The organism is Aureicoccus marinus, from assembly GCF_002954325.1.
GTDB classification, from domain to species: Bacteria; Bacteroidota; Bacteroidia; order Flavobacteriales; family Flavobacteriaceae; genus Aureicoccus; species Aureicoccus marinus.
The window spans coordinates 1,270,196-1,466,841 of record NZ_MQVX01000001.1; the positions used below are offsets into that span (position 1 = coordinate 1,270,196).

The following is a 196,646-nucleotide window of genomic DNA, read 5'->3' on the forward strand; positions in this document are numbered from 1 at the left end:
AAATGGCTCTTTACCAAATACGATGCCTTTGGCAGAATTACTTACAGAGGGATTAAAGTCTCGACAAGCAACAGACAAACTCTTCAAGATGGTGCCGATGCGCATGGGACCACCTTTGAAGAAAGAGGACCTGCATTAGATAAAGGCGGGATTACGATCTACTATACCGATAACACCTACCCTAGTATTGATCTAACTGGTGGCGGATCTGATGAGATTCTAACTGTTAGCTATTACGATTCTTATGTGGATCAGGACGGTTTAAGTATACCTGCCTCAAATAGGTTTTCTGAAAATATCACAAATGCTACACAAGGCCTAGCAACGGTTAGTAAGACAAGGGTTCTTGATCATGATGATTGGATTACCACAGTCAATGGGTATGACCAAGAAGGAAGAGTGGTTTACTCAGCTTCCAAGAATAATTACCTCAATACTACCGACATCTCTGAGTCCAATATAGACTTTACAGGGAAAGTACTGGAGTCCAAAAGTTCGCACACTAGAGCCAGTAATGCGCCAGTAATTACCAATGAGTACTTCACTTATGATCATATGGCCAGGCCTCTAACTCATCAACAGGCCATCAATGCCAATCCGTGGACAACCCTTTCTTCCTTGGAATATGATAAACTTGGGCAAAATACTGTCAAATATGTTGGGGACTCCATACAAACGGTAAATTACACATACAATATCAGGGGATGGTTAAAATCAATCAATGATCCTAACAATCTAGGGAATGATTTATTCGCCTTTCAAATTAATTACAACGATCCTCAGAACTTTGGAGCTGGTGAAAACCCCCAAGCCCTCTTTAATGGAAACATCTCCCAAACACTCTGGAACTCGGCCAGCGTCAACAATACAGGGAATCCAGTGAGTAACCGCTACTCCTATACTTATGATGCCTTAAACCGTATTAAGACTGCGACTGACAATACCTCGAACTATAATGTCTCCAATATCACTTATGATAAAATGGGGAATATCGAAACTCTGTCTCGTAATGGATTCCAAGATGGAACATTTGCCAATATGGATGTACTCACTTATGGATACGACAGTGGCAATAAACTCCTCAGTGTAAACGATACTGGTCATAAAGACTACGGTTTTATTGACAAAACAAATTCCAGCAATGAATACACCTATGATCTAAATGGGAACATGATTACCGATTCCAATAAAGGAATTACTGGTATTACTTACAATCACCTAAACCTGCCAACCTCTGTGAATATCAATGGAGGAACCATCAACTACGTCTATGATGCTACCGGTATTAAACTAAAAAAGACAGTAAGCACTGGTACATCAACTGACTATGCCGGAATATATATCTATGAAGATGAAAACCTCTCTTTTTTCTCACATCCAGAAGGATATGTGGATGCTCAAGACAACTTCCTACTTGTTTATCAAAACAGAGATCATCTAGGAAGTAATAGACTCAGCTTCTCAGACTCAGATAATAATGGAACACCTGAAATTGTAGAAGAAAATAACTACTACCCCTTTGGACATAAACATCAAGGATATAACAGTCAATCATATCCGAATGGTAATAACTCAGCACTGAAATTCAGTTACAATGGCAAGGAAGAACAAACTGAACTCAATTTAGATTGGTATGATTATGGAGCTAGAAACTACGATGCCGCAATAGGTAGATGGATGAATATTGATGCTGCAGCACAAGAGGCCTTTGACTTGACTCCATTTAGATATGCTGCAAATAATCCAGTTTACTTTGTAGACCCTGATGGATTATTTGAATTTAAATTTAAAGTAAATGACAATGGAGAAAGAAGGCTCTATTTAGAAAAATCTACAGATGAAAAGGCTCCTGAGCAAAACTTAGAAACGCTTATGAAGGAAACCGGATTATCCAAATCTCAATTAAAGAGAATGCTTGGAGGTAAAAAGGGACTAAGTTCCTTTCTTGAGAGTAACAATGGTATCGCTGTAACTGAATTAAAGGGTAGATTTGGTAAAATAGCTCAAGAAGCCGAAAGGGTTGACGCTTTAAATTACGGAAGTGATCTAACGGAAGGTGGTAATTGCATGAGTTGCAGTCATAGCTTAGCATCAACCCGGAAAGTTCAAACAAAGGATGCAGATCCTCTAGGATTTTTTCCTGGCCTCCCAAACTTTGACTTTAAAACTATTCTTAAAAATGAATACAAAAACATTGAAAATGGAAAAGAAAGGACTGGTGATATTGTAAGATATGCTAATAATTCAGACATTAGAGTGACCACTCACACGGCAACTCTATTATTAACTAATTCCACCAAAGGTAGACAAGTTTTTTACAAGAAAGACGGATCTTCATCTGGAACATATAATATAAATTTCGAGTCTACGATGCTTTCAAAGAACCCAGGATATGGTAAAACTCAAGGCGCTCCCGGAGACAAAAGTGCTTTTTATAGATATGTCCCACCCTCTGAACCTAATGAAGAAAAAGAGTAAATAATGAAATGTTTAATAGTTCTAATTATTTGTTTTTACACAGCAAATATTTTTAGTCAAAGAAAGCTTCTCTATTTTGATTCTACAACCCAAGAACCAAATCCAATAACCGTTTGGGATAAAAAGAGAATACGTAAAGGAGATACAATATATTTTCCAAGTCTGCAACTAACTCAATTTTATTCCGTTGAGAATGGAAAAGAAATATTCTATGAGGACAAGAAAATATTTTCTCAAGCCCAATTTCAACTTTCCCCTAATGAAAAAATTTTCACCGAATTATTTAATTATCAATACCTTATAATCAGCCTTTATCGAAATCAACACTTCATTCAAAGTTCGACTATCAAACGAGATAAATGTTACATTATAGATTATAAAAATGACCCCTCAAGTGTTTATATACTTGATTTAGATAATAATATTTTAGCCATTTCAAAAGAAAACGCGGCCTCATTTAAGAACAAAAGTGTTTTTTTCATTCAAGAAATAAACATTACTAAAGAGTACGTAGTCATAATGAACTCAAACAGTCGATTACTTAAGTTCCCATTAGAAAAAAAAGACAACTTTCTTGTTAATTAAGTCATATTAAGAGGTGAAAAATCATTAAAATATATCTAGTTACTGAACTAATATCTGATCACAGACCTAATCAATTAAAATTGTGATTGTTGCAGCAAGATTGAGGTAATATCTATTAGTCATTTTCTTTTCATCGAAAACCCTATAATCTTCAACACTTTCTAACGTTATAATAACACCAATTCTAACGCATGAAACGCCCCATTTCTGCACTGTTGGTGTTAACCCTACTATCCTGTTCCGAGATCATTGGAATTGAGGATATTTCGGACGAAACAGTGCTCTTACAATCTCCGGTCGAAGGTGCCGAGGTAACGGACTCGATTACCTCCCTTTCCTGGTCCAAAATCGATCAGGTCAACACCTATTTGGTCCAATTGAGTAAGCCCAATTTTACGGCTTCCTCCAAGGTACTTTTAGACAGTCTGGTTACCCTGGATTCCACCAATACCCAAGGCTTCATTGAAATCCCGTTGGACTCTTCAGCCTATGAGTGGCGAGTCAAGGGCATGAACGATGGGTATGAAACCGCATACAGCAGCGCCCGTTTTGCCGTTAGTTATGTCGGCGTCTCGGACTCGACGCCGGACATCAGCCAATCGACCTTAGAACTCTTGGCACCCCAAAGTGATGCTGTGGTTTCGACCACCACTCTCGAATTCAATTGGAACGCCGTGGCCAATGCCACCTCCTACCAGTTACAAGTGGCTACACCTAGCTTTGATAATGCCAGCCAGATTGTACTGGATCAAATCATTGAGGTCAGCGATGAAGGAGACCCCACCAAAGTCGCTGCAGAGCTTTCGGACGCCTCCTATGAATGGAGAATCAGAGCCTTTAACAGCAGCTCTGAAGTCTATTCCGAAGTCATCGCCTTTAGTGTTTCTACCCAATAAGTAACCCATGAAAAAATCAGTAAAAACCTATGTTTTACTGGCCCTGGTGATTGGCATCTGGGGTATTTTTCTGGTGCGCTTAATCAAGACCTTATACCCCGAGCAAAAACCTTTGCCTAGCTCCAAAGCTATCGCATACAGGTCCGCTTCTTCCGAACAAAAAGAAACCGCCGAATTAAAACTCAATTACCGCGATCCTTTTCTGGGTAAGACCATCAGCACCCAGACCCAAAAAGCGAAAAAACAAGCGGTGCAAAAAGCCAAAGTGGTTGTAAACACCTTGCTCGATAAAGTCAGCTACCAAGGCTTTATTGGAGGAAAAAAGACCAAAGACCACCACTTCTTTATTTCGATCGAAGGCACCCAAGAACTGTTTCAGGTTGGGGATGTCATTAAGGGAATCAAACTCATCTCAGGGAATGCCTCCCAAGTCATCCTGCGGCAAAACGGAGTTTCCAAGACCATAAAAATCACCCAATAAATGCGACTCAAGGCCGGGGCATTACAGTTGGTATTGTTCATCGGAGTGCTCGTCTGTGTTCTCCTGATGGCTTTCGTCTTGCTGATCAGTACCAAGAGTCAGTTCCAGGCCAAACAAAACGTCTTGATCACCCTTATTAAACAAGGGCAAAACCTCCCCTCTACTCCCCCATCCCATCACTGGGGACTCTTCGAAAAAAGCACCCAAAACCCTTCTTTTAAAAAGGTAAAATGGAAAGGCCTTTCCCTAGTGGGAAGTACTGCCGAACCCAAGACTGCGCTCTATTTAAAAGACCAGGGATTTCCTGTAGTATTAGCCGGAAATGCCCGAATTGAGGGCAATGCCTTCCTACCAGAGCGAGGCATTAAAAGAGGGAACATTCGTGGTCTGGGCTACCTAGGCGATTACCTGGTCTACGGCGATCAAAAACAAAGTCGAAAATCCCTTCCCCAACTGTCTCCTGGGAGCAGAGATCAATTGGAAGACCTTTATGGAGATTATTCCAGGGGTATCCGATTGACCAACATACCGGCAGAACTAAGTGCTTCTTATACCGAAGAAACCCAGCGAATAGAAGGCGATATGATCCTTCTAAACAACCAAAAGCTAAAAGGGAACATCCTGGTTCAGGCATCCAATAAGATCATTGTGGGCAAAAGATCCGAGCTCTTTGGAGTGGTGCTCATCGCCCCAAAAATCGAAATTCAAAGCGATGTCTACGGGGCTTTCCAAGCCTTCGCCACTGAGCAAATCCAAGTGGGTAATAGAGTGGAATTGGCCTTCCCTTCGGTACTGTGTGTTTACCAACAGTCGGCTCCTCCCGAAGAGACCGTACCCCCAATTAAATTGGCCTTGGGCGAGGGATCGAATATCCGAGGAAGTCTATTGTACATCGAAAGAACCGGTGTTGAAAAGATTGACCACAATCCCGACATCCAAATCCCTGAAAACAGCCGAGTAGACGGCCAGGTATATTGCCAAGGCAGTTTGGACCTACAAGGTCAGGTCAATGGAATAGTTTACACCTCCCTGTTTCAAACCTTTCAAAACGGTTCCAATTATATCAACCACCTGTTCAATGGGCAAATCAATCGAGCTGCCCTGCCCGAAGAATACGCGGGAATTTCCATCGGGAATCAGAACCAAAAAGCAAGAGCGCAATGGTTGGATTAAAAAGAAAACTCCCCGCCTCTACCCTGATGGAAACCATGGTTTCCACGGTTTTGCTGGTGGTGATTTTTATGGTCTCCAGTATGATCCTGAATAACCTTTTTCAGAACCAACTGGACGTACAAAAAGAAAAAGTCCAGCACCGTTTAGAAGTATTGGCCTACCAATACCGCCACAACGAATTACCTAAAAACTATACCGAAGAACTTGGCGACTGGCAGATCAGGCTTGAACCCAAGGGTTCTGCCCCTCAGCTGATTGCCCAGAGCACCAAGAACCAAGAACAAATCACGATTGAACTCCAATGAGTAAAGCGAAAAAAATACCGGCTTTTAGCATACAGGAATCCCTGGTCGTCCTGGTGATCACCGTCGTTGTGGTTGGACTGGCTTTTTCGGTATTGCGCCTAATTAATGGACAAATGATCGGGATGCAATCGGCTTTAAATGAAGGAATGCAGACCGACAAAGTCGAGGAGCTTCTTTGGATACGCTTTAACAAGGCAGACCGGGTTTACTTCCAGGACAACAAGTTGGAGTTAGAGGGAGTGACTCGGAACCATACCCTGCTACTTAACCGAACCCATTTGGTTATGGAACAAGATTCCCTGCCTATAGAATTGGACAGTGTTCGAGCTTACTTTAAAGGAAAACCTACCCAAAGTGGAGAAATCGATGCCCTGGAGCTCTTTTGCAACAATGGGTTAAGGCAAATTTTCGTTAATAAAGCAAACGCAGCCACCAGCTACCTGAACTAGATGGGAATTCGTATTGAACATACCAAAGCAGTCGTCAAAGAGACCGGCCCGTCAGGAATTGAAGAGTTCCTGAAAAGGGACATCAAGCTGTTTGGAGGCGGAGTCAATTCAAAGAAGAAAGAGCTTTTTACGCCCAACTTTCGACCCTCCTGGAAGCCGGCATACAACTCCGAGATGCCCTAGTGATCATGGAGCAAAATGCCAAGGCCAAAGAAAAGGAATCCTTCTTAGAACTTATTGAGCAACTGGATACGGGCTATTCCCTGGCTGAAGCATTTGAAAACGGAAAGAACTTTGGCAACTACGAGCGTTTAGCCATTGAGATCGGTGAAAAAACCGGTCACCTGCCAAGTGGCCCAGCAATTAGCCGACTACTACCAAAAACGCAACGGACGTAAACGCCAGATCATTGGTGCCCTCACCTACCCCCTCATCATTCTGTGTACAGCGGTATTGGTGGTGGTCTTTATGCTCCGGATGGTGGTGCCTATGTTTGAAGATATATTTCGTCAAAACGGGGTGGATTTACCCTGGATCACCCAACTGATTGTCGGGCTTTCGCAATTTCTGGAATCCTACGGCAGCCTTTTAGTCCTTGTTGGTATTGGCGGCTTTTTCGGGATTCGTTTCGCTTTAAAAAGACGGGAAGTATTAGAAATCTGGCAAAAAACCTTGCTCAAACTACCTGTATTAGGGCCTTTTGTACGCCTCTTGCACATCTCTAAATTCACCCAAACACTCAGTCTTTTAACCAGCTCTAAAATCCCTTTTTTAACGGCGATTCAGATGGTCAAGGACACCAGTGAATTCTTGCCTTTAAAATTGGCTTTGGAAAAGATGGAACTCGCCATCACTAAAGGGGACGGACTGTATAAAGGAATTATCGCCTCTGGATTTTTTGACCAAAAAATGAGTTCCATGGTCAAGGTGGCTGAAGAAACCAACAAAACCGAGTACGTCTTCGAAAAACTCAGTACTCAGTACAATGCCGATATTCAGCAAAAGTCCAAGATGCTTTCGACTCTCCTGGAGCCCTTTATCATCATCCTGGTCGGACTCTTTGTGGGGGTTATCCTTATTGCGATGTACTTGCCGATGTTTAAGTTGAGTACTGTTTTGGGGTAAATCAGACAGATCGGTCTAATTGTACAGAAATCTACCCCTCAAAAAACATCTGTTTTCTTATTTTCCCAGGATTTTGTTCTTGGATGGGTTAAGTAAATAAGCTGTTCAGGAAGATAATTGAACCAAACACCACTCATTATGAATACCATCCCAGAGGATATCCTGGCGTGGCTAGAAGCCAATGCCTTTTTAATGTCAACAATAGCGGTTCTAATCGCTATCATCTCTACCAGTAATTCTATTTGGAAGACTAGAAAGCTTCGAAGAATGAAGGACTATCGAATAGCGAATCTGTGGAATTTATACTTCTCTCTTAGAGGAAAATACAACCTAGGGATGCAAAAGAAGCAGTTTATTGAAACTTGGGAACTATTAGCGCTTAAGGATGTAGCTCGGGATGTAATTTCAGAGCTAGCCAATCTCACGAAATGCGATCATGTTGAATTTACCCGATGGGCGGATGCTGGCAGGTTGAACTCTTTCTGGGAAATCGAGGAAATTGGATTACATGTAAAAAAGAAACCCGTTTACAAGTTAGCCCGGTCCAATTATTTCTATTACAACTATGCAAAGGACGAGAATAAGAGTTTCTTAAAATCACTTTTACCCCTTTTAAGAAGGCCAAAAGACTATGATGGAAAAATTTTTAATATTGTTCATATTAAGGACATTCTTATCGATCAAAAGGCAAATGAAGAAAGGTTACTGGAATTGATAAAAGAAGCTCAGAAAAAGAATGAGCTCACACTTGCAAACCCAATAGATACAAATAAAAAAGACGGAAAAAAAGGAGACTATAGATCGGATAAATAGTCTAAAGGTTAAAGAATTGTAGGATCATTATTCCCCCTTAACCGCAATCACATCGATCTCGATCATGGCTCCCGCCGCCAAGCCAGCCGCTGCATAGGTCGTTCTGGCCGGTTTCTTCTTAAAGTACTTCACGTAGACTTCATTGAAGGCCTTAAAATCATTGATATCGCTGAGGATAACGGTACACTTGACCACATTGTCCAGGGTCATTCCGTGGTACTTCAGCACCGCTTCTATATTCTTGATCACTTGCTCGGTTTCGCCTTGGATTCCACCGGGGGCCATACGCCCCGCAGCGCGATCCATCCCGATCTGACCTGCTAGGTAAAAGGTATTCCCCGCTTGTACCGCTTCGCTAAAGGGCGCTGAAGCCTTGCTGGGTTCTCTGGCTTGTGGAAGATGATGGTGGATTTTTCTTGAGCCGATAGAGTAAAGGTCATGGCCAGAAGTGTTAGGCACAAAAAAAAGCGAGAGATAGTGGATTTCATAAGGCAAAGTCTAGAAATGAATATTCCCTAATGTACTAAGCTGTTCAAAAATTCTGAAATTCAAAGGGTAAAAAAGTAGAACCAAAAGAAAACCCCAGCTATAGAGCTTGGGTTTTCTTTTTACCGTATTGCTTGGTTATTTCACCGTAAAGTTGAAAACCACAGGCTTAATTCCCCCTTTGGCTCCAATAGGTCTCACCGAGAGCTCTATACTATAAGTGCCCGGTATAATCCTACTAATTCCTCCCTTTTTAAGCATTTGCATTTCTTCTTCTTCCATGGGATTCTCCGCTAATGTGCCAACAAAATCAAAGGCTTCCGCAGAAAGACTATACTCTCCCGGGAAGTAAGGAATGGGATTTTTGCGAATGACGTTCTTTACCAGGCGACCATTCCGTTTTACAACCGTTTTAAACTCGTAAAAAACGACTTTGCGTTTACCTGATTCATCTTGGTAGAACCCAACCAGATTATCGGCTTCAAACTCAAAATTGAGTCTGTACTTTCCTTCCTTAAACTCACTTAACAGATGTACCGCAGAGGCATTTTTAAGCTCTAAAGTGGTTTTAGATTTTCCATTCAGGCTGAGTCTTCCCTCTACCGATTGAGCTTGTAGATTTAAAGCCAATAAAAACACAATAGCAAATAGTATTCTTTTCATTTCTAAATAATTAAAACTGATTCCAATTGTTTATCACCCCTTTGTTGAAAGAATACTTAAATGGTTAACAAGGTGATCTAATTTCTACTTGAGACAGGTAAATCAATCTAATATACCAGAACTCCGGTATTGTTCTCCCTTGCTTTTAAGTCTTGATTTGTACACATCAAGAAATCTAAGCACATGAAAAAATCAATTCTGTTTCTATTTGTAATTCTGGCGCATACCATGGGCCTTGGACAAAGTAAAACCGTTAAATACAAAAGAGCGGATGGCTATGAAGTCACGGTAAGCAAAGACAAAGTGGTCGCCACAAAAACCAATAAAGACGGCTCCTCAGAAACCATCACCCTTTCCACCGATGGCCTTTCCGCCAATCATGTCTTTGAAGTGGTTTATAAGGATAAATACAGCAGAGAAATCCGAAAAGAGACCTACAAAGAAGACCTGAAATTCAATGTCAAAGGAGAGATCACCCATTTGGGTAGTAAAAGAATGCGAAAAGGCAAAAAGAACAGGAAGATCTCCATAAATCCCAAGGGGCAACTCACCCGCTTAGAAGAGCACCTAGGCGGGAAGAAATGGCGCAAATACAAACGCAATAGCAAAGGACAGCTAGTGGATGATAACGATAAAACCATCGAGAGCTCCGATGTGAAATGTCTAGAAAGTGAGTATGTGGGTGGTAAGCTAAAGACCTTCCGGTCCATCCTTTCAGAAGGCAAAAGTAAATGGGACGAAGCGAATAAACCAAAGGATGAGGACGCCAGCACACAGGATGATGGCCCAATTCAATTTGGTTTAAGCCCCGAAAAGCTCGCTAAATACAGAGAAGCAACGAAAGAACTTTACGAAACGGTTTGTAGCGATGCCCCGCGTTTTGCCGAAGAGGGAGTAAGCGAAGATGATTTTTTCTTTCGTGGTCGTATCGGTTTAGCCCTGGGGGCAGAAGGAGACTTTTTTGCGTTCACCTATACCGCTGCCGTTGGCTATGATGACGAAGTCGCCGAAGGCATCCGTTTTGGAGGCGAATTAGGGTACACCCATTACGTCGGTAAAGAGACGGATTTCGGGAAAGTTGATGGTGTAGGGTTCGTACCAATAAAGGCCCGAGCTACGATCGACCTTTCGGAATACCTCAATTTGGATGGCCTCAGTGCTTCCGGTGGTTTAGGCTACGCGTTTGGAACAACCGAAGGGATTGATGGCGGGATCAATTACGACATTGGAATCGGATACCGAATCAAAGAAGCGAACCTCAAAAGTGCCTGCCAGTGGGACTTGACCTTTGATTACGACTCGATCAATATTCAAAATGGCGCCTTTAATTCGGTGGCCTTTGGCATACGCGTTAGCAAGTAAGTCGTGAATGAAGAACCTGTCACTGATCAGTCATCCTTCCAATTGACTTTTCAGGAAAGAGCCCCGCAGAGACGGGGCTTTTTTTGGTTCTATATGGTTACAATGCCGTAATTTTATTCAACGCCTGCCTATGAATCGATTTCCTTTCATCTACTTGTTCATCTGTACTTTCCTATTCGTAGCGGACCAGGAAGAAGTGAGTATTCAAGGGCATTGGAGGCTTTATAAAACTGATCAGGGTTTTCCCAATGGCTATCAAGAACTTCTTCTAACCGATACCGGTGTCTATGGCATTATCGAAGGAATAATGCGCAGTCCAATTGAATACTATACCGTCGGTGAGAACAGTCTGTCTTTCAAGGACCCAGTAAATCCTGCTGGAACAGAAACACAGGTAGAATTCGAACTGAAAAAAGACACACTTACCCTCTATTTTGAGCATCAGGAAGCGATATACCTGGCCTTAAAGGACAGCCTTAATCTGCAACAATTCATTAGTGACGAAATCACAGAAGAGCAGTTCATGAAGGCTTACTTTGCAAGACGAACGAAGTTCTTTAATGGTCTGAAAGAGGGCAATAAATAGTAAGATTCCTTGCAAGCCAAAATCACTTATCAATTCTCCGGTAAAGTCTGGAAAAGCGGCGAAAACGCAGGTTGGGTTTTTGTTTCCTTACCCAAGGATATCGCCAAAGAAATCCGCAAAACCCTGCAATGGCAGGAAGAAGGCTGGGGACGTATGAAGGCCACTGCAATCACCAAACACAAAGAGTGGGAAACTGCCATTTGGTTTGATAAAAAACAAGACACCTACCTCCTGCCCCTCAAGGCCGAAATCCGCAAAAAAGCCCAAATTGAATTAGGCGACATCATTGAGGTGGAGGTAAAACTCTAAGGCTTCACTTGCCCAGACCGGGTCAAGAACCTTAATTTAGAACTGCCTTATTCAATCACCATGAGCAGACTTGTTCTTATTCTTTTCGGAGTCCTTCTTTTGTCTAGTAATGTCCATTCCCAAAATTCGGTTGCCATTACCATTGATGACGTCCCGAATACCCGCCTTTTCCAAAAAGATGGTTACCAGTCTCGATTTCTGCAAAAGCTCGATTCGCTGCAAATCCCAGTCGCCATTTTCATCAATGAACACTTGGTGTATAAAGGAGATTCACTTTCAAAGAACTTTCGGCTTCTGAGTCAATGGGCCGAAAAAGAGCTAGTGACCTTAGGGAATCACTCCTACAGTCACCAACGTTATTCCGATACCGACTTCACAGAATACTCGACGGAAATTGACAAGGGCGAGAAAATGAGTAAGTCCTTAGCCAAAAAGTACAACAAGACCCTCAAATACTTTCGATTTCCCTACAACGACTTGGGCAAAGACTCTCTGCAGCATCACCAAGGAAGGAGTCTTCTAAAGGTTAAAGGCTATAAGATTGCACCGTTTACGATCGAAAGCTCGGATTGGATGTACAACCGGGTCTATAAGGAATTTTTAGATCAAGGAGAGTTTGAAAAAGCGCGAGAAATCGGAGAAGCCTATGTCTCCAAGACCTTAGAGTACTTTGACTTCTTTGAAGATTTCGCACGAAAGGAATACGGTCGTACAGTTAAGCACATTTACCTCTGCCACGACAATGCCCTCAACACGGACTATTTGCCCCTACTGATCCAAAAACTAAAGGAAAGGGACTATGCCTTTATTTCGATGGAGGAAGCCATGACTGATTCCATTTACCAACAAGAGGATCGCTACTACAAGAAGTGGGGAGTTTCCTGGTTTTACCGCTGGCAGAAAACCCAGAAAGAGCGGATGACTTATATGCGTCAGGAGCCCTCCACCAAGCAGATTATGGAGCTATACGAGAGTATAACCTCCCAGAAATAACAGCCCGCAGATGCTAAAAGAATACTTTAAGCTCAACTTAGCCATGCTCTGCATCAGCTCTTCGGGAGTCTTGGTGCGCTCTATTGGCCTGCCTGCAGAAACCATCATCGTAATAAGATCGATCATTGGAGGTTTACTACTGTGGATTATTCTGCGCACGACAACCAAAGGACCTAGACCCAAAATGCGTTTCCGAAAAGGTGTGGTGGCTACAGGGGTCTTTCTTTGTCTACATTGGCTGTTCTACTTCTTATCTCTCAAGGCATCGAATGTGGCCACCGCGATGATTTCGCTCTATACCTTCCCCATCCTCACGGTCTTTTTGGAGCCTTTCTTCAGAAAGTCAAAAATCAATATCCGACATGTGCTCCTTGGTGTTTTGGTATTGGTTGGCATCTTGTTTTTGGTGCCCGACCGAGAAAGCTTCGAAACCTCCCTGTGGGGAGTGATTTTCGGCTTGCTTTCTGCCGTATTTTATGCGCTCCGGAATCTCTTGCTCTCGAATCAGGTACAGCGGGAAGACTCCATGAGCCTGATGGTCCAACAACTGGTTATTACGGGACTGGTCCTAAGTCCAAGCCTGTTTTATCTAGAGAACCCCATCCGTATTCAGGACTTCTGGATGGAACTACTCATCCTCAGCGTCGTTACCACGGCATTGGGGCACACTTTATTTGTCAAAAGTCTGGAAAAGATCCGCGTTTCTACGGCCAGTATTATTAGTTCGATTCAGCCTATTTATGGGATCATTTTGGCCATTTTAATCCTTCAAGAAAACCCGCCTCTTAAAACCCTGATTGGGGGAGTACTCATTCTGGCTACAGTGATTATTGAAAGCTATAGTTCGGCGAGGGAGTAATCCTAAGACTTCTATTGGAACTTCTTTCTTCGATAATATTAATTCTGCTATCTTCTACCTTCAAGGCCCCCTTTAATCATTTTAAAATGATTTATTCTTCAATGAAAATTCTGGTATTTAATCTAGGCTTGAGTCTTCTTGGCATGACCACTCTATTGGCCCAAAGAGTTGGTTTTATCAACGACGCTGACGGATACACCAATCTAAGAGCTGCTGCAAGCAGCCAATCGGAGATTATTTCCGTGATAAGACAGGGGGAAGAATTCACTTATTATCCTAAGAACAACGCCAATTGGTATCAAGTAGACTTCAAGGGGAAGTCCGGTTTTATGCATAAATCCCGAATCAAGAGTTTAGGCCAGCTCAAAGCAGAGCTCAACAATTTTTTTAAGAAAAGTGCCTCAGCAACAAAGGATGCGGTTGAATTAGGCGAGATCGACAACGAGAAACTATTCCAGTTCACCCAGGATTACCCAAAGGCGGTTATGCAAACCTTTTGTCAACAACCCAAAAGGATTCAGGATTTTTTGCTCCAGGAATTCGAATCACCAATCCACGACTTGATCGATCTGCAATTGATCTACTCCAGGTTGGAGGCAATAGGGCCCTCCTGTTCGGATGCTAGCAAACTCAAGTCGGCATTGAAAAAAGCCGCTGGTAAAATGAGAATGAAATTGGATGAATTTAGGCCGAATGCAGTAATTCATCACGACTACCTAAAAGAAATTCCTCTGTATGATTCCAAAGGAAAAAAACTCGGGTTCCTAAAAAACGACGACAAAAACGAAGACTACATTTATTTAGAGATCGTAAGAGACAGCCTTGATTTCTTCTATGTTAAATCAAAGATGGAGATGGAATTAGAAGTAAAAGAAGGATGGATTAAAAAGAATAGGCAAATAGGAACCTACGCCAGAAACTATTCCAGGCCCTCTTTGAAGTTATACTCTCACCCGACAAAGAAATCAAAACCACAGAGCCAGATTTTAGACCGGATTCCGGAAATGTATACAGTCCAAAAAGTGTATCAAGACTGGGTGTACGTTCAAATTGAACATGATGGAGTGACCTATTCTGGCTGGTTGCAACCCAATATGCAATGTCCAAATTCCTATATGACGTGTAATTAGACTTAATCGTTAAAGCTAAGGATGAATAAAAGAGGAATCATAAAAGTTCTAATTGTAGCAGTAATGGTCGTGCCCGTTTGGCTGTTCTTTTCACCCAATAACTCGGTACCTTCTCAGGAGTATTTTACGAATACCCCTCCTCAAAAATTATTTTTTCACTTTAAAAGTGGAGGGAATCTTAATTACAATTCGGCAGAGATCAAAAACCCAGTACTCGTCGATGATTCAAATGGGCTAGATCTTATTCTGGAACAGTTTAAACTCCTGGAATACGACTATTACGCACCTCACCGTGGGAAAGTAGATTATTCAGTCTACATCAACTTTGAGGTATATGAAAAATCAAAATTCAATATTAAAATGTCGAGGATCGATGATGACTATGTTTTCTTTTTTAAAAAGGGTAAGTTCAGAAATAAAACACTTGCAGAAGAAATCATACGTATGTTGAACATTAGCTATACTGAAAGTGATAAGGATACTGCAAGTTCATCCCACTAATTGTTAGTTGGTTTAAAACGGCAGCATGACCTAGATCTTAAATTCAATAACTGCATTTGATAAAATGAAACACATACCAAGCCTCCTCTTACTTCTCGTTTGCCAACTACTTTCTGCACAGCAGTTCAGGTATGTACAAGCCGAGAGTGGCCTCGTCGTTCGGGATAAGCCCTCTCTTTCCAGCACCCGCCTTGGCAAGCTAGCTTACGGAGAAAAGGTGATGGTTTTGAATTTTACGGGAATTCAGCTCAGTATTCTGGACGAAGGGAAGACCATAAAAGGAGAGTGGTATCAAGTCAGTGGTAAATCCCAAAAAGGATATGTTTTTAGTGGCTTTCTAACAGAAGATTGTGTCTTTTCTCTGGCTACCGCAGAGAAACCTAGATGGGGTTCACTGCATGAAGAAAGGCCATTTTTAAACTACCTCTCCAACCATTTTAAAACGGTCGGAAAACAATACGATCTTAAATACGGAGAATTTAATCCGAATAACATTTGCGGTTACACTCAAGAGTACGAACAAAACATTACTTATACGATCAGTGAAACTTGTACGGAAGGAGGAGGACTAATTGAAGAAATCATCTTTCCTAAGCTGAGGCGAAAGCACATAATGGAATGGGTAGAAAAAATCCATAGTTTTAGTCCCGAAAACCCCCATAACATATGGAAAGAGGGCGATTCTAAATTCGAACCCAAGGAAGCCATTCCAGGCTGTTATTATGAAATCGATGAGCAGAAAGACGCTACCACGGTTCGCAAATACTGCGGCTGTTAGACTTTGAAAATCTATGAGTAAAAAGCTTCTACCAGTTTTAGGTTCCGGACTTCTCGTTTTGCTAGCGTTAACCGGTTTTACGCCTCAAGACAGCATAAATTGGAAAGAGGTTGTTATCGGAGATTGGTATGAGATAGGGCATACTTACATTGTGGAAGACGGTAATGAACCAATTCAAATCTCTACCCGTTTTGAGATCGCCTTCACCCCGGACAATATGTACGTTTACAATGCATATCTAGGTCAATTCACCAGAATAGGCAAATACAATGTGCAAGGAAATCAAATGTTCTTTATCGACAGCAGTACAAATGACACGCTTAGTCGTTTTCGAATTTTGGGCAACGAATTAAAATTCAAGATCCGTAATTCCAACTCTATCTACAGCTTCACCAGGTATAAGGGGCCAAACGGACTAAGTGAGTTTATCAAGGGTGATATTGACTCCCTCACCTATCGTAAAGCCCTTCAAAAACGGATAGTAGAAGAATAAAAAGCATATTTCAACTTGAAATCAATTAAAGTAAACAAGGGTGGTTTATTAATGACTTGCATTGCCAGCCTTTCCTTAATCGCCTGTATTAACGAGAAGAGGAAAACCACCAAGGATTACTTTTTGCCTCAGTATTATAGTGGAGTAGTCACCAACAAGTTTATTGACTCAAGCCAGCATTTGTACAAAAAGGTTTTTATTAAGGAGAAGTACGGCACTAAAGTCGTTCTATTTAATGGAGAAGTTGGTGGAATGTTTGACCTTATAAAAATCGGGGATTCTATAAGCAAGAAGGAAGGGACTAATGAGGTCCGGGTCAGAAGAAAGAAATTAGACACGGTCATTAGCCTACGCTTCTATGAGACGGAATAAATCACAAACTCTATAAATTCGAGTCATGAAACGATTTTATCTTATCGCTGTCCTTTGCTTATTCCTGACGGCTTGCTTCTGGGATGAACCCATTGAAGTGACGCACCTTACCAAGGATTTTAATCTGGCGTGGTGGTCTGATAGCAGACATCAAAACTTATTCTTAAACACCAATCACAACGAATATGGTGGAGTTGCCATAATCCCAGAAACGGTATATGCTCTTGGCTATAATGACGACTTTATTATTGCCAAGCAATACCCGAATTTGCAGAAGGACTTACAGAAGAGGTTATTCGCAGAGGGTAAAGAAGGCGAAGGGTTTCGTATACTCAATCCCGCAGATACCATTTATCTTTCTAAAGACGATCGGATTTACCAGAAAAATGGAGAGTGGTACCACACCAGCAATGGATGGAATCCTCCGCCCCATTTGTTTCCGTATAAAGACTCGACCTATTTCTATATTGTAGACATTCGAAGCTACGAGAACATCAAGGCCTGGGATATAAAAGAAAATATTTACCGCTTTGATGATCAGGAGGCATTTAGAAGCAAACGTGCCCAATTGGGGGTGTCTCCCGATTTGGAATTCACTATTTTCAACGAGGAACCGGATTAATCGATAAACGATTAAAGAGATGAACAGAAAAGAGTTTTTAATCACTTCCTGGCAAAAAGGGCTGAAACCCCTGCTCTTAGTTGGAGTGCTTGTTTTCTGCATAAAGTTTCTTAACGAAGTGATTGCCGAAAGCGGAACGGAAAGAATGATCCTCATTGTTCTGCTGGGGTATGGATTATTCTTGTTGAGCATTCAATTGCTAAGCTCACTATTTCAATCGGTAACTGATTGTATGTCTTCAAGTGGAACTGAACTAATGCTTAGTGAAAGTTAGGCACTATTTTTTAGTTTTCTTTTTTGATGATTTTTCCTTCTAATCTGGATTGTTTTCTGTTTGATTTTCTCTCTTCGTTTTAGGATTCTATGATGCCTTCCTATAAACACATCTTCAGGGGTCACATTGCCGATTGATTCATGGTATCTATCACTATTGTAGAAGTGTACAAATTCATCAATAGCCTGTTTTAAATGTTCAGGACTGTAGTAATTATCGAGTTTAATCACATTCTTCATGGTTCTGTGATAGCGTTCAATCTTGCCTTGCGTTTGTGGGTGAGCTGGCGCTCCTCTGACATGCTTAATGCCTTTGCTTTGGACAAAGGCTTGCAGATCGTGGGAGATGTAACAGGAGCCATTGTCTGAGAGTAACTTGGGAGCTTGGTCCTTGGTTAGCCCTGTTCTTTTTAAAGCCATCTCGAGTGTTCTACTGGCATCTGAGGCTTTCATGGAAGAACAGAGTTCCCAGGCGATGATATAACGGCTGTAATCATCCATGATGGTGGAGAGGTAATACCATCCCCATCCAATTACTCGGAAGTAGGTAAAATCAGTTTGCCACATCTGATTAACTCGAACTGTTGGGTCTTTAAAGCGATCTGACGCGCTGATCACTTGCATGGCTGGACCAGTGATCAGACCTGCTCTTTTCAGGATTCTATATACACTGGACTCCGAGATAAAGTATCCTTTGTTATCCGTGTAAAGACAAGCCAATTCCCTTGCGGATCTCTCGGGCTGCTCCAGGGCCAGGTCAAGAATGTCCTCCTGGATTTGTTCCGGGATTCTATTCCAAACCACTCGCTCGGGATTGTACTGATTCTTCAGACCTTCAAAGCCCTCTTCCTGATAACGCCTATACCAATTGTAGAAAGTGCTCTTATTGATTTTAAGCTCTGCCAGGGTTCTGTTGACTCCCAGCTCTGATCCTTCCACAATGCGGATGATCTCCATCTTCTCTGATTGTGAGTAACGCATATACGGATGGTACTTTACAAGCTTTTTTTAAGACCACGGATCTCCAGGGTTTGCTCTGCTACTGTAAGCTTTAGATCGTGATTCTCTTTCTTGAGTTCTTCTACCTCTGTGCTGTTTGCTTCCCGAAGGGTATCGCCTTGAAGTCTTTTCTTCCCCGCTTCCATAAAGTCTTTACACCACTTGTAATAAAGACCAGAGGCTATTCCTTCCTTTCTGCAAATACTGGCTACTGATTCTTCTCCCCGAAGACCTTCAAGAACAATTCTGATCTTCTCTTCTGCGGAGAACTGTCTGCGGGTTATACGCTTAATTTCTCTTACCGTTTGGCTGGCTGATTTCTTTTGTTGTTTGGCCATAATTGAATTGATTTTAAGTGATCTCCTCCCAACTCTTGGAAGGTAGAAAAGTGTCACTTAACTTTCAATCAATTCAGTCCACTTTTGGCTGACGGTTTACAATAGGCTATTATCCACAACTTCAATATAAGCCTGGCTATAATCCGAGAGCGCCATATGCCCATTGGAATGTCAAAGGAAATGCATTTCCTGATTTTTCTCCTGAATTAGAATTAGAGATTCACGGAAATGCAATTCCAACTAATTTTCTGGATAGAATGAGCATATGCACTTTTGGGATAATTATTGATAAAAAGTTAAAGGAAATAATTGAACAGCATAAGCTCCCTCCGCATCACTTTTATCCAATCAAGGTATACCATAAAAAAACACAATTACAATACTATTGGCTCCATTGGATCGTCAATGATTTTTGGGATATCATTGATTATGAAAATACCCTAGTCAAAAGATATAGTATTATCAATCCTGCTAATTTTGATATTGAACCACTTGTTTCAAAGCAGAACTTAGAAGCCTTTTTGAAAAAGGAGGAGATTGGCTTTGAATTCGGTTATGAAAAGTTGGTTTTTCGTCCTGATTTTGATTATGACATTTACGAAACCCAAGGAGCTGATTGGAATAACCTAATCAGTGAAAAATTAAAAGATGCTATGGAAGAGCAAGGCATGACCGGTTTTGAAGCCCATCCGTATAAGCCGTTGAACGTGGATGAAGATTTGGTTTAAAGGGCAACAGTGGTATCCCCTTTTGATTTCAGCACCTCAAAGCCAAAGGGACCTATTTATTGGCCATTGTATCCATTAAGCACTTCACCACGCTTAAAGAGCATTCGATTTTCTAGCCTCTCCCAATTACACATCTCTCTAAAACAAGCCACTGGATTTTACTATCTTGGGTTCAAACCGAGATAAAGACTCCCTCCACTTTATCTGCTTTAGTAGAAATAACTGAAACCATCAAGCATGAAAAAAGCACTTAAAGTTTTAAAGTGGATAGGGATAACCGCACTAGGTGTACTGCTTATCGCTGCCATTTATTTGGGAATTACTGGGGTACCCAAACCGGGGACCATGACCACCGAAAATGTTCCAAGAATTCCACTAAAATATGCAACTGAAGTGGCTAGTACCGCTAGTGGTATAGATAACTACATGCGCTTGATCGGGTGGTTTCCTGGAGACGAACCGGGCCTCTTGGTGAGGTCCTACACCCCCGCTGGAATTAAACTGGCTGTTATTGATGAATCTCAAAACCAAACAAAAGAACTAAAGGGTTGGCCCAATCTAGGGTACACCGGTAGAATGCGATTTCCAGAGGATTCCGAAAAAGGGTACTTCTTATATACAAGACAATTCAGGGGGCAACGAAACTTTTCAGATTTATAAATTCGATTTGAACAGCCAAGAAAGCACACTCCTGACCAATGGAAAAGATGCTCATTACAATTTCGCGTTCATCCCCAACAGCGATAGAATCATTTATATCAAACGCGTTATTGGAGAAACCAACAAAAGACTGTTTATCAAGGATTTGAACACCCCTGAAAAAGAAGAATTGATATTCGAATACGATGAAGAACAATACGATGGAACAGGAACCATTTATTTGGATGAATTCTCTCCGGATGGAAAAAAAATGGCTGTTCGATTGGGGTATTATAATGTTGTTCCGGCCATACTGGACCTAGAAAGTGGCGAACTTGACAAACTCCAAAACGATTCCTTACCCAATGCAACCTACACCTACCACAACTGGAGTAAAGACGGTAAAAGAATCTATTATGCGTCCTCTGCGGGAGCAGATTTCAGCGAACTGCGATTTAGGGATTTAGAATCCAACAAAGACAGTGTATTGACCGAAGATCTTCTTTGGGACGTCAGTAATATTGATGAATCTCCGGATGGTAATTGGATCGTTTTTGCTACTAATGAAGATGGCACATATAAACAGAATATTCACCATGTTCCATCAGGAACCACCAAAAAGTTCGATAAGGTAGCTGAAGGTTCTATTCCTTACGGGGTTTTTGATCCCAATCAAGATGCTACCATGGCCTTTCATGTGGAATATTTTGGCGGTGCCATGGATATTTTTAGTTACAATCTGGAAACAGAGGAGTTAAAAAAATGGACCGACAATAAATCCGAAGTAGAATCGCCTCCCAGGGTTATTCGCTACCCCAGTTTCGATATCGATACCCTCACGAATAAGAAAAGAGAAATCGCCGCTGTCTATTACCCTGTCACTAAAGAAATAGAAGGCCCGGCTCCCGTAATCATTGAGTTGCACGGAGGCCCTAATATGCAAAGTAAAACGGTTTGGGACCCCATGGTCGAGGTTCAACGAGCGCAGGGCATTGCGGTAATCGCACCCAATTTCAGAGGGTCGAGAGGATATGGTTATAATTTTATGAGCATGGATTACGGGGAAGGCAGAACAGGTGCCATTAAAGATATTGGTTCCCTCATCGACTGGATCGAAGAGCAACCTGAACTGGATTCAAATAAGATTATACTGTCTGGCGCATCCTACGGAGGTTTCTTGACTTTAGCCTGCACAGCGACTTACTCCGATCGAATACTAGGAGCTCTTGATTTATTCGGTATGACCGATTTGGTTCCGTTTTTAGAGGAAGGCGAGAAAAACGCAGACAGAAGAGCCGAATACGGTGACCCCAGCGACCCAGAAATGCGAAAGTATTTGGAAGAACTCTCTCCCATCAACAATGTGGACAAATTCGATGTGCCCCTCTTTATATTCCAAGGTGAAAAAGACTCAAGAGTCAGAGCTGACCAGTCCCGTCGCTTAGTTGAAGTCTTGAAAGCGCAAAACAAAGAATACTGGTACCTGGAATCGGCCGAAGCCGGTCACGATTTAGGTGGACCATTGACACAAGCCTATGTCATTTCCGCTCAATTGACCTTTATCAATGAACTCTTGAATAAGGAAGAGTGAAATTCTCAAGAAAGATGAATGAGGCAGGATTGCAATCATTATAATCAGTAATCTCTACTGTTTTCGAATATCCTTTTTACATAATTATTGCATAAAAGTGTCACTTAACTTTCAATCAATTCAGTCCACTTTTGGCTGACGGTTTGCATACTGAAAAGAAGGACTAAAGATCATGTAGTCGCTGTGGACTTTTTGGATTATTTGGGACTTGATTTTATTGAAAAGCATATCGATGCGATTGATCTAGTTTTTCTCAGTGGCAAAGAAGAAATGTTAGCTGACCTACAAGCACTTTCTACCTCTAAGCACACCCTACTTGTTCCCACTTTAGGGGCCCAGGGCAGTCTAGCCTTTTATGAAAATAAGATGTACAAACAAGAAGCCCTTGAGGTTGAAACCATTGTTGATTCCACTGGCTGTGGTGACGCCTTCCAGGCGGCATTTTGTTTAGAATGGATCGGCTCAAAAGACATTCAAAATTCCCTTTATGCAGGTGCTTTAGCCGCTCAAAAAGTCTTAGGCTATATGGGAGGTGTCAATACTGACTTTTAGCAGGAAGGTTATTTCGGAAGGAATTGACCAATTCCCCTGGGCAACTTTAGAAGAAAACGGTCAACTCGGTGTCAAACAATGCGCCAAAGGAAATCTGAGATGCCAGTACCGAGCATTGAGCAAAAAGTGGTAAATTTAAAAGACCTATTTGATTGTCAGCCTTTTGACATCATTAAAAACACATACCATGAGACTTAAATTCCTCTCTGCTTATCTCCTTCTAATAGCAGTTAACCTTTCCTGCGGAAATATAGACGAAAAATCAGTTTCGCAAGATGATGATGGACCTAAACTATATTTTGGAGGTGATATTCTAACCATGCAAGGAGACACTCCAAATTATGTAGAAAGCTTGGTAACTCAAAGTGGAAAAATTGTTTTTACCGGCTCTTACAAGAAAGCTTTAGAATTATATAAATCTGGCTATCAAGAGGTTGACCTTAAAGGACAAACTCTTTTACCGGGTTTCATTGATGGACACGCTCATTTTGCATCTTTTTCTGGTCAAGCTGTAGGAGCAAAAATATTACCTCCACCTGATGCAGGTGCTAAAAATATTTCTGAACTCATCAGAATTCTTAAAGAATGGAATACACCCGAAAATCGTCAACTAACTGGCTGGATATTTGGAATGGGATTCGATGACAGTGTGCTGGAAGAAAAAAGGTTCCCTAACAAGCATGATCTGGATAAGGTTACTACGGAGTTTCCTGTTATGATTATCCACATTTCAGGTCATTTCGCCGTGGTTAATTCCAAAGGGCTGGAGATGCTCAACATCAACTCCGAAACCCTAAATCCGGAGGGTGGATTAATACGAAGAGAAAATGGCAATGAACCAAATGGAGTATTGGAAGAATTAGCGGCAATACCCTACTACGCTAAGGTACTTTCACCTTCTTCGATAGAAGCAGCAAATTTGTTCTTCGAAAAAGGCCAGGAAATGGCTATTTCATACGGATATACGACGGCACATGAAGGAAGAGCCATGCTCGAAAACCATACCATGCTAGCCGAAGCAGCCCGAAATGGAAAACTTAAAATCGATGCCGTAAGCTATATCGACTATATGTTTGTTGATACCCTTATGAATACGGAGTGGTACAGCAAAGCCTATGACAATCATTATAGAATCGCAGGCATGAAACTTACTTTGGATGGATCCCCACAGGGAAGAACTGCTTGGAGAACAGAACCCTACCTAATCCCTCCGGATGGCGCCCAAATGGGATATCAAGGCTATCCTGCAATTCCACAAGACAGTGTTGTACAAGCACTCTACGAAAAAGCCTTCAGAAATAACTGGCAAGTCATTACACACGCCAATGGAGATGCTGCCATGGATCAGATGATACGAACCATGCAATTAGCTCAAGAAAAATATGGCAATTCCAACAGGCGGAGTGTTTTAATCCATGGACAATACGTTAGGGACGACCAATTAGATAAATTCAAAAAGCTACAGGTTATTGCCTCTCTATTCCCTTTACATACTTTTTATTGGGGTGATTGGCACAAACAAATTATTGGAGATAGTCTTGGTAACCGCATCAGCCCCACACGAACGGCACTTGACAAAGGATTAAAAATAAGCATACACACAGACGCTCCGGTAGCTTTACCTAACCTGATGAGAATGATCGGCATTTCGGTCGAACGCAAATCACGTTCAGGTCAAGTAATAGGACCAGAAGAAAAACTGACACCCTATGAAGCCCTGCAGGCCACAACGATATGGTCAGCTTATCAACACTTTGAAGAAGAGCACAAAGGAAGTCTCGAGGAAGGAAAATTAGCCGATATGGTCATTTTAAATAAGAATCCTCTAAAGGTTGCCGAAACCGAAATAAAAGACATTCTAGTAACGGAAACAATTAAAGAAGGTACTACCATCTTTAAACTTTAAACAGCAGTGATTACTGGTCCTTTGTTAAGCAATATACTCGATTGCGGTTTGACCATGGTTGCGGAGAAAAAAGGTTCCGTCAGAATAGGATCGAAAGACAAAGCTATAGAAGATTTTAGCACAAGAAATATGAAAAAAATACCGCTGTTTTTAATTCTATTGTCTTTTCTGGTTTGCGGTTGCCAAAAAGAATCCAGAGAACCCTTCGCAGTAATTGATATAACAATTACAAACCACCGCTTCCTCGATAGTCTAATTATTTATGACAAAGAGCGTTCATGGAGTATTATCTCTACTTTTCGATTTAATCAGGCCAATAAGCAAATAGACACCTTGGTCGTAGACAAGACCAAAAGGTATCCCTTTTATTCATTTACCCAGGGAGTCCAGAAAGATATAGGAGAAATAATGATTGCTCCAAAGGGCAAAATATCGATTAGTATAGACGAAAAAGCTCCTATGGAGTCTATCTTCTACAAAGGCAGATTCGAGCGATCCAATAACTTTTTAGCCTATTCCAATTATTACCAAAACCAGCTCGCTGAAACTGTTCGGGATGGAATCGATCAAAAAAACCTTGAAAATCTCATTCAAGACAGGAGTTCTCAGATTAAAAAGAAAGGAAAATCCTTGAATATAGCAGATAGTCTATTGGCTTATGTAAACGAGGATTTCAATAGATTCTCAGAAACTCTTCAGAAGAAGAATGAAAAATACCTTTACAAAAGATCCTTGGTCAACAAAATAGGTAACCAGTTTTCTTTTAAAGACAGGAACAAGGCCAATGTTTCGCTGGAAAAATACAGAGGAAAGTATCTTTATATTGACGTTTGGGCCACCTGGTGTAAGCCATGTATAGTAGAATATCCTTATTTAAAGGAATTAGAAAAGCAGTTTTCAGCCAATAGTGATCTGCAAATCATATCAGTTAGTACCGACAAAGACTTCCAAAAATGGCAGGATCATCTCGAAAAAAAATCAATCGATGGGGTTCAACTGTATTCAGGCCCTGAGTCTGATTTCGTTACATTCTACGATATTGGTGCTTTACCGCGGTTCATCTTTTTAGATCAAACAGGAAGGATTATAACCCCTGATGAACTACGGCCCTCTGATGCCAATCTTGCGAAAAAAATAAACGCTGTCATGAATGACTCGTTGAAAGAGTAAAATACGGGTGTTGGCCATGCCATTCATGCTTTTGAAAATAATTTTGAATAATAGAACAGCGCGCACAGCCACAAAACAGAGAATTAAACGATTTACTAATTAATCAAAGCTAGAACTATAATGAAAACACTAACAATACTTAAAAGTTACTTGCTCAATTTGTTCCTCCTAGCTGTTCTTTCTATCGGGCTTTCGTGTTCATCGAAGAGCAAGAGTACCCTTGTATGGGTGAACAGCATGAAATCAGTATGCACTGATAAAGAGGGTGAATTAAATTGTTTATCCATACACCGAGGAGATTCTATCGTAGATCCCAACTGGGAAATAATAGCATCAGAAATAGAAGGTTTTGATTTTGAACCCGGTTACTTTCAAAAAATTGAAATAAAGGAAGAGCTCGTTGCTAATGATTCGTCCTCAGAGGAATCAGCCGTCAAATACACCTTCGTAAACCGGCTAGAAAAGATATTTGATAAGCGATTCACACTGAATGACATTTGGGTTCCCAATCGAATTTTAGGGAATGATATAAATGATTCCGTTCCCTTGCCTCGCATGGAGATCAATCTCTCCAAAATGCAACTATTAGGAACCAATGGATGCAACAATTATCGGGGTAAGATAGAACAAATCACATCAACAGAAATAGAATTTGGGAGGATAATGAGCACTAAAAAAATGTGCCTTCACCTGGAAATTACAAACCAATATGACAAAGCTCTAAACTCTTCTAAATCCTATAAACAGAAAGAAGGGGAGTTAACTTTCTTCGATTCTGATGGAGTAGAAACGTTGAACTTCAAAAAAGTTGATTGAAAATTAGGTGGTGAGAAATTTCTAAAAATCATGCGGAGCCAAACAGACGGTTGGTGTGATTGAAGATTTGCCCTTTTGAAGGCTACATTTTTAGGGAAGGCTACAGCTGAAAATCACACAGGAGAATTATAATTGAACTTTCCCTATTGTTGTCAATAAGCAGGTGCCTAAAATTAACAATGGGATTCGGATTTAATTTATTCTTCATTTTCATTCTTCTCCCATTGACAGGGATTCTTTTGATAGCCTGGCTTCTTTCAAAAAAAGTGTTTTATGGAAAAGCACTTGGACTCATTTGGCTAGGATTCATTGGACTAGTTCTTCTATCGGGCATTGCTGGGTGGTTGACTTCAAAAACACAATTGGACAAGGACGATTACTACGGCGAATATGTTATTAATAGGGACTATTTCAAAGGCGAACAGACTGATTGGCAATACAATCATTATCGATTTGAAATAACAGAAGAAGATTCTATTTTCTTCTACGTGACTGACAAGGAGAAAATATTGGAAACATTTCGGGGGAAAATTACAACGACGACACCATATGATTCCGCACGCCTAATTATTGAAATGGAACAATCGACTCACCATATTTTGACAAGTAATCCGACAACTTACAGAAGTACTTGGGATTTCTATTTGGTGTTTAAATCGCCCAAATTTCACAATGTATTCTTCAAGCAAGGAAAATGGAGACCGATAGAATGAAATCGTAAATGCTGAGTGCACTATTATTCAACATAGGATTGCCTTCTGCATCCTTAACCCTCCCCTTTGCAAATACAAACCCCAGCGCCTAGCGCGCTGACGGTTTATTTTCTCGGAAATACCAAAGCAAGCTTCGCATTTCCGCAAAAAATAGCCCCGCATCTTTCGATGCGGGGTTTGTGCTTGTAGTGATCGCGGCAGGATTCGAACCTGCGACCGTCTGCTTAGAAGGCAGATGCTCTATCCAGCTGAGCTACGCGACCAGATGCCCTAAAAGGGATGCAAATGTACAAAGTTTTGCCGTTTTTTAAAGCGGAATATTTCGAGCTCTTCCCCTTAACTTTGAAGAAAGCGGTAAAGAGATTTCTGCCCGCCCTAACAAATCCACTTCCAGATGAAAATTACCTTTCTAGGCCACGCCTCTCTACAAATAGAACTCAGTGATAAGATCCTTTTGGTCGATCCCTTTATCAGCGGTAACGAGCTGGCCAAAGACATTGATCTCAATAGCCTGAAGGCCGATTACATTCTTTTGACCCACGGGCATATGGACCACGTTTTGGATGTGGAAGCCATTGCAGCAAACAATCCAGGGGTGACTATTATTTCGAACTATGAGGTAACCCAGTGGTTTGGGGCCAAAGGGCTCAATGGGCATCCACTGAACCACGGCGGAAAGCAGACTTTTGACTTTGGGGTGGTCAAGTACGTGACGGCTATCCACTCCAGTGTACTACCTGATGGTTCCTACGGAGGGAATCCGGGTGGCTTTGTGATCGAAGCCGATGGCAAGACCCTCTATATTGCAGGAGACACCGCCTTGACCTACGATATGAAGTTGATTCCGGAGCTGGGGTATAAACTTGACCTGGCCATCCTCCCGATTGGCGATAATTTCACCATGGGGATTGAAGAAGCGGCTATGGCAGCGCAATTCGTGCAATGCAAAACAGCCATGGGCTACCACTACGACACCTTCCCTCCCATCGCTCTGGATAAGGACAAGGCGAAAAGCCATTTTGCCTCCCAAGGCATCGAACTGCTCTTACCAGCTATAGGGGAATACCATGAAATTTAGGGGGATTTAACGCTTTCCTTACATCAAAACCCTTGCTGAGAACGCAAAACCCTTAATTTAGAAGGCAGCTTTTGCGCTATGAAACCATTTACACGCTCTTTTCGACACCTGGCAGTTCTCCTTGCTTTTTGCAGCCTCAGTTTTCTTTCGGCCCAAGAAAACACCTACCGCCTGTTGGTCTTTGAAGGTTCCGACTGGTGCGCGAATTGTCGCCGTCTTGAAAAGAAAGTCCTCTCCAAAGAACTGACCCAAGCCTTCTTTGAAGAAAAAGGCATTGCCGTACAAAAAGTGGATTTTCCTCAGCGCAAAAAACTTGATGCCGAGGTGCTGGCTCAAAACAAAGCCCTGGCAGAACGCTACGGCTTTAGAGGAGTGTTTCCGACCGTCCTACTGGTCAAAACCAGCTCCGATGAATCCCAGACCATCCCTTACCGCAACCAAAACCCGGAGGAATTCATAGAACTCGTCACCTCTGCAATACAGAGGAAGCCGTGATCGAATACCAGGAGCAACACAAACTCATGGGGTGCCAGTTCACCCTCGGTGTGGTCGCTCCGGATCACCAGCAAGCCAAGTCCTGGATTGCCCTCGGGGTACAAGAAATACAGCGGATTGAAGCCTTGCTTTCTGAATTTCAGGAAGGCTCCGAAATCTCTAAAATTAACCAAGCTTCCCCGGGTACTCCTGTGGCGATCAGTGAAGAGACCTACGGCCTCTTGCGCCGCTCTGAAGGGCTTTCGCGCCTGACCAAAGGGGACTTTGATATTAGCGTAGGCCCCTTAAAAGGCCTCTATCAATTCAAAAACAAAGACTTTTGCCCGCCTTCCGATAGCGACCGCCTAAAAGCACTAAAAGCCGTGGGCTGGAATAAGCTCAATTTGAGTCGCCCCGGACAGATCACCAAGAACCAAAAGAATATGCGCCTTAGCCTGGCCTCCATCGGCAAGGGCTATGCCGCGGACAAAGTCAAACACCTTTGGCAAGAACGGGGTGTTCCTGGAGGGTTTATCAATTCCAGTGGAGACCTCAGTGCTTTTGGAACGCGGCCATCCAAAGAACCTTGGAAGATCGGAATCAGCCATCCGGACCAGCCGGAGCAATTGCTTTTGCATCTACCTGAACAATCAGGCCCTGGCTACTTCCGGCGATTACCACCAGCATTTTATGCACCAAGCAAACGCTACTCCCACACCCTCAACCCCAAAACGGGCAAGCCCACCACCGGGCTGAAGAGTGTGAGTGTCATTGCCCCGAGTGCGGAGCTGGCCGATGCCCTGGCGACGGCTCTCTTTGTCAAAGGCGTCAAAAACGGCCTGGCCCTGGTGAACCAATTGCCCCAGACCCACGCCCTCTTTATTGACGATAACAACAACCTGCATTTTTCTAAACACCTGCACTATGAAGCCATTGAAGCTGTTGCTTAGTCTTGTATTGCTCTTGGGGTTCGCCTCCTGCGCCAGTGTAAAGCCCTACGAAAGGCAGTACCTGGACGATGCGGCTATGAAGCTCAAAAGCGACACCTGCGGCCTTTATAAAGGCTATGTTTTTTCGATTCGGGAAGGCTCCACGCCGGCTTCCGGAGCAAAAGGCAGTGGGGGCTGCGGATGTAACTAACAGCAGATGAAAAAGAACAGTTTTCTTGTGGGAACGCTGGCCTTTGTGCACTTCTTTGCGCAAGGGCAAAATTCTGATATCCCCAAAGAAAACAAAGTCAACCGGACCGATGTTGAGCTGGTCTACAACAACTACATCCAAGACGGCAACAATTCAGCCGTCACCGGTGGTCTGGGAACGGAAGAACTCTATGTCTACGGCCCTTCCCTCACCCTGACCAAGACCAAAGGGCGCACGGTCTTTTCGACCAATGTGGGAGCCGACATCATCTCTTCCGCCTCCACCGACAATATTGATTTCGTGGTTTCTTCCGCCTCTATTCTGGACGCGCGCTCTTACCTGAATTACGGAGTGAGCCACCTCATGAAAGATGAGCAAACCACCTGGTATACGGGAGGAGGTTTGTCGATCGAAAGTGATTACCTCTCGCTCAGTCTAAAGGCCGGGATGCTCTTCGAAAACAAAGACAAAACCCGGACCTACTCGGTCCAGTTTCAGCGTTTCTGGGACGACCTTCGCTGGGGTCGCCTGCAGGATGGGCTGAACCTCTTTAAACCCCGTCGTTTGATTTACCCAGAGGAACTTCGGTTTCGGGAATGGCACGAAAACACCAAGCGGCACTCCTACAACTTTCAGTTCGGCTTGGATCAGGTGATTAATAAACGCTTACTGCTGGGGATCTATCCGGAGTTCACCTACCAGGACGGCTTGCTTTCGACCCCCTTTCACCGCGTCTATTTTGACGACGGCACCCTCGCCGTTGAAGCCCTGCCCTCCTACCGCTACAAAGGCTCCCTCGGCCTAAAACTCAACGCCTTTTTGGGCGGACGCTACATCTTGCGCAACACCATCAACGGCTATGCCGATAGCTTTGGAGTTCGCGGTATCAGCATCGAAAACGAAACCGTCATCAAGCTCGATCCCAGCTGGTCTGTAGCCCCCTCGGTTCGCTACTACACCCAGCAAGGGTCCCGCTACTTTGCTCCCATTGGACAGCACAACCCCGGTGCCGACTACGCCACCTCGGATTGGGACCTGGCCGACTTTCATACTTGGACCCTGGGCACCCAATTACGCTACAGTCCCCAGGCCTATGTCTCGAAGCGCATGAAGTTCAACGCCATGAACCTGCGCTACAGCTACTACAACCGGTCCAACGGCCTTTACGGGCACTTAATTTCGTTGAGTATCGAAACCTCCTTGGACAAGAAACAGCGCTAGCTCCGACCCCTCTTGTAACATTTTTCATCCTTTTCCTACACATAAATAAACGAACAATTATGAGCTGGGGAGGATTTGCACAGTATGCGAATCAGATGATGCGTGCCAACCGGGAACAACTCAAAAAGCGCAAATCACGAAATCGCGAAATTCTAGATGAACTCCATGAGGGGACAGTCGTCAATACGCCTTTGGAGTTTAAAGAAGTGAGTGCAGAAGAGCTTTACCTCATTAAGGAGGAAATTCGCGAAAGAGCCCAAAAAAGCCAAAACCGCGAAATGCTGCTCTATGCCATTTTCAGCATCATTGTACTGGTCATTGTCGTCAGAATCATGCTAGCAACTTTCAGTTAGACCAATTATTCATCAATCAAATTTATCATCATGGGAGGAGGAGGACATATGCTTTCGGCGAACAAATCGCTGAAAGAAAACAGAGCATTACTTAAAAAACGCCGCGACAAACGCTTTAAGGAGGAACTTCGGGAGTCTAAGCGCGGGATTGAACTGGAGTTTAAACAGGTGGCCGAAACCGAGCTGCAACTCATCAAAGAGCGCATTCGCGAAAAGGCGGAGCGGGATCACCGATCCAGTATGCGGCTACTCGGGATTGTCGCCTTTATTCTGATTGCTATTGCAGCCTGGATCACCCTACTGAGCTACGGTATGGAAAGGCTGAATTTTTAAGCCAATTAATCGCTGACTATCAATGAGTTAAAATTTTCTCTTAACGTTAATGTAACATTGTAAGACTTTTCGCTACCTATAAATAAACGAACAATTATGGGTAACGCTTCTGGATCAAATGCCCTGAATATTTTCAAAGGGCTTACGCTGTTTAAAAAGAATGAAAATGATTCCATGTCTTCATCACACGGGGAATCTGAATTTAACTTTAACGAAGCCGATCCGCAGGAAATGCGGAGGATTCGACGAGTCATGAAAAGTCGATCGCGTTTGCACAAACGCAAAGAGAGGACCATGCTGCAGATCATTATTCTGCTCGCCCTGTTTGTGGCTTTTTGGATGATGATGGTGAAGGTGTGAAGCACCAAAGATCTGGCAGCTCCTTAATCCCGAAATGCTTGAACTTTCTTCAAGCTGGGCTCCAATAATCAGTACATCGAAATTTTGTTCCTTGAGGTAAAGAGAGGTACCCATAATTCTTCCCGTAGTTCCCATGGCCAGTACATAATGCGTGACAAGGCCTTCGGTATCGCGCCAAATTTCAAGGCCCCGCGTTTGTAATGTGCGGTACTGCGGTGCTCTCAGCATGGTCGCTCCTTCTAGAAAATATGACAATTTAGAGGAGAAGGTAAGCCGAAATTTTGTCGTACTTTTTACTCTGAATCAATTCCACACCGATGAAAAATATACGCTTACTCCCCTATCTATTCTTGTTCTTTCTCCTCCCCCTGCAAGCCCAAGAAGACGTTTGGGCTGAACTGGAAGAACTGGCCGTAATCGAAGAAAAAGTGATGATCCCCATGCGTGACGGTGTTCGTTTGGCTACCGATATTTACCGCCCCAATACAGACAAACCTGTCCCGGTTGTCTTCTCTCGCACCCCCTATAACTTTAATACCTGGCGCGACGGGAAGAAGACCAACCGCACCGCCCAAAGAGCCCTCCCTTGGATTAAGCGGGGGTATGCTTACGTCGTTCAAAACGAACGGGGTCGTTATTTTTCGGAAGGCGAATGGGACATCCTGGGGATGCCCCTCAGCGATGGCTACGATGCCTTTACCTGGCTGGCCGATCAAAGCTGGAGTAACGGAAAAATTGGAACCATTGGTTGTTCTTCTACAGCCGAATGGCAAATGGCAGTAGCCAGTATGAATCACCCTGCCCACGCCGCCCTGATTGCTCAAGGCTATGGAGCCGGTGTCGGGGACGTCGGACGCTTTAGAGAACAAGGCAACTGGTACCGCGGGGGAGCACACCAAATGCTCTTTTCGGCTTGGTTGTACGGCGTGGAACACGACAAATTCAAGCCCCGTATTCCGGCAGGTGCAAGCCAGGAAGACCTCATACGTATCTCCCGTTTTTACGATCTGGCTCCAGAGAACCCCAGAGTGGATATGAAGGAGGCTTTGAGCCACCTTCCTTTGACGGAACTTCTCTCGAATATCAACGGTAAACGCGAAATCTTTGACAAGATGATCGTTCGCAAACCCAATGATCCGGACTGGTACAGCGGGGGACTTTACCACGAAACCATGCCTTTTGAGAAACCCTCCTTTTGGTTTGTCTCCTGGTTTGACGTTTCCACCGGTCCGAACATTGAGCTCTTCAACCATTTAAGAAAAAATTCCTCCAAAGCCGTAGCCGATAACCAATACCTGGTCATCGCTCCTACCCTGCACTGTGGCTTTACCCGTGCTACCGAAAACACCGTTGTCGGGGAGTTGCCTGTTGGTGATGCCCGTTTAGACTACCAGCAGCTTTACGATGACTGGTACGATCACTGGCTCAAAGGGGAAGATGACACCGCTTTACGTAAAATGCCGCGGGTTCGTTACTACACCATGGGGCTGAATAAGTGGCAAACAGCAGAAGAATGGCCACCTGCCGGGACCAAGATAAAGGCTTTCTACCTCAGCAGTGCCGGAAAGGCCAATACCCGCAACGGAGATGGCACCTTGGCCAATCGCCCTCCGAAAAGAGATCAGGCAGATACCTTTGTCTACGATCCCATGAATCCGGTGGAGTCCTATGGCGGAAATGTCTGCTGTACAGGAAATGCGGTCAAGGGCGGATCCTACGACCAAAGCGTCATGGAGTTGAGAGATGATATTCTGGTCTACACCTCTGAGGTTCTCGAAAAGGACACCGAAGTGAGTGGATTTATCGAAAGCGTACTCTACGTTTCTTCCGATGCCAAAGACACGGACTTCACCATCAAACTTATTGATGTACATCCTGATGGGAGCGCCTACAACCTGGATGAAACCATTCAACGCGTACGTTACCGAGAGGGCTATGACAAGGAAGTCTTTATGGAAAAAGACAAGGTCTACAAACTAGACATGAGTCCGATGAGCACCTCCAACCTCTTTAAGAAAGGACACCGTATTCGTATCGAGGTCTCGAGCAGTAATTTTCCGCGTTTTGCACGAAACCTGAATACTGGCGGAAACAATTACGACGAAACAGAAGCCGTCATCGCGACCAACAAAATTCACCACTCCAAGACTTATCCTTCGCGGGTAATGCTGCCCATTCAGTATTAAAATTATTAGAGAATATAATTATAGGACAAAAAGGTTCTGAGCCAGGAAGAATACGTATCTTGAGGGAATCACTACAAGAATCCCTATAGAATGAACATGCGATTTATCCTGGCCTTACTAGCCTTGGCCAGCTTGGGTGTACACGCTCAAGAAAAAACCAAAGACTCAACCAAAAAGAAAAAGGCCACCAAGGAACTTCCCTTGGAGCCGACTCGTAAAGTCGAATTCTCGACCAACGAAGGAACCTGGATCTCACTCGACGTCAGTCCCGATGGAAAAACCATCGTTTTTGACCTGATGGGAGATCTCTACACCCTGCCGATTGGCGGCGGAAAAGCGACGGCCCTGACCTCGGGTATGGCCTACGATGTGCATCCGCGCTTTAGCCCGGACGGAAAGACCATCCTTTTTATTTCGGACAAGAGCGGAAACGACAACATTTGGACCATGGAGCTGGCCACCAAAAAGGACAAGCAGCTCACCAAAGACAAAAAGGGGAATCACTTCTCGGCCGAATGGACCGCAGACGGAGACTACATCATCGGAACCAAGGGCGGCCTGAGCATCAAGCCGCATATCTACCACAAAGATGGCGGCGCCGGAAGCAAACTGGTGGCTAAACCCGACAACCTAAAACTCACTGATCCAGCAGTATCTCCAGACGGTAAGCTGGCCTATTTCTCTCAACGCCGCGGGGCTTGGAACTACAACGCACAGCTGCCGCAGTACCAGATCGGCACTTATGATATGGAAGATGGAGACCGGGCCACCATAACCTCTAAATACGGATCGGCGTTTACTCCGACCCTTTCACCCAACGGCAAGTGGTTGGTGTACGGGACGCGTTTTGAAGACCAAACCGGCTTAATCCTGCGTGACCTAAAGAGCGGAAAGGAAGAGTGGTTGGCCTACCCTATTCAGCGGGATGAACAAGAGTCCATCGCCCCTCTAGGGGTTCTACCGGCCATGAGCTTTACGCCAGACAGCAAGGAACTGATCGTTTCTTACGGCGGAAAAATCCACAGCATCAATATCGCTAACAAAACCTCCAGAAACATTCCGTTTGAAGTGGATGTAAAACTGGATATGGGGCCACGTTTGGAATTCAAATACCCTATTGAAGACAACAAGACGGCTTTCGCAACCCAAATTCGCGATGCCCGCCCTTCACCGGATGGCAAGAAACTCGCTTTTACTGCCCTGAACCGTCTGTACATCATGGATTACCCAAACGGCACTCCAAAGCGTTTGACCAAAAATGATTTTGTGGAGGCGCACCCTTCTTGGTCGCCTGACGGCAAATATCTGGTCTTTGCGACCTGGAATAAAAACGAAGGGCACTTGTACAAGGTCAATACCACAGGACGGGCCAGACCGCAACGCCTAACCCAAGAAAGCGGGCTCTATATGAACCCCGAATGGTCCTACAACAGCAATCGAATTGCCTTTACCCGTGGAAGTTCCCAGACCTTCTCCGATATGGTCGGTCCCTTTAGCGGAAGACTGCAAGAAGACCTGGTTTGGATCAATGCTGACGGAGGTCCTGTGGTCATGATCGACAAATCCAAAGGGCGAGGCCGTCCGCATTTCAGTAAGAAAGACGACCGCATATACCTTTCGGCCGGTCGTAAACTGATCTCTATCCGCTGGGATGGAACAGATCAAAAAGAGCACTTGAACCTCAAAGGAATAGTCACTTTTGGGTTCGGAGATTTTATTCACGATGAGTACGGCGGCCACTCCATCATTCACTTCCATGGAGGCAAGGAGCCGAGAGACCGCTCTTCCATTCCGAACGAGATTCGCATCTCGCCGGATGGAAAATCCGCCCTGGCCAAGATCAACAACGATATCTATTCCATGTTGATCCCCAAATACGGGCAAACACCGACCCTCTCGCTTGCCAATGCAGCGAATGCAGCCTTTCCGGCCAAGAAGCTCACCACCATGGGAGGTGAATTCCCCAGCTGGTCTTCAGATAACAAGAGAATCCACTGGTCCTTAGGGGCAAGCCACTTCCAATACGATTTGGCCGCTTCCGAGCAATTCGCCGACAGCCTAGCGGCAGCCAAGAAAAAGGAAAAGGAGCTCGAGAAGAAAAAGGACAGTACTCAAAAGAAGGATGACAAGAAAAAGGAAAAGAAGAAAGATCCGAAATACCTGGCCAAAGAGTATGAGGTCAAGGTGCCTTACACCAAGTACGCGCCGGAAGGGGACCTCTTGCTTCAAGGAGGACGCCTGATCACCATGAAAGGCAAGGAAGTCATCGAAAACGGTGATATCTGGGTTCAGAACAACCGCATCAAAGCCATTGGGCTCAGCGGAAGTCTGTCCGTTCCACGTGGGACTAAGGTGATTGACGTCTCGGGCAAGACCTTGGTTCCAGGTTTTGTCGATACCCACGCCCATATGTGGCCTGCCTGGGGTATTCATAAAAATCAAGTGTGGCCCTACACCGCCAACCTGGCCTATGGGGTAACCACCACCCGGGATCCGCAGACCGCGACGACGGATGTATTGACCTATGGTGATATGGTGGAAGCTGGTATGATGGACGGACCTCGTATTTACAGCACCGGTCCTGGTGTTGGGTTCTGGGGGTACAACCTGACCAGTCTGGACCACACCAAAGAGGTCTTGAAGCAATACAGCAAGTACTTCAACACCAAAACCATCAAAATGTATTTGGTGGGGAACCGTCAACAACGTCAATGGGTGGTTGAAGCTTGTCGTGAGTTGAAGCTGATGCCAACCACAGAAGGTGGCTTGGACTTCAAACTCAACATGACCCAGCTGCTCGATGGTTATCCAGGACATGAACACGCGCTGCCGATTTATCCGCTCTACAAAGATGTGATTCAATCTGTGGCCGAGTCGAAAATGGCCGTGACTCCTACCCTGTTGGTTTCTTACGGAGGCCCTTGGGCAGAGAACTACTTCTACTCCCGTGAAGATGTTTGGGGAGACAAAAAGATCCAACACTTCACGCCTTACAGCGAGTTGGCTTCTAAATCCAGAAGAAGACCGGGTTGGTTTATGGACGAAGAGCACGTATTCCAAAAACACGCTGAATTCATCAAGGATTTGGTAGAAGCGGGTGGTTTGGCCGGAATCGGTAGTCACGGACAATTGCAAGGCCTGGGTTACCACTGGGAACTGTGGTCAGTGGCTAGTGGAGGCTTAAACAACCACGACGCTCTGCGGGTAGCGACCATTATCGGTGCAGAAGACATCGGATTGGATGGCGACCTGGGTAGTTTGGAAGACGGCAAGTTGGCCGATATCGTCATTCTCGAAAAGAACCCCCTAGATGATTTGCGCAACACCAATACAGTGGCTTACGTGATCAAGAACGGGAAGGTTTACAATGCCGATACCCTGGACGAGGTTTGGCCTGAGGAGGCGAAGGCAGCCCCTTTCTCCTGGCAGACACCCAAGCCCGAAGGCTTACCGGGAATCAAAAAATAAGCACGCAAAAAGCGGGCCTCTTGGGGCCCGCTTTTCATTAGTGGTCAATGGTTTAGTATAGACTACTTAATCTTGTCTTTATTGATATACCCTGGCATATCCAAGTACCAATCCTGGTTCACCTGGCCGCCTGAAAGAGCCCAGGCCTGGAAGTAGTTGAACACGCTATCGATTCCTACTTTCTCACGAGGCACATAAACTGATCCCTGAAGGAGCATGGCCCAAGGCAATCCGTTTTCGGTTTTGTAGTTTCCTTCGGTATCTTGAGAAGTGGCGTCCTTTGCGAATTGAGCATCTCCCAGAGCCGTTGGCATTTTAAAAGGTAAGTGCACTTCTCTTTCTCTTTGTTTGTTGACGATCAAGAAAGGATCGATTTCGAAGTTCTGGTATACAGCAGCATCCAAAGGCGCCGTAAACTCGATGGACAATTCTTTAATCTTGTGGCCCATACGACTGTGATCATCGGTCAGAATCAAGACCGCATCTTGCTGATTGGCCTCGACACCATTACTAGCCAGGTTTATGTAGTTGTGGAAGAGACGATTTCCGTTTACCTGAGCTATTTGGTTACTCGCAAAGTTTCTCATCGCTAATCCAAAGCCATTGGTCATCCCAGCACCATCATTCACTACTCGGAATAACACGTTTGTTTTGACCAATTGGTTTTGAGCATTCAAAAAGTACTCGTAGTGGTACTCCATGGTGGTATCGTTGAAGTCGTAGTCACCCAAATAAGGCCACAGATCTTCTGACATAAAGGTCATCCATCCATTCTTCGAAGGAATAAACCGTCGGTACGCCAAGCTAGGGTCCGCTGGAAACTCATCGTTGCTGTCAGCCACTCCGTCACCATCAGTATCGGTCATATCGATATCAATTGACCAGTCTCCGTAGCACAGGTCAGTTATCGCAAATCCAAGGTTATTCCAAGCGGTATTCCACTCCCCAGTAGTCGGGTTCAACTGAATCAAACTGGCAGAAACTTCGCTGTCAGAAATCCACAGCATCCCGTCTTCATCCATTGCAATTCCGGTTGGCTCAAAAGGCAATTCCTCCGTGTTAATTTTAGTAGCATCAAAGCTGTTTCCATTCATTTTCAAAGCGTACACTCCGCTCGCAGTAGCCATAAAGAGCTCTCCGTTCGGTGTCATCGTCATATCGCCACCCTGGCTTTCTGGCATTCCCTGAATACGGAAATTCCCAGTCAGGCGAGCATCAATTTTAGACAGTACCCGTATACGATTACCATTAGAAACATAAAGTGATTTGGCATCAGGACCCTTGGTCATCCTCTGAGCCTCAAGAGACCCCGCATTGCCCTCAAAAGACCAAAAGCCCTCTGCAATATCAAACTTGCGTAAAATGCTGAAATTACGGTCCTGTGCTAAAGCGTAAATAACCTGTTCTTCGGCTGAATAAGTAGTAGCATTGGTTCCTTCAGGAAGGATATCCAAAAGCACGGTCTCTCCTGTAGTTGGATCGATCAAGTTCAGCTCAGCTGTCCCATTGATGGCGATCAAATAGGTATTGTGTCCAGTCTTGCTCGTCGTCAAATTCATTCCCTTTCCAACTGCTGAAGTATTCAAAGACAATACTCCTTCTTCCGCCCGAAAGAAGGTTCCTTGGTAAGTCTTGCCCACTCGGCGCCGAACATAAATCTGATTGGTATAGGTTGGAATAGCAGCTCGAATTTGCAAAACCCCATTTTGGGCAGCTCCGCTAAAGATTTCATCCAAAAGATTAATACTATCTAAGCCATACTTTTGGTTAGCAGTCTTCACCTCCTGATTAGCCATAGCATACTGCTCAGGATTCAAAAGATCTCTGTGATATAGGTATACATTATAGTGGGCATCGGTGTCATTGTCCTGAATATCCAATGCGAATTTGGCACTGGTTTCGTAATCGAAGTCTTCAGGAAAATCCACATCGCTTATCTTAGACTCGGTTTCTTCCGCCTGCTTTACTTCCTCTGCAACGGGTTGGTCAATACCCCCTAGGGAACATGATAAGGAAGCACTAATAATCAGTATCGTAACAAACGTCTTATTCATGACTCGTACTTTTGATTCTGGTATTTCAATATCTAAAGACACCACCCCCGTCCTCCTGCATTAGCTCTGAATTTGGGTTTTGACAAGTTGGATCGACAAGGACTATCGACGAATGGTAAATTTTCTTGAAGGTCAATTCTTACAGTGCTGGCTATTCACCCGTATTTTTTGCAATTTGTAGGACGAATTCAATCATCAATCATGAAACGTATCTTGCTTTTGGGCCTCCTTTTTGGCCTTTGCTTCTCTTGCCAAAATCAAAATGAACTTACCCCTGAAAATGTGTCCCAAATTCAAGCAGAATTGCAGACGATTCTTGAAGTGGATCAGGCCTATGCGGGAATCCCTCCAAAGGAATTAAGGGATCAATGGGGTCATAAGAAGGCTTGGGACATCTTTATGGAAAAGCGAGACAGTGTTAGTTTGCAACACCAAGCGCAAGTAAAAGAGTGGTACGATACCTACGGCTACCTCGGATTTGATCAAGTAGGCGAAGAGGCCAGCAGTAACTTTTGGATTGTGATTCAACACGCAGACAACGACCTGCCTTTTCAGCAAAAAATGCTGGAAGTTATGCAGGAAGAGTTGAAAAAGAACAATGTACGTCCCAGTGAGTACGCCCTGCTGGAAGACCGGGTCAATGTGGCCCTGAAAAAGAAACAGCGCTTTGGCACGCAGGTGACCTACAACGACAAAGGGCAAGCCATACCCATAAACGGCTTGGTCGATTCCCTAAACATCGAGACCCTCAGAGCAGAATACAAATTGCAGTCTTTCAAAGAGTACTGCAACCAAATGACCGAGGCCCATTTCTTTATGAACAAAGACTATTTAGCCGAAAAGGGAATTACAGAACCTCAGCTGTACGAATAGGGAGCCTGTGCACCTTTGATCGACCTACTTGTGCTCAGAAAGTAAATCTTCCGCTATAGTTTTATTCTTTTTATTTATACCAAATCTAAATTAGGTCGTATTTTTGTGTTCGATGCTTTAGCAAAAAGAACACATGAAGAAAATCGTTTTATCCCTACTGCCTGTACTCGCTTTCCTCTCTTTTGCTTCTATAAATGCGCAAGAGAATATATTCCTCAACAGAGACTACTGGAAGGCGAATCCCAGTATTGCTCAAATAGAAAAAGACAGAGCAACTCCCGGTAACGATCTGACCGAACTCAACTCCAATGCATTTGATGCGGTCTGTTACGCCATCCTGGAAAAAGCCAATAACAAAACAATTCAACACCTCTTAAAGGCCGAAGGAAACGGTGTCAACAAAATCACCCATGACAGCCGAACCTATTTGTTCTGGGCTGCCCTTCGAAACAACCTGGACCTGATGAAGTACCTGGTCGCTCAGGGAGCCCGATTGGATTTAAAAGACAGCCACGGAAATACGGTCATGACCTTCGCCGCCAATGCCGGTCAAGCCAATCCCGCCCTCTACGATTTCTTGATCCAAAAAGGCACGGATATCACCGAGCAAAAAAGCCTTGCTGGGGCCAATGTGCTGCACCTCCTCGCTCCTTATACCTCTGATCTGTGTGCTTTTGACTTCTTTTTGGACAAGGGGTTGAGTCTCCAGGATACCGACAAAAACGGCAACGGCTTGGTGGAGTACGCTGCCAAAGGCGGTCAAAAAACACTGATTGAGCAGCTTCTTGCCAAAAAGGTGCCTTATGTAAAAGACGGAAAAGGCTCGGCTAACGCCATGATCATGGCCAGTCAAGGCATGCGCAATAAGCCCAATTCAGTGGAATTCTTCCACTACTTGGAAGGCTTGGGAATCAGTCCCAAAGTCACCGATGCCGAAGGAAGAAACCCCCTCCATATCCTGGCTTACCGTGGAAAAGACCAAGCAGTCTTCAATTACTTCCTGAATAAAGGGGTAGATGTAAATGAAAAAGACAAGGAAGGGAGAACGGCTTTTATGAATGCGGCCTACCTGAACTCTTTAGAGATGATCAAATTCCTTGCTCCCAGGGTATTTGGAATCAACGACTGGGATAAAGAAGGTCGTTCTGCTCTGGCCTACGCCATCCAGAGAAACAGTCCAGAAGTGGTCAACTTTTTGCTCGAAAAAGGAGCTGATGCCAAGTTTATTGATGCTAAAGGGAATACAGCCGCCTACTACCTCACTCGCAGTTTTAGCCCGCGGAATACCGAAGCCTTCGAAGCGAAGCTGGCCATGCTCGAAAGCAAAGGGGTATCGTTAAAAGAGATGCAGCACGGGGGAAACACCTTGGCTCACCTCGCTGCCAAGGAGAACAATCTGGCACTGCTCAAGCGCCTGGAGGAATATCAACTCGCCTTAAACAGCCGCAATATGGACGGTAATACCGCCCTGCACTTGGCCGCTATGTCCGCCAAAAATGAAGATATCCTCAAATACCTAATCGCCCAAGGGGCAGACAAAACCGCGAAAACAGAATTTGAAGAAAGTGTACTGGATCTGGCCAAAGAGAACGAACTCCTCTCGGCCGCCGGAACCTCCCTTGACTTCCTCAAATAAGCTTAGAAGATGAAAAGAAAGATCACTCTCTTTACCGGATTATTCAGTCTACTACTGATCTCCAGCCTTTTGGTAAGCTTCAATCCTGGCCCGACCAAAGTCAGCTACAAATGCATGATCCAATTGACCAATTACAACGGGCACGGGGCTTATGTCGTTGTCTCTTTACTGGACAAAGACGGGAAATACGTCGAAACCCTCTATGTGCAGGGAGATGACGAAGAATGGTACCACGATATCCCGGAATGGTGGTCCTTTTACGAGAAAGACCAAAGCGACATTGATGCCATCACCGGGGCAACGGTTGGCGGAGGCCAAAGAACCATTCAAGTCATCCAACTCCCGGCCGATAAAATCAATGCGGGATACCAACTGCGTTTTGAAACGGCGGTGGAAGATCAGAAGTACTACGCCGATGACTTGCAGTTTGAGCTCACTACCGAAAATCTCAAAACCAAAAAAGAAGGCAAGGGTTACATTCGCTATGTGCGAATGATTCCCGCTTCTTCCTAAGCTCCTATGACCCTATCCGTATGGAGGTTTAGTCATCAATTGCTGGCACTGGCCAGCTCCCTGTTTCTTTTACTGGCCTCTGTAACGGGTATTATCCTGGCTTTTGAACCCCTGGTAGAAGGATCAAAGCCGTATTCCGCCTCTTTCAATGAACAGACCATTGGGCAAACCCTGGAGATCCTTGAGGCCCAGTACCCCGAAATCCTCTCTTTGGAAGTCGATCGCTACAACCGGGTACTCCTGGAAGGAATTGATGCAGAAGGCGCAAGCTTTCGGTATTATGTGGATCCCGAAAGCGGCAAAAAACTCGGAGAACCGGAAGAAAAGAGCGCCCTCTTTCGCTTTACCACCAACCTGCACCGCTCCCTCTTTTTAAAAAGTGTCGGTCGCTTTTTTGTAGGCTTGTTTTCTTTTTTGATGTGTCTGATCACCATCACCGGCTTTTTACTGCTGCTCCAGCGCCAAGGTGGCTGGAAGAAACTCTATTCCAAAATCCCCAAAGAAGACAAGTCTTCCTATTACCATGTTATTCTGGGGCGGTGGTTCATCCTGCCTATCCTGATTGTTGGAGCGACTGGAGTTTACCTTTCTCTAGAGAAGTTCTCTTTGCTGCCTCCCCTAGCCTTGGAACACCGCTTACCTGAACAGATCGACGAGACCATGGATGGAACAGCTTCTTACGAATTGGAGCTCTTTAAAAACACGCCCTTGGAAGAGTTGCGAAAGCTCAGCTATCCCTTTTCTGAATTTCCGGAGGATTATTTTGAAGTTGCTTTGCAAGACCGAGAACTGTGGTTGCACCAATATACCGGGGAAGCACTAAGTGAACTCTCCTACCCGTTCACCACTTTAGCGCAACGCTGGAGCATGCTGTTGCATACTGGTCAAGGCTCTCTATTGTGGGCCATCGTGCTCTTGCTAGTGGGCATCAGTTTGGTCTATTTTTTATACAGCGGTATCCGTATCTGGGGGGTTAGAACTCGAAAAACGAAGAAGTCCAGTGTCGTTGTGGTCCCTGCTGAAGAAGCTGACACCATACTGCTGGTGGGCTCGGAAACCGGAAACACCTTTGCTTTTGCCGCCCTATTACAAAAAGCGCTTTTGGATCTGGGCAAACAAACCCATGTGGCTGAACTCAACTCCTACCAAATGTACCCCAAAGCAGAGGAGCTCATCATTCTAACTGCGACTTATGGCGAAGGGGAACACACCACCAACGGACGCCACTTTTTAAAACTTCTGGACGAAGTCTCCCAACAGCAGACCTTGAACTACTCCGTAGTAGGATTTGGGTCCTTGCAATACCCCGACTTTTGCGCTTTCGCCATCGATATTGATAAAAAACTGGCTGAGCTTCCTGGGTTCGAAGAGAACAATCCCCTTTTTAAAATCAACAACCAGGATTTCAGGGCTTTCGAAACCTGGGCTCAAGGGTGGAGTGCTAAGAGTGGGCAAGTCCTCAAGCTTGAACCCCTCAAAAAGAAAAAGAAGAAACGCCGTTATATTCCCTTTGAAGTGATCGAAAAAAGTGCCTTGAATCTCGACGATACCTTCACCTTAAAGCTAAGGCCGCAAAAGAAAGCCAAGTTTACCTCCGGAGATTTGGCCGGAATCTTGGCGGAAGATGGAAACATCCGTCAATACTCCATTGCTAAAGTCGCTGGTGATTTGGTCCTCAGCGTGAAAAAACACGAACACGGACTCTGTTCCACTTTATTGAGCCAATTAGCCCCCGGAGACTCCCTGATGATCAACCTCCAAAAGAATCATGAGTTCCATTTACCTGGATTTGCCCAACACGTGCTGCTCATCGGAAACGGTACCGGGATCGCCCCTTACTTGGGTATGCTGGAGCAACATCATTCGGATAAAGAAATCCATCTGCTTGCCGGCCTGAGAACAAAGGAATCCTACGAACTTTATAAACCCTATCTGGAGGCTTATCCTCCACAGACGTTGGAGCTCGCTTTTTCTCAAGAAAAAGAGGGACAGTACGTGCAGGATATTCTTCAGCAGAAAGCTTCCTGGGTTGCCAAAGGGCTCGAAAACGAAATGGTGATCATGATCTGCGGCTCCTTAAAAATGCAAAATGGGGTCCTCGAAGTACTCGAAAACATCTGTCAGACTGAGTTGGGTGTACCCCTCAGCGATTTCGAGAACATGGAGCAGATCCGCATGGATTGCTATTGACTTACAGCTACTTACTAGAAGTTCAAAGGGTTCAATTCACGAGTTGACCCGGCAAAAAGGTCTCATTTCCTGAATTGAGTCGAACCGCTTGCTTGCATTTTGCAGCTTTGTCTGGAATCCAAAAAGCAACAGACATGAAAAAAGCACTTTTATTGGCCCTCACCCTCGGACTCTTCTCAAACCTTTCAGCTCAAAACTTTAAAACCAAAAAAGCGCGGACCCTAACCTGGATTGGGAAGGCGGCTTATGGCTCCTACGAACCCCGTGGAGAAATCAAGTTGAAATCGGCCCAAATGAATATCGAAGAGAATACCCTGACCTCCCTGGAGCTCATCATCGATATGCAAAGCCTGAGCCACGATAACAGCCGATTAGAAAAGCACCTGAAAAATGCGGATTTCTTTGAAGTGGACAAATACCCCCAAGCCCGCTTCACCTTAAAAGAAGCGGTTAGCCTAGAGGAGCAAACCCTCAAGCTGCGCGGAATGTTGACAGTAAAAGACAAGACCCAGTTCGAAGAATTCGAGGTGGCCATCACCCAACTCGAAGACGAAGTGGTCCTGCAATTCAAGGTCAATGTTAACCGCATCGACTATGGGGTTACCTACAATTCCCCCACTCTATTTCAAACGATGAAAAACGATGCCATTGACGACAACTTCCAGCTGAAAGGCCGCGTACAGCTCTTTGCTCTTTAGAGCGTTATAAACATAAAAAAGCCCGACAGTAGCAATACCGCCGGGCTTTTCACTTCACTGATTAGCGCCTTACTTAGCAGCCATATAGCCTTTAAAAGCGTTGATGCGTTCAACGATCGTCTGATCGTAGTTGCTTCCCTTATACTTTTCGAAAGTCTTGCGCGAGATTCCTTTAAACCAAACGGTTTCGTTTAGCGTAGCCACTTCTTTTCCTTCCAAAGAACGCTTGATGTAGAGGTTTCCGGAAGAAAGCTTCGTTCTTAGGGTGTAGGATTGACCAGGAACCCATTCGGTAATCTCAACTTCAAATACTTTTCCGTCTGCAGCGATCGCTTGACAGACTAAGTTCTCAGACAATTCTTCTTGGCAGCGAACGTCCACGATACCGGAGTCCCACTCCTTAAACATTTTAAAATCGATCAGGTTGTTCCAAGCTTGCTCGACATTAGTACTTAAGCGAACAGATTGGCTAAAACTCTTCCCGTTTCCGGCCTGTGCAAACAGGGCTACGGGAGCAACAAACAATAGAAATGCGATGACATTTTTCATAGTGGAGAATAGTATATTGATGAATAACTTTTACGAGAATAAAAGTCCTACTCTCTTCCCTGAAAAACTGTGTCAAATGACACACTAACACTTTTTTAAGAATTCTTTAAGAAGTCACCAGTTTACGGCGAATGCGGTGGAGGGTTTCGCGCGAAATACCCAGAAAAGAGGCCAGGGCTTGAACCGGTACAATTTTGACGACATCTGGCTGGTTTTCGACCATATCCAGGTAACGTTCTTCCGCGGTCATGGACGAGTATTTCATGGTCGCTATCAACTTTTCTGAAAGCAGGCGTTCTGTGATACGGCTGATGAGGCCATTGAGCTCTTCGTTCTCGGCTTTGATCGCATCGTAGCCCTTTCTACTGAGCTCAAAGTATTTGACAGGACTCAAGGCGATACATTCGACCGGAGAGGGTTCCAGATCGTAAAAGCTCTCGAGTACAGTCCAGCAGCTGATGGGACCTTCGATCCGGCGGGTAAGCTTTTCCCCTTCTTCGTTTAAGGCGAAACAATGCACATACCCTTCCTCAATACAATACATGGAATTAACCGGCTGCCCCAAATCAATTAAGTGATCCCCTTTCTTCAAGGTCTTCTCTTCAATATGGCGAACCAAAAAGTCCATATTCGCCTTGGAAACAGAACCAAATTGATTGAGGTAATCGATTAGTGCTTGCATAGAATAAAGGTACGCCATAATGGCAATAAAGAGGTAATAAGGTAATCAGAAAAGAGGGGTTTTAACTATTTGATTATCGCCACTCCACTTTCTGAAAACGGGTATTCTTTTTAAAGTGCTCTGGGGTATTGGCCAGGATGGATTTGCGCATTTCTGTGATGAGCTTTTCTTTGGTGAAATGCTTGTGGACCACAATACTTACCTCACGCACCGGCTGGGGTTCATCGAAGTAACGCACATTGTGCTGGTCGTTTTTGGAATTGTAAGAGAGCTCTGGAATAAGGGTATAGCCAGAAACCTTCCGAACCATCTCTTTTAAGGTTTCGATGGTCCCCCCTTCCATAACCAAATTGCGGTGCTGCTCAGAAACATCGAATTCACAGATGTTAAGGGTCTGGTTGCGAAAGCAGTGGCCTTGTTTCAGAATCCATAAACCTTCCGGCTTGAGTTGACTACTGTTCACCGTATACTCCTTGAGTAAGGGATTCTTTTGATCCGTAAAAATTAAGAAGGGCTCGTAAAAAAGGGGGATCTCGCGCAGATTACTCTCGTGCAGAGGCGTCGCCATCAGGCCCATATCGAGCTGCTTGTTTTCGAGTTGTTCCATGATCCGGTGACTCTGCAACTCTTCAATAATCAGACGGGTAGTCGGATGGCTCTCCATAAAATCCGAAATAAATAAAGGCAACAGACTTGGCGCTAGTGTAGGAATGACACCAACTCTAAACTCCCCAACCATCTGATTGCGGTCTTGCTTAACCAGGGTTTTGAGTTCCTCCATTTCGCCTAAAACGCGAGACGCTTTTTGAATAAAGGATTCCCCAAAAGGTGTTGGCTTTAAGGGTTGGGTGCTGCGGTCAAAGAGAACCATCCCCACTTCCTCTTCCAGTTTTTTGACCTGCAAGGTCAGCGTGGGTTGGGCTACATGACAACTCTCTGCCGCCTTCACAAAATGCCGGTGCTTATCGAGTGCGAGGATGTATTTTAACTGCTGGAGAGTCATATTTATTTTATAAATACAAATCTACCCATTATCTATTTGATAAATGGATAAAAGTAAGTGATCTTTGCAAGCGAATTACTTTTAGAACTGAATAAATCCCTAGATAAACCCAAGAAAATGAAAGAAATGGACAACGGAAGTGGAAAATGCCCCTTCATGCATGGAGGCAACACTTCGACCGGCACAACCGACAAACACTGGTGGCCCAACTCTTTGAATTTGGACATTCTACACCAACACGATTCCAAATCCAACCCCATGGACGAGGATTTCGACTACCACGAGGCACTCAAAAGCCTGGATGTAGATGCCCTGACAAAAGACATGCACGCCCTGATGACCGACAGCCAGGACTGGTGGCCGGCTGACTGGGGACACTATGGAGGATTTATGATCCGCATGGCTTGGCACGCTGCCGGAACCTACCGCACCGCTGATGGACGTGGAGGTGGTGGAACCGGTGACCAGCGTTTCGCTCCGCTAAATTCCTGGCCCGATAACGCCAGCTTGGACAAAGCCAGAAGATTGCTTTGGCCGATCAAAAAGAAATACGGAAACAGCATCAGCTGGGCCGATTTATTCATTTTAGCCGGGAACATCGCTTACGAGAGCATGGGCCTAAAGACCTTTGGATTCTCTTTCGGGCGTACCGACATCTGGCACCCGCTAAAGGATGTTTACTGGGGAGACGAGAAGAAATGGCTAGAGCCGAGTGAAAGCCGCTACGCCAACCTGGAAGATCCTTCTACCCTGGAAAATCCGTTGGCCGCAACCCACATGGGACTGATCTATGTAAACCCAGAAGGAGTTAACGGAAAGCCTGATCCGCTAAAAACCGCAGCTCAGGTACGTGAGACCTTTGGGCGTATGGCGATGAACGATGAAGAAACCGCTGCCCTTACCTGTGGTGGACACACGGTCGGAAAAGCACACGGTAACGGAAACGCTGACATTCTTGGCCCAGAGCCAGAAGGAGCGGCAATCGAAGAACAAGGTTTCGGTTGGGCCAACAACCAAAATACAGGACACGGTCAATTCGCGGTAACCAGTGGTATTGAAGGTGCATGGACCAAGGAGCCTACCAAGTGGGACAACGGTTACCTCGACATGTTGTTCAACCACGAATGGGAGCTTCGCAAGAGTCCTGCTGGAGCTTGGCAATGGGAGCCAACGGACATCGCTGAAGAAGACAAGCCGGTTGATGTTTTGGATCCTTCCGTACGCCACAACCCCATCATGACGGATGCCGATATGGCCATGAAAATGGATCCGGCTTACCGCGAAATCTGCTTGAAGTTCAAAGAAGATCACGCTTACTTTTCGGACACCTTTGCCCGCGCCTGGTTCAAATTGACCCACCGCGATATGGGACCGAAAACCCGTTACATCGGACCGGATGTTCCTGCGGAAGACCTGATCTGGCAAGATCCTATTCCTGCAGGAAACGCGAGCTACGATGTGGACGCTGTTAAAGCGAAAATCGAAGCGGCTGGTCTAAGTATTTCGGAGATGGTGTCTACCGCTTGGGATAGTGCCCGTACTTACCGCGGATCAGATATGCGTGGAGGAGCCAATGGTTCCCGTATTCGCTTGGCCCCTCAGAACAGCTGGGTTGCCAATGAGCCAGAGCGCCTATCCAAGGTCCTTGCCGTCTACGAGGCCATCGCCGCTGAATTCGGAATCAGTGTAGCAGACGTCATTGTTTTGGCTGGAAATATCGGTGTTGAAAAGGCGGCTCAGGCCGGTGGCATTAACATCAGTGTTCCTTTCTCTCCAGGACGAGGAGATGCTACGGCGGAGATGACCGACGTTGATTCCTTTGAGCCCTTGGAGCCATTCGCTGATGGATTCAGAAACTTCCAAAAGCAAGACTACTCTTCTACTCCAGAAGAAATGCTATTGGATCGTGCGCAGCTTATGGGCTTGACTGCACCAGAAATGACCGTACTTCTTGGAGGTATGCGTGTGATTGGAACCAACTACGGAGGAACCAAGCACGGGGTATTTACCGATAAGGAAGGAGCCTTGAGCAACGATTTCTTTGTGAACTTGACGGACATGGCCTACAAGTGGGTCCCGGCCGGAGAGAACCTGTACGAAATCCGTGAGCGCAGCACAGACGAGTTCGTCTGGACGGCAACACGTGCTGACCTGGTCTTTGGATCAAATTCAATTTTACGTGCTTACGCGGAGCTTTACGCGCAAGACGACAACAACGAAAAGTTTGTTCGGGATTTTGTAAGTGCCTGGACAAAAGTGATGAATGCTGATCGTTTTGATCTGAACTAGTCCTCTTTTTATGCTATATGAAAAAGGCTGCCTGGCGACAGGTGGCCTTTTTTATGCCCTAGAAATACTGGCCAATCCCAAAAACAAAGCCTTGGGTGGAGTCCGGAGTAAGCCCATACCCGTAGTCGATGCGGAAGATGGCAAGAAGTGATTTTTTAGGTCTTATGGGCTGGGCTCCAGGTTCTTCTCAGAAAAGCTTTCCTGCTTGTTTAAGTCCACAATATTAACCTTCACCATTTTGTCAGCTTTAATCAAGAGCTTGTGGCTACTACTCGAGAGGTTCGAGATGTAGACTTTCTTCCCCACCTTCTGGTAGCGCTCAGTTAGGCGATTGACCGCTTCAATGGCTGACATATCCACGATACGTCCTTCTTTGAAATCGATAATCACTTCTTCCGGATCGCCTTGCACATCAAACTTCTCATTAAAGGTTTTGATGGAGCCAAAGAATAGTGGTCCGTAGATTTCGTAGTGCTTTACACCTTTTTCATCCACCCGCTTTCTTGCCCGAATGCGTTTGGCGTTATCCCAAGCAAAGACCAAGGCCGAGATGATGACCCCAATCAATACGGCGAGTGCCAAATTGTGGAGGAAGATGGTAATCAGCGTTACCGCAACCATCACCAAAATATCGGAAGGCGGGTATTTATTGAAAATACGGATACTAACCCATTCAAAGGTTCCGATAGAAACCATGATCATCAGTCCCGTGAGAGCCGCCATGGGCATTTGCTCAATCAGCGGAGCCCCAAACATGATAAAGAGTAAAAGGGCCACAGAGGCAACGATTCCTGATAGTCGGGCCCGAGCCCCGTTTGAAATATTGATCAAAGACTGCCCAATCATGCGCAGCCTCCCATCCCAGAAAAGAAACCAGAAAGAACATTCGCCATCCCTTGCGCAACAGCCTCTTTATTGGTGCGTCCGCGGCTTTCGGTAATCTCGTCAATCAACTCCAAGGTCAACAAACTCTCAATCAATCCAACGGCGGCAACGATGGCTGCGTAAGGAAAAATCACCTGCAAGGTTTCTAGCGTAAATGGAACGTCAGGAATATGGAAGGGAGGAAAACCTCCATCAATAGACGCGATATCTCCCACTGTTCGGGTATCAATCCCAAAGACGAGTACGATCCCAAAGACCAACAGAATCGCCGCCAAGGAAGCCGGAAAGGCTTTGGTCAGCTTGGGAAGCCCCCAAATAATAAACATAGTAAAAAGGACCAAGCCCAGCATAATCCAGAGCGGCGCTCCCCCGAGCCAGTTGCCAGCGGTGTCTTTGAATTGATCCAGCTGTGCCATAAAAATCACAATAGCCAAACCATTCACAAATCCATAGACCACAGGAAGAGGAACCAAACGCATCAGTTTCCTAAACGCAGGAAGCCCGCTATGAGCTGTATAAGTCCTGCCAAAACAACGGTGGCAAAAATGTACTCCGTTCCGTGACTCTTTGCCAAGGCAACAATAACAACTGCTACAGCACCCGTTGCCCCAGAGATCATCCCGGGTCGTCCTCCAAAGATGGAGGTCACCAATCCCATCACAAAAGCCGCATAAAGACCAATCAAGGGAGAAAGTCCGGCGATCATAGCAAAAGCAACCGCTTCGGGAACCAAAGCAATGGCCACGGTTAAGCCAGAAAGAACTTCCGTTCGGTAGTCCACCTTGGCACTAAAATCAAAAAGACGTAGATATTGTTTCACAGCCTGGATTTTTGAAGCCGCGAAGGTAAACATATTCCCCAGCCCTAATGCGTCTAGAGCGCAGTTCTATCGATTTCGCAAAATAGCCCCAGATTCTTTGAGAATCTGACTCCATATCTTCCAGAATACGAGAGAGTTGCAAGGAGCTCAGGCCTCAAAATAAGATCGGGACCATCGGTGAGATTCTCCTTAAATCCACCTCTACCTTATTTTGTTTAACACTTCCCACTTTCACATAAACTTTCTCTTTTCCCTGCAATAGGGACTTACGAATTGCCATTGTGAGCATGATATAGGCGAAAAACATTATTTAGAATGAGTAGAAAAGCAGCCAGAAAACTTGTTAATGTTCTTACAAAATAGCTCTCTGTTGTTTAACTTTTAAATAAGTTTGTTGAACAACTAAAGAGCAAATATTGACATGAAATTATTTTTATCCACACTGAGTATTCTTACCTTAATCTTACTTTACCCAGTAGACACCCCTACCCAAGAATTCTACGGGAAGGCGGTGTACCAAACCAAGACCAAAATGGAATTGGGCAACTGGGGAGCCCGTATGAGTGAGGCTCAGAAAAAACAAATCGAGGCTCGCCTCAAAAACCGTCTTGAAAAAACCTACACCCTAAGTTTTAACAAAACGGAGTCGATATTCAAGGAAGAAGAGGTCCTCGATGCCATCTCAGGCGCTACGGACAGCTGGGGAAAGAACTTCACCCCGGGTGAATCCTACAAAAACATTGCAGACAACGAACTGGTTCAAACCCAAGAGTTCTACGGTAAAAAATTCTTGGTTAAAGATAAGATTCTAGAAATTGACTGGAAGATGGGTACTGAGTCCAAACAAGTTGGACAATACATGTGCTTTAAGGCAACGGCTTCTGTTCCATCCAAAGCTCTGACTTGGTATGAATTCTCCTGGGGTGAACTGCGCTCCGCTGAGAAACCTGAAGGTGAGGCGGGAGTAGCCATGACCGAAATCGAAGCCTGGTATACTCCTCAAGTCCCTGTGGGTCACGGACCAGCGGAATTTGCTGGACTGCCCGGACTGATCATGGAAGTGAGCTTCGGTGGAACTACCATGTTGTGTTCCAAAATCGTTATCAACCCAAAGGAAAAGGTGAAAATTCAAGCACCGGACAAAGGGAAGGAAATAGGTAAAATTAGCTACAAAGAGACTGTTGTTAAAAAGATGACAGAGATGAGAAACAACCGCGGACGTCGCCGCAGCCGTTAATCCATTCGCTGACAATCCAAACGGTCCACCCATGAAATCATTTTTAGGAGCAGTGCTACTAATGCTGCTCAGTACTTCTGTATTCTCTCAAATTACCTTGGAGGGAAAAGTAAAAGACAGCCTCAATCAACCCTTAGAACTCGTCAATGTCTTTGCGGTTGAGATCGAAAGCAAAGCGCTGGCAGGCTATGGCATCACGAGCAAGGATGGTGTATTTAAGATCGATCTGCGCAAAAACACCACCTACAATGTCCAAATCAGCTACGTTGGACTAAAATCCATCAGCGATACAATTTCGACCAAAGAAGAGGATTTAGTAAGGGATTATATTATGCAGCCCGATAATGTGCTGGATGAAGTGGAATTGGTCTACGAAATTCCTGTAAAAATCCAAGGTGACACCATCATCTACAATGCCGACTCCTACAAGAACGGGACGGAACGAAAATTAGAAGACGTACTGGAAAAACTGCCTGGCGTCGAAATCAACGAAGATGGTCAGGTCGAAGTCGAAGGTAAAGTGGTGAATAAACTGATGGTCAACGGAAAGGACTTTTTTGACGGAGATACCAAACTGGCCACCAAAAACATCCCTTCCAAAGCCGTCGACAAGATTCAGGTACTCCGAAACTACGCTGAAGTTGGTCAGCTAAGGAGTGTAGCTAACAACCAGGACAATGTGGCTTTGAACATCAAGCTCAAAGAAGGAAAGGAGAGCTTTTGGTTTGGAGACATCACTGCCGGTGGTGGAAAATCTCCTGATGATGACCTTTATCTACTGCAGCCAAAACTCTTTTTCTACAGCCCGGAATACAGCATCAACTTTATCGGAGATATCAACAACACCGGGGAAGTCGCTTTAACCCGCCGCGATATTCGAAACTTTGGAGGAGGTTTTCGATCCCCTAGCCGCAGCAGTGGTACACAGCTCAATCTGGGTGACAATAGTCTAAACTTCCTGACTAATCAGAACAATGCCTTGGAGATCGAGAACAAATTGGGATCCATGAATTTCAGTTACTCTCCTTCGAAAAAACTTGACCTCAGCGGTTTTATGATATTCAATTCGAGTCGTATACTCTCTCGGGAAACCAGTTCAATTCAGTATACCGACCCAGAACTGGGCATTCCCGACGAGGATACTGAACAAACCAGTCGCGAGAGCTCCAATCAGGCATTAGTGAAATTAAGTGCTTCATTTCAGCCGAACATCAATAACCAGATGGACTATGATGTGCTGGCCAGAATGTCCAAGGATTCTCAGGACCAGCGCCTCTTCTCCTCTGTGATCGGAAACACCGATCAGCGGGACGAGGTGAACCCCTACAGCATCAACCAAAACCTGAATTACTATTTTACCTTGGACGAAAACAACATTTTCGCCCTGGAAGCCCAGCACCTATTGCGCGATGAAGATCCGTTTTACAACGCCTTACTGATCAATGATCCCAACGGAGAAGACGCCTTTGACAATACCGCTGAGGCGCTAGGACTGGATACTTCTTTAAACAATTACGACTTGCGTCAAAACAGAAATATCTTTTCTAATCAACTGGATGCCAAACTGGACTACTACCATATTCTGAACGCCAAAACCAACATCAACCTGACCTTGGGTACCATCCTGAGTCGCCAAGAATTCGATTCCAATATATTCCAATTCTTAGAAGATGGATCGCGAATTCAGCCGACCCCAACCTTCAATGATGGTCGGGCGAGCAACGATACCGAGTACAGCTTTAGCGATGTATATTTAGGGGCTCACATGCGGTGGAGAACGGGTAAGTTTACCTTTACTCCAGGGTTCTCACTACACTACTATGGCAATAGCAACACCCAATTTGGGGAGACCATTGATATGAACTTCTGGCGCTTTTTACCTGACTTTGAAACGCGTATACAACTGAAGAATAGTGAGTCGCTCACCTTGCGCTACACCATGCGTAATCAGTTTACGGACGTCACCCGTCTGGCTGAAGGGTTGGTGTTTAACAACTTCAACAGCCTACAATTCGGAGAAGCAGAATTGATGAACGCCCTCTCAAACAACGTGAGTTTGATTTACAACAGCTTTAACCTTTTCAACAACACCAACGTTTTTGCCCGGGCGGCTTATTCGAACAACATCGATCAGATCCGTGGCTTGACCAATTTCGAGAGCGTTATCCGCACAAGTACCTTCTTTAACTCGAACTTCGCCGACGAAAGCCTAAGCTTCTTTGGCCGAATTCAGAAGACCTTCGGAAAGGTTCGGACCAGCTTGAACACGAGCTTTAACTATAGTAAAATAAACCAGTTCATTCAAGGGCAACAGTCTTTGAATGAAGGCTTTACCCAGTCCTATACCCCAGGTATTCGGACAAACTTCCTGGTGGCTCCCAATGTAAGCCTTCGCTATCGCTACAGTGTGACCAATAACAATCAGGGAGGGAATGATACGCGTTTTGTAATCAACGCTCCTTCCCTCGATTTTGATGCTTACATCTGGAAGTCCCTCACGGTGAGAACAGACTACACCTTTACCAACCAAGCCGTTGATGGTGGAGAGTCTCGCTCCTTCCAGACCTGGAACGCCAGTCTGGCGTACCGCAAGGATCGGGATGCGAAATGGGAATACGAGATTCGAGCGACCAACCTGTTGGATATAGACTCGCAAGTGCGAAACAGTGCGAATAACCTTTCGGCTTTTACAAGAGAGACCTTTATTCAGCCTCGTTTTGTCACTTTCCGCCTGATTTACACCCTTTAGGAGGCAGGTGAATCGTTTTTGACTTCATCAAAGAATTTGTTGCCCTCTTTAATCGAATTATCAATCTTATCGGCCACACCGTTGAGGTGTTTGAGAGCACAAGGGCTTGTTTTGCTTTTTTACCAGAACACCAAGGAAAAGGGCTGACATTTGATGCGAGTACTGCATTTTTAGAAGGCCTTAAAAAAGAGGCTCCTTTGTACAACTTCTGGGCATTACGTTGGCCGACAATACAAATTCCATCAATTTACTCCAGCGACTCGGATTTGGTTTTTTGCGTGAGGTCAAACAGCACGAGAAGGATTAAAATGAGGTCATCCATTTTCTTGCTCGCCTTAGCTTTGATTCAAGGGATTCTTAAGATTTGATTATTTTACGAGAATGAGTTTATGCCAAATGGCATCCTCACTATACTCATCCAAATAAAAACATATATGGAAACTGGGATTAGTTCGATTGACTTAGTCGTAATAGGAATCTATTTTGTCACTGTTCTTCTTATAGGATTGCTTGTTGCACGAAAAACCAAAACAGGCGAAGATTTATTTTTGGGAGGGCGTTCTTTTGGTTGGGGGCTTATCGGTCTCTCCTTATTCGCATCCAATATATCCACCTCAACCATTATAGGTCTTTCGGGTGCCGCCTATAGCACAGGTATCGTTCAATCCGTCTACGAATGGATGACAGGGATTCCCTTAATTATAGCCGCTTTAATTTTTATCCCTCTCTATCTAAAATCCAGAATTACTACCATTCCAGAATTCTTAGAACTGCGTTACGATCGACGCTCGCGTCAATTCTTTTCGGTGGTGACCATATTCACCAGTATTGTTGTGGATACAGCCGGTGGATTGTACGCTGGAGCCATCGTGCTGAAAGCCTTTTTTCCGGATTTGGTGATTTGGCAAACTACTTTGGTTCTGGCACTAGTCGCTGGATTTTACACCGCTGTTGGAGGATTAAAAGCCGTGGTCTACACCGATGCTATTCAAGCGATTGTTTTGATTATTGGTTGTTCTGTTTTGAGCTTTATGATGTTCGGTCAATTTGACTATTCCTGGAGCAAGGTGGTTGAAACTGCCCCTCAGGACTTTCTCTCCATCGTCAAGCCCGCAGATGATGATACCCTTCCCTGGCCCGGTATGATCATGGCAGTGCCCATTTTGGGCTTTTGGTATTGGACGACCAATCAATACATCGTACAACGCATCTTGGGTGCCAAAAACATCCAGAATGCCCGCTGGGGAGTCATCTTAGCCAGCTTTCTAAAAATCATCCCCCTCTTCATTATGGTGATTCCCGGGACCATGGCGATCGGACTTTTCCCTGGATTAGAGAATGCAGATCAGGTATTCCCTACAGCCGTCATGAAGGTATTACCTGTAGGGCTCGTCGGGCTCGTCTTGGCCGGATTAATTTCGGCGATCATGAGCAGCGTAGATTCAACTCTTAATTCGGCTTCTACCCTGCTGGTAGTCGATTTCATCAAAACCAAAAACAGTGAAATAACCGATAAGCAAACGGTGAAATATGGTCGAATAGCAACCCTTATTCTTATGGCCATAGCCGCGTTTTGGGCTCCGATGATTGCCAATTTCGGAGGGATCTGGTCCTACCTGCAGCAGATGTTCTCTATTATCGTACCACCCATCGCGGTGATTTTCCTTGTGGGTGTTTTCTTTAAAAGAGGAAACAAACACGGTGCATTTTGGACCTTGATCCTGGGAACCCTCGCGGGTGTAGTGCTGTTTGTTCTTGGCCAATACGGATACTGGCCTTTGCACTTTACCTATAACGTAGGGATAATGTCTCTGGTCAGTGCATTGATCTTTATCGGTATCAGTTTGGCTTCTGCCGCCCCTGATCCTAAACAAATCGAACTTTATACCTACCGGAAAGAGCTTATTTCAATGGATAATGCTGGACTTCCTTGGCACAAAAACTACCTGAATTGGATTGGCCTTTTGGTGATCGCTATTGGTGTTTTGGTTTATGTGTTCTGGTAATTATCGCCTAGAAAAATGAGCTCTTGATTTGTTGTTATCTTTCTACCCAGATAACCAATGATATGGAACAAAAGCTGAAAGTCCTTCGTATTATTCACCTCGCCCTGATTGGCCAAGCCTTATTCGCTTATTTCTTTTTAGGTGAAATTGATAAGCTGGGATTCCTGGATTTTAAAGAGGTTGAAGGGCCCGCTTATATGATGCTCTTTATTCCTATAGGTGCTGTCTTCGCCAGTGATTTCCTGTACAAAAACTTGTTGAAGAAAGTTGATCGTAATTCTACTACAGATCATAAGGTACAGCACTATATGGTTGCCTGCATCCTACGCTGGGCCGTAATCGAGGGTCCTATTTTCTTCCTGCTTTTTTTGGAGGATTTCATTCTGGTTGGTTTGATGCTGATTGGTTACCTAGCTTTTATCGGACCTTCCAAAGATAAGATGGAACAGGATATTGAATCGGTGAACTTTTAAGAGTAGAAAGCTTGGATTTTTTACCTGCTCTCTCCGTCTGGAAATTCTTGAGTAATCTCAGTATTCACTAGCTTTAACTCATAACCAAACCCTGCTCCATGAAAAAGCAACTCCTTCTTTTCGCCTTATTACTCTCTGGCAGCCTACTTCTCGGACAAGAAAGTGGCAACTACATTCTCATCATTAACGGAGATTCCATTCCCTTAGACCTGGACAAAGAATACATCCGCAACCCCGATTCAAAGAAAAAGAGAATGACCCTGAAGCTGGTGCAACCCAGTATTCTAACTTATTCCGATGAGATGGTCGCTTTCAATTACGACAGAGGACTAAGCGTATCGGATACCAAGCTCGATTTGGGTATTGAGCAGTGCATGGTCATGAAATCAACCGGGAGTGGGTTTTTGGTGCAGAAGTACAAGAGCATCAATCCGAGTGCTCTGGCTGGTTTTATGATGGACGAAATCACCAAAGAAAGCGTTGGTTATGGGTACGAAAAGGTCGAAGAACCCTACGAAAAAACCTTGGCCAGCGGGCACACCATCAAAGGCATTCGGGCGGTTCTTACCTATCAAGGCGAAAAAGAAGTCTACACGGTGGCTACCTACGGATCGGGCAATCGCGGGGTTGTTATGGTGACCATGCTTCTTTACAATGATTTTGAGGACAAACGCATGATTGATCGGATGGTCAATAGTTTGCGGATTTTAGAGTAAGTGCAATGAGGAACCGAGTTTCCATACTCTTTATCCCCCTCCTTTTCCTTTCTTGTATAAAAGAGGTTACCGTCAATGGCCTTATCATAACGAAGGTCAACGTGGTTGACGTTAAAACGGGTGCCATTCTTGAAGACCAGGACATCTACATCTTTGAGGATAAAATAAGTGATATCCTGCCCCATGATCCCTTAACTGTTTTTAAATCCAAGACCATAGACGGGAGTGGAAAGTACGCTATACCGGGCTTATGGGACATGCACCACCACATATTCAGCTGGGATTGGCAAAAAAACCTCAATACCAGCATGGGAATTACCGGCCTTAGAAATATGCATGGCGGGGAAATGGTTTCTGAGGTAAGAAAGGAAAGAAAGGACGGCTTTTTTAGAGGCTTTGAATTTTTGTATTCAGGTCCAATCACGGATGGGCCGGGTGAAAATTGGCCTGGCACTGTAGTCGTTTCAACCCCCGATGAAGGGCGGAAGGCAGTACAAGAACAATTTCAAAAGGGATATGATTTTGTCAAAGTTTATAATTTCTTAGACCGGGCGACCTATCTGGCTATTTCCGATGAATGTAAGAAACTCGGGGTCGACTTCGCCGGACACATTCCGAGTGATGTAAGTGCTATAGAAGCAATGGCAGCCGGTCAAAAGAGTATTGAACATATGGTGCCTCTTGAACTGGCGCATGAGAATCCGGATATCACAAAGACGTTTAATTCAGAATCGAGTAAGTCATTAACCTATGGCGAACTAGCCACAGCATTTCTCAAAGGATACGACCCCAATAAATTTCAACGAGTACTGGATGCAACAAAAAATTCTGAAACCTGGTTTTGTCCTACTCTGATCTGCTTAGAAAAAATGGCCTACAAAAACGATTCAACACTTAAGGTTGATCCGAGGCTTAAATATGTACCCAAAGAAGAATTAGACTACTGGTTCGGCGAGGTAACAGAATTCGGCACTCCTGAATACCTCCAAACAAAGGAGGAGCACCTAATGGCCGAGCAGGAACTGCACAAATTGACCAAATCCGCTCTTAAACCCATGCTGGATAACGGTACACGCTTCCTCGCTGGTACGGATGTTGGCAACCCTCATGTATTTCCAGGATACGGCGTACACGAAGAACTGCAACTCTTCGTAGAAGCAGGGTTCACAGAACTAGAAGCTCTACAAACTGCCACGCTCAACCCAGCCATTTATGCCGAAAGAGAAGACCAACTTGGTACTTTAGAAAAGTGGAAAATTGCCAATATCCTTTTACTCGACGCCAATCCCTTGGATGACATTACGAACACCCAGAAAATACATGGCCTAGTAAGACGTGGCGAGTATCTGGATCGCACCTCCTTGGACAGTTTAAAAATCGATTACTCTAAGGAACAATGAAAATCGAACACCTCGCCATTTGGGTCAAAGACTTAGAAAAGATGAAAAGCTTCTACGAGAAGTACTTTCAGGCCGAGGCGGGTGAGATGTACCACAATCCAAAAAAGAACTTTCACTCCTACTTCCTTTCCTTCAGCAAAGGCTGTCGATTAGAACTCATGCAGCGTCCGGATATTCCTGAAAACAAACACCCACAGGGCTCCGAGTATACCGGTCTTATCCATTTTGCCATTTCGGTAGGAAGTGAATCCAAGGTTGACGAACTTACAGCGCAGATGCGATCTGCTGGGTATACCATAGCAGGGAATCCCCCGCAGAACAGGGGACGGCTACTACGAAAGTGTGGTGCTGGATCCGGAAGGCAATCGAATTGAAATAACTGTATAAACATGCATAAACACAGCACCCGTATCGCTTTACCCGAAGACGCCCCTTTTATTTCGCTATTGGGACGCGTGACCTTCAGTGAAACCTTCGGGCATTTGTTCAGGGATCCTCAGGACTTGAAATCCTACCTGGACGCGACCTTCTCTGTTCCCAAAATTGAATCGAGCTTAAGCAAAGCCAACAATGTGTTTTGGATTTCATTTGTTGACCGTCTTCCTGTCGGATACGCCAAACTAAAATTGGAATCCCCTTCCGACTTTATCGAATCAACTAAGATCTGCCAATTGCAAAAAATCTATGTGCTTCAGGATTTCCTCTCCTTAAAGATTGGTCTGGAACTTCAGAGTCAATTGCTGGAGAAGGCGAAAGCCCTGGGTTACCAAGACATCTGGCTCTCTGTACTGGACGAAAATGAAAGAGCCAAGCAGTTCTATCTCAAAAATGGATTTGAAAAGATAGGAGAACACGAGTTCCGTATTGGTAAGGAACGCTTTGATTTTATCGCCATGCACAACACCCTTTAGTACCGATCCAGAGGCACTAAGTGAAAGACGGCTCCAAAAGGGTCCGATACCAAGGCAAACGTGGATAAGTCGGCAAAAACAAAATGGTTATCTCTCAAAAGAACAGCTCAAGGTTCCGAAGAGAAATAACCATTTCGATGAAATAATCACAAATACCAGGGACACCCCTTCCCTAGCCTAAGATCATATAGGTCACAATGATGCCTAAATTGATCAGGGTACTCGCGATCAGTAAACGAAGGATTACTATCGGTTTTTGAACGGTCAGTATAGCCGCGTTGTGAAAACTACAGATCAGAACCGTGGTCATGACCACGGCCATTGAAAATAAACCATTAAAATTACTCAAGGCCAATAGAACAGCGATACTACCAAGACAAGTCGATAGAATAATTCCAAGTGCAGAATATCCGCTTACATTTTGTATAAAATCGTTTTTGATGTTTGTTAGGGTTGCCATAATTACTGCTTTAATTATGACCCAAAAGTAGGCGGGGCTTCACGTGCCTGAAATGATAAATGTCAGGTTTTGAATTTTTCGAAAAGAAAGTGGGAAAGGATTAAGCTTCCCCACTGATCTTCCTTAATCGATTTCCTCCAGCAGGGTGTTCGAAAGCTCTTTCCCGTGCTTATCAATGGTCACATACCACACATTGACTTTATACGACTTGGGGTTGTTGGTCGCGTAGGTTTCGAAATCCTGTTTGGTGCCTTTGATGATGTAGCCTTGATCGGTTTCCTCAGCACTGTAACCGTATTCGTTAGCAAACTCTCCGTAGGTTTCTTGCCACAGCTTGTTGCCCTTCAAATCCGTTTTGATCACGAACATATCGTAGTTTCCATTCCCAAAAGAACTGGTTGATCCGACGATCAAATACCCGTCTTTCAAGCTAAGGATAGAGCTGGCCTTGTCGTAGCTCTTTCCTCCAAAGCGCTTGTTCCAAATTTCGTTTCCGTTGGGTTTGTTTTTGGTCAGCAAAATCTGGGAAGGATCGTTTTTGGCTCCTCCAATGGTCGTTACCTGAATGGAACCATCCGCAAGTTGTGCTTTGGGCTGGAACTGCAGCTTGGTCTTTTTCACAAAGAGGTTGTTTTGTACACGGCTAATAGTCAAGCGGAGGCCAACCACCCGGTCAAAGGCATCTCTTTGCACTTTAAGGATGTAGTCCTGAGCCAGGATTTCTTCCCGATTGACAATGTCCATTTCTTCGGTATCGTCTTTCCCCTCGATGTAAAGGAGTTTTCCGTCTTTGTATTCAATGCGGAAAGTAAAGTCCAACTCCGAGCTGTAGTACTTCCCAGTATAGCTTTCGAGCTCCGCTGCAGTCGGCTTGGGTATATGGAGGCGGTTGTATTCTGACACCTTGCCATTGGGGTAAAAGTAGAGCATCTGATCAGCGGTGAAGCCCAGTTTCTCTCCGGAGCCATCGGTAAAGGCCAAGACGCTTTCGGATTCCTTTACCAATTCTAAGGGGCGGTTATTGGCGTTGTGCCAGGTGTATTTGCCGTCCTTTTCTTCAATGCGCATGGTATAGTTGCCTCGAGAAAGGTACTGCCCGACCACTGGAGCCGACCCGGAGTTTTCAATCGTGGATAAACGGGCATCGTAGTTCAGCTCCATCTCCTTTTTCGGTAGAATCATTTTGGCCACGGCCTCCGTAAAGGAACCACTCCACTGATTTCCGTTATTCCCCATCACAAAGACAGTCAGATTTTGCTCCGGAAAGCGCAGACTTTCGGAATGATAGGCTCCTGTGCTCCCATCGTGGTGTCTGGCACTGTAGTTCAAGCGGTCAAAGAGCTTAAGGCCGTAACCATAGGTTTGCACCTCACTGTTGGGAATGGCCTGCTGGCTTTGAAGAAGCAACTGGTTGTTGTTCTGCTTGGCCTTTTGAATAACCGCCTCAAAGGTGAGCATGTCCGGCAAGGTGGTGAACAAAAAGCCATCTCCGTACAGGCTGGTCAGCATCGGATACTCCTTCCACGGACTGTTCTGCCCCCACTTCACATAGGGAACCGCCTTGTTGGGTATAACCAGCATATAGTTCTTCAGAAACTCCGTGTTGTTCATGCCCATTTTCTGGAAGAAAGCCTTGGAATAATCGTGAAAGTCCTGTCCGCTGATCTTTTCGATCACCTGGGTTAGAAGCAGGTAACCCGTGTTGCTGTAGGTGTATTTGAAACCTGGTGTAAAGGCAAGCTCTTCCTGTTTTTCGACCAATTCCATCGCATCTTCCACATCAAAGCCCACTTGCTTCCACCAGGGTTTATTTTGAATACTGAGGAGATCGTAAATATCTCGGATGCCACTGGTGTGATTGAGTAAGTGGCGGAGCTTGATCGTTTCTTTGACTTTGGGGTAGATGGACGGTAAGAACTTGCGAACATCCTCCTCCAAACTCACCTGCTTTCATGCTCATCTCTAAGAGCATCAGAGCGACAAACTGCTTAGAAGTGGATGCGATATTCGAACGTGTTAAGGGTCCGACAGGAACTTGGTGCTCTAAATTCGCCAAGCCGCGGTAGCCTTCATAAATGATTTCACCGTTTTGTACTACTCCAATAAAAAGGCCGGCATCGGACTCCTCAATATTAGCTTTTAAAAGACCATCGATGCGTTCTTTTAGGGTTTTATCCTGGGCCGAAATAAAGGTGATGGCGCCCAAGAAAATGATTAGAAGTGATTGTAATGATTTCATGACTGCTTGTTTTTGAATGACCCAAAAGTCCGGTGAATTCACGCGCTATGCGCTTCAAATCCTGATTTGAGACCTAATTTTCTTGCAATTGGGTCAGGTATTCCTTGGGGGAAAGGGTGGTGTATTTTTTGAAAGCCCGGTTAAAGGTGGCCTTGCTGTTAAAGCCCGCATCGTATGCAATTCCCAACAGAGTCGTGCGCAGATGTTCACCGTCTTCCAGTTTCTTTTTGATGGCTTCGATGCGGTAGTGATTGACAAAATCGTTAAAATTCATCTCGTATCCCGAATTCACGATGGCCGAAATGTTCTTGGTCGTGGTTTCGAGCTCTTGGGCCACATCCCGTAAAGTCAAGCGGGGATTTTTGAACAACTCTTTCTTCGTCATGGTATGTTCAAGCGAAGACTTCCATTGCAGGATTTCGGTCTCTCCCATTGAGGGCTTCACTTCCTCTTCTTCGGTGACGGTCTCTTCTTCAAAGACATTGATGGGATTTAATTTTTCGGCACCCAAAGCGGCTTGCTTGATCGCATTGGCATAACCCGATACTGAGATATACAGAAAGACCCAGGAGAAGTATTTGTAGTACCAGTACTGGCTACCAAAGTCCCCCCAGCCCGAATTAACAATAAAGAGAGTCAGTCGAAGTAATAACAGCAAGAGGAAAGCAATCAAAAAGTTGCGAATCCACTTAAAGAGGATGGTATCGGCATAACTCAGTTGATCGTAAATCAATTTTCTGTAGGAAGCGTAATAACGCAGGCTCAAGACCAAATAAACGCCCATCGAAATCAGTCCCGCTGCCTGGTACCAATCCGCCAAATCCTTGTCTCGCTGATCAGCATAGAAATAGTATTCATCCAGAATCAATTTGTCGGTCACAAAGACAATCAGGCTGTAAATGCCATAGAGTATTGCAGGTATAAAGTGGAAGTATTCCTTCTTGCTGATTTTATAATCCCGATTCAGCAGGCTCTTGGTGTAGAAATACACCACCGGGCCGATCAAGAGTACCTGCATAAAAGGCACAAAAAAGAGGGTTTCTCGGGTCCAGCAGCAGCCATACCAACCCGCATACCCCAGCATATAAGGCATGATGTACAGGGTGCAGAGAAAGAGCAATAAGGCTAAGAGGTAACTGGCTCTGCTCTTATAGAGGATTCCGTTGCGTAAAACAAGCAGGGTAAAGAGAAGCCCGTGAAAAAAGAAAATCAGGAGATTGGAGCTGTAGTCTCCATACCCAAAAGGAATTTCCATTCAGATGCATTTATTGGTCGGTTCTTAAAGTTAGGGATTCCTTCAAGTCCTATCCATGATCTTAAAGAAAATTTATAGGTCCGATCATTCTATTGATCCCCCTTCTCCAGCACGCGTCCATAGTAAGCATCCACTGGCCGGCCTTGACTTACCGCAATCTTGCCATTGATGATGCTAAAATCCAGGCCTGTTGCGTACCTGAAGGCATCCGTATAAGTGGCTTCTTCTCTAAAGCCCTCAGGGTCAAAAACGATCACATCTGCATAATATCCTTCCTGGATCACGCCCCTCTTTTCCATACGGAAAATCTTAGCAGTTCGGGAGGTACTACCGTTGATAAAGTCAGCCAAAGAAATTAGCTCTTTGCGTTTAACGTATTGGGCGTACTTCCGCGGAAAGGAGCCGTACTTCCTCGGGTGACCGGAATTTCCGTCGGAACCTGTCACCACCCAATCCAGTCCCATAAAGCGGTTCACATCCTCTTCGATCATATTGAAAGATACCACCTTGGCATGACCAATTTTGAGCATTTCGAAGACTGCTTCTTCTGCGGGAATACTGAGCATGGCGGAGATTTCTTCCAGGTTCTTCCCAACATAAGTGGTATCGGGCAGCTTTACGATGAGCAGTTTAGAAGGGCCTCCACGGCGCTTCATATTGGTCACGGTTTCATTCAGTACCCTTTCCCGTGTGGCGGGAGCTTCCAGTCGGTAAAAGAGAGAGTCCAGGCCTCCACTCTCGGCCCATCGCGGCACAACGGCCGCCTTTAGACTAGTGGAAGAAGCATCGTAAGGGTATTGATTTGCTGTGACTTCTACCCCACGGCCTCTGGCCTTTTCGATCAGGTCGATGACTTCCGTACTCTTGCCCCATACATCCAATCCTAAACACTTGATGTGCGATATGTGAATCGGAATTCCGGAAACCTCTCCGATTTCAATGGCTTCTTCAATGGCTTTGACCAGTCCGATATTGAAACTGCTTTCGTCCCGTAAATGAGTATCGTAAATACCGCCATTTTCTACCACCACCCGGGAGAGTTCAATGACTTCTTCGGTTTCCGAATAACTACCAGGTGCGTAGTACAGGCCGGTAGAAATCCCGAAAGCACCCTGCCGCATTTCTTCCTTGGCCAAAGCTTTCATCTTATCCAATTCGGCTGCCGAAGGAACGCGATCACTTTTCCCGATTACCTGCTCCCTTATAGTACCATGCCCGAAAAGCATGGCCACATTGGTACCAACACCCTGTTTTCGGTAAGATTCTTTGTATTCAGAAATCGGATAAAAACTACTGCCATCGTTACCGACCACCACCGTAGTTACCCCTTGCATTAAAAAAGGATGGTTGTGAGCGGTTTCTGTTTTGTTGAGATCGCGATCAGCATGGGTATGCGGATCGATAAACCCGGGCGAAACAATTTTTCCTTGGGCTTCAATGGTCTTTTTGGCTTCAATTCTAATGGTATCAGCACAGCCCACAAAGACAATCTTGTCCTCCTTGATCGCTATATCCATCTGCTGACCTTCCATGGACACACCATCAAAAACGAGGCCTCCCCGAATCCAAATATCGGCCTCCACCTTTGGCTTGGTACAGCTGGCGAAAAAGACAAGCAGACTGGTAAATAGCAGGAATTTTTGGAGGGTTCTCATGTAACTAATATACAGAAGGGTCTCGTTATGTAATCGCTAGGCCCAAAAACAAAGTATATACACTATTCCCCGACGATCATTTGAATAGCCACCTCCAAGACCTCATCCTTTCCTGCTTTAACCCCTTCAATGGTTCGTTCCACCACCTGGTCAATGTGCACTCCTGAACGCTGGGTAATACTTCCATCAGGATAGAAGATTCCGATCCCGGAAAAGGCGGTTTTGTAGTTATCGCCCAACTGAATGCGGCAGATGTTTCCGTCCGCCCCGGCGGTCTGTCGTCCAATGGTGGTAACCTGTTCCGCTGCTTGCAAAGACATCACACTGAACTCAGCGTGGCTTTGGGTTTGTTCATTTACCAGCACGACTATGGGTTTTTCGTAGGCCTTTCCCCTTTTCTTATACCCCGTTTTAAGTCCGGAATCCCAATAGAACTTCCCCGGGTAGCTGTAGTCGGGTCGAAGCACTTTACAGAAGTCCTTCTTTTGGTGAACGAGTCTTCCAGACAGGGCGTACATAGATCCTTTTGGGTAATTCCGAACATCAATGATAAGACCATCGGTGTCTTTGAATTCTTTCATGGCCGTAAAGACCTCTTTGGGTGTAATAATCCCCATATTGATAAAGCCAATGTTGTTGTCCAGGAGTTTCCATTTCTTGACCTCTTTCTTTGTACCGATTCCAATTTCTTTTGTGGTGTAAACCGGGACTTCGAGTGTTTGTATCTGGCCATCTCGCTCCACAGTGTATTGAATACTACTCTTGTCCATGGACTGCCCGAAAATATAGCTCATGTTCCGGTACTTGCTGAGTAAATTAGACCCAGGCTGGCGGGCCATTTCTTCCTGCTTCAACTCCTCAATGGACCGGCCATTGATGGCTTTAATGACATCCCCTTTTTCAAGAGAAGAAAATTGTGCAATCGAGTCATTCCAGGGTTTGACCACCACAAATTGATCCTCGACATAAGAAATCCGGTTTGGAATCCACAAAGGGCGTTGATCATCGAAGTTAATGTAGCCATGGCCGTCGTCAATCTTAATGATCAGGTGCCTTAGGGCCAGCTCGTACTCTTTTTTTGATTGCACCTGGAGGATTTCCTCAATGGTTTCTGAAAGCACCTTAGACCAAGGGGTGTCGGTCTGGTATTTATACGGAAAGAAGTACTCCACCATATTCCAGTACTTAAAAGCCAGTACCATTTGGTGCTCCTTGTTCGACCAATCAAAACCGGCAAACTCCTCGTGTTGTGGATTGAAATTGCCGACATTTTTGTGGGTAGGGATGGCATAGTGATTAGGACCCAAAAAGCGGTTCTTTTCTATAAACCTCAACCGTCCTGAAAGCGAGGGATGAAAGAGCTGTTTATCATCCATCCAACTCAGGTCAAAATTCTTACCGAAGTAATCCTTATCACTCGCTTTTTGGCACTTCTTACATTCCTCAACCTCCCCGAGCTCATCAATCCAAGTGTTGAGCACTTGCGAGAAGCCATCTCGGCTCATCGGGCTCTCAACAAGGGGCAGAATATTAATCAGTTCCAAATCCCAATCAAACTTCCCTTGGGCCACCTCGGGATGGTAGTACTTTAAAAAGCCCCAAATTTTAGCAGTGGCGGCGAGTTTTTGTTCTTTCGAAAGGGTGTTGGATTGCCCTTGAAGGTTGAAAGCCAAAAAAAGCAGGGCCATCAAAACGAGTGTTTTCTTCATGGTTGAGTTTTTGGGAAAATTAGCTCAAGCCACTCCAAAGGAATTATTAGTGTTTTCTTAATTGGGGAAAGATTAACGAATTCTCCACCTTAGTTACAAACACTGCTCCCTCCTATAGCCCACTTATCTCCATTGATGTAGTAATAGCCCTCGTCGGTATAGCTTTCGATCGGCATATAATTCACCTCTCCAGCCAGAGAAACCAGACGGATAACCATATAATTATTGACGACCATCAGGCTCCAAAGCCCTACCCCTTCAGTGTTGCTGCTTGAGACTTGTCCATCGAAGGCACCTCCTCCGGCGCTAAAATCCGAGTATCCATCAAAGATGAACTTTCCGCTAGAGCAAAAGTTGATCGTGGTCTTACTGCTGGACCCCACGCTAACCGTATTGGCCCAATCTGAGGTGTAGTAGGAACTGTATCGAATGAGCTTTCGGCCCTTGAACATATTGGCCTTTTGCTGGGCTTCCTTACTCATAAAGCTGCGGTAGCGAATGGTATTACTGACCTCCACCGCCATATTTTGAAAATTGTCGTTGAACTGTTCGGCCGTTACCAGAATCAAGGTCATGACCCCACCGATTTGCCAGAGTTTACTCTGAGAAACCACCGCGACGATGATCACTTCTTGCTGACCGGCATAGCCTTGATAGAGGGCGATATAATTTCCGTTTTCCAACTGCATCACATCCGAGGCCAAGGCAGCCTGAAAGCCTTCTTCCTGTATATTTTGCTGCATATTTTGCAGAATCATCTGCTCATTGTACCATCCGTGCTCTACAAACATCAGCGCACCTTGGACATTGGGATTAGACATCAAAATTTGCCCGTAGTTTTCTTCTTGTATTTGCCATCCTGAAGGAACGGAAGCACTCATCGCTATTCCGGTAAACTTAGTTTGAGCTGAGCTCCAGCTAAGAAGGCATAATGCTAAAAGGGGAAGGAACAGTGATTTGAGGTCTTTCATCAAATTCAATTTTATTGATTACAAACTGATAGCAAGGTATTTTCAGACTACTGCAAAACTTTAAGGGCATTTCCCCATTTGATAAAAATCAGGGAATGCCCTTAGAAGTGTGTTTTGAAATAACAGAGGATTAAAAGAGCAATTCTAGTTCTTTTACATCAATTTAGAAACTCCGGTAAAAACAGCCCAAGAGGCCAAAGTACTTAAGAAGGCAATGGTTCCTAATCGACCACCAAAACCCGCAAAGACATCCAAAGAGAATAGGTAGATCAGTCCAGCGACCAGACCGCCCAATCCCACCAGCGGATAACTTCCCAGTCCAGTGCTGGTCATTCCCACGAAAGAGCCCGCAAAAATGATCAGAGCCAAATGCTCATTCTTCAGGAAGTGCCCGAGCATTGCACCGACAAGTCCGACAATGCAAGAAGCAACCACGGCCGAAAGCTCGAATTTTTGAAGTACAAAAGTGGCCAAAGCCCCAAGGGTGCCACCGAGAAGTATGAGGAGTGTTTGGTACATGCAGCAAAGGTATAGGTTTGAAGGAATCGGTTTTCAAAGAATGGAAAAGAATACCCATGGAGCCTAGTCCATATTCCTCAAACCCTGTCACTTTAAAAGAGCGCCGATTACGAGAAAGAGATCGACATCTCCGCGGAAACCAACCTGTTACATAGAGGTAAAGACCCTGTCTAATTATTATAGGGGTCCATAAAACCCATCGGTTTATGTCCCTGTTCTTTTCTCAATTGCCTTTTATTAAAACTGCCTTCGAATTCATTCGAATAAATAGTCAAATTCTCGTTTACATAAAGCTGAAATCTGAATTTCGCTTCGATTTTACCTTTTAGACAAGGTGCCGTAAATTCCCAATAATCATTAGGGTCAATATAGACATTATGGTAACTGTTACCACACCAGCTACTAGGCAAATACTCCACGTCTCTCCATTCATTTTTGTAAAATACCTGGCGTATTAAATACAGGCGACTGTCTTGAGCAGGGAGCTCCATTATGGAGTCTGTTTTATTGATTAAAAACACCTTAAAGCCAGCAATACCTTCCATATACTCCGCTGCCATCTCTGGTTTTACTAAGAGCTCCATGTCCTTAGAATTTGAATACTTCCCAATTTCAGCATTGAGCTTTTTAGGAACATTCTTATCTACGTAGAACCCTCCCAAGGCCGTTGAATCGATCTGGCTACTTCCAGCGTAAAAATATCCTCGAATTTTAAATTTCACGTTCATGCATTCCTGCCCAAAAGAAAGTTGTGCGATAAGAAAAAACAGAATGAAGATAGATTTGTTCATAAGGCTTTGATTTTACTCAAATCTAGATTCTTCTTCTCTCTGGTCATAATGAGAATGAGTGTAGCCCTTAGTCAAATGAGTAAAGCAGTTTATTGCCTCCCTTATTAAATCCATAGGATTTATATTAGCACACTTAACCCATTAGCCAATCGGCTTTTCAAATGCTCATGAATCTCCTAACCCAAGTAGATGTCCGCCAATAGCCACCCTAAAAAGAGCATTTTTGAACGTATTCCGCATGCCATAACCATGCTCTTCTCCATCATCGTATTGGTGACGGTCCTGACCTATATTCTACCGGCGGGAAGCTACGAAAGAGTAATGATCGAGGGACGCAGCACAGTGGTTCCGGGCTCCTACAGCACCATCCCCTCTACTCCCGTCAGTCTTTTAGATATGTTTACGGCAATTCCTCTGGGATTTAAAACCGCCGTCGAAATTATCTTTATCGTCTTATCGGGCGGGATTATGTTCGGCTTTATGGAAAGATCTCAGGCAGTCGAAAATGCCGTCGGGACCCTGATTAAAAACCTGGGACTTGAGCGCAAGTACCTCATTATCGTTATCATGACCTTCATCTACGGTTTCCTGGGCGTTGCTGTAGGATACGAAAACAACATCGCTATGGTGCCCATTGCCGCAGTCGTGAGTTTGGCCCTTGGGGGCGACCTCATTTTGGCTGCTGGCATTTCGGTAGGCGCCATGACCATCGGGTTCGGTCTTTCCCCCATTAACCCGTATACTGTAGGGACAGGGCATCGCTTGGCCGAACTGCCCATGTTCTCTGGAGCGCTTTTACGCAGTTTGCTTTGCTTCTTAGGGCTCAGTGTAATGGCCTATTATAATGTGCGGTACTTCAAAAAAATCAGCCAGGACCCCAGCAAAAGCATGGGCATTGGTTTGAATACCGACGACCTATCGCTTTCAAAACCCATTGAACAGTACTTTTTAACGCCCAATAACTGGTCGGTCATCGGGATTTTTATCCTGGGGCTGGGGGCTATTCTGTACGGTGTATTCAATCTCGACTGGCACATCAATGAGCTCTCTGCGGTCTTCTTAATCATTGCCTTATTGAGCGGCCTTGTTTCGCGCATGAGTGCCACGGAGATGAGTGAGACCGTCCTGAAGTCAGTGGCCCTTGCCGCACCTGGAGCCTTTATGGTAGGCTTTGCGACTACCATCAAAGTCTTGATGGAAATGGGCAATATTGGCGATACGATCTCACACCAAATGGCCAGTGTACTGGAAGGCTTGCCTTTGTATGCTTCCGCCATAGGGATGTCGATTTCGCAATCGATTATCAACTTTTTTATACCCTCTGGGAGTGGTCAGGCCTTGGCTACCCTTCCCGTCATGCTGCCCTTGGGAGAATCCCTGGCTTATCCAGACAAATCACGATTCTGGCCTTTCAAATTGGGGATGGGCTTTCTAATCTAATCAATCCCACTCTGGGTGGTCTGGTCGCCATGCTCAGCATGTGCCGGGTACCTATTGACCGCTGGATCCGGTTTATTTTTCCGGTTTTAATCACCCTTTTTGCCTTGGCCTTTGTGATGATTATAATCGCGGTCGCAACAAACTACAGTTAGACTATGACGAATGTTGAAAAACTACTAGCCAAATTAGTATCCTTTCCGGTTTTAGGAGGACAGAGCAATTTGAGCATTTTGGATTGGATCAAAGAGTACATCGAATCCTATGGGGTAGAAACCCACTTGGTCCCCAACGAAGACCAGACCAAGGCTTCCCTTCACTGCCGAATAGGCCCTGCCGTTGATGGCGGAGTAATATTATCGGGCCACATGGACGTGGTACCGGTAGAAGGACAGGATTGGACCACCGATCCCTTTCTGCTGACGGACAAGGGAGATGGAAAACTCTATGGCCGCGGATCTTGCGATATGAAAGGCTTCCTCGCCTGTTGCCTAGCCGCCCTGCCCAAGATGGTTGAAGCGGATCTCAAGAAACCCATCTACTTTGCCTTTTCTTACGATGAAGAAATCGGCTGTCTAGCGGCTCCGGAACTGGCCCAGCACATCAATACCCACTACAGCGAAACACCGAAATACGCCATCATCGGAGAGCCTTCTATGATGGAACCCATCATTGGCCAAAAAGGAATCTACATCATGGAAACCTATGTCAATGGATCGGCTGGACACAGTAGCCGGATTAAGCAGGAAGTGAGCGCCATCCACGAAGCCATGCGTCTTATTCTGTGGCTGGAACAAAAGATGGACGGACTGATTAAGGCCAAGCGTTTGGATGATCGTTTTCATCCGCCCCACTCCACCATCCATATCGGTCTGGTTGAAGGGGGAATTGCACCCAATGTCATTGCAGACAAGGCCAAGTTTTACTGGGATTTAAGGACCATTCCCAAAGACAATATGGACGATATTATTGCGGAGTTCGAGGCCTATTGCCGAGAAAGAGAAACGGAACTCCGTAACATCTATCCGGGCTTTAGCATTGAGAATGTCGAAAACCACCCGCCGGTTCCCCATCTGGATACCCAGATCGATGATGAGGTGGTTGAGCTGATCAAGCGTCTTTCGGGGAATTCGGAGTGGACCACGGTTTCTTATGCCGCTGAAGCTGGGCAATTCGCCAACGAGGGCTTCCAATCCGCGATTTGCGGACCAGGCTCCATTGCGCAGGCCCATCGAGCGAATGAATTCATCAGTAAGGATCAACTGGCCCAGGGGGAAGAAATGATGTACCGACTGATTGAAGAGCTTGAGGGGGCGGAATAATCCTTCCTATCCTGCTAGTCTACTATTCACGAGAGACCTTGAAACAAGGTTTCCGTCTCGAGGGAATTGTTAGACGGCAGGATTTCATCACTTCACTGCGCTCAGGCCGACATCCTGGTAGGGAAGCGTTGCTCAAGACAAATCCAGAGACCGAGCTACGCTCGTCTAAGGCTTTTTTGTTTCTCGAAGGCCAGGAAACTGCGTTTCCGCCTTCTGGAAACAAAAATCCAGACTTCCTTTCGGACGTCTGGATTTTCTTGGTCGGGGTGGCAGGATTCGAACCTGCGACCTCCTGCTCCCAAAGCAGGCGCGATAACCGGGCTACGCTACACCCCGTACACTATTTTGAACTTTGCGGAGAGACCGGGACTCGAACCCGGGCAGCACATACGCGCTGACAGATTAGCAATCTGCTCCGTTACCACTCCGGCACCTCTCCAGGTTTCCGCTCTTCGTGTACTCAAAATTGCGGACGCAAAAATAGTTTTTCAGTTTGTAGAAAACAACTGTTTTGTTCAAATTAATTTAAGGGATTCAGAAGTGCTTCTAAACGAGGGGGTTCTACTCCGGATACTCCACCCTTAAGTGGTAGATATTGATGAGTTTTTGCTTGAGTACCTTCTTCACGGCTTCGATTTCTTTGAAGGTGATGTTGGCATTCAAAAACTGATCAGCTCCATTTGCCCCTTGACAATCTTTTCGACAAAGTCATCGATGATACTAAAGGTAGGCGACTTCAAACTCTTGGAAGCGGCTTCTACGGCATCACTCATCATCAGGATGGCGGTTTCTTTAGAGAACGGAATAGGCCCCGGATAGCGGAAGTCTGCCTCCTCGGTATCGGGATCTAAGTCTTTCTGCTTCTTGTAAAAATAGTAGACCAGAGAAGTTCCGTGGTGGGTTCGAATAAAATCGATTACACGATCCGGCAGGTTGTTCTTCCGGGCGATCTCGATGCCGTTCAAGACGTGGTCCAATATGATCTTGGCGCTTTCTTTCGGTGGCAAATCATCGTGAGGGTTCACATTAGTCACCTGATTCTCGGTGTAGAAGGTCGGGCGGGTCATCTTCCCGATATCGTGGTACAAGGCCCCTACCCTGACCAAAAGAGAATTGGCTCCGATTTCGTTAGCGGCCGCCTCCGCCAGATTCGCTACCTGCAAAGAGTGGTGGAAGGTTCCCGGCGCTTTATCAGAAAGCTGCTTCAACAGGGTCGAATTGGTATCTGAAAGCTCCAGCAAAGAAATATCCGAAACCAACCCAAAGATCTTCTCGTACAAGTAGATCAGCGGCTGAGCAAACAAGGTGATCATCCCATTCAGCAGGAAGATGGCAAACACCTGCCACTTAAGGCCCTCTAAAGAAGCCTCGTGAATACTGTGGAAGGCAAAGTAGCCAATAAAGTAGATCAGGGTGATCTGTCCTACTGCAATGAAGAGGTTGGTTCGTTTATAGAGTTGGCTAACCCCGAGTATAGTGACAATCCCCGCTGTGATTTGCAAGAAGATGTACTCAAAGCTATTGGGTACGACAAAGCCCAAAATCAATAAGGTGATGACGTGGGTGAACAGCCCTAAACGTGCATCAAAAAAGTTCTTGAGAATCAGCGGCAGTATACAAAGAGGCACCGCGTATACCCAAGCCTCGTTCGAGGTGAAATTCTTCACGACCATGGTGGTAATAAACACCATGAGCAGGATGTTGAAGAGAATAAAGCTGATCTTGTTGTTGTCGGCAAAGACCTCCTGGCGGTACCTTTGCAGAAATAAAAACAGCATCATCAGAGCCAAGGCCACCAGGATACTGTATCCCAATAAAATCAGGTAAGAATTATCTCCTTCAAAAAGCTCTGATTCGTATTCGTCCTTCAGAGACTGCAGGATGCGGAATTCTCGGTCTTCGACCACCGTTCCCTTTGCGATGATAAACTCCCCATCGTAAATCGTCCCCCGGGTGTAAGAGAACTGATCCATGGCCTCTTTAAAGGAGTTGTCGGTCAATTCATCGTCCAGGCTGGCATTAGGCTGCAGAAGGCCTAAAATGAACTGAGAGAGCTTCTGCTTGACCTGGTTCGAAGGCAGCTCGGCCAAATAACGGTCCAAAGCCAAGGGCAGGTCCTCTTCCGTGATTAGGTATTCCGGATCGAGCGGACGCGAGGTGTTTTCGCGAAGCAAGCTGATGTTACGACCCCGTGCCCTGTCCGGAAAGATTCCGTTGGTGTACAGGCGGTGAATCGCGTCGTCTCCGGTTTCGAATAATTTCTTGGTTTGGCTCAGGCTTAAATCCTCAAACTGAAATTGCCCTTCAAACTGAATGCTGTAGTTCGAAATGACCTCTTCGTAAATCTCTTCGTTGAAGCGGTAGTAGTAGACACGCGCAGAATCGATTTCGGAAAGCTCTGCATCGATTTCGGCCTGGCTCTTCTTAAGCGAAAAGTCGAAGGGGGCGTAGAGGTTTTCGTACTGCCAGGGCCTCCCCTTACTGAAATCGTACTTGAATTTACCCCCACCTGGAAACATCCATACAATGAGGATCACTGCTATCAAATACAAGAAGATCTTGTAGAGCAGGGATTGGTGCCGGTAAATGAAATCAAGTGGTCTAGCCATGGGCAAACAAGGGCTAAAATTAGTAATTTCGCGACATAACTGAGATTAAGCATGAAGGAAGTCGTAATCGTTTCTGCCGTACGTACCCCAATCGGCAGTTTTATGGGAGCTCTATCCAGCGTTCCTGCCCCAAAATTGGGTGCAACCGCCATCAAGGGAGCACTCGAAAAAATCAACCTTTCTCCGGAAGAAGTTCAAGAAGTTCTGATGGGTCATGTGGTGCAAGCCGGAACCGGCCAAGCCCCTGCCCGACAGGCTGCTCTTTACGCCGGAATTCCAGATACCGTTCCCTGCACAACCGTGAACAAGGTGTGCTCTTCGGGAATGAAAACCATCATGCAGGCCGCTCAGTCCATCGCCTTGGGTGATACCGACATCGTGGTTGCCGGAGGGATGGAAAACATGAGCCAGATTCCACACTATATGCATATGCGCCAAGGCCTTAAATTCGGCCCGGCTACCGCACAAGATGGAATGCAGCGCGACGGACTGGTCGATGTCTATGACGGTAACGCCATGGGCGTTTGTGCAGACCTCTGTGCCACCGAGCACGGGTTTAGCCGAGAAGACCAGGATGCCTTTGCTGTTCAGTCTTACGAGCGCTCAGCCGCCGCTTGGAGCGGAGGAAACTTTGCAGGCGAAGTTGTTCCTGTAGAAGTCCCTCAGCGCCGAGGAGAGCCGGTTGTGGTTTCTGAAGACGAAGAGTTCAAGAATGTTCGCATGGAAAAAATTCCTGCCCTTCGACCGGCCTTTACCAAGGACGGTACGGTTACCGCAGCGAACGCTTCCACCATCAACGATGGGGCTGCTGCCCTTGTACTGATGAGCTCAGAGAAAGCTGCTGAAAAAGGACTCACTCCTATCGCAAAGATTCGCGCATACGCCGATGCAGCCCAAGAGCCTAAGTGGTTCACCACCGCTCCAGCCAAGGCCCTGCCTAAGGCCCTTGAAAAAGCCGGCGTTAGTCTGGACGATATTGACTACTTTGAATTCAACGAGGCCTTTTCAGTCGTTGGTTTGGCCAACATGAAAATTCTCGGGCTGAGCGATGACAAGGTCAATATCAACGGAGGAGCTGTTTCTTTGGGTCACCCCCTTGGATGCTCTGGTGCCCGTATCGTAGTCACCTTGCTTCACGTACTACAGCAAAAGAATGCCAAACTGGGTGCCGCTGCAATTTGCAACGGTGGTGGAGGTGCTTCTGCGCTGGTTGTTGAACGAATTCAAGGATAATTGGCAGCGAGTCAGAAAGGGTATGGTCTGGCGCTGCTGAGTAGTATCCCCCTTCGGGAAAATCCTGACCCACAAGCCCCTCTGCAGACACAAGTGCTGTTTGGGGAACATTTCGAAATCAAAGAAGAACGCAAGTTTTGGGTGCGCGTCAAACTCGCCGATGACGGCGAGGGTGGTTGGATGTACCGGCCCCAGTATCACCCTATAACGGAGGAGGAATACCAGAGCTGCACCCAAAAAGGCCAACGCACCTATAGCGGGCAATTGGTGGCCCATGTGGTCTGCGAACGCAACCGCTTGACTCCTGTTCTCCTTGGATCTCGAATCGATCACCTGAAGGACTTTAAAAAGGAATTCGAAGGAGAAGGCCTGGTGCCTGAGCAGAAAAAGGAAGACCTCATCGACCTGGCCCTGCTCTACCTCAATGCCCCGGAACAAGCCGGAGGCAAATCTCCTTTTGGCATTGATGCCGCTGGTTTTACTCAAATGGTGTACAAACTTGGGGGTCACAACATACCCCGACAAGTCAGTGACCAAGCGAAACTCGGAGAAGCCCTAAGCTTTATCGAGGAGAGCGAACCGGGAGACCTGGCCTTTTTTGACAACAAAGACGGAGAGATCAACCACGTGGGCATCATTCTGCCGAACAACTACCTGATCCATGTGCACGGGCAGGTACGCATTGATCGCCTGGACCACACCGGGGTCTTTAATCCCGAACTGCGGAGCTACACCCACTCCCTGAGGGTCATCAAAAAAATTCTCTAAAATAAAAAAGCCCGACTTGATGAGCCGGGCTTTTTTATTCGGTTAAGAAGAGATTATTCTCCTAGTAGGCCTTTGATTCGCTTGAAGTTTGCAGCGTCTCCCAAAGCACCGTAGATATTCTTCAATTGTGAAAGGATACTGGTGTTCTCTGGCTGCGTTTTCAATGCTGTTTCCAAGACAGAAGCACCTTCTCTAAAGAGGTTGTCTTTCTTCTCTTTCAACTCGTCGTACTTCGCGATATCTGCTTTTTTGTAAGAAGAAGCCAACTCATTCATCTTATCGATTAAGTCGTTTCCTTCGTTTACGTAAGTCGTAGAAAGGTTCAAAAGAGCGTTGGTGTAGTTAGGATCGATCGCAAGCGCTTTCTTGTACGCCCCGCGAGCACCTTCGTAATCCCCTTGCTCCATATTAATTACTCCTATGTTGTACAACAAGTCTGGGTTATCAGGAGCCATTTCAGAGGCTTCTGCCATCAACTCTTTGAACTTGTCTTTATCACCCATTCCATAGTACAAGTTGGCCTTGTTCAGGATCAGGTTAACATCCTTAGGGTTCTGTGCAATCGCATCTTCGTAAGCCTTGAGAGCCTCTTCGTTTTTCCCTTGTTGTTGGTAAATCAAGGCAACGTTCTTTACGATTTCGGCCTTTTTAGAAGGAGTTCTCTCGTCTTTTGGATCAGAGTGAGTTTGTGCTTTGATGTATAGATCACGAGTATCCTTTGGCAATTCTTCTCTTTCCCCTGTTTCATTGTTCACAGCCGTATACTTTAGAGTACTACCATCGTAGTTGAGTTCCTTGAGGATACTGTAGTACTCCAGAGCCATGTCATAATCCGGAGCATTTACCGCACTACCAGCAGCGTAATACAAGTAAATGGTGTCCTTTGGGCTCAAAGTATACCCGAGGTACAACTTCTTGGCTGCATCGGTAAAGGCTTTGTTCTTTTGATCATCCACAGCACCGTTGACCAAATCAGCAACCATTTGCTGAAGCTTCAATTGGATATCAGTCGTGTACTTCTCTTTCCCCATTTGCTCTTCTAGAGAAATAGTTTTGTTGTAGGAGCTAGCTGCTTTATCAAAAAGAGCCGCATCGTTCTTAGCCAAAGCCGCCTGAACATCACCCAACAAATAGTAGTACTGCGCCTGAACTTTGGAGTCAGCACCATCTATGGTTCCAGAAGCCCCTTCCAAAGCGGCCTTTGCTGCAGCAAAGTCTCCCTTCTTGATGGCTTTTGTCGCTGTTTTAATTTCGTCCTTCTGAGCAAAAGCTCCTAAGCTAACGCCTAGTGCAAGAACGAATAATACAAACTGTTTTTTCATCGTCGTTGAATTAAGATTAAGTGTGTTTATTTTGCAAATTTAGGATTCTTCTTGAGTATTGTTATCAAGTGCTGTGCCATCTTCGGTATCTACCTCAATATCAAGCACATCCGCATCCTCGACAGCCGAATCATCTTTCATCACCTTGGCAACAGCCGCAATAGAGTCCTTATCTTTAAGGTTGATCAGGCGAACCCCTTGAGTGGCCCGTCCCATCACGCGAAGATCCTCCACGCCCATTCGGATGGCGATCCCTGACTTGTTGATAATCATCAAATCATCGGAGTCGCTAACGCTCTTAATCGCAACCAAGCCACCGGTTTTGTCTGTGATCGAAATGGTCTTTACTCCTTTTCCACCACGGTTGGTGATTCGGTAATCGTCGATGGAAGAACGTTTACCATAGCCGTTTTCTGATACGACCAGGATATCTTCTTCCATATTGTGGATCGAAACCATGCCCACCACTTCATCTTTGTCGTCCGCGAGGGTGATTCCTCTCACCCCGGAAGCGTTACGCCCCATCGGACGGGTCTTGCCTTCTTCAAAGCGGATCGCTTTCCCGGATTTCAGTCCCAGTAAAATCTGACTGGTTCCGGTGGTCAGTTTGGCCTCGAGCAGTTCATCACCATCGCGCACCGTGATCGCATTGATCCCGTTTTGACGCGGACGGCTGTACTGTTCCAAAGAGGTCTTCTTCACCACCCCTTTCTTGGTCGCCATGATCACGTAATGGTTGTTCACGTATTCCTCGTCTTTGAGGTCACGGGTACAGATAAAGGCCTTTACGTTATCGTCATTTTCGATATTGATCAGGTTTTGAATCGCACGCCCTTTAGAGGTACGACTGCCCTCTGGAATTTCGTAAACCCTCATCCAGAAACACTTTCCTTTTTCGGTAAAGAACAGCATGTACTGGTGGTTGGTACTGACAAACAAGTGCTCCAAAAAGTCCTCGTTTCGAGTGGAAGAAGCTTTCTGCCCCACCCCTCCACGATTTTGGGTCTTGTATTCGTTAAGCGAGGTGCGCTTGATGTAGCCAGCATGCGAAATGGTAATCACCACTTGCTCATCCGGAATCATATCCTCAATACTGAGACTTCCTCCGGCCAGGTTAATTTCTGAACGACGCTCATCTCCGTATTTGTCTTTGATCTCCAGGAGTTCGTCCTTGATGATCTGCATTCTGCGATCGCGGTTGTCCAAAATATCCTTCAGGTCAGCGATCAATTTGGTAAGCTCCTCGTACTCCTCGCGAAGTTTGTCTTGCTCCAGTCCTGTCAATTGACGCAGTCTCATTTCGACGATCGCCTTGGCTTGGATTTCGGTCAGTTTGAACTTGTCCATCAAACCCTGTCGCGCGGCTTCTACATTCTCGGAAGCACGAATCAAAGCAATCACCTCATCGATATTATCTGAGGCAATAATCAGTCCTTCCAAAATATGAGCGCGCTCTTCCGCCTTACGCAATTCGAATTTGGTGCGGCGAACAACAACCTCATGGCGGTGATCCACAAAGTGCAGGATCATTTGCTTGAGGTTGAGCAACTGTGGACGCCCTTTCACCAGTGCAATATTGTTTACACTAAAAGAGGTCTGTAGCGCCGTGTATTTATAGAGCATGTTCAGGACGATGTTCGGAATAGCATCTCGCTTGAGTCCATAAACAATGCGCATACCTTTTCTGTCCGATTCGTCCCGAATAAATGATATGCCTTCAATCTTTTTGTCTCCTACCAGATCAGCCGTCTTTTTGATCATATCGGCTTTGTTCACCTGGTAAGGGATTTCGGTAACCACAATGGCCTCTTTCCCCTGAACTTCCTCGAAGCTGGCCTTGGCGCGCATGACAATTCGTCCGCGACCTGTCTCAAAGGCATCTTTTACACCATCGTAACCGTAGATGATTCCTCCGGTTGGGAAGTCAGGTGCCTTGATGTATTGCATCAATTCACTGATCTCAATCTCGGGGTTATCGATATAAGCCACCGTTCCATCCACCACTTCCGAAAGGTTATGGGGAGGCATATTGGTCGCCATACCCACGGCAATACCCGCTGACCCATTCACCAAGAGGTTGGGCACTCGCGCAGGAAGTACGGTTGGTTCTTTTAAGGTATCGTCAAAGTTGAGGCTGTGATCAACCGTGTCCTTATCAATATCAGCCAACATCTCATCCGCGATCTTCCGCATACGGGCTTCCGTATAACGCATCGCTGCCGGGCTGTCGCCATCAATCGAACCGAAGTTACCCTGTCCGTCGACCAGCATGTAACGCAAACTCCACTCCTGGGCCATACGCACCATGGTGTCGTAAACCGAGGTGTCACCGTGTGGGTGGTACTTACCGAGTACCTCCCCCACAATTCTCGCCGACTTCTTGTGGGCGCTTGTGGACCTGACACCCAATTCATGCATTCCATAAAGTACACGACGGTGTACGGGTTTTAATCCATCCCGTACGTCTGGGAGAGCCCGCGATACAATAACTGACATCGAATAATCGATATAAGCGGACTTCATTTCATCCTCAATGTTGATGGGGATCAACTTTTCTCCTTCTGCCATAAATTGATTGAAAATTTGTGATCAAAAAATCAAGCCAATATACGCAAAATGGGGCCTGAAGAGGGATTGAACTTATTCTTTATTAAAAGATTTATCAACAGCACTTCTTACCTCTATTCGGCAGTTTTCGCTTCAACTCTTGTAGGAATTCTTACTTTTTTCGTCTAAAACAATGTCTTTATCGAGAATGGGTACGGTTATTGGACTCCGTTGCTATACTTTTATTAATTTTAGTTGCTGAAAAGAAAATTTATGGATGATAATTTTTCACCTAGGGTAAAAGACGTCATTGCGTACAGCAAGGAGGAGGCGCTCAGGTTGGGTCACGATTTTATCGGGACCGAGCACCTGATGCTCGGTTTGCTGCGTGACGGGAACGGTAAGGCCATCAACATCCTGGATGCCCTTGATGTGGATTTGGATCACTTGAGAAGAAAGGTGGAAATCCTCAGCCCGGCCAATCCCAACCCGGGTAACATACAAAAAGACAAGAAGAATCTTCACCTGACCCGTCAGGCAGAGCGTGCACTAAAAACAACTTTTTTAGAGGCAAAGCTCTTTCAGAGTTCTTCTATCAATACAGCTCACCTCTTACTTTGTATTTTGCGCAATGAAAATGACCCAACGACCAAATTGCTGCATAAGCTGAAGGTCGATTACGATAATGTAAAAGAACAATTCAAGTCGATGATCACCAGTGACGACGACTACATGGACGATACACCCTCCGCTGAAGGCTCTTTTCCGAGCGATCCGGACGAAGGGGCAGAATCTCGTGAAGGAACCTTTGGATCAAGCGGAAGCCAAAAAGGCAAAGGCAAGTCCAAGACCCCTGTACTCGACAACTTTGGGCGCGACCTTACCCGTCTGGCGGAAGAAGAAAAGCTGGATCCGGTCGTTGGCCGCGAAAAAGAAATCGAGCGTGTTTCTCAGATTCTTTCTCGTCGTAAAAAGAACAACCCCTTATTGATCGGGGAACCTGGTGTCGGTAAGAGTGCCATCGCTGAAGGCTTGGCCCTACGCATCATCAATAAAAAGGTATCTCGTATTCTTTACAACAAGCGCGTTGTAACTTTGGATTTGGCTTCCCTTGTAGCGGGAACCAAGTACCGTGGACAGTTCGAAGAGCGGATGAAAGCCGTGATGAACGAGCTGGAGAAGAACGACGACATTATTCTGTTCATTGACGAAATCCACACCATTGTTGGTGCAGGTGGAGCAACAGGAAGCCTGGACGCCTCCAATATGTTCAAACCGGCATTAGCCCGGGGCGAAATTCAATGTATTGGTGCCACCACTTTGGACGAGTACCGTCAATACATCGAAAAGGATGGGGCATTGGAACGCCGTTTCCAAAAGGTGATGGTGGAACCAACTTCGGTTGAAGAGACCATCGAAATCCTGATGAACATCAAAGAAAAGTACGAAGACCACCACAACGTGACTTACACGGAGGATGCGGTCGTAGCTTGTGTCAAATTGACCAACCGCTACATGACAGATCGCTTCTTACCGGACAAGGCGATTGACGCTTTGGACGAGGCCGGATCACGAGTGCACATTGTCAATATGGATGTGCCTCAGCAGATCTTGGAGTTGGAATCCCAGTTGGAGGCCACCCGCGATCTCAAATCCAGCGTGGTTAAAAAACAGAAATACGAAGAAGCGGCGAAATTGCGCGACGACGAAAAGCGCCTCGAGAAGGAGCTGGCCACCGCTCAAGAGCAGTGGGAAGAAGAAAGTCGTCTGCACCGCGAAACCGTTTCTGCTGAAAACGTGGCCGATGTGGTCTCGATGATGAGCGGAATTCCGGTGAACCGAATCGCCCAGACCGAAAGCAACAAGCTCGCCGAACTCCCGGCCTTGATCAAAGATCATGTGATCGGACAAGACGAGGCTGTTGTTAAAGTCGCCAAAGCGATTCAGCGTAACCGCGCTGGTCTTAAAGAACCGAATAAGCCTATTGGATCCTTTATCTTCCTCGGACAAACCGGTGTTGGAAAAACCCAATTGGCCAAAGTATTGGCTCGAGAGCTCTTCGATTCAGAAGACGCCTTGATTCGCATCGATATGAGCGAATACATGGAGAAGTTTGCGATCTCTCGATTAGTGGGAGCACCTCCGGGATACGTCGGATACGAAGAAGGTGGTCAGCTGACCGAAAAGGTACGTCGCAAGCCTTACTCTGTTATCTTATTGGACGAGGTCGAGAAGGCCCACCCGGATGTTTTCAACATGCTTCTGCAAGTATTGGACGATGGGTACCTGACCGACAGCTTGGGTCGTAAAATCGATTTCCGCAACACCATTATCATCATGACTTCCAATATTGGAGCCCGTCAATTGAAGGATTTTGGCCAGGGAGTTGGATTTGGAACCAGTGCGAAGAAAGCCCAGGCCGAATCTCACCAGAAGAGTGTGATCGAGAATGCTTTGAAAAAAGCTTTTGCACCTGAATTCTTAAACCGTATCGATGACGTGATCGTTTTCAACAGCTTAGAGAAGGAGCACATTTTCGAAATCATCGAAATCGAGCTTGCCAAGCTATTTAAGCGCATCAAAGAGATCGGATACAACCTGGTCCTTTCGGATACTGCACGGGATTATATTGCCGAGAAAGGCTTTGATAAGCAATACGGTGCCCGTCCGCTGAAGAGAGCGATTCAGAAGTACATTGAAGACGCTCTTGCCGAGGAAATTGTGAATGCCAACCTGGAAGAGGGTGACAGCATTTTCATGGACCTGGATGAAGAAAAACAAGAGCTGACGGTTCGGATTGAGAAAGCCGAGAAATCGAAGCAGGAATAGCCTGAACCTCAGAGATAATGCAGAAAGGGAAGCGATTGGCTTCCCTTTTTTTGTGCCTTGCAACAAGGATCAGGCCAAAAGCTGACATTTGTCATACATACGATAAACGTGCAGATAATCTAGTTTTTTTCACCCACCCCCTCCACTCTCCTACTTTCGTTTCAGGACACTATAGATATGGGAAAAAACCTGGGATACCACTTAAAAAGCCCGGTCATTAAAGAATACATCTTGGACATCGGGACCATTATGGTCTATGAAGATTTCATGGTGGCTATGTTTAATGAAGGCACTACACTGACGCTAGAAAGAGCGTATCAAATCATCGGCATTTCAGAGATCCACTATCGCAACAAACCTTTTGGCTATATCAGTTACCGCAAGCATTCTTATGCTATTGATCCCATTATCTACACCTACTTGCGAGAACTCGATAATTTAATTGCCTTCGCGGTTGTGACGAAGAAGGAGATCGATATGCACAACTTCAAAATCGAGAAGATGTTCTACAAGAATATGATGGAGATCTTTATCGAATTTGACAATGCGGCTCAATGGACCCGTCGCCGGGTCAAGCGCATGCGCAACAAAAAGGCCATTAGTTAGCCCTCTTGTTGACCTTCTGCAGGGGCTGGTGGTTGAAGCCACTGGCGAAAAGCAACCCCTAAATACTGAATCAAATGACTGGCACGCAATGCTTCATAGCCCATATCGCGTACCGCCAGGTCACCCGATAAGCCGTGGAGGAAAACGCCCACCAAGGCCGCGTCTAAGGGTGAATAGCCTTGTGCGATCAATCCCGCGACGATTCCAGCCAGAACGTCTCCGCTACCTGCTGTAGCCATCCCTGGATTTCCTGAACTATTGAAATAGCCCAATTCGCGATAAAGGGTTAAGGTATGGGCTCCTTTAATCACCAATACACAGTCGTATTGCTTAACAAAGGCTCTGGCCTTTTCTAATTTGTCAAAATCATCAGTCCACTCCCCAATTAAGATCTTGAGCTCACCCGGGTGTGGTAAGAGCACTGTTGAGGGAGGCAAGAGATCAAGCAGTTCCCGGTTCTGCCCTAAAATATTGAGTCCGTCTGCATCGATAACCAAAGGCATTTGGGGCTTTTCTTCCAGGAAGGTGGTAAAAGCTTGGACCGTAGCAGCAGCGGTCCCCATCCCCATCCCAAGGGCCACCACCTGGGGTTTGACACTTAGGGCAAAAGATTCCAAGGCATCCTTGCCTTTATCGACCTCCACCATGGCTTCAGGCAAGCCCACTTGCAGTGGCACAAGACCGCTTCGCGGTGTACGCGCTGTGACCTTTCCGGCTCCAGCCGTCAGTACCGCTTCAGCCGCTAGACGTACAGCTCCTATTTTTCCAGTACTTCCACCGAGTACAGCGGCGTGGCCCATCTGCCCCTTGTGAGCAAATCGCCCTCGGCCGCGGTAGGCTGGTTTTAAAAGGTCTCCGTATATCCAATGAAACTCTGCAGGGGTTTCGGCTAACACCGCTGGATCCAGACCGATATCCAGTACTTCCCATCCGTGTACAGAAGAGCCCGTTTCAGGCAAGAAGAATGGCAGCTTCGGGAATTGAAAACTCAAGACCACTTCTGCTTCAACAGACTGCCCGGGTTCTGTATGTCGGTCTAAAAAGAGTCCTGAAGCAATGTCCAGGGAGACCACAAAGCTCGGAGCGGCATTGATGTATTGAAAGAGTTCCAAAATCCATGGATCCGGTACCCGGTTCAGTCCTATACCAAAGATCGCATCCACCACGATATGCTGCTGGCCCAATTCAGGTCTAGGACCCTTTTCTTCCAGAAGTTCCGGCCAGCACTTTCGCTCCCGAAGTCGCTCCAGATTTTGCAAAAATTCAGGCGATCGTTCTTTGCGCACCTGCACCATATACACCTCGACATGGTAACCGTGCTCCATCAAGTGGCGTGCCAGGGCCAATCCGTCTCCACCGTTGTTGCCCGTTCCGGCCAGAACCACAATAGGCGTTGGACTCCCCTGCAATCGGCTGTGGATGTAGTTGAAGGACGCCTCAGCCGCTCTTTCCATCAATTCACCTGCTGCTAAGCCTTGACGCTCAATGGTCAACCGATCGGCATTATATATCTGATCGCGCGAAAAAATCTTCATTTTTCAAAAATTAGGGGTCTAAAATCCAAATACAGCAAAAATAATTGGGGGATTAGGTCAGGGTGTCAAAAGTAGTACTTTTACTTCTTGTTCAATTTTTAAATACAGCCAGAAACAAGCGTTAATCATTCATGAAAGTCCTAAAATTCGGCGGTACTTCCGTTGCCAATGCCGACGCCATCTCCCAACTCAAAAACATTGTTGCCTCTCTGAATTCGACCGAGCTCATTATTGTGGTTTCGGCCTTGGGTGGGGTGACCGATCGATTGGAAGAAGCTCTAGCACTCGCTTCGACCAAGCAAGAAGGCTACAAGGATATTTTGGAGGCTCTGGAGGAGCGCCATATCGAGTTGACCCGCCAGCTGTATCCAGTCAAGGAACAAGGGGGTATCTTAGCGCGTTTGAAAGGAGAATTCAACACCCTGGAAACCCTTTTAGAAGGCTCCTATTTAATCGGAGAAGAGACTCCTCGTCTACATGACCTGGTCACGGGGTACGGAGAATTGCTTTCTTCTGAACTCATCGCTGGCTATTTGGTCAGTCAAGGACTCAAAGCACATTGGGCCGATAGCCGTCAACTCATCAAAACCAATGATCAGTTCGGACGTGCCCGTGTTCATAAAAAAGAAACCTACGCCAAGCTGCAAGCCTTTGCCAAAGAGCAAAAAGGCAACATCCTGCTTGCCCCGGGTTTTATCGCATCCTGCGATCGTGGAGACACCACAACCTTAGGACGTGGAGGATCGGATTACACTGCCGCCCTATGGGCTGCTGCGGTAGGGGCAGAAGAATTACAAATTTGGACGGATGTGAGCGGAATGTACACCTCTCACCCTGCCCTGGTCAAACAGGCCAAAAGCATTGCTCAATTGAGCTATGAGGAAGCCATGGAGCTTTCTCACTTTGGAGCCAAAGTCTTATACCCGCCGACCATTTGGCCGGTACTCGAAAAAGGCTGCCCGATTCGCATCAAAAACACCTTTGCTCCGGAGGATGCCGGCACCCTCATTCAGGCGGCCGATAACCCAGACGCCAAAACCGTTCGCGGTATCAGCCACATCCAGGGCATCAGCTTACTGACCTTGGAAGGGCCCGATATGGTGGGCATTCCCGGTGTTTCTAAGCGCTTCTTTGAAGCCCTCGGCCAGGCCGACGTCAATGTAGTCCTGATTACACAGGCTTCTTCGGAGCACTCCATCTGCGTGGGCTTGATGAGTGAGCAACTCTCCCAGGCAAAACAAGCCGTCAAGACCGAATTCGAACGAGAAATCGAAACCGGTCGACTCAAAGAATTACTGATCGAAACCGAACTGGCCGTGGTTGCCTTGGTTGGAGATAACCTCAAGAGCCACCAAGGGGTCAGCGGTCGTATGTTTAGCGCTCTTGGAAAAAACAACGTGAATATTCACGCCATCGCCCAGGGTGGATCCGAAAGAAACATCTCGGCCGTAATCGCCGAAAAGGACGTCAAAAAGGCCCTCAACACCCTGCACGAGACCTTCTTTGAAGTTCAAACGCGTCAGCTGAACCTCTTCATCCTAGGAGTGGGGAACGTCGGAGCCCGCTTCCTCAAACAAGTGGAACAGCAACAGGAGTACCTCAGAGAAAACCTGCGTCTGCAGTTGCGCATCATTGGACTGTCCAACTCCCGTACCATGGTCTTCGATGAAGAAGGCATCGCTCTTTCGGACTGGGAACAGCGACTAGCCGATGGGCAAAAGGCCAATATCAATGGTTTTAAGGAACAACTACAAAGCCTGAACCTGCGCAATAGCATTCTGGTAGACAATACGGCCAGCGAGGCCATTGCACGTCAGTACCCGGATTTCTTAAAGCGGAATGTGGCGGTCGTGACCTGCAATAAAATTGCCTGTTCCTCTGAACTGGAGTACTATACAGAACTCAAGGGTCTTAGCTCGCGTTATCTTTCGCCCTTCCTTTTCGAAACGAACGTAGGCGCTGGATTACCTATCATCGACACCCTTCGCAACCTGATTATTTCGGGCGACAAGGTGCGTAAAATCCAAGCGGTACTCTCGGGGAGCTTGAATTTCGTGTTCAACACCTTCCAGGAAGGCGACTCCTTCCAGGCCATTGTGGAGGAAGCCAAAAATCAGGCTTTACCGAGCCGGATCCACGAATTGATTTATCCGGGGTCGATGTGATGCGTAAAATTTTGATCCTGGCCCGTGAAAGTGGTCACGCCCTCGAAATGGAAGAGATCACTTCGGATTCGTTCTTACCTGCCTCCAGTCTTGCGGCCGATAGCGTTGACGATTTCATGGCTACTTTGGGGAAAGAAGAAGAACACTTTCAGCAATTATTACAAGCCAAGCCATCACCGGAACACCGTTTAAAATACGTGGCTTCCTTTGAGAAAGGCAAGGCCTCGACCGGCCTGCAGTATATCGCACCCAACCATCCTTTTTACGAGCTCAACGGCAGCGATAATATCGTGCTTTTCTTTACGGACCGGTACCCGGAACAACCCCTCATCATCAAAGGGGCTGGAGCTGGAGCCGATGTTACGGCCTCGGGGATATTTGCAGATATCATCCGAATTGGCAATTTTTAATTCTGGAAGACCAACCGACCATGGAAAGAATTGAAGTGTTTTGCCCGGCGACTATCGCCAACCTGAACTGCGGCTTTGATGTTCTCGGCCTGGCCCTCGAAGGCGTAGGAGATGTCATGCACATCGCTAAAACGGCTCAGTCTGGAATAGTAATCAAACAACTCAGCGGACCGAGTCTTCCGCTGGAAGCCGAGAAAAACGTAGCCGGGGTTGCCGCGCTGTCTCTTTTAAAAGCGCTGGACATCAAGCAGGGTTTTGAAATCTCTATCGAAAAATTCATCAAACCGGGAAGTGGAATTGGCAGCAGTGCCGCCAGTGCCGCCGGAGCGGTTTGGGGGATTAACGAGCTTTTGGGGCGACCGCTTAGCAGAAAACAACTCATTCCCTTCGCCATGGAAGGAGAGCGATTGGCCAGCGATGTGGCCCATGCCGACAATGTGGCTCCTGCCCTACTCGGCGGCTTTACCCTGGTCAGAAGCTACGACCCACTGGATGTACTCCGATTGCCTTCGCCCGAAAAACTGGTGGCTACGGTCATCCACCCGCAGTTGGAACTTAAAACTTCCGATGCGCGCAAACTTCTGAAATCACAAGTGGAACTCACCAAAGCCATTCAGCAGTGGGGCAACCTGGGCGGACTGGTTTCTGGTCTCTACGAAGAGGATTACGAACTCATTGGCCGCAGTCTACAAGATGTTATCGTAGAGCCCAACCGCTCCCTCTTGATTCCTGGCTTTGACGATTTGCGAAAAGCCATAACCGATGCAGGGGCCTTGGGCTGTGGTATTTCCGGATCAGGACCCTCGGTCTTTGCCTTATCCAAAGGAAAAAAGATGGCTCTAGCCGTAGCCGAGGCCATGCGCTACACCTATGAACCCTTGGGCATCCCTTACGATGTTCACGTCTCTAAAATCAACCGAGAAGGCATACACTTATGCAGTACAACAGCTTAAATAAGCAAAGTCTCGCCGTGGGCTTTCAGGAAGCCCTTTTCCGAGGGCTAGCCCCCGATAAAGGCCTCTATTTTCCGGGGAACCTACCGCATTTTTCTGAAGATTTCTGGAGAAGTCTTCCCGAGCAGGATCCGCAAGACATCGCTTTTCAAGTCATGAAAAACTTCGTTCAGGAAGACCTGAGTGGGGAGCAGCTGAGGGCGATTTTGGCCGAAGTGCTGCATTTTGATCTGCCCTTAAAGGAAATCGACAAAGACCTTTTTGTACTCGAGCTCTTTCACGGACCGACCTTGGCCTTTAAAGATGTCGGCGCCTTGTTCATGGCCCGTTGTCTTTCGGCCCTAACCCCTAACCCCGATAACCGACTGACCATTTTGGTCGCTACTTCGGGCGATACCGGAGGTGCGGTAGCCAATGGTTTTTTGGGAGTACCCGGTGTGGAAGTGGTCATCCTCTACCCCAGCGGAAAAGTCAGTACTTTACAGGAACAACAGCTGACAACACTAGGGCAAAATATTACTGCTTTGGAGGTTCAGGGGAGTTTTGACGACTGCCAGCGCATGGTAAAAACCGCGTTTTTGGACGAAGAAATCAAGTCGCAACGCTTGCTCTCTTCAGCCAACAGTATCAACGTGGGGCGCTGGCTACCTCAGATGCTTTACTACATCCTGGCCGTAGCCCAATTCCAAAAGAAACACTCCTTTGAGAAGGCCCAGGAGCTTATTTTCTCGGTTCCTTCAGGAAACTACGGAAACATCTGTGCCGGGATGCTGGCCCACCGCATGGGTATGCCTGCTAGGCACTTTGTCGCAGCAACTAATGCTAACGATGTGGTGCCCCGCTACCTGTCTGGAGAGGAATACCAGCCCAAGGCCTCTGTACAAACCTATTCCAACGCTATGGACGTTGGTGATCCAAGCAACTTTATTCGCATTGAAGAGCTTTGGGGGTACGAAAGAAACGAACTGAGTCAGAAGCTTTCTTCCTACGCCTACAGCGATGCCCAAACCCTGGCAGCCATGCAACACCTGCACAAGGAATTCAATTACCTAGCCGATCCGCATGGCGCTATCGGTTACCTGGGTGCACGAAAGCAACAAAGGAAAACCCCTGGAAAACCAGCAGTCTTTATAGAAACAGCCCACGCGGTCAAGTTTTTACCGGTTGTCAAAAAAGCATTGGGATTTGAACCTGAACTGAGTCCAGCCTTGCAGGACCTGATGGCTCGACCCAAAGTCTCTACCGAGATTTCGACTTACGAAGAACTCAAAGCTCTTCTGCTCGCCTAGAAGTTCCCGATTCCTCTTTTTGAAGGCTGGAGTTTTCTCTACTTTTGAAGGAAATTTATATCCTTTATGAAGACGACTGCCTTAAACGCTGTACACCAGGCCCTTGGAGCCAAAATGGTTCCTTTTGCTGGGTTTGAAATGCCGGTAAGCTATGCCGGAGTGAACGAAGAACACCTCTGTGTTCGCGAAAAGCTCGGTGTTTTTGACGTTTCTCATATGGGGGAATTTTTGATAGAGGGTCCAAAAGCACTCGACCTCATCCAATGGGTCAGTACCAACGATGCCTCGAAACTTGAAGTGGGTAAAGCCCAATACAGCTGCCTGCCCAAAGACGAAGGTGGAATTGTGGATGACCTCATCATCTACCGTGTCAAGGAAGAGACTTATTTGTTGGTGGTCAACGCTTCGAATATCGATAAAGACTGGGCACACATCGAACGCCACAACGAAAAGTTTGGGGCTGAGATGCGTAACCTTTCTGATGAGTACTCCCTTCTGGCTATTCAGGGTCCCAAAGCTGTGGAAGCCATGCAACCCTTGAGTTCCATAGATTTGACCGAGATTCCTTTCTACAATTTTAAGGTGGCGGATTTTGCGGGGATTGACCACGTGATCATATCGGCTACGGGCTATACCGGTTCTGGTGGATTCGAAATCTACTGCAAAAACAGCGAAGTGGAACAGGTATGGAACAAGGTCATGGAGGCCGGGGAAGCTTTCGGAATCCAACCCATCGGTTTGGCTGCTCGCGATACCCTCCGTCTCGAAATGGGCTACTGCCTCTACGGAAACGATATTGACGAAACCACCTCTCCTATCGAAGCGGGATTGGGATGGATCACCAAGTTCACCAAGGATTTTGTGAATTCAGAAGCTCTTAAAAACGAAAAAGAAAACAAACCGAGCCGCCGCTTGGTCGCCTTTGAACTCAAAGACAAAGGGATTCCGCGCCAAGGCTATGAATTGCTAACCGAAGAGGGAACGGTTATCGGAAAAGTAACCTCCGGAACCCAATCACCTTGCTTAGGAAAAGGGATTGGCTTGGGTTATGTGGAAAGGGCTCACGCGGCTAAAGGCGGAACCATTCAGGTGCAAATCCGCAAAAAACAGGTTCCGGCCGAAGTGGTTGGACTTCCTTTTTACAAAGCTTAAAAATCACCAACGACTTTGTGTCAATTTAGAGTGCTACTTGCCTCTGGAATAATATAGTAAGTGGCACTACAGGTTTGTTTTAGAGATTCCTGTAAGGGTGAAACGATCCCTGCATGGACAAAATGGAGTTCTCTCAACTACCAGGCTACTCCTATGATGTGGACTTGAACAAGACACCAATGTAAAGGTAAAAGAAAAGGCTAAAGAGCTTAGGAGAAGTAAAACCTCATATTCTTTTCAATTCCACCATCAGAAGCAGTGAGGCTGGAAGCAAATGGATTTATTTATTTACGGACTAAGCACTCCGTAAAAATGTTTTACAATTCAGTTTCCTTTAAAATTAGAAGGCCTAAATCATAACAGTGTAGATAAAGAAGCTGAGAAAGTAATAACAAGTGTGTTACGAAAACTAGAAGGGACTAGGCCAAAAGAGATTCATGAAATAAAATTCCTAAATCCAATAACCTTTCACTAACATCTAAAAATGCATTAAAATGCATTTTGCTCATCCAAAGCCTTTACCATTCTTCTCATAATTCGTCTCGCAATTTGGTCTGCAGTGGTGTCTGGACTTCCATTTGTTGCTCTTCCTTCAATCACCCCTAGAGGCTTATTGAAGCCATCTTTCTTGGAAAAAATAGTTAAGCGCAAACTCATTTCGGTGATATAATTAACATTTTTTGTAGTGCTCACAGCGGTTGCTGTAGAGGTTGCCTTTCCTTTTATTGTTGTCGTACTTTTTGAATCAGAACTAGATCTTGATTTCTCTTTTTTCTGGTTGATCGAAGCATAAGCAGTGGAGGTGGTTCTGCTCATCATGGCACTTGAAGAATCAATAATGTCAACTAAAATCAGCGTTTCGATATTATTCTTCTTGAGCATATCTGTAAAATCATCTTCCGAAACTTCAGTACCAGGAAGAAAAACAGAATTCAGCGATTTTATATTCGCTCCAGCATCAGAAAAATATTCAAGAGTCTTACTCATCAATTTTGCATTCGCCGATTCAAATGAAATTAACGTAGCACCTTCTATAGAATGGTAAATTTCACCGTATTTATAGATTTTATTTCCAATTTTTTCTTGGGCGAATATGCACGCAGGCATTAGAAAGAGGACCCATAATAAATTTTTCATAGCAATTAGTTTAAAAAGCAAATATAATCCACGCTATTCTTTCTAAACCCAAATGGATTAGAAAAATTATGTATTCGCTCTTATCTAACAGATAAATAAACCAGGCTTAACACTTCCTTAAATTTGATACATCTGTAAACCTGTAAACCGTCAGCCAAAAGTAAACTGAACCGATTGAAAGTTCAGTTACACTTTTCTACCCTCTGAGAATTAGGAGGAAAAGAATCCTTAGCCAGGGGAGAAAAAGCCTCTTCCATTGCGAAAGAGAGCGAAAACAAAGTCTAAGCCGTAAACCAACGAGCTTGGTTGATTTCTATGCTTCCGGGAAGTTTTATAGTTGCTTTTTAAAGGAGAAAGGAAAGCTTAAAACCAACTGATGTGGAGAATGAAAGCAGATGTAAAAATACTCGACGTATTTTTATCTTTTGATTTTTATCGCACCTAAATAACATCTAAAGTCTTCCGTCCAGATGATTAAACTTTTCAAAAACACCCGTAGAAAACTACTCTCCAAAAATAAATTCAGTAAGTACCTCGCCTACGCAATCGGTGAAATTTTCTTAGTTGTAGTCGGAATCCTCATTGCACTTTGGATTAATAACAAGAATCAAGAAAGAATTTACGAGGCAAAAGCAAAGACTATTTTAAGAGAAATTCAAAAGGATTTGAAAAAAGATATTAAGGAATCTAAAGGCGTTGTGGATAGATTTATCACCCATGACTCAATTGCTAGGTTACTATTATGGGATAAGCTTACTACCCATGAAATGTTCAATGGTACTAACGGGTCACCTTACGAAATTGTATATCAAGGTATATCTTTCGAAACCTCTGATAATGGCTATCTTAATTTTAAAGGAAACCTTAATAACATACCAACTAAATACAATTCTATTACAAATAAATTAAAAGAATTATACGATTCTCGAGCGGTAGAACTGGAAGTTTCTAATGAGAGAATACGATCAATTGTTTTCGAAAATCTTGATAAGATCAATAGGTTTGATTGGCATGTAGAGAGCATAAAAAATGGGTTACCAGAGGAAGCAAAGAACTATTACATGAGAGATTTAGAGTTTAAAAAAACAGTTTTAAAGTATATGAATGGTATTGAGAATGTTTTTCTTTCGACGGAAGTATTTAAATCAACAGCTATTCAATTGCATAATAAAATTTCGGATATTCTAGATATTGATGATCATATACCTTACTCGCCTACTTTCAGCTCCAATCTTGGTTCTTTAGAGGGAAAGAATATTCTTGGGAAATACAAATTAAAGGAAACGGTGAGTCAGAGGTTTCCCCCAATTATAGAACTCAGGGAAGTAGACAACAAATTGCAACTTTATGCTGAAGGCTTGCCCGAGGTTCAATATTATTGGAACGATAAAACTACTTTTTTATATACGATGGATCATGGAGAACGCCTTTTAACTTATATCACCTTTAATAGATCAAAAAATAGCGAATTTTTTATATCAGTAAGTAAAAGCGAGTATGCTTATTATACCAAAGTAAAGGACTAATTAAACTATGGAAAATACTTTTTTGGAGTTTTGCCTTAATCCATTTTAAAGTTTAGTACAACAGTTTAAGCTCAGTGTATTCTTGATGCTTCATCATCATACTACCTCCTACTTACCACCTACCCAACATGGGTTACAACAACATAGTTTATCTAAGACTTTCGTTTAAAATGATTAAATTCTATACGAAATAAATGTCCGGCAAAAAGAAAACTATATCAGTAAGAGTAGGCAAGACGGTGGATGTCCATTATTTTAGCTTTAAGTCATGGTATTGTCTATGCGCTCTTCTAGCTATACTTGCGCTTTTAGGATGTAAGCAAGACCATAAAGAGTCTGAACTTGCAGGCAAACAGCAAACCATTGAGCTTAATAGAGTCTCACCCGATACCATTCTCTTAGCCAATCTGCCGGACAGTCTTCGGCCCAAACCAATATGGCTGGAAAACAGGACAGCACCATTGAAAACTAAAATTCCAAAAACGGGTTCATCCAGCCGTCCTGAGTTTCACCCATTGTTTAAAAAAGTCCGGCTAAAGCCTCCTGTTGAGGTTAAGGCAGAATTCTCGACAGTATTTCGAAATTATTCTACAGAAGATGGTGTGGCCGTAGACGTAACCTCTTGTTCCTTTGCAGATTCAAAAGGCAACCTTTGGTTTGGCACATTTGTTGCCGGTTTGAGCAAATACAATGGAAAAGTTTTTACCAGATACACAACAGCACAAGGATTAAATAGTAACGAAATTGCCAATATTACGGAAGATAGGCAAGGAAATATATGGGTTGCCACCTCAAAAGGTGTTTCCAAATTCGATGGGGTAGGTTTTACAACTGTATATAACCAAAGTAAAGTAAATTACATTTTCCAAGATAGGGATGGGACATTTTGGTTTTCCACTAATAAGGGGCTTATTCATCACACAAATAATGGCAACACCCTTTATTCAAAAAATAACGGTCTTTTGATTGATCGCACCTATAAATTGGTCCAGAATGAAGAGGGTAAATTATTCATAGGTGCTGAAAATGGAATAAGCATTTTCGATGGTCAGAAGTTTACTCATATAACTGATGAGATCGATCCCCTGTACAAGCCCATCAGACAAATAGCTATTGACCGTGATCAAAATATCTGGATAGGATCTCCTGTTGGCCTTGCAAAAATCACAAAAGGGAATATCAGTTATTATCCTGTGACCAAAAAATTCAAGAAATCTTCGAACACTTATACGTTTATTGATAGTCAGGATAATATTTGGCTTGTAATCCGAGGCGAAGGAATCCTTCGGTTTGATGGTTCAAATTTTACTTCAATCAATCCTTCAAGCGAAACAAAAACTAATGAAAGAGCAAATATTGTAGAAGATTTGAACGGCAATATTTGGATGGGAACAAATTCAGGCATAATCAAATATGCAGGAGATGCAATTCTCAATATCAAACGAGAACAAGGAATCATTGACAGGAGTATCAGAAGTATTGTTCAAGATGATGAAGGTAACCTCTGGTTTGCCGGAAACTCGAAAGGCATAAGCCGATTTGATGGTATTCATTTTTTGAATTTCACCATAGAACAAGGATTGCCTACATCTCTTTATTGGGCAATCGAAACAGACCATAAAGGCAATATTTGGTTAGGAACTATTGGCAATGGTGGTCTCACAAAATTTGATGGACAATCTTTTACAACATATTCAAAGGATCAAGGATTGGCAGACTCTAGGGTCTATTTCATTTATCATGACCAAAATGACTCCTTATATATCGCGACGTCTAAAGGAATAAGCCTATTCGACGGAAAGTCTTTTACTAATTTTTCAGAAAGAAATGGACTAGTAAACAATGAAGTATTTTGTATAACAAAAGATAAAAATGGAGATTTCTGGTTCGGTACAAGTGATGGTATCAGCAGATTTAATGGCCAATCCTTTATCAATTACTCTGGCGAAAACGGACCTGGTGACGCAGACATTAAATCAATCCTTGCAGATAAAGAAGGGAATCTCTGGTTGGGCAGCTACGGGAAGGGCTTGTACCGATTTGATGGAGATACTTTCCATCAATTTACCACTCAGGACGGATTACCTGACAATGTCATTACACAGCTGGCACTATCTGAAGAGGGTGACATCGTTATAGGGACCAATAACGGCATTGCCAAATTAAAGGGATTTGACAGAAAGAGGAAAATAAATGACTTTCAAAATAACTTAGATAGTCTTCATAGTAAAGTGAATAATACACTTTCAAATAATGAATTAACCCAGTACACACCTGTATTTGAAATTTACAACACCAGTACTGGTTATCAGATCAAAGATGTTAACCGGGGACAACATGGCATCTATCTAGATAAAAAAGGTGTGCTATGGATAGCTACAGGATCAGAAAAAAGTGGTTTAGTTCGTATGGATTATAAAGAAATATCGAAAAATAAACGCCCGCTTAATAATACGCTTACAGCCATTAAGGTCAATAACGAAAATATTTCCTGGCGTAGTTTAACGTTGGAAAAGGACAAGCAAGAAAACACCATCGATTCAACTTATGCAGTAGATGAGTACATTTCTGAAGAAATTACAACTTATGGAAAAGTATTAAGCGATGAAGAAAGATCAGAATTAAGTTTGAAATATAGAGACCTGTCATTTGACAGCGTAAGCCCTTTCCATTCCATTCCGCAAAATTTGATTTTACCCCATTCCCATAACAATTTAACCATCGAGTTTTGCGCCATAGAGCCTGCAGACCCAAAACTTGTTAAATATCAATTCAAATTGGAAGGATACAGTGACTCTTGGAGTCCTCCGTCAAATCAAACCTCGACAACTTTTGGAAATATTTTTGAAGGGGATTATACCTTTTACTTGCGTTCTCAAAGCCCGAGTGGAGTTTGGTCGGAACCTTTAATGTACTCGTTTAGGGTTCTTCCGCCTTGGTATAGAACCTTCTGGGCCTATGCGACCTATATTATTATATTTCTTTTTGGCTTGAGAATATATGGTAAATACAGAGAACGAAAACTCATCGCTGAAAAAGAAAAGTTGGAAGAAATCGTTCTTGAACGGACCAATGAATTGATACTAGAGAAAAAGAAGTCAGACAATCTGTTACTTAACATCCTACCCAAAGAAATTGCTCAGGAACTGAAAGAAACGGGTAGCGTTGTTCCCAAAAGACATAAGAATGTCACTATTCTTATGACAGATTTTAAAGGCTTTACTGAGTTGGTAGCCTCTGTCCCAGCCATTACTCTAGTTGATGAACTCAATGACATTTTTGGACAATTCGATGAAATCGTTGAGGAAACAGGCATTCAAAAAATTGAAACGATTGGTGATGCCTATGTTGCTGCCTACGGTCTCGAGGAGGAAACTTCAGAGTATGCTATTAATTGTATCCTAGCCGCGCAAAAGATGTTATCCTACCTTGAGAAGAGAAATAAAGAACATGAGATAAAATGGAATATGAGGGTTGGTATACATTCCGGCCCTATAGTGGCTGGAGTCGTTGGAAAGAAAAAATTTAATTATGACCTATTTGGGGATACCATAAATACTGCTAGCAGGATGGAATCCTTGGGAGAGCCTGGTAGAATAAACATTTCAGATTCTACATATCAGCTGGTAAAGCATGCCATCAGTTGCGAGTATAGAGGAAAAATCCACGCCAAGGGCAAAGGTAAATTAGACATGTATTTTGTCTCATAAAATATGGCTAATGTAGCCTACTCACAAGGCCCTGCGCAGCGCGATTACTAGTAGCCGAAACGAGAAATTCAAATTCATCTGTAGCAGACCCCAATTGCATACAGGAAAACCTCCTTTCCTCTCATCTGGAAAATTGAAATAAGACAACGCTCAATCAAATTGCTACTTAATCCAACAAGAATACAAGCTCTTAGCTGCTTAAAAGATCAAACATCTAGCCAGGCCTATTGGTACCATACAAACGGGAACAACTTAAAACAGGTTTGCGGAGAAATAGCAGCTTTATGCAACCTCAATACCCTTTTTAATACCACAGAAAGTTTCTTAAAAAAAGAAAAATAAGCTCCTTAAAACCAAATACTTAAACTAATTTATCTGTGAAAAGCAATAAAACGGTAAAAATGGGAAACAAGATGAAAGTACATTATTTGATAATGTTGGCTGTTTTTTTAGCCATTGGCTGTAAAGACAAAACAAAAAAGATGGAAGATATGTCTACGACCAAAGATGCTAAAGAGATCAATGCAATAGGCACCTATGTAACTGAAGGATATAGCAATAGAAACGAAGGCTTTGATTGGGTTTCTGTATCTGTTACTGAGTATAAGGATGATCAATTAAATATTTCAATTCGCTCACGCGCCGATATAAAAAAACCCACCTGTACATTTGATGCTCGTGTCAAAAAAATGACCCATCCTATTTACGAAACTGTAATCAATGGACAAACCATTCAGTTTGAATTTACAAATTCTCAACTCAGAATCTCGACAAAAGATGAAGAGGATGAATTACTCTATTTTTATTGTAATGGCGGTGGCAGTATCGGGGGTATATATGCGAAAATCAACGAAGCTTTGGATCAAAATCAAATAGACAAAACAAAGTTTAGTAAGACATTACATCTTCAGGGGGTCGGCTTTAACATATCTTCTATAAACCAAAACGATAAAAACACCTTATCCATTTTCACCTTTGGTTTAAAAGAGAGGGAGTACAATGAAACTTTACCCATTGAAGGTGAAGAAGTCATAGATGCTGAAGTAGGAGATCTAAATTCTGATGGTTCCCCAGAACTTTATATTTACACGCGGTCAGTCGGTAGCGGTAGTTATGGTCATGTTTATGCTTTTTCTGTTAACAACAAGAAATCAATGAGTCAGGTATATTTTCAACCCATAGCAGAAAATTCTGAGGTTAACCAGGGTTATATGGGGCATGATCACTTTTCACTTGTTGAGAATTACTTGGGACACCGTTTCCCCATTTATGAAAAGGGAGATTCTAATGCCAATCCAACTGGGGGAACACGCCAGATAATGTACAAATTGGTCGAAGGGGAAGCCATGAGAAAACTAGAAATTCATAAAATATCTGAATATTAAAACCAATAAGAACTGATCATAGCTCACTAACAAAAAGGAACCGCCATGTCTGGAAGGCAGTGGCAGCGCAAATTCCAATAGACTGTATCTTCTGTGAAAATTGCATTCCTTAAGTTAGTCTACATAAATAGGCTTTTGCTCACACTTTTAAATGTGCATATAATCAAACGTAATCAAGTCATTTTTTAAGAATGAACAGGGAAATAATTGACATCAATGACTACACTATTTTATTGGAAGAAGCTACTTCCCACAACCACTTAATTGATTCCTGTTTATTTGACGAACCGGTTATTGCCCTAGCGTTTTATGGTGCAGGCAATGTTGGTCTGAAGGTGAAGTTCAATGGCGAGACAAAAGAATTCCAGCACACCAAGGGTATGGTACTTTCGTTTTACGCAGATCATCAAGTCGAGTTTGAGCATCATGTATCCAAACTAAAACCTTTACAATGTTTAGTAATAGCCACAACGGTTAGAAACCTCGATAAATTACCAAGAGATGAAAGTCAATTTCTAGAGAATTTTTGCACCATTTAGTACATCCAAAAGATCATTATGTTGAAGGTCCGGTCTTCCATATGAGTCCAGAAATGTTTCAAATAGTTGGTCAATTTTTCAGTAATACGTACCAAGGTGCCCTGAAGATGATGTTTTATAAAAGTCATATTTCAGCATTACTATCCCATTATTTTGGACAACTTTCTAGCCAACAAAATCAGAAACTAAATACTTCCCAGCTTCACAAAATTAATCTTGCTCAAGAAATTCTAACCTCCAATTTGGATGACCCTCCTTCCTTGACAGAACTAGCTCAGGCTATAGGAATTAACACCAATAAACTTAAACTCGATTTTAAAGCACAATTTGGTGTTCCCGTTTTCAAGTACTTACAAAATGAACGGTTAAATAAGGCCTATGATCTTATTAAAAATGAACAAAAGACAATTCAAGAAGCAGCATGGGCAGTCGGATATGATAGTTTAGGTTCATTTTCAAATGCTTTTGAAAAAAAGTTTGGATACAGGCCTAGCCAAGTATAAAATTCTTCCCGAATAAATCATAATTCTTTTTGAATAAGCTCCTGGTAAAGAGCTGCGATAGATTTGTATCATTATTCAATACAATAATGATCAATAAAATTCTATTCAGTATAGCTTGTGCTGCATTAACATGGATCCTTGGGGTTTGTTCCTACCTCTTATCATCTTCTATTACGATTCTAGAGAATTCTGGTCTGCAATCCAATATTGTGCTAGCCCTCGCGATTATACCCTGTACCTGCCTTGAAACGTATCTGTTTTTATGATAAGACCTTTATGCGACCATCAACACTGGCTCTAACATTCATAGTCGTTTCAATTGTACTGGATAGTCTTATCACAGTTCCTTTGTTTATTATTCCAAATGGCGGGAGTTATTCTCAGTTTTTTGGAGATCCCATTTTCTACACTTCGGTCGTTGAATTCTACTTCATCGTGGTCTACTACAGAAGCTTTATAAACAGGACTAGTAGGAAATAACAGCAGTTGGTACCAGCACCTATACTCCTGGTGCTTAAAGTCAACCTGCCAAGGACATACAATTAAATAACATAATACCAAATGGTGACACTGATTAAGGTTTTGATAGGACTCGCAGGAACACTTACTGTGAATACCATTCAGTCTTCTGGATCAATCGAGCCCACAGAGAGAACCACCTTCTGTACCTCTAATTGTAGAGACGATTATTGCTATTCAAAAGCGGTTGAAGATATAGACCCTTTCAACAAAGTCTGCCTTCTCACAGCAAAAGAAGGGCCATTTTCAGAAAAGATAAAATGATACTGCAGAAAGACCTTTACACTCAACTAGCTGTAAAAACCGAAAGTCAAATCAAAAAAATGATCCCTGATCTCTGCAGAGGATCAAAATGTATTCAACTACCCTAAATGCAAAAAAAGAACCTTTATGGACTACAACATTAAAATCATCATTTTGGCGCTGAGCGTCTTACTTACAGGACTAACTGCAGGTCTTTGTTTTACCTGGTCTAATGCCGTTACACCTGGCATTGCTCGTCTAGATACTTATAGCTTTCTTAAAGCATTTCAATCCATGAACAGGGTTATCATCAATGGCAAATTCATCATTGTTTTTTTTGGACCTGTCTTTCTGCTCTTTTTAAATGCTTATCTGCACAAAACCGATGGGCTTAGTTTTTGGCTTTTTTCAATGGCGTTCATACTCTTTTTTGTAGGTGTTGGATTGGTAACGGTCTTTGGAAATGTGCCTCTTAATAATCTATTAGAACAAACGAATCTCGATTCAATTGCAAAAACAGAATTACAAGAACTGAGAATAAAATTTGAGCAACCCTGGAACTATTGGCACACAATAAGAACACTTTGCTCTTTTAGTTCTTTTATTCTCTTAATTCTAGGATTAATCCCCACAAAATAAAGCTTGATTCATTTCAAGTTCAAACGAAACAAGACACACCAAAAAAAAGGACTTATGCCATTCTTTACACATTTGAACGAACTATCAGATATTACCGATATTACTTGGTACGATCGAAAGAGATTAGGCCCTCTAGACAAGGCCGCCGAACGAATAATGCGGGGTAAATCCAACTTCACTTATGCCCAGAAAGAACTTTTTGCGGCATACGTCTCGGGCCTTAATACTTGCAGCTTTTGTTTTGGCTCTCATGTTGCTGTAGCTAAGAACTTTGGAGTGTCTCCTAAAGTGGTAGAGGCACTTTTGGAAGAGATAGCGTCAGCACCAGTAGAAGAAAATGAGAAACCACTATTCAATTACCTTAAAAAACTGACCTTATCCGCTAGTAAATTGACTCAAAAAGACGCAGATGAGGTATACTATGCAGGTTGGAGTGAGGCTGACCTGCAGGAAGTCATTCTCGTAGGATGTCTGTTCAATTTTTATAATCGTTTACTCGATGGGCATGGAGTTAAGGGAAATAAAGCCCTTTACAACCTTGGAGCCAATCATCTGTATAAAAAGGGATATAGCGTGCCTTGGTTCATTGGGCTTATTAAAAAATTTATCAAAAAAAGTAAGCTGAAAAAATTGAGGGAATTTCAGGCATAAAGACAACTAAGTTGAATAAAATGATTTCGGAAAATAATTTAGTGTTAGGAGGAACAGGAAAAACCGGTCGTCGGGTAGTAGAACAGCTAAAAACGAAAGGCATAAAAGCCAGAATTGGTTCCAGACAGGCATCACCCAATTTTGACTGGAATGATAAAGAAACATGGATTAATTCCTTGAATGGTATCGCTATCTGGAAAAGGTGAAATAGAAGCAGAAAATTGTGAGCTTATAGCGAATGATATTGAACAGATTCTCGGTAAAAAAGCAAAGTCATTTTCACAATATGCTCTTGAAACCAGTGAAACCGAAATTTGGAATTAGATAATTGGTAAAATAATGCAACCATACTCACAAGCAAAAGTGGTTTGAGTGTTCACTTAAATCACTTTTTAGCATCGGGGCGGATACCCCATAGAAAAGGCTCTTAAAAAATGGAATAAACTTGAAAAACCACTATTTTATGAAAGAATTTGAACCAAAGAATGCGAGTACGAGGATTTTCTACCTAATTCGTTTCAAAACAGCTTAGTGTAGTTTAGTAAAATCCAAGGGGCGAAGTGAATTTAACTTGAAAATCGCAGAACCTAGTCAGAATCTAAAGCAGAACAATGTGAGGTCTGTAAAGACAACAAGCCCGCCGTGATTTCAAAAGTTAAAATTCTATTATTTACCATAAAGGCCCGGATTACAACCCTAAAAAAATACGGCTTGACAGGACAATGAAAACTAAAAATAGAGTGATGTGATGGAGCAAAAAAGACTTACAGCAATAGTAATTTTAGCTTGTTTACTTGGTTGCAAGCAGACGGATCCTTCAGGCACCAAAAATGATCTAGCTCTTGATGCAGAACAAATTAAAGCAATTGCGAAAGAAACGTACATTGCTCTATTCCCGCTTGTCTATAATTATGGAACGATGTACAATCAAGTCATAAACAAAGAAGCGGAGGAGTACATAGGAGGATTTGGTGTATACAAACACTACGGATTGTCAACTCCGAAAAATAGAGACATCCCAACACCAAATAATAATACTCCCTATTCCTGGGCATGGATTGATTTGCGGTCTGAACCTTGGATATTAACCATGCCCCCAAGTGATGGTAACCGATATTATGTCAGTCAATGGGACGACATGTGGGGCTATGTTATTGATGCTCCAGGTTCAATTTTAGATGGTCAAAATGGAGGGGATTATCTGTTGACAACCGTGGGGTATGAAGGGCAAATTCCAAAAGGTATCAAGCGTGCTATTTATTCCGAATCCCAATTTGCAGGAACCCTAACAAGAACAGAGGTAAATGGGTTGCAGGATATACCGGCAATGAAAGCAATACAAAAAGGCTATGAATTGCAACCTCTGAGTACCTACCTTGGAATTCAGACTAAAAAAAAGGCAGAAAAAATCAATTGGATTCACTACGACAAGAGTGAATTGAATAACATCCAGTTTTTCAAATATGCCAATTTTATGCTCAATTTCACCGTATCCAACCCAGCCGATCAAAAAATGCTGGAAAATGCTCAAAAAATAGGCGTTGAAGCAGGTAAAAAATGGCAACCGGAGAAAATGGAGCGTTATGTTGTCAATGCCATTAACTTGGGGATAAAAGAAGCTTTACAAGAAATCGAACAACAGGTAGCAATGACCTCTGATGGAAAAAAGCTCTACAATACCAGAAAAATAATAGGTGAAGACTATCTAAACAGGACAGTAGGTGTGGTGGTCGGGCAATTTGGCAATTATCCTTCACAGGCAATGTATCCAGGTTTTCAAAAGGATAGTGATGGAGTTTTACTCGATGGCAGCAAAAAAAATTATCAAATAACTTTTCCTGCAGGGGGGTTACCAAAAGCAGATTACTTCTGGTCCTTCACCATGTATGATCTTCCTGATCGTTTTCTTGTTGAAAATCCAATAAATAGATACAGTATTGGTAGTCAAACAGAATCATTAAAAAAAGATAAAGACGGTTCATTAACTATTTACTTTCAAACAGATTCTCCTGGGAAGGATAAAGAAGATAACTGGCTTCCAACACCCAATGGTCCATTCTATATTGTTCTGCGTATTTATGGTCCTGATAAGGAGCTGTTAAATAGCAACAATGATTTGCCAAAAATAATCGCAAGACCTTTAAAATAAAAGTCTTACCACCTGACAAACGCCTTAATAGGCAAATGAAACCTCCACAATACCTTTACCTTTTTCAGAACTTAGGTAATTCGATAATTTAAAGGCCGATTTTTTAAAAGAAGAGCTAATTTTAGGTTATACAGCAACCTCCGTATCAAATCGATTCTGATCCTAAGGTTGCTAAGAGCAATCTTCATCATAAAAAACAATTATGAAACCCTTTATCGCTTTGGTGCTATCAGTCTTTATTTTGTACTCATGTAGTCGTGCAACAAAGAAGAGAAAGACTCTTGATGAAAAGAATGCCTCTTTAACAATCTCAAGAGCGAAATACGAAGATCAACTGTATGGCTTTTGGTTAGGTCAATGTATAGCTAATTGGACAGGACTTATAACGGAAATGGACAAAATTGGCAATATTGGAGAAATAAAAACCGGAAAGTTTTACACCCGATCTGATTGGGGAAAACCAGATCAACCTAGTATATGGGCAGAGGGTATTCCGAGCAACCTATCACCCACAATTGATTTTGTTTTTAAAGACCCAGGTGAAGTATGGGGTGCAGATGATGATACGGATATCGAATATATGTATCAGCATCTTCACTATATAAACAAAACCAGTCTTTTAACCCCTGTACAGATACGAGAGGGATGGTTAAAACACATAAAATCGGAAGAAGAGAATTATCTATGGGTTTCTAATCAAAAAGCCTTTGATTTGATGCAGCAAGGTATTTTGCCACCCGAAACAGGGAGTCCAGATAAGAATGAACATTTCGAAATGATCGACGCCCAATTAACAACAGAGATATTTGGTTTATTCTCACCTGGAAGACCAGATATTGCTATCCGAATCGCGGAATTGCCAATTAAAACAACTGCTAGAAATGAAGCGGAAGACATCGCGAAGTTCTACGTAATCATGCATGCCCTGGCTTCGATAAACACAGAGAAATCAATGACTCAAAGAATCCACTGGATGGCAAGGGAAGCGAGACAAGTGCTACCCGACAACACTTACCCTGCCCTAATGTTTGATTATTCTCTAAAGTTGTACAAATCAGGAATACCTTGGGAGCAGGCCAGAGATTCAATTTATCAAAGATATCAGGTTGAACAAAAAGACGGATATACGATAACGGATAAGAATTTGTATTGCAATGGCTGCTTTGCAGCAGGAATAAATTATGCCGCAAGTTTAGTGAGCTTATTTTACGGTGAAGGGGACCTGAAAGAAACAATAAAGATTGGCTCCTTAGCGGGTTGGGATGCTGACAACCCCACAGCAACCTGGGGTGGTTTACTTGGTTTTATGATGGGAAAAGAGGGTATAGAAAAGTCTTTTAACAGACAATTTTCAAATACATTCAATATTCATAGAACCAGACAAAACTTTCCAGACAAGGGAGTAGATACTTTCGAAAAAATGGCACAAAAAGGTCTTCTTGTCTCTGATCGAATTATAAGAGAAGAAATTGAAGGAATTGTTGATTTAGAAAGCAATAGATGGATTATACCTCTAAAAGCATCTGATGGAATCAAGAGCCTGTAAATGAGTACCCTATACGATTTTTCACTATATTGAAATATTGTTGGAATGCTCGCTTATTTCATGTATTTATTATTCAATTGGATTATGCATAAACTAGTGAAAAAATACAATTACTCAATTCTATGAATACAAAAAGACATGTGCTCTACATAGCATTTTTATTCCTTTTCTGGGCGTGCATGAATGAAGAGAAAAAAAACACAGCCGCTGGTGAGCCTAGCCCAGCAACCATTTATTACAATGGAGACATCATCACAATGGAGGGCTCAAAACCCACCTATGCACAAGCTGTAGTAGAACAAAATGGAAAAATTGTTTATGTCGGCCAAAAAGAGAAAGCAGTACGGCAGTTTAAGAAAGCAAATCTCTTTGATCTGGACGGAAAAATATTAATTCCCGGGCTAATTGAACCCCATTTACATCCTTCTTTGGCAGCCATTATGCTTCAAAATGAAATCATTGCCCCTTATGATTGGAAATTACCCTCCAAAACCAAAACCGGAGTTCAAGGGCAAGACGCCTATCGCAAGAGAATTAGCGAGTCTATTCAGTCTAATGCCAAAAAAGATGAGCTCTATTTTATCTGGGGTTATCATCAACTTTGGCACGGTGAGATTTCAAGGGACGTTTTAAATGAGATCGCCGGAGACCAACCTGTTGGGATCATACACCGTTCCTTTCATGAAATTTATTTGAATGACGCAGGAATTACAAAACTGGGAATTCAAGAAGCCGATTTTGCAAATAATCCTCAAGTAGAATGGGCCAAAGGTCATTTTTATGAAGGGGGATGGCTCGCACTAGTCCCAAAGATGGCACCCATTTTACTTGAGCCAACAAGCTATCTCGAAGGACTTAATTCCATGAGTCAATTATTACTAAAAAACGGAATTACGACAATTGCTGAGCCGGGATTTCCAAGCTCAGACTTTGACGGAGAGTTACAACTGCTTATGAAAGAGATGGATAAAAATCCACCTTATGATGTGTATTTAATTCCAAGTGGCACTCAATTATACGGAATGAAAGGAGGAAATAAAGAAGCGATGTCTTTTATGGAAACTCTGGACACCACACAATCATACAACCGGCCTAATGTTGTTTTCTTACCTAAGCAGGTTAAACTCTTTTCCGATGGCGCTATTTATTCTCAATTGATGCAAATGAAAGAGGGCTATACCGACGGACATAAAGGAGAGTGGATGACACCGCTCAACCTATTTGAAGAACAATTCATGATGTATTGGAATAATGGCTATAAAATTCATATTCATGCAAATGGTGACTTAGGACAACAGATGGTTATTGATTTGGTAGAAAAAGCACAAAAAAATAATCCAAGAGAAAATCATCGACTTACGCTACACCATATGGGCTATTTCGATGAAGGGATGACCGAACAAATGAAAGGGCTAGGAATGGAAGCATCAGTAAATCCTTATTATTTGTGGGCACTTGCCGATAAGTACTCGGAACATGGGTTGGGTTCAGAGAGAGCTAAAAACCTGGTAGCGCTCAAACTTCTGACCGACAGAAATATTCCGTTATCTTTTCATTCTGATTTCTCAATGGCCCCTGTTGAGCCTTTGACCCTTGTTTGGACCGCGGTCAATAGGGAGACTTCGGAAGGAAATCGGTACTCACAAGACCAAAGAATTTCAGTTTACAACGCCATGAAGGCTGTTACAATTGATGCAGCAAGAGCATTGAACTTGGAAAACGAAATCGGTTCTCTGAGACCTAACAAAACTGCTAACTTTACGATCTTAGAAGAAAATCCTTTTACGGTTGAATCCACAAGAATTAAGGATATCAAGGTTGACGGGGTAGTATATAAAGGTAAGTACGTATCTAATAGCAAAAGCTAAGAAAGAGCTTGACCCCAACCCTATTTTGCAAATGAAAATAGGCCAAAAGCTTTATGCTTCAACCAAGTTAATGGTAACTTTTCTGCTCTCGACTGTTTATTACTGAATGATGTTCTGTCCTCGCCCGGCTGTTTAGTGAATATGATTACAGTATCCGTTCTAGGGAGAATGTTAAACCTTTGCCGATTTAATAGCCAATTTTATGAAAAAACGTGCACTACTGCCTCTTCTTTTCCTTATTGTGATCGCTTGCCAAATTTATGAAGAAGAAGAACCCTCAGCGGTAGAATTCAGGTCAAATAGCTACAAGGATTTAGTCTCTCTGTTTGAGAAGTGGAGAGCTTTTGAAAAGCCGCCTACACGGGAAGGAGCCCCCGACTACACGGCGGAAACCTTCGAAAAAAGGATCCCTCGTTTTCAAGAATTACAGGAAAGCCTAAAGCAGATCGACACCGCCAATTGGCCCATCGAAAACAAGATCGATTGGATGATCGTCTGGGCCGAAATGAATGGCTACGATTTTAATCAGCGTATTCTCCAGCCCTGGACCCGTGATCCCGCTTACTACAAAACCGTTTGGACTTATAAGAGTGATGTACCTGCGCATGAGGGACCTACGCACCACGCGACCACTGAGCTGTGGACCTATGATTTTCCGTTGAGTCCGGAAGAAAGAGAGCGTCTAATTTCAGACCTCCAGGTCATTTCGCCACTCAACTCCCAGGCCAAAAAGAACCTGACCGGAAATGCCAAGGAACTCTGGGTAGCGGGTATCCGAGATATTCGAACCCAGGCAGAAGTCCTCAAAGGCCTTAAAAAGGAAGCTTCACTCGTCAATGATTCAGAACTGCAAAGCCTGATCGATTCCTGTATACGTTCAACCGAAGACTTTGTGAGCTGGCTCGAAAATAAAGCTAAGTCCAAAACCGGTCCTTCGGGAATCGGAAAAGACAACTACAGCTGGTATATGCAAAACGTCCACCTCGTTCCCCTGACCTGGGAAGACGAGGTGATGATTCTTAAAAGAGAACTGGCTCGCGCCTGGTCTTCGCTCAAACTAGAAGAACACCGCAACCGGGCTTTGCCCGAATTGGAAGATGCCAACTCTCCAGAAGCCTATGATCAAATGGCTGATGAAGCGGCGAAAAGCCTAATGGACTTCCTCGAAAAAGAAGAAATCGTAACCGTTAAACCTTACTTTGACCCCGCCCTACGGGAACAGTTAGGAGAATTTATTCCGCGAGAAAAGCGCAACTTTTTCCGCATAGGCCAGCACTACGATCCTAGGCCTTTGTTTTCGCATTTCTACCACTGGTTTGAACTCGCCCGGATGGAAAATGAACCCCACCAAAGCGAAATCAGACGCGGCCCCCTACTCTACAACATCTTTGATTCGAGAAACGAAGGCGTTGCCACAGCCGTTGAAGAAACCTTTATGCAAGCGGGTTTATACGATGACAGTCCTAGGACCAAAGAGATCGTCTACATCATGATCGCACAACGCGCCGCCCGTGGCTTGGGCTCTTTGTACGCCCATGCCAACGAGATGACCATGGAGGAAGCCGGAGGTATTCACAGTGAATACACACCTCGGGGATGGATGAAAACAGAAAAGGAACTCCTCATCTTTGAGCAGCACCTGTACCTGCGCCAACCGGGTTATGGAACCAGCTATATCACTGGAAAGTACCTTATGGAGGACGCCATGGCGGAATACGCGAGGATTCAGGAGTCTCAGAACAAAGACTTTGTTCTTAAAGACTTTTTCGACTCTCTAAACAGCATTGGGAATATCCCCATGTCTCTCGGGCATTGGGAGCTGACGGGATCGGATACTCCTTTAAGAGTTATAACGGACTAGAGAGGCCTTAGTTAGTACAACCGAAATTGACATAAAAAACCGTGAGTTTAAAAAGAATAGACCGGAAATACATCCTTACCGAAATCGGGAGTGTCTTCAATTTCGATAAAGGGATACTGCGAACCATCAAACATATGTTTAGCAGACCCGGGGCTTCGGTTCAAGAGTACTTGCACGAAAACAGAAGCAGACTGACCAAACCGATCTCCTTTGTGATTTTCTGTTCTTTACTCTATTCGCTATTCAGTCATTACTTTCCGATTGAGGGCTTTTTTAACCAATTCGAGCGAGGCTATGCCGAAGCTTTAGGAATAGAAAAAACGACCCTATTTAACCTTTTTCAATGGACGGAGAACAACTATGGTTTTGCTAATATTTTACTCTCGATGTTTGTTGCCCCCTGGGTGCGGCTTTTCTTCCGAAAGTCGGGCTACAACTACTTCGAAGTTCTTGTGCTACTCCTTTACGTTATGGGAATTTATACCCTGATCTACGCCGCCTTCAATCTCTTGGAAATCTTAAGCGGTTACGCCTTCCACTATTGGGGAGTGCTGATTGGCTTGATATACTTTGTCTGGGCGGTCGCCCAGTTCTATGGGAAATCGAAAAAACGAAATTATATAAAGGCGGCTTTGGCTTATTTCTTAGGCTTTTTCCTCTTTTACTTTTCTATCAGTGTTTTGGGAGCCTTCATTGATTTAGCGAATAACCCTGTTACAAAAGCCTGATGAGAGATTTGGAAATAAAATTAGATGGATTAGACCACGTGGCTATTCGGGTAGCCGATTTAGAACGCTCTGCCGAATGGTATTCCAAAGTGCTTGGCCTTAAACGCTACCAACTGCCTGAATGGGGAGACTTCCCCCTCTTTTTGCTAGCAGGCAAATCAGGAGTTGCCCTCTTTCCGGCGAATTTAGAAGACCCTGAACTTCCTCCTTCGACCAAAAACATCGGGATGGATCATTTCGCTTTCCACCTGAGTCAAGAGAACTTCAAAAAGGCCATCCAACACTATGACGATTTAAACCTTGAGTACACCATCAAGGATCATCATTACTTTGATTCGATTTATACTCAGGATCCTGATGGGCATACCGTCGAACTCACCAGCATCAAAGTCAACCCCAATGATTTCTATAAATAAAGTACATGCCTAAAACAGAATACCACATTTACGTTGTCGAATTATCGAAACGGGTCTATACAGAGAACTGGAAGTTTCGGGCGGCCAATCCTCAGTTCAATGGGGTACTTCAGTGCTTATATGTGGGTATGACCAGCAAAACCCCCAAGGAGCGTTTTGAACAACATAAAACGGGTTACCGAAACAAAAAGGGGCATAAACTTTCCTCTAATCTGGTTCAGAAATACGGCATGTATTTAAGGCCAAGCCTGTACAATCATATTGAGCCTCTTTCCTCTAGGGCCGAGGCTTTAAAGATGGAAGAAAAGGTCGCTTTGAACCTGCGAAGACAACGCTATGCCGTCTGGTTCAACTGATTAAATTCAGACTCCATTGAAATTTTAAGACTGAGAGACCGACTAGATACTCACACAACTTAAATAAGTATCCTAGCCATGAAAAAATACGGTCTACTGATTCTGAGAATCGCAGTTGCCTTCTTACTGATCCAAACCCTTTATTTTAAACTAAGTGCTCATCCCGAAAGCGTTTACATCTTTACCAAAGTAGGTTTAGAGCCCTACGGACGTATTGGTATCGCCATTGTGGAGCTGATTGCGGGTATTCTGCTCTTGGTCAAAAGAACGACCTGGGCAGGAGCGGGAATCTCCGTAGGAGTCATTAGCGGTGCGGTCTTTATGCACTTAACCAAGCTGGGAATCGAGGTGCAAGGAGATGGGGGAACACTCTTTTACACCGCGGTTTTTATTTTGATCGCTTCTCTGATCATCCTTTTTGCCAACCGAAAGAGCATTCCAATTATTGGAGATAAACTGAATTAGTCAAGCAGCCCTCTTAAATACTTGTTGGCTTAGTAAAAATTGCGACCTTGAAAGCAAGTTTTACTTTATGAAAAAATTTCCGAACGCAATGGTCATTATACTCGTCGCTATCGCAGTGGCTTGGGTGATGACCTTTTTAATTTCTCAAGGCACCTACGAGAGAGAAGTCGATTCGATTACCGGCATAACCTCCGTGGTAGCCGATTCCTACGAGCTCAACGAAGCCCCTCACCTTTCCGCCTTTGATGTTCTTCTGGCGGTCCCGAAAGGTATTGCAGGAAGAGCCGATCTGATTGTTTTAATTTTCATTTTGGGCGGATGCTTTTACCTCATTGAGCAAACCGGGACACTCAATCAAGGATTAAATCAGGTAATTGTTCTCTTAAAGGGTAAGGAATCACTGGCCTTGGTCGTCATTTCATTATTCTTTATTTCGGGAGGGATGACCATCAACCTCTATGAAGAAATTATTGCTATGACCCCTGTCTTACTGATTTTCGGTCGCAATATTGGCTACAACAATGCGGCCATTGTGATGAGCAGTATGGGCTCTGCTGTGGTTGGGGCCGCCTTTAGTCCCTTTAATCCTTTTGCCGTTATTATCGCTCAAAAAGAGGCCAGTCTGGAATTACTTTCTGGGTATGAATTTAGACTCATCGTCATGATAATTGCAGCTCTCGCCTGGATCCTTTTTGTGCTCTATTACGCCAATAAAAACAGAACTGAGCGCACCCAGCAAGAGCTTCAGGTTGAGCAACTAACAGGACGAAATAAGCTGATCTTAGGATTACTCGTTCTTACACTTGGCGGCGTAGCCTATGGACTCATTGCAATGGATTGGGGTTTCAATGAAATGTCGGCATGTTTCTTTCTTCTCGCTCTGGTCAGCGGACTCATAGCCCGCTTTGGATTCAATAAAACAACCGAAGTCTACGTCGATGGGATAAAAGAGATGGTCTATGCCGCCATGATTATCGGACTAGCTAATAGCATTACCATCGTCTTAAAAGAAGGAGGAATCATCGATTCCATTATTTACGGACTCTTTGAACCCTTAAAATTGGTGCCACCATCTGTTTCGGCTGTGCTCATGATGTTTTCTCACTCCCTTTTGCATATTCCGGTAGCGAGCAATTCTGGTCAAGCCATCCTGACCATGCCCATTTTATCTCCTCTTTCGGATTTAATTGGCCTTTCTCGCCAAACCACCGTTCTTGCCTATCAATATGGTGGGGCAATGATGGATATGGTAGCTCCAACGGCTGGTCCAATGATGGCCATTATCGCCTTGGCCAAAATCAAGTATGTCGATTGGTTAAAAATTGTTGCCAAGCCCTTTATCTTGATGTTCATTATTGCCATAGCCGCCATTTTGATTTCCATACAAATCGGATACAACTAAAATGCGCAAAATTCTAACTTGGATCATGCTTATCCTGGTGCTCATCGGCGCTCTTTTCGGATATTATCAGTACTCCCGTATACTGGCACCGAATGTACCGGCGGAGCTACAAAATGAATATGTTCACATTCCATCAGGTGCAAGCTTTCAAGAGGTGGTCGATCTACTTGCTGAAAATGGGCAAATTAAGGATCAGGCCTCCTTTATCGCGGTAGCCGAAATGATGAATTACAAGAAGAAAGAAATGCGCTCAGGGCGCTATAAAATTGAGCCCTCTTGGAGTAATCGAAGCCTTATCAGCCACCTGCGTGGAGGTGCCCAAGCGCCTATGAATCTGGTCCTCACCCATGGCTGGCATATAGAAGATGTCGCCGTTAAGGCCTCCCAATTCATCGAGGCAGATTCCACAGAATTGGCTGATCTCTTTTATAAAGATGAGAAAATTGCAACGTCTGGATTTACTACTGAAACCCTGATGAGCGCCTTTATTCCGAACACCTACCAGGTATATTGGGATACGGATGCCGAGGCATTTTTGGAGCGGATGATTAAAGAACATAAACGCTTTTGGGACAGCAATAACCGCCGAGAAAAGGCCAAACAATTGGGGATGACCCCCAGCGAAGTCTACACTTTAGCTTCCATAGTCGAACGGGAGATTTCAAAAGATTCCGAAAAGAAGCGAGTAGCCGGCTTGTACCTGAACCGCATTAAAATTGGGATGAAACTGGATGCCGACCCCACCGCGAAGTTTGCCACCAGAGACTTTAAAGCTACCCGAATCCTCTACAAGCACATCCGCTTTGAATCGCCTTATAACACTTACCTGCATCACGGCCTTCCACCGGGCCCCATTAGTATGGCCTCCATTAAGAGTATTGATGCTGTCTTGGAATCGGAGGAGCACAACTACTTCTATATGTGTGTTGACCCTGAAAAACCGGGCTATCACCTCTTCGCCGAGTCCATAGAAGAACACAACCGAAATGCGCGGCGCTACCACCGATACCTGGATGCTTTAGAACAAAAATAAAATGATCCATTTCTGAGTTTTCTTAAGTAGAGAACACCTTATGAACTCAAAATTCGAACGCTATCCGGGTCTGACCCTTGCCTTAAAATTCATTGGGCACATACTCCTCTTTGTCTTTCTGACCCTCCTTACCCAAATCGGCGGAGTTGTTTACTTGCTCTCCCTTTTACTAGCAAAAAGGTTGGGGTTAAAAGCAAGACGTAAAAAAGTACTCGCCTTTAGTGCCCTCTATCTTTTAGCCAACTTGCTCATCGTCCCCCTTATAGCCCCCCTATTCGGACGAGAAAAAATGAAAGAATTCAAGGTCGTTAGAGCTCATTCCGTCTTCTATAAACTGGCCAATAGAAACTACGTTAGGCCAGAACTGAATAAAGCAATCACGGCCATCGCAGAAGATTTTGAAAAGAGGAATGAGGGAATCCAGCTGGTCTATTTAGACGCCAATTTCCCCTTTATCGACGGTTTTCCTTTGCTGCCTCATTTAAGCCATAACGATGGTAAAAAAGTCGATGTGAGTTTGGTCTACGAGAAGGAAGGAAAGATTTCTAATAAAAAGCCTTCCTTTAGTGGCTATGGCGTTTTTGAAGGGCCCACTGACCGAGAATACGATCAGATTGCTGTTTGTAAAAAAGCGGGTAAATGGCAGTACGACTTTCCCAAGTACCTCACCTTCGGCCGTATCAACCGAAAGATTGAGTTTTCGGCAAAGGGAACCCGTGATCTGGCTCGGCGAATTACCCGGCAAAAGGAAGTAGGCAAGCTCTTTATTGAACCCCATCTGAAGACCCGTCTTGGCCTAAAGAGTCAAAAAGTGCGTTACCATGGGTGTCAAGCGGTACGACATGATGATCACATTCATTTTCAATTGAGGTAGGTGGTCGGTTTTCACTAAGTTTTGAATAATAAAGTCAATTGGAGGGCAACCTCCATTACGATAATCGCTATGATTGTGATTCTGTTGGTCGACAGCAAGGCCAAAGCCCGGATTGAAACCTATCAAGACCAGCTAAAAGCAGTCGAGACTTAAAGAGCAACTCTCTCTTTCTGACATTGATTTATAATGGATACTTTTAGGCTTTCAAGTGAAGGATTGACCTAAAAACGGTGGCCTTATGAAGTCGCTTATTGAGAAAGAATTCGGTATCCCTGTCGACCAGGTCAAGTCTCTGGCGGGTTACGACAACAAGAACTACCGCATAACTTCCGGGCCAAACAAGTTTGTCTTCAAAACCTACTCCCTGACGGAGGACCTTTTTTACACCGTAAATGCCGAGAACGATACCCTTCGCCAACTGGCTAAAACAAGGAGTACGGAAGTGCCTGCCGTACAGCCTTTCCTCGACCAGTCTACCCTCAAAGTCATTGAGATCGAGGAGCAGCCAAGGATTTGCCGAATGCTCTCTTTTATGGAAGGAAAGTTTCTTGGCGAGGTGGAACACAATCCACCACTGCTTGCCTCTTTCGGGACCTTTTTGGCACAACTGGATAAAAGTTTGCAGGATTTCAGGCACCCGAGCATACAAGCCCGGCAGTGGGAATGGGACCTGCAGTACTTTGATCTGAACAAGAAGTACATCGTTGATGTTCCCGAGGCTTCCCATCGAAAACTCCTGCTCTACTTCTTTAATCAATTCGAAGAGAACGTACGTCCCTACTTCGGGGAACTACGCAAACAAATCATTCACAACGATGCCAACGAGTGGAATGTCTTGATCGAAAACAACCAAGTCTCTGGCATCATTGACTTTGGCGACTTAGCGCATTCTTTTGTTATCAATGAGGTGGCCATTGCCCTGACCTACCTTTGTTACAATAAGGAAGAACCCTTAAAATGGGTGAGTCCTTTTCTAAAAACCTACCACGAGGTTTTTCCACTGGAAGAAAAAGAAATCGAGGTCCTTTATTACCTCATCGCCGCGCGACTGTGCACCAGTGTATGCAATTCGGCCCATGCCAAGAAAACGGACCCAGAGAATACCTATGCATCCTCCAGTGAAGCCAATGCCTGGAAGATGCTGAAAAAGTGGCTTACAATTAATCCTATTCTGGCCGAAAACACCTTTAGGAAGGCCATTGGGCTATCTCCAAATTCAGCCTCTACCCAAAAAGCACTTGAAGATCGAAAAGCCTATTTTGGAAAGAACCTGTCTTTGAGCTACAAGGCTCCGATACACATGAGCCGATCTGTATTTCAGTACATGTATGACGCCGAAGGCAATACCTTTTTAGATGCCTACAACAACATACCACATGTAGGGCATTCACATCCTAAAGTGGTAAGGGCGGGGCAAAAACAAATGGCCCGACTCAATACCAATACCCGCTATGTTTATGATGAACTGGCAGAATATGCCGAAAGACTCTTGAAGTACTTTCCAGCCAAGCTCAATAAAGTCTTCTTTGTGAATTCAGGAAGCGCCGCGAGTGATCTGGCGATGAGACTGGCGCGGGCCCACACCAAGGCCCGTCATTTCCTGGTCATGGAAGACGGTTACCACGGCAATACCCAGACTTCGATCGATATTAGTGATTACAAATTCAACAACCCCAAAGGCGAGGGTCAAAAAGAGCATATCTATAAAACCGCTCTTCCAAACACCTATAAAGGCAAATTTGCAGGAGAAACGGAGGCCGGAAAACGCTACGGAGAAGAGGCGGTCGCTCAGATTCAAAATAGCCCACACCCGATCGGAGCCTTTATCTGTGAGCCTGTGGTAGGATGTGCCGGGCAAATCCCTTTAGCGAAAGGCTACCTCAAGGAAGTCTATCCGGCCATACGAGCCCAAGGCGGGGTCTGTATAAGCGACGAAGTTCAAACCGGTTTTGGACGTTTGGGAGACCACTTTTGGGGCTATGAAGCCCAGGAGGTCGTTCCGGACATGGTTGTTTTGGGTAAGCCCATTGCCAATGGTCATCCCATGGGAGCGGTGGTCTGCACAACCGAAATTGCCGAGTCCTTCGAAAAAGGGGTAGAGTTCTTCAGCTCCTTCGGAGGGAATCCGGTTTCCTGTGCCATTGCTAAGGCCGTGCTCGAAGTCATTGAAGAAGAAGGCTTACAAGAAAATGCACGCGAGGTCGGCAATTACTACCAGCAGCTTCTAAAAGCTTTGGCCAAGGATCATGCTTGTATAGGAGATGTTCGGGGAATGGGGCTCTTTATTGGAGTAGAAATCGTCAAAGCCGGGACCCAAGAGCCCGATACGGAGCTCGCCCAGCATTTAAAGAACGAAATGAGACAGAGGCACATCCTTCTGAGTACAGATGGGCCTTTTGATAATGTCATTAAGACCAAACCCCCCTTGTGTTTTAGTAAAGCCAATGCAGAAGAGGTCGTTAAAAACCTCGAAACCATTTTAAACAGGATCTAAATCTACTGCTATGAAACCAGAAGAACTGGTCTTTTTACTAACTTTCTTCCCCTAAAAGAACCCGAATGAAAAAGCTCTTTACCTTTTTTCTACTCACTGGTCTATTGACGCTCAACGCGCAAACGACTAGTGAACCCAATGTCGATCTAAAAGCCCTCGACAAGTACTACGCCAAGATGGTCAAGGACTGGGATGTACCCGGTGTTTCCATTGGAATCGTGAAGGACGGTAAGCTCGTATTTACCGGAAATTTCGGGGTTTTGGAAACAGGTAAAAAAGGGAAGCCAGATCAGAACACCCTCTACGCCATCGCCTCCAATTCCAAGGCCTTTACTTCGGCCTTGATCGGCATCCTGGTACAAGAAGGAAAATTGGACTGGAACGATAAAGTGAAGGACTACCTCCCCTATTTTGCGGTCTACGATGAGTGGGTGAGCAACCACATGACGATTCGGGATTTACTCAGCCACCGCAGTGGTTTGGGTACCTTTAGCGGAGATAATATCTGGTACAAATCCAATGCATCGGCAGAACAGATCATCAAAGGAATCAAACACGTTCCGCAGGCCTACGAGTTTCGTTCGGGTTACGGCTACTCCAACCTCATGTACATCACCGCCGGAGAAGTGATCAAAACAGTCACCGGTAAATCCTGGGCTCAAAATGTAAGGGAGCGTTTACTTCAACCCCTTGGGATGGATCGCACCATCGCCTCCCTGGAGGAACTGGAAGGCATGGGCAATTTTTCTACTCCTCATGCGCGTAAAGAGGGCAAGAACTACAGTATTCCTTGGGTGAGTTGGGATAATGTGGCCGCTACAGGGGGACTGATTTCTAGCGTGGAAGACATCTCTAAATGGATGATTTTTAACCTCAACAACGGTATCATCGGAAAGGACACCATTCTTTCGCGGAATACGCGGAATATGGTGTGGACACCGCACAACAACCATGTCGTAAACCAAGCCGACAAGGAATTTAATCGCCACTTTTCGGCCTATGGACTGGGCTGGGGCCTTAGCGACTATCACGGGCGGATGCGTGTAGCGCATACCGGAGGTTACGACGGTTTTATTACCATGGTTTCTTTGGTACCTGACGAAAACCTGGGGGTCGTGGTTTTGACCAACGGCGCAAAAAGCCCCATCCGAGCAGCGACTAATTATGCCATCGATGCCTTCTTGGGCATTGAGACCAAGGACTGGTCTTCCGAACTTCTGGAAGGCTATAACAATTGGAAAAAGAGAGACACACGCGTTCAGTATAGAAAAGACAACCGCGTCCTGAACACCTCTCCATCCCTGCAGCCCGCAGCTTTTATTGGGGAGTATACCTCTGATATGTACGGCACCATCAGTATCGTCGAGGACGGAAAAGACCTTAAACTCACCTTTGAGCATTCTCCCTTATTGAACGCCACCTTGACCCACTGGCATTACGATGTATGGGAAATTCACTGGGATCACCCCCAGGCCTGGTTTGACTTTGGTACCATTCAAATCAAAACCGACAATAACCAAAAAGTGGTAGGCTTTGATTTTGACGTACCCAATGACGATTTCTTCTTTGAAGAATTAAAACCTCATAAATAAAACCTTTCTATGAAAAAGTTTCTATCGCTACTGGTTCTCTTGATCAGTGCCAACTCCTTCGGTCAAACCATTCTCGGTCAGTGGGAAACCACGGACGACAAAACAGGTGAAAAAAAGGCCTTGATCGAAATCTACCAAAAAGGAGATCAGTACTTCGCGAAGATTTTGGACTCCTATATCAGTGAAGAAGGAAAGCTCTGTGACCGTTGCAAGGGATCCAAAAAGAACCAACCCATTCAAGGCCTGGTGATTATTGAAGGGTTAGAGAAAGACGGCGATGAATTCAATGGAGGCACCATCTTGGATCCGGAGAACGGCAAGACCTACAAGTGCTACCTGGAACTCGTGGACAAATCAAAACTCAAAGTAAGAGGCTATCTGGGAGTTTCACTCCTGGGAAGAACCCAATACTGGACCCGAAAGTAAAGAGCCGTCATGCAGAACAGCAGTCCCTCTATTAAAACCATCTCCTTGGCTTTCTTCTCTCTAATTGCTCTGATTATTTTAGCGGATTATGCCTTGCCCGGTTCGTCCAAAACTTCGGAAGTTCAAGAAGTACAAAAGCACAGACAGAATTACTACAACGCGGCCCAGGGCTACCACTACTCCTATCGGGTAATTACCCCTGAACAATCTATTTCGGTAGCCGAGAATTTTGCCAAGCTCATCCATGATGAACCACAGATTGAATATTCCGTATCTCCTATTTTTGGTCAAGTAAACTGGTACAGTCTGCCTTCAGATAGTCAGCATTACACCTACTCCCTCAGGATTGTCTCGGGTTTGGCTTTTCCCCTTGCTTTTTTAGCACTGGTATTCTTCTCGTACCGTCTGGGTAAAAAATGGAGTTTTCCGCTGCTTGTAGCGCGCATTCTCATGATCGCGAACCTGTGGCTGGTGATCGGAAGTTAAAGCCCGACTCCTGTTTATTTCCTTTCCGCCCTAAACCCACTAACTTTGCCGTATGAGCATCATTTCGGATGACATTGAACAGGCAGCTGCCCTTCTTTCTGAAGGCAAGCTCGTGGCCATTCCCACAGAGACCGTTTACGGACTTGCTGCCAATATCTTTGATCAGGAAGCGGTGAAGAGCATTTTCGCAGTGAAGCAAAGGCCGCTCTTTAACCCTTTGATTGTACACTTGCACTCTTTGGCTCAGGTTGATGAGATCGCAGCTGAGTTTCCTGAAAAAGCCCGTCAATTAGCCGATCACTTTTGGCCCGGACCCCTGACCCTCATCCTGAAGAAAAAAGCAGTTGTTCCAGATTTAATCACTGCCGGAAAAGACACCGTTGCTCTTCGTATTCCCAATCATCCCATCACCCAAGAACTACTGCAGGCCCTTGACTTTCCGATAGCGGCGCCCAGCGCGAATCCTTTTAATCGAATCAGCCCTACACGGGCGGAACATGTGGAAGCCTATTTTGGCGATCAAATCCCGATGGTCTTGGAAGGTGGCGAATGTCAACGAGGGATTGAGTCTACTATTGTTGGATTTGAAGAGGGAGAGGTGATTGTATACCGTCTGGGTTCATTGGCTTTGGAAGATATTGAAAAGGTGGTCGGAAAAGTGAGTTTAAGGAACAAAAAAGAAAAGGCTCCCAACGCTCCCGGAATGCTTTCTAAACACTATTCACCAAAGACCGAAATGGTCCTGGTTGATGATTTAGCAGTTGCCCTTCGAAACTACCCGGGCTCCTCTATTGGCGTTCTCCAATTCAGAGCAGATTCCGATCTCGAGGGCTCAATTTATCAAGAGGTTCTTTCGGCAAAGGGAAGTCTGAAAGAAGCAGCCGCCAATTTGTACCAAAGCCTGCACAAACTCGATAGCCTGGAACTGGACATCATCCTTGCTGAACGCTTCCCGGAAGAAGGACTGGGTAAAACCATCAACGATCGTTTGGAACGAGCGGCTAAGTGATGCCTCAATTCTTTAATCGAAAACCCACTTCCCTGCTTTTAAAAGTGCAGTTTAACCCCTAGCTTTACCTAAGAATTAGAAAGCAGTGACGGGCCAATACGCTAACCTTCCACAAGCCCGCGCTTAACCCCCTATATTCTAAGGATTGAAGAAAGCGAAGAAAAAGAAAATTGTCATTCTCGGTGGCAGCGGTTTTATTGGTGGAAGTCTCTATAAAGAACTTTCCCCCTACTACGATACCCGTGCCTCTTATTGCCACACCACACAACGAGAAAGCAATCAGCATTTCTTCCAGTACGATATGCGAGATGACGATATCGTCGCTCACCTCGAGCTCTACAAACCCGACATCATCATTTCTACTTTAAGAGGAGAATTTGCAGCACAGGTTCAGGCGCATATTCACCTGATCGAATACGTACAGGCCAACCCGGTCCGCTTAATTTTTATGAGCTCAGCCAACGTCTTTGATGCCTACAGCAAATTTCCCTCGTACGAATTCGATAAAACCTTATCGATGAGTGTTTATGGGCGATTGAAGATTAAAATAGAAAACGCCTTGCTTCGCTTGCCTCCCGAAAAGAGCGCCATCCTCCGATTGCCCATGGTCTTCGGGAAAGGATCACCCCGGATAAAAGAAATCAAAAAGGCGCTCCATGAAAAGGAACCCATAGAGGTCTTCCCGAACCTCATTGTCAATGTGACCCATGATGACCGATTAAGCCAACAGGTACATTACATCATTAACCGCGACCTGAGCGGGATTTTTCATTTGGGCAGCAAGGACCTGGTACTCCACGAAGAGTTCATCAAGGACCTCATTCAAAAACTCGGGAATTATCACCCTCGCCTCAAAAGGGTATTCACCACAAACGATGACCGCTACTTAGCGGCCCTGCCCAAGTTCAATCCACTGCCCGATTATTTACAAGCCGAAGTACAGGACGTGGTGGAGCACCACCAGTTGCTCTAAGTGTTTTGCCTTCGTAATTTTATCAAAACGCATTACTATGACCGCATTAAACGAATCCCAGATCCTCGAAAAACTGCAGGACCTACCCCATTGGACATTTGAAGATGGACGTCTACATCGCAAACTCGAATTCAAGGATTTTAAAAGCTGTTTTGCCTTTATGACCCTTATCGCGTTTGAAGCCGAGGCCCAAAAGCACCACCCGGATTGGTACAACGTATACAACCGTTTGCTCATCCAACTGAGCACTCATGATGCAGGGGGCATCACCGAGAATGATTTTACCCTGGCACACACCATCGAAAAGCTTTACGGTTAGTCGGGTTTCTTTAAATTTGTTACTGTTCGAATTGAATTGAATTATGGGAAGAGCATTTGAATTCCGCAAAGCCAGAAAAATGAAACGTTGGGCAGCCATGTCCAAAGCCTTTACCCGTATCGGGAAGGATATTGTCATGGCCGTAAAAGAGGGTGGTCCTGATCCAGATGCCAACTCCCGACTGCGTGCTGTAATTCAAAATGCCAAGGCGGTAAACATGCCCAAAGACAATATCGAAAGGGCCATCAAACGCGCTTCCGATAAGAATCAGGGCGACTACAAAGAACTGCTTTATGAAGGATACGCGCCTCACGGTATTGCCATTCTGGTCGAAACGGCAACCGACAACAACACCCGGACCGTGGCGAACATCCGCAGTTACTTCAACAAGTGCAACGGAAGTCTCGGCACCTCCGGTTCAGTGGAATTCATGTTCGACCACACCTGCAATTTCCGTATCAATGGCGAGGGTATCGACCCCGAAGAGCTGGAACTCGAAATGATTGATTACGGGGCTGAGGAGGTTTTTGTGGATGAAGATGGAATTCTGATTTACGCACCCTTCGAGCAATTTGGAGCTATTCAAAAAGAACTGGAAAGCCGCGAAATTGAGATTCTTTCATCCGGTTTTGAACGCATTCCTCAGGTGACTAAACAACTCAATGAAGAACAGGTGGCCGATGTAGAAAAGCTTCTCGAAAAAATTGAGGAAGATGATGACGTACAAAACGTCTACCACACCATGCAGGAATAGTGTTAGGATTTCCTTTCACTTTCGTCCAAGCAAGAGATAAGCTATACTACACCCATTCCATGAGATTTCTCCTTTTGCTTTTTTTCTTGCCCTTTGCGCTCCAGGCGCAAAACATGACTCCTGAACGATTGGAGGAGCTCATTCGTCAAGAAGCCGACTCCGTTCAGACTCAAAACAACATGATTCAATTTAAGGTGAACCAGTCCGTGCTTTTGTGCATCTACGACGCCAATGCGAACCGTATGCGCATCATCTCACCGATTGTGGAGCGGAGTGCTTTGGAAGAAAAAGATCTTTTGAATGCTTTGGTAGCCAACTTTCATTCGGCCCTGGATGTTCGTTATGCCTTATCCGACGAAATCATTTGGTCGGTCTATACCCACCCCCTGCAACAGCTCTCTGATGCCCAAGTGGTTGATGCCATCCAGCAGGTTTACGCTGCGGCCCTCACTTTTGGCAATACCTTTTCCAGTACGGGTATGATTTTTCCGAGAAGCGTAAACAGCCGGAGAATAAAAAAAGAAAGAGATTCGGTGCGGAAGTTCTAGTGCTTCAGATAAGACAGTATATCCCGAAGAGAATCCAATTTTAAATAGTCTTTGCGTAGTTGTTCTTCGTCCTTGACTTCCTCATGCGCCCAGGTGGTATGGAAAGGTACGTGCGCCGCCTGAGCCCCCAATTCAATAAGAGGCAGTACATCCGATTTTAGGGAGTTCCCAATCATCAAAAACTCTTCTACCGGGATTTGCAAGTGTTCTAAGAGGTGGGCGTAGTTCGAGGATTGCTTATCGCTCAGCACCTCGACGTGGTGGAAGTAATCGATTAAGCCCGACTTTTCGAGCTTCCGCTCCTGATCCAAAAGATCTCCTTTGGTTAGAACTATCAGGCGGTAATGGGGTTGCAGGGCTTGAAGTACCTCCTCCACGCCTTCCAACAGTTCGACCGGATGCGAAATCATGGTCTTCCCCATTTCCAGTATTTTCCACAGGGTTTCTGGCGGCACCTCTCCGTTCGAAAGGTCCAAAGCAGACTCTATCATAGACAGCATAAAACCTTTGATCCCATAACCGTAAATGCCCAGGTTTTGCATTTCGACCTTAAACAATTCCTGATCGATCTTATTCTTGGTCTCGTAGCCTTCTAAAAGCGCCGCAAAGCCCTCTTCGGTTTCTCTGAAATAGGACTCGTTTACCCACAGGGTATCGTCGGCATCAAAGCCAACCACTTTAATGTGGGAGTAATCAGGTGAATTCATGTGTTGTTTTGGTTCCATTTAGCATTGGCCTCCTCCAGGTCTTCCGGCGTATCGATACCGATACTGGGGCGGCTGGTTTCGAGCATTCGAAGTCGACGTCCGTACTCCAAAAAACGAATGGCTTCGATTTTTTCGCTCGCCTCTAAGGGTGCAATTGGGAGTTCTTTAAAATCCAACAATGCCTGGCGACGGAAGGCATAGACCCCGATATGCTGGTAATAAGGTGCCTTGGCCTCTTGATCTCTTGGATAGGGAATCGGAGAGCGAGAAAAATAGAGGGCGAAGCCCGCCTGGTCTGTCACGACCTTGACCACATTGGGATTGACGATTCTTTCCTCCTCCTCAATGCGCACCATCAAGGAAGCCAAATCAATTTCTTTTTGTTCATCCGCTTCAAAAAGGCGAATAAGTTGGGCCAAGGATTCCCGATCGATGAAGGGTTCGTCTCCTTGTACATTAATAGCTACATCTGTGTCGATATAGTCGATGGCTTCTGCAAGACGATCACTTCCGGTATCGTGCTCTTGCTGACTGCGCAGTACTTTTCCACCCAAACCGGTAATACACCTTTGTATACGGTCATCATCGGTGACCACATAGACCTCATCAAATAGTTGGCTGTTGACCACCGCTTCATAAGTGCGGGCCAGGACCGGTTTACCGCCCAGGTCTTTGAGTAGTTTTCCGGGAAAACGGCTGGCCTGATACCGAGCGGGTATCAGAGCAACCACATGTAGTTTCTTCGGCATTTAAGCAGTTTTGCGTCGAGGACGGAGCTTGCGGTAAATAAAAAAGACAAAAAACAGGATAAATACCACCAGAATCCCAGCGATGACGGGCATAAAAAGAGAGGCCAAGGAAACGGTTGCTGCGGCTCCAGTCTCGACCGCGCCCACCACGGGATTCGCGAGTCCCCCGGTTGTCGCTGTTGAAGTAAGACGACCGGCGGCGTTGGCGCCTTTTATCGCGGTGGCGGTTCCTCCCCCTGCTATAATAGCCAGGGACCAGGTAATAACGGGATCCAGATCCGAAACCGTTGCAACCATTACGGCTGTTCCGGCAATTGCGGCCAAGGGTATGGCAATACTGTCTAAAGCGTTATCGACCCAAGGAATCAGGTAGGCAAATACCTCCGCTACGGTAGCGATCCCCAGGGTGGTAATTGCAGCCGTACTGCCAATCCAATCCCAGCTTTCATTGAGTTCCAATATTCCGTAGTTAGAAGCCAGACTCAAAGCAAAAAGAGGTAAAAAGACTCGGAAACCTGCCGAGGCGGCCAGGCCAATTCCTAAAAAAAGACTTGCGATTAATTCTTGTGACATAATGTATTCTCTTCTTCTAATATAGTTATTCTGCAAAAAACGAGCCAGGAAAACCAATGAGGTACAGCTTCTCTCTGGCCCGGGTAACGGCTGTATAAAGCCAGCGCAAATAATCCCGGTTTACGCCATCAGGCAGATAAGGCTGTTCCACAAATACCCTGGACCACTGTCCCCCCTGGGACTTATGACAAGTCAAGGCATAGGCAAACTTCACTTGCAAGGCATTGAAGTACTTGTTGTTTTTGACGGCCAAAAAGCGCTTATAGTTCGACTTTTCATCCGCGTAATCTTCACGAACAGACTGGTAAAGGCGGTTGCTTTCTTCGTAAGAAAGTGAAGGCCCTTCCCCATTAAGGGTGTCCAAAAGCAAAACGGTTTCGAAGGGTTTCTGATCCGGATAATCCACCAATTTGACTTTGGCTTCTGCAAAACGGAAACCGTAGAGTTCCTTAATACCAAAGAGTTCCAACAATTCGACGATGTCTCCATTGGCAACAAAGCCTGCCTCAGATTTTGGATCGAGCCAGAAATAATTGTTGCGTACCACCATGAGGTAGTCCCCGATGGCCACTTCCTGATCCAGGAACAGGATTTTTTGGCGAATGGTCTGGTTGTAGCGTATCGCCCGCTTGTTAGAGCGAACAATGAGGGCGGTTTCTTCACGACCCACTTCCGAATAGGATTCGTCAATGGCTTCCTGAATCTCGTAGCCATCCACCAAGCGTACAATATCAGGGTAACCCACAAGTTCAAACTGAAACTGTTCAAAAAACTCTTCCTGAAGCTGTTCCCGAATACGCGTCGCATTTACCAGTATGCCGGACTCCGCAGCCTGACGAACCACGTCGGTTAACTCGGCCGGTTGCACTTCCTTCGAAAAAGAAAGGCTGAGGGTATGCTCATCCAGAGCCGGGCTCAAGTCAGATCGAACAGGAGGCAATTGAGCCGTATCCCCAATAAGGATAAGTTTACAACGCACTCCTGAGTCTACGTACTTAATCAAATCCTGCAATAGAGAACCGTTTTCGAACATTTTTTGATCGGAAGGTTGATCGGGAATCATGGAGGCCTCATCGACCAAAAAGAGCGTGTCTCGGTGGGTATTCCGCGCCAAAACAAATTTGACACCCCCGCCGGGTTCAGACTTGGGATTGTAAATCTTGCGGTGAATGGTACTGGCCTCTTTACCGGAGTACAGGCGGATGACTTTGGCTGCCCTTCCGGTGGGCGCTAGCTGTACCGCTTTCATTTTCAGGTGCCAGAGTTGACTATTCAAGACACTGAGCAAGGTTGTTTTACCGGTTCCCGCGTATCCTTTGAGCAAAAACACCTGGCCTTTTTTACCATCGACACAAAAGCTGGCGAGCATACGCAATACTTCTTCCTGCTCCGATGTAAGATCGAAGGGAAATTTGCGTTTAAGGAAAGTGAAGAATTCAGTGGCTGTCAATCGCCTGCTTTAGCCCTCTAAGATAGGGCTGAAATTGGCATTTAAAGTTTATCGATTAAAAAAAAATGATAGATTTGTTGCTAACCACTTTAACAAAATAACTCCGTAAAATGAAAACCATTCTGCAAATTGTCTTATGGCTCGTTTGTATCGTTTTGGGCTACATGATCTTTCAGTCCGTAAACGCTCCAATCAAATTCAACAAAGTACGACAAGAGCGCTTCTCTGCCGTCATTGTAAAGCTTAAGGATATCCGCGATGCGCAGGAGGCTCATAAATCAGTCACCGGACAATACGCTAAGAATTTCGATAACCTCATTGCTTTTGTTGACACAGCACAATACACGATCACGCAACAAAGAGATTCTTCTTTCATGCGTTACGACAAGATCTACCGAATCGACTTGCAGGTTGACACGGTAGTCGTTGACACGCTAGGTTTCGTTAAAGTACGTGACTCACTCTTCAGAAACAGTGATCGCTACAAGAATCTAGCTTCTGTACCTGGGGCACAAGGAGATGAGAAATTCTCTATGGAAGCTGGCACAGTGGATAAAGGAGGATTTACTGCTCCAGTGTTTGTCGCTAGTGTTAAGAAAGACGTGATCCTTTACGATCAACCACAAGATTTAAGAATCAAGGAAAATGCTCATGAAAGTATCGAGGAAGTCGATGGTGATGAAATCCGTGTTGGTTCTATGGACGAAGTAAGTACCAGTGGAAACTGGCCTTCTATCTATGACAGAAAGAAATAGTTCGCATAACGTAACGACGGTTACAAAGAAATTGTCCATTCAGGCTAGCTTGAATGGACTTTCTTTTTCCATCCTAAATCAGGAGAACCAAACCATTGAGGCCAGCAAGAGAATGGCCTTACCCGAAGGCACCAAAGCCAGCACCATTGGTGAAGAGCTCAAGGCCTTCTTCCATCTCTTTGATTTGGGCAGAGAGCCCTTTGCAGAGGTGGTGATCATACACAGTTCTCCTCAATTCAGCCTGGTTCCTAAGAGTTTATTTGACCCGACGGAGTTGGCCCATTACCTCAAACTCAACACCCGTATTCAGCGCTCAGACGAAATCGACTACGACGAGATGTTGCACACCGATTTGGTGAATGTCTATGTTCCTTTTGATGGAGTCAATGCCTACATCAAGGATTTATTTCCTTCTGTGGAAGTGCTACACAGCGGGAGCATTCTTATTCAAAGTCTATTACAGATGCCCGGTTGGGACGACCAGCCCCAAGCCTTTGTCAATGTTGGAGATCGCTCCCTAGAGTTGGTCGTTCTCAAAGGAAAGAATCTCTTGTTGTACAACCATTTCGAATACACCACCCAAGAAGACTTCCTGTATTTCCTTTTGTTCGCCCTTGAACAGCTCGGACTGGACAAGGATCAGGTCGAGGTCAAAATGCTAGGCGATATCGCTGAAGGAGATCCACTCTACGCGCTGTGCGATCGTTATCTGAAAAAGATGTCGATCTTCTTTCCGAAAAACCCCTATCAACTGAATCAGAACACGGCGGAAGACTATATTGACTTCGCCGTTTTAAGCAGCTTCTAATGCGAATCATTTCGGGGGTCCACAAAGGCAGAAGACTACAGGCTCCAAAAAAGTTGCCCATTCGTCCAACCACCGATATGGCCAAGGAAGGGCTCTTCAATTTTTTGCAGCATCGCTACCACATTCAAGAAGCCCGGGTTCTGGATCTCTTTGCCGGCAGTGGAAATATCGCTTATGAATTCGCCTCTCGCGGGGCTGAACTTGTTACCGCAGTTGACCAACACAATGGCTGTATTCAGTACATCCACAAAACCACCAAGGAGCTCGATCTTCCCATCACTCCTATCCGCTCCTCGGCCATGGTCTATTTGCAAAAAAACCGCTACCCGATGGACTTTGTCTTCGCAGATCCTCCTTATGATTTTGACAAAGACATCCTACTACAATTGGTAGAATCCGTGATGAATACCGAAAATCCAGTTTTAGCAGAAGAGGGTTGCTTTATTTTGGAACACCGGCCACAAATTGATTTTGAGGACGCTCCTGGTTTTTTTGAAAGCCGCAAATACGGGAGTAGCGTCTTTAGCTTTTTTACGCACCCGTAATGGTGTGCTCCTAAAAAAGAAAAGCAGGCCATAAGCCGGATTCTGTCGAGCCTTATCATTTATCTGGACTTCCGGTTACCCGAAAGCTCTAGCCGCCTACCCCCCAATTCGGGCGTGCCGCCCTCAAACACTGGTGTACATGGCGTTTCACCGCATAGAGTTTACCTGATTTCACTACAGCCGAACTGTACTTGCTTTCTGTTGCACTGGTCCTCACCTCTCGGCGGACGGGCGTTACCCGCTATGCTGCACTGTGGTGTCCGGACTTTCCTCCCGTCCACGAAGGACGAGCGATAAGGTGGCCTGCTCGCGGCAAAGGTACAGGTATTGTTAATAAGTATTTCCTTCGAAGCCAGACATCCAAACCAATATGAAAAGGCGATTTTTATCTTTGTATGAAAGCCCAATGGCATGGAACATTTTATCGTATCGGCGCTGAAATACCGACCGCAGCAATTTGCTGATGTTGTCGGGCAACAGGCCATTACCGATACCTTAGAAAATGCCATCACGACCAATCACCTGGCTCAGGCCCTTTTATTCTGTGGCCCCCGTGGTGTAGGTAAGACCAGCTGTGCGCGTATCCTGGCAAAGCGCATCAACGAGGCTGAACAAGCCCGTACCGAAGTAGCCGCTCCCATTGAAGACACGGATTACTCTTTTAATATTTTTGAGTTGGATGCGGCTTCAAACAATTCTGTTGACGACATCCGTTCCCTGATTGATCAGGTCCGTATTCCACCCCAGGTAGGAAGCTATAAGGTGTATATCATTGACGAGGTGCACATGCTCTCGCAGGCCGCCTTCAACGCCTTCTTGAAAACCTTGGAGGAACCACCAGCTCACGCCATTTTTATCTTGGCTACAACCGAGAAACACAAAATCCTGCCCACCATCCTTTCGCGTTGTCAGATCTTTGATTTCAGAAGGATTTCTGTAAAAGATGCAGCCGAATACCTCAAAAAAATAGCCGCTGAACAAGGTGTTCAGGCCGAAGACGAGGCCTTGCACATCATCGCTCAAAAAGCGGACGGTGCGATGCGAGATGCCCTATCGATCTTCGATCGCGTAGTGAGTTTTTCTGGCAAAAATCTCAATAGACAAGCGGTTGCTCATAGTTTGAGTATTCTGGACCACGAAACCTATTTTAAGGCGACTCAGGCCATGTATGAAGGGCAAATCCCCAACTTACTTCTGCTTTTTGAAGAAGTGCTGAACAAGGGCTTCGATGGACAAATTTTCATTGCAGGACTGGCTGCTCACTTCCGCGACCTCCAAGTGGCGAAACAACCCGAAACCTTCCCCTTATTGGAAGTGACCGAAGGAATGAAACAACAGTACCAAGAGCAAAGCGCTCTTTGGTCTTCTGCCCAACTGCTACAAGCGATTGACTTGGCCAACCAGTGCGATCTGCAATACAAGGCCAGCAAGAACCAACGTCTGTTGGTAGAATTGTGCCTGATGAAACTCGCTTCCATCAGAGTAGAGGCCGAAAAAAAAAACACTAGTGGGCTCCTAGCAGCCGCTGTAGTCAGAGAACAGAAAGCAGCCCCTGCCCCTACCGAAGTCCCTAAACCCAGTGTACAACCCGCCGTAGTTGCCTCTTCTGAGCCTGTAGCTAAGGTTTCACAAACAGAAGCTAAACCAGAAGACCAAGCACCCCAAACAGCCATAGGAACTACTCCAACAGCTCCAACATCACTGGAAAACGCGCAGGCCCCAGCGACTCCAAAACCTATCGAGCCGACACCTACTGCTCCGGAGGTCATGACAAGCAAAGCAAAAAGTGAAGTTACAATCCAAGCTCCTGTAGCAGAACCAACTCAGGCGAAGAGCTCAACGCCCGAGACCACTATTACCGCAGTCGAGGAAAAACCCAAAGCCCAAGTAGCCCCTCAACGCAAAGCATCGGCTTTATCGCTCTCGAGCATACAGAAGAAAAAAGATTGGGAAGCACAAAAGCAGCAACAAAGTTCGAATCCAGAGGACCTTCCCCACGAAGCCTACACCACAGAGGCCTTTATGGAAAAGTGGCAGGCCTATCTAAAGCAATTGGAAGAGAATGGCCAGAAGATTTTGGCCGCTAATTTGGCCTCCGATAGCCCTCGATTAACACCAACCCATGGGATCCAATTGCAATTGGCCAATGATACCATGAAAAAAGAAATTGAGCGCGAACAAGGTCCCCTACTCACTTATTTGCGGGAGGGCTTAAAGAATTACAGCCTTCACCTCAAACTAGAGGTCAGTACAGAGGTGGCCGAAAAGTACGCTTTCACTCCTCAAGAGAAGTACGAAAAACTTCGCAAGAAGAATCCAGCGATCGACCTTTTACGTAAAGAATTTGATTTAGACTTTTAGTCCTCTTTTGGCCCTGTAATCCAAGCCCCTAAGGCGTACAAGAGCATGGCGACAGCTGCAATGGCTGTTCCAAGAGCTTCTCTGCCCATCTCAACATTGATGTTGTCGGTTCCCATTTTAAGGAAATCTCCATCAACACCACCAACACCTTCAAAGCTTGCTGGCCAGTTGTTGTAGGTCGTATAAGCAAAGAAAATAAAGGCAATCAGGCCCATAATCGGACGAAAACGACCGAAGAGAAACAAAAGAGACGCGAAGGCCGCGAATCCGTACATCAAGTACCATTTCAAGGGGTCAGGATCGTTTCCTTGTACATAAGCTGCGTAAACAAACATCAGCATTAAGACAAAGGCCAGGAGTTTAAAAAGTGCTTTCATATTCAAGTTTTGGTAGGGTTACTCTTTGATAACGTGCTGTTTAATCAAATCATATACCTCGGTGGCCTCTACTTGCTTTGGCGTATCAACCTCAGGCATATTGCTTAAAAATACAGGAAAATCCTTTTCATCCTCCGGCATACGCCCATGGGATCCACCTACCAGCTCCGCCTTTAAAGGAATAACATTCATAACCGTGCGGAATCCCAGCTTCTTAGCGATTAATTTTTTTATCACCTTGGCGGTAACTAAGGGATCATTGGGATCAGTAAACATCTCAACCGGATCATAGCCCGGTTTTTTGTGAATATCCACCATTCGAGCATAATCGGGAGCCTTGCGATCGTCTTCCCAGAAATAGTAAGTAAACCAACTGTCTTGATCGGCCATAACCACAAAATCTCCGCTTCTGGCATGGTTCATTCCGACCTCATTGCGCTGCTCCCCTTCCCATATCTTTTCAACACCCGGCGTGCTCTGCAGGATTTCACGAACCTGCTCACGACAAGCTTCATCATTGAGGTAGATATGAGCCCATTGGTGATCAGCAACTGCAAAAGCTTTGCTGGCACCTGGATCCAACAGTTCTAATCCGCGTTCGACCCGAATACCGAGTAAATTCGCTTTGCGAAGCTCGCGATTCAGATGCACCGGTCGGCTTACTGGTGTAATACCGTACTCCGAAAGCAAAATAATCCTTGAACCTTCAAAATGATCCAGCAACTGCCCCACGACCGCGTCGATCTCTTGTAAGTCTTTGTGAACCCGTGCATCCTCTACTCCATAACGCTGCAGATTGTAGTCCATATGAGGCAGATACACCAAGCTCAGGGTCGGGTTGTATTTTTTGTCTGTATAAATCGCCGCATCCGCAATCCATTGGCTCGACTCAATCGAGGTGCGAGGTCCCCAGAATTTAAAGAGCGGGAAGTCTCCAAATTGCGCTTGTAACTCATCTCGCAAACCCGCCGGGAAACTATAGCAATCCGGGATTTTACGCCCATCCGCTAAGTAATTAGGTCGCGGAGTAACCGAATAATCGGCCGTCGAATACATATTGTACCACCAAAACAGATTGGCACAACTAAAGTCGGGATCCATTGCTTTGAGCTCATCCCAGATCTTAGAAGCCTCCACCAGTTTATTGGATTGGCGCCAAAACTTGACCTCACATTCGTCCTTAAAATACCAGCCATTAGCCACTATTCCATGTTCTTGCGGGCTTTTCCCTGTCAGGTAGGTACTTTGAGTAGTACAGGTCACTGCAGGTAAAACGGGCTTAATCACCCGGTTCTGCCCCTCCTTCTGAAAGGCCGCTATACGGGGAGTGTGTTCACCGATATGCCTGTTACTCAGGCCTACCACATTAATAACAACCGTTTTCTTCATTGAATCTTCCTTTTAGGGCTTGGGCCAATGGGTTTGCACCCACTTGAGCTCCCGTATGATAGACTCCTCCAAAGGGGCCTTCAGGTCCTGGGGCAAAACATCCCAGGTATAGGTTTCCACCTCAAAGTGCCTGCTGATATTTTGGCTACGCATCAATTCAAACAAGTCCAGCAATTGGTCTTGGGTGGATTGCAAGACACCATAGTCCTCCAAAAATACAGGAACATGAAAATGAGCTCTTAACTCCTCAAATTCAGGATTCTCCTCTAAAAGGACAGGGATATCGCTATAGGTTTTCACCCCCTTACTACTGTTCTGGGTAACTTGATGCAGATAGGTGGGTTCTTGAAACTGTTTGAGCGCAGTAAGCAGCTTCTCTTTCGTCTCATTTTCCGTCGACAGTTTGAGGGCGGAACTGAGCTGCACTTTACCAATGAGGACCCCGGCTTCTTGAATCTTCTTCCAAGTCAGTTCTGGGGCTTCGTAGGCCAAAGAGAAATGACAAACATCATAACAGAGGGTGAAGTACCGCCGCACTCGGGCCTCCGCCTCTCGCTGGTTTAAACCTTGCGATTCAAAACGGGCCTTTCCGCTGGGTAGAACGTAATCCTGAAAAAAGGCGAGGAATTCGTCACTATTCTCCAAAAGTCCATCGGGTTCCGGTTCCATGTCTAAATGGATATAGGTCCCGGTTTGCTCTTCCAAAATAGCCGCTTCCTCAATCCAGATGGCAATCGCATCGGCTGCAGTTTGCTGAATTCCTTGAAGATCCTCTTTTTGATGCCAATGCCGATAGGTGATGGGAGAGGTCGAAATACTGCCCTCACTTCCGCGGGGAACTAAGGCTCCCATAACATAAAGCAATCGGAGACTGTAATCCAATCGTTCAGGAGTAGTCCAGTCCGGCTCGTGCACCTTGTCTTTGACCTCCTGCCCGTGAAAATCTCCGTAAGGGAAGCCATTACAAGTAAAAACATAGAGGTCTTCCTGCTTGAGCCAAGCTTTAAACTCTGCCAGTTGCTCTCCTTGAAGGAGTTCTTCGCTAGCGGTATTGGAAAGCCTTAAACCAACGCCAAAAGACTCCTCAGGAGAAACCTCGGCCTTAATTGTCGGTAGATAATGCTGTAAATGATGAAAACTTTCTACCCAGTCCTGTCCCGGATGGGTGTTGCTGCAATAACTCAGATGGGCCTCCTGGTTTATTTTCATGAAGTCCGGTGTAGTGAAGGAGCTTTCATTTCTTCTATAGATAAGGCCATCAGGTCTTCGTCAATCTCGTGGACATCGTATTGATGACCCACTCCTTTGATCAGGGTGATGGTAAGTTGTCCACCCAGGTGTTCACGGAACTCCTCCAATCCTTTTAGAAGCTCTTGGCTATCGATGTTCTCGGGAATAGTCATTGGGAAACCCAGTGACTCAAATACCCCTTTAACACGGCTAAAGACCTCCTCTTCAATAAAGCCTTTCTGTCTTGCGTAGGCCAAATCCAAGCAAATCCCTAGGGCAACCGCCTCTCCATGACGTAAGTCGTACTGAGTGAGTTGCTCCATTTTATGAGCGGACCAATGGCCAAAGTCCAGCGGTCGGGAAGATCCCGATTCGAAGGGGTCTCCTCCCTGGCTGATGTGATTGGTATGCAGTAAAGCGCAGCGGTAAATGAGTTCATTCATTTCTTCCTCTGACCGCTCTCTCAAGGCTTGGGTATGGTTTTCTATCCAATAATAGAAATCGGCATCCTGTAATAGAGATACCTTAACGGCTTCCGCAATTCCAGCAATCCAGTCGCGCTGCTCCAGAGAAGTAAGGAGTTGAGAATCATTGATGATGGCGATTGGGAGGGCAAAGCTGCCGATAAAATTCTTTTTTCCGAAGGCGTTGATTCCGTTCTTAACCCCGACAGCGGCATCGTTCTGTGCCAAAACAGTAGTCGGAATGCGAATGAGTTTTACCCCTCGGTGTGCAATAGCCGCGGCAAAACCGGCCATATCGATGACGGCTCCTCCACCGACAGCCAAGACCACCGAGTGACGGCAAATATGGTAATCGTCAATGGCTTTTAAAACCTTGTTGGATTGGGTATCATCAGCCTTGCTCGCCTCTCCTCCGGGCACTTCCAAAATGTGCTGCAGTTGCATGGCATCGGAATGGAATTCAAAATAGGCCTCAACCTGCTTTTTGAAATCAGGCCAATGACGCAAAAAACCTTCATCCACTACCACCAAAGTTTTGACAGGGCCGCGAAGACCGCTGTAAACCTGCTTTAGCAATTCATTTTTAGGATCAAACAAATGACGGGTAAACAAGACCTGGTACCGAAAGGGTACGACAAACTCCTGTTCTATGTTGGGCGGTGTTTTCACGTTGCTCAAAATTAAGTAACGGCAAAGACTTTCGAAAGCGTACGTGAAAGAGGAAAAAGTGCTAAAATGATGAGGGTAATCCAAGGTGTGGCGTAACCGGAAGCGATAGCGGCATCCAGAACAATTAAAGACATTACGCCCCATTTTACGGCTTTACGGATATTCTCTGCTTTCGGCTCTTTCCAAGCTTTGTATAGGGGTTTCCCCACGAGATAATAAAACAATACCAATACTCCTACCGTCAACTGCCAGTTTCCCTGGGCTTCGTAGGCCAAATAGAGTATAAGTATGCCCACCACCGCATAGAGAAATGCCGCAAAAGCCTGAGTACCCTTTCGTCCTCCATGCACCTCTCCCTGACTAATTGAAGTTACAGCTCCAATGTACAGAAGGGGTATTAGCAAATAGATCGGTTTGATACCATAGCTAGTGTAATAACTCATTCCCAACATTAAATTAAGGGCTCGGCAACTCCCCATGGCTATTGGGCCAGCGATAGTATGGTGTTTGGCCTTCCAATTGTAAAGCACAATCATTCCAGCAAGTAAGAAAGCTATATATCCACTTCTCGGGGACATAAGGAAAGATAGAATAACTCCAAAGAACAGCAGAAATGATCCGAACCACAAGACCGAAAATCGTCCTACTTTACCCGAGGGAATAGGCCGTTCAGGTCTTTCCTTGGCATCCAAATCGGAATCAAAAAAATCATTCAACACCACTCCTCCAGCATAGAGCAAGATGGATGAAAATACGATGGCAAGGAAATGACCAAACGGTGGGATATGCATTAAACTGACTCTTTCCCCCAAATCCGTAAAATAATGAGGTTGAGTTGCAGGTACTCCAGCCATAATCGCCGCACCCGCCAAAATATCAGCAGCAGCCGTCGGCAAGTTCGCCGGACGACACAATTGGATGTACGCTTTAAGCGTGGGGTTCATTAGCTGATGGTATCGCTATCTACACGAGGCTCTTGTCCGCGCAAGACGCTGTTGTCTTCAAAGAGTTGACGCTGATCAATGCCCGGGGCATCCAACCAGTGTTCTTCTTTCATCTTTCCGGACATACCAAAAACATCCAAGGCATTTTGGTAACAGGTCTTGACGACATCTTCCTTTGGCACGCCTTCACGCAGCATCAAGGAAGCTGTTTTTGGTACAGCCAGAGGATCACTGACCCCCCAATCGGCAGAACTGTCAACGATAATGTTGGTGCTACCAAAACGCTTGACCACTTCCACCATACGCTTGTTCCCCATCTTGGTTTTGGGATAAATGGTAAAGGCAGCGATAAAGCCTTTGTCGAGGACCTCCTGAACGGTCTCTTCATTGTTGTGGTCGATGACCACCCGCCCTGGATCCAAACCGTGCTCCAGACAGACTTCCATACTGCGGTGAGTCCCGGCTTTCTTATCGCGGTGAGGCGTGTGAATCTGCACCAGCAAATCCAACTCCTTGGCCAACTCCAATTGAGCTCTGAAGTATTTGTCCTCTGCGGGAGTCTGGTCGTCGTAACCAATCTCACCCACAGCCACCACATTTTCTTTGTGCAAGTAAAGAGGCAATAATTCCATGACCTCTTCGGCCAAGGCTTCGTTATTCGCTTCTTTGGAGTTGAGACCAATAGTGCAGTAATGTTTGATTCCAAACTGACTGGCTCTAAAAGGTTCCCAGCCCACAAGACTGGAAAAGTAATCCTGAAAAGAACCCACTTGTGTTCGGGGTTGCCCCAGCCAAAAAGAAGGCTCGATCACCGCCACAACACCAGCAGCAGCCATGGCTTCGTAATCGTCTGTGGTTCGGGCACTCATGTGCACGTGAGGGTCAATCCAACGTAGTTTTTCTTCCATAGTATTTTTAAACAACAATTAGTTCAATTCGCTAGTCCAGAGGTCCCGAACAGCCTCCCATGGGTTTCCTTCGGGAATCTCAGTCTCTAGGGCTGCGTTGTGTTTTATTTCTTCTTGTAAATCCGCTGACCCAGCCTTCTTTGCGACCAAATACCCCGCTAGGCGTTCGGCCTTGTAATCACTTCCAAAAAGGCGCTTCATATCGGTAAGCAGAACGGCATCCAAAAAAGGACTCACAGGCCTCCATATACAAGGGTCAATTTGCCTTGAGGCCGCCCATCGTTCGTGTGCATAATCCGAGATGATACGGGTAAGGTTGTTATTGGCTCTCTCTTCTACCCCATCAATTTGCGTTAGATCCAATTGCATAAAGGCAGCCTTTAGGTACATCTGGTTCCATTGCTGTTCATTGAAGAAAGCCTTGGGATAAGGGTTGTTTAGCGCAATGGCTTCAAACACATCGGCGATATTGGTGCGCAGAGCTTCTACCGCAGCAAAGACAAATTGCTTGTGCTCCGGCAAGACAACCAAGTAGCGCAAAAAGGTGATCAGCTCACCGGTATCGGCCACCTGAATCAACTTCAATACCTTGGGTGTGTAAAAAGCAGCACGATCTTCCAGAGCTGCGTGAAGCAAGCTCAAACGGGCATATTCCTTCTCGCTGGGAGGATGAATCCCAAACAAAGAGTGGGTCTGTTCAGCCCCCTTCATCGGGGTATCAGCAAAGTGCTGAGCACATAAAGTGTAAGCCATGTACAGATCGCGAGCTGAATCGGCATCCTTAAGTCCTTGCAGACGTCCCTGCAACCAGTCGTAACCGGGCAGGGCTTCCAATAATGCAACCATATTTTGGGTCGTAGGCATAGGGATCACATGCGTATATCTACAAAGATAACTATCCGCAAAAGGCTTTCGTATATGGGCAAGTGGCGTATTTTTGCAGAATCACGTTAAACTTGCAGAAATGGCTGAAGAAAAAGTAATGTTAGGACTCAAATTACCCACCGATCCCCGCTGGGTCAATATCGTAGAGAAAAACATCGAAGAGATCCTAACCGACCACGCCTACTGCGAGCAAAAGGCGGCCAGCACGGCGATTTCTTTAATCATTGGATTTCCGGAAAAATCAGAACTGGTGGAAGAGATGGTTGCTTTGGCGCAGGAAGAAATGGGGCACTTCCGCATGGTACACGACCACATCCTCAAAAGAGGTTGGGTCTTAGGACGTGAGCGCAAAGATGAATACGTTATCGAATTGATGAAATTCTTCCCCAAGGGAGGAAGCCGCGAAACCCACCTGATCCACAAATTGCTCTACGCCGCTCTTATCGAAGCGAGAAGCTGTGAACGTTTCCGCCTACTATCAGAGCACATTCAGGACGAGGATCTCGCTGAATTTTACCGCAAACTCATGATCAGCGAAGCCAACCACTACACCATGTTCTTAGGCTTTGCTCGAAAATTTGGCAAGCGAGAAGAAGTCGACCAAAAATGGCAAGACCTCCTGGCTTATGAAGCCCAACTCATGAAAGATCTGGGCAAAAAAGAGACCATGCACGGTTAGGCTTTTGCTAACCCTCTAATTTATTCTGGTAATAAGCGTAAGTCGCGAATTGGGACCGCACCTCTGGTTTTCCGGTTTTGCGGTAGGCGTTGTCGTGTTTTTCGGAGAAAATCCGGGCCTTCACGTTATCTCGCCAGCAGATCTCAAAGGTCTCTAGAAGTTCCTGCTGCACTTCAGGATCGTAGATCGGACAACCGACCTCAACCCTATTGTCCAGATTACGCGTCATCCAATCCGCCGAAGAAAGATACATACGGGTATCTCCACCGTTGCCAAAGATGAACAAACGCGGGTGCTCCAAGAACTTATCGACCACCGATATGGCTTCGATGTTCTCACTCATCCCCTTCACTCCCGGAACAAGGCAGCAAATTCCTCTGACAATCAGCTGAACCTTTACTCCTGCGCGGCTCGCTTCATACAGCTTATCGACCATTTTATAAGAAGTCAGGCTGTTCATCTTGAGTTTGACCGAAGCTTCCTTTCCTTCTTGCGCCAGGGCAATTTCGTTATCGATCAAACGCAAGAATGCATTCTTGGTATAGTGAGGCGAAACGATTAAGTGTCGGTACTTATTGATCTTATAACTGGTCTCAAAAAAGTCAAAGACCTTGTCGAGCTCTCTTAGAATTTCTTCATGGGCCGTAAACAGGGTATAATCCGTGTAGATACGGGCTGTTTTTTCGTTGAAGTTCCCTGTGCTGATAAATCCATAGCGGCTGATCTGGCCCGGAGTTTCTTCACGCTCAACCAAGCAAATCTTGCTGTGCACCTTCAATCCGGGAACCCCGAAAATCAAGCGAATCCCCTCCTCCTTAAACTGGTTGGCGTATTTGATATTCGCACGTTCGTCAAAACGGGCTTGCAGTTCAATTTGTACTGTGACCTTCTTTCCGTTCTTGGCCGCGTTAATCAAGGCCGCCGCGATTTGTGAATTCTTGGCCAGTCGGTAAACGGTAATCTTAATTTCGGTCACCTTGGGATCCAGCGCAGCCTCTTTTAAGAAGTTAACGGTGTAGGCGTAAGTGTGGTAGGGCACATACTGGAGGTAGTCTCTTTTGGCCACCTGAGCGAACAAGCTCTTCTTCAAATCAAAGCCTTTGATGGGCAGGGGTTCAATCTTCCCGTATTGGAGGTCAGTACGACCCAAATGCGGAAAGCCCATATAATCACGTCGGTTGTGGTAGCGGCCTCCGGGAATTACACTATCGGTCTCTTCGATATCCATCTTGTCTTTCAAGAAGCGAAGGGTATCAATCTTGATGCGCTTATCGTAGACAAAGCGCACCGGATTCGAAATCTTTCGGTGAGCCACACTACTCGAAATCTTCTCGATAAAACTCTTAGACAAATCCTCATCAATATCGAGCTCCGCATCTCGGGTGATCTTAATCATATGTGCCGAAATCTCGGAATACTCAAACATGGTGAAGATTTCGCCTAGACAAAAGCGAATCAAATCGTCGAGGATAATAATGTGTTGCTTACCGTCTTTTTCGGGTAAGACCACAAAGCGATCAATACTGCTGGGTATTTCGATCAGGGCATATTGGAAGTTCTTGCTCTCCTCCTTCTTATCCTTGGATTTTAGAACCAATCGTACAGCCAGGTAGGCCGCCGTGTCTTTTAATCGCGGAAAGTCAACATCCTTATTGAGTATAATTGTGATGAGCTCCGGATTGACCTTTTCATAGAAGTATTCCAGAATGAAATCTTCTTGATCAGATTCCACTTGGGTCTCATCAATAATATAGATGCCTTGTTCCTTTAGTTCCTCCTGAATCTCACCGAGAATCTGCGAGCTTTTGGATTGAAGCTGGATCACATTGGTGGTAATTTCTTCCAGAAGGTCCTTGGCCTTTTCTCCTCCCAAAACACTCTTACCGGATTTACCGGCATCCACAATACGCTTTACTGTGGCATAGCGCACCTTAAAAAACTCGTCCAGGTTGTTACTGAAAATACCCAGAAAGCGCAGGCGCTCAATCAGGGGTACTTTGGGATCTGCACATTCCTGCAAAACCCGGTCGTTAAAATGCAACCAGCTTATTTCTCTATTGATGTAGTCGTTCTTGGGACGGGCCATTGGCGCTCTTGTTTATTTTAGGTGTTTAGGGAATAATTGAAAAGCGGTTTTTCCTTCGGAAATCGCATTCCACTGCAAGATGTCGAATTGAATCTCAACCAGACCCGCTGTGGGCACATTTTCGATGTAGAGATCCCCCAGGCTGTTTACCAGAGAGGTCAGGGCGTAATTGTGCCCAAAAATAAAAAGGTTGTTTACAGCATCGGCTTGTTGCTTGATCAGTCGCAAGACTTCTTCTCCGGAAAAATCATAACAGGCACTATTGATCTGCAATTGCTCCACCGGAAATTTCAGTACACGCCCAAAAATCACTGCTGTGTGGAGGGCTCTGTTCGCTGGACTACTGATCATCTGGCAATCCTCAGGATAATGAAGTTTATAGGCGTCGGCGACCAAATAGGCGTCGCGTACCCCCCTCTCTTTTAAAGGGCGGTCCTTGTCTCCTACCTCGTATTCCCAGGAGGATTTACCGTGTCGTACAAACACCAATCTCTTCATCGTATCGCTAATTAAAGACTTAGGGAGCTAATCGCTCCACCGTCCAATCGTAGTTTTCTTCCAGACGAAACCGAATTCTATCGTGAAGCCGGTTGGGTCTTCCCTGCCAAAATTCAATCGAAACAGGCCGGACGAGGTAACCTCCCCAATGAGGGGGTTTAGGCACCTCCTGCCCTTCGTATTCTTGTTCAAATTGCTGAAGTCTTTCTTCCAGAAATTCCCGTGAAGGAACCGCTTGGGATTGATCCGATGCCCAGGCGCCTAACTGACTCCCACGCGGACGGGATTCAAAATAGCCCTCCGAGAGGTTTACAGCCAATTGCTCGGCTTTGCCCTTGATGATCACCTGTCGCTCTAAAACAGGCCAGAAAAAAGACAAACAAACTTCGGGATGCGCCGCTATGGACTTTCCCTTTTCACTTTGGTAATTCGAAAAGAAGACAAAGCCTTCCGCGTTGAATCGTTTTAGTAGTACAACCCGGGTTTTCGGAAAGCCATCCTCCCCTAAAGTGGAAAGGGACATGGCGTTGGGTTCATCGGTGCTTTCAGAAGCTTCTACTTCATGAAACCACTGCTGAAACAGGGCCATAGGATTATCACCAACTTCCGATTCAAGAAGAGCCTTTTTCTCGTAAGACTTGCGGTAATTTCCGAGATCTTTTTGCATGGGTCAATTTGTCTATAAAGATCGCGAAAAAAGAGGGGAAACTCAAAAGTCAAACACCTTTCCGTCTTCAGCCAAATGCGTTTGCCCAAAGTACTCAGAAGCCTCTTCTTGAAACAATTCCAAACTCTTGTATCGGGTGGAATAATGCCCCAGAATCAAATGATTCACCTCGGCTGCTTTAGCAATCGATGCCGCTTGTCGAGCACTGGAGTGTTTTGTTGGTTCACAGAGATGCTCCTCACTTTTCAAAAAGGTAGATTCGTGGTAAAGAACATCCACTCCTTTAATCTGAGGAATAAGGGCCTCCATATAAGCGGTATCACTGCAATAGGCATAACTCTTGGTCGGTGGCGGATCCAGAGTAACCTCTCGGTGATCTACCTCCTTGCCCTCCCTGTCAGGAACATTTAGCCCTTGTTTGAGCTTTCGAAAATAGGCCCGGTCTATGCCTCTGGCCCTGGCCGCTTCGACATCAAGACTCCGCTCCTTGGGTTTTTCTTTGAATAGAAAACCATTGGTGTATATACGATGATCCAGCGGCAAAGTGCTTACTTCTAATTCGGGGAGCTTCAGAAGAGTTTCGGGATCTTTGGAGGTGAGCTCATGGAAATGCAAAGGATAGTTCGTCCAAGAGTCCCCCAGCTTTAACAAGAGGGTTATGGCCTCCTTGATGCCTTTGGGGCCGTGAATATGCAATGGATTTTCTCTTCCCAGTAAACGAAAAGTACTCACCAGGCCAGGCAAGCCGAAAAAATGATCTCCGTGCAAATGAGAAATAAAAATGTGGTTGATTCGGCTGAATTTGATTTTGTTGCGACGGAGCTCTACTTGGGTTCCCTCGCCACAATCAATCAAAAAAAGATGGCCTCGCATTTCCAGTACCTGTGCACTGGGATTGGTCATGGTACGCGGTGTAGCAGAATAACAGCCGAGAATAGTGAGTCTCATTAGAATCCCAGATCTCTTTCGATATCCTCCATTTCAATTAGGTCATGGGCCTCTTGCACTGTAGGCACCACAGGAAGGGTCTCTGGCAAATCATCGTAGGTGTATTGATCGTGAACCAAGACAAAGGAATGGCCAGCTTCCCGGTGGGCTTCGATGATTTCAGCATAGGCTTCCAGGTTTTCCAGACTACACTCTTTACCCAACAAGTTTAAGATCAGGTGCTTTTTAGTCCATTCTTCCTTTTTCTGTTGGAGTTCGCTTTGAACCAGCTCAAATTCAGCGGAGTCCGGTAAGAGCAGAGCAACGCTTTCTTCAATTTCCCAAGCCATAGACGTTATTTCTTGATTTTCGAGGCCAAGAGGTAGATGACGGCCATTCGAACTGCCACTCCATTTTCGACCTGATCCAAGATAATACTTTGATCAGAATCAGCCACTTCACTGCTGATCTCTACCCCGCGGTTAATGGGTCCCGGGTGCATGATCACCAATTCCTTGTCCATTTCTCGGAGCAATTCCCCCGTTAGTCCAAATTGCTGAGCGTATTCTCTGGTGGATGGAAAGTAACTTCGGTCTAGTCGTTCATTCTGCACCCGAAGCATATTGGCGACCTCACACCAATCCAAAGCTTTGCGCAAATCGGTCTCGACTTCAACTCCTAAATCACCCAAGTGTTTTGGCATTAAACTTAAAGGGCCGCATACCTTGACTTCGGCTCCCAATCGCTGCAAGGCAAAGATGTTGGACAGAGCGACTCGGGAGTGTAAAATATCTCCGACGATTACCACTTTTCTTCCCTCGACCTTTCCAAATTTTTCTCGAATGGAATAGGTGTCTAGAAGTGCTTGCGTCGGATGCTCATGAGCCCCATCTCCGGCATTCACAATACTCACGTCAACATGCTTCGATAAGAAGTGCGGTGCACCCGGGTTAGGGTGTCGCATGACCACCATGTCAACCTTCATCGAGAGGATGTTGTTGACCGTGTCTAAGAGGGTTTCTCCTTTCTTGACAGAAGACTGGGAAGCAGAGAAATTAATCACGTCAGCTGAGAGTCTTTTTTGTGCCAACTCAAAGGAAAGTTTGGTCCGAGTACTGTTCTCAAAAAAGATATTGGCAATGGTGATGTCTCTTAGGGAAGGAACTTTTTTGATCGGGCGGTTAATCACCTCCTTAAAGTTGTCCGCAGTATCAAAAATTAGGTGGATATCCTGAGCTGTTAAGTCTTTAATACCCAGTAAATGACGTGTGCTTAATTCACTCATAACTTTTACAATGTCTACGTCTGCGATTCCACCACATAAACGGCGTCTTTTCCGTCCTTTTCTTTCCATTTCACCTCGACTCTTTCGCGATTTATCGCATCGACTTGCCGTCCCCGATAGGTCGGTTGGATGGGCAAATGTCGGCTGAATCGACGATCGATCAGGGTGAGTAATTCTACTGTTGTAGGCCGGCCAAAAGACTGTATAGCCGTCAGTGCTGCACGGATACTTCGACCGGTATAAAGGACGTCGTCAATGAAGACCACGCGCTTGTCTTCTACCAGAAAATCAATTTGGGTTTGGTTGGCCACAAGGGGCTTATCTCCTCTCCTAAAATCGTCTCTATAAAAGGTGATATCCAAGGCACCCAGGGGCACATTTTCTACCTTGTATTCATCGACTAAAATTTGTTGGAGACGTTGTGCCAAATAGATTCCTCTCGGCTGTAAACCGATCAAAACACTCTCGCTAAAATCCAAGTGGTTTTCCAAAAGCTGGCAAGCCAATCGATGAAGCAAAATGTCGATTTCTTTGGCGTTTAAGAGTAGCTTCGGACGCATAGACCTCATTCTCAAATTTGGACAAAAGTACGCAATTCTAAATAGCGTTTAGAAACAAAAAACCCCGGCTGCAAATGCAACCGGGGGTTTCACTTCTATCTCGAAGGAAGATTACTTTTTGGAATCCGCTTCCATTTTGTCTTTCAGAGCCTGCAACTGAGCGTTAGCATCTCCGAAGGTCGTCTTCTTCTCTTCGTGTTGAGCAGCTGCTTTGCGGCGCTGCGTCTTCACATTGCGTTCTTCTTGCTCACGGAAAATAGCCGTGTGACTGGCAACAACTCGTTTGAAGTCTTTATTGAACTCAATGATCTTGAATTCCGTTTCTTCTCCTTTAGCAAGTTTCTTACCATCTTCTTTTTCCATGTGACGAGAAGGTACAAATCCAACGATATCCTCATTGAACCTAACCGTAGCACCTTTGTCAACGATCTCGTCTATCGCCGCCTTGTGTACTGTCCCTTCAGCGAACTCATCTTCGTACTTATCCCATGGATTCTCTTGTGTCTGTTTGTGACCCAAGCTCAGCTTGCGACCATCGACATCCAATTCAAGAACTTCCACTTCAAGAACATCTCCTACGTTTACAAATTCTGATGGGTGCTTGACCTTTTTAGTCCAAGATAAATCAGAGATGTAAATCAAACCGTCGATTCCCTCTTCCATCTCAACGAACACGCCGAAGTTGGTGTAATTGCGAACCACTCCTTTGTGGCGAGATCCAACAGGGTACTTAGAAGTGATATCAGTCCATGGGTCCGGAGTCAATTGCTTGATACCAAGAGACATTTTGCGCTCATCGCGATCCAACGTCAAGACAACGGCCTCAACCTGATCTCCAACTTTTACAAAATCCTGAGCAGAACGCAAGTGCGTAGACCAGCTCATTTCTGAAACGTGGATCAATCCTTCAACACCGTCAGCTACTTCAATAAAGGCACCGTAATCGGCGATTACAACAACTTTACCTTTGACTTTGTCTCCAACTTTGAACTCATCGCCCAAAGCATCCCATGGGTGCTTCTCAAGCTGCTTGAGGCCCAACTGAATTCTGGACTTGTTGTCGTCGAAGTCCAAAATAACCACATTGAGTTTCTGATCCAGCTCGACCACTTCGTTCGGGTGGTTGATACGGCTCCAAGAAAGGTCGGTAATGTGGATCAAACCATCTACACCTCCCAAGTCGATAAAGACCCCGTAAGAAGTGATGTTCTTGACCACACCTTCCAGAACCTGTCCTTTTTCCAGCTGGCTGATGATTTCTTTCTTTTGCTCCTCGATATCGGCCTCGATAAGGGCTTTGTGAGAAACCACAACGTTTTTGAATTCGTGGTTGATCTTTACCACCTTGAATTCCATATTCTTTCCGACATACTGATCGTAATCACGGATCGGCTTGACATCGATCTGAGAACCGGGCAAGAACGCCTCGATTCCGAATACATCGACAATCATACCACCCTTGGTACGACACTTCACGAAACCTTGAACGATTTCTTCTTTGTCGTGGGCGTCGTTAACACGGTCCCAAGCCATGATCGTACGGGCTTTTCTGTGCGAAAGAACCAACTGGCCCGTCTTGTCTTCACGGATATCGATCAATACCTCGACCTTGTCTCCAACTTTCAAATCCGGGTTGTAACGAAATTCATTCAGAGAAATAACTCCCTCCGACTTGGCATTGATATCAATGATGGCCTCGCGGTCCGTCATGTGAATCACCTTTCCTTCTACAACCTCTTCATCGGCCGTATCGACAAAGTTCTCCTCCACTAGAGTTTCAAACTCTTGGAGTTTAGAATCTTCAACACGCTCGATTCCTTCTTCGTACTTGTCCCAATCGAAATTGTCCAAGAACTCTTGAGGATCTACTTGAGGTTCTTCTGTTTTTACTTCTTTGCTTTCTACTGCGGTGGTTTCCGGAGTAGCTTCAGGAGCTGCAGTGTTTTGCTCCTCTTTAGGGTTTTGCTCAGCCATTGCTGAAAAACTTTGTATTCTACCTGCCTACAGGAATGCGCTACACAGACAGAAGCCTTTTTACATCATTCATCCCTTTTTCCTTCCTGTAAATTGCTAGAAAAAGGTCTGCAAAAGTACTGTTTTTCTAACGCTTACCAAAATTATGGCGAAATGATGTGACCCCCCTTCTTTTTGGTGTCTCTATTGCAGGAATAATAGGTAACTTCCTAAACAAATTTTAACCATTAAACGTATTTAGATGAGTGCAAAAGACAAATATTCAGCAGTTCTTGCATTAGGAGAATCTTTGGGAATTCAAAATGGAGATGTCTCTGAAAACGGAGGAGTGTTAAAGGTAAAAGGTGAAGCCAAAACACCTTATGAAAAGAACTTGATCTGGGATAAGATCAAAGAAATTGGTGGAGAACAACCGGGAGATATCAAAGCCAACATTACTGTTGCTGATGACTCGGTCTATCACCGACATACGGTTAAAAGTGGCGAGTCTTTGAGTTTGATCGCCAAGCACTACTACGGAGACCCAATGAAATACAAGGCAATTTTTGAAGCCAACACCTCAATTTTGAGCAACCCGGATGTGATCCATCCTGACCAAGAATTGGTTATTCCTAACTTGTAAGAAGGACCTTCCGCAAGAGCGGGAAAAGACAATAGGCCGCATTGAACGGATTAAAGAAGATAAGCCGCCCCTACCAATGGGCGGCTGTTTTTTGTTTAGGAATTTCATATTCGTAATTAAAGCAATGTTTTTTTATTATATTCGTAGATTCAACCGAAAATACATGAATATGAAAAAAGTATTTCTATTAGCTAGCTTTTTATTTGTTGGAGTTTTGGCCTACGGTCAATCTGCTAACAAGGGATTTAGTGCCAGTGCCTGGGGGGGTGTCGTCGTTGGAGACGAAGACTTTTCGGATAGCTTTGGAGCGGCCTTTGGTGGTAACCTCCACTACACCTTAACCGATTCAGAATCTACCGATTTCGCAATTTCCGTTGGAGGTTTCTCCTTGAGCCCAAGTAGTGAATTCAAAGATTTCGGAGGTTCAAGTGAATTCTTCTGGAGAATTTATGGTAATGTTATTTTCGAAGATGCTCTATCAGAAGGTCAAAACCTATCTCTAGGTTTGGGATATGCCACGGCTGCAGACAGCGATGCCGATTACAATGGTATCTATGCAGAAGCGTTCTACCACTTCGAACTAAGCGACAACTTTTCTATAGCCCCTGGTGGTTTCTATGTTGCTGGAAGTGACGATGCCGGAAATATCACTGTTCTCTCTGTTCGTCTGACCTACGGATTCTAGAATCTTCTCTAACAAAAGAAAAGCCGCTCATTTGAGCGGCTTTTTTATTTTACTTCAACCTCGGTCCGGCGAAGCACCTCCTGGTAAATCAGCTGGTACTGTTCTTCTAAGGTGAGGTTATCATTATCGTAGGCCAACGCATCTTCCGCTTTTCTCAAAGGCCCGACGGCTCTGGAAGAATCGATACGGTCTCTTTCGACTATATTATTGTATACCTCTTCGTAAGTTACTTCCTGCCCCTTCCCTTGTAATTCTTCTAAGCGTCTCCTCGTACGTTTTTCGGCAGAAGCCGTCATAAAAATCTTGAGTTCGGCATCCGGAAACACAACGGTACCGATATCCCGGCCATCCATTACTACGCCTTTTTCGACCCCCATCTGCTGCTGTTGGCGAACCAAAAGCTCCCGAACTTCTCCGATAGCGGCCACCGGACTAACAATGGAAGAAACTTCCAGATTGCGTATGTGCTGCTCAACGGATTCACCATTTAAGGCAATTTCAAAAACCCCAGGCTTATCAGAGGGTACAAAACGAAGACTGATTTGTGGTAAAGCGTCGACCAAAGCGGGACCATCGAGCTCCCCCTCTTCATCTAACAAATTATTGCGAAGAGCAAACAGAGCTACTGCTCTGTACATGGCACCAGTATCGACATACAGGTATCCCAGCTCTTTTGCCAGGCGCCGAGCAACAGTGCTTTTGCCGGTGGAAGAGTACCCATCTATGGCTATGTTGATTTTGGTCATGCCCAAAGATAATCAGAGTTTCTTGGCGCCTTTCACCTTTTTTTCGGTAATAGCCAATTGAATCACTTGGCTCATATCCGTTACGTAATGAAATTGCAGGCCTTTGAGGTAATCCGCCTTGATCTCTTCAATGTCTTTGCGGTTATCTTCGCAAAGAATGATTTCTTTGATTTTAGCACGTTTGGCGGCCAGTATTTTCTCCTTAATTCCGCCAACAGGCAACACCTTCCCTCTTAACGTAATTTCGCCAGTCATGGCCAGGTTCTTCTTCACCCTCTTTTGGGTAAAGACAGAAACCAAGGAAGTCAACATGGTAATACCGGCACTCGGCCCGTCTTTTGGTGTTGCCCCTTCAGGGACGTGAATGTGTACGTTATAACCATTAAATACTTCCGGGTCAATACCAAAATCCTCCGCATTGCTTTTGATGTACTCCATAGCAATGGTTGCTGATTCTTTCATCACCTTCCCAAGATTCCCGGTAATACTGAGCTGTCCTTTTCCTTTAGATAGGATGGATTCAATAAAGAGGATATCGCCTCCTACACTGGTCCAGGCCAATCCAGTCACTACCCCAGCAACTTCGTTATTCTCGTACTTATCTCTCTCTAGCCGTGCTGGCCCCAATATCGTTTCGACATCTTCGGTTGTAATCTTCGGACTGTAGGCCTCCTCCATTGCGATGGACTTGGCGATATAGCGAATGAGCTTGGCAATTTTCTTTTCTAAACCGCGCACTCCCGATTCGCGGGTATAGCCCTCAATAACCTTTTCGATTTCACGCTTACCCAGACGAATGGCATTCTTGGGAAGCCCGTGCTCTTTGAGCTGCTTCGGGATTAAGTGCTTGCGTGCGATCTCCACTTTTTCTTCGGTGGTGTATCCGCTGACATTGATGATCTCCATACGATCCCGCAGGGCCGGTTGAATCGTCCCTAAATTGTTCGCAGTGGCCACAAACATCACTTTAGACAGATCGTACCCCATTTCGAGGAAGTTATCGTAGAACTCTGCATTTTGCTCTGGATCCAATACTTCCAACAAGGCCGAAGAGGGATCGCCTTGGTAGCTGCTGCTCAATTTGTCAATTTCGTCCAGTATAAATACCGGATTGGAGGTGCCTGCTTTCTTTATGCTTTGTAAAATTCGGCCTGGCATTGCCCCTATGTAGGTCTTCCGGTGCCCTCGGATTTCTGCTTCATCACGCAATCCTCCCAAAGACATACGAACGTATTCCCGTCCCAAAGCCTCTGCTATCGATTTACCCAATGAGGTCTTTCCTACTCCAGGAGGTCCATAAAGACAAAGGATGGGAGATTTCATATCGTTTCGCAACTTGAGTACCGCCAGGTATTCTATGATGCGCTTCTTGACTTCTTCCAAACCATGGTGATCCCGATCCAAGATCTTTTGTGCTTTCTTCAGATCAAAGCGGTCTTTAGAAAACTCATCCCAGGGCAATTCCAAAAACAAATCGAGGTAGTTTCTCTGAATGGAGTATTCCGCGACCTGAGGATTCATGCGTTGCATCTTGGAGAGTTCCTTATCGAAGTGTTCAGCGACCGCATCCGACCATTTTTTACCCTCTGCTCTTTCCCTCAACTCATCGACCTCCTCTTCATAGGACAAGCCACCGAGTTCCTCTTGAATGGTCTTCATCTGCTGATGAAGGAAGTATTCCCGCTGCTGCTGATCCATATCATGGCGAACTTTGGACTGAATATCGTTTTTGAGTTCCAGTTTTTGCAACTCCATATTCATGTACTTCAAGGTCGCCAAAGCTCTCTCTTGTAAATCAGAAATCTCAAGAAGCTTCTGCTTCTCCACCACCGTTAAAGGCAGGTTGGAAGAAACAAAGTTGATCAGAAAAGAGTTGCTCTGAATATTCTGAATGGCAAAGGTGGCTTCGCTAGGAATATTTGGATTGTCCTTGATAATCTTTTGCGCCAATTCCTTAATCGAATCAATAATGGCCAAAAACTCCTGGTCTCCCTGTTCCGGACGCACCTCAGCAGTTTCTTGAACCCGAGCGGTCATATAGGGCTCCTCCGTCAGCATTTCGGCAATTTCGAAACGCTTTTTCCCTTGGATGATCACCGTTGTATTGCCATCAGGCATTTGCAATACCCGCAGAATACGGGCCACAGTGCCCAAACTATGGATATCGCCCGCCCCAGGATTTTCTACCGACTCGTCATTCTGGGCAACGACTCCTATGGTCTTACTGCCGTTGTTGGCATCCTTAATAAGGTGAATGGATTTGTCCCGTCCGGCCGTGATCGGAATGACAACCCCCGGAAAGAGAACGGTATTTCGCAAGGGCAAAATAGGCAGGGTCTCCGGGATTACCTCATTATTCATCTCCTGCTCATCCTCCGGAGTAAGCAGTGGAATAAGTTCGGCATCCTGGTCGATTCCCTGGAAGTTCAAACTGTCAAAATTGGCGAAATCAATATATTTCATGTGTCGGATATCAGTCATTCTGTCACCCACTTTTTCTTTCTCCCTCCTGCTCTCTCTGCATCGAGTCCCGCTAAACCCTCTAAATACAAGGGTTTTTACAGTGGGGTGACTTTTCTATACCTACCTATTTACAATTGTTATGCCAGCAAAATACAAGCAAATCACAATTAACTGTAACAATCCCTAACTTGGATACTCTATAAGACAAACAACATCCTTTTTGAGCCAACCAAATGGAAATACTGATGCACTGATTCAGCAGTGCCGCCAGGGAGATCCCAGAGCGCAAATGGAAGTGTACAAACGCTATTACAAAGCCATGTACAACACCGCACTCAGGATTGTAAAGCACACTGCGGAAGCGGAGGATGTGATGCAGGAGTCGTTTTTAAACGCGTTTACGAAGCTGCACACTTTTAAAGGAGAAGTCACCTTTGGCGCCTGGTTAAAGCGCATTGTTATCAACAACAGTATTTACCATTACAAACGGTTGCAAAAACAAGCAGCCGTAGACTGGGAAGATGTAAAGCACAAGGTCGAAGACAATGAGGAATACTCCGATGATCTAAGTGGTATAACTGAACTGAAGGCTCAAAAAGTGATGGAGACCATGAAAGGTCTGAAAGAGAATTACCGAATTTCTTTGACCTTACATCTTGTTGAAGGTTATGATTATGAAGAGGTAAGTGAGATACTGGGAATAAGCTACGCCAATTGCCGAACCACGATTTCACGCGCCAAAGAAAGTTTAAGAAAAAAGTTAGTAACCCATACGCTATGAAAGAGAAAGATACCTGGAAAGAGCTGTTTGAACCCCTGCAAGGACAGTGGGACACAGAAGAGCCTCTGGAAGGTCACCTGAATCGGTTTGAAGCCCGATTGATGGCCGCGGCAGAGCTCAAAAAGCAGGAAGAGGAAGAAGCGGAAGAAGAACCCCGAGTTCGGCCCTTGTGGTCCAAGAATACAGGATGGAAGCCCCTAGCGGTTGCCGCCTCCTTGGCCCTACTCATCGGATTTGGAATTAAATGGGGAAGCGGTCCAGCTCCTATTCAAGAGCAAATCGTAGAATTTGCCCCGGAGGTACAGGAAACCGACTTCCATTTTGCCAGCTTGTTGGAACAACAAGTAGAAACGATGCAGGGCATGGCGAGCGAAGACAACCAAGAGTTGATCGAATCGACTCTTATCCAACTCAATCGCCTGGATGCTGACTACCGAAAACTGCAACAAGAATTGGTCGACGGAGGAAACTCTAAACTACTTCTTCAGGCCATGATTATCAACTTTCAAACCCGAATCGATCTGGTACAACAGGTCATCGAACAAATAGAACAATATCAACTTACAAAAACATTAAATGATGAGAACTTTACTATTTAGTCTAGTATTCCTACTTACCCTTGCCGCCCCCACTGAGGTTTTGGCTGACGGAGGTAAATGGAAAGGCAAATACACCAAAGAGAAGACCATTAAAAAGGACTTTGATGTAAACGCCACAGCACTGATGCAAGTGCGCAACAGCTATGGGAACCTCAACATCACCTCCTGGAATGAAAACCGCGTTGTGATTGAGGTGCACATCAAAACGAACGGAAACAACGAAGAGAAGGTCCAGAAGAGACTGAATGAAATCTCCGTTGATTTCAGCAACAGCAGCGACAAGGTTTCGGCAATCACCCGATTCGGTCAAAAAAATCGCTGGGGCTGGGGAAACAACAACAACCGCGTTAACGTACAAGTTGACTACACCATCAAGCTTCCACGCAAAAACAGTGTGGACTTGAGCAACGACTACGGCAGCATTTACCTTGACCGTGTAGACGGGCACGCTAAATTGAGCTGTGACTACGGTAAAATGGAAATCGGGGAACTGAGAGGCCGCAACAACGAGATTCGTTTTGACTACACCTCCAGAACCACTTTTGACTACATCAACTCGGCAACCATCTACGCAGACTACAGCGGGTTTACTGTGACGGAAGCCAAATCAATCAATCTACGAGCAGACTACACCAAATCCGTAATCAACACGGTTGGCAACCTGGAATACTCCAGCGACTACGGTTCCCTTGAAGTGGGACGTATTGACAACCTGAGCGGTAACGGTGATTATATCGGTGTTAAGCTGAGAGAAGTACACGGAAATGTGGATATCTCAGCGGACTACGGATCGGTAAAAATTGGCCAAATGGCAGCCGATGCGGGGAACATCAGCATCAAAACAGAGTACACAGGCATTAAGATCGGATACGATCCAGGCTACAACTTCGACTTCGAAATTGTTACCGAGTATGCCGGAGTCAGTGGGAAGGATGATTTTGACATCAGCATTTCCAAGGAAAAATCTTCAGAACGCTACTACAAAGGCTACCGCGGAGAGTCGAATTCGGGGAACAAGGTCTACATCAATAGCGAATACGGAGGAGTAACATTTTACAAAAATTAATAACCACAATAAGGATGAAAAAGAGTGTATTAATTGCATTAGTTATGTGCATGTCCCTGGGAGTTCAAGCCCAATGGGGAAAGAAAATTAGAGGAAACGGAAACTATACCACCGTTGAGAGAAATGTTGGAGATTACGATCACGTGGCCATGGCCGGATGGTTTGACCTCGACATCGTCGCAGGGAAAGAAGGAACCATCACCCTGGAAGGAGAATCCAACTTGTTGGAGTACATCAAAACAGAAGTCAAAGACGGCAAACTGACCGTAAAGGTGAAAAAAGGAGTAAACCTGAAGCCTTCTGATTGGAACAAGGGAATTCAAATCACGGTCCCCGTCAAAGAAATCAGTGGGGTTACCATGTCAGGATCGGGTGATATCGTTGGACGCACCACCCTGAAGTCAGACACCTTCAAGACCACTATGTCAGGTTCTGGTGATATCACATTGGATGTCGATGCAGACAACGTCAAAGCGACTTTGGCAGGTTCAGGAGATATCAACTTGAGCGGAAATGCAAAGGATTTTACCGCTACTATTTCAGGATCAGGTGATATCAAGGCCTACGACCTAAAGGCGGCTTATGTTACCGCACAGGTCTCTGGTTCCGCTGATGTTCGGGTATACGCTACCGAAAAGCTCACCGCTCGAGTATCGGGATCAGGTGACGTACGTTACAAAGGAAATCCAGCAAAGGTCGACAGCAAAGTATCGGGCTCAGGAGATGTCTCCGGCTACCGATAGCAATCAACCTAAATAAACATCAGGCAAGCCCTTGTTCGTCAGAACGGGGGCTTTCTTTTTTAGGAACCCGCATGAGTAAAAAGGCTCCAACCAAAAAGAAGACACCGAGAAAGATAGCGGCATTGCGCATGCTTCCGGTTAGCTGTGCGACCAAACCATACAGGAAGGTACCGATGATGATACCAATCTTTTCGGCCACATCATAAAAACTAAAGTAAGAAGCCGAATCTTCTGTTGGAGGCATAAACTTGGAATAGGTAGATCTCGATAAGGCCTGTATTCCTCCCATCACCATCCCCACCAAACCAGCAGCGATATAAAAGTCCATAGGGGTCTGTAAAAAATAGGCGTAGACGCAGAGGGCCATCCAAATAAAATTGACGACGATGAGGGTGCGGATATTGCCGTTTCTGTTAGAAGTTCGTGCCGTCAGTGTGGCTCCAAGGATGGCCACGATTTGGATAACGAGAATACTAATGATCAACCCCATGGTACGTTTGTCATCTGAACCCCAATCAATTTCTTGTTCCCCAAAATAAGTCGCGATCAACATAATGGTTTGCACCGCCATACTGTAGACAAAAAAGGCCCCCAAGTACCTCTTCAAACGGACTTGGCCCTGAAGTTCCTTCCAAACCTTTCTGAGCTCAGTAAAACCGTTCATGATAACATTCTTTCGCTCCCCTTCCTTCTTGAAACCTTTGGCAGGTAAAAGAAGGTAATCTGACTGAACAACATCCACCAGATCCCCACAGTTACAAAAGAGTAGCGCATGGCCTTCATAGCCGCAGGATCGCTCTCGGTGTCTGTGATCCCAAAGAAGGCGGGCTCCATCACCATGGCCAGGTTCAAGACCAAAAGCAAAACACTACCGATATACCCCAATGAAAAGCCCAAGGCGCTTACCCGGTCCTGTTGTTCAGGATAAGCGATATCCGGCAAATAGGAATTGTTGATCGCAAAACTGACCCAAAAGCCCACCAAACCGAGAAGGTAGAGCAGTAAGCTTAGGTATATGTTCTCGAGAGTAAACCAGTACAGACCGATGCATGAAAGTCCTCCCATATAGCAGAAGAACTTGAGAAAAAGCCGCTTATTTCCGATATAATCTGCTATTCCAGATACAATAGGCGTAATGATGGCAATAAAAACAAAAGCCAAGGAGGTGACGTAAGAAATCAGCGGTGCGCGCTCGATGGCATAGCCAAAAAGTTCAACTTGTTCAACCTCGGCCATGCGAAATAAGGCCCCGTAGTAAATGGGGAAAATGGCCGATGAGATGACCAGACTGTATACGGAATTCGCCCAGTCGTAGAATGCCCAGGCGTTCAGTAATTTTTTGGACCCTTTAAGAACGAGTACACTCACCGGAAAGAGGTTATTCCAAACTTGGCTGCCTCTGCCTTGGCTTCAGGAGCCCAGGCGGCTAGATTAGCGATACGGGTATCATTGGAAGGGTGAGTACTCAAAAATTCTGGTGGTGCGTTACCTCCACTATTGGCCTTCATCCGTTTCCACAGCTCTGCTGCCTCGTCTGGATTATAACCCGCAATAGCCATAATTTGTAAACCAATGCGATCGGCTTCGGTCTCGTGGCTTCGACTGAAAGGAAGAACTCCTAAAACGGTAGAGCCGATACCATAGGCTTGATTGAAGGTATTTCTTTTTTGAGGATCCGTTATCGCAACATTTCCGGCTACCGCCCCTATTTGCTGCACCATACCTGCGCTCATACGCTGAGCTCCGTGATCTGCCAGCGCGTGAGCCACTTCGTGCCCCATCACAACGGCAATACCTGTCTCGGTTTGAGTAATCGGCAGGATACCCGTGTAAAATACGATCTTTCCCCCTGGCATACACCAGGCATTCACCGTCTTGTCCTGGACCAAGTTGTATTCCCATTGGTAATCCTTGAGATATCCCGGGTAACCATTCGCGTTTAACCAACGTTCTGCCGCAGAAGCAATACGTTGACCCACCCGCTTGATGGTTTCGGCTTCAGCCCCCTGCTTAATGACCTTGTTTGCGCCAAGAAATTGGTCATACTGGGCAAAAGCCATCGGAAATATTTGGCTATTGGGATAAAAGTTGAGTGTTTTCTTCCCGGTGAAGGGATTCGTTTTGCAAGCGGCGACCGCAAAAAACAAAACGAAAATGAGACCTAATTTTCTCATCTTCTCTTGTGTTTGTTGGCGGTAAATTACAAAAATTTAGATGCCAACCAGATGCAACTCGGTGAAATCCTTGTGTACCACAATGGTGTTGTCATCTGAATACTGCACCTTATTGTAATTCACTTTTTCATTGTCCAGCTCTATCATTCCGATCTTAAAGGGAAGACCGTGGAAGGTCATACGGATGTTTTCGTAAGGTGTCATGAAGGAACCATCCTTAAACTGTTGGATAATAAGTTCACCATCCTTTCCACGAAGGCGGAACTTACGGAGACTAAATCGTCCCTTCTTGTAATCGTATCCGTCTTGTTGATCTTCATAAACTGTTGAGTTTTCTTGGCCTTCCACATAGTAAACATCGATGCGAAGTTCTTCCAATTTCTTCTCTCCAACATACTGCTGAACCGGGTATTTCGGTATCATGGACCCCGCTTTAATGAACATGGGGATGGTATCTAACGGGCATTCCACATACTTCTCGGTTCCTCCGTGATGAAACTCATCCGTCCAATAATTGTACCACTCCCCTCTTGGCAAATACAATCTTCTGCCCAAGACATTTGATTCTTGTACGGGAACAATGAGAATCTGCTCACCAAAGAGAAATTCATCTGTACGGAAGTGCGTCTGAGGATCCGCTTGATCATAGAAGACCAACGACTGCAGCATGGGCAAACCGTCCTGAATGTATTTGTAGAACATAGTGTACAAATACGGAAGTAATTCGTACCTCAGCTCCAAGTACTTGCGGACGATATCGGTGATTTCGTCCCCAAAGGACCAGGGTTCCTGATCTCCGTGGTCACCACTGGAATGAACTCGACAAAAAGGGTGGAAAATTCCCAGTTGTACCCAACGTGCAAAAAGCTCTCCATTGGGCTGTTCTGCAAATCCACCGATATCTGTTCCTATAAAAGAGTACCCACTCATACACATACGCTGAGCTTGTACATTGGCGATCCAGAGGTGTTCCCAAGTCGCCACATTATCTCCGGTCCAGGTCGCACAGTAGCGCTGAGTCCCCGCATACGCTGCCCTGGTTAAAACAAAAGGACGCTTCGGGAAACTGAATTTCTTGAGGCCATCGTAGGTCGCACGGACCATTTGCATACCATAAACATTATGGGCCTTTCGGTGACTGCAGGGATGTCCATCGTAGTCGTGGCGCATATCCAGGTTGGCCGTTTTAGTCGGCACATCCATAATGGCGGGTTCATTCATGTCATTCCAGACCCCGTGCACCCCAATGTCTGCAATCATCTCTTTGTAGAGGCCTGCCCACCATTCGCGTACCTCGGGATTGGTAAAGTCAGGGAACTTACACTCCCCTGGCCAAACTTTCCCTTTAAAATGTGGACCATCGGCTCGTTTACAGAAGAAGTCATTTTCCATCGCCTGTTGGTAGACCCAGTAATCCCGATCTATTTTAATTCCAGGATCAATCATGGTTACCGTTTTCATTCCCATGGCTTCCAGCTTTTCGACCATTTTCTTGGGGTTCGGAAAGCGGCGATTATTCCAGGTAAAACAACGGAAGCCTTCCATATAATCGATGTCGAGGTAAATCGCATCGCAAGGCAGTTTGAGATCACGGAACTTTTTGGCAATTTCCATAACCTGCTTTTCCGGATAATAACTCCACTTGGATTGGTGAAAGCCCAAAGCCCACAAAGGAGGTAACTCGGGCACTCCGGTCAAATCGGTATAAGCTTCTACGACCTGAGACATTTTAGGTCCATAGAAGAAATAGTAGTTCATTTCGCCTCCATCTGCCCAGAAGCTGGTGACGTTTCGCTTTTCCTGGGCGAAGTCGAAATACGTACTGAAAGAGTTGTCAAAGAAAATTCCGTAGGCCAAATCGTTGTGAAGGCCCAGATAAAAAGGAATTGACTTGTAGAGTGGCTCCTGGTCCTTGTGGTAAGCGTACTGATCAGTAACCCAGTTGTTTACTCGCTTGCCCTTGAGGTTGATGTGAGACGCTTTATCCCCCATACCGTAGAAGCTTTCGGCTTGTTGAGTGACTTTACTCATCTTCACCACATTTCCACCGTAAGCAAAGTTTTCTTCCCAATGAAAACCGTTTTCCTCCTCACTGATCATATTGCCATCCAGGTCTGTAATTTCGACCTTGAGATTGTCTTTCTTGACATAGACGATCAGCTTAGCGGTTGTGAGTACATATTCCGGTGGTCCTTCAGTCACTTCTAAGACATTATAGCCCAAGGAAACATCATCCGCAATAGCATAAGAAAAATCAGGTTCAAAAACGTGTTCCGTAGCGTATCGAAAACGCAGAGCACTATCACGTAAGACGGTAATCTCCAGGATTACCCCATTTTGAGTAGTGAAGTACACGCGATCGTTCTCTCTGTGAAAGTCGACAATTTGATTTGGAAATTGATTGCCTCTGTGGGCTATTTCGGTATTGGTAATCATAGTGAATAGGCGCCTGGAAATTGAATTTCCACAGGCTTTTTATCAATATTCTGTTGATGAATAAGTACTCAACGAGGACACGTCCGCATTATTGAGCAAGCTAACCAATTTGAGGGCAAATTCTTACTTCAAAACCACCATACCCAGAGGTGGGAGTTTCAACTGCACGGACTGAGCACATCCGTGCCAGCCCACTTTTTCTACCTTAATTTTTTCGTTGAGTTGACCGGTACCGGCGAATCGCTTGTCGTCGGAGTTAAACACTTCTTTGACTCGGCTGGCCTTAGTCACTCCTACGCGATAATTCTCGCGAACCACTGGAGTAAAGTTGCAGACCACAACAATATCGTCCTTGGGGTCATCGGTTTTACGAACAAAGGAAATCACGGAATTTTCGTTATCGTTGTACTCCAACCACTCAAATCCGTCATAACTGAACTGCTTCTTGTGCAAGGCCGGATACTTCTTATACAAGCTGTTCAGGGATTTGATCAGCTCTTTTACACCGTTGTGAAGAGGATAATCCAACAAGTTCCATTCCAGGCCTTGTTCGAAGTTCCACTCGGAAGTTTGTCCAAATTCGCCACCCATAAAGAGGAGTTTAGTCCCGGGGTGGGTGAACATATAACTGAAGAGCAAGCGCAAATTGGCAAAACGCTGCCACTCATCACCGGGCATGCGATAAATCAGGGACTTTTTCCCGTAAACCACCTCATCATGTGATAAAGGCAACATGAAGTTTTCGGTAAAGGCGTAAGCCAAACTAAAAGTGATATCGTTCTGATGGAAGCGGCGGTGAATAGGTTCTTTTTTGAAGTACTCCAGGGTATCGTGCATCCACCCCATCATCCACTTCATTCCGAAGCCCAGACCTCCTAAATCCACAGGCTTGGAGACTCCCGTAAAGGCTGTAGACTCCTCCGCAATGGTTTGTACATCCGGAAAGCTGGCATAGACTTCCGTATTCAGGTCCCGTATGAAGGATAGGGCTTCCAGGTTTTCGTTGTTCCCGTAAATATTGGGTTCCCATTCTCCATCTTCACGGGAATAATCCAAATAAAGCATGGAAGCGACCGCGTCAACACGCAAACCGTCCGCGTGGTAATGATCTAACCAGAATATCGCATTACTGATTAAAAAGGCACGGACTTCATTTCGTCCGTAGTTAAAGATCAAGCTCTTCCAATCCGGGTGGTAGCCTCTTCTTCTGTCCGGGTGTTCATACAGGTGAGATCCATCAAAAAAGCCCAATCCGTGTGCATCCTCCGGAAAGTGAGAAGGTACCCAATCCAGGATGACTCCAATACCTTCCTGGTGAAGTCGATCCACCAAAAGTTTAAATCCATCCGGATTTCCAAAACGGGAGGTGGGGGCAAAGTAGCCCGTAAGTTGGTAGCCCCAGGAGGGATCATAAGGGAACTCCATTACCGGCATGAACTCCACATGGGTAAAGCCCATCTCAGCCACATAATCCACCAACTGTTCCGCTAATTCTTCATAATTGAGGTATTCCCAGCCATTCTTCTTTCTCCAGGAACCTAAATGCACCTCGTAGACCGAATAAGGACTTTCGAGACTGTTGTGCTTTTTTCGGCTACGCATCCACTTTTGGTCTTCCCAATCGTATTGACTGTCCCAGACCATGGAGGCCGTTTTTGGCGGGTGTTCAGCTGCCCGAGCAAAAGGATCCGCCTTTTCCGTTACCACGCCATTGTGATGCGATTGAATTTTGTACTTGTATAAGGTACCCGATCCCAAGCCCGGTATAAAGCCTTCCCAAATCCCACTGCCATCCCAACGCACCATCAAAGGATGCTCTTCTTCATTCCAGTGGTTAAAATCACCAACGACGGAAACCGCAGCGGCTGATGGTGCCCAGACGGCAAAGTAGACTCCCGCCTCTCCTTCAACGGTGGTGACATGAGAGCCTAATTTCTCGTAAAGGCGGTAGTGTTTTCCGCTTTTAAAAAGGTCAATGTCAAAATCAGTAAAAAGAGAAAAGGGAAGAACGGCGGCGTTGGTGCTCATAGATCTGCTTTTGTAAGTGCAATATTACGCAACTTTTATATTCAGCACTCCCCGAAAGAGTCTGAAAAAGAAGGAAAAAAAGGGATTTCTTCCCGTATTTTTGAAGGGGGCCAAAAAAAGTGGCATCCTTTTTGTTTTAAGAAGAGAAAACCAAGTGTAATCAAAAGTAAAGAAGATGAGAAAAGGATTATTTTACAGTATAAGCGCGCTATTTTTAATCGTTATGACGGCCTGTGAAGGACCAGTAGGACCTCCAGGGTTTGATGGACGCGACGGATTGGATGGACGAGATGGCCAGGATGGTGTAAATATCCTTGGGACAGTGATCGATATTCAAGGAACCTTTGACGCCTCGAATAACTACTCCATCTTGTATGAATTTCCGCAGACCGTAGAAGTTTTTGAAACGGATATTGTATTGGTTTATCTGTTGTGGGACCAAACCACCGACAGCAATAACGAGCCTGTCGATATTTGGAGACTCCTCCCTCAGACCCGTATCCTGAATCAGGGACTCTTGCAGTACAACTACGATCACACCTTCTTGGATGTGAACCTGTTCTTGGAAGCTGATTTTGATTTGGCGACCCTTATGCCGGGTGACACTGACGATCAGGTTTTCCGTATCGCCATCATTCCTGCGGAAGCTTCTAGCTCTGCACGGATCAACTTCAACGACATGCAAGCCGTGATGAACCTGTTGAATGTCGAAGAAGAAAACATTCCTAAAGTGGAACTTTAATACCCTTCTTGAGAAGGAACCTCAATATAATTTTTGAATAAGCCAATAAGCCCTGACGCGTTCAGGGCTTATTTTTGTTATACGGAAAGGTCAAAACCTCTTTTTAGACAAAAGAATGAGGAATTAAGTACCTTGAACACAAGGAAAGTTATACATGAACGAAGAGCAAAACTACCCTGGCCAAAAATCGGAAGAGGATTGGAAAAGTCAACTGAGTAAAGAGGAATACCGGGTTCTCCGAAAAGGGGGAACTGAATTCCCTCATACCGGCAAATACAATTTGCATTTCGAGGAGGGGAAATACCGTTGTAAGGCTTGTAATGCCCCTCTTTTTGAAAGCGAACACAAATTTGCCAGTAGATGCGGCTGGCCTTCTTTTGATCAAGCGATTGAAGGGGCTATCGAATACCTTCGAGACACCACCCATGGGATGATTCGCACAGAAACCCGTTGCGCAAATTGCGGATCTCATTTAGGGCACGTTTTTGACGATGGACCCAGAGAGACCACCGGGCAACGATATTGCATAAACTCTGTATGCCTCGACTTCGACGCACCGGAATAAAACACTTAATATGACCGAAACCTTTCTGGAATCCATCACCAAAGAGTTTAACCGATACAAATCCTACGGAGACAAAACCCTGAAGCGTTTGACCCTGGAGCAAATGCTGTGGGAGCCCGCCGCCGATGTGAACAGCGTGGGGGTACTTGTCAAACACATGAGTGGCAATATGAAGAGCCGATTCACCAATTTCCTGACGGAAGACGGCGAAAAGAGCTGGAGACACCGGGATCAGGAATTCGTAATAGATTTCGAGTCCAAAGAAGAGGTCGTCGCCCTCTGGGAAGATGGCTGGGCCATTCTCTTTGAGGCACTAGAAAGTCTGAATGCAGAGAATTTCGGATCCACGGTCTACATCCGCGCAGAGGCTCACAGCATTCCTCATGCCCTCCATCGACAATTAGCGCACTACGCCAGTCATGTTGGGCAATTGATGTACCTGGGTAAAATCATTTTAGGAGACCAGTGGAGCTCCCTATCGATTCCCAAAGGTCAATCGGCAGAATTCAATAAAAGAATGTTCGGGCAGTAAAAAAGCCCTTTCGCAGATGCGGGCTTCTGCTGGTGCACAAGCCGAACTTCCCACTTGATTTTTGACGCTTTTAATGCGTACTTTTGCCGCTCGAATCAATTTATAACAAAGAAGCCACATGAGTCATTTTGATGTCATTGTTTTAGGAAGTGGACCTGGAGGGTATGTAACCGCCATCCGTGCGTCTCAACTCGGTCTAAAAACCGCTATTGTTGAAAAAGAAAGCCTTGGAGGAGTGTGCTTGAATTGGGGATGTATTCCGACTAAAGCCCTTTTGAAGTCTGCACAGGTTTTTGACTACCTCAAACACGCTTCAGATTACGGGCTTACCGTTGGTGAATACGGGCACGATTTTAACGCTGTCGTAGGACGAAGCCGCGGTGTCGCCGACGGAATGAGCAAGGGTGTTCAATTCCTGATGAAGAAGAACAAGATCGAAGTGATCATGGGCTACGGAACACTTAAGGCAGGGAAAAAGGTAATGGTTAACCAAGCCGATGGAACCCAAGCCGAATACAGTGCTGACAACATTATCGTTGCAACGGGGGCTCGCAGCCGCCAACTACACAGCTTGCCTCAAGACGGTAAAAAAGTAATTGGCTACCGCGAGGCGATGACGCTGGAAGAGCAACCGAAAAAGATGATTGTGGTCGGAAGCGGTGCGATCGGAATCGAGTTCGCTTATTTCTACAACGCCATGGGTACAGAGGTGACGGTTGTCGAATACATGCCTCAAATTGTTCCGGTGGAAGACGTTGAAGTTTCTAAGCAATTGGAGCGCACCTTCAAAAAATCAGGAATCAAAATCAAAACCTCTTCCGAAGTTACCCAGGTGGATACTTCCGGCGAGGGGGTTCGCGCCACCGTAAAGTCCGATAAAGGCGAAGAAATTCTTGAAGCCGACATCTTACTTTCTGCCGTTGGAATCAAATCCAATATCGAGAACATCGGATTGGAAGACGTCGGGATCATTGTTGATCGCGATAAAATCCAGGTAGACGAATTCTACCAAACCAATATCCCAGGATACTACGCCATTGGCGATGTTACTCCAGGACCTGCCTTGGCGCACGTTGCCTCAGCAGAAGGAATCCTGTGTGTCGAAAAAATTGCCGGTATGAAGGTGGAGCCATTGGATTACGGAAATATTCCTGGATGTACCTATTGTATGCCGGAAATCGCATCTGTCGGTCTTACTGAAGCCAAAGCCAAAGAAGCCGGTTACGATATCAAGGTGGGTAAATTCCCTTTCTCTGCCAGTGGTAAAGCGAAAGCCAGCGGTAATTCTGATGGATTTGTCAAGGTCATCTTTGATGCCAAGTACGGAGAGTGGCTCGGCTGTCATATGATTGGTGCCGGGGTAACCGATATGATTGCGGAAGCCGTAGTTGCTCGCAAGCTGGAAACCACAGGACACGAGATCCTCAAAGCAGTTCACCCTCACCCTACCATGAGTGAAGCGGTGATGGAAGCCGTGGCAGATGCTTACGACGAAGTGATTCACTTGTAAAAAATTAAAACCGGCCATTGTGCCGGTTTTTTTATAGAAAGCTCTGTAGTGCTAATTCGTAACTCCGGAGACCAAAGCCGAGCACAACTCCTTTACATACCGGAGACAAATAGGATTTATGCCGGAACTCCTCCCGGGCCATGGTGTTGCTGATATGGACTTCAACTACAGGGGTCTTAATCGCATTGATGGCATCTGCCAAACCGATGGAGGTGTGGGTATAGGCACCGGCATTTAGAATGATCCCCTCCCCTTCAAATCCACACTCGTGCAGTTTATTGATCAGCTCCCCTTCCACATTGGATTGGTACATGTCTAAATGCACTTCAGGGTACTTCTTTCTGAGATCCTCAAAGTAGGTCTCGAAAGATTGTGATCCGTAAGTATCGGGTTCTCTCGAACCGAGCAGATTCAGGTTGGGTCCGTTAATAATGGTGATCTTCATAATTATACAACGCTAAAGATACTCCTGGCGTACGGGAAAACAAAAAAGGCTCCTTTCGGAGCCCTTTATGATTAAGTTTGAGGAAGTCTTAGTTGAATTTCTTCCCTACTCCCAGAGTGAAGGTGTTGATATCAGTTAACTCACCAAAATCCCCACCACGACTTACCTGAAAGGCATAGCGGGCAAAGGCAAACCAACCCTCAGCGAAAGTATACTCGCCACCTACTCCCAAGTCAACACCCGTCTTTCCATCCGGAATTCCATCTTCCAAGAGAATATTCAATTGAGGACCAGCCGTAACCTTAAAGTCTTCGGCAACCCCGTACTTCAATATCACAGGAACATACAGAGCGGTCAAATCTGATACGATGCTGAATAAAATCGCAGGCTCTAGGTAAAATTTTTCACTGAGACCAAGTTCATAACCTGCACCTACAAAGAAACCCAATTCACTATCAGAGGCAGACCCAAATTCATCGAGATCCACTTTAACAGTTACATTGTTCACCCCTCCTTGAAGAGAAAACTGCGCTTGGGCCATGGCTGTGGTTAGGAGAGCAAATAGCCCTACCAATACTACTTTTTTCATGTTTGTGTTTTAGTGATTTACTTGCCTAAAGATAACGGTATTTCAAATCCATTGAAGTTGCATTTACAAAGGAAATCGACAAACTTATACACAAAAAAACCCGGTACTGATGTACCAGCTGGTAAGCTGTGAATTAACTCACGAATTAGTTAACGGTGAACCCCAAACCAAGGGTTAGAATATTCGTTTGAAGGGTAATATCTTGTTCTCCACGGTAAGAATTACTGAGCTGTGGAGCATAACGGGCATCGATGTAAGCACCCTTCCCGATATCGTACCGAGCTCCGAATCCAAAATTAAATTGAAAACCAGCAATATTATCGGGCTGACGTTGTAAAGCAAAAACAAACTGTGGACCCAATTGTAGCGCCAAGTTTTCAGATAAGTGAAAGCTCGCCAAAAAAGGAAAGTGAAGGGCATCACTTTGTTCGCTACTGTTGGCATAGACCAATTCCGTCTGAAAGTCAAACTTGGGTGAAACGCCAAAATTAAAAGCGATCCCCGCATAGTAACCGGATTTGGAATCCGACATACTGTTCCCAGAATCTTCAAGAGTTTGCGATAAGGATAAATAGCCAGCCTTAAAGGAGAGCTTGGATCCGTCTTCGTACAAATCGGTAAATACGTCAATTTGTTTTTCGTTCTGACCAAAGGTCAATAGACCACAAAAAAGGGCAACGATAAGAAGGGCATTCTTTTTCATAAACAGCTTGATCTTTAGGTGTTTAATTAGATGGGTAAACTTACTACATCACTCCAGAGGAAACAATTCTCAAGCATACACTATACCGAAGCAAACGCTCGGATGATCTAATTTTTGGGGGTTGATTTGCTCTATCTTTGTTTTGTGGAGTGGGCAACGGCAATTCAGGACTATTTAAATCACCTGCACATCGAGCGGGGACTTTCGACCAATACCCGTATAAATTACCGACTCGATTTAGAAAAACTACAGGACTTTTTGGTCGAATCACCGGCAAATTCACCAATTAAAATCGAACAGGAACTGCTTACCCAGTTTGTCTACGACTTTTCTAAAACCAAACACCCGCGTAGTCAGGCACGCCTCATGTCCAGCTTAAAAGGCTTCTTTAATTATTTGGTTGCTGAAGGTCTACGGGAAGACAATCCTGCTGCCCTTTTAGACAGTCCTCGGTTGGGACTCTATTTACCCGACACCTTATCGATTGAAGAAGTCGAGACTCTTTTGGACGCGTGCACCGAAAACGATGCATTGGGCAGACGTAATCGTGCAATCTTAGAGACCTTATACGGCTGTGGTTTGCGGGTAAGTGAATTAACCGGGCTGCAGCTTTCGGATCTTTTTTTTGAGGAAGGCTATATGCGCATTATCGGAAAAGGAAACAAACAACGACTGGTCCCCTTTGCTCCTCTTACTCAAAAGTATATTCGAATTTACCTGGAAGATCGCCAGGGAGTCTCCATAAGGGACCCCAAATCTCAAGATACCCTCTTTCTATCCAGACGAGGGACAGGTCTAACCCGGGCTATGATTTTTACGATCATCAAGCGCCTGAGTCAGGACGCCGGAATTCAAAAAAAGGTAAGTCCTCACACCCTACGCCATTCCTTTGCGACGCATCTGCTGGAAAATGGGGCGGATTTGAGAGCAATCCAACTCATGCTTGGTCATAGCAGTATAACCACCACAGAGGTCTACGTGCATGTAGACCGGAATCACCTGACAAAAATCTTAGCCGACTTCCATCCTCGAGGTCAATCCAAACCGTCTTAGTCGGATTGACTATCGTATAATTCTTTGGGATACCCTTTCTGGAAAGGACGAATGATCAAGCGAGCTTCTCGATCAAAACGGATATAGTTATATACCCAATTGATAAAGACAACAACACGGTTCCTAAACCCAATCAAGAAATACAGGTGGACAAACATCCACACGTACCAGGCAAAAATACCTTGGAATCGAAACTTGGGAAGATCAACCACAGCTTTGTTGCGGCCGATGGTCGCCATACTCCCCTTATCATTGTATACGAAGGGCTTCATGGCTTTTCCCTCCAGTTTAGCTACCAGGTTCTTTCCCAAATGTCGCCCTTGCTGCAGCGCCGGTTGGGCCATCATGGGGTGGCCGTAGGGCAATTCTTCGGAACTCATTTCGGCAATATCACCAATAGCATAAATATCCTGATAGCCTTCCACTTGGTTAAAGGTATCAACCTTCAGTCGACCACCTTTCCCTTGGCAAGAAGCTTGTGTTAGCCCCTCTAAACGAACCCCTTTGACCCCCGCTGCCCAGATAAGCGCTGCGGTTTCAAACTGCGTTTTATCGTTCGTCTTGGCCGTCCAGCCATCGTATTCCGTCACCCTGAGACCTTTCCAGACGTGTACTCCAAGATCCTCTAAAAAGTCTTCCGCCTTTTTAGAGGCTTGCTCACTCATGGCAGGGAGTAGACGAGAGGCTCCCTGTACCAAATTGATCTGCGCCCTTCTGGTATCCAAATCCGGGTAGTCCTTCGGTAAAATCCCCTTTTTGATCTCAGCCAAGGCCCCTGCGAGCTCTACACCTGTAGGGCCGCCTCCGACGATAACAAAATTCATAAGCGCATCGCGCTTATGAAGATCGTCTGTGAGCAAGGCATTTTCAAAATTCTGCAGAATGAGGCTTCGAAGGTTAAGGGATTGTGGAATCGTCTTCATCGCCATACTGTTCTCTTCCAGAGAGGTGTTCCCGAAAAAGTTGGTTTCTGTACCGGCAGCAATCACCAAAGAATCGTACTCCAAGGGACCGATAGAGGTAACGATCGTTTTCTTCTCTGGATCGACCTGTTCCACTTCTGCCAGTCTAAAGTAGAAATCCGGAAAACCCTGCAGGACTTTTCGAATCGGGTAAGCGATGGAATCCGGTTCAAGACCACCTGTCGAAACCTGGTACAAGAGCGGCTGAAAAGTGTGGTAGTTGTGTTTATCGATCAGTACCACCTGCACCTCTTTTCGACAAAGGGATTTAGCCAGAGAAAGGCCAGCAAACCCACCTCCTATTATCACTACACGCGGAAAACTCGACTGGGGTATATTCATGGTCTAAATAATAAACAAAGGTAGTGCATTGCCAAATGTTGCCCTACTCCAACAAGGCGATGTTTCGCTTATCTTTATGCAAAAGAATCACACCATGAAAAGTAATTATACCCTCCTCATTCTTTTGGTCTTGAGTGTTGCCCTTCCCCTTCAAGCGCAATCCGAAAAGAAGGCCCTTCAGACCATCGACAACCAAACCGACAAATACGAAGACATAGCCTTGCAGATCTGGGAATGGGCAGAAATGGGATACCAAGAAACCAAAAGTTCCGCCCTACTTCAAAAAACCCTCAAAGATGCCGGGTTTGCCGTTACCGCAGGAATTGCTGACATTCCTACCGCTTTTGTGGCAGAATTTGGCACTGGAGGACCTGTCATTGCCATTCTGGGAGAATTCGACGCCCTACCAGGTCTTTCTCAAAAGGCAGAACCCCAAAAAGCATCTGCAGGTCAAATCGGCGGCCACGCCTGTGGGCACCACCTTTTTGGAACCGCCTCTACCGCCGCCGCCATCGCATTAAAAGATTGGCTGATAAGTTCTAAAACAGAAGGGCGTATTCGTTTTTACGGATGTCCTGCCGAAGAAGGGGGTGGTGCAAAAGTATATATGTCTCGGGCAGGAGTATTTGACGATGTCGACGTGGCTCTGCACTGGCATCCTGGCTCCTCAAACGCAGCCAACTCTGCTGCCGCCCTATCCAATATTTCGGCCAAGTTCCGCTTTTATGGTACCGCAGCCCACGCCGCAGGAGCTCCGCAACAAGGACGTTCTTCCCTTGACGGTGTTGAAGCCATGAATAACATGGTCAATATGATGCGTGAGCACGTACCGCAAGAGTCCAGAATTCACTATGTCATTACTGATGGCGGAAAGGCACCTAACGTAGTCCCTGATTACGCAGAGGTATACTACTATGCCCGTCACCCGCAAAGAGACGAAGTCCGGGCTATTTTTAACCGTATTGTTAAGGCAGGCGAAGGGGCTGCACTGGGCACCGAAACTCGTATGGAATATGAAATCATCAATGGAGTACACGAGCTCCTGCCGAATTCAACCTTACAAAAACTGGTCTACTCCAAACTGGCTGAGCTAGGCGGTTACACCTATAACCAAGAAGAAACGGCCTTTGGCGAAAAAATCTCAAAGACGTTAGCTTCGCCCAGGCCCCTCAGTGTTAGTCAGGAAGTACAACCCTATTCCGAAATTGGTAGAGCCGGTGGCTCGACGGATGTGGGGGATGTTAGTTTTGTGGTACCCACTGTTGGATTTAGAACAGCGACCTGGGTACCGGGAACCCCTGCGCACAGTTGGCAGGCTGTGGCTGCTGGCGGCACCAGTATTGGCATCAAAGGGATGGTCCTGGCTTCCAAGACTCTAACCCTTACTGGGATTGAACTTTTCAAAAACCCCAAACTCATCAAAGAAGCAAAAGAAGAGTTCAACGAACGTCGTGGCCCAGATTTCGTCTATGAACCACTCATTGGCGATCGTTCACCTGCCTTAGATTACAGAAATTAGTGTAACAAATCGATGAGCGTGTAGACTAACGGTAAGGACTCTTGTCTTCTTACCAACTAATAAACTAACCGCCTTTGAATAAAGAACTGGAACATCAATTTGTGAGTGAGCTGGAAAGCAATCAGAACATTGTACACAAAGTGTGCAGTCTGTACACCAATGATGCGCATTCCCACAACGATCTGTTTCAAGAAATAAGCATTCAGTTGTGGAAGGCTTATCCTAAATTCAGAGGAGAGTCCAAATTCAGTACCTGGATGTATAGGGTAGCTTTAAATACGGCCATTACCCTGTACCGCAAATCCAAAAAAAGGGTTCGCACACAGGAGTATGACTCGGTCTTGTTCAAGATTAAAGCAGACCAATACGACGACACTCAGGAACAACAACTGAAACTCATGTATGGAGCGATCAAGCAGTTGAATGATATTGACAAAGCTTTGGTCTTCTTATACTTAGAAAATAAAGATTACGCCGAGATATCCGGCACCCTCGGTATAAGCGAGGTGAATGCCCGGGTAAAAATGAATCGGATTAAAAATAAATTAAGAACCATTCTGAACCCCTGAGAAATGGATGAACTGGAACTCTTAAAACAACACTGGCAGCAAGAAAAGCAAGACTTGCCCAAACTAAGCTACAAGGATATTCAGCAAATGATCTGGAAAAAGTCGACCTCGGTCGTCCGTTGGATCCTGATCATCAGTTTGATCGAATTGGTATTACCCCATTTGATCTATCTGTTGCCTTCCGCCCAATCCGGCTTTGATATATACACCCAATTGGGAATAAGCAACTGGCTGTTCGGCTTCAATGCGATTTACTACCTAGTCGCGCTTTATTTTATCTATCTCTTTTACAAGAGATACAAAGAAATTTCGGTTTTGGACGATTCCCAAAAACTGATGAACAATATCCTAAAGACCAGAAAGACCGTGAAATACTATGTGATTTTTAGTCTTTCTGCCGCCTTGATTGTCGTCCTGTTGGTTATGGGAGGAATTTATACAACTCCTAACTTGATGGAGCTCTTCCCTCGAGATTTGGAAGCCGATGGATTAACCCTGGTGCAATACAAACAGGTTCTACTTCTGGCAGTAGGGATCGGAGGATTTGCCATTCTTTCGCTCATGGGTATTATCTACTTTTTACTCTATGGGTTCTTGATCCGTAAACTGCGAAGAAACCACCAGGAATTACGACGTATTGAAGTATGAAAAAATACCTCGTTGAAACCTCCTTTTTTGACTACAATACCGAGCTTATACAGGAATTGATCTCCCCTTTTCAGCCCCTTCCGCTCCAAGAACAAATAGCTCAGCTCTTTGTTCGCATCCGAGATGGGTGGCGCTACAATCCTTTTGTGATCTATCAACAAGCCGAGAACTACAAGGCCAGTTTTATCGCAACCCAAAAAGAGGGTCACTGCATTGACAAATCGACCCTTTTAATCGCTGCCGCACGGGCCTTGGGAATACCCGCTCGATTGCGTCTGGCCAAGGTCACCAATCACTTGGTCATAGAACGTCTAGTGGCCAAATTGGGAACGGCCGATTTGGCTCCACATGGAATTGCCGAGCTTTACATCGATGGGGTTTGGAGGAAGGCCTCAACGGCCTTTAACAAAGAACTCTGCGCACTGTATCAGGTCGATGTTTTGGAATTTGATGGGAGTCAGGATGCCGTGATTCAAGAATACAACCAGGCCCAGGATCAGTTTATGGAATACGTGGAGGACTATGGTCATTTTGCAGACGTACCCCTAGAGTTCATAATGCAAACCTTTATTTCCAATTACCCGGAACTCTCCAAAGTAATGGCAGGAAAAAACAAGATAGAATTGTAATTCGATTTCTTAGTATCTCCACTCCCGTTTGCGGTGGTCTTCTTCGTAGGCAGCCAATTCCTCCTGAGGAATCACTTTGAGGAAAGACGGGTGCTGCTCAATGGCATACTCCAATTTTTCAATGATATCGGCAACAGACTCCTTTTCGTAATCAATTTCCAGAGGCTCTTTGATTTGGATGGACTGCAGTATACCTTTCTTTTTGATGTATAATCCCTTGCGATCAAAAGATCGGCGGAAACCATCTATCACCACCGGTACCACGATAGGCTTGTAGTTTTTGATGATGTGAGCTGTTCCTTTGCGCAGAGGTTTCCAAGGCCTTGTTGTTCCCTGAGGAAAGGTGATTACCCAGCCATCGTCCAGTGCTGTCCCGATATTGGTGATATCACTCATCTTCACCTGACGATTGACATCCTTTCCGTCAGCCCTCCAGGTTCTCTCAATACTGATCGATCCGGCGTAGGCCAGTAAACGGGTCAAAAGACTTTTGCTCATGGTCTCTTTTGCCGCGACGTAATAGATATTCAGTTTGGGGTTCCAGAGGTATCCTACATTCTTAATCGAGTCTTCTCTGCCTGCCAGACTCGCATAAAAAACATGAAGCATAGCCACCACATCCGCAAAATAAGTCTGGTGATTACTCACAAATAGAACGTTGTTCTCTGGGAGTGAGCGAACGATGTCTGACCCCTCTATTTGAAGGGAATTAAACCCTTTATACCGGGAATGGGTCATCAGTCCCAAAATGCGGATTAACCACCGCTTCATGAAGAGATTATGACCAAAAGGATTGCGTTTAAATAAACCCATAGAGTGTCTAAATTTACAAAACTCTTATTCGGTCTCCGCGAAAAGCGCTTCGATTTCGCTTAACATCATGGCCGTTGCTCCCCAAATGATCTGGTTTTGAACATGATAGGCCGGCACCTCCATTTTGTTGGCGTAAGAGGTACTGATTTCGGTATTGATGTGGCTGTTTTGGTTAAATAATTCCCCGACAGAAATCTCAATGATCTCTTCCACTTCTTCTTCCTGCTTAGCCAAAGGTGGTTTTTCTTCGCACCACCCGAGATAAGGATGTACCAAAAAATTACTGGGTGGTATATAGACTTCTGTCAGCTTGGTCAGGTAATGCACCACGTGGCGCGGTACTCCCACTTCTTCCTCCGTTTCTCTTAAAGCGGTTTCCCAAAGATCCCGGTCCGAAGTTTCTTTCTTTCCCCCTGGAAAAGCCATTTGTCCAGAATGAACACCAGAATAAGTGCGGCGAAGAATAAACAAGAGCATCGCCTCGTGTTCTTGATTGGGATAGACCAAAGCCAAAACACCCGCTTCACGCGGATTCAGATTTTTTTTGCTTTGCGCCTCCATCCAGCTGCGCCTCATGGAAGGAGCCATAAGGTCCTGGGCATTCTCGCCCGGAAGATTCAGTTTTCCTAATTTTGGCACAAGCCGAAGAAAATCATCAAATTTCATGCGCAACACATCTATTCTCTACCCCCTCTTTCTGGTTGGTCTGCTATTTTTCAGTTGTGATTCTACCGAAAAAAAAGAAAAAGAAGCTGCCTCTAGTTCGGAGATAAACGCCAAAAATAATTCAATTTCAGCGGATAGTTCTTCCACTGCCGCACAGACCGCGGTTGAAGAACAAGTCAAAGACACCTTTAAACTGAGTGAGGAAAACGCCATTGATTTCTTTTTTAATTACGCCAAAGAAGTAAAGGAAACCAAGGTTAAAATCACGACCAGCATGGGCTCATTCACCATAGAACTCTACGATAATGTGCCTTACCACAAAGCTAACTTCATCTATTTGGCCAAAAAGGGGTATTTCGATGACACCCAATTTCATCGGGTGGTGCCTAACTTTATTATTCAAGGCGGTAATTCGGACAACACGAAAACCTCCAAAAAGAGACGAGCAATAGGGCGCTACCTCTTACCTCCTGACACCCGTAAAGGGCATAAGCACCATCGGGGGACCATTTCCATGCCGAGCAGCGAACGAGACAACCCGCATAAATTGGCCTCGCCTTACGAGTTCTTTATTGTGGTGACTCGACCTGGGTCCTATCACCTGGACGGCAGCTATACCCCCTTTGGAAGAGTTATTGAGGGCATGGATGTTGTCGATAAAATCAATGCGGTTGAGATCGACGACGGAGAATGGCCGATGGAAAACGTCTACATCAAGAAAGCCGAAGCCTTTTAATATGTCTTCTCTCTTGTCAAACTCGTCTTTTTTCTACTACCTCGATGGAGGGCTAATGGAAATCCAAAAACGCATGGGGGTACGCCCTGGATCAGGGTATTGGAAAAGACTGTCTCAAAAAGATCAAGCCGAGCTGAAAAGAAGGTTGGACTACTACATGAAATTTCAGGGAAGCTTCGAGCCTGAGATATACTGGCCTACCCTGGCCGAAATTGATCTTCCCGGTAAATTAAAAACCTACTATTTTGATCTGCTCAAATCCTCCCGGTATTTCCCAAAAGATCTACAACTTAGGATTCATTTTGGAGACAACACTGAGCGATTTACGCAACCCACTCTGGTCAAAACCAGACCGATTTCAGAACCCAATCAGGGCAATGTTCTGCTGCGTTTTAATGCCATCCGACACTTTCATTTTGTAAAGGACCGAATTCCTTTCGAAAAGAAAAAGAACATCTTATTTGGTCGAGGCCACCTCAGTCGTCAAAAGCCAGACCGTTTGGCTTTTTACCGGAAATATTTCGATCACCCGCTTTGTGATCTGGGTCAGATCAACAAAGGAACTACCCACGATCATTGGTACAAACCTAAAGTGAGTATCGGCTACCACCTGGAACACAAATTTGTTCTTTGTTTGGAAGGCGTCGATGTAGCGAGTAACCTGAAATGGGTGATGTCCAGTAATTCCATTGCCGTAATGCCAGTGCTCAAAAGAGAAAGCTGGTTTATGGAAGGAGAATTGGTCGCTGGGAAGCACTTCATTGCTGTAGCCGATGATTTTTCTGATGTAGAGCAGCAGATTGAATACTACCTGAACCACCCTGAAAAAGCTCAGAATATCATTGAGAATGCACAAGAGTACGTAAAGCTTTTTCAGAACCCCAACCGAGAAAAGCTAATGGGCTTGCTGGTTTTAGACCGTTACTTTCACCAAAGCGGACAAAAAGAAACCCTCTTTCCTGAATTACTCTAATTACTGCTGTGTGTAGTAGGTGAAATCATTGATGACCACCTGGACAAGTTCCATCGGTGTGAGGTCAGTCTGAATTCCTGTGAGCTCTTTGATTTTATCTGCAAGACTGATAATGACCTTGTGATCCCCTTTTCGACGAGCCGAGTAAAATAGATCGCGGATGGTGTCCATATCCTGGTCCGTCAAAACCGTTACCTGTGGAAAGCGTGGTGTATAACCTTCGGGCAAATTCGACTTAAAGGCTTCTTCGATACTGAGGCGTTTGCGCTCATTAATAACCGTCGTTCCCGCGGCAATATCCCCAATGCGCTGACCATGCCCTCGTAACAGAATGGTTAGAACAGCTCCTCCTCCTGAGGTCAATACCACATCAATAATGCGCAATAACCAGCGGATGAAATAGCCCGAAAAACTAGGCTTGGTTCCGTCGAGGCGTACCACCCGAATATTCACCAAACTTTTACCAATTGTTCTGCCATTGGTTAAGGTTTCCATTAAAACATAATACATAAAAGCGGGCAAGGTACCTAAGAGATAAAGGGCCCACATATCTCCCCAATCAATTTCTAAAGAAACCAGAAGGTAGATCACCCCGATGGTGTACAAGGCGATTACGATGCTGTCAACGATATAAGCCAGCATTCGCTGGCCCAAATCTGCAACACGGTGGTCAATTTGTACATTTTGCGCGGTTTCAACTTGAAATTGATCCATAGTTTTCCTTTCTTTACTTCAAACCCTACTACATGCGCGAAGCGGCCTTCGTCAGACAAAATAAGGATAAATGGGCTACATTCGAAAAGGCACTTAAAAACCCGTCTAGCCTTTCAGCCGATGCTTTAGCAGACCTCTATATCGAGATTACCGATCACCTGAGTTACGCCCAAACATTTTATCCGAACAGCAAAACAACACAGTACCTCAACGGACTTGCTGTACAAGCGCATCAAAAAATTTACAAGACGGGTCGAGAGTCCCGAAACCGCATCATTTCATTTTGGAAAACGGAGTTTCCTACCCTCTTCGTACAACACCATAGAGAACTCTTGGTTTCATTTCTCGTTTTTTTCTTTTTTGCCCTGGTAGGCGCCTATTCCGCTGCCAATGATGGACGCTTTGTCCGTTCTATTTTGGGGGATGCCTATGTCAATATGACCCTAGAAAATATTGCCAACGACGACCCCATGGCGGTCTACAAACAGATGGGAGAGTTCAATATGTTCCTGGGGATTACCATCAACAATATTCGCGTAGCAGCCTATGCCTTTGCTTTCGGAATCTTTCTGGGCGTAGGCACTCTGTGGATAATGCTTCGCAACGGTATTATGCTCGGGAGCTTTCAGTACTTCTTTTTTGAACAGGGCGTAGGCTGGGAGTCGGTGAGAACGATTTGGATTCATGGAACCATCGAGATTTCAGTGATTGTTATTGCCGGCGCAGCGGGATTAGTACTGGCCAATGGCATTTTATTTCCGGGTACCTATACCCGACTGGAATCTTTTAAACGTGGGGTCATTAATGGCCTTAAAATCATGGTCAGCACTGTACCCTTTTTTGTTATTGCTGGTTTTTTAGAAGGCTATGTAACACGACATACCCAAATGCCCGACTTCCTGGCCATTTTAATCATCCTCAGCTCACTGGTCCTGATTTTGTTTTATTACGTTTTTTACCCCATACACCTCAAAAAGAAAACCGCTAACCAATCCCTTGATACATGAATACCAAAAACTTTGTCAACTTCCGCAGACAGCGCGATCTAGGAGAGGTTCTGTCTGACACCTTCCGATTTATACGCCTGGAATTCAGATCCTTTATGGGCGCTATTCTCAAAATTTCGGGACCCTATCTGCTTATTTTATTAGCCGCAACAGGAGCCTACCTCTATTACTTTGGCGAAATGATGTCTTTTCAAGGCTTGATGGATAATAACGAAACCTCTGAGGAGGAATTCATCATTCTGTTTGGCGTCTTAGCCGTCCTTATGATCTCTGGTCTTGTAACCTATATCATGTCTAATGCGGCCGTAATCTGTTACATTCAAAACTATACCGCCAACAACGGAAAAACGGATTACGCCACCATCAAAAGAGATTCCTACCAGAACTTTTGGCCCTTGATGGGGTTGGGTATTCTCATTGGTTTAACTGTCTTACTTGGCTTGATGATCTGCATCTTACCTGGAATCTATCTTGCCGTTCCACTGGCCTTAAGTATTCCTATCCTTATCATAGAGAAAAGAGGGGTTGGAGACTCTTTCTCCGGTGGTTTTAACTTGGTCAGTGGTCAATGGTGGAATACCTTTTTTGTGCTCCTGGTCATGTACATCATCATCATGGTGGCCAACTACGCTTTCGCCTTGCCTTCCATCATTTATATGTGGATTAAAATGGGGGTCTTCACAGGAGAAGTCGATGCAGAATCCATGAATGTTTTTAACGACCCTATTTACTTGGCCATCAACATTCTGAGTTCAGTCGTCCAATTTTTGATGCGTATCATTCTCTTGGTCAGTATTGTACTCGTCTACTTTAACCTGCACGAACAAAAGACCTCATCCGGTGCTATGGGTCGCATCAGCGATCTCGGAAATTCGGAAAGTCTTCATTAAATCAATGCCTTGCGACCACTGAACCGATTCATACTGCTTCTACTCTGCTGCCTTGGCCCTCTATGTTGGGCCCAAGAAGAGAAAGCGGTAGATACAGTGGAAACCAATCGAGCCTTGGATTCGCTGACCACGGATAACCCTTTGGATGAAGGACCGGAAGAATTTATCGATTTTGAAATCCCCCTTCCGGATCAACTGAAGGCCAATCAAGTTCGGTTAGAGAGTCAAGACACGATTCGGATGTTTCGGGACACTCTGATTCGGGAAGCCTTGGATTGGAAAGAATCTGACTTGGAGTCCTTTAAGGCGGATGATAAATACGACTATCGGGAACTGCCCAACGAAAGCAATTGGTTCACCAAAGTGAGGGCCTCGATCAGCAATCAGCTGTACCGTTTTTTTCGCTGGTTAGCTGGGGGTGAAAAGGCAGGGGAATACCTGGCACTATTTTTTAAGTCTCTACCCTATATAGCGCTCGCTTTACTCATTTACCTCATTGCCCGATTCTTTCTCAAAGTCAACAAAGGAGGGTTCGGATTTGAAGGCACAAACAAAAACCTGGTCAATCTTTCAGAGGAAGAAAGGATCATGGAAGAGGAAGATATCGACGCCCTGATCACAGAAGCCCTCGCCCATCAGGATTACCGCCTGGCCCTTCGCTACCAGTTTATCCTTTGTTTAAAACTCTTAAGAGAAGGCGAATGGATCGATTGGCAACCGCAAAAAACCAACCACGAATACATTCAGGAGGTTAAAGATGGAGAACTCAAATCCCTGATGAGTCGGGTCGTTCGCATTTATGATTATACCTGGTATGGAGACTTCCCTATTGACCAGATAAGCTATGGACAGGCCTTAAGCGATTACCAAAAACTCCAAAAATACCTGCAAACCCGATGAAGAAAAACATCTACATCTACGGGTTTTTAGGAGCGATTATTGTCGCCGGTTTTTTGTTTGTGGAATACAACAAACCCAAAGACATCAATTGGTATCCTTCTTATGTAAGTCGGCACAAGATTCCTTACGGTACACGGGTCTTTAAAACCCTGGTCTCTGAACAGTGGGGAGATCGACTCAGAGAAACCTACAGCCCACCCTTTGATTTATTACAAAATGAAGAGCTTGAAGGAACCTTTTTGTTTGTCAATAGTCGCGTCAATTTTGGGGATGCCGAAAACGAGGTAATACTCGATTGGGTGAGTAAGGGCAATCGCCTGTTCGTCTCTGCAAATAATTTTGATGGTTTCTTGCTCGATACTCTTGGCCTAGTGACCCAAAGAGTTTTTGATCATGGATCTCTAGAGCCTGTCTTTGAATACACTTTACTCAACGACACTTCATCCTCGAATAAAGTCACCTGGAACCGGGATTACTCCAAGGGATATTTCATCAAAATAGACACCACCACAACCAAAACCCTGGGAACAGTTCAAGTGGTGGGCGATAAGAGCAAAGTGCGCGAAGCCCGGGTGAATTTTGTACGCAGTCAATTTGGAAAGGGAGAAATCCTGCTACACTTGGCCCCCGAATCCTTTACGAATTACTTCCTTTTGAATGAGAAGCGCAACTTGGACTATACCGCCCAAGTGGCCTCCTATCTCCATACCGACGACGCCCTTTACCTCGACGCCTACTACAAGCGCGGAAAAACGGTAGAAGTCTCACCAATGCGTATTTTTCTGGACACCAACGAGTTTAAATGGGCCTACTATCTCGCCCTCATCGGTGCCCTACTCTACATTTTATTCCAGGGAAGAAGAAAACAGCGCGCAATTCCCGTAATTCCACCTTTGAAGAACCAGTCTCTAAACTTTACGCGGACCATTGGTGATATGTATTATGAAGGGAATCAGCGCAAGAGTATTGCTTCCCACAAAATTGAGTTCTTCTTAGAATACATCAGAACTCAGTTTTATCTACCCACCGAAAAAATTGATAGCGAATTCATCAAACAGTTGGCCGCGAGAAGCCAGCATACTCCTCAACAAATTGAACAGTTGTTTCAGTTCCTCCAAAACATTCAGGGGGCGGACTCTATAAGCGATCCTATACTGGAACAACTCGAAAACAGAATACAAAATTTTAAAGCACAAGCCCATGGAATCCAATGACTTGAATTTTGATAACCGCATCCCTTTAGAGGATCTCAACAAAAAGGTAACCGAACTCAAAGCCGAGTTGTCTAAGGTGATTGTAGGCCAAGAAGACTTCGTCGAGCTGCTTATCGCGGCGCTTCTGGTCGATGGTCACGTTCTCATAGAAGGGGTTCCCGGTATTGCTAAAACCCTAACCGCAAAACTCTTTGCGAAAACCATTCAAACAGGCTTTAGTCGGATCCAATTCACTCCGGATTTGATGCCCAGTGATATTCTGGGAACCTCTGTTTTCAACATGCAGCAATCCAACTTTGAATTCAAAAAAGGCCCCATTTTCTCGAATGTTATTTTGATTGACGAGATCAACCGGGCCCCTGCAAAAACACAAGCAGCCCTTTTTGAAACCATGGAGGAGCGCCAAGCGACAATTGACGGAACCACTTACCCCATGGGGGAGCCATTTTTGGTTCTAGCGACTCAAAACCCCATTGAGCAAGAAGGTACCTATGCCCTTCCCGAAGCTCAGCTGGATCGATTTCTGTTTAAAATAAAAGTGGGTTACCCTTCTGTAGAGGAGGAAGTTCAAATCATCAAAACCCACCACGAACGCAAAACAGAGAAGCCGGAAAAACTCATCCAACCCATCTTGGAACCCGGTCAGCTCTCTCAATTTAAAGGTCTGGTTCAGCAAGTGGTCATGGAAGATAAAATCATGCGCTACATCGCCGAGCTGATCGGAAACACCAGAAACCACCCTCATTTGTATTTGGGTGCCAGTCCGCGAGCCAGTATTGCGGCCATGAATACCAGTAAGGCCTTTGCTGCTATTGCCGGTCGGGATTTTGTAACTCCAGAAGATGTAAAAAGAGCGCTTCCACCGATTCTCAACCACAGAATGATCTTGAGTCCAGAAAGAGAAATGGAAGGTATGACGCCCGAAACGGTCATCCATATGATTACCGAAGCCATCGAAGTTCCTCGTTAAAAACCATTGAGTTAGAAGCGTGATTAAAGCACTGTACCTACATCCGAATTTCTTTAAGATCCTGGCCATTTTGGCGGGCGGATTTGTGCTGTCTTATTGGGTTGATGAACTCTACCCGATTTGCTGGCTGGCGAGTACGGTACTAGGTGCACTCACCTTCTTGGAGTTTTTGATTCTCTTTGCCTCTAAACAGGGGCTCAGCGGCGAAAGGTCCGGGCCAGCCAAACTCTCCAATGGAGACCCTAACCCTTTATCCATTCACCTCAAGTCCAAGTACACCTTTGTCACCTACCTGGAAATCATTGATGAATTACCGGTCCAATTCCAAAAAAGAGACTTCTTGCACAAACTACAATTGCCTCCGAAAAGTGAAACAGAGTATGTCTATTCCGTGCGTCCTGTCGAAAGAGGAGAATACTATTTTGGCAATTTAAATGTCTACGTTTCTTCTGCATTGCGGTTGGTCCGTCGTCGCTACCGGTTTGAAAAGGACCAGATGATGCCTGTCTATCCTTCGTTGATTCAGATGCAGAAGTATGACTTTTTGGCAATTTCCAACAAACTGACCTCTCTTGGCTTAAAGCGGATTCGTCGCATTGGTCATACCCAAGAATTCGAACAAATTAAGGAATACACCAAAGGTGATGATGTTCGTACCATCAACTGGAAGGCGACAGCCAAGAAGAACGACCTCATGGTCAATCAGTACCAGGATGAAAAATCCCAGCCGATCTATTGCCTGATCGATACGGGACGGGTAATGAAGATGCCATTCGAAGGGTTAACCCTTTTGGATTACGCAATCAACACCTCCCTGGCTTTTTCGAATGTGGCCCTTAAAAAAGCCGACAAGACGGGAATGCTGGCCTTTTCGAAGAACATCAATGCCTTTGTTCCGGCCGCACAAAAAATCACCCACCTGAACCAGATCCTGGAAAAGCTCTACAGTATTCAAACCGACTTCAAAGACAGCAATTACGGGATGCTCTACGCCCAGGTCAAACGCAAAATCAACCACAGAAGTCTTTTGCTTCTCTTCACCAATTTCGAGCATATTTCAGGACTAAAGCGGCAACTCCCCTATTTAAGAGGGCTGGCCAAACAACATTTGTTAGTGGTGATCTTTTTTGAGAATACAGAAATCGAGGAGCTCGTCAATCAACCGGCCAAGACTGTTCAGGAAATTTACCACAAAACCATCGCAGAGAAATTTCAGCACGAGAAACAACTCATGCGAAAAGAAATGATCAAAAACGGGATTCAAGTGGTGCTCACGAAACCGGAGGAGCTAACCATCAATACCATCAATAAATACCTCGAAATTAAGGCGAGGGGCTTGTTGTAAGCTCTTGTTGTATATCGGCTGGTGCTGATAGCAAGGCCAGCCCTGGAGGCCTTTTAAAAGTCCTTAAAACCACCTTTTCTTTGAGAACAGTAGGTCCCCCGAGTCTGTAGGCGACTTCGGCTCTATTTTTCGGTTTAAATATCAGGTAGGTAATCAGGCCCGTGAAGGCACCTCCTGCGAGGGTCGCCAGAAGATCTCCATTGCTCCAACTACCGGGATTCTGGGTATCATCTGCCCACTCCTTGGCTACTCCTACCACAGCACTAGCTCCCATCGCCCCTGCAAAGGTCCAAAAGGGATCCCCTTGACTCAGTTGCCTACCTAACCCAGCGCCACCCAGACCATACAGGGCTCCTCCGGCAAAATGAAGTTGTTTATCTCTTTCGACCTGGGCTTGTAAAGAATGAAGCCGATGGACGACCAAACCATCAAACCAAAAAATAGAAGTAATCGATTCCTTTTCATGGGGCCTAAAATAGAAGAACAATTTGAAATCTACCAGCCCTGCTAAAAGCTGAAAAGCAATCATTTGAGAGGGATGAATTATCTTTATATACCGGTAATAAAAATTGAAAACGAACAGAAAAACGCTATGAAAACAACTTACTTACACTTACTTCTCTTCTTTTTGCTCGCCAGTCCGGTCCTGCAAGCCCAATCCAAAAACCCACCGGTCCGTGAAATTCGCGGTGAGGTGGTGGATGCCAGAACGGGTAAAGCGCTGGTCCTGGCAACTGTTTCTTTAAGAAATACCAATATTTCAACGGTGACCAATAGCGAAGGAGAGTTTCTTCTTAAAATACCTGCCGGAACCACCGATGGTCTGGTCAACTTCTCCTTTTTAGGCTATGCCGATAAATCTGTGGTCCTCGGACTCTTAAAGCCTGATAAGAATGTGATCAAAATGGACATTGCCGTCACCGAATTGGCCGAAGTCAACGTCAACGCCCCTCGGGATGCAGGTGCCCTTGTACGTCGCGCTTTGAGTAAACGGGACGAAAACTACCTGAACAAACCGACGGTCATGACCGCTTTTTACCGGGAAACGATTAAAAAGCGTAGAAGAAACGTCTCTTTATCGGAAGCTGTAGCCACCATTTACAAGGCTCCCTATGACACCTATAAAAAAGACGCCGTACAACTGTACAAATCCCGTAAGAGTACCGATTATAGCCGCCTGGATACGGTGGCCCTAAAGCTGCAGGGAGGTCCTTTTAATGCCCTTTATGTGGATGTGATGAAGTATCCTCAGTACTTGTTTTCCGGAGGTTTAATCGACAATTACGCTTTCCGCTTTACCCAGTCCACGCGTATTAACGACCGTTTGGTGTATGTGATTGAATTTGATCAATTCCCGGATATCGAAGATCCTTATTACAACGGGAAGCTCTTTATCGATGCCGAAAAAGAAGTGTTGCTTTCGGCCACTTACAGCCTTAACATTAAAGGAAAGGAACGCGAAGCCGCACAACTCTTTGTGCGTCGTAAGCCCAATAAAGTGGATGTTCTTCCTGTAAATGTGAGCTACCGAGTAGACTACCGCGAAAAAGAAGGACGCTGGTATTACGGTTACAGCGCCGTTACTTTAACCTTTAAAGTCGACTGGGCAGACCGTCTTTTTAATTCCGTATACAGCCTCTCCGCTGAAATGGCGATCACTGATTGGCGCGATAATCTGGATGGCGAAGTACCAAAAGTGAAAGAGCGCATTAAAAAATCTATTATTCTGGGTGATGAAGCCAGTGGTTTTTCTGACCCTAATTTTTGGGGAGAGTACAACATCATTGAACCAGAAAAATCAATTGAATCCGCTATCCGAAAGATTCAACGGCAGTTGAGAAGGGCCTCGCGAAATGAGAAGGCGGAAGTTCCCGAAGTCATTATCGGTAGAAACGATTCAGGTCAATAAATAAAAAAACCGGAGGGCTTTCCTCCGGTTTTTTGTTATTCAAATGACTTTAAGGTCATCAGTATGATGTCAATACACTCATCGAGCTGTTCCTCGGTCATGACCAGTGGAGGTGCAAATCGAATGATATTGCCATGAGTAGGTTTAGCCAAAAGACCATTCTCTTTTAAGGCGACACAAATATTCCAGGCCGTATCACCGTCTTCGCTGTCATTGATCACAATGGCGTTCAAGAGACCTCTACCTCTTACCAATCGAACCAGATCACTTTGTTCTACGTATTCCTGGATTCGGGCTCTGAAATGATTCCCCAACTGGAAGGCATTTTCAGCCAACTCTTCTTCTTTGATGACTTCAAGAGCGGCACGACCGACAACGGCCGCAATGGGATTCCCTCCAAAGGTACTTCCGTGGTTACCGGGACGTATGACGCTCATGACCTCGTCATTGGCCAGCACGCCCGAAACCGGATATACGCCTCCAGACAAGGCTTTACCGAGAACCAAAACATCAGGTTTAACTTCCGGAGTTCCGCTGCAGTGACGATCAGCACAATTGCAGTTACCACAACTAGCCAAAAGAGTACCGGTTCTTGCGATTCCCGTTTGCACCTCGTCTGCAATCAACAAGACGTTGTGACTTTCGCAGAGGGCTTTCGCTCTTTTCAAGTAGTCCTCCGCTGGGGTGTAGACTCCTGCCTCCCCTTGAATGGGCTCTACCAAGAAACCAACCACATTACTTTCTTCCTGAAGGGCTTTTTCTAAGGCCTCAATATTGTCATAAGGAATCTTCACAAATCCCTGGGTGTAAGGACCAAACTGTTTACGGGCTACAGGATCGTTAGAGAACGATATAATGGTGGTCGTTCTCCCGTGAAAGTTGTTCTCGCAAACGATGATCTTGGCTTCATTTTCGGGAACTCCCTTTTTCTCATACCCCCATTTACGGCTGAGTTTTAAAGCGGTTTCAACAGCTTCCGCCCCAGAATTCATGGGCAAAAACTTGTCGTAGTGAAAGGTTTCACTCACCAGCTTTTCAAAGTGTCCCAGCTGATCGTTGTAAAACGCTCTAGACGTTAGGGTCAGGGTTTGCGCTTGCTCCACCATCGCATTGATGATTTTTGGGTGGCAATGCCCTTGGTTAACTGCGGAGTAGGCCGAAAGAAAATCGTAATACTTCTTCCCTTCTACATCCCAAACATGAACCCCTTCTCCCCTGCTAAGCACTACAGGAAGTGGGTGATAATTGTGTGCGCCGTAACGGTCTTCAAGAGCCATCGCCTCTTGAGAACTTAGGTGTTGTTCGACTGACATAAAAATGGATTTAAAAAAAAGAAATGCACCATTCCTTCTTAAAGGAGAGAAATCATCCTAGAGGTTGGCAAATTAGCAAAAAGCGGCGTGTTCTCCCAGTATTTTGTCAATAGACCACCGAACGGAGTGACTTTTTATGCGAATCTGTTACTTAATACTGGACGTAAGTCCAATGAACCCTACCTACAGCTTGTGCAGAAACCCGGGAACTCCTTCCCGGGTTTCTTACTTTTGCGCCATGCGAAAGAAAAGAGCTCCCCTTATTTGGGAGGGTATTGAAGTAAAGGAAGCCGGAGCGAAAGGAAAATCCATCGCAGAGGCACCAGACGGTAAAACGGTATTGATTACGCATGCTGTTCCAGGAGACAGGGTCACAGTTCGGGTAACCAAAAAGAAAAGACGCTATTGGGAAGCTCGCACCATTGCCGTCGAAAAACCCTCTCCCTTTCGCGTGGAGCCTCGTTGTGCTCATTTCGGTGTCTGTGGCGGTTGCAAATGGCAACAAACGGCCTATGAGCGTCAACTCGCCTTCAAACAGGAAGAAGTCTCTCAAAATCTGGCCCGCATTGGACAGGTAGAGCCTCAAGAATTACTTCCTATTCTCGGCCCCGGAACACTTCAATTACCGCAACAAAATGGAGTTTTCTTTTTCGAGTAACCGCTGGTTAACCGAAGAAGAAATGCAGGCCGGAATAGAAGAAAAAGAAAGAAACGGTTTGGGTTTTCACTTACCTGGGATGTGGGACAAAATTCTCGACCTTAAAGAATGCCATCTACAGGCCGAACCCTCCAATCAAATTCGCCTCTTTATTCGGAACTATTGCATCGAAAACGGCTTGGAATTTTTTAACCCTCGGAGCCAGGAAGGCCTCTTGAGAACCCTGATGATTCGCAATAGCTCCCTGGGGCAATGGATGGTTTTGATTCAGTTTTACCGGGAAGAAAAAGAAAAGAGAGAAGCGCTCTTAAACGCTTTGACCGAAAAGTTCCCGGAAATTACCTCCTTGCTCTATGTCATCAATCCCAAGGCCAACGATACCTTGTACGATCTGGAGGTGCATTGCTTTGCCGGTAAGGGATACATCGAAGAAGAGATGGAAGGGCTGCGTTTTAAAATCCAACCCAAATCCTTCTACCAGACGAATTCAGAACAGGCGTATAACCTGTATAAAATAGTTCGCGATTTTGCTGATTTAAAGGGGAATGAACTGGTTTACGATCTCTACACCGGTACAGGGACCATTGCCCAGTTTGTTGCTAAGCAGGCCGGTAAAGTCATCGGAATTGAATCCGTACCCGATGCCATCGATGATGCCAAAGAAAATGCATTGAACAATCAGATTGACAATGTAGAGTTCACCACGGGAGATATGAAAGAAGTCTTTACGGCAGAATTTCTTGCGGAGCACGGCCATCCCGAGGTGGTCATCACCGACCCTCCTCGAGATGGGATGCATAAAAAAGTGGTAGAACAACTCCTTCGGGCTGCTCCACAGAGAATCGTCTACGTAAGTTGTAATTCTGCAACACAAGCCCGCGATCTGGAAATGTTAAAAGAGGCCTATACCCTTGTTAAATCGCAAGCTGTAGATCTTTTTCCACATACCCATCACATCGAAAATGTTGTACTTTTGGAGCGATGCTGAGATCAAAACCTACCCTTGGCCTAATCACTATTTTACTGGGAATTTTCCTGGGGTTAGGCAGCTGTGAAAAAGATGATATTTGTGTTGACGGAGACACTCCTCTTCTGGTTGTTGGTTTTTTTGACCAAGGAGACGCCGAGCAGGAAACGGCGAAAGACGTGACCACTCTAAGGGTAAGAGAGCTCAATAGCACAGGCTTTCCTCCTTCTGTTAGCGATCGAGTCACGACTGATTCCATAGCCATCCCTCTTCCCAACTCGGCGACCACCGTTACCTATTTGCTGATTAGCAATTCTGCGGACACAGACGGAAATGAAACCGGCAATATCGACACCCTCGATATGAGCTACACCTTGTCTCAACGGTTTGTCTCCAGAGCCTGCGGCTTCGTAGCCGTTTACGAAGATCTTACCGTTAGCCTGCGGAATGACAGCAGCAACTGGATCCAAGATCTCGTCGTTGTTGACTCCACCGTCAATTCGAACAACAGTATCCAACTAAAAGTCTTGCATTGAAAAAGTCCATTTCTTCCTCCGTTTCCTTGGTCCTTTTCTTGGGGTTCTTGTTTGCTAACATCAGTACCTATGGGCAAGAAGAAAGGCAAGAAGTACAATTTCAGGTGGTGGATGACCCCGATGGAACACCGCGCGATACCACCATTGTCTACAAACAGAAATACGGCTTACGAGTAGGGGTAGATATCAGTCGCCCGCTCACCTCTTTTTTTCGGGATCGCTACACTGGTTTGGAGCTGGTTGGGGATTACCGTCTATCAGAAAATCTCTTTGTAGCGGCTGAATTAGGCAATGAAAAGTTGAGCCAAACCGAATCGCTTCGGGTTGCAAGTCCGGACAATCCAGATCAAATTGTAGACCTGGATTTATACGATTACACCACCTCAGGTAGCTACATCAAATTAGGAGTGGATTACAACACTTACGGTAACTGGTTTGGGGAACAGAATTTCATTACGATCGGAGGCCGCTATGCGTTTGCCAGTTTCAGTCAAACCCTCAACAGTTTCTCTTTGTATGAAACAGATCAGTACTTCAATCCGAATACCTTTAGTGGAGGAAGTGATCAACCCCAGGAATTTTCCGGACTGACGGCCAGCTGGCTCGAACTGGTTGTGGGGTATAAGTTCGAAGCCTTCAACAACATTTATATGGGGATGTCGGCACGCTTGGGCTTTTTGGTAAGCAATAGCGAATCCGATGTCTTCCCTAACCTTTGGATACCCGGTTTCAACAAAGTGACCGATAACAGCCGCTGGGGCGTGGGGTACAACTACTCCATCTCCTACTTTTTGCCTCTTTATAAAAAGGCCCGTAAAAAAAGAGAGCCAGCCCTAACAGAAAACCCCTAACTTCAAGGATATCATTTTTCACTTTCGCGGTGAATCAAAAACGAATATCCATGAAAACCTTTCGCTTTTTTTTATTGCTCGGGCTTGTTCCCTTCTTTTCTTGTCAAGAACCGATCGAAAAGCACGCGGCCCACTACCGGGAACACATGGACGCTGCCAGCTTACAGGAAGTGGTTAAACTCTTTCCGCAAGAAGCGGATACCAGCGATGTCAGAACTCTTCTTGGAGAACCCATCGACTTTGGATTTGATTACCGTTACTTGAGCGAGGAAGTGAGTGAAAACAACTGCGCTGTAGGAGCGGTATTTCACATCGATGCGGAAGGCAAAATTGACGACTTCTGGTATGGAGAAATTTGCGAATAGATTTCGTGGCATGCCCTTTGCACCGCTAAACGTATGAAAGCATCTCCACATCTTCTTCTGGTCCTCCTGTTTGTGCTCCCTGCCGGTGTATTTGGGCAGACCTACTTCCGTCAATTGGCCGATTCAGCCTATGTATTGACCCAAGACCGTGTTATTTATGATCCGGCCTACTTCTCTATTGCCTACCCCATGGGAGATGTTCCAGAAGGTAAGGGAGTCTGTACCGATGTCGTTATTCGGACCTACCGAAAATTAGGGACTGACCTGCAAGAATTAGTACACCTCGATATGAAAAGAAATTTTGGTCTCTACCCCAAAATCTGGGGGCTTAAACGTCCAGACACCAATATTGATCACCGGAGGTACCCAATTTGATGACCTACTTTAAACGACAGGGAGCCGCACTTCCCATCACTCAATCCGCTACGGATTACAAACCGGGCGATGTAGTAAGCTGGAATCTTGGCGGGGGAATCACTCATATTGGCATAGTGTCCCGATTCAAATCGACCGCAGATTCAAGCCGTTATCAGATCGTTCACAATATTGGTGCAGGTCAGGTCCTAGAAGATTGCCTGTTTCGCTATAAAATTATTGGACACTACCGTTTTCGCCCAAATTAGGTAAGGGGGTGTCGGGATTTTCTTTGGCTTGTTCAGGGGATGATTGGTCAACAGAATCCCCGTCTTCAAGCTGCTCGTCGGGCGGATCAAAATCGTAGACCTTTTGACGCTTCCGCAAGAGAATCCATCGGGCTTCTAGACGCTTCCCCTTTTCGTCGTTCTCGTAACTAAAGCGAGGACTAAACGCCAAGGTTCCCAAAGTGGCCGCAAATCGTGCGAGAGGGGCATCCTCGCCCATAAACCGTTTGATTAAATAGCGAATACCGGAGTAGATCAGCACATAGCTGAGCACTGTTAGCAGTATGGCTCCGATTCGCTTGACCATAATCAGGTTCTGTTTTGTTTTTTTGCCTTTTTAGACCCTGCGTACATCTCGTATTTTAACCAGCGAGCTTCCAGGGAGCCGTTGAAGACTTTAATCTTTCGAGAAGGCCTCAATCCAACGTGCTTCAAGCCTTCAAAATGCGAGCTAATCACCCAGGCATCCGTCCCCGGATAAGAGCGCTTCAGTGTATCTCCCAATTTACCATAAAATTCTTCTCCATCAATCTGTAATCGCTCACCGTAAGGCGGATTGCAAACCAGCTGAAGCTTCCCAGACTTTTCCTTTTGGGTTTTGAAAAAATCCCGCTGCTCAATGCGTATATACTCTTCGAGATTCGCTCTCTTGACATTCTCTTTGGCCTTAGCGACGGCGGATGGAGCTTTGTCATAACCGACAAAAGAGGCCGAACAATCGCGAATCTTATTGAGTGCAGCCTCCCGGATCACTTCCCAGAGCTCTGCATCAAAGTCCCTCCAGTTCATAAAGGCAAAACTGTTTCGATTGATGGCCGGCGGAATATTACAGGCCATCATGGCGGCTTCTATTAAGAAGGTACCACTCCCACACATAGGGTCTAAGAGGTCGAAATGCTCGGAGTACTCACTGTGCTTGAGTAAACCTGCTGCCAATACCTCATTTATGGGAGCCAGGTTAGTCTGCTGCCGGTATCCACGACGATGCAGAGATCCTCCAGAGCTATCCAAAGAAACCGTCAACACATCATCACGCAGGTGCAATTGAATGCGCACATCGGCATTGCGGGTATCCACGTCTGGCCGGCGGCCAACCTCTCTTCTAAAACGATCGACAATAGCGTCCTTGGCCTTTTGGGTTACAAAGAGGGAATTGTTGAATAAATCCGAGAACATGGTGGTGTCGAGGGCAAAGGACTTTTCTACTTCAAAGAAACTCGGCCAGGCAATGTCGTAGACCGCTCGGTAAAGATCTTGCTGGTTTCTTACCCTGCTTTTCGCAATGGGCTTTAAAACCTTGAGGGCTGTACGCAGGCAAAAGTTCGCCTTATAAAGAAAACCGGTGTCGCCTTCAAAGCTCACCTGTCGTATCCCCTCGCTTATATTCTGTGCCCCAAGAGCTCTCAACTCTTTGGCCAATAAAGGTTCAAAGCCAAAAAGCGTTTTGGCCATCATCGGGAAGTTCTTACTCATCTCAGCTGAATTCGGTGCTTATTTTTGAAACTATTCTGTCTTCCTGTGAAGTTACAGGAATTGCACTTTTCAAAAATAGGCTAATTTTGCGCGCAATCGAATTGTACATCCATGAGTCTTCCCCTACAGTATACTGCATTGATCAGCCTGGTGCTTATGGGCTTTCTGTTAGGTGTGTTTGTAGGAGAAAAAAAAGCCCCCTACACCAAATTACTTCTGGTTTTCAGTGGAGCTTTTCTTCTGGGCACCACCTTCTTTGAGTTGGTTCCAGAAATCTATCAGCAGGAAGATCATCACCGCCTCACCCTCTTTGTCCTGGCGGGAATACTACTCCAGACTTTTTTGGAGTTTTTCTCGAAGGGTGCGGAGCACGGCCATACCCATAACCGCTTTAGCCAAAAAAGTTTTCCTTGGGTGCTATTTCTGAGTCTCAGTGCCCACGCCTTGTTGGAAGGCGCACCCCTTTCGGAAGACAGCAATTTGGTTTTTGGAGTCCTGGTTCATAAAATTCCTGTGGCCATCTTATTAGGTATACTCTTTAGAAGTGCTGAAATATCCAAGACCCTGACCGTTTTGTTTGCCATAGGCTTCTCCTTGATGTCGCCTTTAGGCAATATCTTGATGAACCAAGACTGGAGTTTGCCTTACCAATCCGAAGTAACTGCCTTATCCGTGGGCATTCTTTTTCATGTGGCCACCATCATCATTTTTGAGACCAGCCAGGACCACCGATTTAATTTGCGTAAACTGGTGGTCGTCTGCCTCGGTATTGTGATGTCTTATCTGCTGTAATTAAGGAGCAGGAGTCGTTCTGCGGTAGCTAAAAGAACCACCCGAAGTGGAACCTTGACCCCAAGCCAACACTTCCAACTCTAAGTAGATATCTTCACTGATCAGGTGAACCACATAAGTTTTTCCGACAGAACCCGGAGGGTTGCCTCCAACGGCTGTTTCCCAATCAGTGTAATTCAAGTTCTGAAAACTGCTCAGGCGCCCTTCGGCCCATTCCGTCCCGCTGGGAGAGCTGTTCTTGGAATAGCTGTTTTCGGAAACAGCATTGTAAATTCCTTGACGATCTCCACGGGTTATCCAAACAGCATCCGTTATGCGGTCTTGATTGGTTTCTTGGGTTGGATCCGCAAATCCTGCTTTTTGAAAAGTGATTGATGGGCCGGTATACAAGGTTCCTGTAGTCGGGCTTGGATCTGGGTCAGGATCGGGGTTCGGACCATCGTCGTCCATACTTTCGGATCCACAGGAGACTAAAAGGAGCGTCCCAAATAAAATAAAGGCCAATTGCTTTTTCATGTTCTTTTTTTTTCAAAAATACGACGAAATCAGCAGGCTTACTCCTCTAGGGCTACCCACTCATACACACGGGTAAAGTGATTTTCGAATAAACCCTTTCGCTTAAAGACAATTTCAAGTCCGGGGAGACTGTCAATTACATGGTGGTCCCGGGAATTGGTAATGATCACCAAATTGGGATTTTCCTGCAGTCTTTCCTGGATTTGAGATAGGGAATCGATTTCTTCAAACGTACGGTTATAGTACATAGGAAGAGCGCTGTCCATACGTCTAAAAACAACCACTTCTCGGTCACTATCTACATATTCAGCTACCGCCTGAATGGGACTTTCTGCGGTTAGCTTTGGATAGATAAATGAAAAGAGTAACAGGCCTGTTCCGATCCAGAAAACACTCAAAATTACCAGAGCTATTTTGATGCGCTTTACCATCCAAAAAGTCAAGGACAGTGCACTGCCTACAAACAACAACCAAAGCCAATAAGCCAGAGGTTGAAGATCGTGTAAGGCCCATTCCCGATCCAGGGCATTGTAGCCTGCTAAGGGCAGGACTGCCGTAATGAGCACAAGGATCACTCCAGAGATGTAGTCCACCCTGCTAAAGCCTTCTTGGTATTTTTTGTGCAAGTAATAGGCAATCACCATGCAAATAAAAGGATAGGCCGGCATGGGGTAGTTCGGCAGTTTGGTACTGCTTAGTGTAAAAAAGACGACAGGAACTAAGCCCCCCAAGAAAGCCATCAACAACCAGTCACTTAAGATCCGGTCTTTCCAGGCTCTCCCAAAAGCCTGAAAACCGAAAACAGAAAAAGGAAGGAGTCCAGCGATGACAAACAGAATGGTCAGATAAAAACCGCCACCGTGACCCTCTTTCTCATCACTAAAGCGCGATAGATTGTGGTCCAAGAAAAAGCCCTCTGTCCAAGCGCCATCTGTGGCTTGGTGTACAGCCACATACCAAGGAAGAACCAACCCCAAAAACAAAAGAGCTCCCGCAGGAATACTCAAATTTTTAAGACGTTGCCAATTCAGTTCCTTTTTGGCTACCAGAAATAGCAGCACAATCAGTCCCGGTAAAGCCAAGGCAATAGGTCCCTTGGTTAACACTCCCAAACCAAAACAGACATACATCAGGACCAACCACCTCTTTTCACCGAAACCGAAATGCAGCAAGAAGCTCATCAAGGTGGTCGACATGAAAAAAATCAAATAGGGATCAGGAACAGCCAAATGAAATTCCTGGACAAAGTAAACTGAGGACAGGAAAATGAGGGAGCTGAGTCGGGCCATAGGCTTTCCCTGAAAGCGTTTGGTGGTGTAATAGGTCATTAAGAGCGTGAGGGCTCCAAAAAGACCTGAAAAGAAGCGTGCTCCCAGTGGACCCATTCCGAAAATGGAATATCCAAAAGCCATAAAAAAGTAGTGAAAAGGCGGTTTATCGGTTCTCAGATTACCGTTGAAGTAAGGCACCAAATAGTTACCACTTTCCCACATTTCACGGGCAGCTTCTGAATTTCTGGCTTCATCCAAAATATAAATCGGATAGGCCCAAGAAAACGAAGTACACAACAGCAAACCGATCAAAAATATCCAGAGACCTTCTCGCTTATTCCAGTGTTTTAAAAAAAATTCTTTGAAAAGCTCCACCTAAGAACGATTTAAAAACGGGAGATCGAGTTTTTTCTCGTACCACGATTTTGACTTTCTCATCAAGAGATAATACGCCAAGACCACCGATAACACCCCAAAGGCAAGACCCACATAAGTGTCTAAAAACCAATGCTGTACCAGATATATACGAGAAAAACCAACCAAGACACCAACCACCATAAGCAGTACAGATGCCCACCTTTTTTGGATCAAAAGTGCAAAGTAAGTCACCAACATAAAAATCGTAGTCGTATGTCCTGAAGGAAAACTGTGTAGTCTTCTAACTTTTACCCCTTCCACCAACTGCAAAAGGTTTTGTTGATCCAATTGTTTGTAATAGGCATAAGGTCTTAATACATCGGCTGCCAATCCTTGCTTAAAAAGGTGCACAAAAATCACATGCAATAAAAAGGCCAATAGGTAAAGGACCAGCCACTTGTATTTCATGCGTAAGACGATCGGCAATAAGATCAGTGCCGTAAAAGCATTACCCAATTCTGTCGCGAGCGCAAAAAAGGAATCCCAAAAGGGAGTATGTCTCTCATTGGCCCAAAACAGCACCGTACCTCTTTCCAAAAACAGTAAGGGAGTCAACAAAATGAACCCTACTGCAAAGGGCCAGAGAAAACGCAAAGTTGTACGTGAGAATCCTTTCATAAACTGCCGCAAAAATAAGGAAGATTAGCAGGGAGAAATCAT

Annotated in this window: 182 protein-coding genes, 3 tRNA genes, 1 other RNA gene and 10 pseudogenes; 130 read left to right on the forward strand and 66 right to left on the reverse strand. The window is 45.2% G+C overall.

From position 1 onward, the window contains the following. The 11 genes from BST99_RS05840 to BST99_RS05890 all read left to right on the forward strand — a co-directional run. Nucleotides 1–2,478: RHS repeat domain-containing protein (locus tag BST99_RS05840; protein ID WP_105000968.1), on the forward strand; the 2,478-nt coding region annotated here is incomplete at its 5' end. A 3-nt stretch (nucleotides 2,479–2,481) separates the two neighbouring features. Continuing rightward, nucleotides 2,482–3,063 carry a hypothetical protein gene (locus tag BST99_RS05845; RefSeq protein WP_105000969.1) on the forward strand — a complete coding sequence of 194 codons (582 nt, stop codon included), beginning with the start codon at nucleotides 2,482–2,484 and terminating at the stop codon, nucleotides 3,061–3,063. A 191-nt stretch (nucleotides 3,064–3,254) separates the two neighbouring features. Further along, entirely contained in the window at nucleotides 3,255–3,959 is a 705-nt protein-coding gene (locus tag BST99_RS05850) for a hypothetical protein (RefSeq protein ID WP_105000970.1), read from the forward strand. Nucleotides 3,960–3,966: 7 nt separating this feature from the next. Beyond that, nucleotides 3,967–4,440 carry a hypothetical protein gene (locus BST99_RS05855; RefSeq protein ID WP_105000971.1) on the forward strand — a complete coding sequence of 158 codons (474 nt, stop codon included), beginning with the start codon at nucleotides 3,967–3,969 and terminating at the stop codon, nucleotides 4,438–4,440. Then, complete coding sequence (locus BST99_RS05860) at nucleotides 4,441–5,613, forward strand: hypothetical protein (RefSeq protein WP_105000972.1); 1,173 nt, start codon at nucleotides 4,441–4,443, stop codon at nucleotides 5,611–5,613. Next, on the forward strand, nucleotides 5,601–5,918 hold the full coding sequence (locus BST99_RS05865; protein ID WP_105000973.1) for a hypothetical protein: 318 nt from the start codon (nucleotides 5,601–5,603) through the stop codon (nucleotides 5,916–5,918). Before BST99_RS05860 ends, BST99_RS05865 begins: the two co-directional genes overlap by 13 nt. Then, entirely contained in the window at nucleotides 5,915–6,367 is a 453-nt protein-coding gene (locus BST99_RS05870; protein ID WP_105000974.1) for a hypothetical protein, read from the forward strand. Before BST99_RS05865 ends, BST99_RS05870 begins: the two co-directional genes overlap by 4 nt. Next, a complete protein-coding gene (locus BST99_RS05875; RefSeq protein ID WP_105000975.1) occupies nucleotides 6,368–6,550 on the forward strand; it encodes a hypothetical protein in 183 nt (60 codons plus the stop codon). Then, the gene (locus BST99_RS05880; RefSeq protein ID WP_262494650.1) at nucleotides 6,550–6,765 is read left to right on the forward strand and encodes a hypothetical protein; all 216 of its coding nucleotides are present in this window, start codon (nucleotides 6,550–6,552) and stop codon (nucleotides 6,763–6,765) included. Before BST99_RS05875 ends, BST99_RS05880 begins: the two co-directional genes overlap by 1 nt. Then, nucleotides 6,719–7,492 (forward strand): type II secretion system F family protein, encoded by a 774-nt coding sequence (locus BST99_RS14785; RefSeq protein ID WP_181044167.1) that lies wholly within the window; start codon nucleotides 6,719–6,721, stop codon nucleotides 7,490–7,492. The genes BST99_RS05880 and BST99_RS14785 overlap by 47 nt, the downstream gene beginning before the upstream one ends. 138 nt (nucleotides 7,493–7,630) lie before the next feature. Next, nucleotides 7,631–8,305, forward strand: coding sequence for a hypothetical protein (locus BST99_RS05890; RefSeq protein WP_105000978.1), 675 nt, complete (start codon nucleotides 7,631–7,633; stop codon nucleotides 8,303–8,305). A gap of 27 nt (nucleotides 8,306–8,332) precedes the next feature. Here BST99_RS05890 and BST99_RS05895 read toward each other — a convergent pair whose 3' ends face one another. Together BST99_RS05895 and BST99_RS05900 are read right to left on the reverse strand one after the other, a co-directional pair. After that, a complete protein-coding gene (locus BST99_RS05895; RefSeq protein WP_245916197.1) occupies nucleotides 8,333–8,764 on the reverse strand; it encodes a Rid family detoxifying hydrolase in 432 nt (143 codons plus the stop codon). A 165-nt stretch (nucleotides 8,765–8,929) separates the two neighbouring features. Continuing rightward, nucleotides 8,930–9,454 carry a hypothetical protein gene (locus BST99_RS05900; RefSeq protein ID WP_146106221.1) on the reverse strand — a complete coding sequence of 175 codons (525 nt, stop codon included), beginning with the start codon at nucleotides 9,452–9,454 and terminating at the stop codon, nucleotides 8,930–8,932. A gap of 183 nt (nucleotides 9,455–9,637) precedes the next feature. On the opposite strand from BST99_RS05900, the gene BST99_RS05905 reads away from it, so the two are divergent. The 12 genes from BST99_RS05905 (at nucleotide 9,638) to BST99_RS05960 (ending at nucleotide 17,733) form a co-directional block, all read left to right on the forward strand. Next, nucleotides 9,638–10,816 carry a hypothetical protein gene (locus BST99_RS05905; protein WP_146106222.1) on the forward strand — a complete coding sequence of 393 codons (1,179 nt, stop codon included), beginning with the start codon at nucleotides 9,638–9,640 and terminating at the stop codon, nucleotides 10,814–10,816. Nucleotides 10,817–10,946: 130 nt separating this feature from the next. Further along, nucleotides 10,947–11,402, forward strand: a complete 456-nt coding sequence (locus tag BST99_RS05910) for a hypothetical protein (RefSeq protein WP_105000981.1) — start codon at nucleotides 10,947–10,949, stop codon at nucleotides 11,400–11,402. A gap of 9 nt (nucleotides 11,403–11,411) precedes the next feature. Then, nucleotides 11,412–11,711, forward strand: a complete 300-nt coding sequence (locus tag BST99_RS05915) for a DUF1905 domain-containing protein (protein ID WP_105000982.1) — start codon at nucleotides 11,412–11,414, stop codon at nucleotides 11,709–11,711. A gap of 60 nt (nucleotides 11,712–11,771) precedes the next feature. Beyond that, on the forward strand, nucleotides 11,772–12,704 hold the full coding sequence (locus tag BST99_RS05920; RefSeq protein WP_105000983.1) for a polysaccharide deacetylase family protein: 933 nt from the start codon (nucleotides 11,772–11,774) through the stop codon (nucleotides 12,702–12,704). Between the two features lie 10 nt (nucleotides 12,705–12,714). After that, complete coding sequence (locus BST99_RS05925; protein ID WP_105000984.1) at nucleotides 12,715–13,563, forward strand: DMT family transporter; 849 nt, start codon at nucleotides 12,715–12,717, stop codon at nucleotides 13,561–13,563. 101 nt (nucleotides 13,564–13,664) lie between these two features. Further along, nucleotides 13,665–14,693 carry an SH3 domain-containing protein gene (locus BST99_RS05930; RefSeq protein WP_219843817.1) on the forward strand — a complete coding sequence of 343 codons (1,029 nt, stop codon included), beginning with the start codon at nucleotides 13,665–13,667 and terminating at the stop codon, nucleotides 14,691–14,693. A 21-nt stretch (nucleotides 14,694–14,714) separates the two neighbouring features. Further along, on the forward strand, nucleotides 14,715–15,194 hold the full coding sequence (locus BST99_RS05935; protein ID WP_105000986.1) for a hypothetical protein: 480 nt from the start codon (nucleotides 14,715–14,717) through the stop codon (nucleotides 15,192–15,194). Between the two features lie 64 nt (nucleotides 15,195–15,258). After that, nucleotides 15,259–15,972: an SH3 domain-containing protein gene (locus BST99_RS05940; RefSeq protein ID WP_105000987.1), complete on the forward strand. Its 714-nt coding sequence runs from the start codon at nucleotides 15,259–15,261 to the stop codon at nucleotides 15,970–15,972. Nucleotides 15,973–15,985: 13 nt separating this feature from the next. Continuing rightward, nucleotides 15,986–16,465, forward strand: a complete 480-nt coding sequence (locus BST99_RS05945) for a hypothetical protein (RefSeq protein WP_105000988.1) — start codon at nucleotides 15,986–15,988, stop codon at nucleotides 16,463–16,465. A gap of 51 nt (nucleotides 16,466–16,516) precedes the next feature. Continuing rightward, nucleotides 16,517–16,837: a hypothetical protein gene (locus BST99_RS05950; RefSeq protein WP_181044168.1), complete on the forward strand. Its 321-nt coding sequence runs from the start codon at nucleotides 16,517–16,519 to the stop codon at nucleotides 16,835–16,837. Between the two features lie 25 nt (nucleotides 16,838–16,862). After that, entirely contained in the window at nucleotides 16,863–17,459 is a 597-nt protein-coding gene (locus BST99_RS05955; RefSeq protein WP_105000990.1) for a hypothetical protein, read from the forward strand. 19 nt (nucleotides 17,460–17,478) lie between these two features. Beyond that, nucleotides 17,479–17,733: a hypothetical protein gene (locus tag BST99_RS05960; protein WP_105000991.1), complete on the forward strand. Its 255-nt coding sequence runs from the start codon at nucleotides 17,479–17,481 to the stop codon at nucleotides 17,731–17,733. On the opposite strand, the pseudogene BST99_RS05965 reads toward BST99_RS05960, so the two are convergent. Further along, nucleotides 17,730–19,069: pseudogene (locus BST99_RS05965) on the reverse strand (IS3 family transposase). The gene BST99_RS05960 and the pseudogene BST99_RS05965 overlap by 4 nt on opposite strands. 257 nt (nucleotides 19,070–19,326) lie before the next feature. Between BST99_RS05965 and BST99_RS05970 the strand changes: the two are divergent. From BST99_RS05970 to BST99_RS06005, 8 genes are all read left to right on the forward strand, one after another. Next, nucleotides 19,327–19,797: an imm11 family protein gene (locus BST99_RS05970; RefSeq protein WP_105000992.1), complete on the forward strand. Its 471-nt coding sequence runs from the start codon at nucleotides 19,327–19,329 to the stop codon at nucleotides 19,795–19,797. Nucleotides 19,798–20,034: 237 nt separating this feature from the next. After that, complete coding sequence (locus BST99_RS05975; protein ID WP_105000993.1) at nucleotides 20,035–20,457, forward strand: hypothetical protein; 423 nt, start codon at nucleotides 20,035–20,037, stop codon at nucleotides 20,455–20,457. 7 nt (nucleotides 20,458–20,464) lie between these two features. Then, entirely contained in the window at nucleotides 20,465–22,027 is a 1,563-nt protein-coding gene (locus BST99_RS05980) for a S9 family peptidase (RefSeq protein ID WP_105000994.1), read from the forward strand. Between the two features lie 183 nt (nucleotides 22,028–22,210). Beyond that, nucleotides 22,211–22,579, forward strand: coding sequence for a PfkB family carbohydrate kinase (locus BST99_RS05985; RefSeq protein WP_245916198.1), 369 nt, complete (start codon nucleotides 22,211–22,213; stop codon nucleotides 22,577–22,579). Nucleotides 22,580–22,766: 187 nt separating this feature from the next. Then, a complete protein-coding gene (locus BST99_RS05990) occupies nucleotides 22,767–24,485 on the forward strand; it encodes an amidohydrolase (RefSeq protein ID WP_105000996.1) in 1,719 nt (572 codons plus the stop codon). 54 nt (nucleotides 24,486–24,539) lie between these two features. Continuing rightward, nucleotides 24,540–25,655: a TlpA family protein disulfide reductase gene (locus BST99_RS05995; RefSeq protein WP_105000997.1), complete on the forward strand. Its 1,116-nt coding sequence runs from the start codon at nucleotides 24,540–24,542 to the stop codon at nucleotides 25,653–25,655. A gap of 120 nt (nucleotides 25,656–25,775) precedes the next feature. After that, the gene (locus BST99_RS06000; protein WP_105000998.1) at nucleotides 25,776–26,471 is read left to right on the forward strand and encodes a DUF4377 domain-containing protein; all 696 of its coding nucleotides are present in this window, start codon (nucleotides 25,776–25,778) and stop codon (nucleotides 26,469–26,471) included. Nucleotides 26,472–26,650: 179 nt separating this feature from the next. After that, entirely contained in the window at nucleotides 26,651–27,184 is a 534-nt protein-coding gene (locus BST99_RS06005) for a hypothetical protein (RefSeq protein WP_105000999.1), read from the forward strand. Nucleotides 27,185–27,373: 189 nt separating this feature from the next. Here the strand turns inward: BST99_RS06005 and BST99_RS06010 are convergent. Continuing rightward, nucleotides 27,374–27,447: transfer RNA gene (locus tag BST99_RS06010), tRNA-Arg, on the reverse strand. Between the two features lie 131 nt (nucleotides 27,448–27,578). On the opposite strand from BST99_RS06010, the gene BST99_RS06015 reads away from it, so the two are divergent. The 8 genes from BST99_RS06015 (at nucleotide 27,579) to BST99_RS14325 (ending at nucleotide 32,143) form a co-directional block, all read left to right on the forward strand. Further along, nucleotides 27,579–28,262 (forward strand): metal-dependent hydrolase, encoded by a 684-nt coding sequence (locus tag BST99_RS06015; RefSeq protein ID WP_105001000.1) that lies wholly within the window; start codon nucleotides 27,579–27,581, stop codon nucleotides 28,260–28,262. 78 nt (nucleotides 28,263–28,340) lie between these two features. Beyond that, nucleotides 28,341–28,757, forward strand: coding sequence for a thioredoxin family protein (locus BST99_RS06020; RefSeq protein WP_105001001.1), 417 nt, complete (start codon nucleotides 28,341–28,343; stop codon nucleotides 28,755–28,757). After that, nucleotides 28,754–29,686: an FAD:protein FMN transferase gene (locus tag BST99_RS06025; RefSeq protein ID WP_105001002.1), complete on the forward strand. Its 933-nt coding sequence runs from the start codon at nucleotides 28,754–28,756 to the stop codon at nucleotides 29,684–29,686. Before BST99_RS06020 ends, BST99_RS06025 begins: the two co-directional genes overlap by 4 nt. Continuing rightward, complete coding sequence (locus tag BST99_RS06030) at nucleotides 29,661–29,876, forward strand: DUF4266 domain-containing protein (RefSeq protein WP_245916199.1); 216 nt, start codon at nucleotides 29,661–29,663, stop codon at nucleotides 29,874–29,876. Before BST99_RS06025 ends, BST99_RS06030 begins: the two co-directional genes overlap by 26 nt. A 6-nt stretch (nucleotides 29,877–29,882) precedes the next feature. Further along, nucleotides 29,883–31,097 (forward strand): DUF3570 domain-containing protein, encoded by a 1,215-nt coding sequence (locus BST99_RS06035; protein WP_105001004.1) that lies wholly within the window; start codon nucleotides 29,883–29,885, stop codon nucleotides 31,095–31,097. 59 nt (nucleotides 31,098–31,156) lie between these two features. Beyond that, nucleotides 31,157–31,450 (forward strand): hypothetical protein, encoded by a 294-nt coding sequence (locus BST99_RS06040; RefSeq protein ID WP_105001005.1) that lies wholly within the window; start codon nucleotides 31,157–31,159, stop codon nucleotides 31,448–31,450. Nucleotides 31,451–31,480: 30 nt separating this feature from the next. After that, nucleotides 31,481–31,783: a hypothetical protein gene (locus tag BST99_RS06045; protein ID WP_105001006.1), complete on the forward strand. Its 303-nt coding sequence runs from the start codon at nucleotides 31,481–31,483 to the stop codon at nucleotides 31,781–31,783. Nucleotides 31,784–31,879: 96 nt separating this feature from the next. After that, nucleotides 31,880–32,143 carry a hypothetical protein gene (locus tag BST99_RS14325; protein WP_105001007.1) on the forward strand — a complete coding sequence of 88 codons (264 nt, stop codon included), beginning with the start codon at nucleotides 31,880–31,882 and terminating at the stop codon, nucleotides 32,141–32,143. 81 nt (nucleotides 32,144–32,224) lie between these two features. On the opposite strand, the pseudogene BST99_RS14600 reads toward BST99_RS14325, so the two are convergent. Further along, nucleotides 32,225–32,371, reverse strand: a pseudogene (locus BST99_RS14600) (hypothetical protein); the annotation flags it as partial. Nucleotides 32,372–32,460: 89 nt separating this feature from the next. On the opposite strand from BST99_RS14600, the gene BST99_RS06055 reads away from it, so the two are divergent. Further along, entirely contained in the window at nucleotides 32,461–34,329 is a 1,869-nt protein-coding gene (locus BST99_RS06055; protein WP_105001008.1) for a CocE/NonD family hydrolase, read from the forward strand. 90 nt (nucleotides 34,330–34,419) lie between these two features. Beyond that, nucleotides 34,420–37,797, forward strand: a complete 3,378-nt coding sequence (locus BST99_RS06060; RefSeq protein ID WP_219843818.1) for an amidohydrolase family protein — start codon at nucleotides 34,420–34,422, stop codon at nucleotides 37,795–37,797. A gap of 62 nt (nucleotides 37,798–37,859) precedes the next feature. On the opposite strand, the gene BST99_RS06065 is transcribed toward BST99_RS06060, so the two are convergent. Beyond that, nucleotides 37,860–39,851 (reverse strand): LruC domain-containing protein, encoded by a 1,992-nt coding sequence (locus BST99_RS06065; protein ID WP_105001009.1) that lies wholly within the window; start codon nucleotides 39,849–39,851, stop codon nucleotides 37,860–37,862. A gap of 201 nt (nucleotides 39,852–40,052) precedes the next feature. On the opposite strand from BST99_RS06065, the gene BST99_RS06070 reads away from it, so the two are divergent. The 5 genes from BST99_RS06070 to BST99_RS06090 all read left to right on the forward strand — a co-directional run bounded on the left by BST99_RS06070 (nucleotide 40,053) and on the right by BST99_RS06090 (nucleotide 45,761). Continuing rightward, nucleotides 40,053–40,724 (forward strand): DUF6624 domain-containing protein, encoded by a 672-nt coding sequence (locus BST99_RS06070; RefSeq protein ID WP_105001010.1) that lies wholly within the window; start codon nucleotides 40,053–40,055, stop codon nucleotides 40,722–40,724. A gap of 133 nt (nucleotides 40,725–40,857) precedes the next feature. Next, a complete protein-coding gene (locus BST99_RS06075; RefSeq protein WP_105001011.1) occupies nucleotides 40,858–42,360 on the forward strand; it encodes an ankyrin repeat domain-containing protein in 1,503 nt (500 codons plus the stop codon). A 9-nt stretch (nucleotides 42,361–42,369) separates the two neighbouring features. Further along, on the forward strand, nucleotides 42,370–42,873 hold the full coding sequence (locus tag BST99_RS06080; protein WP_105001012.1) for a DUF2271 domain-containing protein: 504 nt from the start codon (nucleotides 42,370–42,372) through the stop codon (nucleotides 42,871–42,873). A gap of 6 nt (nucleotides 42,874–42,879) precedes the next feature. After that, a complete protein-coding gene (locus tag BST99_RS06085) occupies nucleotides 42,880–45,063 on the forward strand; it encodes a PepSY domain-containing protein (RefSeq protein ID WP_105001013.1) in 2,184 nt (727 codons plus the stop codon). Between the two features lie 134 nt (nucleotides 45,064–45,197). Continuing rightward, complete coding sequence (locus BST99_RS06090) at nucleotides 45,198–45,761, forward strand: YceI family protein (protein WP_105001014.1); 564 nt, start codon at nucleotides 45,198–45,200, stop codon at nucleotides 45,759–45,761. A gap of 69 nt (nucleotides 45,762–45,830) precedes the next feature. Here BST99_RS06090 and BST99_RS06095 read toward each other — a convergent pair whose 3' ends face one another. The 3 genes from BST99_RS06095 to BST99_RS06105 all read right to left on the reverse strand — a co-directional run bounded on the left by BST99_RS06095 (nucleotide 45,831) and on the right by BST99_RS06105 (nucleotide 47,995). Further along, nucleotides 45,831–46,310 carry a hypothetical protein gene (locus tag BST99_RS06095; protein WP_105001015.1) on the reverse strand — a complete coding sequence of 160 codons (480 nt, stop codon included), beginning with the start codon at nucleotides 46,308–46,310 and terminating at the stop codon, nucleotides 45,831–45,833. Between the two features lie 106 nt (nucleotides 46,311–46,416). Continuing rightward, a complete protein-coding gene (locus tag BST99_RS06100; protein WP_105001016.1) occupies nucleotides 46,417–47,010 on the reverse strand; it encodes a Crp/Fnr family transcriptional regulator in 594 nt (197 codons plus the stop codon). A gap of 55 nt (nucleotides 47,011–47,065) precedes the next feature. Then, entirely contained in the window at nucleotides 47,066–47,995 is a 930-nt protein-coding gene (locus BST99_RS06105) for a LysR substrate-binding domain-containing protein (protein ID WP_105001017.1), read from the reverse strand. Between the two features lie 117 nt (nucleotides 47,996–48,112). Between BST99_RS06105 and katG the strand changes: the two genes are divergently transcribed. Then, nucleotides 48,113–50,284, forward strand: a complete 2,172-nt coding sequence (gene katG / locus BST99_RS06110; protein ID WP_181044169.1) for a catalase/peroxidase HPI — start codon at nucleotides 48,113–48,115, stop codon at nucleotides 50,282–50,284. A gap of 10 nt (nucleotides 50,285–50,294) precedes the next feature. Next, entirely contained in the window at nucleotides 50,295–50,435 is a 141-nt protein-coding gene (locus BST99_RS14330; protein ID WP_181044170.1) for a hypothetical protein, read from the forward strand. An 11-nt stretch (nucleotides 50,436–50,446) separates the two neighbouring features. Here BST99_RS14330 and BST99_RS06115 read toward each other — a convergent pair. Continuing rightward, a pseudogene (locus BST99_RS06115) lies at nucleotides 50,447–51,989 on the reverse strand (SulP family inorganic anion transporter). 421 nt (nucleotides 51,990–52,410) lie between these two features. Between BST99_RS06115 and BST99_RS06120 the strand changes: the two are divergent. The 8 genes and pseudogenes from BST99_RS06120 (at nucleotide 52,411) to BST99_RS06155 (ending at nucleotide 61,481) form a co-directional block, all read left to right on the forward strand. Next, nucleotides 52,411–53,226: a GLPGLI family protein gene (locus BST99_RS06120; RefSeq protein ID WP_105001018.1), complete on the forward strand. Its 816-nt coding sequence runs from the start codon at nucleotides 52,411–52,413 to the stop codon at nucleotides 53,224–53,226. A gap of 31 nt (nucleotides 53,227–53,257) precedes the next feature. Next, entirely contained in the window at nucleotides 53,258–55,975 is a 2,718-nt protein-coding gene (locus BST99_RS06125) for a carboxypeptidase-like regulatory domain-containing protein (RefSeq protein ID WP_105001019.1), read from the forward strand. 434 nt (nucleotides 55,976–56,409) lie between these two features. Further along, nucleotides 56,410–57,981, forward strand: coding sequence for a sodium:solute symporter (locus BST99_RS06130; protein WP_219843819.1), 1,572 nt, complete (start codon nucleotides 56,410–56,412; stop codon nucleotides 57,979–57,981). Between the two features lie 62 nt (nucleotides 57,982–58,043). Next, nucleotides 58,044–58,454 carry an MFS transporter gene (locus BST99_RS06135; protein ID WP_105001020.1) on the forward strand — a complete coding sequence of 137 codons (411 nt, stop codon included), beginning with the start codon at nucleotides 58,044–58,046 and terminating at the stop codon, nucleotides 58,452–58,454. Nucleotides 58,455–58,552: 98 nt separating this feature from the next. Continuing rightward, nucleotides 58,553–59,170 carry a hypothetical protein gene (locus BST99_RS06140; RefSeq protein WP_105001021.1) on the forward strand — a complete coding sequence of 206 codons (618 nt, stop codon included), beginning with the start codon at nucleotides 58,553–58,555 and terminating at the stop codon, nucleotides 59,168–59,170. A gap of 5 nt (nucleotides 59,171–59,175) precedes the next feature. Further along, nucleotides 59,176–60,570: an amidohydrolase family protein gene (locus BST99_RS06145; RefSeq protein WP_105001022.1), complete on the forward strand. Its 1,395-nt coding sequence runs from the start codon at nucleotides 59,176–59,178 to the stop codon at nucleotides 60,568–60,570. Further along, nucleotides 60,567–60,957, forward strand: a pseudogene (locus BST99_RS06150) (VOC family protein). Before BST99_RS06145 ends, BST99_RS06150 begins: the two are co-directional and overlap by 4 nt. Nucleotides 60,958–60,959: 2 nt before the next feature. Further along, nucleotides 60,960–61,481: a GNAT family N-acetyltransferase gene (locus tag BST99_RS06155; protein ID WP_105001023.1), complete on the forward strand. Its 522-nt coding sequence runs from the start codon at nucleotides 60,960–60,962 to the stop codon at nucleotides 61,479–61,481. A 172-nt stretch (nucleotides 61,482–61,653) separates the two neighbouring features. Here BST99_RS06155 and BST99_RS06160 read toward each other — a convergent pair whose 3' ends face one another. The 9 genes from BST99_RS06160 to BST99_RS06200 form a co-directional block, all read right to left on the reverse strand. Beyond that, a complete protein-coding gene (locus tag BST99_RS06160; RefSeq protein WP_105001024.1) occupies nucleotides 61,654–61,941 on the reverse strand; it encodes a hypothetical protein in 288 nt (95 codons plus the stop codon). A gap of 123 nt (nucleotides 61,942–62,064) precedes the next feature. Continuing rightward, a complete protein-coding gene (locus tag BST99_RS06165) occupies nucleotides 62,065–63,846 on the reverse strand; it encodes a serine hydrolase domain-containing protein (protein ID WP_262494666.1) in 1,782 nt (593 codons plus the stop codon). Further along, the gene (locus BST99_RS14790) at nucleotides 63,749–64,180 is read right to left on the reverse strand and encodes a serine hydrolase (protein ID WP_146106226.1); all 432 of its coding nucleotides are present in this window, start codon (nucleotides 64,178–64,180) and stop codon (nucleotides 63,749–63,751) included. Before BST99_RS14790 ends, BST99_RS06165 begins: the two co-directional genes overlap by 98 nt. A gap of 73 nt (nucleotides 64,181–64,253) precedes the next feature. Continuing rightward, the gene (locus BST99_RS06175; protein ID WP_105001027.1) at nucleotides 64,254–65,435 is read right to left on the reverse strand and encodes a helix-turn-helix domain-containing protein; all 1,182 of its coding nucleotides are present in this window, start codon (nucleotides 65,433–65,435) and stop codon (nucleotides 64,254–64,256) included. Between the two features lie 89 nt (nucleotides 65,436–65,524). Further along, nucleotides 65,525–67,090, reverse strand: coding sequence for an N-acyl-D-amino-acid deacylase family protein (locus tag BST99_RS06180; protein WP_105001028.1), 1,566 nt, complete (start codon nucleotides 67,088–67,090; stop codon nucleotides 65,525–65,527). A 62-nt stretch (nucleotides 67,091–67,152) separates the two neighbouring features. Next, entirely contained in the window at nucleotides 67,153–68,799 is a 1,647-nt protein-coding gene (locus BST99_RS06185; protein ID WP_105001029.1) for a S41 family peptidase, read from the reverse strand. 89 nt (nucleotides 68,800–68,888) lie between these two features. After that, nucleotides 68,889–69,680, reverse strand: coding sequence for a hypothetical protein (locus BST99_RS06190; RefSeq protein WP_146106227.1), 792 nt, complete (start codon nucleotides 69,678–69,680; stop codon nucleotides 68,889–68,891). A gap of 243 nt (nucleotides 69,681–69,923) precedes the next feature. Next, a complete protein-coding gene (locus tag BST99_RS06195) occupies nucleotides 69,924–70,289 on the reverse strand; it encodes a hypothetical protein (RefSeq protein WP_105001031.1) in 366 nt (121 codons plus the stop codon). 170 nt (nucleotides 70,290–70,459) lie between these two features. Next, a complete protein-coding gene (locus tag BST99_RS06200) occupies nucleotides 70,460–71,080 on the reverse strand; it encodes a hypothetical protein (protein ID WP_105001032.1) in 621 nt (206 codons plus the stop codon). 249 nt (nucleotides 71,081–71,329) lie between these two features. Here BST99_RS06200 and BST99_RS06205 point away from each other — a divergent pair. Beyond that, nucleotides 71,330–72,672, forward strand: a pseudogene (locus tag BST99_RS06205) (YfcC family protein). 3 nt (nucleotides 72,673–72,675) lie between these two features. Beyond that, nucleotides 72,676–73,839: an acetylornithine deacetylase gene (argE, locus tag BST99_RS06210; RefSeq protein WP_105001033.1), complete on the forward strand. Its 1,164-nt coding sequence runs from the start codon at nucleotides 72,676–72,678 to the stop codon at nucleotides 73,837–73,839. Between the two features lie 258 nt (nucleotides 73,840–74,097). On the opposite strand, the gene BST99_RS06215 is transcribed toward argE, so the two are convergent. The 3 genes and pseudogenes from BST99_RS06215 to BST99_RS06225 all read right to left on the reverse strand — a co-directional run bounded on the left by BST99_RS06215 (nucleotide 74,098) and on the right by BST99_RS06225 (nucleotide 76,448). Beyond that, nucleotides 74,098–74,175: transfer RNA gene (locus BST99_RS06215), tRNA-Pro, on the reverse strand. Between the two features lie 19 nt (nucleotides 74,176–74,194). After that, nucleotides 74,195–74,278 (reverse strand) — tRNA-Ser (locus tag BST99_RS06220). A gap of 122 nt (nucleotides 74,279–74,400) precedes the next feature. Further along, nucleotides 74,401–76,448: pseudogene (locus tag BST99_RS06225) on the reverse strand (HD family phosphohydrolase). 51 nt (nucleotides 76,449–76,499) lie between these two features. Between BST99_RS06225 and BST99_RS06230 the strand changes: the two are divergent. Further along, nucleotides 76,500–77,681: an acetyl-CoA C-acyltransferase gene (locus BST99_RS06230; RefSeq protein WP_105001034.1), complete on the forward strand. Its 1,182-nt coding sequence runs from the start codon at nucleotides 76,500–76,502 to the stop codon at nucleotides 77,679–77,681. Further along, the gene (locus BST99_RS06235) at nucleotides 77,682–78,449 is read left to right on the forward strand and encodes a C40 family peptidase (RefSeq protein ID WP_105001035.1); all 768 of its coding nucleotides are present in this window, start codon (nucleotides 77,682–77,684) and stop codon (nucleotides 78,447–78,449) included. It begins immediately after the preceding gene. A 53-nt stretch (nucleotides 78,450–78,502) separates the two neighbouring features. On the opposite strand, the gene BST99_RS06240 is transcribed toward BST99_RS06235, so the two are convergent. Further along, entirely contained in the window at nucleotides 78,503–79,771 is a 1,269-nt protein-coding gene (locus BST99_RS06240; RefSeq protein WP_105001036.1) for a tetratricopeptide repeat protein, read from the reverse strand. A 39-nt stretch (nucleotides 79,772–79,810) separates the two neighbouring features. Beyond that, the gene (gene gyrA, locus BST99_RS06245; RefSeq protein ID WP_105001037.1) at nucleotides 79,811–82,339 is read right to left on the reverse strand and encodes a DNA gyrase subunit A; all 2,529 of its coding nucleotides are present in this window, start codon (nucleotides 82,337–82,339) and stop codon (nucleotides 79,811–79,813) included. A gap of 252 nt (nucleotides 82,340–82,591) precedes the next feature. Here gyrA and BST99_RS06250 point away from each other — a divergent pair, with 252 nt between their 5' ends. Continuing rightward, nucleotides 82,592–85,147, forward strand: coding sequence for an ATP-dependent Clp protease ATP-binding subunit (locus BST99_RS06250; protein ID WP_105001038.1), 2,556 nt, complete (start codon nucleotides 82,592–82,594; stop codon nucleotides 85,145–85,147). A gap of 177 nt (nucleotides 85,148–85,324) precedes the next feature. After that, nucleotides 85,325–85,753, forward strand: a complete 429-nt coding sequence (locus BST99_RS06255; protein ID WP_105001039.1) for an STAS/SEC14 domain-containing protein — start codon at nucleotides 85,325–85,327, stop codon at nucleotides 85,751–85,753. Here BST99_RS06255 and BST99_RS06260 read toward each other — a convergent pair. Next, nucleotides 85,750–87,288, reverse strand: a complete 1,539-nt coding sequence (locus BST99_RS06260) for an NAD(P)H-hydrate dehydratase (protein ID WP_105001040.1) — start codon at nucleotides 87,286–87,288, stop codon at nucleotides 85,750–85,752. The genes BST99_RS06255 and BST99_RS06260 overlap by 4 nt on opposite strands. 131 nt (nucleotides 87,289–87,419) lie before the next feature. Here BST99_RS06260 and thrA point away from each other — a divergent pair. From thrA to gcvT, 4 genes and pseudogenes are all read left to right on the forward strand, one after another. Next, nucleotides 87,420–89,863 (forward strand): annotated as a pseudogene (thrA, locus tag BST99_RS06265) (bifunctional aspartate kinase/homoserine dehydrogenase I). Between the two features lie 20 nt (nucleotides 89,864–89,883). Next, complete coding sequence (locus tag BST99_RS06270; protein ID WP_105001041.1) at nucleotides 89,884–90,816, forward strand: homoserine kinase; 933 nt, start codon at nucleotides 89,884–89,886, stop codon at nucleotides 90,814–90,816. Further along, nucleotides 90,798–92,105 (forward strand): threonine synthase, encoded by a 1,308-nt coding sequence (gene thrC / locus BST99_RS06275; protein WP_105001042.1) that lies wholly within the window; start codon nucleotides 90,798–90,800, stop codon nucleotides 92,103–92,105. The genes BST99_RS06270 and thrC overlap by 19 nt, the downstream gene beginning before the upstream one ends. Before the next feature lie 66 nt (nucleotides 92,106–92,171). Then, complete coding sequence (gcvT, locus tag BST99_RS06280) at nucleotides 92,172–93,257, forward strand: glycine cleavage system aminomethyltransferase GcvT (protein ID WP_105001043.1); 1,086 nt, start codon at nucleotides 92,172–92,174, stop codon at nucleotides 93,255–93,257. Nucleotides 93,258–93,746: 489 nt separating this feature from the next. Here gcvT and BST99_RS06285 read toward each other — a convergent pair whose 3' ends face one another. Continuing rightward, nucleotides 93,747–94,394, reverse strand: a complete 648-nt coding sequence (locus BST99_RS06285; RefSeq protein WP_105001044.1) for a hypothetical protein — start codon at nucleotides 94,392–94,394, stop codon at nucleotides 93,747–93,749. A 470-nt stretch (nucleotides 94,395–94,864) separates the two neighbouring features. Here BST99_RS06285 and BST99_RS06290 point away from each other — a divergent pair, with 470 nt between their 5' ends. The 29 genes from BST99_RS06290 to BST99_RS06420 all read left to right on the forward strand — a co-directional run bounded on the left by BST99_RS06290 (nucleotide 94,865) and on the right by BST99_RS06420 (nucleotide 125,408). After that, nucleotides 94,865–95,920: a hypothetical protein gene (locus BST99_RS06290; RefSeq protein WP_105001045.1), complete on the forward strand. Its 1,056-nt coding sequence runs from the start codon at nucleotides 94,865–94,867 to the stop codon at nucleotides 95,918–95,920. 194 nt (nucleotides 95,921–96,114) lie between these two features. Further along, a complete protein-coding gene (locus tag BST99_RS06295) occupies nucleotides 96,115–99,630 on the forward strand; it encodes an adenylate/guanylate cyclase domain-containing protein (protein ID WP_105001046.1) in 3,516 nt (1,171 codons plus the stop codon). Between the two features lie 377 nt (nucleotides 99,631–100,007). Next, on the forward strand, nucleotides 100,008–101,015 hold the full coding sequence (locus BST99_RS06300) for a PliI family lysozyme inhibitor of I-type lysozyme (protein WP_245916201.1): 1,008 nt from the start codon (nucleotides 100,008–100,010) through the stop codon (nucleotides 101,013–101,015). 191 nt (nucleotides 101,016–101,206) lie between these two features. Further along, nucleotides 101,207–101,554, forward strand: a complete 348-nt coding sequence (locus BST99_RS14605; protein WP_245916202.1) for a hypothetical protein — start codon at nucleotides 101,207–101,209, stop codon at nucleotides 101,552–101,554. Between the two features lie 41 nt (nucleotides 101,555–101,595). Further along, on the forward strand, nucleotides 101,596–102,057 hold the full coding sequence (locus BST99_RS14610; RefSeq protein WP_245916203.1) for a helix-turn-helix domain-containing protein: 462 nt from the start codon (nucleotides 101,596–101,598) through the stop codon (nucleotides 102,055–102,057). Nucleotides 102,058–102,966: 909 nt separating this feature from the next. Continuing rightward, nucleotides 102,967–103,458 (forward strand): anthrone oxygenase family protein, encoded by a 492-nt coding sequence (locus BST99_RS06310; protein WP_105001047.1) that lies wholly within the window; start codon nucleotides 102,967–102,969, stop codon nucleotides 103,456–103,458. A gap of 3 nt (nucleotides 103,459–103,461) precedes the next feature. After that, the gene (locus BST99_RS06315) at nucleotides 103,462–104,109 is read left to right on the forward strand and encodes a carboxymuconolactone decarboxylase family protein (protein ID WP_105001048.1); all 648 of its coding nucleotides are present in this window, start codon (nucleotides 103,462–103,464) and stop codon (nucleotides 104,107–104,109) included. Nucleotides 104,110–104,120: 11 nt separating this feature from the next. Then, entirely contained in the window at nucleotides 104,121–104,315 is a 195-nt protein-coding gene (locus tag BST99_RS06320; protein WP_181044172.1) for a Rossmann-fold NAD(P)-binding domain-containing protein, read from the forward strand. 542 nt (nucleotides 104,316–104,857) lie between these two features. Continuing rightward, nucleotides 104,858–106,258 (forward strand): DUF1254 domain-containing protein, encoded by a 1,401-nt coding sequence (locus BST99_RS06325; RefSeq protein ID WP_105001049.1) that lies wholly within the window; start codon nucleotides 104,858–104,860, stop codon nucleotides 106,256–106,258. A gap of 202 nt (nucleotides 106,259–106,460) precedes the next feature. After that, nucleotides 106,461–107,804 carry an ADP-ribosylglycohydrolase family protein gene (locus tag BST99_RS06330; protein ID WP_105001050.1) on the forward strand — a complete coding sequence of 448 codons (1,344 nt, stop codon included), beginning with the start codon at nucleotides 106,461–106,463 and terminating at the stop codon, nucleotides 107,802–107,804. Between the two features lie 122 nt (nucleotides 107,805–107,926). Continuing rightward, a complete protein-coding gene (locus BST99_RS06335) occupies nucleotides 107,927–109,672 on the forward strand; it encodes an amidohydrolase (RefSeq protein ID WP_105001051.1) in 1,746 nt (581 codons plus the stop codon). Nucleotides 109,673–109,874: 202 nt separating this feature from the next. Continuing rightward, a complete protein-coding gene (locus BST99_RS06340; protein WP_105001052.1) occupies nucleotides 109,875–111,533 on the forward strand; it encodes a hypothetical protein in 1,659 nt (552 codons plus the stop codon). Nucleotides 111,534–111,574: 41 nt separating this feature from the next. After that, a complete protein-coding gene (locus BST99_RS06345; protein WP_146106229.1) occupies nucleotides 111,575–112,261 on the forward strand; it encodes a DUF3667 domain-containing protein in 687 nt (228 codons plus the stop codon). Further along, a complete protein-coding gene (locus BST99_RS06350; RefSeq protein WP_105001054.1) occupies nucleotides 112,261–112,677 on the forward strand; it encodes a VOC family protein in 417 nt (138 codons plus the stop codon). The genes BST99_RS06345 and BST99_RS06350 overlap by 1 nt, the downstream gene beginning before the upstream one ends. A 5-nt stretch (nucleotides 112,678–112,682) precedes the next feature. Beyond that, entirely contained in the window at nucleotides 112,683–113,033 is a 351-nt protein-coding gene (locus BST99_RS06355; protein WP_105001055.1) for a ribose-5-phosphate isomerase, read from the forward strand. 78 nt (nucleotides 113,034–113,111) lie between these two features. Then, nucleotides 113,112–113,498, forward strand: a complete 387-nt coding sequence (locus tag BST99_RS06360) for a DoxX family protein (RefSeq protein ID WP_105001056.1) — start codon at nucleotides 113,112–113,114, stop codon at nucleotides 113,496–113,498. A 67-nt stretch (nucleotides 113,499–113,565) separates the two neighbouring features. After that, the gene (locus BST99_RS06365) at nucleotides 113,566–114,900 is read left to right on the forward strand and encodes a YfcC family protein (RefSeq protein ID WP_105001057.1); all 1,335 of its coding nucleotides are present in this window, start codon (nucleotides 113,566–113,568) and stop codon (nucleotides 114,898–114,900) included. 1 nt (nucleotide 114,901) lies between these two features. Then, the gene (gene mltG, locus BST99_RS06370) at nucleotides 114,902–115,933 is read left to right on the forward strand and encodes an endolytic transglycosylase MltG (protein ID WP_105001058.1); all 1,032 of its coding nucleotides are present in this window, start codon (nucleotides 114,902–114,904) and stop codon (nucleotides 115,931–115,933) included. 40 nt (nucleotides 115,934–115,973) lie between these two features. Beyond that, the gene (locus BST99_RS06375; RefSeq protein WP_245916204.1) at nucleotides 115,974–116,807 is read left to right on the forward strand and encodes a hypothetical protein; all 834 of its coding nucleotides are present in this window, start codon (nucleotides 115,974–115,976) and stop codon (nucleotides 116,805–116,807) included. Nucleotides 116,808–116,828: 21 nt separating this feature from the next. Continuing rightward, nucleotides 116,829–116,960 (forward strand): hypothetical protein, encoded by a 132-nt coding sequence (locus BST99_RS14795; RefSeq protein WP_262494651.1) that lies wholly within the window; start codon nucleotides 116,829–116,831, stop codon nucleotides 116,958–116,960. 85 nt (nucleotides 116,961–117,045) lie between these two features. Further along, on the forward strand, nucleotides 117,046–119,301 hold the full coding sequence (locus tag BST99_RS06380; protein WP_105001059.1) for an aminotransferase class III-fold pyridoxal phosphate-dependent enzyme: 2,256 nt from the start codon (nucleotides 117,046–117,048) through the stop codon (nucleotides 119,299–119,301). Nucleotides 119,302–119,366: 65 nt separating this feature from the next. Beyond that, the gene (locus BST99_RS06385) at nucleotides 119,367–120,893 is read left to right on the forward strand and encodes a serine hydrolase (RefSeq protein WP_105001060.1); all 1,527 of its coding nucleotides are present in this window, start codon (nucleotides 119,367–119,369) and stop codon (nucleotides 120,891–120,893) included. 9 nt (nucleotides 120,894–120,902) lie between these two features. Next, nucleotides 120,903–121,319 (forward strand): DUF2147 domain-containing protein, encoded by a 417-nt coding sequence (locus tag BST99_RS06390; RefSeq protein WP_105001061.1) that lies wholly within the window; start codon nucleotides 120,903–120,905, stop codon nucleotides 121,317–121,319. A 9-nt stretch (nucleotides 121,320–121,328) separates the two neighbouring features. Further along, nucleotides 121,329–121,805 carry a hypothetical protein gene (locus tag BST99_RS06395; protein ID WP_105001062.1) on the forward strand — a complete coding sequence of 159 codons (477 nt, stop codon included), beginning with the start codon at nucleotides 121,329–121,331 and terminating at the stop codon, nucleotides 121,803–121,805. A 52-nt stretch (nucleotides 121,806–121,857) separates the two neighbouring features. Then, nucleotides 121,858–122,814, forward strand: a complete 957-nt coding sequence (locus BST99_RS06400; protein WP_105001063.1) for an L-threonylcarbamoyladenylate synthase — start codon at nucleotides 121,858–121,860, stop codon at nucleotides 122,812–122,814. A 145-nt stretch (nucleotides 122,815–122,959) separates the two neighbouring features. After that, on the forward strand, nucleotides 122,960–123,787 hold the full coding sequence (locus BST99_RS06405) for an NAD-dependent epimerase/dehydratase family protein (protein WP_105001064.1): 828 nt from the start codon (nucleotides 122,960–122,962) through the stop codon (nucleotides 123,785–123,787). Nucleotides 123,788–123,824: 37 nt separating this feature from the next. Beyond that, on the forward strand, nucleotides 123,825–124,106 hold the full coding sequence (locus BST99_RS06410; RefSeq protein ID WP_105001065.1) for a 4a-hydroxytetrahydrobiopterin dehydratase: 282 nt from the start codon (nucleotides 123,825–123,827) through the stop codon (nucleotides 124,104–124,106). A 43-nt stretch (nucleotides 124,107–124,149) separates the two neighbouring features. Then, nucleotides 124,150–124,860 (forward strand): YebC/PmpR family DNA-binding transcriptional regulator, encoded by a 711-nt coding sequence (locus BST99_RS06415; RefSeq protein WP_105001066.1) that lies wholly within the window; start codon nucleotides 124,150–124,152, stop codon nucleotides 124,858–124,860. A gap of 59 nt (nucleotides 124,861–124,919) precedes the next feature. After that, on the forward strand, nucleotides 124,920–125,408 hold the full coding sequence (locus BST99_RS06420; protein ID WP_146106230.1) for a hypothetical protein: 489 nt from the start codon (nucleotides 124,920–124,922) through the stop codon (nucleotides 125,406–125,408). On the opposite strand, the gene BST99_RS06425 is transcribed toward BST99_RS06420, so the two are convergent. Genes BST99_RS06425 through BST99_RS06440 form a run of 4 tightly spaced genes read right to left on the reverse strand, consistent with a single transcriptional unit; the run spans nucleotide 125,405 to nucleotide 128,887 of the window. Beyond that, nucleotides 125,405–126,115 (reverse strand): HAD family hydrolase, encoded by a 711-nt coding sequence (locus BST99_RS06425; RefSeq protein WP_105002452.1) that lies wholly within the window; start codon nucleotides 126,113–126,115, stop codon nucleotides 125,405–125,407. The genes BST99_RS06420 and BST99_RS06425 overlap by 4 nt on opposite strands. After that, nucleotides 126,112–126,864: a 3-deoxy-manno-octulosonate cytidylyltransferase gene (gene kdsB / locus BST99_RS06430; RefSeq protein WP_105001068.1), complete on the reverse strand. Its 753-nt coding sequence runs from the start codon at nucleotides 126,862–126,864 to the stop codon at nucleotides 126,112–126,114. The genes BST99_RS06425 and kdsB overlap by 4 nt, the downstream gene beginning before the upstream one ends. Continuing rightward, the gene (locus BST99_RS06435; RefSeq protein ID WP_105001069.1) at nucleotides 126,865–127,437 is read right to left on the reverse strand and encodes a DUF4126 domain-containing protein; all 573 of its coding nucleotides are present in this window, start codon (nucleotides 127,435–127,437) and stop codon (nucleotides 126,865–126,867) included. It abuts the gene before it with no gap. Nucleotides 127,438–127,462: 25 nt separating this feature from the next. Then, entirely contained in the window at nucleotides 127,463–128,887 is a 1,425-nt protein-coding gene (locus BST99_RS06440; protein WP_105001070.1) for an ATP-dependent DNA helicase, read from the reverse strand. 164 nt (nucleotides 128,888–129,051) lie between these two features. On the opposite strand from BST99_RS06440, the gene BST99_RS06445 reads away from it, so the two are divergent. Genes BST99_RS06445 through BST99_RS06455 form a run of 3 tightly spaced genes read left to right on the forward strand, consistent with a single transcriptional unit; the run spans nucleotide 129,052 to nucleotide 130,995 of the window. Further along, on the forward strand, nucleotides 129,052–129,642 hold the full coding sequence (locus BST99_RS06445; protein WP_317046122.1) for a hypothetical protein: 591 nt from the start codon (nucleotides 129,052–129,054) through the stop codon (nucleotides 129,640–129,642). Continuing rightward, a complete protein-coding gene (locus BST99_RS06450; RefSeq protein ID WP_105001072.1) occupies nucleotides 129,626–130,450 on the forward strand; it encodes a DUF3822 family protein in 825 nt (274 codons plus the stop codon). Before BST99_RS06445 ends, BST99_RS06450 begins: the two co-directional genes overlap by 17 nt. Then, nucleotides 130,450–130,995, forward strand: a complete 546-nt coding sequence (locus BST99_RS06455) for an RsmD family RNA methyltransferase (RefSeq protein ID WP_105001073.1) — start codon at nucleotides 130,450–130,452, stop codon at nucleotides 130,993–130,995. The genes BST99_RS06450 and BST99_RS06455 overlap by 1 nt, the downstream gene beginning before the upstream one ends. Before the next feature lie 16 nt (nucleotides 130,996–131,011). On the opposite strand, the gene rnpB is transcribed toward BST99_RS06455, so the two are convergent. After that, an RNA gene (gene rnpB / locus BST99_RS06460) (RNase P RNA component class A) lies at nucleotides 131,012–131,305 on the reverse strand. Nucleotides 131,306–131,406: 101 nt separating this feature from the next. On the opposite strand from rnpB, the gene BST99_RS06465 reads away from it, so the two are divergent. Next, nucleotides 131,407–133,356, forward strand: a complete 1,950-nt coding sequence (locus BST99_RS06465; protein ID WP_105001074.1) for a DNA polymerase III subunit gamma/tau — start codon at nucleotides 131,407–131,409, stop codon at nucleotides 133,354–133,356. Here BST99_RS06465 and BST99_RS06470 read toward each other — a convergent pair. Genes BST99_RS06470 through BST99_RS06500 form a run of 7 tightly spaced genes read right to left on the reverse strand, consistent with a single transcriptional unit; the run spans nucleotide 133,353 to nucleotide 140,183 of the window. Then, nucleotides 133,353–133,733 carry a transmembrane 220 family protein gene (locus tag BST99_RS06470; RefSeq protein ID WP_105001075.1) on the reverse strand — a complete coding sequence of 127 codons (381 nt, stop codon included), beginning with the start codon at nucleotides 133,731–133,733 and terminating at the stop codon, nucleotides 133,353–133,355. The genes BST99_RS06465 and BST99_RS06470 overlap by 4 nt on opposite strands. Before the next feature lie 18 nt (nucleotides 133,734–133,751). Next, nucleotides 133,752–135,122 carry an alkaline phosphatase family protein gene (locus tag BST99_RS06475; protein ID WP_105001076.1) on the reverse strand — a complete coding sequence of 457 codons (1,371 nt, stop codon included), beginning with the start codon at nucleotides 135,120–135,122 and terminating at the stop codon, nucleotides 133,752–133,754. Nucleotides 135,123–135,134: 12 nt separating this feature from the next. Continuing rightward, a complete protein-coding gene (gene eboE / locus BST99_RS06480; RefSeq protein ID WP_105001077.1) occupies nucleotides 135,135–136,331 on the reverse strand; it encodes a metabolite traffic protein EboE in 1,197 nt (398 codons plus the stop codon). Next, on the reverse strand, nucleotides 136,328–137,485 hold the full coding sequence (locus tag BST99_RS06485; RefSeq protein ID WP_181044173.1) for a 3-dehydroquinate synthase: 1,158 nt from the start codon (nucleotides 137,483–137,485) through the stop codon (nucleotides 136,328–136,330). The genes eboE and BST99_RS06485 overlap by 4 nt, the downstream gene beginning before the upstream one ends. Before the next feature lie 11 nt (nucleotides 137,486–137,496). Then, nucleotides 137,497–138,429, reverse strand: coding sequence for a UbiA-like protein EboC (gene eboC / locus BST99_RS06490; protein ID WP_105001079.1), 933 nt, complete (start codon nucleotides 138,427–138,429; stop codon nucleotides 137,497–137,499). Further along, nucleotides 138,429–139,337 (reverse strand): TatD family hydrolase, encoded by a 909-nt coding sequence (locus BST99_RS06495; RefSeq protein WP_105001080.1) that lies wholly within the window; start codon nucleotides 139,335–139,337, stop codon nucleotides 138,429–138,431. Before BST99_RS06495 ends, eboC begins: the two co-directional genes overlap by 1 nt. 18 nt (nucleotides 139,338–139,355) lie before the next feature. Then, on the reverse strand, nucleotides 139,356–140,183 hold the full coding sequence (locus BST99_RS06500; RefSeq protein WP_146106231.1) for an EboA domain-containing protein: 828 nt from the start codon (nucleotides 140,181–140,183) through the stop codon (nucleotides 139,356–139,358). 136 nt (nucleotides 140,184–140,319) lie between these two features. Between BST99_RS06500 and miaE the strand changes: the two genes are divergently transcribed. Then, a complete protein-coding gene (gene miaE, locus BST99_RS06505) occupies nucleotides 140,320–140,901 on the forward strand; it encodes a tRNA-(ms[2]io[6]A)-hydroxylase (protein WP_105002453.1) in 582 nt (193 codons plus the stop codon). A 7-nt stretch (nucleotides 140,902–140,908) separates the two neighbouring features. On the opposite strand, the gene ppk1 is transcribed toward miaE, so the two are convergent. The 8 genes from ppk1 to rpsA all read right to left on the reverse strand — a co-directional run bounded on the left by ppk1 (nucleotide 140,909) and on the right by rpsA (nucleotide 148,898). Beyond that, on the reverse strand, nucleotides 140,909–142,987 hold the full coding sequence (ppk1, locus tag BST99_RS06510) for a polyphosphate kinase 1 (RefSeq protein WP_105001082.1): 2,079 nt from the start codon (nucleotides 142,985–142,987) through the stop codon (nucleotides 140,909–140,911). A gap of 12 nt (nucleotides 142,988–142,999) precedes the next feature. Further along, a complete protein-coding gene (locus BST99_RS06515; RefSeq protein WP_105001083.1) occupies nucleotides 143,000–143,485 on the reverse strand; it encodes a SixA phosphatase family protein in 486 nt (161 codons plus the stop codon). 19 nt (nucleotides 143,486–143,504) lie between these two features. After that, nucleotides 143,505–144,152 carry a pyridoxamine 5'-phosphate oxidase gene (pdxH, locus tag BST99_RS06520; protein ID WP_105001084.1) on the reverse strand — a complete coding sequence of 216 codons (648 nt, stop codon included), beginning with the start codon at nucleotides 144,150–144,152 and terminating at the stop codon, nucleotides 143,505–143,507. A gap of 42 nt (nucleotides 144,153–144,194) precedes the next feature. Beyond that, on the reverse strand, nucleotides 144,195–145,100 hold the full coding sequence (locus tag BST99_RS06525) for a ribonuclease Z (protein WP_105001085.1): 906 nt from the start codon (nucleotides 145,098–145,100) through the stop codon (nucleotides 144,195–144,197). Then, entirely contained in the window at nucleotides 145,100–145,429 is a 330-nt protein-coding gene (locus tag BST99_RS06530) for a ribonuclease Z (protein WP_105001086.1), read from the reverse strand. The genes BST99_RS06525 and BST99_RS06530 overlap by 1 nt, the downstream gene beginning before the upstream one ends. A gap of 5 nt (nucleotides 145,430–145,434) precedes the next feature. Continuing rightward, nucleotides 145,435–146,364 (reverse strand): aspartate carbamoyltransferase catalytic subunit, encoded by a 930-nt coding sequence (locus BST99_RS06535; protein ID WP_105001087.1) that lies wholly within the window; start codon nucleotides 146,362–146,364, stop codon nucleotides 145,435–145,437. 14 nt (nucleotides 146,365–146,378) lie between these two features. Further along, the gene (gene pyrR / locus BST99_RS06540) at nucleotides 146,379–146,924 is read right to left on the reverse strand and encodes a bifunctional pyr operon transcriptional regulator/uracil phosphoribosyltransferase PyrR (protein WP_105001088.1); all 546 of its coding nucleotides are present in this window, start codon (nucleotides 146,922–146,924) and stop codon (nucleotides 146,379–146,381) included. Nucleotides 146,925–147,035: 111 nt separating this feature from the next. Next, on the reverse strand, nucleotides 147,036–148,898 hold the full coding sequence (gene rpsA / locus BST99_RS06545) for a 30S ribosomal protein S1 (RefSeq protein WP_105001089.1): 1,863 nt from the start codon (nucleotides 148,896–148,898) through the stop codon (nucleotides 147,036–147,038). A gap of 241 nt (nucleotides 148,899–149,139) precedes the next feature. Between rpsA and BST99_RS06550 the strand changes: the two genes are divergently transcribed. Next, complete coding sequence (locus tag BST99_RS06550; RefSeq protein ID WP_105001090.1) at nucleotides 149,140–149,520, forward strand: LysM peptidoglycan-binding domain-containing protein; 381 nt, start codon at nucleotides 149,140–149,142, stop codon at nucleotides 149,518–149,520. 169 nt (nucleotides 149,521–149,689) lie between these two features. Then, complete coding sequence (locus BST99_RS06555) at nucleotides 149,690–150,205, forward strand: carbohydrate porin (RefSeq protein ID WP_146106232.1); 516 nt, start codon at nucleotides 149,690–149,692, stop codon at nucleotides 150,203–150,205. Nucleotides 150,206–150,249: 44 nt separating this feature from the next. On the opposite strand, the gene cmk is transcribed toward BST99_RS06555, so the two are convergent. Together cmk and lon are read right to left on the reverse strand one after the other, a co-directional pair. Beyond that, the gene (gene cmk, locus BST99_RS06560) at nucleotides 150,250–150,951 is read right to left on the reverse strand and encodes a (d)CMP kinase (RefSeq protein ID WP_105001092.1); all 702 of its coding nucleotides are present in this window, start codon (nucleotides 150,949–150,951) and stop codon (nucleotides 150,250–150,252) included. Between the two features lie 12 nt (nucleotides 150,952–150,963). Continuing rightward, entirely contained in the window at nucleotides 150,964–153,414 is a 2,451-nt protein-coding gene (lon, locus tag BST99_RS06565) for an endopeptidase La (RefSeq protein WP_105001093.1), read from the reverse strand. Between the two features lie 220 nt (nucleotides 153,415–153,634). Between lon and BST99_RS06570 the strand changes: the two genes are divergently transcribed. From BST99_RS06570 to BST99_RS06585, 4 genes are read left to right on the forward strand one after another with little or no spacing between them, the layout of a single operon-like run. Next, on the forward strand, nucleotides 153,635–154,195 hold the full coding sequence (locus tag BST99_RS06570) for an RNA polymerase sigma factor (RefSeq protein WP_105001094.1): 561 nt from the start codon (nucleotides 153,635–153,637) through the stop codon (nucleotides 154,193–154,195). Then, complete coding sequence (locus BST99_RS06575) at nucleotides 154,192–154,794, forward strand: hypothetical protein (protein WP_105001095.1); 603 nt, start codon at nucleotides 154,192–154,194, stop codon at nucleotides 154,792–154,794. The genes BST99_RS06570 and BST99_RS06575 overlap by 4 nt, the downstream gene beginning before the upstream one ends. Further along, a complete protein-coding gene (locus BST99_RS06580) occupies nucleotides 154,772–155,860 on the forward strand; it encodes a DUF4097 family beta strand repeat-containing protein (protein WP_105001096.1) in 1,089 nt (362 codons plus the stop codon). The genes BST99_RS06575 and BST99_RS06580 overlap by 23 nt, the downstream gene beginning before the upstream one ends. 14 nt (nucleotides 155,861–155,874) lie before the next feature. Next, nucleotides 155,875–156,603 carry a head GIN domain-containing protein gene (locus tag BST99_RS06585; RefSeq protein WP_105001097.1) on the forward strand — a complete coding sequence of 243 codons (729 nt, stop codon included), beginning with the start codon at nucleotides 155,875–155,877 and terminating at the stop codon, nucleotides 156,601–156,603. Between the two features lie 19 nt (nucleotides 156,604–156,622). Here the strand turns inward: BST99_RS06585 and BST99_RS06590 are convergent. The 4 genes and pseudogenes from BST99_RS06590 to glgB form a co-directional block, all read right to left on the reverse strand. After that, nucleotides 156,623–157,971 (reverse strand): annotated as a pseudogene (locus BST99_RS06590) (MFS transporter). Further along, the gene (locus BST99_RS06595; protein WP_105001098.1) at nucleotides 157,968–158,777 is read right to left on the reverse strand and encodes a M48 family metallopeptidase; all 810 of its coding nucleotides are present in this window, start codon (nucleotides 158,775–158,777) and stop codon (nucleotides 157,968–157,970) included. Before BST99_RS06595 ends, BST99_RS06590 begins: the two are co-directional and overlap by 4 nt. 36 nt (nucleotides 158,778–158,813) lie before the next feature. After that, nucleotides 158,814–161,213, reverse strand: a complete 2,400-nt coding sequence (locus tag BST99_RS06600; protein WP_105001099.1) for a glycoside hydrolase family 31 protein — start codon at nucleotides 161,211–161,213, stop codon at nucleotides 158,814–158,816. A gap of 123 nt (nucleotides 161,214–161,336) precedes the next feature. Beyond that, entirely contained in the window at nucleotides 161,337–163,241 is a 1,905-nt protein-coding gene (gene glgB / locus BST99_RS06605) for a 1,4-alpha-glucan branching protein GlgB (protein ID WP_105001100.1), read from the reverse strand. A gap of 175 nt (nucleotides 163,242–163,416) precedes the next feature. Here glgB and BST99_RS06610 point away from each other — a divergent pair, with 175 nt between their 5' ends. The 4 genes from BST99_RS06610 (at nucleotide 163,417) to lpdA (ending at nucleotide 166,590) form a co-directional block, all read left to right on the forward strand. Then, entirely contained in the window at nucleotides 163,417–163,983 is a 567-nt protein-coding gene (locus BST99_RS06610) for a hypothetical protein (protein WP_105001101.1), read from the forward strand. A gap of 154 nt (nucleotides 163,984–164,137) precedes the next feature. Continuing rightward, on the forward strand, nucleotides 164,138–164,548 hold the full coding sequence (gene msrB / locus BST99_RS06615) for a peptide-methionine (R)-S-oxide reductase MsrB (RefSeq protein WP_105001102.1): 411 nt from the start codon (nucleotides 164,138–164,140) through the stop codon (nucleotides 164,546–164,548). A 10-nt stretch (nucleotides 164,549–164,558) separates the two neighbouring features. Further along, nucleotides 164,559–165,080: a DUF1572 family protein gene (locus tag BST99_RS06620; protein ID WP_105001103.1), complete on the forward strand. Its 522-nt coding sequence runs from the start codon at nucleotides 164,559–164,561 to the stop codon at nucleotides 165,078–165,080. A 118-nt stretch (nucleotides 165,081–165,198) separates the two neighbouring features. Continuing rightward, nucleotides 165,199–166,590, forward strand: a complete 1,392-nt coding sequence (gene lpdA, locus BST99_RS06625) for a dihydrolipoyl dehydrogenase (RefSeq protein WP_105001104.1) — start codon at nucleotides 165,199–165,201, stop codon at nucleotides 166,588–166,590. A 31-nt stretch (nucleotides 166,591–166,621) separates the two neighbouring features. On the opposite strand, the gene aroQ is transcribed toward lpdA, so the two are convergent. The 3 genes from aroQ to BST99_RS06640 all read right to left on the reverse strand — a co-directional run bounded on the left by aroQ (nucleotide 166,622) and on the right by BST99_RS06640 (nucleotide 168,327). Then, complete coding sequence (gene aroQ / locus BST99_RS06630) at nucleotides 166,622–167,035, reverse strand: type II 3-dehydroquinate dehydratase (protein WP_105001105.1); 414 nt, start codon at nucleotides 167,033–167,035, stop codon at nucleotides 166,622–166,624. Nucleotides 167,036–167,123: 88 nt separating this feature from the next. Further along, nucleotides 167,124–167,624, reverse strand: coding sequence for an outer membrane beta-barrel protein (locus BST99_RS06635; protein ID WP_105001106.1), 501 nt, complete (start codon nucleotides 167,622–167,624; stop codon nucleotides 167,124–167,126). A 145-nt stretch (nucleotides 167,625–167,769) separates the two neighbouring features. After that, a complete protein-coding gene (locus BST99_RS06640) occupies nucleotides 167,770–168,327 on the reverse strand; it encodes a porin family protein (RefSeq protein ID WP_105001107.1) in 558 nt (185 codons plus the stop codon). Between the two features lie 144 nt (nucleotides 168,328–168,471). On the opposite strand from BST99_RS06640, the gene xerD reads away from it, so the two are divergent. Next, the gene (xerD, locus tag BST99_RS06645) at nucleotides 168,472–169,380 is read left to right on the forward strand and encodes a site-specific tyrosine recombinase XerD (protein WP_105001108.1); all 909 of its coding nucleotides are present in this window, start codon (nucleotides 168,472–168,474) and stop codon (nucleotides 169,378–169,380) included. On the opposite strand, the gene BST99_RS06650 is transcribed toward xerD, so the two are convergent. Then, entirely contained in the window at nucleotides 169,377–170,684 is a 1,308-nt protein-coding gene (locus tag BST99_RS06650) for an NAD(P)/FAD-dependent oxidoreductase (RefSeq protein ID WP_105001109.1), read from the reverse strand. The two genes, xerD and BST99_RS06650, sit on opposite strands and share 4 nt — an antisense overlap. Nucleotides 170,685–170,778: 94 nt before the next feature. Here BST99_RS06650 and BST99_RS06655 point away from each other — a divergent pair, with 94 nt between their 5' ends. The 4 genes from BST99_RS06655 to BST99_RS06670 all read left to right on the forward strand — a co-directional run bounded on the left by BST99_RS06655 (nucleotide 170,779) and on the right by BST99_RS06670 (nucleotide 174,049). Further along, nucleotides 170,779–172,203, forward strand: coding sequence for an amidohydrolase (locus tag BST99_RS06655; protein ID WP_105001110.1), 1,425 nt, complete (start codon nucleotides 170,779–170,781; stop codon nucleotides 172,201–172,203). 74 nt (nucleotides 172,204–172,277) lie between these two features. Then, entirely contained in the window at nucleotides 172,278–172,772 is a 495-nt protein-coding gene (locus BST99_RS06660) for an RNA polymerase sigma factor (protein WP_105001111.1), read from the forward strand. Between the two features lie 3 nt (nucleotides 172,773–172,775). After that, complete coding sequence (locus BST99_RS06665; protein ID WP_105001112.1) at nucleotides 172,776–173,420, forward strand: hypothetical protein; 645 nt, start codon at nucleotides 172,776–172,778, stop codon at nucleotides 173,418–173,420. Beyond that, a complete protein-coding gene (locus tag BST99_RS06670; protein ID WP_105001113.1) occupies nucleotides 173,417–174,049 on the forward strand; it encodes a transglutaminase-like domain-containing protein in 633 nt (210 codons plus the stop codon). Before BST99_RS06665 ends, BST99_RS06670 begins: the two co-directional genes overlap by 4 nt. A gap of 9 nt (nucleotides 174,050–174,058) precedes the next feature. Here the strand turns inward: BST99_RS06670 and BST99_RS06675 are convergent, their stop codons facing one another. Then, entirely contained in the window at nucleotides 174,059–174,862 is an 804-nt protein-coding gene (locus tag BST99_RS06675) for a lysophospholipid acyltransferase family protein (protein WP_105001114.1), read from the reverse strand. 24 nt (nucleotides 174,863–174,886) lie between these two features. Then, nucleotides 174,887–175,528, reverse strand: coding sequence for an NUDIX hydrolase (locus BST99_RS06680; protein WP_105001115.1), 642 nt, complete (start codon nucleotides 175,526–175,528; stop codon nucleotides 174,887–174,889). Here BST99_RS06680 and BST99_RS06685 point away from each other — a divergent pair. Both BST99_RS06685 and BST99_RS06690 read left to right on the forward strand, forming a co-directional pair. After that, nucleotides 175,527–176,264 carry a peptidylprolyl isomerase gene (locus BST99_RS06685; protein WP_105001116.1) on the forward strand — a complete coding sequence of 246 codons (738 nt, stop codon included), beginning with the start codon at nucleotides 175,527–175,529 and terminating at the stop codon, nucleotides 176,262–176,264. The two genes, BST99_RS06680 and BST99_RS06685, sit on opposite strands and share 2 nt — an antisense overlap. Before the next feature lies 1 nt (nucleotide 176,265). Then, nucleotides 176,266–177,237 carry a glycosyl transferase family 90 gene (locus BST99_RS06690; RefSeq protein WP_181044174.1) on the forward strand — a complete coding sequence of 324 codons (972 nt, stop codon included), beginning with the start codon at nucleotides 176,266–176,268 and terminating at the stop codon, nucleotides 177,235–177,237. Here the strand turns inward: BST99_RS06690 and BST99_RS06695 are convergent, their stop codons facing one another. Further along, a complete protein-coding gene (locus BST99_RS06695; protein WP_105001118.1) occupies nucleotides 177,238–177,951 on the reverse strand; it encodes an RDD family protein in 714 nt (237 codons plus the stop codon). It abuts the gene before it with no gap. 32 nt (nucleotides 177,952–177,983) lie between these two features. On the opposite strand from BST99_RS06695, the gene BST99_RS06700 reads away from it, so the two are divergent. The 6 genes from BST99_RS06700 (at nucleotide 177,984) to BST99_RS06725 (ending at nucleotide 184,277) form a co-directional block, all read left to right on the forward strand. Then, nucleotides 177,984–178,958 carry a stage II sporulation protein M gene (locus BST99_RS06700; protein ID WP_105001119.1) on the forward strand — a complete coding sequence of 325 codons (975 nt, stop codon included), beginning with the start codon at nucleotides 177,984–177,986 and terminating at the stop codon, nucleotides 178,956–178,958. Continuing rightward, nucleotides 178,955–179,848 (forward strand): hypothetical protein, encoded by an 894-nt coding sequence (locus tag BST99_RS06705; RefSeq protein WP_105001120.1) that lies wholly within the window; start codon nucleotides 178,955–178,957, stop codon nucleotides 179,846–179,848. The genes BST99_RS06700 and BST99_RS06705 overlap by 4 nt, the downstream gene beginning before the upstream one ends. A gap of 96 nt (nucleotides 179,849–179,944) precedes the next feature. Further along, on the forward strand, nucleotides 179,945–180,748 hold the full coding sequence (locus BST99_RS06710; RefSeq protein WP_105001121.1) for a DUF4129 domain-containing protein: 804 nt from the start codon (nucleotides 179,945–179,947) through the stop codon (nucleotides 180,746–180,748). After that, nucleotides 180,745–181,962: a DUF4350 domain-containing protein gene (locus tag BST99_RS06715; RefSeq protein WP_105001122.1), complete on the forward strand. Its 1,218-nt coding sequence runs from the start codon at nucleotides 180,745–180,747 to the stop codon at nucleotides 181,960–181,962. Before BST99_RS06710 ends, BST99_RS06715 begins: the two co-directional genes overlap by 4 nt. After that, nucleotides 181,949–182,932: an AAA family ATPase gene (locus tag BST99_RS06720; RefSeq protein WP_105001123.1), complete on the forward strand. Its 984-nt coding sequence runs from the start codon at nucleotides 181,949–181,951 to the stop codon at nucleotides 182,930–182,932. The genes BST99_RS06715 and BST99_RS06720 overlap by 14 nt, the downstream gene beginning before the upstream one ends. 19 nt (nucleotides 182,933–182,951) lie before the next feature. Next, nucleotides 182,952–184,277, forward strand: coding sequence for a DUF58 domain-containing protein (locus tag BST99_RS06725; protein ID WP_105001124.1), 1,326 nt, complete (start codon nucleotides 182,952–182,954; stop codon nucleotides 184,275–184,277). On the opposite strand, the gene BST99_RS06730 is transcribed toward BST99_RS06725, so the two are convergent. After that, nucleotides 184,255–184,806 carry a hypothetical protein gene (locus tag BST99_RS06730; RefSeq protein WP_105001125.1) on the reverse strand — a complete coding sequence of 184 codons (552 nt, stop codon included), beginning with the start codon at nucleotides 184,804–184,806 and terminating at the stop codon, nucleotides 184,255–184,257. The two genes, BST99_RS06725 and BST99_RS06730, sit on opposite strands and share 23 nt — an antisense overlap. A gap of 63 nt (nucleotides 184,807–184,869) precedes the next feature. Here BST99_RS06730 and BST99_RS06735 point away from each other — a divergent pair, with 63 nt between their 5' ends. Beyond that, nucleotides 184,870–186,186 (forward strand): carboxypeptidase-like regulatory domain-containing protein, encoded by a 1,317-nt coding sequence (locus BST99_RS06735; protein WP_105002454.1) that lies wholly within the window; start codon nucleotides 184,870–184,872, stop codon nucleotides 186,184–186,186. 35 nt (nucleotides 186,187–186,221) lie between these two features. Here the strand turns inward: BST99_RS06735 and rocD are convergent, their stop codons facing one another. Continuing rightward, a complete protein-coding gene (rocD, locus tag BST99_RS06740) occupies nucleotides 186,222–187,499 on the reverse strand; it encodes an ornithine--oxo-acid transaminase (RefSeq protein ID WP_105001126.1) in 1,278 nt (425 codons plus the stop codon). 238 nt (nucleotides 187,500–187,737) lie between these two features. Between rocD and rlmD the strand changes: the two are divergent. From rlmD to BST99_RS06765, 5 genes and pseudogenes are all read left to right on the forward strand, one after another. Then, nucleotides 187,738–189,145: pseudogene (gene rlmD, locus BST99_RS06745) on the forward strand (23S rRNA (uracil(1939)-C(5))-methyltransferase RlmD). Continuing rightward, nucleotides 189,139–189,660, forward strand: coding sequence for a DUF6452 family protein (locus BST99_RS06750; protein ID WP_105001127.1), 522 nt, complete (start codon nucleotides 189,139–189,141; stop codon nucleotides 189,658–189,660). The pseudogene rlmD and the gene BST99_RS06750 overlap by 7 nt, the downstream one beginning before the upstream one ends. Continuing rightward, nucleotides 189,657–190,511: a DUF6048 family protein gene (locus BST99_RS06755; protein ID WP_105001128.1), complete on the forward strand. Its 855-nt coding sequence runs from the start codon at nucleotides 189,657–189,659 to the stop codon at nucleotides 190,509–190,511. Before BST99_RS06750 ends, BST99_RS06755 begins: the two co-directional genes overlap by 4 nt. 50 nt (nucleotides 190,512–190,561) lie before the next feature. Then, the gene (locus tag BST99_RS06760) at nucleotides 190,562–190,876 is read left to right on the forward strand and encodes a hypothetical protein (protein ID WP_105001129.1); all 315 of its coding nucleotides are present in this window, start codon (nucleotides 190,562–190,564) and stop codon (nucleotides 190,874–190,876) included. A gap of 33 nt (nucleotides 190,877–190,909) precedes the next feature. Then, a pseudogene (locus BST99_RS06765) lies at nucleotides 190,910–191,499 on the forward strand (DUF1287 domain-containing protein). Here BST99_RS06765 and BST99_RS06770 read toward each other — a convergent pair. Continuing rightward, nucleotides 191,468–191,824 (reverse strand): hypothetical protein, encoded by a 357-nt coding sequence (locus BST99_RS06770; protein WP_105001130.1) that lies wholly within the window; start codon nucleotides 191,822–191,824, stop codon nucleotides 191,468–191,470. The pseudogene BST99_RS06765 and the gene BST99_RS06770 overlap by 32 nt on opposite strands. 2 nt (nucleotides 191,825–191,826) lie before the next feature. Further along, complete coding sequence (locus BST99_RS06775) at nucleotides 191,827–192,990, reverse strand: THUMP domain-containing class I SAM-dependent RNA methyltransferase (protein WP_105001131.1); 1,164 nt, start codon at nucleotides 192,988–192,990, stop codon at nucleotides 191,827–191,829. A 111-nt stretch (nucleotides 192,991–193,101) separates the two neighbouring features. On the opposite strand from BST99_RS06775, the gene BST99_RS06780 reads away from it, so the two are divergent. After that, entirely contained in the window at nucleotides 193,102–193,782 is a 681-nt protein-coding gene (locus tag BST99_RS06780; RefSeq protein WP_105001132.1) for a ZIP family metal transporter, read from the forward strand. Here BST99_RS06780 and BST99_RS06785 read toward each other — a convergent pair whose 3' ends face one another. Genes BST99_RS06785 through BST99_RS06795 form a run of 3 tightly spaced genes read right to left on the reverse strand, consistent with a single transcriptional unit; the run spans nucleotide 193,783 to nucleotide 196,604 of the window. Beyond that, nucleotides 193,783–194,298, reverse strand: coding sequence for a hypothetical protein (locus BST99_RS06785; RefSeq protein WP_105001133.1), 516 nt, complete (start codon nucleotides 194,296–194,298; stop codon nucleotides 193,783–193,785). A 38-nt stretch (nucleotides 194,299–194,336) separates the two neighbouring features. Further along, a complete protein-coding gene (locus BST99_RS06790; RefSeq protein WP_105001134.1) occupies nucleotides 194,337–195,944 on the reverse strand; it encodes an ArnT family glycosyltransferase in 1,608 nt (535 codons plus the stop codon). Continuing rightward, nucleotides 195,945–196,604, reverse strand: a complete 660-nt coding sequence (locus BST99_RS06795) for a phosphatase PAP2 family protein (protein ID WP_105001135.1) — start codon at nucleotides 196,602–196,604, stop codon at nucleotides 195,945–195,947. Nucleotides 196,605–196,646: the final 42 nt, after the last annotated feature.

Coding starts and splice junctions, on each gene's coding strand:
- BST99_RS05845 (WP_105000969.1), top strand. CDS start 2,482: ATGAAATGTTTAATAGTTCTAATTATTTGTTTTTACACAGCAAATATT.
- BST99_RS05850 (WP_105000970.1), top strand. CDS start 3,255: ATGAAACGCCCCATTTCTGCACTGTTGGTGTTAACCCTACTATCCTGT.
- BST99_RS05855 (WP_105000971.1), top strand. CDS start 3,967: ATGAAAAAATCAGTAAAAACCTATGTTTTACTGGCCCTGGTGATTGGC.
- BST99_RS05860 (WP_105000972.1), top strand. CDS start 4,441: ATGCGACTCAAGGCCGGGGCATTACAGTTGGTATTGTTCATCGGAGTG.
- BST99_RS05865 (WP_105000973.1), top strand. CDS start 5,601: ATGGTTGGATTAAAAAGAAAACTCCCCGCCTCTACCCTGATGGAAACC.
- BST99_RS05870 (WP_105000974.1), top strand. CDS start 5,915: ATGAGTAAAGCGAAAAAAATACCGGCTTTTAGCATACAGGAATCCCTG.
- BST99_RS05875 (WP_105000975.1), top strand. CDS start 6,368: ATGGGAATTCGTATTGAACATACCAAAGCAGTCGTCAAAGAGACCGGC.
- BST99_RS05890 (WP_105000978.1), top strand. CDS start 7,631: ATGAATACCATCCCAGAGGATATCCTGGCGTGGCTAGAAGCCAATGCC.
- BST99_RS05900 (WP_146106221.1), bottom strand. CDS start 9,454: ATGAAAAGAATACTATTTGCTATTGTGTTTTTATTGGCTTTAAATCTA.
- BST99_RS05905 (WP_146106222.1), top strand. CDS start 9,638: ATGAAAAAATCAATTCTGTTTCTATTTGTAATTCTGGCGCATACCATG.
- BST99_RS05910 (WP_105000981.1), top strand. CDS start 10,947: ATGAATCGATTTCCTTTCATCTACTTGTTCATCTGTACTTTCCTATTC.
- BST99_RS05920 (WP_105000983.1), top strand. CDS start 11,772: ATGAGCAGACTTGTTCTTATTCTTTTCGGAGTCCTTCTTTTGTCTAGT.
- BST99_RS05925 (WP_105000984.1), top strand. CDS start 12,715: ATGCTAAAAGAATACTTTAAGCTCAACTTAGCCATGCTCTGCATCAGC.
- BST99_RS05930 (WP_219843817.1), top strand. CDS start 13,665: ATGAAAATTCTGGTATTTAATCTAGGCTTGAGTCTTCTTGGCATGACC.
- BST99_RS05935 (WP_105000986.1), top strand. CDS start 14,715: ATGAATAAAAGAGGAATCATAAAAGTTCTAATTGTAGCAGTAATGGTC.
- BST99_RS05940 (WP_105000987.1), top strand. CDS start 15,259: ATGAAACACATACCAAGCCTCCTCTTACTTCTCGTTTGCCAACTACTT.
- BST99_RS05945 (WP_105000988.1), top strand. CDS start 15,986: ATGAGTAAAAAGCTTCTACCAGTTTTAGGTTCCGGACTTCTCGTTTTG.
- BST99_RS05950 (WP_181044168.1), top strand. CDS start 16,517: ATGACTTGCATTGCCAGCCTTTCCTTAATCGCCTGTATTAACGAGAAG.
- BST99_RS05955 (WP_105000990.1), top strand. CDS start 16,863: ATGAAACGATTTTATCTTATCGCTGTCCTTTGCTTATTCCTGACGGCT.
- BST99_RS05960 (WP_105000991.1), top strand. CDS start 17,479: ATGAACAGAAAAGAGTTTTTAATCACTTCCTGGCAAAAAGGGCTGAAA.
- BST99_RS05970 (WP_105000992.1), top strand. CDS start 19,327: ATGAGCATATGCACTTTTGGGATAATTATTGATAAAAAGTTAAAGGAA.
- BST99_RS05975 (WP_105000993.1), top strand. CDS start 20,035: ATGAAAAAAGCACTTAAAGTTTTAAAGTGGATAGGGATAACCGCACTA.
- BST99_RS05990 (WP_105000996.1), top strand. CDS start 22,767: ATGAGACTTAAATTCCTCTCTGCTTATCTCCTTCTAATAGCAGTTAAC.
- BST99_RS05995 (WP_105000997.1), top strand. CDS start 24,540: ATGGTTGCGGAGAAAAAAGGTTCCGTCAGAATAGGATCGAAAGACAAA.
- BST99_RS06000 (WP_105000998.1), top strand. CDS start 25,776: ATGAAAACACTAACAATACTTAAAAGTTACTTGCTCAATTTGTTCCTC.
- BST99_RS06005 (WP_105000999.1), top strand. CDS start 26,651: ATGGGATTCGGATTTAATTTATTCTTCATTTTCATTCTTCTCCCATTG.
- BST99_RS06015 (WP_105001000.1), top strand. CDS start 27,579: ATGAAAATTACCTTTCTAGGCCACGCCTCTCTACAAATAGAACTCAGT.
- BST99_RS06020 (WP_105001001.1), top strand. CDS start 28,341: ATGAAACCATTTACACGCTCTTTTCGACACCTGGCAGTTCTCCTTGCT.
- BST99_RS06030 (WP_245916199.1), top strand. CDS start 29,661: ATGAAGCCATTGAAGCTGTTGCTTAGTCTTGTATTGCTCTTGGGGTTC.
- BST99_RS06035 (WP_105001004.1), top strand. CDS start 29,883: ATGAAAAAGAACAGTTTTCTTGTGGGAACGCTGGCCTTTGTGCACTTC.
- BST99_RS06040 (WP_105001005.1), top strand. CDS start 31,157: ATGAGCTGGGGAGGATTTGCACAGTATGCGAATCAGATGATGCGTGCC.
- BST99_RS06045 (WP_105001006.1), top strand. CDS start 31,481: ATGGGAGGAGGAGGACATATGCTTTCGGCGAACAAATCGCTGAAAGAA.
- BST99_RS14325 (WP_105001007.1), top strand. CDS start 31,880: ATGGGTAACGCTTCTGGATCAAATGCCCTGAATATTTTCAAAGGGCTT.
- BST99_RS06055 (WP_105001008.1), top strand. CDS start 32,461: ATGAAAAATATACGCTTACTCCCCTATCTATTCTTGTTCTTTCTCCTC.
- BST99_RS06060 (WP_219843818.1), top strand. CDS start 34,420: ATGAACATGCGATTTATCCTGGCCTTACTAGCCTTGGCCAGCTTGGGT.
- BST99_RS06065 (WP_105001009.1), bottom strand. CDS start 39,851: ATGAATAAGACGTTTGTTACGATACTGATTATTAGTGCTTCCTTATCA.
- BST99_RS06070 (WP_105001010.1), top strand. CDS start 40,053: ATGAAACGTATCTTGCTTTTGGGCCTCCTTTTTGGCCTTTGCTTCTCT.
- BST99_RS06075 (WP_105001011.1), top strand. CDS start 40,858: ATGAAGAAAATCGTTTTATCCCTACTGCCTGTACTCGCTTTCCTCTCT.
- BST99_RS06080 (WP_105001012.1), top strand. CDS start 42,370: ATGAAAAGAAAGATCACTCTCTTTACCGGATTATTCAGTCTACTACTG.
- BST99_RS06085 (WP_105001013.1), top strand. CDS start 42,880: ATGACCCTATCCGTATGGAGGTTTAGTCATCAATTGCTGGCACTGGCC.
- BST99_RS06090 (WP_105001014.1), top strand. CDS start 45,198: ATGAAAAAAGCACTTTTATTGGCCCTCACCCTCGGACTCTTCTCAAAC.
- BST99_RS06095 (WP_105001015.1), bottom strand. CDS start 46,310: ATGAAAAATGTCATCGCATTTCTATTGTTTGTTGCTCCCGTAGCCCTG.
- BST99_RS06100 (WP_105001016.1), bottom strand. CDS start 47,010: ATGGCGTACCTTTATTCTATGCAAGCACTAATCGATTACCTCAATCAA.
- BST99_RS06105 (WP_105001017.1), bottom strand. CDS start 47,995: ATGACTCTCCAGCAGTTAAAATACATCCTCGCACTCGATAAGCACCGG.
- katG (WP_181044169.1), top strand. CDS start 48,113: ATGAAAGAAATGGACAACGGAAGTGGAAAATGCCCCTTCATGCATGGA.
- BST99_RS14330 (WP_181044170.1), top strand. CDS start 50,295: ATGCTATATGAAAAAGGCTGCCTGGCGACAGGTGGCCTTTTTTATGCC.
- BST99_RS06120 (WP_105001018.1), top strand. CDS start 52,411: ATGAAATTATTTTTATCCACACTGAGTATTCTTACCTTAATCTTACTT.
- BST99_RS06125 (WP_105001019.1), top strand. CDS start 53,258: ATGAAATCATTTTTAGGAGCAGTGCTACTAATGCTGCTCAGTACTTCT.
- BST99_RS06130 (WP_219843819.1), top strand. CDS start 56,410: ATGGAAACTGGGATTAGTTCGATTGACTTAGTCGTAATAGGAATCTAT.
- BST99_RS06135 (WP_105001020.1), top strand. CDS start 58,044: ATGGAACAAAAGCTGAAAGTCCTTCGTATTATTCACCTCGCCCTGATT.
- BST99_RS06140 (WP_105001021.1), top strand. CDS start 58,553: ATGAAAAAGCAACTCCTTCTTTTCGCCTTATTACTCTCTGGCAGCCTA.
- BST99_RS06145 (WP_105001022.1), top strand. CDS start 59,176: ATGAGGAACCGAGTTTCCATACTCTTTATCCCCCTCCTTTTCCTTTCT.
- BST99_RS06155 (WP_105001023.1), top strand. CDS start 60,960: ATGCATAAACACAGCACCCGTATCGCTTTACCCGAAGACGCCCCTTTT.
- BST99_RS06160 (WP_105001024.1), bottom strand. CDS start 61,941: ATGGCAACCCTAACAAACATCAAAAACGATTTTATACAAAATGTAAGC.
- BST99_RS14790 (WP_146106226.1), bottom strand. CDS start 64,180: ATGAAATCATTACAATCACTTCTAATCATTTTCTTGGGCGCCATCACC.
- BST99_RS06175 (WP_105001027.1), bottom strand. CDS start 65,435: ATGGAAATTCCTTTTGGGTATGGAGACTACAGCTCCAATCTCCTGATT.
- BST99_RS06180 (WP_105001028.1), bottom strand. CDS start 67,090: ATGAGAACCCTCCAAAAATTCCTGCTATTTACCAGTCTGCTTGTCTTT.
- BST99_RS06185 (WP_105001029.1), bottom strand. CDS start 68,799: ATGAAGAAAACACTCGTTTTGATGGCCCTGCTTTTTTTGGCTTTCAAC.
- BST99_RS06190 (WP_146106227.1), bottom strand. CDS start 69,680: ATGAGTGCTTCCGTTCCTTCAGGATGGCAAATACAAGAAGAAAACTAC.
- BST99_RS06195 (WP_105001031.1), bottom strand. CDS start 70,289: ATGTACCAAACACTCCTCATACTTCTCGGTGGCACCCTTGGGGCTTTG.
- BST99_RS06200 (WP_105001032.1), bottom strand. CDS start 71,080: ATGAACAAATCTATCTTCATTCTGTTTTTTCTTATCGCACAACTTTCT.
- argE (WP_105001033.1), top strand. CDS start 72,676: ATGACGAATGTTGAAAAACTACTAGCCAAATTAGTATCCTTTCCGGTT.
- BST99_RS06230 (WP_105001034.1), top strand. CDS start 76,500: ATGAAGGAAGTCGTAATCGTTTCTGCCGTACGTACCCCAATCGGCAGT.
- BST99_RS06240 (WP_105001036.1), bottom strand. CDS start 79,771: ATGAAAAAACAGTTTGTATTATTCGTTCTTGCACTAGGCGTTAGCTTA.
- gyrA (WP_105001037.1), bottom strand. CDS start 82,339: ATGGCAGAAGGAGAAAAGTTGATCCCCATCAACATTGAGGATGAAATG.
- BST99_RS06250 (WP_105001038.1), top strand. CDS start 82,592: ATGGATGATAATTTTTCACCTAGGGTAAAAGACGTCATTGCGTACAGC.
- BST99_RS06255 (WP_105001039.1), top strand. CDS start 85,325: ATGGGAAAAAACCTGGGATACCACTTAAAAAGCCCGGTCATTAAAGAA.
- BST99_RS06260 (WP_105001040.1), bottom strand. CDS start 87,288: ATGAAGATTTTTTCGCGCGATCAGATATATAATGCCGATCGGTTGACC.
- BST99_RS06270 (WP_105001041.1), top strand. CDS start 89,884: ATGGAAAGAATTGAAGTGTTTTGCCCGGCGACTATCGCCAACCTGAAC.
- thrC (WP_105001042.1), top strand. CDS start 90,798: ATGCAGTACAACAGCTTAAATAAGCAAAGTCTCGCCGTGGGCTTTCAG.
- gcvT (WP_105001043.1), top strand. CDS start 92,172: ATGAAGACGACTGCCTTAAACGCTGTACACCAGGCCCTTGGAGCCAAA.
- BST99_RS06285 (WP_105001044.1), bottom strand. CDS start 94,394: ATGAAAAATTTATTATGGGTCCTCTTTCTAATGCCTGCGTGCATATTC.
- BST99_RS06290 (WP_105001045.1), top strand. CDS start 94,865: ATGATTAAACTTTTCAAAAACACCCGTAGAAAACTACTCTCCAAAAAT.
- BST99_RS06295 (WP_105001046.1), top strand. CDS start 96,115: ATGTCCGGCAAAAAGAAAACTATATCAGTAAGAGTAGGCAAGACGGTG.
- BST99_RS14605 (WP_245916202.1), top strand. CDS start 101,207: ATGAACAGGGAAATAATTGACATCAATGACTACACTATTTTATTGGAA.
- BST99_RS14610 (WP_245916203.1), top strand. CDS start 101,596: ATGAGTCCAGAAATGTTTCAAATAGTTGGTCAATTTTTCAGTAATACG.
- BST99_RS06310 (WP_105001047.1), top strand. CDS start 102,967: ATGGACTACAACATTAAAATCATCATTTTGGCGCTGAGCGTCTTACTT.
- BST99_RS06325 (WP_105001049.1), top strand. CDS start 104,858: ATGGAGCAAAAAAGACTTACAGCAATAGTAATTTTAGCTTGTTTACTT.
- BST99_RS06330 (WP_105001050.1), top strand. CDS start 106,461: ATGAAACCCTTTATCGCTTTGGTGCTATCAGTCTTTATTTTGTACTCA.
- BST99_RS06335 (WP_105001051.1), top strand. CDS start 107,927: ATGAATACAAAAAGACATGTGCTCTACATAGCATTTTTATTCCTTTTC.
- BST99_RS06340 (WP_105001052.1), top strand. CDS start 109,875: ATGAAAAAACGTGCACTACTGCCTCTTCTTTTCCTTATTGTGATCGCT.
- BST99_RS06350 (WP_105001054.1), top strand. CDS start 112,261: ATGAGAGATTTGGAAATAAAATTAGATGGATTAGACCACGTGGCTATT.
- BST99_RS06355 (WP_105001055.1), top strand. CDS start 112,683: ATGCCTAAAACAGAATACCACATTTACGTTGTCGAATTATCGAAACGG.
- BST99_RS06360 (WP_105001056.1), top strand. CDS start 113,112: ATGAAAAAATACGGTCTACTGATTCTGAGAATCGCAGTTGCCTTCTTA.
- BST99_RS06365 (WP_105001057.1), top strand. CDS start 113,566: ATGAAAAAATTTCCGAACGCAATGGTCATTATACTCGTCGCTATCGCA.
- mltG (WP_105001058.1), top strand. CDS start 114,902: ATGCGCAAAATTCTAACTTGGATCATGCTTATCCTGGTGCTCATCGGC.
- BST99_RS06375 (WP_245916204.1), top strand. CDS start 115,974: ATGAACTCAAAATTCGAACGCTATCCGGGTCTGACCCTTGCCTTAAAA.
- BST99_RS06380 (WP_105001059.1), top strand. CDS start 117,046: ATGAAGTCGCTTATTGAGAAAGAATTCGGTATCCCTGTCGACCAGGTC.
- BST99_RS06385 (WP_105001060.1), top strand. CDS start 119,367: ATGAAAAAGCTCTTTACCTTTTTTCTACTCACTGGTCTATTGACGCTC.
- BST99_RS06390 (WP_105001061.1), top strand. CDS start 120,903: ATGAAAAAGTTTCTATCGCTACTGGTTCTCTTGATCAGTGCCAACTCC.
- BST99_RS06395 (WP_105001062.1), top strand. CDS start 121,329: ATGCAGAACAGCAGTCCCTCTATTAAAACCATCTCCTTGGCTTTCTTC.
- BST99_RS06400 (WP_105001063.1), top strand. CDS start 121,858: ATGAGCATCATTTCGGATGACATTGAACAGGCAGCTGCCCTTCTTTCT.
- BST99_RS06410 (WP_105001065.1), top strand. CDS start 123,825: ATGACCGCATTAAACGAATCCCAGATCCTCGAAAAACTGCAGGACCTA.
- BST99_RS06415 (WP_105001066.1), top strand. CDS start 124,150: ATGGGAAGAGCATTTGAATTCCGCAAAGCCAGAAAAATGAAACGTTGG.
- BST99_RS06420 (WP_146106230.1), top strand. CDS start 124,920: ATGAGATTTCTCCTTTTGCTTTTTTTCTTGCCCTTTGCGCTCCAGGCG.
- BST99_RS06425 (WP_105002452.1), bottom strand. CDS start 126,115: ATGAATTCACCTGATTACTCCCACATTAAAGTGGTTGGCTTTGATGCC.
- kdsB (WP_105001068.1), bottom strand. CDS start 126,864: ATGCCGAAGAAACTACATGTGGTTGCTCTGATACCCGCTCGGTATCAG.
- BST99_RS06435 (WP_105001069.1), bottom strand. CDS start 127,437: ATGTCACAAGAATTAATCGCAAGTCTTTTTTTAGGAATTGGCCTGGCC.
- BST99_RS06445 (WP_317046122.1), top strand. CDS start 129,052: ATGATCTTTCAGTCCGTAAACGCTCCAATCAAATTCAACAAAGTACGA.
- BST99_RS06450 (WP_105001072.1), top strand. CDS start 129,626: ATGACAGAAAGAAATAGTTCGCATAACGTAACGACGGTTACAAAGAAA.
- BST99_RS06455 (WP_105001073.1), top strand. CDS start 130,450: ATGCGAATCATTTCGGGGGTCCACAAAGGCAGAAGACTACAGGCTCCA.
- BST99_RS06465 (WP_105001074.1), top strand. CDS start 131,407: ATGGAACATTTTATCGTATCGGCGCTGAAATACCGACCGCAGCAATTT.
- BST99_RS06470 (WP_105001075.1), bottom strand. CDS start 133,733: ATGAAAGCACTTTTTAAACTCCTGGCCTTTGTCTTAATGCTGATGTTT.
- BST99_RS06475 (WP_105001076.1), bottom strand. CDS start 135,122: ATGAAGAAAACGGTTGTTATTAATGTGGTAGGCCTGAGTAACAGGCAT.
- eboE (WP_105001077.1), bottom strand. CDS start 136,331: ATGAAAATAAACCAGGAGGCCCATCTGAGTTATTGCAGCAACACCCAT.
- eboC (WP_105001079.1), bottom strand. CDS start 138,429: ATGAACCCCACGCTTAAAGCGTACATCCAATTGTGTCGTCCGGCGAAC.
- BST99_RS06495 (WP_105001080.1), bottom strand. CDS start 139,337: ATGGAAGAAAAACTACGTTGGATTGACCCTCACGTGCACATGAGTGCC.
- BST99_RS06500 (WP_146106231.1), bottom strand. CDS start 140,183: ATGGTTGCATTATTGGAAGCCCTGCCCGGTTACGACTGGTTGCAGGGA.
- miaE (WP_105002453.1), top strand. CDS start 140,320: ATGTTAGGACTCAAATTACCCACCGATCCCCGCTGGGTCAATATCGTA.
- ppk1 (WP_105001082.1), bottom strand. CDS start 142,987: ATGGCCCGTCCCAAGAACGACTACATCAATAGAGAAATAAGCTGGTTG.
- BST99_RS06515 (WP_105001083.1), bottom strand. CDS start 143,485: ATGAAGAGATTGGTGTTTGTACGACACGGTAAATCCTCCTGGGAATAC.
- pdxH (WP_105001084.1), bottom strand. CDS start 144,152: ATGCAAAAAGATCTCGGAAATTACCGCAAGTCTTACGAGAAAAAGGCT.
- BST99_RS06525 (WP_105001085.1), bottom strand. CDS start 145,100: ATGAGACTCACTATTCTCGGCTGTTATTCTGCTACACCGCGTACCATG.
- BST99_RS06530 (WP_105001086.1), bottom strand. CDS start 145,429: ATGGCTTGGGAAATTGAAGAAAGCGTTGCTCTGCTCTTACCGGACTCC.
- BST99_RS06535 (WP_105001087.1), bottom strand. CDS start 146,364: ATGAGTGAATTAAGCACACGTCATTTACTGGGTATTAAAGACTTAACA.
- pyrR (WP_105001088.1), bottom strand. CDS start 146,924: ATGCGTCCGAAGCTACTCTTAAACGCCAAAGAAATCGACATTTTGCTT.
- rpsA (WP_105001089.1), bottom strand. CDS start 148,898: ATGGCTGAGCAAAACCCTAAAGAGGAGCAAAACACTGCAGCTCCTGAA.
- BST99_RS06550 (WP_105001090.1), top strand. CDS start 149,140: ATGAGTGCAAAAGACAAATATTCAGCAGTTCTTGCATTAGGAGAATCT.
- BST99_RS06555 (WP_146106232.1), top strand. CDS start 149,690: ATGAAAAAAGTATTTCTATTAGCTAGCTTTTTATTTGTTGGAGTTTTG.
- cmk (WP_105001092.1), bottom strand. CDS start 150,951: ATGACCAAAATCAACATAGCCATAGATGGGTACTCTTCCACCGGCAAA.
- lon (WP_105001093.1), bottom strand. CDS start 153,414: ATGAAATATATTGATTTCGCCAATTTTGACAGTTTGAACTTCCAGGGA.
- BST99_RS06575 (WP_105001095.1), top strand. CDS start 154,192: ATGAAAGAGAAAGATACCTGGAAAGAGCTGTTTGAACCCCTGCAAGGA.
- BST99_RS06580 (WP_105001096.1), top strand. CDS start 154,772: ATGATGAGAACTTTACTATTTAGTCTAGTATTCCTACTTACCCTTGCC.
- BST99_RS06585 (WP_105001097.1), top strand. CDS start 155,875: ATGAAAAAGAGTGTATTAATTGCATTAGTTATGTGCATGTCCCTGGGA.
- BST99_RS06595 (WP_105001098.1), bottom strand. CDS start 158,777: ATGAGAAAATTAGGTCTCATTTTCGTTTTGTTTTTTGCGGTCGCCGCT.
- BST99_RS06600 (WP_105001099.1), bottom strand. CDS start 161,213: ATGATTACCAATACCGAAATAGCCCACAGAGGCAATCAATTTCCAAAT.
- glgB (WP_105001100.1), bottom strand. CDS start 163,241: ATGAGCACCAACGCCGCCGTTCTTCCCTTTTCTCTTTTTACTGATTTT.
- BST99_RS06610 (WP_105001101.1), top strand. CDS start 163,417: ATGAGAAAAGGATTATTTTACAGTATAAGCGCGCTATTTTTAATCGTT.
- msrB (WP_105001102.1), top strand. CDS start 164,138: ATGAACGAAGAGCAAAACTACCCTGGCCAAAAATCGGAAGAGGATTGG.
- BST99_RS06620 (WP_105001103.1), top strand. CDS start 164,559: ATGACCGAAACCTTTCTGGAATCCATCACCAAAGAGTTTAACCGATAC.
- lpdA (WP_105001104.1), top strand. CDS start 165,199: ATGAGTCATTTTGATGTCATTGTTTTAGGAAGTGGACCTGGAGGGTAT.
- aroQ (WP_105001105.1), bottom strand. CDS start 167,035: ATGAAGATCACCATTATTAACGGACCCAACCTGAATCTGCTCGGTTCG.
- BST99_RS06635 (WP_105001106.1), bottom strand. CDS start 167,624: ATGAAAAAAGTAGTATTGGTAGGGCTATTTGCTCTCCTAACCACAGCC.
- BST99_RS06640 (WP_105001107.1), bottom strand. CDS start 168,327: ATGAAAAAGAATGCCCTTCTTATCGTTGCCCTTTTTTGTGGTCTATTG.
- BST99_RS06650 (WP_105001109.1), bottom strand. CDS start 170,684: ATGAATATACCCCAGTCGAGTTTTCCGCGTGTAGTGATAATAGGAGGT.
- BST99_RS06655 (WP_105001110.1), top strand. CDS start 170,779: ATGAAAAGTAATTATACCCTCCTCATTCTTTTGGTCTTGAGTGTTGCC.
- BST99_RS06665 (WP_105001112.1), top strand. CDS start 172,776: ATGGATGAACTGGAACTCTTAAAACAACACTGGCAGCAAGAAAAGCAA.
- BST99_RS06670 (WP_105001113.1), top strand. CDS start 173,417: ATGAAAAAATACCTCGTTGAAACCTCCTTTTTTGACTACAATACCGAG.
- BST99_RS06675 (WP_105001114.1), bottom strand. CDS start 174,862: ATGGGTTTATTTAAACGCAATCCTTTTGGTCATAATCTCTTCATGAAG.
- BST99_RS06685 (WP_105001116.1), top strand. CDS start 175,527: ATGCGCAACACATCTATTCTCTACCCCCTCTTTCTGGTTGGTCTGCTA.
- BST99_RS06680 (WP_105001115.1), bottom strand. CDS start 175,528: ATGAAATTTGATGATTTTCTTCGGCTTGTGCCAAAATTAGGAAAACTG.
- BST99_RS06690 (WP_181044174.1), top strand. CDS start 176,266: ATGTCTTCTCTCTTGTCAAACTCGTCTTTTTTCTACTACCTCGATGGA.
- BST99_RS06695 (WP_105001118.1), bottom strand. CDS start 177,951: ATGGATCAATTTCAAGTTGAAACCGCGCAAAATGTACAAATTGACCAC.
- BST99_RS06700 (WP_105001119.1), top strand. CDS start 177,984: ATGCGCGAAGCGGCCTTCGTCAGACAAAATAAGGATAAATGGGCTACA.
- BST99_RS06705 (WP_105001120.1), top strand. CDS start 178,955: ATGAATACCAAAAACTTTGTCAACTTCCGCAGACAGCGCGATCTAGGA.
- BST99_RS06715 (WP_105001122.1), top strand. CDS start 180,745: ATGAAGAAAAACATCTACATCTACGGGTTTTTAGGAGCGATTATTGTC.
- BST99_RS06720 (WP_105001123.1), top strand. CDS start 181,949: ATGGAATCCAATGACTTGAATTTTGATAACCGCATCCCTTTAGAGGAT.
- BST99_RS06730 (WP_105001125.1), bottom strand. CDS start 184,806: ATGATTGCTTTTCAGCTTTTAGCAGGGCTGGTAGATTTCAAATTGTTC.
- BST99_RS06735 (WP_105002454.1), top strand. CDS start 184,870: ATGAAAACAACTTACTTACACTTACTTCTCTTCTTTTTGCTCGCCAGT.
- rocD (WP_105001126.1), bottom strand. CDS start 187,499: ATGTCAGTCGAACAACACCTAAGTTCTCAAGAGGCGATGGCTCTTGAA.
- BST99_RS06750 (WP_105001127.1), top strand. CDS start 189,139: ATGCTGAGATCAAAACCTACCCTTGGCCTAATCACTATTTTACTGGGA.
- BST99_RS06760 (WP_105001129.1), top strand. CDS start 190,562: ATGAAAACCTTTCGCTTTTTTTTATTGCTCGGGCTTGTTCCCTTCTTT.
- BST99_RS06770 (WP_105001130.1), bottom strand. CDS start 191,824: ATGGTCAAGCGAATCGGAGCCATACTGCTAACAGTGCTCAGCTATGTG.
- BST99_RS06775 (WP_105001131.1), bottom strand. CDS start 192,990: ATGAGTAAGAACTTCCCGATGATGGCCAAAACGCTTTTTGGCTTTGAA.
- BST99_RS06780 (WP_105001132.1), top strand. CDS start 193,102: ATGAGTCTTCCCCTACAGTATACTGCATTGATCAGCCTGGTGCTTATG.
- BST99_RS06785 (WP_105001133.1), bottom strand. CDS start 194,298: ATGAAAAAGCAATTGGCCTTTATTTTATTTGGGACGCTCCTTTTAGTC.
- BST99_RS06795 (WP_105001135.1), bottom strand. CDS start 196,604: ATGAAAGGATTCTCACGTACAACTTTGCGTTTTCTCTGGCCCTTTGCA.